This is a genomic window from Allosediminivita pacifica, from assembly GCF_003054175.1.
Lineage (GTDB): Bacteria > Pseudomonadota > Alphaproteobacteria > Rhodobacterales > Rhodobacteraceae > Allosediminivita > Allosediminivita pacifica.
This window is the reverse complement of the sequence record NZ_QBKN01000003.1, coordinates 56,526-229,597: the sequence shown is the minus strand read 5'-3', so window position 1 is coordinate 229,597 and position 173,072 is coordinate 56,526. Positions and strand designations below refer to the sequence as shown.

Genomic DNA, 173,072 nt, shown 5'->3' with positions numbered 1-173,072 from the left:
GGACTAACCGGCGCGACCTGCTGCAATGTCCTATCGGTGCGCCAAACCTGAAGCAGCCATCTGCGCATCCGCAGCGAATGCACCCTTTGTCCCGCAGTGCCGCGACTCGGGCCATTCGCAGAGAAGGTCCGCAATGAGCCCATCTCTCCCTTGATACTCGTGCGACCGACGCCGGGCCAGCGCCGGACCGTGGTTTGGCGCCGCGCCCTCTGAGGTCCGCGCTTTATCTCGGCCAAGCCCGGATGACCTCTGAACGATGCCCTGCAATTGCCAAAGCGCCAGACCGCCCGGACGGTCCGGCGCTGGCCCGGCGGGGCTGAAGCCCCTTGTTCCGGGCCTGTCAGGGCATGGCCCGGAGGGTAGCAAAGTCCGCTGTGCCGCCGCTCAGGCCATCCGCAATGACGGTCCGGCTCGGGCCAATTACCGACCGAAAGCGAAGCCCCCGGCGCGGAATCAAGGGGCGTCAGCCCCGCCGCGCATCGCAGCCGCGCCCCCACGCGGCGGCGATCTGGTGACGCTAGGCCCCTCGTGTCGAGGTCATCCGGATTTGCGGAGATAAACCAAGGGGATCATCGGTCCGGATCGCCACCGCGCGCGGCTGCCATGCCCGGCTCGACCTCATTGCCACGAGAATAGCCATCTCCCACACTCTGGACCCTCGCGCCGGATGACCGCTTCGACATAGGCGGCCCAGCTTGGCGCTACTGCACCTTCCGGTAGATCCTCCCGCCACCGGCCTTGCGCCCGGTATCCTCGGCCTCGGGCACGCGTCCATCGCGTACGGCCCGCAGGAAGGCATTGCCGGTCTTGACCTTCTCGCCGATGGGCAGGTCGTCCCATGTCTCGCCCCAGACCTCGGGCAGATGGAAGGTCTCGGCCTCCCATTCCGCGATCGCACCGCGCAGCGAATTGAGCGTCTTTTCGTCCATTTCAATCTCCATCGTTCCGGTCACGGAACGGCCCGCGCAGGGCAGAGGTTGCACCCTGGACCCGCGGCACTCCGGCGCCGCCCAATCCGGGACATTCTTAAGAAGCGGTAAACCGCACAGACTAACCTATTGATTTCTAAAGGACTGAAAAATGTCCCGGCCCGGGACACCCGCGGCGTCGGCTTGCGCCGCCCTCCCCATACCCCCATATGGCCCGCAGCACGGAAAGGAAGAACAACATGTCCGAACAGGAGTTTCCCGGCTGGCATGGCACCACCATCGTCGGCGTCCGCAAGGGCGGCGAAGTGGTCGTGGCCGGCGACGGGCAGGTGAGCCTCGGCAACACCGTCATCAAGGGCAGCGCCCGCAAGGTGCGGCGCATCTCGCCCGGCGGCTATGACGTCGTCTGCGGCTTCGCCGGCTCCACCGCCGACGCCTTCGCCCTGCTCGAGAGGCTGGAAACCAAGCTCGAAGCCACTCCCGGCCAGCTTCAGCGCGCCTGCGTCGAGCTCGCCAAGGACTGGCGCACCGACAAGTACCTCCAGAAGCTCGAGGCCATGCTGATCGTCACCGACGGCCGCGATCTCTACGTCATAACCGGCGCCGGCGACGTGCTCGAACCCGAGGACGACATCGCCGCCATCGGATCGGGCGGCAACTACGCCCTCGCCGCCGCCCGGGCCATGATGGACAGCGACCGCGACGCCGAAGCCGTCGCCCGCCGCGCGATGGAGATCGCCTCGGGCATCTGCGTCTTCACCAACGGAAACCTGACGGTCGAGCGGATCAAGGGCTGAGCGCCCGTCCCTCCGGCTCCCGTCATTCTCAAGGACACTTCATGACCGATCTCACCCCCCGCGAAATCGTCTCCGAGCTCGACCGCTTCATCATCGGGCAGGCGGACGCCAAGCGCGCCGTGGCCGTGGCGCTGCGCAACCGTTGGCGGCGCAAGCAGCTGTCGGACGACCTCCGCGACGAGGTCTATCCCAAGAACATCCTGATGATCGGCCCCACCGGCGTCGGCAAGACCGAGATCTCGCGCCGCCTGGCCAAGCTCGCCCGCGCGCCCTTCATCAAGGTCGAGGCCACCAAGTTCACCGAGGTGGGCTACGTGGGCCGCGACGTGGAGCAGATCGTGCGTGATCTTGTCGACGCTGCCATCGCCCAGACCCGCGAACAGATGCGCGAGGACGTGAAGGCCTCGGCCCACCAGGCGGCCGAGGACCGGGTCATCGCCGCCATCGCCGGGTCCGACGCCCGCGAGGGCACGCGCGAGATGTTCCGCAAGAAGCTGCGGAACGGCGAGCTGGACGACACCGAGATCGAGCTCGACGTGAGCGAGAACCAGAACCCGTTCCAGGGGATGGAGATCCCCGGCCAGCCCGGCGGCGGCCAGATGGGGATGATGAACCTCGGCGACATCTTCGGGAAAGCCTTCGGCGGCAAGACCACCCGCAAGCGGATGAAGGTCTCCGAGAGCTACGAGATCCTGATCCAGGAAGAGGCCGACAAGCTGCTGGACGACGAGCAGGTCAAGCAGGCGGCGCTGACCTCGGTCGAGCAGAACGGGATCGTCTTCCTCGACGAAATCGACAAGGTCACGGCCCGCTCGGACGCCCGCGGCGGCGACGTGAGCCGCGAGGGGGTGCAGCGCGACCTGCTGCCGCTGATCGAGGGCACCACCGTCTCGACCAAGCATGGCGCGGTGAAGACCGACCACATCCTCTTCATCGCCTCGGGCGCCTTCCACATCGCCAAACCCTCGGACCTGCTGCCCGAGTTGCAGGGGCGGCTGCCGATCCGGGTGAACCTCTCGGCCCTGTCCGAGCAGGACTTCGTGCGAATTCTGACCGAGACGGACAACGCCCTGACCCGGCAATATACCGCCCTGATGGAGACCGAGCAGGTCACCGTGGAATTCACTGAAGAAGGCATCGCGGCGCTGGCCAAGATCGCCGCCGACGTGAACCAGTCGGTGGAGAATATCGGGGCCCGGCGGCTTTATACGGTCATGGAGCGGGTCTTCGAGGAGCTGAGCTTCACGGCGCCCGACAAGACCGGGGAGAAGGTCGTGGTGGATGCCGATTTCGTGGAGCATCACCTGGGCGAGCTGACCCGCTCGACGGACCTCAGCCGCTACGTGCTCTGAGGGTGTCCCACGGTGGGACATTTTTCGGACGTATATAAATCAATGGGTTACAGAGACGAATTTGCCGTTTCTTAGGAATGTCCCACGGGAGGGGCGTTTCAGCTCTTTCACTCTGGCCCTCTCCCCCAAGGGGAGAGGGGATGTGTTGCGCTCTCCGCGCGAGGGGCGTTTCAGCGCGGCTTCCGACTCGTCCACACCCCCTGGACGCCCCCTCCCTGGCCCTCCCCCTGACAGGGGGAGGGGATCTGTTGCGCATACTAAGCCCGAAGCGCGCCATGCTGACCGGGGCGTGAGGAAACGGGCGGTCGTGCCCTACCGCCAAGGCGCCGTGTCAGGTGTCTGGCAGATATCCAGCTAGAGCCCGCCTGGACAAACCCTCGCGTGACACGAGCGGCAGGAACACACGGTGGGGCGCACGAAGCCCAAGCATTTGCGCCCGTTCCAGCTTCGCCCGCCCCATTCTCAGTCGGCGGCCAGCGGTACATCCCGCTGCGCCTTCAGTTCCGACAAACGGGCCCTGAGCGTGGCACCGATATTGTCGAAAGCCGTGCTGCCCAGGACCAGCCTGCGCGGTAGCTCCTGCTGCTCGGCGAGGGCGATCATCGCGTCCACGCTGCGCCCGGCATCGGCGAGTCCGGCGAAGCTGTCGCCCGTGCCTCCCTCGGCAATCGCGCGCAGGTCGCGACGTACGGCGCCCACGTTACTTTCCTCGTAGGCGGGTATGGTCTGCGCCATATCGACCGATGTGGCGAACTCCGTGGCGGTGGGCCCGGGCTCGATCAGTGTCATCTCGATCCCGAAGCCCGCGACTTCCTGCGCGACAGCTTCGATGAAGCCCTCGATGCCCCATTTCGTCGCGTGATAGAGGCTGAAGCCGGGATAGGCCAACTGGCCCCCTTCGGAGGAGACCTGCAAAAAGCGCCCGCCCTGTTGACCCCGCAGATGCGGCAGGGCTGCACGCACGAGATCGATTGCACCGGTCAGGTTTGTCGCAATCTGGCGGGAAATGGCCGCGTCGCTCAGTTCCTCGGCGGCGCCGAAAAGCCCGTAGCCGGCATTTGCGATGATGACGTCGATCCGACCTTCACGAAAAGCTGCGTCGATGCTGCCACGGATCGAGGCCGGGTCTGTCAAATCCATGTGCAGCACACGCAGGTTCGGGTGCTCCAATGTCAGCGAACCTTCGCGACGCACCGTTGCGAAAACCTTGTCCCCGCGCGCCAGCAGCTTTTCGGTCAGGAGACGGCCAAATCCCCGTGCGGCGCCAGTGATGAACCATGTCTTGGTCAATGGAAAACTCCTTTTGTCGTCGTCCTTCCTACTTGGCGCCGAACGGATTGATCCGGTATCCTCAACATATCGCATGCATTGGTGAGAAGAATTTGACAGTAGTCCCGCCACTTTCCGACCTCACCGCCTTTGCCACGCTTGCCCGGCACTGCAGCTTCAGCCGCGCGGCCGATGAGTTGGGCGTGTCACGCTCGGCGCTCAGCCATACGGTTCGGGTGCTGGAAGAGCGGTTGGAGATGCGACTGTTTCATCGCACCACACGCAGCGTATCGCTCACCGAGCAGGGCGCGGAGCTTCTGGCGCGCGTCAAACCCGTGATGGGGGACCTGGAGACGATCTTCGATGATCTCGCGGAGCGGCAAGGCGGCCCCTCCGGATTGCTGCGGATCAACGCGTCCGAGAGTGTCGTGCGTCTGCTGATGCAACATGTCGTGCCGACCTTCCTCCAGCGCCACCCCCGCATGCAGCTGGATCTTTCCAGCGAGGGTCGCTTTGTCGACATCGTCGCCCAGGGCTTTGACGCGGGCGTGCGTTTCCGCGACGCGGTGCCGCTGGATATGATCGCGGTGCCCTTCGGCGGGCCCGAGCGCTTCGTCGCGGTCGCGTCGCCGGACTATCTTGCGACCCATCCCGCCCCCGTGGAGCCAGCCGCCCTGGCGCACCACAGGTGCATCCGCCACCGCATGCCGAGCGGTGCCGCCTATTCCTGGGAATTCGAAACCGAGGACGAACGGCTCAGCATCGACGTGCCCGGCGTTCTGACGTTGGACCATGTCGGACTGATGGTCGAAGCCGCCGCGTCGGGGATGGGGATCGCCTATGTCCCGGAAATTGCGGCGCGCGCGGCGCTTGGGAATGGCCAGCTCGAGCTGGTTCTCGAACAATGGTGCCCTGCCGGACCGGGCTTGTGTCTTTACTATCCCGGGCGGCGCCATTTGCCAGCCGGTTTGCGTGGCTTCATCGACGTGCTGCGCGAAACCCTTCCCAACGGATGAGACAGCCACCTTTGAGGAGAGACCGGCCCGAGGCGGTTCGGCGGATTCGCCTTCCCGGGGTCGCGGCCCAAAAGAAAACGCCCCGCCGTTTCCGGCGGGGCGCTTGTGATGTGGGACCTTCAGGCGGGAATCAGGACATCCACCAGCGTTCGGCGAAGCGGGAGTTGTCCATCTGCCAGAGGTTGCCGATCACGTCGGGGGTCTGGACCTTGGTGTTCATCGCCTCGACGAAGTTGGCGAACATGGGCACCAGCACGCCGCCGTCGTCGCGCAGGATCTGCTGCATCTCGTGGTACATCTCGCGGCGCTTGTCGGAGTCGAGCTCGGCGCGGGCCTCGATCAGCAGGTTCTGGAAGCGGGCGCTGTCGTCCGCGTCCCACTGGCTGTCGTTCCAGGGGGCGCCGGCCTCGTAGGCCGACGAGAACATCCAGTCTTCGGTGGCGCGGCCGGACCAGTAGCTGGCGCAGAAGGGTTTCTTGAGCCAGACGTTGGACCAGTAGCCGTCCGCCGGTTCCTGCACCACGTTGATGTTGATGCCGCCCGCCTTGGCCGAGGCCTGGAAGAGCTGCGCCGCGTCGACCGCGCCGGCGAAGGCCGCGTTGGAGGCCGAGAGGTCGATGTCGAGGCTGTCGAGACCGGCCTGCTTGAGGTGGTACTTCGCCTGATCGGGATCGTAGGCGAGCTGTTCCATGTTCTCGAAGTAGTACTGGTTGGCGGGGCCGATGGGGGTGTCGTTGGCGACCTGGCCATGGCCCAGCAGGATCTTGTCGACGAGTTCCTGGCGGTTGATGCCGTACTTGAGCGCGCGGCGCACGTTGACGTCGTTGAAGGGCGCCACGTTGGTCAGCATCGGGAAGGTGTAGTGCTGGTTGCCCGTCACTTCCTGGATGCGGATCTGCGGGTTCGCCTTGAGCAGCGATTCCGTCTTGAAGTCGATGCGGTTGATGGCGTCGACCTGGTTGGTCATCAGCGCGTTCATGCGGGCGGTGGTGTCGTTGATCGCGATGAACTCGAGCTCGTCGAACCAGCCGGCTTCGCCGTCCTTGTAGTGGCTGTCCACGCGGGTGCCCACGAAGCGCACGCCGGGCTCGAAGCTCTGGACCTTGTACATGCCGGTGCCGATACCGTTGGCGATGGCTTCCTCGATCTGGCCGGCCGGGTACATCAGCAGGTGGTAGTCCGACATCAGGTAGGGGAAGTCGGCGTTGCCCTCGGCCAGCGTGAACTGGACCTGGTGGTCGCCGGTCTTCTTCATCTCGGTGATGGAGGAGACGATGGGCTGGGCGGCGGACTTGGAGCCCTCGGCGACGTGGAGCTGGAGGCTTTCGATCACGTCGTCGGCGCCGAAGCTCTTGCCGTTGTGGAAGGTGACGCCCTGGCGCAGGTTGAAGGTCCAGGTCTTGGCGTCGGGCGAGGCCTCCCAATCGGTTGCGAGCTCGCCCCGGAGCGAGCCGTCGGCGGCATTCTCGGTCAGCGTGTCGAAGACGGCGCCCTGGCCGGCCGAGATCATGAAGGTGTCGGAGTGCGTGCGGCCATCCCAGCTGTCGGAGCTGTTGGCGCCCGCGAGGCCCACCCGGAGGCGGCCGCCGCGCTTGGCCTGGGCGCGGAGCGGCAGGCCGCTGGCGGCGAGGACACCGGCTGCGGCGCCGGTGGTCAGAAGTCCGCGTCTGGAAATGCGAGTCATTGAAGTCTCCCTATTTATTGGTCGTTGGCGGGCATCCCTCCCGCCTGCGATTCTCAGTCTATCTTATCCGAAGCCGCATCGCCGATGTTGTCACGTCCGCGTTCGGCCAGAAGGTTGGTGAGCCAGTCCGGGTCCATCTCTGGCACCGAGCTGAGCAGAAGGTCGGTGTAGGGATGGTGCGGCGGCGTGAACATCTGCGCCTTGGAGCCCTGTTCCATCACCTCGCCGTCCTTCATCACGACGACCTCGTCGGCGATGGCCTTCACCGTGGCAAGGTCGTGGGTGATGAACATGTAGGCGAGGTTCAACTCGTCCTGAAGGCGGGCAAGAAGCCGCAGGATGCCCTCGGCCACGAGCTGGTCGAGCGCGCTGGTGACCTCGTCGCAGATGATGAACTTGGGCTCGGCGGCAAGCGCACGGGCGATGCCGATGCGCTGCTTCTGGCCGCCCGAAAGCTCGGACGGCAGGCGGTCGAGGTAGGTTTCTGCCGGAAGCTCGATCTGGTCGAGCAGGTCGGCCACGCGGTCGCGCTTCTTGCGGCCGGTGAGGCCCATGTAGAACTGCACCGGGCGGCCGATGATTTCGCCGATGGTCTTGCGCGGGTTCAGCGCGGTGTCGGCCATCTGGTAGATCATCTGGACCTGCCGCAGCTGTTCCTTGCTGCGCTTGCGGTAGTCAGGGGGCAGGATCTGACCGTCGAGTTCAACCTGCCCGGCCTTGGGCGGCAGGAGGCCGGTGATGACGCGGGCGGTGGTCGACTTGCCCGAGCCGCTTTCGCCCACGACGGCGACGGTGCGCCCGGCGTGGATGTCGAAGCTGACGTCGTGCAGGACCTGCACCTTGCCGTAGGCGGCGGTGACGTTCTGGACCGATACGACGGGCGTGGCGTCGGTCGGCACCGGCGGCTTTTCGGGGCGCTCGAAGCTGCGCACGGCCCAGAGGCTGCGGGTGTACTCTTCCTTGGGATTGGAGAGCATCTCGCGGGTCTCGTTCTCCTCGACTTCCTCACCGCGGAGCAGGACCTTGATGCGGTCGGCCATCTGGGCAACCACGGCAAGGTCGTGGGTGATGTAGATGGCGGCGGTGCCGAACTGTTCGACCACGTCGCGGATGGCGGCGAGCACCTCGATCTGGGTGGTGACGTCGAGCGCGGTGGTCGGTTCGTCGAAGATGATGAGGTCGGGCCGGCAGGACATGGCCATGGCGGTCATGGCGCGCTGCAGCTGGCCGCCGGAGACCTGGTGCGGGTAGCGGAAGCCGATCTCGTCCGGGTTGGGCAGGCGCAGGCGGCGGTAGAGCTCCATCCCGTCTTGCTCGGCCTCGGCCTTGGTGGCGGTGCCGTGGTTGATCGGCGCCTCGGCGTGCTGGTCGATAAGTTTGTGCGCGGGATTGAAGCTGGCGGCGGCGGACTGCGCCACGTACGCGATCCGCTTGCCCACCAGCTTGCGCTTGGTCTCGGCGCTGGCGGCGAGCAGGTCGATGCCGTCGAACATGACCGAACCGCCGGAGATGCGCACGCCGTCGCGGGCAAAACCCATGGCGGCGAGGCCGAGCGTGGACTTGCCCGCGCCGCTTTCGCCGATGAGGCCGAGGACCTCGCCCTTGTGGAGGGTGAGGTCGACGCCCTTGATGATGGGATTCCAGTCCTCGTCGCTGCGGCCTTCGATGCGGAGGTCGCGGATCTCGACGAGAGGCTGGCCCTTGTCGCTGTCGGTCATTCCTTCAGCCCCGAGGATTTTTGCAGCATCCAGTCCACCACGAAGTTCACCGCGACGGTCAGGAGCGCGATGGCCCCCGCCGCCATGATCGGCAGGGCCGCGGTGAGCGGGCTGAAGGCCGCGAAGTTGATGAACTGCGCGAGGTCGCGGACCATGGTACCCCAGTCCGCCAGCGGCGGCTGAATGCCCACGCCAAGGAAGGACAGCGCCGCGATCGTCAGGAAGACGAAGCAGAAGCGCAGCCCGAATTCCGCGAGCAGCGGCGCGGTGGCGTTTGGCAGGATCTCGCGGAAGATGAGGTAGCCGAGCCCCTCGCCGCGCAGCTTGGCGGCCTCGATGTAGTCCATGACGACGATGTTCATGCCGACGGCGCGCGCCAGCCGGAAGACCCGCGTGCTGTCGATGACGGCGATGATGACGACCATGTAGACGGTCAGCAGCCATTGCTGCGAGCCCGCCCAGGCGCTGGCGATGGTCATCAGGAGCAGCGCGAAGATCAGGCTGGGGATCGCCATGAGAACGTCGACGACGCGCGACAGGACCTGGTCGAGCCAGCCCTGGATGGTCGCCGCGAGGAACCCGAGAGAGCCGCCCAGCAGGAAGGCGATGAGCGTGGTCGCGAAGGCGATGCCCACGGTGTTCTGCGCGCCATAGATCAGGCGGCTCATGAGATCGCGGCCGATCTGGTCGGTGCCAAGCGGGTGATCGGGATTGCCGCCGACAGACGCATCGCCGCCGGGCAGGGCGTTGACCTGGGCGAAGACCTCTTCCTGGCCATAGGGGGCCAGCACGCCCGCGAAAATCGCGGTGAAGGCGTAGAGGATGATCACGAGGATACCGAAGGCCGCGGTGAGCGGCATGTGGCGGAAGAGCTTCTTCGAGCCGGCGGTGCCCACGTGGCGCCCGAGCAGGCGGAAGAGGAAGGCCGCGATGGCCGCAAGGATGAAGCCGTGCACCGCCCAGTGGAAGAAGGTCACGCCCGCGTCCGGTGTGCCCTGTTCGGTGGTGACGGGCTGGAAGTAGTACCAGATGCCCGCGATCACGATGGCCGCGCCCAGCACGTAGCCGAAGGCCACCGCCAGCGGCATGTCCCGGAAGAGGGGTTTGTTGCCAGTGGCCTTCTGGCCCACAAAGCGGGCAAGCCAGCCCAGCGCCAGCAGGATGACGAGGGCGGCAAGGATGTAGAGCAGTGCGGTCATCGCTTGTGCCTCAGCCTCGGGTTGGAGAGGATCGACAGGATGTCGGCCAGCAGGTTCAGAAGGATGTAGGCGGCCGCAAAGATCAGGCAGCAGGCCTGCACCACGGGGATGTCACGGATTTTCACGCTGTCCACGAAGAGCTGGCCGATGCCCGGGTAGACGAAGACCACCTCGACCACGACAACGCCGGTGATGAGATAGGCGAGGTTCAGCGCGATCACGTTGATGATCGGCGCGAGCGCGTTGGGCAGCGCGTGGTGCGTAATGATGCGCAGGGGCTTCACCCCCTTGAGGCGCGCCATCTCGATGTAGGGGCTGGCCAACAGGTTGATGATCGCGGCGCGGGTCATGCGCATCATGTGCGCGGTCACCACCAGTGTCAGCGTCAGCGCGGGCAGCAGCGTCTTCTGCAGGCGTTCGGCGATGCCCATGTCGGGATAGATGTTCGACAGCGACGGCAACATCGGGTTCAGCACGGCGAGAAACAGGATCAGCACGTAGGCCAGGAAGAATTCCGGGCTGGAGATCGAGCTGAGCGTGAAGACGTTCGCCGCCTTGTCGAAGGCAGAGTTGCGGTAGAGCGCCGCGAGCACCCCGAGGCCCACTGCCAGCGGGACCGCGATGCAGGCGGTGACGCCCGCGAGGAACATGGTATTGGCAAAGCGGGGGGCGATCTGCTGCGCGACGCCGGCATTGCCGCCGCTTTCGGAGCCGACGAAGGCCGAGAAGTTCGCCTGCGCGAAGGAATTGCCCAGGTCGCCTTGCAGCACCCCGGAGAGCCAGTCCCAGTAGCGTACGACCAGAGGCTGGTCGAGGCCAAGGTCACGTCGGATGGCGGCGACCGCCTCGGGCGTGGCGCCCTGACCAAGGATCGCCTCGGCGAAATCGCCCGGCAGCATGTTCACTGCCAGGAAGATCACGATCGAGACGATGAAAAGCGTCAGTACGCCCAGCGCGAGACGCTGGAGGATGATCTTGAGAACAGCGTTCAAGGTGCCCTGTGGATTTTGTTGTTGTTGCGCGCAACCTGACGCCCGGAACACACCATGTAAAGAGGCTGTGTCTTATTTCCGACATTCGTGTCGCTTATGGAAGATCCCCGGGTCGCTTCTAGGCGAAGCTTTCGGCAATCCCGTCCATGACGCGCACGAGTTCGGCACTGATGCCGGGTTCGGACAGGGCGTGTCCGGCGTTGCGGATCATCCGCAGGTCGCAGTCGGGCCAGGCGCGGGCAAGCTCCCACGCGCGGACGGGCGGGCAGATCATGTCGTAGCGGCCCTGGACGATGACGCCAGGGATGCCTTTCAGCACCTGGGCGTTGTCGAGGATCCAGCCGTCGTGTTCGAGGAAGCCGCGGTTGGTGAAGTAGTGGTTTTCCAGCCGGGCGAAGGCGCGGGCGTATTCGCCCGGCGCCTCGCCCCCTTGCCCCGATGAGTAGACCGAGGCGAGCGCATTTTCCCAGCCGCTCCAGGCGCGGGCGTATCGGGTCTCGGTCTGGTGGTCGCCGGAGAAGAGCCGTTGATGGTAGGCAGCGATCATGTCGCCGCGCTCGTCCTTGGGGATGAGATCGCTGAAGCGGGCCCAGGGTTCGGGCCAGAACTGCCCCGCGCCGCCGCCGTAGAACCAGTCGAGCTCGGCCTGGGTCATCATGAAGACGCCGCGCAGGACGAGGTGCGAGACCGCCTCGGGGTGGGAAATCGCGTAGATGAGCGAGAGCGTGGCCCCCCAGCTGCCGCCGAAGACCACGGCCTTGTCGATGTCCAGATCCGTGCGGATGCGCTCGATGTCGGAGACCAGGTGCCAGGTGGTATTGGCCTCGACGCTGGCGTGGGGCCGCGAGCGCCCGCAGCCGCGCTGGTCGAACAGCACCGTGCGGTAGACCTTGGGATCGAAGTAGCGGCGCATGGCAGGGCTGCAGCCGCCGCCGGGCCCCCCGTGCAGGACGATGACCGGGATGCCCTGCGGGTTGCCGCATTGCTCCACGTAGATGGTATGCCCGTCGCCCACCTCGATCATTCGGGTGTCGAACGGGTCGATGGCGGGATAGAGATACTGCACTGCGCGCTTTTGGCTCGGGTATTTGTCCATGGCCTACATATATTGCGCCAGACAGGCAAAAGACCATGGGAGATTGCCATGACCGTTACCGTCGACCCCGCGGAAATCGCCAAGTTCGAGGCAATGGCGGCCGAATGGTGGGACCCGGAGGGCAAGTTCAAGCCGCTGCACATGCTGCAGCCCTGCCGGCTGGACTACATCACCACGCAGATCGCGGGAGAGTTCGACCGGGATCTGTCGGGCGAGGCGCCCTTTGCCGGACTCCGGATCGTCGACATCGGCTGCGGCGGGGGGCTGCTGTGCGAGCCCATGGCGCGGCTCGGGGCCGAGGTGGTGGGCGTGGACGCGGCGGCGGGCAACATTCCCGTGGCGCAGACCCATGCGGCGCAGTCGGGGCTCGAGATCGACTATCGCCACACCACGGCCGAGGCGCTGGCCGAGGCGGGCGAGGGGTTCGACGTGGTGCTGAACATGGAGGTGGTCGAGCACGTGTCGGACCCGCTGGCCTACCTGTCGGCCTGCCGCGCGCTGCTGAATCCCGGGGGGCTGCACCTGTGTTCCACCATCAACCGCAATGCCAAGAGCTTCGGCATGGCGATCGTGGGGGCGGAGTACGTGATGCGCTGGCTGCCCAAGGGCACACACGAATGGTCGAAGTTCATCACGCCGGACGAGCTTTACGAATTGCTGTCGAAGGCGGGGCTGGAGCCGGTGGACCGCAAGGGCTTCGTGTTCAACCCGGTGACCTGGGGCTGGAAGATCAGCGACCGGGACCTGAGCGTGAACTACGTGACGGCCGCGCTGGCGCCGCGGGCTTAGGGGCCGCCCGGGTCATGGATGCAAAAAAGGCGGGCCGGGGCCCGCCTTTTTCGTTGGTCGAGGATCCGGGGCTTACGCCGCTTCGGAGATGTAGACCGACTTGATGTTCACGAACTCCTTCATGCCGAAGCCGCCGTGTTCGCGGCCGTAGCCGGAGTCCTTCACGCCGCCGAAGGGCATGTTGGGGATCGCGATGTTGAAGCCGTTGACCGAGACCATGCCGGTGTCGAAGTGCCTGGACGCCAGTTCGCGGGCGCGCTTCTCGTCCTTGGAGAAGATACCGCCGCCGAGGCCGTAGCGGCTGTCGTTGGCGATGCGCATGGCGTCTTCGTCATCCTTGGCACGGATGATCGAGGCGACCGGGCCGAAGAGCTCGTCGTCATAGGCGGGCTGGCCGGGCTTCACGTCGACGAGGACGGTGGCCGGGTACCAGGCGCCGGGCTTGTCCGGCACTTCACCGCCAGCGAGAACGCGGGCGCCGTTGGCCACGCTGTCCTGAACCTGCTGGTGCAGGTCATCGCGCAGGTCGGTGCGGGACATGGGGCCGAGCTTGGTGTTGTCGTCGGTCGGATCGCCCAACTCGATGGCCTTCACCTTCTCGACGTAGCGATTGACGAACTCGTCGTAGTTCTTGTCGGTCACGACGAAGCGCTTGGCGTTCACGCAAGTCTGGCCGTTGTTGTACATCCGGCCCTGCACGCAGGCATCGACAGCCACGTCAAGATCGGCGTCGTCGAGCACGATGTAGGCATCGTTGGAGCCGAGCTCGAGCACGGATTTCTTGAGATGCTCGGCGGCCTTCTGTGCGATGATGGCGCCGGCCTTGTCGCTGCCGGTCATGGTCACGCCGCGCACCAGCTTGTGGCCGATGATCTTGTCGGACGTGTCGTGGTCGATGACCAGCACGGTGAAGAGGTCCTTGGGCAGACCGCCGGCTTCCAGCACCTTCTTGAGGAAGAGGCCGCTGCCGGTGCAGTTCTCGGCGTGCTTGAGCAGGACGCCGTTGCCGGCCATCAGGTTGGCGATGGTGTAGCGCACGGCCTGATAGCTGGGGAAGTTCCAGGGCTGGATGCCGTAGATCACGCCCACGGGGGCGTAGGTCACGACGCCGGTGCCGCCGGGGATGTCGCGTTCCTCGTCGGCCAGTTCGGAGGGGCCGTTTTCGGCGGTGAAGTCGCAGATCGAGGCGCAAAGTTCGACCTCGTCACGGCTGTCGCCGATCAGCTTGCCGACCTCCTGCGTCATCAGTTGCGCGAACTCTTCCTTGTTGTCGCGCAGGGCCTGGCCCACGCCACGGATGATCTCGGCACGTTCCTGAGTGCTTTTCAGCCGCCATTGGTCGAAGGCGGCGTGGCAGGCCTCGATCGCGTCGAAGGCCTGGTTTTCGTCCATCTGGTCATAGGTCGTGATGGTTTCTTCGGTGGCGGGGTTCACCGTCTTGATCTCGTTGCTCATCTCGAACCTCTCGGTGTCAATTCTGTAGGGCTGGAACGCCATGTGCCGGTGAGGTTTCCATCACATGAGTTTGACAAGCGGCCGGGAACCGGGGGGATCAGGTCGGGCTGAGCGGGCCTGTCGCGGGGGAAACGGGGCGCTGTGCCGGGCCCCGGACGGCGCGCAGGGGCGCTGCCCCTCTGGCCCCTGCGGGGCCATTCACCCCGGGAGTATTTGAGCCAAGAAGAAGCGGGGGCGGGCTGCGCCTGTTCAGACGTCGCGCTCGAGCTTGACACGCAGTTCGCGCAGGACCGGCAGCGCGGCGCGGACCTTTGTTTCGCCCAGTTCGTCCATGAGCTCGGTCACTACGGGGGTGATGGCGGCGAGCGCCGCCTCGCGGGCGGACTGGCCGGCGGGGCTGATCGAGACGAGCTTGCGGCGGGCGTCGTCCCAGTCGGGGCGGACGTGCACGTAGCCCGCGATTTCCAGCTTGCCCAGCGTGTTGGTCATGGCGCCGCGTGTGACGTGGAAGGCGCGGGCCAGTTGGGCGGGGGTCTTTTCGCCGCCGCGCGCGAGGTGGTTCAGGACGGAGAAATGCGAGATTTCCATCCGGTTGGGCATGACACGGGTGAGGCGGGCACGCAGGAGCTGGTCGGCGGTCAGAAGTTCGCCGAAGAGGGTGATGGCAAGCGCGCCGGCGTCGCTCATGCCGGCCCCGTGAAGCTGCGGTCGTGGGTGAGCGCGGGCACCTTGCGGCGGGCTTCGTCGACGCGGGTCAGGTCGAGGTCGATGACGTGCAGGCCCGGGTCGGTCCCGGCATCGAGCAGCACCTCGCCCCAGGGCGACACGACGAGGCTGTGGCCGTAGGTCTTGCGCGTGCGGCCCCGCTGCGCCGGGTGGGTGCCGGTCTGGGCGAGGGCGAGGACGTAGCAGCCGGTTTCGATCGCGCGGGCCTGAAGAAGCGGTTGCCAGTGCCACGGCCCCGTGCCGGGCGAAAAGGCCGAGGGCACGCAGAGCACCTGCGCGCCGGCCTGCGCCAGCGCCCGGTAGAGATAGGGGAAGCGCAGGTCGTAGCAGACCGTCATGCCGAGCGTGCCGAAGGGCGTGCGTGCGGTGACAGCGCGGTCGCCGGGGGCGTAGCCCGAGGATTCGCGGAAGGTCTCGGTCTCGCTCACCTCGACGTCGAACATGTGCATCTTGTCGTAGCGCGCGGCGACGTTGCCCGCGTCGTCGATGAGGATCGAGCGGTTCACGAAGCGGGTTTCCGGCGGTTCGGCCCTCAGCGCGAGGGAACCCGCGAGCACCCAGAGCCCGAGGCGCGCGGCCTCGGACTTCAGGGTCGTGAGGAAGATGTCGTCTTCCTCGTATTCCAGCACGGTTCTCTGGTGGGCGCGGTCCAGCGAGACGCAGTTGGTGACCTCGGGCGTCAGGGCGATCTGCGCGCCCTGATCCGCCGCGTCGCGCAGCATTGGCAAGACAGTGTCGAGGTTGGCCCGCGGGTCATCGCCCGAGGTGAGCTGAAGCAGCGCCGCGCGCATCAGCCGGCGAGCAGCGGGTCGAGCTTGCCATCGCGGTCGAGGGCATAGAGCTCGTCGCAACCACCGACGTGGGTGTCGCCGACGAAGATCTGCGGCACGGTGTGGCGGCCGGCGGCCCGGTCCATCATCTCGGACTTGCGGGACTGGTCACGCATGACGTCGATCTCGGTGAATGCGACGCCCTTCTGGCTGAGCAGGCGCTTGGCGGCGTGGCAGAACCCGCAGATGGGGGTGGTGTAGATCTCGACTTTTTGCATGGTCGGCTCCTTTCGGGGTTTGTCCCTGATTTAGGAAGCCTTGGCAACGCGTGCCAGCACCGCGACGCAGACCTCGGTCGCTCCGGCGGCGAGACAGGCCTCGGCCCCGGCGGCGAGGGTGGCGCCGGAGGTCATCACGTCGTCGACCAGCAGGACGGGGCGGTCTTCGAGGAATTCGCGCCGTGACGGGGTGACCTTGAGCGAGCCTTCGAGGGCCGCGAAGCGTTCCTCGCGGTCCTTGCCCTTAAGCTGCGGGGTAGGTTTCGGACGACAGAGCGCGTCAGGACAGTAGCCCACGTCGAGGATGCGGGCGAGCGGGCGGGCCAGCAGCGCGGCCTGGTTGTAGCGGCGGCGCAGGTGGCGGCCGAAATGCAGCGGGACGGGGACCACCAGCCAGTTCTCGCGCCGGATGGGCATCAGGCGGCGGGCCATCCACTGCGCGGCGGGGGTCGCGATGTCGTGGCGGTCGGCGTGCTTGAGCGCCATCGCGAGTTCGCGGCCCCGGTCGCGGTAGAGCAGCGCGGCACGGCCCTGCGCCCAAGGACGGGCGTTGGTCAGGCAATCGTCGCAGAGCTCGGCACGGTCGGAGGTTCCGGGCAGCGGCGCGTCGCAGGCATCGCAGCCGAGACCGGAAACAAAGGGCGTGTCGCGCCAGCAATCGGGGCAAAGGGCGAAATCGCTTTCCACCATGCCACCGCAGGACAGGCACCGCGGCGGGTAGATCATCCGCACCAGCGTTTGCATCCGGGTCACGCCCATCCTATCTGCCCCTCATGTCCGAGACCCCGCATCTGACCGACCGTGCCGCCCTTGCCCGCCACCGGGCGAAGGCCAGTGAATTCTTCCTCCACGAAACCGCGCGGGAGGAGGTTCAGGATCGACTCGAGATGGTTACGCGGCAGTTAACCAAGCCCGCCATCGTGACGCCTTTCCCGGACCTGTGGCAGGGTTTTCTGCCCGGCGCGCGAGTGGTCGAGGATACGCCGGTGCTGGACCTGCAGCCCGGTGCGCATGACCTGGTGATCCACGCCATGGGGCTGCACTGGGCGGACGATCCGATCGGGCAGCTTGTCCAGTGCCGCCGAGCGATGCAGCCGGACGGACTGATGCTGGCGGTGTCGCTGGGCGGACAGACGCTGCACGAGCTGCGCGCGGCATTGGGGTCGGCGGAGGCCGAGATCACAGGGGGGATTTCGCCCCGCGTGGCGCCGATGGCCGAGATCCGCGATCTGGGCGCGCTGCTGCAGCGGGCGGGGCTTGCGCTGCCGGTGGCGGATTCCTTTCCGCTGCGGGTGCATTACGACAGCGCGCTGCACCTGATGCGGGACCTGCGGGCCATGGGCGAGGGCAATGCGCTGCAGGCGCGGCTGCGGCGGCCGACGCGGCGGTCGGTGCTGATCCGGGCGGCGGAGCTTTACCAAGAGGGCTTTGCCACCGACGAGGGCAAGGTGGAGGCGACCTTCGAGGTCATCACGCTGACGGGCTGGTCACCGGACGAAAGCCAGCCGCAGCCGCTGCGGCCCGGGTCTGCGACCCATCGTCTTTCGGAAGCGCTGAACACGCCTGAGACGCCGCTCAAAGATTGACGCGCGGGGCGGGCAGGATAGGTAAGGCGCGTATCAGAAACAGAGGATGGGACCCGATGCTTGACGCCAGCCAACCTGCCGTGAAACCCGAGCAAGCCCCGTCCGACCACCCGAAGCTGCCGCGCCCCAAGGTGGGGATCCTGTTGGCCAACCTCGGCACGCCGGATCACTACGATTACTGGTCAATGCGCCGCTACCTGGGCGAGTTCCTGAGCGACCGGCGGGTGATCGATTATTCGCCATGGCTCTGGCAGCCGCTGTTGCAGCTGGTGATCCTGAGCACGCGCCCGTCGAAGAGCGGCGCGGCCTACAAGTCGATCTGGAACCACGAGGCGGACGAAAGCCCGCTGATGACGATCACCAAGGCGCAGACCGCGAAGATCCGCGAGACGATGGAGGCGCAGTACGGCCCCGACGTGATGGTCGATTTCTGCATGCGCTACGGCAACCCCTCGACGCCTAGCAAGGTGCGCGAGATGGTCGAGGCCGGATGCCACAAGATCCTGTTCTTCCCGCTCTACCCGCAATACGCGGGCGCGACCTCGGCCACGGCGAACGACAAGTTCTTCGACGCGCTGAAGAAGGAGAAGTGGCAACCCACGGCGCGGGTGGTCGATCCGTATTTCTCGGAGCCGATGTACATCGAGGCGCTGGCCCAGTCGGTGGAACGCGCCTACGGGAAGCTCGACAAGAAGCCCGACGTGCTGGTGTGTTCCTACCACGGCTTGCCGCATCGCTACCTGATGGAGGGTGATCCCTACCACTGCCAGTGCCAGAAGACGACGCGGCTTCTGAAGGAGCGGCTGGGCTGGTCAGAGACCGAGATCACGACCACGTTCCAGAGCCGATTCGGCCCCGAGGAATGGCTGAAACCCTACACGGTGGAAGAGGTCGCGCGGCTGGCCAAGGAAGAGGGCAAGACCGACATCGCGGTCTGTGCGCCGGCCTTCAGCGCCGACTGCATCGAGACGCTCGAAGAGATCAACGAGGAGATCAAGGAGAGCTTCGAAGAGGCCGGTGGCGAGCGCTTTACCTACATCCCCTGCCTCAACGACGACGATGCCCACATCGGGGCACTGTGCAAGGTCATCGACGACAACCTGGGCGGCTGGCTGCGCTAGGCGCGGCGGGCCCGTTCGGCACATAAAAAAAGGCGGTGCCTAAGCACCGCCTTTTTCTTTTCCGTGGATCGGTCGATCAGCTTGCAGCAGCAGCGACGACGGCGATCAGGACCAGCGGGATCAGGATGCCGGCCGAGGAAGAGCTCTGCTGAGTTTCTTCAACGACGACTTCGGGCTCCATGACCACGTAGTCTTTTGCGGGTGCTTCGTAGGAGCCGGCCATTGCGGTGGTTGCGGCGCCTGCGAAGGCTGCGGCGAGAGCGAGTTTCTTCATAGTGTCCTCCAGACAGTTAGCCCGGCGTGGCCCGTTATAGACCTTACGACAGGCACCCAAGACTTACCTCGTATCTCTCACTAAGCAGCAAATTCAGACGATTGCAATTGCTGGAAGATCGCGCCGCATCGGCGTTTTCTGCCCTGTCGTCAAATAAGCAACACCTGCGTTCCGACCTCTGCCATCTCGTAAAGCTCTTCGATGTGCTGGTTGTAGAGGCCGATGCAGCCATTCGACGAACGGCGACCGATCTTGCGCGTGTCGTGGGTGCCGTGGATCCGGTAGTAGGTCCAGCTGAGGTGCAGCGCGCGGGTGCCGAGCGGGTTGTCCGGGCCGGGGCCGACGTAGTCCGGCCACTCGGGGTTGCGCTGCTTCATGGAGGGCGTCGGACGCCAGTCGGGCTCGGGGTCCTTGAGCGTCACGCGGGTCCGGCCGCGGCGCGTCAGGTCCTCGGTCAGCGGCACGGAGGTCGGGTAGAGGTAGTACTCCGCCGCCTCGGTCCAGTAATGGAGCGCGCGCGAGTCGATGTCGACGAGGATGGCGCCCTTGTTCAGGTTGTCGAAGTACGGCTGCCAGTCGAGCGTGCGGAAGCTCGATACGTTCCGGCGCACGATCTGGGAGATATCGTCCTCCACTTCCGTCGTGCCCTGCCCCGTCACGCTTTGCGCCAGAGCGGGTGTGCCGAGGGTCGCCGCGGTTCCGGCCAGAAACGCGCGTCTGTCCAGAAGATGTCGTGCCTTCCGAGTCATCTCACAATCCCGTCAATTTGTGCATGCAACGGTTGGATAATATTGCGCGAATGCCGCATTCGCAAATCAAAGGCCCGTCATCGGCCCGATGCGCGGGATTGTGAGTTTGAACGGCCACTCGGCAGGGGGTAAGCCGGTCCGGGTGAATAGGAGCGGGAAGACAGATATGGACAACAGACTTACACGGCGCTTTTTTCTTCTCGCGACAGCCGCGGGCGGGCTTGCGGCCTGCGCGCCACCGCCACCGCCGGCCCGGCGCTACGGCCCCGACGGCCGCCCGCTGCCCCAAGTCTACCGGATCGGTGATGAAGGCCGCGTGCAGTACCGGATGCTCGATTCGGTGAACGCGCTGCGTCAGGCGGGCGGTCACCCTCCGCTGCAGCTGAACGCCCAGCTCAACGCGGCCGCGGCCACGCACTCGCGCGACATGTCGGTCCAGAACCGCCCGTGGCACTTCGGCTCGGACGGCTCTTCGCCGATCGACCGGGTGCGGCGTGTCGGTTACCAGGGGCGGCTCGTGGGCGAGGCAATCTCGGAAACCTACGAGAGCGAGCTGGAGACGCTCACCGCCTGGATGCAGGACGAGAATATCCGCGAGGTGATCCTCGACGATTCCGCGCGCGATCTCGGCTTCGACTGGTACCAGGAGAACAACGGCAAGATCTGGTGGACCATGGTTCTCGGCGCACCGGATCTGTCGCCGACGCCAGGGGGCGGGACGCCCGGAGAGCGCCCCGCCTGATCCCGGTCAGGGCGTGATGCGGATCGGGGTGCCGTTGCGGACCATCGCGTAGATCTCCTCGATCTCGCGGTCGGTCACGGCGATGCAGCCCGCGGTCCAGTCACGCCCGCCCTTGCGGTATTCCGGCGGTCGCCCGTGGATGAAGATGTCGCCGCCGGGCGACTTCTCGAGCGCCTCGGCAAAGGCACGGTCGTATGGGTTGGGATAGGACACCCCGATGCTGAGGTGAAATTTGCTGTCGGGATTGCGCCGGTCGATGATGTAGTCGCCCTCGGGCGTGCGCCCGTCGCCTTCGATCTGCTTGTGACCCGCGGGCGCGAAGCCGAGCCCGATGTCGTAGGCCTCGAGCACGCGGGTGTGGTGCAGAAGGTACATCCGGCGCGCCCCCTTGTTCACCAACACCTGGGTCACCTCGGGGCCGTTATAGGTCTTGAACTTGTTGTGGCCGCACCCGGCAAGGGCAAGGCCCATCACCGCGATCAGGCAAAAGAAGAGTGCCCGCATACTGTCCTGCTCGTTTATTTTTGGGTTCTGCTCGTTTTCGGGAACCATACCGCAGGACGGGGCATCGCGACACTTCAATCCTTCGTGCGTTCGGCCTCGGCCAGTCGTTTTTCGATGGCCTCGAGCCGCGCGAGCACCGCGTCGCGGTAGGCATCGGTGGCTTCTCCGGTCTCGCGTTCGTGGGCGTCCTGCATGGAGTTCACGATGAGACCGACCAACAGGTTCACCACCGCGAAGGAGGTGATCATGATGAAGGGCACGAAGAAGAGCCAGGCCTGGGGGTAGGTCTCCATCACCGGGCGGACGATGCCCATGGACCAGCTCTCCAGCGTCATGACCTGGAAGAGCGTGTAGGCCGAGCGGGCGAGATCGCCGAACCATTCGGGAAAGGCGTCGGAGAAGAGCTTGGTCGCGATCACCGCGCCGATGTAGAAGATCAGCGCCATCAGCAGGAACACGCTGCCCATGCCCGGCAGCGCGGTGATGAACCCCTCGACCACGCGGCGCAGCCGCGGCGCGACCGAGATCACGCGCATGACCCGCAGCACCCGCAGCGCCCGCAGGACCGAGATCCCCTGCCCTGCCGGCACAAGCGAGATGCCGACGATCACGAAATCGAAGACGTTCCAGCCATTGCGGAAGAAGCGGGTCCCGTGGGCCACCATCTTGGCGATCAGCTCGGCGACGAAGATGGCGAGGCAGGCCATGTCCAGCACGCGGATCAGCGTGCCCCAGCGGGCCATGAGGGTGTCGGAGGTCTCCATCCCGAGGATGACCGCGTTGACCACGATCACCGCGATGATGGCATTCTGGACGTCCGCCCGGTCCATAAACCGGGCGAGGCGCGCGCGTTTGGTCATTTCCGTCCCCCGAGACGCAGGCTTGCAACGCATTCCACATGGGTGGACCAGCGGAACTGGTCAACGGGCTGCACCCATTCGAGGGCGTAGCCCGCCGCCACCAGCGTGGCGCAGTCGCGGGCGAAGGTGACCGGGTTGCAGGACACGTGGGCCACGCGCGGGATCTTCGCCGCGGCGATCTGGGTCACCTGCGCCTCGGCCCCGGCGCGGGGCGGGTCGATGACCACGCCGTCGTAGCGGGTCATCTCGTCGGGCAGCAGCGGGTTGCGGAAAAGGTCCCGCGTCTCGGTCGTCACCCGGCGCAGGCCGCGACCCTTGCGCCAGCCCTCGTCCAGCGCGGCAGTCATGGCGCGGTCACCCTCGACCGCGTGCACGTTGCGCGTGCCCGCCAGCGGCAGGGCGAAGGTGCCACAGCCGGCAAAGAGATCGGCCACCTCCTTTGCACCCTCCAGCGCCTCGACGATCCCGTCGACCAGCGTGTCGGCGCCCTCCTGCGTGGGCTGCAGGAAGGCCCCCGGCGGCGGCACCACGGTGGCATTGCCGAAGGCAAGATGCGGCGGACGGCGGGTCAGGGCCTCGTCCTCCCAGGAAATCCGCGCAAGATCGTGCTTTTCGCCCAGCGCGGCGAGACCCACGCGCAGATCGCCGTCGAGCGGCTTACCGCCCGTGGCATGCACGTCGAGCCCCGCGAGCGTCTCGGTCACCAGCACCGAAAGCTCGCCCTTGCGGCTGGCGCCCAGCACGGCCAACTCCTCGACCATGGGCAGGGCGGCGGCGAGCGCGGGGGTGACCAGGATGCAGTCCGGCACCGCGACGATCACGTCCGAGGCCTTCTGGTGGAAGCCCGCAAGCGCCCCCTTCTTGGTGCGCCGCGCCGAGAACCGGGCGCGCCGTCGCGACTGCGGCGGCGATGTCACGATGGGCCGGATATCAGTGTCGAGCCCCTGAGCCTCGAGCGCCCTGGCAATGACCCCGGTCTTCCACGTGGCGGTAAAATCCGGCGCGGCGTGCTGCAACTGGCAGCCGCCGCAGCTTTTGGCGTGACGGCAGGGGGGCGAGACGCGCGCCTCGACCGGGGCAAGGATCTTAGGCCGGGCCATGTGCTGGCCCGTCACCTCGCCCTCGACCTCCTCGCCGGGCAGCACCCCCGGCACGAAGACCGGCCCGGGCGCGATCCCGTCGCCCTGGTGCCCCAGCCGTTGGATCACGTGCCGTTCAACCGCCATCTGCGCCCCTGCTTCTTCTTGGTCCAAATACTCAAGCACCGCCAAACACGGGCTTAACGCAATGCGCAAGGGTGCACCGCCCGCAACCCACGGCCCGAGCGCATGCGAGGCAACCTGCGCGCGCGGCACGCGCGCCCCATCGAATCACTCGGCCGCGTTGAGGAAACCGCCCGACTGCCGCGCCCAGTAGCGGGCATAAAGGCCGCGGCGGACCAGCAACTCGTCGTGGGCGCCCTGCTCCACGATGGAGCCCGCGTCCAGCACCACGATCCGGTCCATGGCCGAGATGGTCGAGAGCCGGTGCGCGATGGCGAGCACGGTCTTGCCCTGCATCACGGCCTCGAGCGCCTGCTGGATCTCGGCCTCGACCTCCGAATCGAGCGCGCTGGTGGCCTCGTCCAGCACCAGCACCGGCGCGTCCTTGAGGATCGCGCGGGCGAGCGCGATGCGCTGGCGTTGGCCGCCGGACAGCTTCACGCCGCGTTCACCCAGCCGCGCGTCGTAGCCGGTGCGCCCGGAATTGTCGCGCAGCCCGAGGATGAATTCGTGCGCCGAGGCGCGGCGCGCGGCGTCCTGCACCTCGTCCAGCGTGGCCTCGGGGCGGCCGTAGCGGATGTTGTCGAGCGCCGAGCGGTTGAACATGTTGGTGTCCTGCCGGACCACGGCGACCTGGTCGCGCAGCGAGGTCTGGGCGATTTCGCGGATGTCGGTGCCGTCGAGCGTGATGCGCCCGCCCTCGACGTCGTGCAGCCGCAGGAGCAGCGAGACGGCGGTGCTTTTGCCCGCGCCCGAGCCGCCGACAAGCGCCACCTTCTCGCCGGGCGAAATCGCGAGGTCGAAGTGCGTCAGTGCGTGGCTGTCGGTGCCGTAGCCGAAGGACACGTCCTCGAAGCGGATCGCGCCCTTTGCGCCGCGGACGTCGCGGGGCCGGTCGGCGTCGGTGATCTCGTGCGCGGGGGTCAGCGTGTCGATACCGTCCTGGATCTCGCCCACGTGGGTGAACATCGACAGCGACGCCCGGCCCAGCCGGTTGGTCAGCATCGACAGGCGCGTGGTGATCATGGCGGTTGTCGCGATCTCGCCCGGGGTGGCCGCACCGCGGGTCCAGAGGAAGAGCGCGCCGAGGATCGAGACCACGGGCAGGATGCCGCCAAGCGCCATGAGCACCATGCGGAAGACGGCCGAAAGCGTGCCGAAGTCGAGCGATCGGTCGCGGAAGGTGTCGAGCGCGGAAAGCGTGGCACGGTCCTCGTCGCCGTCGCGGGCGAAGAGCTTGACCGTGGCGATGTTGGAATAGGCGTCGACGATCTGGCCGCTGACCTGCGTGCGCGCCCCGGCGCGGCTGGCCGAACGGGTCTGCACGCGCGGGATGAAGTACCACAGCGCCGCGGCGTAGAGCACCGCCCAGACCGCGAAGACGAGCAACAGCCGCGCGTCGATCATCGCCATGAGGACGAAGGAGCCCACGAACATGGCGAGCGAGAAGACCACCACGTCGGTCACCTCGAGCACGAGGTCGGTGAGCGATCGGGCGGTCTGGAGCGCCTTCTGGCTGATGCGTCCGGCAAAGTCGTTCTCGAAGAAGCGCATCGAGTGGCCGAGCACGTGGCGGTTCAGTCGGGCCAGCACCAGCGGAAAGAGGTTCGGCCCCAGCATGACGCCCGAGACGGCGGCGTCGAAGACGAAAAGCACCGGGCGCAGCAGCAGGAAGAAGCCCAGACCGAAAAGGATGACCGGCCAGAAGCTGCCCCAGAAGTCGCCCTGCCCCGCCGCGCCCGAGGCCGCGTCGATCACCCAGCCGGTGAAGCGGGCGGTCACGAGTTCCGACAGGCCGGTGAGGCCGGTCACCAGCACCGTGAGCCAGATCGCGGGCCATGCGCCCGCGAGCGCCCAGCGCATGAAGGGCCACGGCCTGCGGGGCGGCGGGCCGGAGGCCTCCGCGAAGGGGTCGATCAGCCGCGCGAGGCGCCGGATCACTCGGCGGCCTCCGAGCCCTCGTCCGCGCCGAGGAAGCCGCCGGACTGGCGGTCCCAGTAGCGGGCATAGAGGCCGCGTTTCTCGAGCAGCTCGTCGTGGTTGCCTTCCTCGACGATGTGCCCGCCATGCATGACGATGATCCGGTCCATGCTCGAGATCGTGGACAGCCGGTGCGCGATGGCCAGCACGGTCTTGCCTTCCATCACGCGGTCGAGCGCGGTCTGGATCGCGGCCTCGACCTCGGAATCGAGCGCGCTCGTGGCCTCGTCCAGCACCAGGATCGGCGCGTCCTTGAGGATGGCCCGGGCGAGCGCGATGCGCTGACGCTGGCCGCCCGAAAGCTTCACGCCCCGTTCGCCCAAGTGCGCCTCATAGCCCTGGCGGCCCCGGGCGTCGCGCAGGTTCAGGATGAAATCGTGCGCCTCGGCCTTGCGGGCGGCGGCCTCGACTTCCTCCGGGGTGGCATCAGGGCGGCCGTAGCGGATGTTGTCGAGCGCGGAGCGATTGAACATGGCCGTTTCCTGCGTGACCATGCCGATCTGGGCGCGCAGGCTGTCCTGCGTCACCCCGGAGATATCCTGTCCGTCGATCCGCAGGACGCCCTGTTCGGTGTCGTAGAGCCGCATGAGCAGGGCGACCATGGTGGACTTGCCCGCGCCGCTTTCACCCACGATGGCGAGCTTTTCGCCCGGGCGGATGGTCAGGTCGATCCCCTCGACCCCGCCACCCTCGCCGCCGTAGGCGAAGGTGATGTCGTCGAAGGCGATTTCTCCGTTGGGCACCATGAGGTCCTGCGCGCCGGGGGCGTCGTCGATGCGGCGGGCGGGCGCGATGGTGCGCATCCCGTCCTCGACCTCGCCCAGGTGGCCGTAGATGACCATGAGCGTGAAGCTGATCCAGCCGGTCATCTGCGCGAGCCGGATGGTCACCGCCCCGGTGGCGGCGATGTCGCCGGGCGACACGCCCGCGCCGCGCAGGGCGATGGCGGCGGCGACCATGACGACGGGCAGCAGGCCCGCGATGAAGATGAGGCCGAGCCGGAAGACAGTGGTCGCCTCACCGAAGACCAGCGCCTTGTCGCGCAGTTCGGACATGGCGCCGAGGGCGCGTTCATCCTCGTGCCGGGAGCCCGCGAAGAGCTTGACCGTCTTGATGTTGCTGATGGTGTCGACGACCTGGCCGGTGACCATGGCCTGCGCCTCGGCCCGGGCGGCGGAGCGGCTGCGGATGAGCGGCAGCATCACCCGCAGGAAGCCGAGGTAGAGCGCGAACCACGCCACCAGAAGGACGACAAGCCAGAGGCTGACCCCGCCCAGAAGGAAGGCGGTGCCGATGACGGTGGAGAGGCCGAAGGTGATGGCGTTGACGGATTCGACCACGATTTCCATGAGCGACCGGGCGGCCTGCACCTTTTTCTGGGCGACGCGCCCGGCGAAGTCGTTGTCGAAGAAGCTGACCGACTGGCCGATGGTCCAGCGGTAGAGCCGCGCGAGCACCAGCTTGAAGATGTTGGGGCCGATCATGACCGATTGGGTCAGCGCCAGCCCGCCGAAGAGCAGCGGGCGGGCGACCAGCAGCAGGAACACGCCGCCGACGAAAAGCCACAGGTGCGAGACGAGCGGGATGCCCTCGGTCAGGGTGGCGTCGACCGCGTCGACGACGCGGCCGAGGAGATACATCGAGAGCACCTCGGTCACGCCGGCGGTGACGGAAATCGCCACGCCGAGCCAGATGATGAACCAGCCGCCCTTGAGGCACCACATCATGAAGGGGCGCAGGGTGGTCGGCGGCGGGCCCTCGGCGGGTTGTTCCGGGTCGATCTGGTCGCCCGCCTTCCTGATGAACTCACTGAAAAAGCTGGGGATCATTCCGCCGCGTCCTTACCGATAAACCCACCCGACTGACGGGCCCAGAGGGAGGCATATAGCCCGCCCTCGGAGAGAAGCCCGTCATGGCTGCCCTGTTCCACGATGCGACCCTCGTCCATGACGAGGATGCGGTCCATCTGGGCGATGGTGGACAGGCGGTGCGCGATGGCGATGACCGTCTTGCCCTCCATCATGCCGTAGAGCGTGTCCTGGATGGCGGCCTCGACCTCGGAATCGAGGGCGCTGGTGGCCTCGTCCAGCAGGAGAATGGGCGCATCCTTTAGGATGGCGCGGGCGAGCGTGATCCGCTGGCGCTGGCCGCCCGAGAGCTTGATGCCCCGCTCGCCCACCTGCGCGTCGTAGCCGGTGTTGCCCTTGGGATCGGCGAGATCGAGGATGAAGTCGTGGGCCTGCGCCTTCTTCGCGGCCTCGATCATCTCGGTCTCGGAGGCATCTGGGCGGCCGTAGAGGATGTTGTCGCGCACCGAGCGGTGCAGGAGCGCGCTGTCCTGCTGGACCATGCCGATATTGCCGCGCAGGCTGTCCTGCGTGACGTGGCCGATGTCCTGCCCGTCGATGAGGATGCGGCCACTTTCCACGTCGTAGAAGCGCAGGAGCAGCTTCACGAGCGTCGACTTTCCCGCGCCGGAGCGACCCACGAGGCCCACCTTTTCGCCCGGCTCGATCGTCAGGTCGATGCGGTCGAGCCCGCCTGCCCCGCGCCCGTAGTGGTGCGAGAGGTTCTGGATCTCGATCCGGCCCTTGGTGAGTTCGAGCGGTTTCGCGCCGGGGTGATCCACGAGCGTGACGGGCTGGGCGATGGTCTCCATACCCTCGGCCACGACGCCGAGCTGGCGGAAGAAGGAGGTCAGCGCCCACATGATCCAGCCGGTCATGGCGTTGAGCCGCAGGGTGAGCGCGGTGGCGGCGGCCACGACACCGGCCGAGGCCGCGCCCTGCATCCAGAGCGCGATGGCCCAACCGACCACGCCGACGATGAGCACGCCGTTCAGCGTCACCAGCGCCACGTCCATGATGGTGAAGATCCGCATCTCGGCGGCGAAGGTGCGGCGGGCGTCCTCGATCGATTCCTTCGCGTAGTCGAGTTCGCGGTCGTGGTGGGCGAACATCTTGACCGCGTGCACGTTCGTGTAGGCATCGACGACGCGGCCCGTGACCTCGGACCGGGCATCGGAGGCGGCCTTGGAGGCCGGGCCGACGCGCAGGATCGTCCAGCGCATGAGCAGCGCGTAGAGCCCGAGCCAGAGCACCAGCGGCAGCATCAGGCGCGGATCGGCGTCGCCCAGCAGGAAGAGCGCGCCGACGAGGTAGGCGAGCGAGAAGGTGATCGCGTCGAAGACCTGGAAGACGGCCTCGCCCGCGGCGGGGGGCGTCTGCATGATGCGGTTGGCGATGCGCCCTGCAAAGTCGTTCTCGAACCAGCCGACGGACTGGCGCATGACGTGGCTGTGCGCCCGCCAGCGGATGATCGTGCCGAAGTTCGGCATGATGGCGTTGTTGAGCAGCAGCACGTCGAGCGCCTGGATCACCGGGCGGATGAGCAGCACGAAGACGGCGAGCCCCACGAGCGCGGGCCAGTGATCGGCCCAGACCTGCGCGGGATCCCCGGAGAGGGTGTCGACCACCCAGCCCATGACGCCGATCAGCCCGACCTCGACCGCGGCCACGACGATGGAGAGCAGCGTGGCGGCGATGAAGACGCCGCGGAAGGGTCGCGCGAAGCCCATGAGGAAGGGCAGCAGTTTCTGCGGGGGGCGATCCGTCTGCGCATAAGGGGCATAGGGATCGACGAGATTTTCGAAGTAACGGAACATGGCGGAGGCGCCTTAACGGATGGAGCTGGCTGGGGAGGGCGGGCCGCGGAAATGCCCGCGCGCGTGCAGGCGATTTCAGGCGGGGCTGAAAACTGTCCTGTCACGATCCATGCAGCGTCCTCCGATGAGCTGCCCCGGTCTTAGCCGAGCCGCGCGAGCAAGTCACCCCTTGGCGGCGAGAAGCTGCGCGCGGGTGCGCGTCATGCCGGAGGCGATCCAGTCGGCCTCCAGCTCCTGCAGGCGTCTGCCCAGCGCGGCGCCCTCGTAATCGGGCATGAGATCACGGGCGGTGACGGGGAACTTCGCCTGCGCGCCTCGTGCGATGCGAGCCTCGGTATCGGGGTCGGGCCACTGACCAAGGCTGGCCGCGCGCAGGGCGGCGGTGTCGCGGGCGGTGGCCGGGCCGTGGCGCCAGGCGATTTCGGGCAGGTCCTGCGGGCTGCCCGTGAGGTCGCGCAAACGGTCGAGCCGTTTCGCCTGCGCCTTGGAAAGCCGCAGGGCCTTTGCATCCTCGAACCCCGTGACGGCGAGGCGGCGCAGGCCGTCCGGGGAAAGGCCAAGCTGCGCCTCGATGGCCACCAGCGGGCCGAGCGGGTCGGGAACCGCGCCGGGCAAAGTCGCGGCGAGCGCGCCGGTCTGCGCCATGACGGCGAGGGCGGGGGCGGGATCAGGCGCGGCCATGAGCTTGAGCACCTCCTGCCCGACTCGTTCGCGCGAGAGCGTCGCGATGCCGGCGAGGTTCTCGGCGATGGCGGCGAGCGCCTCGGCGTCCCAGCCGTTGTCCGGATCGCCGTACCAGGCGGAGAAGCGGAAGAAGCGCAGGATGCGGAGGTAGTCCTCGCGGATGCGGCGGGTGGCGTCCTCGATGAAGCGGACGCGGCGGGCGTGGAGGTCGGGCAGACCGCCGAGCGGATCGGTGACGGAGCCATCGGGCGCGGCGTAAAGGGCGTTCATGGTGAAGTCGCGACGGCGCGCATCCTCGACCATGTCGGTGGAAAAGCGGACCACGGCGCGGCGGCCGTCGGTTTCCACGTCGGCGCGGTAGGTGGTGACCTCGAACCCCTCGCCCGCGGCAACCACGGTGACGGTGCCGTGGTCGATGCCGGTGGGTACGGGTTTCAGGCCCGCGGCCTGGGCGAGTTCGGTCACGCGTTCGGGGCGGGCATCGGTGGCGATGTCCACGTCGGTGACGGGTGCGCCCAGAAGGGCGTTGCGGACGCAGCCACCAACGGCGTGGGCCGCGTGGCCCGCCTCGGTCAGCATGGCCATGACGGCCTGCGTGCTGTCCCTTGTCAGCCAGTCGCCCGAAACGCGGGTCATGGGGCCATCCGGTCGGCAAGCCCCCGCAGGATGCGGGCGGTGGCGCCCCAGATGTAATAGGGGCCGTAGGGAGCGGTGTAGTAGTGCCTGCGCTGCCCGCGCCAGCGCCGCCACTGGACCGAGAAGCGCGCCGGGTCGGTGACGTGGTCGAAGGGCACGGTGAAGACCTCTTCGACCTCGCCGGGTTCGGCTATGGGATCGAAGCGGCCGGTGACGAGGCCCACCACCGGAGTCATCAGGAAGCTGGTGACGGTTTCATGGGTGGGCAGCGTGCCGAGTATTTCCACCGAGGCGGGGTCGAGGCCGACTTCCTCCTGCGCCTCGCGCAGGGCGGCGGCGGTGGGGTCGGCGTCGGTTTCTTCCTGCTTGCCACCCGGGAAGGCGATCTGGCCGGGGTGATGTTTCAGGCGGGAGGACCGCTTGGTCAGGATCAGCCGCAGCCCGTCATCGGACGGCAGGAAGGCCGCGAGCACCCCCGCCGGGCGCAGCTTGCGGCCCGGCGGAAGCTCGACCTTGGGGTTCAGGTCGAAATCGGAAGAAGGCGCACGTTCCGCGGCCAGCGCGCGGCGCAGCGCCGCGATCTGGTCATCGCACCGGGGGCCGGCCGCGGGCGCGCTCACTTCTTGGCCTCGAACCCGACGGTTTCGGGGTCGAGCTCGTAATGCGCGCCGCAGAACTGGCAGTCGGCGGTCACGATGCCCTCGTCGGTGGTCATCTTCTCGATGTCCTTGGCCGAGTAGATCGAGAGCGACTTGCGCACCCGGTCCTCGGAGCAGGTGCAGCCGAAACGCACCGGCTGGCTGTCGTAGACGCGGGGCTGTTCCTCGTGGAAGAGCCGCACGAGCAGGTCCGTCGGCGGCACGCTGGGGCCGATGAGTTCCATCTGTTCCACCGTGGCGAGGTGGAAGGTCGCGCGGCGCCAGTGCTCGTCGTCCTCGCCCTCGACGAGATCCTCGGAGGTGAGCAGGCCGTCCTGGCCCGAACCGCCCTCGGCATTCACGAAGGGCGAGGCCTTGGGCATGTGCTGCAGCATGATGCCGCCGGCGCGCCAGTGTTCGGCCACGCCCTTTTCGGTCGACTTGCCGAAGGAGAGCGCGAAGCGCGTGGGCAGCTGTTCGGACTGGGCAAAGTAGCTTTCGGCGCAATCGGCGAGCGAGGTGCCCGCGATGGGCGTGATGCCCTGGTAGGGCGTGGTGCCCTGGCCCTGGTCGATCATGATGGCGAAGTAGCCCTTGCCGAGCTGATCGAAGCCCGGGGCATCGGTCACGCGGTCACGGTCGAAGCTGGCGTAGGCACGGATCTTGGCGGGCTCGCCCTCTTCGGAGGGGCCGTAGTAGTCGGTCGCGATCATGCGCACGGGGCCGTCGGTCTGCACCTGCAGGGACAGCTTCCAGCGCAGCTTGACGGTCTGGCCGATCAGCGCGGTCAGGAGGGTCATCTCGGCGACGAGCGCCTCGACCGGATCGGGGTAATCGTGCTGGTTCAGGACGCCCGACAGGACGCCGTCGAGCCGCGCCACGCGGCCGCGCATGTCCGAGCGGTCGAGCTGAAATGGAAGGACGCTATCGTCCCAGGCGATCTTCTCGCTGAGGGTCATGGGGTTTCCTTGCGGGACGGGAGTTGGCATATCGGCGCCATATAAGCGCGAATGGCAGGGGGAAAAAGGGGATGATCCGACGCCATGGAGAGGCGCCCGAGCCGGGACGCCACTATACGCTGCGGCGGGGCGTCTACGCCATCCTGCCGCGCGAGGGGCAGTTGCTGGTGACTCACCAGGCCACGCCGCTGTCGGAATTCCAGCTTCCCGGCGGGGGAATCGATCCCGGAGAACAGCCGCTGGCGGCGCTGCACCGCGAGGTTCTGGAAGAGACCGGCTGGCGCATAGCCGCCCCGCAGCGGCTGGGGGCCTTCCGGCGGTTCACCTACATGCCCGAGTACGATCTCTGGGCCGAAAAGCTCTGCATCATCTACATGGCGCGACCGGTACGCGCCTACGGTCCGCCCTCCGAGCCCGACCACATGGCGCTCTGGATGACGCCGCAGCTTGCGGCGGATGCGCTTGGCAACGCGGGCGACCGGGATTTCGTGGCGCGGTTCTGTCTTTGACATCTAGCAGGCAAGCGGTTCGCCATATTCAAGAAGTGCGGCGGAGACATCGTCGCGAAGCGGCCCGCCCGGCGCCATGCCAGAGCTGAGCCGCCAGAAGAGATCGTCCAGAAGCTCCGGGCCCTGGGCCTGTGCCGCCGCGGCACGGAAGAGGCCGGCGAGCCCCGCCTCGCCCAGCATCTCGCCGTCGCGCATGACGGTTTCGGTAAAGCCGTCGGAATAGAGCAGCAGCCGGTCGCCCGGACCGAGCTTGAAGGGCACGGGGTCGTAGGTGGCGTCGGGGACAAGGCCGATGGGCAACCCGCCGTTGCCCAAGAACTGCAGCATGCCGTCGGCGCGCAGCAGCATCGGCGGCGGGTGGCCCGCCTGCACGAGCGTCATCTCTCCCGTCGCAAGGTCGCCCGCGATATAGGCCATGGTCAGGTAGTCCTCGACCCCCGGATCGCCGGCGAGGCGGGCATTGAGCATGCGCGCGGTGTCTTGGGGCGGGCGCATTGCGGGGCCGAAAGAGATCGTTCTCTCGATCCCGAGATTCTGGTCGGGAAATTTCGGCGACAGATAGCCCGCGACGCGGGCGGTCACCATGGCCGAGGTGATGCCGTGGCCCGAGACATCGATGCAGTAGAGCGCCAGCCCGCTTTCGCCACTGCCGAACATGCCGACGAGATCGCCGCCCACGTGGCCGCAGGGCTGGAGCAGCAGGCTGACCCGGGAGTTGCCGAAGTCGCGCACCCGTTCGGGCACCAGCGCCTGCTGGATCACGCGGGCCTGCCGCAGGTCCCGTTCGATCGCGTCGTGGGCGCGTTGAAGTTCGGCCAGGGTCTCGGTCACGATGCGGTTCTTTTCCGCCAGTTCGCGCTGCATCTGCAGGACGCGGGCGCCGGCGTTGATCCGTGCAAGGAGCTCGTCACCGTCCACCGGCTTGGTCAGGAAATCGTCGGCCCCTGCATCAAGCCCTTCGGTGACGGCGGACTTGTCGCTTTTCGAGGTGAGAAGGATGAAATAGCCGTAGCGTTCGTGGGGAAGCTCGCGGAAGCGGCGGCAGAGTTCCAAGCCGTCGAGCCCCGGCATCATCCAGTCGGAAAGCACCAGGTCGGGGGGCGCCGTGGCGCAGAGGTCGAGCGCGGCCGCGCCGGAGGTGGCTTCCATTACCTCGAATCCGCGACGGCGCAGCATCCCGGCAAGGATCCGGAGCTGCAGCCGGGAATCGTCGACGACAAGCACCCGCCGGAGGGCGTCGGTGCCGCCGACCGGCGGAAACTGCATCGAGCCTTGTGACTGCACCCGTGGTGTCCGTCCCTGAATTGTGGGGCCTTGCGGGCGCATCGGCCGCCCGCCTTGCCGCAGAAATAGGCAGGTAGGCTTAACCGTGGCTGAAGGCGGGAATTCGAGACGAATTTGCGACCGTCATAAGAATTCGTTCACCCGCGGAGTGGCAAACTGGCCGTCGCGGAGGTGCTGAGATGATCGTCTGGGACCGGGTAGCGGAGCTGCGCGAGGAAATCGGGCCGGAGGATTTTGGTGAGATCGTGGATCTCTTCGTCACGGAGGTCTCCGCGGCGATCGAGGAACTGCATCGCACGCCACCGCATCCGAAGGCGGTGGAGGAACAGATGCACTTTCTGAAGGGGGCGGCGCTGAACCTCGGCTTTGCGGACCTGGTCGCGATATGCCGCGAGGGCGAGGAACGCGCCGCGGCGGGCGATCCCTTTGCGGTCACGGCCGCTCAGGTGCGAGACAGCTTTGAACGCTCGCGGGACGAGTTTCTGGAAACCCTGCCCCGCCGATTTGCCGCCTGACAGCCGCGCCGCTCAGACCAGGAACTGCGACAGGACCTCGTTGCGAGTGATGTCCTCGTAGAGGTAGCCGTTGGCGTCGAGACGCGCGAAGAAGCGCTCGAAGTTGTTGGGATCGCTTGTTTCGATCCCGATGAGGACCGAGCCGAAGTTGCGCGCGGACTTCTTGAGATACTCGAACCGGGCGATGTCGTCGTCGGGGCCGAGCAGCTCGAGGAAGGTCTTGAGCGCGCCGGGCCGCTGCGGAAGACGCAGGATGAAGTACTTTTTCAGCCCGGCGTAGCGCTGCGCGCGTTCCTTGACCTCTGGCAGGCGCTCGAAGTCGAAATTGCCACCTGAGGTCACGCAGACCACGCGCTTGCCGCGGATCACCTGGCCCAAGTCGCCCAGCGCGTCGATGGAGAGCGCGCCCGCGGGTTCGAGCACGATGCCCTCGACGTTGAGCAGGTCGAGCATGGTGATGCAGAGTCGATCCTCGTCCACGGTGAGCGTGCTGGCCAGGCCCACGTCCTTGAGGATTTCGAAGGGCGCGGCACCGATGCGGGCCACGGCGGCGCCGTCGGCGAAGGTGTCGACCTTGGGCAGCGTGACCGGGTGACCGGCAGCGAGCGCGGCGCGCAGGCTCGCGCCCCCGGCGGGTTCCACCAGCGAATACTGGCAGGCGGTGCCGAAGTAGCCGAGACAGCCCGAGGCCAGACCGCCCCCGCCCACGGGAATCACCATGTGATCGGGCGCGCCGCCAAGCTGGGCCTCGATCTCGACCGCGACAGAGGCCTGCCCCTCGATCACGTCGGGATTGTCGAAGGGCGACAGGAAGACGCCGCCCTCTTCCGCACAGTAGCTTTGCGCGGCGTGAAGGCAGTCGTCGAAATAGTCGCCGGTCAGCCGGATCTCGATCGCGTCGCCGCCGAAGGCGCGGGTCTTCTGGATCTTCTGCTGGGGCGTGGTGACGGGCATGAAGATCACGCCCCTCTTGCCGAACTGGGCGCACATGTAGGCCACGCCCTGCGCGTGGTTGCCGGCGCTGGCGGCCACGATCAGCTCGGCCTCGGGGCGCTTGCGCATGGCGTTGAAGGCGCCGCGCAGCTTGTAGCTGCGCACGGGGGCGAGGTCCTCGCGCTTGAGCCACACGTCGGCGCCCGTCTTCTCGGACAGGTAGGCGTTGCGCTGCAGCGGCGTGGGCGGGAAGACATCGCGCAGCGCGGCTTCGGCGGCACGGGCCTTATCGGCGAAATCACTCATGGGATTGCCTTGCCGCAAGGACGGGCTTCGCGCAAGTCAGTCGATGGGGCGGCCCTGCACGTAATGGCCGTAGAGCGTGGTCAGGACCGAGATGCCGACCATGGTGGCGATCCAGCCGGTCACCAGCGTGTAGACCAGCGTCAGCAGGCTGCGCGGCTCGCCCGCGAAGTTCGGAAGCTGGATCAGGGCCGTGGCGGCGATGGTGATGAAGGCAAGGATCACGATGGCGCCGTCGCGATCGCGGGTGGCCTTCCAGCTTTCGCGCAGCGACAGCTTGTGGCCCACCGCCGTCGCAGGCAGCGTCACGCCCAGCCGGAAGAAGAGGTAGGATCCGAGGCCCACGATGCCGAGCCCGAAGACCGCAATCAGCGCAGGCGAGACGAGCGCCACCATCGCGATCACGAAGAGCGCCACGAACATGAGCGCGCCCACGGCGAGGAACACGAGGATCGAGCGCCAGAGGTAGGAGAGCATCGCGCCGCCGTGCCACTGCGGAATCCACCCGCGGGGGTATTCCTCTTCCAGCACGAAGCGGTGCCAGCCCACGGCGATCCAGAGGCTGGAGACGATGAAGGCGAGGAACAGCAACAGCGCCATGCCGCCCTGCCCGGACGCGCCGATCTCTTCGGGCGAAAGCCCCTCCCCGCCCGTCGGACGGGCCGGCAGGTAGGCGAAGGCGTAGATCTGGTGGGCCACCTGGACGAGGTAGAGCAGCGCCGACACGCGCAGCGCGTCGCCGAGGTTGTTCACGATCAGGCGCACCGAGTGCACGAAGATCTGCCATCCCTTCATCGCCGTCTCCCCTTCTGGCCGGACACAGCCATGTCGGGTCGCGACCACGGCGTCAACGGGGCCAGCTTGCGGGGACGGCGAAAAGCGGCTACTCCGCCGCGCGAGAATGTGAAGGAGCCCACATGTCCGCGCCCAAGAAAGTCGTCCTCGCGTATTCCGGCGGTCTCGATACGTCGATCATCCTGAAATGGCTGCAAACCGAGTACGGTTGCGAGGTGGTCACGTTCACCGCCGACCTCGGCCAGGGCGAGGAGCTGGAGCCCGCGCGCGAGAAGGCGCAGATGCTGGGGATCGCCCCCGAGAACATCTACATCGAGGATGTGCGCGAGGAATTCGTGCGCGACTTCGTCTTCCCGATGTTCCGCGCCAACGCGATCTACGAGGGGCTCTACCTGCTGGGCACCTCGATCGCGCGGCCGCTGATCTCCAAGCGGCTGGTGGAGATCGCGCACGAGACCGGCGCAGATGCCGTGGCGCACGGCGCGACCGGCAAGGGCAACGACCAAGTGCGCTTCGAGTTGAGCGCCGCGGCGCTCGACCCCGATATCCAGGTGATCGCGCCCTGGCGTGAATGGGACCTGTCCTCGCGCACGGCGCTTCTGGACTTTGCCGAGAAGAACCAGATCCCGATCGCCAAGGACAAGCGCGGCGAGGCGCCCTTCAGCGTGGACGCGAACCTTCTGCACACCTCGTCCGAGGGCAAGGTGCTGGAAGATCCCGCCGAGGACGCGCCGGATTACGTCTACCAGCGCACGGTCGCGCCCGAGGATGCGCCCGACACGCCGGAATACGTGGAAATCACCTTCGAGAAGGGTGATGCCGTGGCCATCAACGGTCACGAGATGTCGCCCGCCGCGGTGCTGACCAACCTCAACGAGCTGGGCGGGCGTCACGGCATCGGGCGGCTCGACTTCGTCGAGAACCGCTTCGTCGGGATGAAGTCGCGCGGCATCTACGAGACGCCCGGCGGCACCGTGCTGCTCGAGGCGCACCGCGGGATCGAGCAGATCACGCTCGACAGCGGCGCGGGGCACCTGAAGGATTCGATCATGCCGCGCTACGCGGAGCTGATCTACAACGGCTTCTGGTTCTCGCCCGAGCGCGAGATGCTGCAGGCGCTGATCGACAAGAGCCAGGAACGCGTGAGCGGCACCGTGCGGCTGAAGCTCTACAAGGGCTCGGCGCGGACGATCGGGCGCTGGTCGGACCAGAGCCTGTATTCCGAGGCGCACGTGACCTTCGAGGACGACGCCGGTGCCTACGACCAGAAGGACGCGGCGGGCTTCATCCAGCTGAACGCGCTGCGGCTGCGGCTGCTGGCGGCGCGGCAGCGTCGGACGAAGTAAGACGGCAGGGCCCTTCGGCTGAGTTTCAGTACGGAGGGCCCGGATCCTCAGACGAGCCGGGCGCGCGCCGGACCGTGGTATGGCGCTGCAACCTCTGAGGTCAGCACTTTATGCCCGCCAAACCCGAACGACCCCTGATCCCAGCCCTGCAATGACAAAAGCGCCAGACCGCGGGGACGGTCCGGCGCTCGCCCGGCGGGCCTGCGGCCCTTGTCCCGGGCGGTCCGCGTTCAAGCCTTGCGCAGTTCCGGCGCGACCTGTGTGCCCAGCACCTCGATGGCTTTGAGCATTTCACGGTGCTCGATGATCCCGATGGCCATCTGGATGGTCACGCGGTCGAAGCCGATGTCCTCTTTCAGGCTCAGGATCTTGTCCACGAGCTGCGCGGGGCTACCCACGAACATGGCCCCCTCGGGCGAGATCGAGGCGTCGTATTGCGCGCGACTTTGCGGCGGCCAGCCGCGTTCGCGGCCGATCTGGTCCATGACGGCCTTCTGCGCCGGGAAGAAGAGGTCGGCTGCCTTCTGGCTGTCCTCGCCCACGAAGCCGTGCACGTTGAGCGAAATGCGGGCCTTGTCCTCGTTGCCTTCGTGCGCGGCGGCACGGCGGTAAAGGTCGGCCAGCGGCGCGAACTGGCGCGGGCGGCCCCCGATGACGGCGATGGCCATGGGCAGCCCGTTCATGCCCGCGCGAACGGCGCTTTGCGGCGTGCCGCCCACGGCGACCCAGAGCGGAAGCTTTCCCTGCACGGGGCGCGGGTAGACGCCCAGCCCGTCGACCTTGGGGGTGAACTTGGTGCCCGGCCACTCCAGCGCCTCACGCTCGTTGATCTGCATGAGCATGGCGAGCTTTTCGTCGAAGAGCTCGTTGTAGTCGTCGAGCTGGTATCCGAACAGCGGGAAGCTCTCGATGAACGATCCCCGGCCCACCATGAGCTCGGCCCGCCCGTTGGTGAGGTTGTCCAGCGTGGAATACTGCTGGAAGACGCGGATCGGGTCGTCGGAGCTGAGCACCGAAACCGCAGAGCTGAGGCGGATGTTCTTGGTGGTGCGCGCCGCGCCCGCCAGGGTGACCGGCGGCGAGGTGATGGCGTAGTTCGGGCGGTGGTGTTCGCCCAGCCCGAAGATGTCGAGCCCGACCTGATCGGCGATCTCGATTTCTTCCATGAGGTTGTTCAGGCGCTGGTGGGCATCGACCATCGTTCCGGTGGCGGGGTCCGTGCCGATGTCGCCGAATGTGTAAAGCCCCAGTTCCATGATCTGCCTCCGTTGGTTCGCTCCACAGGTAGGCCCTCGGCGGTCGTTTCAACAGGCGCGCAGACGCACACGGACCGTGCGTGTTGCCGCCACGCCGGGTTCAGTCCGACGCCCCCGGCTGATACGATGGCATCATGGCGACGATTCAGGAATTTCTCGACGCACAGGACGAAAGCTGGCCGGTGGCCCTGCGCGAGCTGGAGACCGGGCAGAAGCTCACACACTGGATCTGGTGGATCTTCCCCCAGCTCGAGGAGCTGGGCCGGTCGCCGCGGGCACGGCATTTCGGGCTTTCGGGTGCGGGCGAGGCGGAGGAGTACCTTGCGCACCCCGTGCTGGGGGCGCGTCTTGTGACGGCGTCGCGCACGCTGCTGAAACACTCCGACAGCAGCGCCGAAGAGATCCTGGGGCCTGTCGACGCGCTCAAGGTGCGATCCTGCATGACGCTTTTCGAGGCCGCGCCCGGCGCCGATCCAGTGTTTTCGCAGGTGATTTCCACCTTCTACGGCGGCGAACGCTGCCCCGTGACGCGGGCCCGGCTGGAGCGCTGAGCCTCTGCCTGAGACGGTGATGCGCGTCTTCAGGTGCTGTGCCAGAGTGCATGTGCGTCTCAAGAAAAGATGGGCCCCGCGCGCTTTTTGTTGCCTGACCCAACGTTAACGGGCAATCCTTCCGTTACCAATTTTTACCAAATCAATCTTTTCGATGAGATAATGGAGAGTGATATGCCGAATGACCGCGGCGATAAGAATACCCGACTGATTTCCCGGACGGGCGGTGCGTCCCGCGGCACGGCGCAGCCCGCCGCGACGGCCCCGCCGAAGACGCGCATCATCGGCACACGCCTTGGCGAGGAGGCCGCCAAGGCCGCAGCCGAGGCCGGCGCCACCGACGACACCCCCATGGCGGATGCCCCCGACCTGCCCGTCACGGGTTGGCTTGTGGTGATGAAAGGCCCCGGCCAGGGAAAGGCGGTCGAGATCCACGAGGGGCTGAACGACATCGGCCGCGATCCCGAACGGGCGATCTGCCTCGATTTCGGCGATGGCGCCATCTCGCGCGAGGCGCATGCCATCCTTGTCTACGAGCCGCGTGAGCGGAGCTTCTTCTTCAACCACGCCGGGCAGCGGAATCTTGTCCGTCTCAACGAGACCGCCGTCATGACGCCGCAGCAGCTCAACCACGGCGACATGCTGGAGATCGGCGAGACGCATCTGCGCTTCGTCGCCTTCTGCGGACCGGACTTCGACTGGGCCGAACTCGACTGATGCAAAGCGACGGCAGCGCCATGGGGGCGCACAAGATGTGTTTCGATGTTGCCAGTGTTCTTTGGCAGGGGGCCCGCCCCTATCAGGAAGACTCGTTGCTGCAGGATTTCGTCGAGGACGGTGCGCGCGGCTACGTGGTTCTGGCAGATGGCATGGGCGGGCATGCCGCCGGTGACGTGGCCTCGGGGCTGGCGGTCCAGACCGTGTCACGCAGCCTTGGCCAGGCGATCCACGAGGGTGAGGACTTCGAGACCAATATCGCGGCCCACCTGAGGGCGGCGGTGCGCCGTGCGAACCGCGCGCTGGCCGACGAGGCCGGAGGTGCTTCGGGGACCGCGCGCATGGGCACGACGCTGATCACCGCGATCCTCTGCGACGCCCGGCTCTACTGGACATCGGTGGGGGACAGCCCGCTTTACCTCTGGCGCGAGGGACGGCTTAGGTTGCTGAACGAGGACCATTCGATGGCGCCGGTGATCGACCGGATGGTCCAGCAGGGTGAACTGTCGGCCGAAGCCGGGCGCAATCACCCGGACCGCAACGCGCTGACCTCGGTGCTGTCGGGCACGGAAGTGGCCCGCATCGACCTGAGCGCGGAGGGCTTCGACCTGCGCCCGGACGACGTATTGATCGTGGCGAGCGACGGGTTGCAGTTTCTCGATGCGTCGCGGATCGAGTGTATCTTGGCCGAGATGGCGTTGAACGCGTCCAGCGCCCGGATCTGCAATGCGCTGCTCGAGGCGCTGCAGATGCTGGACGATCCGCATCAGGACAACGTCTCGATTTGTGTGCTGCGACCCTGCGGGACCGGGATGCCAGGGGCGATCACCGGCAGCATGACGCGGCCACGGCCCGAGATCGGCGAGATCACGCAGCAAACTCCCGAGGCGGAACCGATCGGGACTGCCGCCGAGCCTACGAGCCCCTCCCGGCTTCGGTCGATCTCGCGCCGGATCAAATTCTGGGAATAGCCGGGCACGGGGATTCGACCCGCCGCCGTGGGCGTGGTCCTGCTAAAGGCGCAAGCTGGCCGGCCTGAGGGCGTGAATACCTGACTTGCCGCGCCGCACCTACCGCAAGAAACTTGACGCAAGGGAAGTCGATAAGCTTACTTAACAGAGATTTTTATCAAAAGTTGTATTGCCATGATCGCGAAATTCGCCCGCATTCCCGTATTCACTTCAATTCTGGCCCGCGGGCGTGCCCTGATACCGGCACTTGCGCTTGTTCTCGCCGGCCAGGCGGCACAGGCGCAGGACGGCGGCGCGAGGGCGGTCTGCAGCGAAGGCACCTTCCAGCTTGTCGAAGGCCAGGTCTGCCAGGTCGGGGCCACCGGGCGCAGCGGGTTCGACACCAGCCTGCTGACAGACGCGAATGGCCGGCCGATCCAGCACACCTACCGCAGTTTCGAGCAGGCCGGCGCGGGCGCCGCGCTGCTTTTGCTGTTCGACACCTCGGTCGGCAGCAACTCGGGGCAGCTTGGCAACCGCAGGCCGATCCTCGAGCAGAATATCGAGGCCGCGCGCGATCTCGTGGCCAGCCTGCCCGAGGCGGTGGCTGTCGGCGTCAACAGCTTCGACGCGACGCTGGGCATGGACGCCGACATCTCGGCCGACCGGGCCGCGGTGCTGCAGGCGCTCGACAACGGCGACATCACGGCGGACGGGCTGAACACCTTTCTCTACGAATCCGCCATCGAGTCGATCCGGCAGCTGGAGAGGATCCCCGCCCAGCGCCGCGTGCTCATGATCTTCTCGGACGGCGAGGCTGAGGATTCGGCCTTTTCGCTGGCCGAGGTTGTCGAGGCGGCCAACGAGGCAGGCGTGCAGATCGTGGGCGCCGGGTCTATCAGGGCCAACAGCGAACGCCCGTTGACCCAGTCGCTGGAACGGCTGGCCAACGAGACCGGCGGGACGTCCTTCGTCGGCCCCGTGGGGACGGGCGATTTCGACACGGCGTCGATCCAGGAGGTCGAGGACCTGCTGATCGGCGGCGGCACGCTGGCAATTTCCGAGGATGTGCTGGACGACGGGGACATCGCCTTTCCGCTGGAGCTGGTCCTGACCTATGCCGAAGGGCCGACCGAGCGGATTGCCGTGGAACTGCCTGTCTCGATCACCGGCCTTTCGGCCGACGCACAGTCGGGCGGCGAGACGCAGACCACCGGCGGAACCATCTTCGGTCAGGTCGATGAGCCTGACGGGATCGTCGACCGGGTGCTTGGCTGGGTGCTGAGCGTGCCCTGGTGGTGGTACGCCGTCGCGGGCGGTCTTCTTCTGCTGCTGATCATCCTGCTTTCCCTCATGGGACGCCGGAGCGGACCGGTGCGCGAAACCTCGGGTGGCATCCCCTCTCCGCAGCCCGCCGCTGCGGCGCCGCGGCTTGCACCCGTCGCGCCCCAATCGGCCCGCCAGCCTGCGACCCCGACACATCAGGCCACGCCGACGCAACAGGCCGACACGGTCACCAAGATGGCCGGGGTGACACGGGTGGCCGAGGGCGCCGCGCAGACACGGCAGGTGCAGCATCCCTATGCGACGCTGATCAAGAGCGCGACGGGCGAGCGGATGCCGATCTTCGAGCCAGAGATCACGATGGGCCGGGGCGAACAGAACTCGGTGATCTTCGACGACACCTCGGTCAGTCGCGTGCACGCGCAGCTGAACGTCGGGCGGGACGGGCTGATGCGGATTTCCGACCTCGGGTCGACCAACGGCGTCTTCGTCAACGGCGAAAAGGTAGAGGCCGCCGAATTCGATCCCGGCGACCGCATTTCGCTCGGCGAGGCCGAGTTCAAGATTGAATGGCCCGCCGACACCTGACGCGGCAGTCATGACGACATGATTTGAGACACCATTTTTTACCCGGGATACCGGCATGGCAATCATACATTTGACGATAAAGGCCGAGTCCACGGGCGAGACGCTGCTTTCGGATTTCGAGCTGACGCTGCCGGTCGAAATTGGCCGCGAAGAGGATACCGACTACCTCCGCATCAGCACCGGTTCGGGCGACGTCTACGCCCTGAAGTGGACATGCCCCGAGGTCTCGCGTTCGCACTGCAAGGTTCTCGCCGCGGGAAGCGGTGATGCCTGGCTGCAGGACACGTCGCGCAACGGGGTGATGCGGCTGGACCATGACGGACGCAGCCGTCCGGTCGACAAGTCGAACGGGCTCGACCTGCCGTCGGGACAGCCTACCGGGCTGCGCATTCCCGGGCTCATGATGGAGGTGGTCGTCGGCGCGCTACCGGCGAATGAGGCTTCCGAGGCCGAAGCGCCCGCCCGCGAGGAACCACCCGCGCCGCCGCCCCCGCCCGAACCGCGCCACGTCCATCTTGCCGGGGGATCTGTTCTGTCGCTGTCGCAGGATGGCGGCGGGGATACCGACCTCGGCCACACCGCCATGGTGTTTTCGACCGGCCCGGCGGGGCTGAGCATCAAGACTTACCCGATGGCACTGGTCGAGGACCTGTTGGCACTGCCCCAGCGCGAGGGGCGGACGCTGGCGGGCGTCATCGGTGCGACCGAGGACGGCGTGCTGGTGCTGGCCCGTCCCGAAGGCGAGGCAACCCGGGTGAGGGTCAACCGCGGGGCTCTGGGCACGACACCACGGCCGTTGGGCAATCTCGACACGATCGAGATCGGCGGCGCGGTCTTCCGCGCCACCGAGGCGGGTCAGACGGTGCTCGTCTGCCAGAACTGCAACATGTCGAACGGCTACGCGCGGTCCGACAACTGCGCGCATTGCGGGACGCGGCTGATCAACGCCGAAACGCGGTTCCTCGTCGACCCGAGCTCTACAGAGGGTCGCGCCTGATGTTCCGGGTCACGATAGAGGCAAGCGACGGCGGTTCGGGCAGCACCCTGTCCGAAACGCGCGAGCTAGCCCACGGTGACAGCCTGATTTTCGGGCGCGATCCCGGCCCGGGCGGTGTCACCCTGCCGGGCCAGGGGGTGTCGCGCCGGCATTTCGAGCTTGTCGCCGACGCGCAGGGCCTGACTGTCACGGATCTCGGCAGTACCAACGGGACGCAGCTTGCCGGCGTTGGGCTCGGCAGTGCGCGCATCACGACCGGGCAGCGCATCAGTGCCGCGGACACCTCCGTCACGGTGCGCTACGAGGAGGTCGAGGCGCAGACCGCGCCGGTCGGGCCGCAATCGCGCTACATCACGCCTGCCACCCCCGAGAACAACGGGCTGCCGCCGGACATCCCCGCGCGCGGAACGGTTGACGTGTCGGAGGTGCATACCGGCGGGCGCCCTGTCTCGGAGATCGCCTATTGTGCCATCGGGGCGGGCATCGGGTCTTTCGTCTGGATCGACCACCTGCGCTGCTATGGCGTTCACGAGGACGACATCGTCGCCATCGGCCCCGAGGACATCCCCTACGCCACCTATGCGCGCTACTGCGCCAACAGCCAGATCCCCGATCATGAAAGGCTGCGGTCGAATTCGGCCTCCACACCCGACAATATCTGGGGTTTTCCGGGCTATGCACTGCGCGAGAGCGTGACGACCGGAAATCCGCGCTATGCCTTCCAGGTCTTCGGCGAACCCACGCTGGCCGAGAGCTACACGCCTCGCGCGGGCCGGGTCTTTCGCAGCTTCGATCGCGAGATGAAGCGCATCAACTGGAGCCGGATGTTCCGCAAAGGGCTGGTTCAGGCGCTGCGCAAGACCTCGGACGGGCGCTACGCCATCTATTGGCGCGCGAGCCGCGATGTCGTGCCCGAAGAGCAGCGCAATCAGGTCACGCTCGCGAAGATCGTGCATGTTTCGACCGGCTACCCGGCGACGCGCTTCGTCGACGATTTCCAGGATTTCCTAGGCCGGCACCCGGAAATGCGATCGCTGGTGGCCAATGCCTACGAGCCGCACGAACACATCTACCAGAAGATCGAGAGTTCGACCGAGCCGGTAAACATCATGGTGCGCGGGCGCGGGATCGTGGCGAGCCGCATCCTGCAGCGCCTCAGCGAGGCGCGCGCCCGAAATCCCAACATCGTCATCCTGCATTCAATCCGCAGCCCCATCCGTGGCCAGCAGGGCGCGAAATACGGCTGGGCGCGGCGGCCGGTGCGCGGGCACGTGGAACTGCAGCCCTTCAACTGGCCCAAGGCCTCGTGGGGGGGCGACGTGCGGCTGAAATACGAGAACGCGGACGCAGAGGAACGCGGTAGGATCCTCAGCCAGCTTGGCGGAACGACCACCGCGGAACGCTCGGACTGGATCGCCATCGGCGAGCGGGGCGGCGAAGAAGGCTGGTACCGGGCGATCTTCGGATCGGTGAAGCACATCGCGGTCCGGGGCGAGAAGCTCGGCATCGACATCAAGACACCCGACGGGTTCGACCAGAGCTTCGAGGCCGACTACCTTGTCGACTGCACCGGGCTGGTCGCGGACCTGTCGCGGTCGCTGTTCCTGGCCGACCTGCTCAACACCTACGAGCTGCCGCAGAACCACGCCTGGCGCGAGCGCGACGGGACGTGGCAGCCGGGGCCGCGCACGGGATTGGAGGTCAGCAATGCCTTCGAAATCGAGGGGCTGCGCAACGGCAGCGGCCGTGTCTACGCCGCGGGCCAGGTGACCGCCGGAGGCCCATACCTTGCCGTCGACAGCTTTCTCGGGCTGCAATACGCGGCGCTGCGCTCGGTCGACGACATCGGCGCCAACCGGTTGACCGCCATGCGGCCCATCGGGCCGGCGCGCTCCGCGATCCAATGGCTGCGCTGGTGCGCAGGCTCAACCCCCTGACCTGCTTGCGAGATCTGCCATGTTGCCCACCCTTCGCGGACGTATCGAGACCCGCCTCTTCCTGATCATCGTCGTCGGCCTGCCGGTCACCCTTCTCTACGCGCTTTTCGTGGGCGGGCTGCCCTACGACGGCGGGCTGCTGCTCATGCTTCTGGGGGTGCTTCTGGCGCTGCTGGTCGTGGGCGTGATCCTCGATCCGCTCTACATCCTGATCCAGCGGCTGCGCTGGGACCGCGACTGGCCCTTCGCCTATCAATTCTTCTTCTCGATCATCGAATTCGTGATCGTGCTGTCGCTGGCGTCGCTGGAGTGGATTCCCTGGCTGGACGAGTTCGCCTTTCAGCGGGGCGAGACCATTCGGCTGGCCAGCTTCCACTTCGCCTGGGTCTTTCTGATCGGCTTTGTCCTCCTGCTCGGGCCGCTGGCCGTGCTCTTCGTGCGCTGGCGCTACAAGGGCGGCCGGTTCGGGAGGCTTTGAGAAATGGCCCGCCTCGTACGCATCTGGATCCCGATCCATCTGGTGCTGCTGGTGATCGGGTGGATCCTTCTGTTCCGCGGCTCGGACCTGAGCCTCGATGCGGTCGCGGCACTCTGGCTGTTTTTCCCCGTGGGCGTCCTGGGCGCGATCATCGCCAATGCCACGGGCACCGGAGGCGGCGTGGTTTTCGTGCCGGTCTTTGCGGCACTTCAGGACGGCGCGATCATGATCGCGCCGGAGTTCCGCAGGCTGGCCGAGCTCGGGCCCAAGGAATCCGTCGCCGTCTCCTTTGCGATCCAGTGCTTTGGCATGTCGGTGGGCACGCTGACCTGGGCCTGGGCGATCTTCGTGAAGGATTCCTTGCCCTGGAAGGAGAAGGTGCCCGGAACGACGCTACAGGGCGTCGTCTTTGCGCCGCTGGCGCTGGGGATCCCGGTGCTGCTCTTCACCCAGATCTTCATCGTTCGGGCCGTCGACGGCGCCTCGCTGATCGCGTGGTTCAAGGTGGCCTCGCTGGCGCTGGGGGTCTTTTTGCTGGTCTTCACCTGGGTCCAGAGGCGCCAGCCCGCGAGCGAGCGGCGCCTGCACCTGACGCGCTTCGATCTCTACATGCTGTTGATCCTCGGCGCGGCGGGCGGCTTCGTCACGGCACTTTTTTCGGTGGGGATCGGAGAGTTCATGGCGATCTACCTGCTGCTGCGGAAGTACCCCACGCGGATCGCCATCGCGGCGGCGGTCTGGGTGTCGGTGATCTGCGTGATCACCGGGATCTGGTTCAACATCTGGGCGGGTTTCCTGCGCCCCGAGGTGGCGCTCATCGCAATCCCCGGCGCCATGCTGGGCGGCTTCATCGCACGGATCATCGCCGGGTGGCTGGGGCCGCTCTGGCTCAAGACGCTGGCGGCGCTCTGGATCACGCTGAGCGCCGTCTACCTGCTCGTGACATGACGCATCACGGCAGGATCACGCCCCCGCGCGGCTGGCTGACAGCCGGAGTTCGAGAGAGTAACGTTAGGTAAGTTTATTTGAGCCCGATCGCATAGGTTTCACAGATGACCGACCTTGAAGAGCTTTCCGACACGCAGTTGCCCCCCGGCGCGACGCTTGCGGACGGGCAGTACACCATCACCCGCTTCCTCGCCTCCGGCGGCTTCGGAATGACTTACATGGCGCAGGACCGGTTCGGCCGCGATGTTGTCATCAAGGAATGCTTTCCGGCGGGCCTGTCGCGGCGAACGCATGACACCCGGGTGCGGCCGGCCTCGAAAAGCAGCGAACCGACCTTCGAGAAGTGCATCGCGCTGTTCCTGCGCGAGGCCGAGACGCTTGCTGGGCTGAACTCGCCCCACGTGGTGAACGTGCTGACGGCTTTCACCGAGAACGGCACCGCCTACATGGTGATGAACTACGTTCAGGGGTCGGATTTCCAGACGGTCATCGATCGCTACCCCGAACGGCTGACCCCGGACTACGTGATGATGTTCGCGCATTACCTTCTGAGCGCCGTCGCGACCGTGCATTCTGCGAACATCCTGCACCGCGACATCAAGCCGGGGAATATCCTCGTCGATCCAGAGGGCAAGCCTGTGGTGATCGACTTCGGCGCGGCGCGGGTGGAGGCGACCAAGCAGAGCGTGAAGCTGTCGACCCTGCCGGTGGTGGCCGACGGCTATTCTCCGAACGAATTCTACATCACCGGGGTGGAGCAGGGCCTGGCGAGCGACCTCTACTCGGTGGCGGCGACCTTCTACGCGGCCATCACCGGACATGCGCCGCCGCCCGCGCCCGAGCGCAACCAGGCGCTGGCCGAACAGAAGACCGATCCGCTGGTGCCGCTGACCGGCAACCACCCCGGCTATCCGCCGGTTTTTCTCGCCTCGATCGACCAGACGCTGTCGCTGGCGCGGCGAGACCGGATCCAGAGTGCCGGAGAGTGGCAGGAGATGCTGCGCCCCGTGATGCCGGACACGATGGCCCTGGGTCAGAGCGTGGCGCAGAACTACGCCGCCGCGCACCATCCGCCCGCGCCGCCAGAGCCGATCCTGGGCAAGCTGCTGCTCGCCTCGGTCGCGGGGCTGGCGATCGGAGCGGTCGCAATGGCGGCGGTGTCGGGGTCGTTCGGAAGCCGATTGCCCGAGATCCCGACGGATGTGGCGGCGCTTCATGCTCGGGCGACGCAGGCCGAAAACGAGACCGAAGCCCTGCGCGACCGGCTGACGGTCGGGGCCGGGCAGCTTGCCGATGCAGAGAACCGCATCACCATCCTGTCGGCGCAGCTCGAAAACGTCCGCCAGCAGCGCGGCACCGAGGTCGCGGCACTGGAGCAGCGGCTTGCAGACGCCGAAACCGCCGCGCGAAAGCTGCAATCGCAGCTCGATGCCGCCTCGCTCGGGGAGACCCAAGAGGTGGCGGCGCTGCGCGATCAGCTCGACAAGGCGCAGGCGAACGGGAATACCTCGGATGCCGAACTGGAACGGCAACTGAGCGCAGAACGCAACACGAGCGCGGCACTGCGGCGTGAGCTTCAGCAGGCCCGCGACGAGGCGCAGGCCGAGATCGCGCGGCTGAACGCCCAACTGCGGCAGGCGCAGGGGCAGCAGGGGCAGGACGGCGCACGGCTGGTGCCGGCGGTCCAGCAGCAGGACGACCCCGGCCCCGCTGTGCAGCCCTCGGGACCCGCTGCCAGCCTCGCGGCCTGGCGGCGCGACACCTTCGGATCGCAGGTGCTGCGCGGGCATACCGAAGTGGTGCGCGCCGTCGCCTTCGACCCGCGCGGCGAACTCATCGTGTCGGGGGGCAACGACAACACCGTCCGCGTCTGGGACGCGGAAACCGGTCGGTTGCGCCAGACACTGACCGGACACGAGAAGGACGTGACATCGGTGGCATTCAGCCCCGACGGGCAGTTCTTCATCTCGGCGTCGGACGAGGGCCGGATCACGGTCTGGGACACCCGCCGCCTGACCCAGCGACGCAGCATCGAGACGGGCAATACCTTCGTGCAGTCGGCGGTGGTCGGCCCCGGCAGCGACCGGATCGCTGCCGGGTTGCCCGACGGGTCGGTGCGGATCTGGGGGCGCGAGGATGCGCCGCCGCAGGTCGTCGACGCGCACAGCGACTGGGTCACCGGGGTGGCCTTCAGTCCCGACGGCAACCTGATTGCCTCGGGAAGCTACGACCGGACGGTGCGGATCTGGGATGCACGGACCGAGGCGCTTCTGGCCGATCTCGGCGATGCCGAGGCCTGGATCACCTCGGTCTCCTTCGCACCGGACGGGCAGACGCTCTACGCCACGACGCAGGACGAGATGGTGCTGGCCTGGACCCGGTCAGGCGACACCTGGCGGCTGGCCGATGCGCCGGTCGCAGGCGTGACCAGCATCGCCGCCTCGCCGTCGAGCGAGTTCCTCGTGACGGGATCGGACGACAGTCAGGTGCAGCTGCGCGACCGGGAACTGCGCGTGCGCCGCGTGCTGGGCGGTCACGGAGACCAGATCCGTGCCGTGGCGGTGGGGCCGGGCGGCCGGCAGATCATCTCGGCCTCGGACGACGAAACGCTGCGCTTGCTGACGCTTGACCAATGAACGGAGGCAACCTGAGTTGAATCCAGAGCACTCCGCAAGGTTCTGACCATGAAACCGCTTGCTGCCACAGCCGCTTTCCTGCTTTTCACCGGGGCCGCTTCGGCGGACTGTGCCTCGGCGCGCGAGGCATGGGATGCCCAGGCCCCGGTCACCCCGGTGTCCGAGCTGATCCGCAAGGCGCGCGGGCTGCGGGACCTTGGCTGCGATCCCGAGGTGGTCCGGACCGCGCTTCAGGCAACCTCGTCACTGGCTGCACGGAGGGCGAGCTCACTGTTGCAGTCGGGGGAGGCCGAGCAAGCCGAGGCGCTGCTCGACAGCGCGCCGTTGATGCACTGGGAGGTGCTGGCGATGCGCGGGGCGCTGGCCACCCGGAGGGGCGCCTTCGACGAGGCGGCGCGGGCCTACAACCTCGCACTCGACACGCTGGGCGCGGCAGATGTGACTGCGCAGAACCCAGGGCTCGAGCCGGCAGTGCCGCGGCTTGTCGCGCTGGCGCAGGAAGCCATGCTGGTCAGCGGATCGACGCGGGCCACGATCCGTGTCGACGGCAGCGTGAGCGGCGTGATGCGGGCGCTTGAGCTCGGACTGCGTGGCGGGACGGAGGGCGACGCCTACAACGTGGTGGCCTCGGCCTCGGGCGGGATCGACCGCATCCTTCTACCGCTGCGTTTCGAGCCGGGCACCGACAGGCTGACGCGGGAGTCGGAGGAGGAGGCGCGGGCCCTTGCCGGCTACCTGCGCGGCCTGCCGTCGGGCATCCCGCTGCGGATCGTCGGGCATACGGACGCCGAGGGACCGAGCCTTGAAAACCGCATCCTGTCCCTCGAGCGTGCCGAGGCGGTGCGGGATTACCTTGAGGGACGCGGTGTCGGGGCAGTCATCCGGGTGGATGGGCGGGGTGGTGAGGACCAGCCGCGCATCCTGGAGCAAGGCATTTACACGCCGGAGCAGCAGCGCCTTATCGCGCGTCGGATAGAAGTGATTTTTGAAAATGAATAGCAGAGCTCTTTTGGCCGCAGCGGCTTTGGCCCTGTTTGCGGCGAACCCTGCCCGTGCCGATCAGCATGCACTGGTGGTGGGCATCAACGAATACGCCGCCTTCCAGCCCTACTCGGCAGGCATGCCCCGTGGACAGCCCTACGATCTTCTGGGCGCCCGCAACGATGCCGAGACCGTGGCCACGGCGCTGCGTGCGGCCGGTGTCGAGCTGGCCGAGGATCGCGTGCTGATGGACGAGGGCGCGACGGTGCAGGCCTTTCTCGATGCCTTCGAGCGGCTGAAGGCCGCGGCCGACCCCGGCGACACGCTGATCGTGACCTTTGCCGGGCATGGCGCGCAGGAGCGCGAGGCCTCGGAGCCATACGACGAGGACGACGGGCTCGACGAGATCATCATGTTCCACGACTTCGATCCTTCGCGTCCCGGAACGGGTCGGCTGTCGGACGACGAGCTGCGCACACTGATGCAGGGCGCGTCGGAATACCAGGTGGTCTGGGTCTTCGACTCCTGTCACGCGGGCGGGCTTGTGCGGTCGGCGGCCTTCACGGTGTCGCGCTTCGGCGGGATCTTCGACGGGCTGCCGGATCCGAGCCTTGCCAACGTGCCGCCAACGCCCGACAGCGAGAGCTTCGAGGGCCTGCCCCACCTGACGCAGATCCTCGCCACTGCGAGCGAGGTGCTACGGATCAACGAGACCGAGATAGACGGCAAGATGCACGGCGCTCTGTCGTGGTATTTCGCCGAGGCGCTTTCGGGGGCGGCGGACACGGACGGCGACAATGCCCTGAGCCGCGGGGAGTTGGCGTCTTTCCTCGAACAGCGGGTCTTTGCCCGGATGAACCAGAGCCAGCAGCCGCGGCTTTTCCCCGAGGGTGACGACCAGCGGGTCCTGTCGCTGACGGCGGCGCGCGACACGCGACCACAGGCGCCAAGGGCGCCCGAGCGCGTGTCGGTCAACTTTCTCGGCGCGCTGCCGCCGGGGCTCGATCCCGAGAAGATCACGCGCGTACCGACAGGGGCGGTCCTGACCTTCGAGGAACAGGGCGCCGGGCTTTGGGATGTCTACAACCACACCGGCGACCGCATCACGAGCGTCAGCGCATCGACGGGTGAGAACCGCTCGGACGACTGGCCGAAGGAAGCGGACGCGCTGGTGGCGCGGGCGATCGGCCTCGCGACGCTGGATTCGCTCACCGTGGCCTCCGAACCGCCGGTGTCGATCACCGCGCAGCATGGCAACGGCACGCTGTCGCTCGGACAGGAAGCGAGTTTCGACTTCGTGCCGCCAAGCGAGGCGAAGCCCTATCTCACGCTGTTCAACGTGGCCGCCAACGGCAATATCCAGCCGCTCTTTCCCGAAAGGCCGGGCGGAGGGCTGGTGGCGTCCGAAGGGATCTCGGCCACCTTCGCAGTGGTGCCGCCGACCGGGGCGGACCAGCTCTATGCCGTGGCCTGCCCCGAACCGGCAGAGGACCTGCACCGGGCCTTGCAGGCGGGGGCCGGCAAGCGGATCGACCCGGCGCTGACCGACACGATCCGAGGGCGGGACTGCCAGGTGGGCTCCATAGGGCTTTACACCCAGAATTGAGCGCGCGGGTCAGGTCCGAAGCGTCGCGAAGGAGGAAGCATTACACCCGCGCGAGTGTCCGGCTGGCAAGGCGCTGGTAGTAGGGCATCGTTTCTTCCACCAATTCGCCGACACGACCTGTCACCTCGGGCAGCGGCCCCTCGGCCCCGGCAAAGCCTGTGCTAGCGTGCAGGCTCTTGTACCAGTGCGGCGCCCAGACGCCGTCGCAACCCTTGGGACCGGAGGGCCAGGAGAGCATCGCCGGATCGAAGGGAATGCCGATCGCCTCGCAAAGTGCGCGCAGCATACCCTCGGGGTCTTCACGGATGTCGGCGCTGTCGATGACGACGGGTTCCTGGCCCATGGCCTTCACCTCGTCGAAAAGCTCGGCCTGGAGGTCATAGCCGAGGTCGGTCGCGACGGTCTCGGGGTATCCCTTGAGAAAGCTCGAGGCGACGCGGGCGGGATGCCGGATCAGGAAGACGTTGACGCAGTCGGCCATGAAGTCGCGCGGCATGCCGGGGATCATGTGCTGGCACATTTGCTTCTGGTAGAAATGCGCCTTGCCGCCCGGGGCGGGCCCGCGCAGCTGGTCCTGCACGGTTTCCGCATCCTCGGGGCGCGAGGCCATGATCTCGTCCGCCATGGGGTGGGTGAGGCCCGTCATGCGCAGGTAGGGGCCGTAGAACGGCTCGTCGATCACTGCGCAGTCGGCGCGCTGATCGAAGGCGTACATCATGGCCGAGGAGAGGTTCCGCGGCCCGCTCCACATCGCGATGTTCATGGGGCGGCGTCCTTCTTGACGAGATCGTAGTAGAGGCCCCGGATGCGTTCGGTCATGGGGCCAAGCTCGCCTGTGCCGATGGTGCGGCCGTCGATGTTGCTTACAGGCGTCTGCGCGCCGAAGGTGCCTGTCAGGAAGGCCTCGTCCGCGCCGTAGGTGTCCACGAGCGAGAAGTTGCGTTCGTACACAGGAATGCCATCGGCACGACAGACGTCGATGACCTTCTGCCGGGTGATGCCGTTCATGCAGTAGTCGCCGGTGGAGGTCCAAACCTCGCCCTTGCGGACGATGAAGAAGTTGCAGGCGTTGGTCGTGTTCACGAAGCCATGCACGTCGAGCATCAGCGCCTCGTCCGCGCCGGCCTTTTCGGCGGCGATACAGGCAAGGATGCAGTTCAGCTTGGAATGCGAGTTGAGCTTGGGGTCCTGCGTCATCGGCAGACCGCGCAGGTGCGGCACCGTGGCAAGGCGGATGGGGCGCGGCAGCGCGGGGCGCGAATGCTCCATGATGATCACGACCGTGGGGCCGGAGCGGCTGAGCGCGGGGTGCTGGAAGGGCCGGGCCTTGACGCCGCGCGTCACCATCAGGCGCGCGTGGGCGTCGGTTTCCATGCCGTTGGCCTTGCGGGTTTCCTCGAGCGCCGCGATGACGCCGTCGCGGTCCATGCCGATGTCGAGGTCGACGGCCAGCGACGCCTCGAACAGGCGGTCAAGGTGGTCGTCGAGAAAGGCCCAGCGCCCCTCGTAGAGCCTCAGCCCTTCCCAGATCCCGTCACCCAGCATGAAGCCGGAATCGAAGACGCTGACCACCGCTTCGTTGCGCGGTTTCAGCGTGCCGTTGACCCAGATGAGGACCTCTTCGTTGCGAGCGTCTTCCTGAGCCTGATGTGTTGTCACCTGATCCATGCCTGTTGCTCTAGGCCCGGCGCGGGCGTCACGCAATCTCACCATGGGGTGAAAGCGTGTCGCAGCGCTTTGACACGAGGCCGAGATGCTCCACGATCAGGCAAAATGGAGGTGGAAATGCGTATTATTGCAATGACCCTGATGGCGCTCGCCACGCCAATGCTGGCCGCGCAAAGGGCTTCGGCGGCCGAGATCGTCGTCGCCGGCGGCTGCTTCTGGTGCGTGGAGGCCGATTTCGAGAAGGTCCAAGGGGTCTCCGAGGTCGTCTCGGGTTACACCGGCGGCACGGTCGAGGATCCGACCTACAAACAGGTCGTGGCCGGCGGCACCGGCCACTACGAGGCCGCGCGGATCGAATACGATCCCGATACGGTCAAGGCTCGGCAGCTTTACGACCTGTTCTTCCGCTCGGTCGATCCTCGGGATGCGGGCGGGCAGTTCTGTGACCGCGGCAACAGCTACCGCACGGCGATCTTTGTGGACGGGCCCGAGGAACGGCAGGCGGCAGAGGCCGCCAAGGCCGAGGCCGCGCAGGTGCTGGGGCAGGAGATCGTGACGCCGATCCTGCCGCTGGAGGCCTTCTACGAAGCCGAGGACTATCACCAAGACTACTACAAGAGCACCGAGAAGACGCTGACGCGCTTCGGCTACGTCGACCGGGCGGACGCCTACGCGCGGTATCGCGCAGCCTGCGCCCGCGACGAACGCGTGCGCGAGCTCTGGGGCGACGCCGCGCCCTTCGCGGGCAGCTAGAACCTGAGGTCCTGCACCTCCTTGAGGTCGGGAATGACATCGGCGGTGCCATGGCGCGTGACCATGAGCGCCGCCGCCCTCTGGGCAAGGACCAGCGCCTGCGCCATGGGCAAGCCGCGGTCGAGGCCGGCCAGCAGGTAGCCCGTGAAGGTGTCGCCGGCGCCGGTGGTGTCCACCGGCACCACGGGAATGGCCGGGAAGTGGCGCGACGTGCCGCTGTCGGTTTCGATCCAGCGGCAGCCATCGGCGCCCAGCGTGACGACCACGTCCCGCACGGGCAGCGCTTCGGGGGCGAGGCCGGTCGCCTCTTCAAGCTGCGCCCCCTCGACGCTGTTGAGGACGAGAAGATCGAGAAGCGGCATGACCGCCTGCACGGCCGCCGCGTCGAACGGCGCGGCGGCATAGGCCACGCGCAGCCCCTGACGCGAGGCGATCTCGGCCGCCTCGCGCTGGCAGGTGGTCTCGTTCTGGAAGAGGAAGAAATCGCCTTCCCTGGAGGGTTCCAGCGCCTCGGCCAGATCGGCCTCGCGCAGGGCGGTGTTGGCGCCGCCGTGCAGGAGGATCGTGTTCTCGCCCGCGTCGTCGACCGCGATGACGGCGTGCCCCGTCATCTCAGGCAGCGTCGCGATGCGGCGCGTGTCGACGCCATATTCCATGAGCCTGTCCACCGCCCAGGCCCCATCGGGCCCGACTGCGCCGATGTGCACGACGCGCGCGGCAGCCCGCGCCGCCGCCACCGACATGTTGGCGCCCTTTCCACCGAGGCCCTTGGAGATCTCGGTTGTCGAGATCGTCTCGCCCGGGGCGGGCAGATGCGGGACGCGGTAGACGAGATCCGCATTGATCGAGCCGAGGTTGTAGATCGTCACGTGAAACCCTTTCCTGGGGATTGCGGGCTCAGCGAAGGTCGCAGGCGGCGAGCACGGCCATGTTGAGGATGTCGTTCGCGGTCATGTTGGTCGAACAGATCTGGATCGACTTGTCGACGCCGGCGAGGATCGGGCCGATCACCGTCGCTCCCGCCATCTCCTGCATGAGCTTCGTGCTGATCGACGCGGAATGGCGGGCAGGCACCACGAGGATGTTGGCGGGCCCGCTCAGACGCTGGAACGGGTACTGGGCTTGGGCACGCGGGTTCAGGGCCACGTCGACGGTCATCTCCCCCTCGTACTCGAAGCGCGCGCCGCGCTGGTCGAGGATCTCGGGCGCGAGGTGCATCTTGGTCGCACGTTCGGAAACCGGATAGCCGAAGGTCGAGAAGCTGACAAAGGCCACGCGCGGTTCGAGCCCGAGGTGCCGGGCCACGTCTGCAGCGCGTTCCGCGATATTGGCCAGGTCGTGTTCGTCCGGCCATTCGTGCACCAGCGTGTCGGCGATCAGCACGATCCGGCCGCGGTGGAGGACCGCCGTGACGCCGGCAGCACCCTGCTCCGCGTCGGCATCGAAGACGTAGTTCAGCCGGCTCATTACATGCGCCGACTTGCGCGTGGCGCCGGTGATCAGCCCGTCGCCATGGCCATGGGCCAACATGAGCGCCGCGAAGACGTGGCGGTCGCGCGCCGCAAGACGGTGGACGTCCTGCCGGTCCATGCCCTTGCGTTGCAGGCGGGCGTAGAGGAATTCCTTGTAGGTCTCGAGGTGCCGAGTGTTGGCGGCGTTGACGATCTCGAGCTCGCGCACCGCATCTGCGAGGCCCGCGCCTTCGAGCTTTTCCTTCACGTCGGCTTCGCGGCCCACGACGATCGCCTTCCCGAGGCCGCTGCGCTGATACATGACGGCGGCGCGCAGGACGCGGACGTCGTCGCCCTCGGCAAAGATCATGCGCGATTGCGCCTGACGCGCGCGGTTGTGCAAGCCACGCAGGATGCTGGCGGTCGGGTCCATGCGCGACTTGAGACTGTCCTCGTAGCTGCGCATGTCGACGATGGGGCGGCGCGCGGCGCCGGTGTCCATGCCCGCCTTGGCCACGGCCGGGGGAATACGGTGGATCAGCCGGGGATCGAAGGGCGTAGGAATGATGTAGTCGCGCCCGAAACTGAGATTCTTGCCGTAGGCGAGCGCGACTTCGTCGGGCACGTCCTCTCGCGCGATCTTGGCCAGAGCCTCGGCGCAGGCGATCTTCATCTCGTCATTGATGGCGCGGGCGTGGATGTCGAGCGCGCCGCGGAAGAGGTAGGGAAAGCCAAGGACGTTGTTGACCTGGTTCGGGTAGTCACTGCGGCCGGTGGCGACGATGGCGTCGGCGCGCACCTCGCGCGCCTCTTCGGGCGTGATCTCGGGGTCGGGGTTCGCCATGGCGAAGATCACCGGGTTGTCCGCCATGGAGGCGACCATGTCCTGCGTGACGGCGCCCTTGACCGAAACACCGAGAAAGACGTCGGCGTCTTTCATTGCCTCTTCCAGCGTGCGCAGCTTCGTATCGACGGCGTGGGCCGACTTCCACTGGTTCATGCCCTCGGTACGGCCCTGGTAGATCACGCCCTTGGTGTCGCAGCAGATGCAGTTCTCATGCCGGGCGCCCATGCTCTTCAGCAGCTCGATGCAGGCGATGCCGGCGGCCCCTGCCCCGTTGAGGACGATCTTCACGTCCTCGATCTTCTTGTCCGAAAGATGCAGCGCATTGATCAGGCCCGCGGCACAGATCACGGCGGTGCCGTGCTGATCGTCATGGAAGACCGGGATGTCCATCTCTTCCTTGAGACGCTGCTCGATGATGAAGCACTCGGGCGCCTTGATGTCCTCGAGGTTGATGCCCCCGAAGGTCGGCCCCATGAGCTTGACCGCCTGGCAGAAGGCGTCCGGGTCCTCGGTGTCGAGCTCGATGTCGATGCTGTTCACGTCGGCGAAGCGCTTGAAGAGCACCGACTTGCCCTCCATCACCGGTTTCGATCCCAGCGCCCCGAGGTTGCCGAGACCGAGCACTGCCGTGCCGTTGGAGATCACGGCGACCAGGTTGCCCTTGTTGGTGTAGTCGTAGGCCGTTTCGGGGTTCTTGGCGATTTCCTCGCAAGGGATGGCGACGCCGGGGGAATAGGCCAGGCTCAGGTCGCGCTGCGTCGTCATGGGGACGGTCGCGTTCACCTCCCATTTCCCCGGGAAGGGATCGTGGTGGAAGGCCAGCGCTTCTTCGCGCGTCAGGTTGAACTTGGACATCTGGGGGTGTCTCCTCCTCGGCTGCCCGACGTTCTTAGCGGTCTCTGCCCGTCCCCTTCAATGATCTGTACGCGCCTCACGAAAAAGGGGCGCCCGGCGGGCGCCCCTTTATGTCTTCGCGCGGCCGGGTCACTCGCCCGGCTGGCGTGCCCCGTAGGCGTCGGGCGGTCCCTGCTCCGCGTGGGCCTGCCCGAAACTGTCGGGGAAAAGCGGGCCGTTCACCTCGGAGGGCATATTGTGATCCGCCTCGGTATCGCTGCGGTAGCGCAGGCGATGACGGTGGACCATGAGGCCGTCCCATCGCAACGCCCGCCAGAGCCCGAAGGTTATGAAGACCAGCACCACCGCGAAGGGGAAGCCCGCAACCACGGCAGCCGCCTGCAGCGCCTCGAGCCCGCCCGCGACCAGTAGCACGGAGGCCACGCAGCCCTCGGCCACGGCCCAGAAGACCCGCTGCACCTTCGGTGGGTCGGGATCGCCGCCAGCGGTCAGCATGTCGATGACGAAGCTGCCGGAATCCGACGAGGTCACGAACCACATGATGATGAGCACCACCGCGAACATCGACATGATGCTCGAGAGGGGGAAGTAATCCAGCAAGGCGAACATCGTCTGCGCGTAGTTCTCGCGCGTCGCCTCGACCAGGGCCGGGTCGCCGTCGAGCGAGATCTTGATGGCGGTGCCGCCGAAGGCGGTGAACCAGAAAAACATGATCGACGCGGGGATCAGCATGACGCCCACCATGAACTCGCGCACCGTGCGACCACGGCTGATGCGGGCGATGAAGACGCCGACGAAGGGTGTCCAGCTGATCCACCAGGCCCAGTAGAAGATCGTCCAGCTGTTCTGCCAGCTTCCGCCGGTCCAGCCCTCGTTCCACGTGCCGAGACGGACGAGGTCGGTCAGGTAGCGGCCGTAGTTGTCGACAAAGCTGTCGAAGATGAACAGCGTCGGGCCGACCACGACCATGAACACCAGCAGTACGATGGTGAGGATGATGTTGAGGTTGGACAGCCGCTTGATGCCGCCGTCGAGCCCCGCGACCACCGACATGGTGGCCATGAAGGTGATGCCCGCGATGATCAGGACCTGCATGAAGGCGTTTTGCGGCACACCGAATACGTCGTTGAGGCCCGCATTCACCTGGATCGCGCCCAGGCCCAGCGAGGTCACGATGCCGAACATCGTGCCAAAGACCGCCAGCACGTCCACCAGATCCCCCCAGAAACCGTAGATCCGCTCACCCAGAAGCGGATAGAGCGCCGATCGCACGGTCAGCGGCAGCCCCTTGCGGAAGTGGTAGTAGGCCAGTGCCAGCGCCATCACCGCGTAGATGGCCCAGGCGTGGAACCCCCAGTGCATGAAGGCGAGCGACATGGCCTCCTGCGCGGACTGGAGTGTCTCGGCCTCGGTCAGGGGTGGCGCGAAGTAGTGATACATCGGCTCGGCCACACCCCAGTAGATGAGCCCGATGCCGATCCCCGCCGAGAACAGCATCGCCGTCCACGAGAAGAGATCGTATTCCGCCTCTTCGTCCATCCGGCCAAGCCGCACGTCACCAAAGGGCCCGACGGCCATCATGATGACGAAGATCAGCAGCAGATTTACAAAAACCACCAGCGTGAAGCCGAGATAGGTTGTCAGAAGAGTCTGAGCACCGACGAACAGGGTATTCGCCAGATCGCTGAAGATCGCGCCGAAGAGGATGAAGCCGACGATGATGACCGCGGAGGCCGTGAACACCGGCTTGTTCACCTTCGGGAAGATCCACAGCCGCTCCTGTGGGATTCGGTTTTTCATGGGTATCCCCTCTGTTGGGTTGCGTGCCCCTTCTTCGGGTGGCTGCGCTCGAGACTTCGGGTAAAGCACATGTGACCAAAGGGGCCGGAACCCGATCCGGTTCCGAGATCTTTCACCCGCGCGAGGCTTTCGCTAGGGTTTCGGCTCGACAGACCCCCCGAGATGCCCAGGAGACGGCCTTGCCCAGCACCCCCCCGGCAGAGATGACGGAGACGCAGAACGCGCCCGTCGCCAAGCCCGCGATGACGCCGATGATGGCGCAGTATCTGGAGATCAAGGCGCAGCATCCCGACGCGCTGCTGTTCTACCGGATGGGCGATTTCTACGAGCTGTTCTTCGACGACGCCGTCGCCGCGGCCGAGGCGCTGGACATCGCGCTGACCAAGCGCGGCAAACACGAGAGCGACGACATCCCCATGTGCGGCGTGCCGGTGCATTCCGCCGAGGGCTATCTTCTGACACTGATCCGTAAGGGCTTTCGCGTCGCCGTCTGCGAGCAGATGGAGGATCCGAAGGAAGCCAAGAAGCGCGGGTCAAAGTCGGTGGTGCGGCGCGAGGTGGTGCGATTGGTCACCCCTGGTACGTTGACCGAGGAGACGCTGCTCGAGGCGCGGCGGCACAACTACCTTGCCTCCATCGCGGGGCTTCGTGGCGAATTTTCCCTTGCGTGGTGCGATATCTCGACCGGTTCGTTTCACGTGGAACCGCTGTCGCGGGCGCGGATCGGGGCAGAGCTTGCGCGGCTTTCGCCATCGGAAGTGCTGATCTCAGAAAGCCTTGAGGAAGAATTGCGGCCGGTCTTCGCGGACCTTGGCCTTTGGCCGACGGTGCTGGGGCGCGCGTCCTTCGACAGTGCCGCCGGGGATGACCGGCTTTGCAACCTGTTCAGCGTGCAGACGCTGTCGGGCTTCGGCGATTTCGGGCGGGCCGAGCTGTCGTCCATGGGGGCGCTAGTCGATTACCTCGAGATCACGCAGAAGGGCCGGCTGCCGCTTCTGCAACCGCCAAAGGCCGAGGCGGTATCGCGGCTTCTGCAGATCGACGCGGCCACGCGGCGAAACCTCGAGCTGACCTATTCGCTGAACGGCGGGCGGCAGGGTGCCCTGCTTTCCACGATCGACCGGACGGTGACGCCAGGCGGTGCGCGCCTGCTGGAACGGCGGCTTTCGGCGCCATCGCGCGATCTGGACGTGATCCGTGGCAGGCTCGAGGCGATCGACTGGGCGCTTTCCATGGACAGCGCGCCGCTGCGCGAGGGTCTGCGCAAGGTGCCCGACCTCGACCGCGCGCTGTCGCGGCTGGGGCTCGACCGGGGCGGTCCGCGCGACCTTGCCGCCATACGCAACGCCCTGGGGCAGGCCGCAGCGCTGTGCGGCAGCCTTGGCGGGATGGAGCTTCCGCCCCTTCTGGCCGAGGCTTGCGAGGCGTTGCGCGGCCACGAGGACGTCGGCGACCTGTTGGAAGACGCGCTGATCGCGGAACCGCCGCTCCTGACACGGGATGGCGGGTTCGTTGCGAACGGCTATGACACGCCGCTCGACGAGTCGCGGACGCTGCGGGACGAAGGCCGGGGCGTGATCGCGCGGATGCAGGCCGAGTATGTCGAGCAGACGGGCATCAATTCGCTGAAGATCAAGCACAACAACGTGCTGGGCTACTTCATCGAATGCACGGCGACCCACGCCGAAAAGATGCGGGGAATGTCGGACCAGTTCATCCACCGCCAGACCACCGCGAACCAGGTCCGGTTCACGACGGTGGAGCTTTCCGAGCTGGAGACCCGCATCCTGAACGCCGGGGCGGAGGCGCTGGCGATCGAGAAGCGGATCTTCGAGGAGTTGCGCGCCAAGGTGCTGGAGCACGCGCCCGCGATTGCCGAATGCGGGCAGGCGCTGGCCGAGTTCGACCTGACGCTGGCGCTGGCCGATCTCTCGCGGGCGCAGGACTGGACGCGACCCAAGGTCGACGACAGCCGCGCCTTTTCCATCGAGGGCGGTCGTCACCCCGTGGTCGAGCAGGCGCTGAAGCGCGAGGGCACGCCCTTCATTGCCAATGACTGCGGGCTGGATGCCGAGGGCGATGCGGCGGCGCTGACGCTGCTGACGGGTCCGAACATGGCCGGTAAGTCGACCTTCCTGCGCCAGAACGCGCTGATCGCCCTGCTGGCGCAGATGGGCAGCTACGTGCCGGCACAGTCGGCGCATATCGGCGTGGTCAGCCAGATCTTCAGCCGCGTGGGCGCGTCGGACGACCTTGCCCGCGGGCGCTCGACCTTCATGGTCGAGATGGTTGAAACAGCAGCGATCCTGAACCAGGCGGACGACCGGGCGCTTGTGATCCTCGACGAGATCGGGCGCGGCACGGCGACCTATGACGGGCTCAGCATCGCCTGGGCGACGCTGGAGCACCTGCACGACGTGAACCGCGTGCGGGGGCTGTTCGCCACGCACTACCACGAGCTGACGGCCTTGGCGGGGAGGCTGGAGGGCGTGCGCAACGCCACGGTGGCCGTGAAGGAGTGGGAAGGCGAAGTAATCTTCCTGCACGAGGTGCGCGAGGGCGCGGCGGATCGGTCCTACGGGGTGCAGGTCGGCCAGCTTGCCGGGCTGCCGCGTGCGGTGGTCGAACGCGCGAGAGAGGTCCTGGAACGGCTCGAGGAGGGCGACCGGGACCGCACGAGCCCATCGGCGCTGATCGACGACCTGCCGCTGTTCTCTGCGGTAGCTCAACGCGAGGCGTCGGCGCCAGCAGCGGCTGCGGTATCCTCCGAGCTGGTCGACTACCTCGAGGGGCTGCACCCGGACGAGATGACCCCGCGCGAGGCGCTGCAAGCGCTCTACGAGCTCAAATCGCGGGCATGAAACGCATCAAGCCGGGCAACGGCCCGGCTTGCAACGGTCTTCGGTGACGTCAGACGGTTAGCTCAGCCGCCCGTGTTCGAGCTCACGCCAACCTGTGCGGGGCGCAGCAGGCGGTCGTGCAGGTAGAAGCCCTCGGCCTGGACCTGGATGATCTCGCCGGCGGTGGTGCCGGGAACCGGGGCCTCGTACATGGCCTCGTGGTTCTGCGGGTCGAACTTGTCGCCCGGCTCGGGCGTGATGCGCGTCACGCCGTGGCGCTCGAAGACGGCCATCAGTTCGCGCAGGGTAAGTTCCACGCCCTCCACAAGCGCGGGCGAGGCCAGTTCGCCTTCTTCCTTAGCGGCGGCCAGTGCGCGGTTCAGGTTGTCGTAAACCGGCAGAAGATCACGCGCGATGCGGGTGCCGCCGTAGGCCTGCGCCTCGCGACGGTCCTTGTCTGCACGCTTGCGCGCGTTTTCGGCATCGGCGAGGGCGCGGACGAACTTGTCCTTGTAGTCGTCCCGTTCGGCGGCCAGTGCCTCCAGATCGGCGGCCTTGCCGTCGATCTCCTGCGCGTGGACCTCCGTTTCCTCGGCTTCGGCTGCCTCGATGTCATCGAGAAAGTCGTCGTTCTTCGGGTCTGCCATTCCTAACCTCTATGTCCGGTCGGCGATCAACTTGCCGACCAGCTGTGCCGTGTAGTCCACGATCGGGACGATCCGACCGTAGTTGAGGCGCGTGGGGCCGATTACGCCCACGGCGCCGATGATTTTCCGATCCGCGTTCATATAAGGAGAGACCACCAGAGAGGAACCCGAAAGCGAAAAAAGTTTGTTCTCGGAGCCGATGAAGATCCTCACGCCCTCACTCTCGTCGGTGAGCTGGAGGAATTCGGCGATATCCTGCTTGCGTTCGAGATCGTCGAAAAGCTGACGGATGCGTTCCAGTTCCTCGTCGGCGGCGCCGGTGTCCCCCAGCAGATTCGCGCGGCCCCGCACGATGAGCCGTCCGGGGTTCTCGCTGCCGGTTTCCCAAGCCGCGATGCCCGATTCGACGAGATCCGCCGCAAGCGTATCGAGTTCCTGCCGCCGTTTGGCAATCTCCTGCACCATGGTCGTGCGCAGCTCGGATAACGTCTTGCCCTCGATCAGCGCGTTGAGGAAATTCGCCGCCTCGCGCATCGAGCTTGGCGTCTGGCCCGGCGGCGGCGCGAAAAGACGGTTCTCGACGTGGCCATCGGCGAAGACGATCACGACCAGCGCCCGGTCCCGCGACAGGCTCACGAACTCGATATGCTTGAGCGCGGCCTCATGTTTGGGCGTGAGGACCAGCGAAGCGCCCTGCGTCACCCCTGACAGCGCGGAACTGACCTGATCCAGCAGACCGCCGACGTCATTGGTGTTCGAGCCCATCGTGGCGTCGATCTTTACCCGGTCGCTCTGGTCCAGCTCGCGCACCTCGAGCAGACCGTCGACGAACATGCGCAGGCCGAGCTGGGTCGGCACGCGGCCCGCGCTGACATGGGGGCTGTCGAGCAGGCCGAGATATTCGAGGTCCTGCATCACGTTGCGGATGGTCGCGGCCGAGACCTTCTCGCTCAGGCTTCGCGTCAGCGTCCGCGAGCCCACCGGTTCGCCGCTGTCCAGATAGCCTTCGACCACCCGGCGAAAGACCTCGCGAGAACGGTCATTGAGCTGTTCGAGCAGTTCGGATGCCTCTTTCATGCCTCTTTCCAAGCGCCGTCGTCCATTAAAATCCCCGCAGGCGCAGCGTCAATCGGGGTTGCAGATGAACCCTGCCCACGGCTATCCGGACCGCAACATTCAAAGGGGATATGCCGTGAGACCTTCGGGACGTGATCTAAGCGAAATGCGCGCCGTTTCAATCGAAACCGGGGTGAGCAAGCATGCCGAGGGCTCGTGCCTCATCCGGATCGGCGACACGCAGGTACTTTGCACCGCCTCTCTCGAAGAGCGTGTGCCGCCGTTCCTGAAGGGCGCGGGACAGGGCTGGGTGACCGCCGAGTACGGCATGCTGCCCCGCTCCACCAGCTCGCGCATGCGGCGCGAGGCTCAGGCCGGCAAGCAGGGTGGCCGCACCATCGAGATCCAGCGCCTGATCGGCCGGAGCCTTCGTGCCGGCGTCGACCGGCAGGCGCTTGGCGAACGGCAGATCACCGTCGATTGCGACGTGATCCAAGCCGACGGCGGCACGCGTTGCGCCGCCATCACAGGCGGCTGGGTTGCGCTGCGCATGGCCGTGAACCGGCTGATGAAGGCCGGCGACATCAAGATGGACCCCCTTGTTTCGCCCGTCGCCGCCGTCAGCTGCGGGATCTATGCGGGGCAGCCGTTGCTCGACCTCGACTATGCCGAGGACAGCGAAGCCGGCGTGGACGGCAACTTCATCCTGCGTGGAGACGGTCAGATCATCGAGGTGCAGATGTCCGCCGAGGGCGCAACCTTCTCTCGCGCGCAGATGGGCACGCTGATGGACCTTGCGGAAAAGGGCGTGGGCGAGCTGGTCGCCGCACAACAGGCGGCGCTGGCATGACCCGGAAGTTCGAGGAAAAGACGCTTCTGGTCGCAACCCACAACCAAGGCAAACTGGAAGAGATCGCGGCGCTTCTGGAGCCCTACGGCGTGACCGTCGTGGGGGCCAAGGAAAAGGGGCTGCCCGAGCCCGAGGAAACTGGCACGACCTTTGTCGAGAACGCGCGGATCAAGGCCCATGCGGCGGCGAAGGCCACGGGCCTCCCTGCCCTTTCGGACGATTCCGGCATCGCCATCGACGCGCTGGACGGCGCGCCAGGCGTTTACACCGCCGACTGGGCCGAAACGCCGGATGGCCGGGATTTCGTCATGGCGATGACCAAGACGCACGACAAGCTGGTCGAAAGCGGCGCTGCGGAACCCTGGACGGCGCGCTTCTGCTGCACGCTTGTCCTCGCCTGGCCCGACGGCCACGACGAGGTCTTTCCGGGGGTGATGGAGGGCAAGGTGACCTGGCCCATGCGCGGCGATCAGGGCCACGGCTATGATCCGATTTTCGTGCCGCAGGGCTACGACGTGACCTTCGGCGAGATGGACCGCTGGGAAAAGAACCGCATCAGCCACCGCGCCGATGCCTTCGCCAAGCTGATGGCCGGCTGCTTTGAGTGAGGACTGGCGCGAAGGCGGATTTGCCCTCTACGTCCACTGGCCCTTCTGCGAGGCCAAGTGCCCCTACTGCGACTTCAACTCACACGTGGTTGCAAACGTGGATCAGGACCGCTGGGCCCGCGCCCTCGCCGCCGAAATCGCCCGGTCTGCCGCCCTCACCCCCGGCCGGGTGCTCAAGTCGATCTTCTTCGGGGGCGGCACCCCGTCCCTGATGAAACCCGAGACGGTCGAGACCGTCCTGCGCGCCGCGCGGGACGGCTGGACTTGGGCCAACGACATCGAGATCACGCTGGAAGCCAACCCCCGTTCGGTCGAAGCCGCGCGTTTCCAGGGGTTCGCGAGCGCCGGGGTCAACCGCGTCTCGCTGGGTGTCCAGGCACTCAACGATGCCGACCTGAGGCGCCTGGGGCGCCTGCACAGCGCGGCCGAAGCGCAGGTGGCCTTCGACACCGCGCGGGACACCTTTGACCGGGTCAGCTTTGACCTGATCTACGCGCGCCAGAACCAGACGCTGGCCGACTGGGAGACGGAGCTTCGATCTGCGCTGGCTCTAGCCGTGGATCACATGTCGCTCTACCAACTGACCATTGAACCCGGCACCGCCTTCGGCGCGCGTCATGCGGCAGGCGGTCTGCGTGGGCTTCCCGACGAAGATCTTGCCGCGGACATGTACGAGCTCACACAGGCGCTCTGCGAGGCCGCAGGCTACCCGGCCTACGAAGTGTCGAACCATGCCCGCCCCGGCGCTGAATCGCGCCACAACCTCGTCTATTGGCACTATGGGGACTATGTGGGCGTCGGCCCCGGCGCGCATGGGCGCGTCACCATCGACGGCCGCAAACACGCGACCGAGGACTGGACGGCGCCGGGCAAATGGCTTGAGGCCGCCGAGGCGGGATCGGGCCATCGAAGTGTTGCCGAGCTGGATGGCCCCACCCAAGCCGGGGAATACATGCTGATGGGGCTGCGGGTGTGCGAGGGTGTCGACATAGATCGTCTCGAACGCATGGCGCCCGGTGGCATCGCGCAAGAAAAGCTTGCTGCGCTACAAGATATCGGTGTTCTCTGGAAAGAGAGCACCCGATTTGGTGTGACGGCGCGAGGCCGTATGGTCCTCAACGCCGTCGTGACAGAGCTTCTTCCCGATCAGGACTGACTGAGGATCGCGCAGAGCGCGTCCAGCTGTTCGAGCGTCTTGTACGACACCGTGACCTGCCCGGATTCGTCGTCGGCCTTGTGATCGATGCTGACCTTCATGCCAAGCGCCGCCGAGAGATCGCCCTCCAGGGCCTTGGTATCCGCATCTTTCTCCGTCGCTCCACGGGCGGCAGTGGGCTTGGGCGGCGTGTCACGCGGAGCCGCCTGCTTCACCAGCCGTTCGGTTTCACGCACCGAAAGCCCCTTCGCCACGACCTGCTTGGCAAGCTCCTCGGCATTCGGCGCTGTGATGAGAGCCCGTGCGTGGCCTGCGCTGAGTCGACCTTCCGAGACGTGGCCTCGGATGCCCTCCGGCAGGTTCAGCAGACGCATCATGTTGGCGATGTGGCTGCGGCTTTTACCCAGAGCCTCGGCCAGCTTTTCCTGCGTATGGCCGAACTTGAACATCAACTGACGATATCCGGCAGCTTCCTCGATCGGGTTGAGGTCAGCACGCTGGATGTTCTCGATGATCGCGATCTCGAGAACCTCGGTATCGTTGAACTCGCGAACGATGATCGGAAGCTCGTGAAGTTGCGCCAACTGCGCCGCGCGCCAGCGACGTTCACCGGCAACGATCTCGAACAGATCGGGGTTCTTGGGCGACTGCCGCACGATCAGAGGCTGGATGACGCCCTTCGAGCGAATGGAATCGGCCAGTTCGCGCAGCTGCTCGTCCGTAAACGTGCGGCGCGGCTGGTCCGGATTGGGTACGATTTTCTCAACCGGAACAACCCGTTCCGGGCGCCGCGCGCCCCCTTCCGGCGTCTCGGTCGTCTGCGGTTCGACATCCGCCATGAGGGCGGAGAGCCCACGGCCCAGGCCGCGACGTTTTTCGTTCTTTTCTGCCATGTCTGCCTCTTGTGGATGCTGCCTCATGCAGCGACGGGCGTGTTTTTCTTGAGGAGTTCAGCCGCCAGCGCACGATAGGCGGCGGCCCCCTTTGAGGTCGTGTCGTAGCTGAGCACGGGCTGCGCGTAAGACGGCGCCTCGCTGACCCTGACGTTCCGGGGGATCACTGTCCGGAAGACGAGGTCGTGAAGGTTGTCCCGCGCATCGGCCTCGACCATTTGCGACAGATTGTTGCGCGCATCGAACATAGTCAGGACGATACCCTCAATCCGGAGATCCGCATTCGCGCTCTGCCGCACTTCCCGGATTGTCAGCATGAGTTGGGACAGCCCCTCCAGTGCAAAGAACTCACTTTGCAGCGGCACGAGCACCGAATGTGCGGAAACCATCGCGTTCACGGTGAGCAGGTTCAGCGATGGCGGACAGTCGATAAGCACGTAGTCGAAGCCCATGCTTTCGATCTCGGACTTGCGCAACGCGTCGCGCAGAAGCCAGGACCGACGCTTGTTCGACATCATTTCCATGTCGGCAGAGCTCAGATCCACGGTGGCAGGGATTAACGAGAGCCTCTCGGTGCCGGTCGGGACGATGGCATCTTCGGCGGTCACCTCGCCAAGGAGGAAATCGTAGGTGGTCTTCTCGCGATCCTCTGGTTCGATACCGAGCCCTGTCGAGGCGTTGCCCTGCGGGTCAAGATCGACGACCAGAACATTGAGCCCGGTTTCACAAAGTGCCGCTCCAAGGTTTATCGTCGTCGTGGTTTTGCCGACCCCGCCCTTCTGGTTGGCAATCGCGATGATTTTTGGACCGGAGCGCGGGACAGACTCAGGCATTCGACAACTCCCGGACTTCTAGGATGACGCTTGATGGATCGACGACGCTTGTATGCGTTTCCAGATCAAAGTGCCATGACTTGCGGGCCTCGGACAACTCCGATTGCCAGTTTGACCCCTTGGGAAACAGCGCCATTGCGTCGATCGCCATGTGGCGCTTCGCGTATCCGAGAAGTTTAGGTAGCGGCGCAAGCGCACGGGCGCTGACAAGGTCCGCATCCAGCGGCGAGAGCGCTTCGATCCGGGACTGCATGACTTGCCCCTCGACACCAAGTTCGCGCAATGCCGTTCGGAGGAAGACGCACTTTCTGGTATCACTCTCGACCATCACGACCGACATCTCGGGTCTCAGCTCCGCCGCAAGAACAGCGATGACAAGCCCCGGAAAACCGCCGCCGCTGCCCAGATCCACCCATTTGGTCACCTCTGGTGCGATCCCGAAAAGCTGAACCGAGTCCGCGATGTGCCTAGATTCCACTTCGCCCAAGGTGCTTCTTGCGACAAGGTTGATCCTCGGAGACCACTTCTGAACAAGGTCGGCTAGCACGCCAAGGCGCTGCTCTGTTTCACGTGAAACATTCAGTGGTTCCAGAGCAGAGGCAAGCATCTTACGCAGTGGCCTTGCGTGATTGTTGGCGAAGCCGCGCAAGGATCAAGGTCAGCGCCGCGGGAGTCATACCGTCAAGCCGACCGGCCTGAGCAAGATTCTCAGGGCGCGCCACGTCGAGCTTGTTTCGCAATTCGTTCGACAGCCCACCAAGTTCCCTGTAATCGAAGTCGCTCGGAATGCGGATGTCCTCTTCCCTGCGAAGATTTGCAACATCGCGTTCCTGCCGCGCAATATAGTTCGCGTATAGCGCCTCCCGTTCGATCTGGCGCGCAGTGTCATGATCGACCACGCTCAGCTCGGCGTCCTGGCCTGCCAACATCGCGAAGGTCACTTCCGGCAGCGCAAGCGCCTCGAGTCCCGAGCGCCGTTGCCCATCTTGATTTACATTCAATCCAAGGGACCGAAGATCCTTGGGTGTGTAGCTTCGCGCCCTAAGCATCTCGTGCCCCTGCTCGAGCTTTTCCATCTTGTTTTCAAAGACTTCTCGGCGTCTGTCACTCGCACAGCCGGCTTCAAGAGCTTTGGGCGTCAGCCTCTGGTCAGCGTTGTCGGCCCGCAACGAAAGCCTAAATTCAGCTCGGGAGGTGAACATGCGATAGGGCTCGCTGACGCCACGTGTCGTCAGGTCATCCAGCATCACGCCGATATAGGAATCGCTCCGACCGAACGTGACCGGATCCCGCCCTAGTGCCCGCGCTGTCGCGTTGAGACCTGCAACGAGCCCTTGCGCCGCTGCTTCTTCATATCCGGTCGTTCCATTGATCTGGCCCGCGAGAAACAACCCGTCCACGTCTCGCACCGACAGCGAGATATCGAGCGCTCGAGGATCAACGTAATCGTATTCGATCGCATAGCCAGGCTGCACAATCTCGGCTCGCTCAAGACCGGGGATCGTCGCGACATAAGCCTTCTGCACGTCTTCGGGCAGCGAGGTCGAGATGCCGTTCGGATATACCGTGGTATCGTCGAGCCCTTCCGGCTCCAAGAAGATCTGGTGCGAAGTCTTGTCGGCAAATCGCACGACCTTGTCCTCGATGGAGGGACAGTATCGTGGCCCAATCCCGTCGATATGACCGCCGTACATCGCCGACCGGTGAAGGTTCTCGTTGATAATGGCGTGGGTGGCTTCGGTCGTGTGCGTGATACCGCAAGCCACCTGCCGCGCCGCCGGCGCGCGCGAGAGAAACGAGAAGAGCACCGGTTCCTCGTCACCGGGCTGCGATTCCAGCCGATCCCAGTCGATAGTCCGACCGTCGAGCCTCGGTGGTGTCCCGGTTTTGAGGCGCCCAAGCGGCAATCCAAAGGAATCGATTCTTTCGGCGAGATTCACCGACGGATCCGAACCCATACGCCCGCCGGGCCGCGAAACATCACCGATATGGATAACACCGCGCAGGAAGGTTCCAGTCGTCAGGACGACTTGCGGCGCTGATATGTCGGTACCGTCCTTCAGCCGAATTCCTGCAACCGTATCGCCTTCCATCAGAAAGTCGGTCACCTCGGCCTCGATCACCGTAAGTCCTTCGGTCCCCTCGATTTCAGAAGACATGGCCGCGCGGTAGAGTTTTCTGTCAGCCTGGGCGCGAGGTCCCTGAACCGCCGGGCCTTTACGGCGGTTCAACAGCCGGTATTGGATCCCGGACGCATCCGCGACCCGGCCCATGATGCCGTCCATCGCGTCGATCTCGCGAACGAGATGCCCTTTTCCTAAACCGCCAATGGCCGGGTTACAGGACATGACGCCGAGGTCCGATTTGCGAAGGGTGACCAATGCCGTGCGCGCCCCCATACGGGCGGCCGCGGCAGCAGCCTCGGTTCCGGCGTGGCCGCCGCCGACCACAATCACATCAAACGACAATTGTTTCACGTGAAACACCCTTCATTTCCCGACACAGAAGCTGGAGAAGATTTCGTCCAGAAGATCTTCCACATCCACGTGCCCCAGAAGCGAGGAAAGCACGCGCGCTCCAGCGCGGAGTTCCTCTGCCGCCAAGTCATACATTTCGGCGCCCTGATTCAACAAGTCCCGCGCTGCCAACAAATGGGCCTTACCCTCGCCAAGAACAACCCTATGCCGTTCGCGCGCCGCCAGCCCTGCATCAGCCGTCCTGTCACACAATCTCGCCCCGATATTCTCCAAAAGCTCCGGCACGCCCCGCCCGGTCAGGCCCGAAACGCCAGATCCACCAACCATCGAATCCGCCTTGGCGGCGACCAGGATGTCTCCATCTGTGACCTCGATGAGCGGATTCGTGCCAGCCGGAAGAAGGTGAATCCGAAGGTCCGCAGCCAGTGCCCTGCGACGCGCAAGGTCGACGCCAAGCGTTTCCACCGCGTCCGAGGTTTCGCGCAGACCCGCGGTATCGAGCAGCGTCACCGCCAGCCCGGCGATTTCCATCCTCACTTCGATCACATCGCGCGTGGTTCCGGCAATATCTGAAGTGATGGCCGCCTCGCGCCCTGCAAGGTAGTTCAGCAACGTCGACTTCCCGGCATTGGGGGGGCCTACAATCGCCACCTCGAACCCAGTCCTGACACGCTCCGCTGCCGAAAGGCCCGAAAGCTCACGCGACAGGCCAGCGAGAACGGAGTCGAGCAGCGCAGAAACCTCTGGCGTCACATCTGTCGGCACTTCCTCGTCGGCGAAGTCGATCGTGGCTTCGATCAAGGCCCCCGCCCGGATAACGTCCTTGCGCCACTGCCCCACGAGGTCGCCGAGCGCGCCTGAAAGTACCCTAAGTGCTTGGCGTCGCTGAGATTCTGTCTCGGCGTCGATGAGATCAGCCAGGGCTTCGACCTGCGTCAGGTCCATTCGCTCGTTTTCGAGAGCGCGGCGGGTGAATTCGCCCGGTTCGGCCTGTCGGCATCCCTCGATCTCGGAAAGGGTCCGGAGCACAGCTCCGATCACTGCGGCACTGCCATGCACCTGGAACTCGACCACAGCTTCCCCGGTAAAGCTCCGCCCAGGTTCGAAGACAAGGACAAGCGCTTCGTCCAGGAACTGACCCGTCGCATCGCTCAGACGCCGTAGTGTTGCGCACCTCGCCTGTGGGAGGTCACCGCAAATAAGGCGCGCGACCTCGAACGCCTGCGGACCTGAGACGCGGATGACAGACACCCCCGCCCGGCCGGGGGCGCTGGCCAGGGCAAAGATCGTGTCCGACATTGGCCTAACTGTTCATCGAGTCGAAGAACTCGGAGTTCGTCTTGGTCTGCTTGAGCTTCGAGAGCAGGAATTCCACCGCGTCCGTCGTCCCCATCGGGTTGAGGATACGACGCAGGACGAAGGTCTTCTGAAGATCGGACTTCTCGACCAGAAGATCCTCTTTCCGCGTGCCGGACTTGAGGATGTCGATCGCCGGGAAGACCCGCTTGTCCGCGACCTTGCGGTCCAGAACGATCTCGGAGTTGCCGGTGCCCTTGAACTCTTCGAAGATCACCTCATCCATGCGGCTGCCGGTATCGATCAGCGCGGTCGAGATGATGGTGAGCGAGCCACCCTCTTCGATGTTCCGCGCCGCGCCAAAGAAGCGTTTCGGCCGCTGAAGCGCGTTCGCGTCCACACCACCGGTCAGAACCTTGCCCGACGAGGGCACCACGGTGTTGAACGCCCTACCAAGTCTTGTGATAGAGTCGAGAAGAATAACAACATCTCGCTTATGCTCGACAAGACGCTTGGCCTTTTCGATGACCATTTCGCTGACGGCCACGTGACGTGTCGCGGGTTCGTCAAAGGTCGAGGAGATCACCTCCCCCTTCACTGACCGCTGCATATCGGTGACCTCTTCCGGGCGCTCGTCGATGAGAAGCACGATGAGGTAGCACTCGGGATGGTTCGTCTCGATCGAATTGGCGATGTTCTGGAGCAGGACCGTCTTACCGGTCCGCGGTGGCGCCACGATCAGCGCCCGCTGGCCTTTCCCGATCGGGGCGACCAGGTCGATGATCCGGGCGGACTTGTCCTTGATCGTCGGATCCTCGACCTCCATCGTCAGACGTTCGTCAGGATAGAGCGGTGTCAGGTTGTCGAAGGCAATCTTGTGGCGCGCCTTCTCGGGTACCTCGAAGTTGATCTTGGTAACGCTGACGAGACCGAAGTAGCGTTCTTCGCCATCGGGGGCGCGTATTTCGCCTTCTATGCTGTCACCGGTCCGCAGTGAGTACTTCCGGATCATGTCGGGCGAGACATAGATGTCGTCCGGACCCGGCAGATAGTTCGCCTCGGGCGACCGCAGGAAGCCGAAACCGTCCTGGAGCACCTCGAGAACACCGTCACCAGAGACTTCCCAGCCCTCATCCGCGCGTTCGCGAAGGATCTGGAACATCATCTCGCCCTTGCGCATGGTCGAAGCGTTCTCGATCTCGAGCTCTTCGGCCATGGAGAGCAGATCCTTCGGGCTCTTCGCCTTCAGATCCGCGAGATTCAGTGTCTCGACGGTTTCGTCAGTTTCTCTGGTTTCGACGATTTCGTCGTTCATTCCATACCTCATGACAGGCTAGATCCTGCCTGCATCGATGTCTTTGTCTGGGAAGTCGCTCCCGGGACCGGGAGTTGTCGTCGTTTAGCGGCTTGGACGGGTCGGAGTCAATTGCGCCGTTCGGGGCGGATCTCCTCTCAAATCAGAACAGAAAGATAAGTGAAGTTTTTGTAGTTACGAGGCACTCTCTCTGTGGATCCTTGAACGACCCCAAGACTTTTACACAAGCCGCGTCCTGTGGATTGTTATGGGGGAGAACCGGGGGCACAACGGGAGTGATAGAAAATTAACGATTGTTAGCAAATAGATAAAAGCCCACAGGCGGGTTTCACCCTCTGTGCGCTCTCCGCGGGAAATCCGGTCGGACCCGGGGTCGAGGCCGACCGGCAAGGTATTCATACTCACATGCGAGCGACTCATCCGGCGCGACGCAAAAGGTGGGGGATCCTCCCCAGCCTTGCATGCGGGTCGGATTTTCCCCAGAACTGCCCCGGCGAATTTTCACTGTTTGGCCACCGAGTTATCCCCATGTCTTTGGACCTCATACTGGCTTCGGGCTCCGCCATACGCGCTCAGATTCTCCGCAACGCGGGACTTCGACTCGAGATCGATTCGCCCTCGCTGGACGAAGAAGCCATCCGAGCGTCGCTTACAGAGGAGGGGGCGCCCCCTCGCGAAGTCGCCGATGCCCTTGCCGAAGCGAAGGCCCGGCGCATCGCATCGAAGGGGGCCGAAGTGCCAGTTCTTGGCTGCGACCAGGTGCTGTCCTGCGATGGCGAGATCTTTTCAAAGCCCGCCACCCGGGACGATGCGCGGGATCACATCAGGGCTCTGAGAGGCAAGACGCACCATCTGTTGTCTGCGGCCGTGCTCTATGAGGATGCCGAACCGGTCTGGCGGCACGTCGGAGTGGCGCGCTTGGCCATGCGCGATATCTCGGACGCCGCGCTTGATGACTATCTCGACCGCGCCTGGCCCGACATCGCGAGCTCTCTCGGCGGCTACAAGCTCGAGGCAGAGGGCGTCCGGCTGTTTTCGCAGATCCAGGGTGACTATTTCACGATCCTCGGGTTACCGCTGATCGAACTGCTGAACCATCTCACCCTGACAGGAAGGTTGCCCGCATGAGCGATGCACCCCGTATTCCTCTGGCCGGTGTCATCGGCTCTCCGGTCGCGCATTCCCGGTCGCCGTTCCTGCACGGTCACTGGCTTTGCCGCTATGGCATCCGGGGTCACTACGTCCCAATGGATATCGCCCCGGACCGCCTTGCCGATGCGCTGCGGATGCTTCCCGAGCTCGGCTTTGTCGGCGTGAACATCACTGTCCCCTACAAGGAGACGGTGATGGACATCGCGGATCTGACTTCGGACCGCGCGGCGCTCATCGGTGCGGCTAATACGCTGATCTTCCGGAAAGACGGTAAGATCCATGCCGACAACACCGACGGCTACGGGTTCATCGAGAACCTGCGCCAGTCCGCCGAGGGCTGGGACCCGACATCGGGGCCGGCCGTCGTGCTGGGCGCGGGCGGTGCGGCTCGGGCTGTTGTCGCCTCTCTGCTTGATGCGGGCGTGCCCGAGATCCGGATCAGCAACCGTACGCGCATCCGTGCCGACACGCTTCGCGAGGACTTCGGAAACCGGCTGAAGGTCGTCGAGTGGGTTCAGGCCGGCAACGCGATCGAGGGCGCGTCAACGGTGGTCAACACGACATCGCTGGGTATGACGGGCAAACCCGAGCTTCGCGTGCCGCTGGATGCGCTCGACAAGAGCATGGTCGTCACCGACATCGTCTATGCACCGCTGGAAACACGGTTGTTGCGCGAGGCGCGCGATCAGGGTTGCACCGTGGTCGACGGGCTCGGGATGCTGCTTCACCAGGCCGTTCCCGGGTTCGAGCGGTGGTTCGGACTTCGCCCCGAGGTGGACGATGATCTGAGGCAGGCCGTTCTGGGATGACCTACCGGCTGGGCCTGACAGGATCCATCGGGATGGGAAAGTCGACCACCGCGGCCATGTTCGCCGAAGAGGGCTGTCCGGTCTGGGACGCGGACGCCGCGGTTCACCGTCTTTATTCCCAAGGTGGCGCAGCCATCGCGCCGATTGGGGAAGTCTTTCCTTCGGCGATCGAGGCAGGGGCTGTCTCGCGCGACAGGCTTCGACAGATCATCGCAAGGGATGACACGGCTCTGCCCCGCATCGAGGCGATCGTTCACCCGCTGGTCCGGCATGATCGCGAGACCTTCGCCCAGGAACATGCGGCTCAAATCTGTGTCTACGACATTCCGTTGCTGTTCGAGACGGGTGCGGAGGCCGAGATGGACGGCACCGCATGCGTATCGGTTTCACGTGAAACCCAGCGTAAGCGTGTCCTCGCGCGGGGCAGTATGACAAACGAGGATTTCGAACGCATCCTTGCGCGGCAGATGCCGAACGAAGAGAAATGCACCCGCGCCACTTGGGTCATCGAGACCGAGACGCTTGAAGGTGCGCGGGCACAAGTCCACACTATATTGAAGTCTATTCGGGAAGGCCTACCAGATCATGCGTGAAATCGTCCTCGACACCGAAACCACGGGTTTCGAGCCGGAGACCGGAGACCGCATCGTCGAAATCGGCGCGGTCGAGCTTTTCAACCACATGCCGACCGGCGAGACCTTTCACAAGTACATCAACCCGCAGCGTGCCATGCCGGAAGAGGCTTTCAAGGTGCACGGGCTTGGTGATGAGTTCCTGCGCGACAAGCCGCTGTTCGAAGAGGTCGTGGACGAGTTCCTGAGCTTCGTGGATGGCGCCAAGCTCATCATCCACAACGCCGCCTTCGACGTGAAATTCCTCAACGCCGAGATCGGCTGGTGCAAGCGGCCTCGCCTGCCCCCGGATTGTGCCATCGACACGCTGGAAATCGCTCGCCGCAAGTTCCCGGGCAGCCCCGCATCGCTTGATGCGCTTTGCCGCCGCTTCGGGATCGATAACGCCTCGCGGACGCTGCACGGAGCGCTTCTCGACAGTGAAATCCTTGCCGAGGTCTATCTGGAGCTGATCGGCGGCAAGCAGCCCGACTTCGGTCTTGCCGCGCCGGACCGGACCCGCAAGGCGGTGACCGAACAAGACCTGAATTGGCGCCCCCGTCCGCGACCCCAGCCGTTGCCGAGCCGCCTGTCGGAAAACGAAAAGGCGGCTCACGCCGCCTTTGTCGAGAAGCTCGGGGACAATGCCCTCTGGCTTCGGGACGAGGATCAGGCGTCGGCCTGATCCGTCCGCTTGAGCTCGCCCGCATCCATGCGGCGCTTGATCTCGTTGCGGTAGAGCGCGAGGAAATCGATGGTCTCGAGGTTCAGCGGCGGGAAACCGCCGTCGCGCGTCACGTCGGAAACGATGCGGCGGGCGAAGGGGAAGAGCATCCGCGGGCATTCGATCAGCAGGAAGGGATGCAGCTGCGCCTCGGAAACGTTTTCGACGTGGAACACGCCGGCGTAGTCCATCTCAAGCAGGAAAAGCTGATCCCCGGTCTCCTTGGACTTGGAGTCCACCTTCAGCTTCATCACCACTTCGTACTGGTTTTCGGTCGGCCGCTTCTTGGCATCCAGGTTCACCTGGACCTGAACGTCGGGCTGGACCTGCCCCGAGACGCCTTTTTGCGAGACGATGTTCTCGAAGGACAGATCCCGCACGAACTGTGCGAGGACGTTCATCTTGACCTGGGGTTGCTGCGCGGCTGCGGCCGCTTCGTCGGCAACGCCGTTTTCCTGTGCCATGAATTTCGCTCTCCGCTGGGCTTATAGGTTGGCCAAGGGATTAACAGCCACTCACGCCTGTCTCAATGCCTGTCAGTGCTGGGTCCAGCCCGAACCCGGGTGATTGGGCCGTTTGTCGTCCGAGACCTCGGTATAATCGCCCTCGATCACCTCGCCGGCGCCATGGCGGGCGCCCGGCGTGGGCCTGCGGGTATCGTGCGTGGGACGTTGCGGGCCGGCGTTTGTGCCCATCTCGAAGCGCTGAACCTTCACCTTGGTCTTGAGCCAGTGGAAAGCCGCGCTGCGGACACCGGGGACAAGGAGCGCAAAGCCGACGGCATCGGTAAAGAACCCCGGGGTCAGCAGGAGTGCGCCCGAGATCAGGATCATCGCCCCGTGGGCCAGCGGCTCGGAGGGATCGTCCAGCGTTTCGAAGGCGCGGCGCAGGTTGTTGATCGCCGCCCGACCCTCGGCCTTGACCATGTATGTGCCAAGCACCGCCGTCAGCACAACGATCGCCAGTGTCGGCCACAGCCCGATCAATCCGCCGACCTGGATGAACAGGGCGATCTCGATGAGCGGGACCAGAAGGAAGGCCAGAAACAGCCGCATGTCGAAACTCCTTTCGCCGCCGGGGTTGTGGACTCGTCCCGGTGCCTCCCCTACATAGGAAGGCAACGCAAAGAATGCCATGACACCCCCAAGACCGAGGTGCCGATGAACTCCCCCATCCTTCAACTGCTGGTTCTTGCTGGCATCGCCGTCTTCCTCATACTGCGCCTGCGCAGCGTGCTGGGGTCGCGCGAAGGCTTCGAGAAGCCGCCCGCGCCGAAGGGCCAGGGCCAGCCGGCCCCTGCCCGGCGCGACTTCGAGGTGATCGACGGGGGGCCCGATCACGATATCATCGATCACGTTCCCGAGAACTCCGAGTCCGCCAAGGCCCTGGCCGAGATGAAGCGGGTCGAACCCGCCTTCAGCGTATCCGAGTTCCTTTCGGGCGCACGTGGCGCCTACGAGTGGATCCTCATGGGCTTCGAACGCGGCGAGATGGAAGAGCTGCGCCCCTTCCTCGAAACCGACGTCTACGAGAGCTTCGCCGCCGTCGTCGAGCAGCGCGAGCAGCAGGGCCTGACCATCGAGGCCGAGTTCGTCGGCGTGCGCGAGATGTCGCTGAATGAGGCGACCTTCGATCCCGACACCCGCAAGGCTGAGCTTACGGTCCGGTTCGTCGGCGAGCTGACCTCGGTGGTCAAGAACGCCGAAGGCGAGGTGATCGAGGGCAGCGCCACCGCGGTGAAGCGCCAGAAAGACATCTGGACCTTCGCACGCGAGATGGGCAGTGACGACCCGAACTGGCTGCTCGTCGCAACGGACGAATGACGCGAACGCTCCTGGCAGCTTTCGCGATCATCTGCGGCATCTGGGGGACGGGCACTTTGGCCGAGGATGAGACGAGTTATTCGATCCTCGGTTTCGAGGATCTTGAGGACTGGGCCGCGGACGATCATGCCGCGGCCCTTTCGGTTTTTCGCGAGACCTGTGGAGACATGCGCGATCCCGACTGGGTCGCGCTTTGCCGTCTGGCCGCCGACACACGCGATGCGCGGCAGTTCTTCGAGCTGTTCTTCCGCCCCGTACTGATCCGGGAGCCGGAGACGGCGGCGCTTTTCACGGGCTACTTCGAGCCCGAGCTCGATGGCTCGCCGGTCGAGACCGAGACGTTCCGCTACCCGCTCTACCGGATGCCGACAGAGGCGCAGGAAAACCAGCCTTGGCTGACCCGTCGCGAGATCCTCGAGAGCGGCGTGATGAAAGATCGCGGCCTCGAGATCGCCTGGGTCGACGACCCGGTGGAGAAGTTCTTTCTCCAGGTGCAGGGGTCCGGCCGGATCCGGTTTCCCGACGGGCGGGTGATCCGCGTGGGCTACGGCGGTGCGAACGGGCACCTCTACCGCTCGATCGGTCAGGAGCTGGTGCGCCGCGGGGTCTACGAACCCCATCAGGTTTCGGCGCTGGTGATCGCAAACTGGGTGCGCCGCAATCCGGAAGATGGCATGGACCTGCTCATGCACAACGACAGCTATGTCTTCTTCCGCGAGGTGAGCGAAGTGCCTGCCGACCGCGGCCCGCTCGGCGCGATGAACCGCTCGATCACGCCGGAACGCACCATTGCCGTCGATCCCGCCTTCGTCCCTCTGGGCGCCCCCGTCTGGATCGAGAAGGAGGGCGAGGTGCCGATGCACCGCCTGATGGTCGCGCAGGACACGGGGTCGGCGATCAAGGGAGCGCAGCGCGCGGACATTTTCTTCGGAACCGGGGATACCGCCGGCCGCGAAGCCGGGCGGATCAAGGATGGCGGGCGCATGGTCGTGCTCATGCCCATTCAGCGCGCCTACGCCCTGCTGCCCGTCCAGTCGCAATGACCCGCAAGCGCCGTCTTCTCCCCGAGGAGCGCGAGCTCTGGGATCAGGTCGCGCGCAGCGCGGACCCCCTGCACCCGCAGAAGAAGCGCAAGCAGGCCGAAGGTGCCACGCCCTCGCCCGCCAAGGCGAAGCCGAAAGAGAATGGCGAGAGCCGCGAGCCGCTCTCGCCCTTCGACGTCGGAGAGTCGGCGCGTCGAAAGACCGAAACGCTGATCCCGCCCGAAACCAGCTCTGACCGGTTGCGGGGCCAGCCGGTGCGCATGGATTCCAAGGCCTTCACGCGGCTGAAGCGCGGCAAGCTTTCGCCGGAGGCACGGATCGACCTTCATGGTATGACGCTGGACCGGGCGCATGGCGCGCTGAATCGCTTCATCCTGCAATCCCAGGGGCGTGGTCTGCGGCTGGTGCTGGTGATCACCGGCAAGGGCGCGCGGGAGGATCCCTACGATCCGCTGCCACGGCCGCGCGGGGTGCTCAAGCGACAGGTGCCCATGTGGTTGCAGCAGCAGCCGCTTGCCCAGGCGGTGCTGCAGACGGCTCCGGCTCATATCCGCCACGGGGGCGATGGGGCGCTTTACGTCTACCTGCGCCGCGCGCGCTAGCCGATCGTGCCCGGCGGGAGCCGCTTGCGGGCCCAGGAAATGCCGACCGCGATAAGCAGGGAAGTTGCCGTAAAGTAGACCGCCACCCAGAGAAACTGGGTCTCGATGCCGACGCCCGCGTCGATCAGGATCCCCGTCAGACCCGGACCCAGCGCCGACCCGAAGACCATCAGCGCAATGGCCAGCGACTTGATCGCGCCAAGGTGCCCGGTTCCGTAGTATTCCGCCCAGAATGCCGGCGGCAGCGTGCCGTAGGCCCCTGCTCCGATGGCCATGAACGTCAGGCCGAGCATGGTGAGCGCGAGGCTCTCGGTGCTGCCGTAAAGCGCGAAGGCCACCGCCATCGGGGCCAGGGCCAGCGGCATCAGCCGCCCTGCCCCGAACCGGTCGATCGCCAGGCCCGTCAGGATCATCGAGACCATCGAAAGGCCCGTGTAGATCGGGAAAAGCGCCACAAGCTCCAGGTGACCCCAACCCTTCTGGGCGGCATATTCCACCTGCTGGAAGAAGAAGGCCGTCATGAAGGCGCTGGGGCCCATGATTGCGGGCGCCATGACCCAGAAAAGCCAGTGCCGCAGGACTTCGGGCCGCCGCCAGTGACGTCCGTCCATGCCGAGTGAGCTGTCCTCGGCGGCATGCGACTTCGGCTCGCGTTCCAGTCGCAGCAGGCGCCACAGGCCGGGGATTGCGACAAGGCAGACGATTGCCGCCAGCACCCATGGGACGTGCCATCCCGTGGCGGCCATCGTGGCCACGACGGTCAGCGGCAGGATCGCTTCGCCGGCTGCGACGCCAAGGCGCGCCGTGGCAAGCGCCCTGCCCCGGCTGGCCACGAACCAGCGCGACATCGACACCATGGCGATGTGGCCGGTCATGCCCTGCCCGCAGAACCGCAGCAGGAAGATGATGACCGGCAAAAGGATGACGGCGGGGTTCAGGGCCATGGTAAGGCAGGACCCGGCAAGGGCGACAAGCACGATTGCGCCAAGGGCCCGCGTGCGGAACCGGTCCGTCAGAGGCCCCGACCAGATCATCGCAAGCGCCGCCAGCGTGGTGCTGGCCGCGTATAGGGTGCCCCAGGCCCCGTGGCTTAGGTCGAAGGTGCTCCGGATTTCGCCGGCGAAGACGGAAATGAAGAAGGTCTGGCCAAAGCTGGACAGAAAGGTGAGGAGAACACCCGCGCCGAGAAAGGGCGCGTTTTCCACGAAGAAGCGAAGAGATCGCATGCTATCGCTATCACCTGCCATTCTGTCAGGTTCAAGCGCATTGTGGTCTGGCTCCTTCCGGAGGGAGGGGAAGACGCGCGATGATCCCGCCCTAGGCGTAGGTCCGACGATCAAAGGATGACCGACCATGTTTCTGCTGCTCTTCGTGATATTCCTCGCGGCCTGTTTGGCTGCGGGTTCGACCGGCGCGCTTTTCTCACCCGGTACTTGGTACGAGGGTCTGAACAAGCCGCGCTGGACGCCGCCCAACCGCGCGTTCCCGGTGGCCTGGGGCACGATCTACCTTTGCATTTCGGCGGCAGGTGCGATCGTCGCGCAGCACGACGGAAACGGGATTGCCATGGCGCTCTGGGCCCTTCAGATCGCGCTGAACGGGCTCTGGACTCCGGTGTTCTTCGGATTGAAGCGGATCACGGCAGGCCTGATGATCATCTTGGCGCTCTGGCTGACGCTGATTGCCTCGATCATTGCCATGTGGCAGGTCGCGCCGGCAGCGGGGCTATTGTTTTTACCGTACATATTGTGGATTAGCGTCGCCACAGCACTAAATACGGAAATTCGACGGCTCAACCCGAGCCGTGGGTCAAGCGAGGCCTAACCGAAAATTACGCCGGTATATCGCTCGAGGTAGATGCGCATCCAAGGTGTGAAGTCCGAGGGCGCTCTTCGGATCCATGCCTCGAGCGCGCCACGCAAGACCCAGCGCGTTTCCATTACCTCGGAGGGATCGGGTGCTATTTCGAGGTCGGCGGTCGCGTCGGCCACAAAGATGTCGACAACTTCGTGCTCGATCATGTCGTTTCCGACTTCGGCGCGGTATTCAACCGTCTTGCGAAAGTTGGGGGTGAGCCCGGTCACCCCGAGTTCCTCGCGCAGGCGCCTGGTGGCGCAATCCCGGGGCGCCTCGTTCCAGTCGGGATGGGTGCAGCAGGTGTTCGCCCAGAGCCCGGGCGTATGGTACTTGCCCATCGCCCTGCGCTGCAGGAGGACCTCCTCGCCGCGCAGCACGAAGACCGACACTGCCATGTGGCGAAGACCGAGCCGGTGCACTTCGAGCTTTTCGACCGGAACGAGCGTCTCTTCGACCCAGGCAGGGATGTGGATGGTCATAGCGGTCGCTACTCCCCGGAATGCCTTTCAACCGAGCCGGTCGGTCGGACCCCGACGGCTATTCCGCGTCGAAATCCTTGTTCAGCAGCCCGTACTTTCTAAGCTTCACATAGAGGGACTGGCGGGAAAGGCCAAGCATCTCGGCCGCGGCGACACGATTGTTGCGGGTCAAGGTGACTGCGGTCTCGATGCACATCTTCTCGATGACATCCGTGGTTTCAGAGACGATTTCCTTCAGCGACGCGGATCCCACAAGTTCCATCACGCTCCGGTTCGCGTCGTCGGTCCCCTGCGGGGAAGGGCTTCTCATGGTTTCCAAGCGGCTTGCATCGCGAAGCACAAAAGCGAGTCCGCCGTCGGCGCGGTCGTCAAGGCGGGTCGTCGATATCTCGACTGCGGTGCTGACCCCGAGATCGCTCGAGATACGGGTCGCGTAGATCCGCATGGGTCCCGCCTTGCAGGCATTGTCGATCAGAACGGAGAGATCGACTTGTCCGCGCGAGAGGTAGTCTGAGAGACTGCGACCCTTTACGTCCGCGAGAGTCACGGAATCCGTCAGGTCTAGGAACGCGTTGTTGCAGCTTGTGATCACGCCCGTCGGCGCGGTGAAGACGACGGCATCGGCCCCCTTGTCGTAAAGCCCCCTCAGCGACGGACCGAGTTCGTCGAGCTGTCGTTCGGGGTCATCTGTGGCGCGAATCCGGCAGATCGGGATCCTTTCGCCAGCCGCCCTCAAGATCCTTGGGACAATGTCGATCTTCTTGCGACTGCGCCGTGCACTGACCTCGACGCCGGAAGAGGTTTCGGAAAGGGCGGCGTTCACCAGACCCTCGATGAATTCCTCTTGGCGTCTGTCCCGGAACTGCTCCGCGAAGGGTGCCCCGATCAGGGACTCGCGGTCGGTTCCGAGAAGCGCTGCCGCAGGGTCGTTCAGATCCTTGATCCGACCCCGTCCGACCGAGACAAAGAGAATGGGATCGAGTGTCATGCGCATCAGCAGCCTGTAGCGCACGTCGAACTCGCGCCTGGCCTCGTAGCCTTGCTCGAGAGACATCTGGGCCTGCACGAGCTGCTGTTGCGCTTCTGCGACCGACCGTAGGTCGCGCCCGAGCATGAAGAACATCTCGTCGCTACCCGGAGCGTGAACCCTGTACCGGACCGGAAATTCGGGGGATCGCCCATCGGTGTGGTTGAGCTCGACCGGTCGGTCGGGCGGATCTCCGGAAAGGAACCGTTCAAGCACTGCTTGGAACTTCGGGATAGATTCGACCGTCAGCACGTCCTCGACCGGGCGGCCCTGCCAGCGGGACAGATCGCCGAAACCGGTATCGTCGGCGTCGGTGATCACGGAAAGGATCGTTCCGTCGCGCGAGACACTGAGTGCGATGTCGGATGCCGCAGCGATGAGCCCGGACAGGTCTTCCGCCCTTATGAAGGGCACGGAACCCTCATCCCATGAACTCGTACCTTCGCTGTTCATCCCTTATCGCACCACTGCCGGGCGTTTTGCCCGCTTGTCCTGCTCGTACATTTTCAGTGCCGCGCCGACTTCGTTCGTGACCAGATCCACACCGCTTCTTTCCTTCACGCGATCCGTCAGTCCGAGCACGATGCCCCCCAGCACCAGCGGCGGGGAATTGGGGAACCCAAGTTTGATCCGTTTAGCCTGCCCGGAGATCGTTTCAAGGTTTTCAACCCGCGAACAGGAGAAGAGAACGAGGTCATGTCGCTCTTCGCTCAGCGTGCGAAGCAGCATATCCTCGTCGGCGCCGAAGAGCATCCGCACCGAAACTCCTAGGCGGCGAAGTTGCGCTGCCGCGACATGGGTACCCAGCGTGTGGGAGTCGCCCTTCTGAAGCACCAGGAGCGCACTGACGTCGGTAGAATCACTTTCATCATCTGGCCACTGTCGTGACAGGCGGGTCACGAGCCCCTGTAGCCGCGCAGACGCGATGCTGACCTGCGCGAAGCTCAGCCGGTCCTCGACCCAGAGGACGCCGATCTCTCGCGCCACCTCTGGAATACAGAGATCCGTGATGTCTTCCGGCGCCATGCGGGCTTGCAGAAGCTCGCCCAACACGGCCTCGATATCGAAGCCTGTTGGCTCAAGCGCCTGCCGCATCAGTCTTTCTCGCATCGCCGCCGGCATCCGGCGGTCCTTGGTATCGGGGCGTAGGTTCAGAACCGAGATGACGTTTCTTGCCAAAGCGGCGACTTCGGGCCGATCTTGAGCTTCGGCGCCGCGTTCGAATGAACGATCTGTCGGCATCGGTTTTCCTAACTGGCCCGCTTGGCAAGCGTCTATCGTGTTGGCGGTGGACGCGCGGGCCGACCTAATAGTTAGAAATAGGCCGCACTTTGTCAAAGTGAATAGGGAAAAGCGGGGGATTGGGCGCCCTAACCTGCCCTGCGCCTGCTTCCGTCCGGGGGGAGCGTACATGGCGGGATGTCGCGCCCGCGCCGGGGGCTTTCCCCTTGTTGCCCCTGAACCTGCTGCGATAGCGTCGTCGTCGGGAGACGTGCTACGGGAGAAAGTCTGATGAAACTCAAGATTGCAACGGTCCTCGCCACGCTGGCACTGGTAGGCACCGCTCACGCCCAAGAGGTGAGCGGAGACGCCGAGGCCGGCGAACGGGCCTTCAATCAGTGCAAGTCCTGCCACAGCGTCGTTGACGACGAGGGCGAAACGATCGTTCGTGGGGGCCGTGTCGGCCCGAACCTTTACGGCGTCGTCGGGCGCGAGGCCGCCGCGGTCGAGGACTTCCGGTACTCCGATGCCATCACGGACGCCGCCGAAGCAGGCCTTGTCTGGAACGAAGAGGAATTCGCGTCCTACGTCATGGATCCGACGGCTTTCCTGCGGGACTACCTGGACGACGACGGTGCGCGCGGCCGGATGGCCTTCAAGCTGCGCAACGAGGACGATGCTCCCGACATCTGGGCCTACCTCGCGTCGGTCGGTCCCTCTGCGGAGTAATCCGGCCGGTTTACGGCCAGATGGGGCGTCCTTCGGAAACGGGGGCGCCCCTGTCCTTATCGCAGGGCGTACACGTTTCGCCCGAGGCCCACGGCGCTTCCGAGAAGCGTGAACACGTTCTGGACGCCCGTGATCGGCGAGGCTGTCGCAAGCACCGTATCGCCGGGTTGGATCGGGAAGCGGCCGGCCGCAAAAAGCCCGTCCGCGCTGGTCAGATCTACGGTGAAGACCACCGGGCCGGGTCCAGGCCCGTAGCCGGGCTTGCCGGCGTATTCGGCGCCCTGGTCGCGCAATATGAGAACACCGCCCGGGTCCGCGCTCCTGTCGTCGAGTCCGTTCATCAGCGCCAGCGCTTCAAGCGCTGTCAGGCGATCCTTGGTGAAGTGGATCAGGTCTTCGTTTCCGGATGCGCCGAGCGCGATGAAGCTGCGGTCATCCTCCTCGACCACGACCGCGTCACCGGGACGAAGCAGGGCATTGCGCGTCGCGCTCTCGAAAAGGCGGTCGGCCGAGATCTGGTAGGTTTCGCTTCCGCGGAGCAGGCGCACCTGCGGGTTGCGCATGCCGGGCGGAATGCCACCGGCGTCCGAGATCAGCCCGAGGATCCGGTAATTCTGCGAGGGCAGGGGGTAGCTTCCCGGCGATGCCAGGCCACTGACCGCCTCGACGGCGTTGTCGCGACCCTGTTCGAAGCTGAGTTGGACTTGCGCCGAGGGAACGATCGCCTCGAGCCGCTGCTGGACCTGTTCGCGTGCGCGATCGGGTGTGTCAGGCCGCTGACCTTCATCTTGCCGACGTAGGGCAGGAAGATCGATCCGTCGGGCGCGACCATCTCATCCGTGATGCGCGTGAATTTCTCGCCCGGATTGGTCAGGAGAGAATTTTCCTGGCTGTCCCAGATCACGAGATCAATGCTGTCACCGCTGCGGATCGTATTCGACGCAGGCCCGCTCTGGGCCTTGGGCCAGAGATAGTGACCGGTCTTGTCGGCGACGGGCCATTGCGCAAGGGCAGGGAGGTTGTCCCGCGTGACGGGCACCACTTCGAACGTGGGCGTTTCCGCTTTCGCCTCGTGCAGAACTTCCTGGCGCAGGGCCGCGCCGCGCGGCGTACTGCACGCCGAAACGAGCGAAAGTGCGATGCAAAGCACGATACCGGTGCGCACGACTCCGCTCTCCTTTCCGCAGAAATCCTCTCCTCTTCAGCCTTCTAGCTTTGATAACCCGGTCTGGATAGGCTTGAGTTCAATTGAATGGACAGCAAGGGCCAACAACGTGGCAACTGCACCGCAGGATGACGTGCTGCTACTTGGGGCAGGGGGCAAACTTGGCCGGATGGTTCGCGCGGCCTGGCCCGTCGTCTCTGACCGGCGGTTGGTTCCGGTGACACGCGGGACAGGGGACGGGACCTTGCGATGGGTTCCCGGCACGCCGCACGATGGCCTTCCAAGGGTGGGTGCGGTTGTGGCCTTCTGGGGTGTCACGGGCAGCGCGCCGGATGCGCTTGCCATGAACAGCTACCTTGCGGAACAGGCGCAGGCCCTCGCCATCGCGCTCGGCGCGGCGCGGGTCATCCATTGTTCTTCTGCCGCCGTCTACGCGCCTTCTGACACCCCTGTTTCCGAGGTCACTGACCCGGCGCCTTTCACGCCCTACGGTCAAGCAAAGCTTGCGATGGAGCGTCGTATTGCCGAGCTGGCGGACGATCATCTCCCGACGACGATCCTCCGGATCGGGAATGTCGCCGGGGCCGAAAGCCTCTTTGCGAACATGCGGCCGGGCGTTCGTGTGACGCTCGATCGCTTTCCTTCGGGGCGCGGCCCCTGGCGGAGCTACATCGGACCAACCGATCTTGCCCGCGTCACTGCCGCGATGCTCGAGGCCCCCGCAGCCGCCGCCGACCGCATCTTCAATGTCGGCGCACCGGCGCCGGTCTGCATGGACGAGATCGCCCGCGCGGCCCGGTGCTCTATCGACTGGCGTTCGGCCCCGGGCATCGCGACAGAGCGCCTGGTCCTCGATACCGCACGGCTTGGCGAAATCTGTCCGCTTTCAATCTCCTCTGCCGATCCGGCCTGGCTGGTCGAAGACGCACACACCGGGGAGATCTGGCCGTGACCGCAGGCAAGCGCGCCCTGGATCTCGTTGCGGCTCTGCTGCTGTCGGTCGCGCTGGCTCCCCTGATTGCAGCGATCGCGCTGACCATCCTGCTTCGTGACGGTCGCCCTGTCCTCTACATTTCCGAGCGCATGACCACGGGCCCCCGGCCATTCCAACTTTGGAAATTCCGCACCATGCGCCCGGATGCGTGGGACCGCGGTGTTTCCGGCGGTGACAAGACCGCGCGCATCACGGGCACCGGGCGTATCCTCAGGCGCTACCGTCTGGATGAATTGCCACAGCTCTGGAATGTGCTGCGCGGGGATCTGAGCTTCGTCGGTCCGCGTCCGCCCCTGCGCCGCTATGTCGAGATGGAGCCGGAACTCTATGCGCACGTCCTGAAATCCCGACCGGGGATCACGGGACTTGCCACCCTTGCCTTTCACAGAACCGAAGAACGCCTTCTGGCAGGATGCGGGACGGCCGAGCAGACCGAGGCCGTCTATTGCCGTCGCTGCGTTCCCCGCAAGGCGCGGCTAGACCTCATCTATCAGGAGCGTCGGACGATCTGCCTCGATCTTCGGCTCATGCTTGCGACGGTCCTGCGATCCGTTTCCCTGCGTGACCGGGCGCGGAAACCTCACATTTGAATCCTTAAGCCAGCGGTAAACCTGCGCGAGTACATCCTGTCGTTGGGTGAGAACAAAGGTGGTGGAAATGGCGTCTGACAGCAATGTCGCGCCAGTCATCATCAAGCGGAAAAAGGTCATAAATGGCGGCGGGCATCATGGTGGTGCCTGGAAGGTGGCGTATGCCGACTTCGTTACCGCGATGATGGCCTTCTTCCTCCTGATGTGGCTGTTGAATGCGACAACCGAAAAACAGCGTAAGGGCATCGCGGACTACTTTAGTCCGAATATTGTCATCAATCGAGTCTCCGGTGGCGGTGACGGTTCCTTCGGGGGCGATTCCGTCTTTTCCGAGAATACCTTGCCACGCGTGGGCACTGGTGCCACGAGCCTGAATCCGACCGAGCAATCTGCCGCGCGGGGATCGTTCAGCGACGGACCTGCCGAGAGCGAAGGCCAGACCGAGCAAGAGGACGAGGTCTTCGAGGCGGTCGAGGCGCTTCTCATGGGGCGCAGTGGCGAGAGCATGGTCGCCGACGAGCTGCTGGAGCACATCGTTACCCGCGTGACGGATGAGGGGCTTGTGGTCGAACTGTTCGAGACCGCCGAGGCACCGCTCTTCGACGGGGCGGAGCCGACCAACCGTCTGCGTGAACTCGCCCGGCTTATCGTGACGGCGTCTGCGGTGGTGACGAACCCGCTCGCGGTGGAGGGGCACACTGCCTCCTACCCGCTTGTCCTGAGAGAGAACCCGTCCTGGGATCTTTCCGGTGCGCGGGCGGACATGTTCCGCCGACTTCTTACCGAGACCGGCATGCCGGAACAGCGCATCAGCCGTACCACCGCACACGCAGACCGGGAGCCGGCACGTCCCAACCGGATGGACTTCCGCAACAACCGTCTGGAGGTGGTCTTCCTGCGCGATGTCTGAGCACCGGAAGAAGAGATCGAAGTCAACGCAATCTTAGATGTTAGCGGGGCATTAAGCCTGCGGCCTTATGAAGAAAGGCCAGGGAACTGCTCCGAGACACCAGAAAGGCGCGTCAATGTCGATCACCTCCTCGTTCAGTGCCGGTGTGGCTGGCCTGTCGGTCAACGCGACGCGGCTGGCGACCATCTCCGACAACATCGCCAACTCCAGCACCTACGGTTACAAGAGGGTCGAAGCCGATTTCCAGTCGATGGTCATCGGCGAAAGCGGCGGCACCTACAGTGCGGGGGGTGTGCGCGCCGACACGCAGCGTATCATCAGTCAGAATGGCACCGTGGTCGGCACAAGCAATGCCACGGACCTGGCCATCCGGGGCGACGGTTTCCTGCCCGTCGCCAGCACCGTCGAGGTGAAGGCAGGCATAGCCAATCCGCAGATGTTGTTGACCACGACCGGCTCCTTCCGGCCGGACGCAAACGGCTATCTCAACACCGAATCGGGCCTCACGCTGATGGGCTGGCCGGCCAACCCGGACGGGACGATCCCCGTTTTTCCGAGGGACAGTTCCACCGCGCTCGAGCCGGTGCAAATCAACACGACCTCCCTGACCGGCGAACCTACGTCCGAGGTCGGTCTCGGGATCAATCTTCCGGCGACCGATACCTATGCGGGCTCCGCGGGGGCTCCCTACGACGTCTCGGTCGAGTACTACGACAACCTTGGCGTCTCCGAGACGCTCGACACCACCTTCACCCCGACCGTTCCCGCCACGGGGCGGTCCAACGAATGGACGATGACGATTTCGGACTCGGCAACCCCCGCCGCCGGCAATCCCATCGGCGTTTATACCGTCACCTTTAACCAGGGCAGCGCGAATGGCGGCTCCATCCAGAGCGTAGCCCAGCCCGGTCCCGTGACCGGCGGTGCCTACAACAATACGACGGGTACCCTGATCGTGACGACGAACGGCGGCCCGATGGAGATCGATCTCGGGGCCCCGGGGACCAGCGATGGACTCACCCAGCTCGCAGACAGCTTCGCACCCCTGAATATCAGCAAGGACGGTACCCCCGTCGGCACCATGACGTCGGTCGAAGTGGACGAGCGGGGCTTCGTAAATGCGCTTTTTGACACGGGTGTCACCCGAACCATCTACCAGGTGCCCATCGCTTCCATGCCCAACCCGGATGGCATGAAGACCATGTCCGGACAGACATACATGACGACTTTCGATAGCGGCTCGTACTACCTTTGGGACGCGGGCACCGGACCCACGGGCGAAGTCATCGGCTTCGCGCGAGAGGGGTCGACCGCGGAGGTCGCCGCCGAGCTTACCAACATGATCCAGACCCAGCGCGCCTACTCGTCCAACGCCAAGGTCATCCAGACCGTCGACGAGATGCTGCAGGAAACCACGAACATCAAGCGATGACCCGGTACCCATGAGTGAGGAGTGTGGCGCATGTCCCTGACAGGAGCCCTCTACAACGCCTTCAGCGGTCTGACCGCAAACGCGCGCGGCGCAAGCCTGGTCGCGAGCAACATCTCCAACGCGACGACCGAGGGATATGGGCGTCGCTCACTCGAACTCACGCCCTCTTCCATCGGCACGTCCGGGGGGGTCGAGATCCATGGCGTGCTGCGCCGGAGCGACCCGGCGGTGATCGCGGATCGCCGCCAGGCTGATGCGCGACTGGGCAATTCCTCGACGCTGCAGACATTTGCCAGTGGGCTGGAGGATGCCGTGGGAAGCTCGGACGTACAAGGTTCGCTTCCCATGCGGATTGCCGCGTTCGAGAATGCCCTGATCGTGGCCGCAGCGAACCCGTCCTCGGCTCAACGTCTCGAATCCGTGGCGCATGCGGGTGCCAACCTTGCGCGCAAATTCAATGACGTTTCCGACGAGCTCCAGGCTGGGCGTCAGGCCGCGGACCGCAGCATCGGGCTGCAGGTGGACCGTCTGAATCAAACACTGACCCGTGTCGACGAACTCAACCAGGAAATCGTCCGCGCGAAAGCAAGAAAGGGCGACACGGCCGCGCTTCTTGACGAGCGCCAGAGGATCATCGACGGCGTCTCCGAGATGGTCCCGTTGCGCATGGTCGAGCGCGACAATGGCGAGGTTTCGCTTTTCACGAAGCGTGGAGCCATATTGCTGGATGGCGGCCTCAAGGCCGAGATTGGTTTTTCTGGGAGAAACGCGATCGGGCCGGAAATGACGCAGGCCGGCGGTCAGCTCTCGGGGATGACGATAAACGGCAAACCAATCGATACCAGCGGTGCCGGTGTCTTCGCCGGTGGCACGATTGCGGCACAGTTCGAGATACGTGACGAAATCGCGGTCACGCGGCAGGCCGAACTCGACGGTCTCGCACGCGAGCTGACAGAGCGACTCGGCCAGGGTGGGCCCGATGCCACGATAGGTGCTACTGCCGCTGGGCTATTCACCAATGCCGGGACGCCCTTCGCTGCGGCTGACGAGGTCGGGTTTGCGCAGACGATCGAACTGAACAGCCTTGTCGCACCAGGCAGCGGCGGAACTTGGCGACTTCGAGATGGGCTCTATGCGACGTCTCAGGGCGAGGTCGGCGATGCCGATCTGCTGAACGCCATCAGTGGCGCACTCTCCGAGGTGGCAGCCCCGGCCAGCGCCTCACTCGACCCCTCCGCGCGCAGCTACACCGATTTCGTCTCGAGCTTCGTCTCGGATGTAGCCGGGGCTAGGGTGCGTCGGGATTCCGAGCAGACCTACCAGGCGGCAAGCCAGCTGGCCCTGCGCGAGATGGAGTTGTCCATCGGTGTCGATACCGATCAGGAGCTCCAGCGTCTCATGGAGATCGAGCAGCATTATGCCGCAAACGCACAAGTCATGTCGGTCGTCGACGACCTCATGGAACGCCTGCTCAGTATTTAAGGGAGTCTTATCATGCAGCCGATTGGCGACATGGCACGCAGTCTTCTACTGCGCAGTGAACACACCCGTCTCAAGACTGAGATGGATACCCTCGCCACCGAGATCGCCACCGGTTTCGTCAAGGATCCTGCCGCGCATCTCAAGGGCGACGTGGCCGGGCTTCTGTCGATCGACATGTCAATCGAACGGCTTGAGACGTACCGGATCAACAACAACGAGGCCACGATCCTTTCGCAATCCATGCAGACCACCTTGGACCAGCTCCAATCTCGCAGCGATGAGCTTTCCAACGTCCTTCTGTCGTCGGAGCTGACTCCATCGCCAGCCTTTCTCGCCACCATGTCCAAGGATGCCGGCGAGGCACTCGAAAGTGTCGTAGGCGGTCTCAACCGCTCTGTGGCGGGTCGTTTTCTGTTCTCCGGTACGGCTACGGATCGCGCGCCTCTGGAGGATGCGGAGACCCTGCTCGATGACCTTCGCCCGCTGGTCAGCGGAGAAACCTCCGTGGCCGGAGTTCAGGCGCAGCTCGATGCCTGGTTCGACACGCCCGGTGGCGGTTTCGAGACCTCGACCTATCAGGGCGCCACGGAAAGTCTTTCACCTATCCCGCTCAGTGACAGTGAGAGCGCCGACATCGATATCAGGGCCGACAATCAGGCATTTCGTGACCTTATGAAGTCACTCGCAATGGCTGCACTTGCCGCGGATCCGAGTAGCGGCCTCAGCCCCGACGGGAAAGTCGAGGCCCTTCGCACTGCGGGACTGCAGGCCAGGTCGGCTCTCGAAACCGTGACCGAACTAAGGTCGGGTCTCGGCTCCCTCGAAGCTCGGATCGAGGAGACGGGGGCGCGAAACGAAAGCGAGCGTACCGCCACACAAATCGCCCGGCTCGACCTGGTTGGTACGGATCAATACGAGACCGCCTCGCGATACGAGAGTATCCGCGGACAGCTTGAAAGCCTTTACGCCATCACTGCCCGATCTCAGCGCCTTTCGCTGGCGGGGTACCTTTGATGAATTGGCGTTACCTGCTTGCCTGCGTGCTGGCCATTATTTCATTGGCGGCCGCGGTGCAGGCGCAGTCGGTGAGGATCAAGGACCTCGTCGAGGTCGATGGCGTGCGGTCCAACGACCTTGTGGGATACGGACTCGTTGTCGGTCTGAACGGGAGCGGCGATGGCCTCCGAAACGCTCCCTTCACCGAAGAAATCATGGCGAATATGCTGGAGCGGCTGGGTGTTAACGTGAACGGCGAGCAATTTCGCCCCAGGAACGTGGCCGCGGTCTTTGTGACGGGACGGCTGCCTCCCTTTGCGCGCGCCGGCAGTTCGATAGACGTGACGGTCTCGGCGATCGGCGATGCGACCAGTTTGCTTGGCGGAACGCTTATCATGACACCGCTCAATGCGGCCGACGGTCAGATCTACGCGGTGGCGCAGGGGACGGTGATCGCAGGCGGCGCTGAGGCCCAAGGCGAGGCCGCGCGCGTGATCCAGGGCGTGCCGACAGCCGGCGTTATTCCCGGCGGGGCCCGTATCGAGCGCGAGGTCGAGTTCGACTTCACGCAGATGACCAGTCTGAGGCTCGCTCTTCGAGAACCGGATTTTACCACGGCGGCGCGCATCGAAGAGGTAATCAACAGGTCGGTGGGCGGTACTGCGGCCGTGATGCTTGATGCAGGAACCGTGCGGCTCGATCTTCACAAGACAGGTGCTGGTTCCCCGGCCAGGGCCATCTACCGGATCGAGAACCTCGCGGTTGAACCGGAGCGCCGGGCCCGCGTCGTGGTCGACCAGCGCTCTGGAACGATTGTCATGGGCGAGGATGTCCGGATCTCAAGGGTCGCGGTGTCGCAGGGAAACCTGACGCTGCGCATCGAGGAGGCCCCTATCGCTGTTCAGCCGAACCCATTTGCCGAGGGCGAGACGGTGGTGGTCCCACGCACCCGTGCCGATATCGTCGAGGAGCCTGGCATCGGCTTGGCCGAGATACCAAATGGTACCTCGCTCTCAGAGGTCATCGCAGGGCTCAACGCGCTCGGTGTAAGCCCCCGCGTTGGGTCCCGGCATCATGCCGAGTGATCGACGCGTAGAAGGGCCTGTGCGCATAGATCAGGTCGCCGACGGCAAGATACTCGCAGGGAAAGGTGAAGCCCCAGAATGCGAGGTCGTTCATGAGCGGTCTGATCCTGCTGACTACCTCGGTCCGCAGGATCGAAATCTCCGAGAAGATCCCGTGAGCGGCGACGTGTTCTGCGAGATGGGAATAGTCGCCGCGCGTGATGGTCACGGTTTCCGGCTGTTGATAGAACTGTCCGAGGTCCCGCCGATCGTGAAGATCCACCAGGGACCAAGGCGCATAAAGTGCCGCCGCCTGCGGGTGCTCCTCAAGGAGATCGATTGCGGCGACCACCCCCGATGGAACGAGCCTGTCGTCATCGGCGAGATAGAGTGCATAGTCCCCTTCGGCCATCCTGGTCACGTGCTGCACGTTCGCGACGGCGCCGATATTGGTTTCGTGCCGCACGTGTCTCAGGGGAAGAAGCGATGCGAACTCTTCCAACACGGACTGGGTCTCGTCCTCAGAGGCGTTGTCGGCAACCACGACCTCGGTCGCGAAGGGCAGTCGATCCAGATCCTGGACGAGTTGCAGGAGCAACGACCGCAAGAGCGGCGCACGGTTGTAAGTCGGAATGCAGATGCTGAGCTTCGGACGTGTCATCCGCCGGCTCCGGCCGCGTGGGGGATCTCCGCGGCGCCATGGGCGAGGGGGCGCGGTTCGGGAAGCGTGGTCATCAGTTCCGTACCGTGCTCCTTCTCGAGCCAGCGCAGCGCGGGCGCGATTTCGTCCACGAGGTTCCAAGGCAGGATCAGCAGCTTGTCGGGCGGATCGCCTCGCAGGACCTCCGGCCCGACCACCGGCACGTGGCAGCCGGGCAGAAAGCGTCCCTGCTTGAAAGGCGCGCCATCGCAGACATAGGCGATCTGACGGGCGTCGGTGCGGGCGTAGTTCAGCAAGGTGGTGCCCTTGGCCGCGGCCCCGTAGGCCGCGACCCGTTGATTGTGTCGTTCGCAGTCCGCAAGAAAGTTCCGAAGTGCCGCGGCCGCTTTATCTGCGCGGGCCTGCAGGTCTTCGAAATAGGCGGGTTCGGTAATGCCGCACGCCTCTTCGTGCTGGAGAGCCTGCGCGACGGACGAAGCCATCTTCTGCGCAGCCGCCTTGTGACAGGCCCAGATCCTCAGGCTTCCCCCGTGGGTCGGAAGCTCTTCCACGTCGAAGACCCGAAGCCCCGCCGCCCCAAGGATCCGCGAGACGGTGCCGAGCGAGAGGTAGGAGTAGTGTTCGTGATAGACGGTGTCGAACTGCCCTTCCTCGACCAGCCTCAGCAGATGCGGAAACTCGAGCGAGATCGCGCCTTCCGGCGCCAGCAGGGTCGCGAGACCTTCCGCGAAATCGTTGATGTCTGGCACATGGGCCAGGACGTTGTTGCCGATCAACAGGTCCGCGGCACGGTCCTGTCGCAGTTCGCTGGCCAGCGTTTTGCCGAAGAAGGCTTGCCGCACCGGAACGTCCCAGGCCCGCGCGGCCTCGGCGGTGCTCGCCGTCGGCTCGATGCCGAGACAGGAAATCCCGGCGCGCACGAAATTGCGCAGCAGGTACCCGTCGTTGGATGCGATCTCGACCACGTGGCTGTCCTTGTCGAGTCCCAGGCGCTCCGTCGCGGCACGACAGAAGCGTGCCGCGTGGCCCAGCCAGTGTTCCGACGCTGAGGAAAAGTAGACGTAGTCCGATCCGAATATGTCTTCGGGAGCCGCGAAATCGCGGGTCTGAACCAACCCGCAACCGGTGCAGAGAAACAGCTGAAGAGGATACCAGGTCTCGGGTTCGGCAAGCGCCGCCTGCGTGAGGTAGGCGTTTGATGGCGGGGCATGACCCAGGTCCAGGATCTTCTTATAGAGCGGGGCACGGCAGTGGCGGCAGGTCATGTCGGACATTCGGCAAGGCTCGCAAGATTGGGAAGTTGCGCATCGCGTTCGGAGAGGTTCCGGACGGGCAGGGGCCAGGGGATGGAAAGGTCGGGATCGGCGTGGTGCAGCCCACCCTGACGGTCGGGCGCAAAGGCCTGGCTGTGGCTGTAGTGAAGAAGCGTCCCGTCCCTCAGGGCCTGAAAGCCGTGGGCAAGTCCCGCCGGAAGAAAGACCGAGTCGCGGCGCTCGGCGGAAAGCTCGACAGCACGCCACTGACCGAAGGTCGGCGAATGGCGCCTGAGATCGACCAGGACGTCGAAGACAGCCCCCTCAAGGCAGCAGACAAGCTTGTCCTCGGCCGCAGCGCCGGTCTGGTAGTGCAGCCCCCGGACCGTGCCGCGCTCGCGCGTGAACGAGGCGTTGGTCTGGACCCAGTCCGTGCCGATCCCGTGGCGTGCAAAGCTCTGGCGGCAGGTCAGCCGCGAGAAGCTGCCGCGCGCGTCGGTGAACGGCTCAGGCAGGACGTGGAAGGCCCCGGGTATGTCGAGCGGCAGGATCTGCATCATGCCGCCTCAAAGAGCGCGATCTGCGCTTCGGTCACGGCGCGGGCCGATGCGCCCTCGCAGACCCCGCGATACCATTGCATGGTCTGCTCGACGCTCTGCGCAAAGCCCCACTTTGGGCGCCAGCCGAGGCTCCTGCGGACAAGATCCGTCGAAAGGGCGAGACGCGCGGCTTCTCTCTGCCGGGGGGGCGCGGCGACGGGGGAGGGCGGTGACCCATGATCCTGCGGCCAGCACCTCTCGGCCTCGCTGACCAGTTCGGCCACGGTCCTTTCGTCTTCCGGGTCCGGCCCGAAGTTGAGCGCAGCGGGAAGCGCCTCCCCCTTCTCGAGGCTCTCGGCCATCGAAATGTACCCGTTGAGCGGGTCGAGCACATGCTGCCAGGGGCGAACCGCCTCGGGGTGCCGCAGTTCGAGCGGGCGACCGGCGAGGCGCGCACGCACGAGGTCCGGCAGGATCCGGTCCGGTGCCCAGTCGCCACCGCCGATCACGTTGCCCGCGCGCGCGACACCCAGCCTGATTCCGGCCTCGTCGAGGAAAGAGGCGCGATGGCTTTGCAGAAGGATTTCGCAGGCGGCCTTGCTGGCGGAATAGGGATCGTGGCCGCCCAGCCGGTCGCTTTCGCGAAAGGCGCCCGCCTCGGGCGCGCCGGCGTAGACCTTGTCTGTGGTGGTCACGACGAGTGTCAGCGGACGATCAAGGGCCCGCAGCGCCTCCAGAAGATGCAGCGTTCCCATGACATTTGTGGCCCAGCTTTCCTGCGGGTCCGCGTAGGAGCGGAGCACGAGCGGCTGCGCTGCGAGGTGGAAGACAACCTCCGGATCGGCGCGCTTCACCTCTTCGCGCAAGTGCGACGGGTCGCGCAGGTCGCATGTGACCGAGGTCACCAGTTCCTGCAGAAGAGCGGTCTCGAAGAGAGAGCCTGCCTCGGCCGGAAGGGAGATTCCGTGAACGGTTGCGCCGCGATGCAGGAGCAGCATGGAAAGCCACGCCCCCTTGAAGCCGGTGTGCCCGGTCACGAGTACCCGGCGCCCCTGCCAGGCCGCGCTCACGCCCAGACCTTCCAGGGGGCGTTGCCCTCGCTCCAGAGCCGTTCGAGAAAGACCTTGTCGCGCAGCGTGTCCATCGCCGCCCAGAAGCCTTCGTGCTTGTAGACCGAGAGCTGGTCCTCGCGGGACAGGCGTTCGAGAGGTTCCTTTTCCCAGATCGTGCCTGGATCGTTGATCCGGCTCAGCACAGAGGGTTCGCAGACGAAAAAACCACCGCTGACCCAGTGGCCATCGCCGGGCGGCTTCTCGAAGAACCGTCGGGCCCGCGCGCCTTCTATCTCTATGGCGCCGAAACGTCCGCTCGGCTGCACAGCGGTCACCGTGGCCTCTGTGCCCTCGCGGCGGTGAAATTCGATCAGACCGGCCACGTCGATATTTGCCACGCCGTCCCCGTAGGTCAGGCAGAATGTCTCGGTCAGGTGTTCTTTCGCCAGGGCCAGCCGACCGCCGGTCTGGGTCTCTTCGCCCGTGTCTAGAAGCGTCACGCGCCAGGGTTCGGCGCCGTTTTGCAGGATCTCCATCCCGCCCGATGTCATGTCGACGGTGATGTCCGCGTTGTGCAGGAAGTAGTTCGCGAAATACTCCTTGATCATGTAGCCCTTGTAGCCGCAGCAGATGACGAAGTCGGTCATGCCCTGCGCGCCGAAGATCTTCATGATGTGCCACAGGATCGGCTTTCCGCCGATCTCGATCATCGGTTTCGGCCGAAGGTGTGATTCTTCGCTGATGCGGGTGCCGAGGCCCCCCGCGAGGATGACGACTTTCATCTTGGCCCCTCAGAAGCGCCGGGTTCTCCGGCTGTCCGGACCTTGGGGGGATCGGGGTAAAATTGCGGTAAACCGAATCCCGGTTTTGCCCTTTGCGAGATTCGCCCCGCGTTATCCGCGTCTTAACCCTCCGACCGCTATCACCGCGCTTATCGCCGGCCTTCCGGGGCCGGGCAGAGAGGCGGCAGAATGGCGCGGGGCGGCATGGCATGGACGTGGTGATGACGGGTGCGACTGGTTTTGTCGGGCGGGCCCTCATGGGGTGGCTCCTGGACGCCGGCCACCGGGTTCATGCGCTGCTGCGCGATCCGGCGGACCCTGCGATAGCCAGGCTGGCGGATGTCCGAATATCGCGTTTCGACCTGTTGGCCGACGCAGGCGATACGCCGGATTTCTCGGCCGACGCGCTGGTCCACCTCGCCTGGCCCGATCTCGACGACTACAACAGCCTGTCCCATGTCGAATCCGCGCTTCCGGCAAGCTACCGCCTCGTGAAGGCGGCGCTCGATGCCGGGGTTCGGCGTGTCCTCGTCACGGGCACCTGCCAGGAATACGGTTTGCGTGAGGGGGCGCTTGCCGCCGACACCCCAACAGAACCGCAAACTTCCTACGCCGTGGCCAAGGACGGCCTGCACCGCCAGCTGCGCCTGCTTGCGCCGCGCTACGGGGCCGACATCGTCTGGGCGCGGCTCTTTTACCTCCACGGTCCGGGGCAGCGGCCGAAATCGCTGTTCGCACAGCTCGAAGCCGCCGTGGCTCGCGGGGATGCGCGCTTCGACATGTCCCCTGGCGAGCAGTTGCGCGACTACATCCACGTAACCGAAGCCGCCCGGCAGCTTTGCGACGCGCTCGAGACCGCGCCCGATGGTCCGGTGAACATCTGCAGCGGCACGCCCCGCTCGGTACGCGGTCTTGTCGAGGACTGGCTGACCGAGCGGGGCGCAGGAATCGCGCTGAACCCGGGCCATTTTCCCTATCCGCCGCACGAACCCATGGCCTGCTGGGGCCGGAAAGGAGCCTGATGGACGATCAGAGCGAATTTGACCGCATATGCGTCGAAGAGGTGCGCGCCCAGGGCCGTGATCCCGATCTCAGGGCGGTCACCGCGGAATGGATGCGTCTGAGCCAGCCACACCATTATTCCTACCATTTCGAATGGCTCGGGCGTCCGGTCATACAGCATCCGCAGGACATCGTCGCCATCCAGCAGCTGATCTGGCAGATCCGCCCGGATCTCGTGATCGAAACGGGCGTGGCGCGCGGCGGGTCGCTTATCCTGTCCGCCAGCATCCTCGAGCTCGTCGCCCTCTGCGGCGGGCCGGCGGGAGCCCGGGTGCTCGGCATCGACATCGACATCAGGCCGCACAATCGCGCCGCGATCGAAGCCCATCCGCTTTCCCCACGGATTGACCTCCTGCAGGGCTCCAGCACCGATGCGGCCATTGTCGCCGAGGTGATGAAGCGCGCCGAGGGCGCCGGGCGTGTGCTTGTCCTTCTCGACAGCAACCATACCCACGAACACGTGCTGGAGGAGCTCCGGGCCTATGCACCGCTGGTGACAGTGGGCTCATACTGCGTGGTCTTCGACACCATCATCGCCGAGATGCCCGACGACAGCTACCCTGATCGCCCCTGGACCCGCGAGGCCAACCCGCGCAGCGCCATCGCCGCCTTCATGGCCGAGCCCGGTGTGCCGCAGTTCGAGATCGACAGCGACATCGATGCCCGGCTGCTCGTCACCGTGGCACCGGGCGGCTTCCTGCGTCGGGTGGGGTAAGCGGCCATGGCACGGATCAAGGTCAGCGAAGCCATTGCACGGGCACGTTCAGCCGCCCGTCGCGGTGATACGGAGGCGGCGCGCGCCATTTGCGGCACTGTGCTCGAGAGTTTTCCCGGGAACCGCCGCGCGCGCGACATGCTCGCCGAGCTCCGCGCGCCGGTTTCGGCAGGCCCTCCAGCCGATGCTCCGGGGCAGGACCTTGTTGCCCTTTTCGAAGCCGGGGACCACGACGCGGTCGTTCGCCTCGCGCAGGAGAGACTGGCCGAGACGCCGACTTCGGCGCCGCTCTGGAACATCTTCGGTGCCGCGCTGGCCCGAGCCGGGAGACCGGACTCCGCGGTCGAGGCCTTTGGCGAGGCCACCCGGCTCGCGCCGGCTCATTCAAGCGCCCACATGAACCTCGGCAACGCCCTGCTCGATCTGGATCGGCGTGACGCGGCCATCGCTGCCTACTGCAAGGCCATCGAGCTTCGCCCCGGCTTTGCAGAGGCCCACTACAATCTCGGTCGAGCATTGCAGCACGCCGGCGATCTGGCGGGGGGGGAATCCGCCTACCGAACCGCGCTCTCTCATGCGCCGGATCATCGCGACGCGACCACGAACCTCTGGGGCCTGTTGCTCGCCGCAGCGCGGCCCGCCGAAGCCGCCGAGGTGCTGGAGCAGCGCCTTGCGGCTGTACCGGACGATGCCGAGGTGCGGAACAACCTCGGGACAACTCTCAAGCAGCAGGGGCGGATTGCCGACGCCATTACGGCCTTCACGCAGGCGGTCGAAATCGCGCCGGACAATCCCGAGATCCGGCGCAACCTCGGGCTGACGCTGCGTGCGGCCGGAGATGAAGGCGCCGCGGAAGCCGAACTGCGACAGGCTGTTGCCCTGCGACCCGGTTCTGCGCCAGCGCTGGTCGATCTCGGCAATCTTTTCGCTGACGCTTCCCGGCTTGAGGAAGCGGCGCATTGCTATCTCGAGGCGCTCGAGTCTGATCTCGAAAACGCCTTGGCGCACAACAACCTCGGAAATATTCTTGCGCGCCTTGGTCGCGAGGACGAGGCGGGCGCCTGCTACGAGCGTGCGCTCGCCTTCGATCCGGCCAATGCCGAGGCCAACAACAACATGGCGATCCGCCGCTGGACCGAGGGTGATCTTCCGGGGGCTGAGATGCACTTCCGCCGGGCTCTTGCCGCGCGGCCGGAGATGGCTTTCTCGCGCGCCCAGAAGCTGCATGTCGAGGCGCAAATGTGCGAATTCCAGAGCTTCGATGCCTTCGCGGCGGTGGCAGAGACGCTCGGAATCGAAGGGGCGGAAATCCCACCGTTCACCACGCTCGCCTTCGAGGATTCGCCGGAAAGGCAACTCGCCCGGTCCCGGCTCTACGACCAGCGTCGGCACAGATCGCACCTGCCGCCCCTGACCGTACCCGCCCGGCCACGACGTCCGAGGCTGCGGATCGGGTATTTCTCGTCGGACCTGCACAACCACGCGACGCTGCACTTGATGGCGGGCCTGCTGCGGCACCACGATCGAACCCGGTTCGAGGTTCACGCCTTCAGCTATGGCACAGTGCGCGATTCGCACCAACAGGACCTCGCGTCGGGCGGCATGGTGGACCACTTCCACGATGTGCAGGGTTTTTCGGATGTCGCCATTGCCGAGTTTGCCAGGACCGGCGATCTCGATATCGCCATCGATCTCAAGGGCTACACGCAGGGGTCGCGGGCGGGGCTGCTCGCAGATCGGGTCGCGCCTCTTCAACTGAGCTACCTTGGCTATCCGGGTTCGCTCAGGGCGGAATGGTGCGACTACGTCGTTGCAGACCGTCATGTCATCCCCGAGGCTGAGCGGCCCCACTATTCAGAGAAGGTCATCTACCTCCCGGACTGCTATCAGCCCAACGACGATCTCCGGCCGATCGCGCCTGTCGAAGACACCCGCGAGGATCATGGCTTGCCGTCCGAGGGTCTCGTGCTCTGCTGCTTCAACCAGAGCTACAAGATTTCGAGGGCCGAGCTCGACATCTGGATGCGACTGCTGGCGCGTGTCGATGGCGCGGTCCTTTGGCTGCTGCGCACCAACCGATGGGCCGAGGAAAACCTCACTCGCGCAGCCGAGCTGCGCGGCATCGACCCCAGGAGGCTTGTCTTCGCGGAGCGGTGCGGCCCGGAACTTCATCTCGCGCGGCACCGTCACGCGGACCTCTTCGTCGACACTTTCAACGTCAATGCGCACACGACTGCCACTGACGCGCTCTGGGCGGGCCTGCCGGTCGTGACCATGCAGGGTCGTCAGTTCGCGGCGCGAGTGGCAGGTAGCCTCCTGTACAACGTCGGCCTGCCAGAGCTCGTCACGAACGATCCGCAGACCTACGAATCGCTCGTTCTGGATCTCATGCTGTCACCCGAGCGGCTCGCCATCCTCCGGGATCGGCTGGGCCGCGCCCGATCGACCGAGCCTCTCTTTCAGACATCCCGATACGCCCGCCACTTCGAGCGCGGTTTGGACATGGCCTTTGAGCGCTGGGCGTCTTGGTTGCCGCCGGACGATCTTCACGTCCCGGCCGATGATCAGGCGGCGGTAAACAGTTCCTAAGACCTTCGTTCTAGACTGCATCAGGGGAAGAAATCCTTGGAGCACGCATGCTTGTCACGTCCACAGGCGGTCTGATCGGCCCCGCGCCGGCGCCGCGCCCGGAACAGGCCCTTTCGGGGGGCGACAGCTTCGAGGTGGTGCACTTCGCGCTCACCTCTAGGGGTGGGGCGGGGCAGCAGCCCGCCTCGCACGAAGTTGCCACGCCCGAGAAAGACGCCGTCGAAGAGGCGCCCGAGATCACAGGCGATACCGCGGAGGAAGCGGGCGAGGAGGTTATTTCCGAGGGCGACGGCGAAGATCTGGTCGACCTTCTTGATCCGGGCGACGACGAGCGGATGACCTCGGATCACACGGAGATCGGCAAGGTTCCGGCGAGCACGGGATCGTCCGCTCCCGACCCCGTGTCCCCGTCCGCGGCTGAACCTGCAGCCCCCGTCGTCATGGGCCAGGCCGACCCGATGGCGCGGTCCGCGGACCTGCCCGATCCGGCGCATGTCGAGGCGCGTCTGCCTCACACGCCATCCTCGGGCGCAGCGAAAATGCCGCAGATGGAATCGACAAAAACGGCTGCGGATGTTTCGGAGCATACCTTCGGCGACAAGCGACCGACGATGGATACAATCGAAGCGGGTGCTCGTGGCTCTGTGCCGCTCTCGATGCCCGGAATGGGCCAAGCTACAGAAAAACCGATGCAACACGTTGAGGGTAGTCCGGCGCGACGCAACGCGCGCGCCGAAAATACGACCGCGCAGCGGATCGTCGAAGCGCGTATGCCCGCAAGGCAACCTGAAACCACGATGCTGGAGCCCGGACCCAAGGCGCCCGCACCCCGCGGCGATATTCCTGTCCCGGCGGGGATGACCCGGATGGCGAAGGGTGGGGCTGAAGCGACCGTGCGGAGTTCCAAATCCGACGGATCAGCCATGGGCGACGCGGATATCGACGTCAGGGTCATGGCTCCGGTCAAGGAACCGCTCTCGCGGGCAAGCCAACCGGAGCCGATTCCCGGAACCTTGACCGAAAAGGTGTCGGACCAAGGCAAATCGTCGGATAGGACACCCGGCCCGGGAACGGTCATACCGCCTGCTGCGTCACAAGCAGAGCCCGCTGCTTCACGCCGGCCCGTCTTGCCGACTATAGAAAATTCTCATGCCGCAGGGGACCCGGTGAAAGAGCCTCCGCTGGCCCAATCCGCCGAACGGTCTGCCCCCCTTAGGGAGCCCTTCACGGCGCTCTGGTCGGCGCGAACGGCTTCCGCACCCGCACGGTCCGGAATGACCGCGGCATTCGCTGTCCAGGAGTTACGCGAGAAGGGCAGTTCTCGCGCGGCTGAGGGTGATCCGCAAGTGTCGCAATTCTCCACGGATCTCCGCGGCACGCCAGCGCCCACTCAGGTGTCCCAGACCCCGCGGCCCGAGGTTCCCCAGCAGGTCATGCGCCAAGTTACCGAGGTCCTGCACCGCCTTTCCGAAGGCGGGGTGGAGATCCAGTTGCGGCCTGAGGAACTGGGACGTGTCAGGCTCCAGATGGTCCCGCTCGATCAGGGCATGACGGTCGTTGTCAGCGCAGAGCGGGGCGAGACGCTCGATCTCATGCGGCGTCATATCGACCAGCTTGCCCGCGCCCTGCAGGATCTGGGTTACTCGGGAACCCAGTTCAGCTTCTCCGGCGGCCGCGAGCAGCGGCCTGGGGCTGCCGGCGCTGGAGGCGGGGCAGCTGCCTCTGCCGGCGCGCCCGATACAGAATCACGCCCCGCCCCCACGCCGCGCCCCACGCCCGGGTCGGGCGGGAATGCGTCGCTCGACATCATGATGTGAGGAAACCCATGGATCCGGTCACCAGCACAACTCCCCAGGCCCGTTCCGCGGCCGCGCAATCCTCCGAACAGCAACCGGGCGTCGATCTCGGCGGAGGGACCAACATCAGTTCCGACTTCGATACCTTCCTGCGCATGCTCACCGTTCAGGTGCAGAACCAGGACCCGCTCAATCCGGTCGACGCGACCGACTATGCCACCCAGCTTGCCACCTTCTCGGGGGTCGAACAGCAGGTCCTGACAAACGACCTGCTCACCGGATTGCAGGACCTGCTGGGGGGAGGCTCGCTCCAGCAGATGGGTGGCTTCGTGGGGATGGAAGGGCTGGTCAACGCGCCGGTGCGTTATGACGGCACGCCGATCGCCGTGCGGCCGGACTACGCCCCGAATGCGGACAGCGCCGCCCTGCTGGTACGGGACGAGAAGGGAACTCTGGTCCAACGCTTCGGGCTCGAAGTTGGCGAGGAGGCGGTTCTCTGGACCGGCCTCGATGAGACCGGAACCCCGGTGCCCGCCGGGACCTATACCTTCCAGGTCGAAAGCTACGAGGGCAGCAGGCTTCTCAACAGCCAGCTCGTTCCGGCCTACAGCCGCATCGAGGAGGCCCGCCGCGAGAATGGCGCCATCGTCCTTCGGATGAGCGACGGGACCGAACTTCCCGCCGACGAGGTCGGCGGACTGCGCAGCCCGGCCGCCTGATCCCATTCAGGCGAGCAAGAGCACCAGAAGGCAGAGTCCGATCCCCATCGCCGTGCCCGACCCGCCCCAGAGCAGCCGGCCGAGCCAGCGGCTAGGTTCGGGCGTCGGCGTATGGGGCGTGCCGCGGATCAGGGCCTCCTCGACCAGAGCGGGCAGGCGCGGCCCGAAACGGCTCAGCACCTTGACGGTCTCCGCAAGATCGCGGGCCGCCGCGCGCGGACCAATGTAGGTCCGGATGTAGCCCTCGACGACCGGCTTCGCGACGTTCCAGATGTTCATCTGCGGATCGAGCGATCGCGCGACGCCCTCGACCACCACCATGGTCCGTTGCAGCAGGATCAGTTCGGTCCGCGTTTCCATGCCGAAGCGTTCGGTCACCTCGAAGAGGTAGGTCAGCAGCCGCCCCATGGAGATGCGCGTCGCGTCCATGCCGAAGATCGGCTCGCCCACCGCGCGCAGGGCGCGCGCGAATTCATCCACGTCGCGGTCGGCGGGCACGTAGCCCGCCTCGAAATGCACCTCGGCCACACGCCGATAGTCGCGCCGGATGAACCCGTAGAGGATCTCGGCATAGACCCGGCGGGTGTACTCGTCGATATGCCCCATGATGCCGAAATCATAGGCGATGATGTCCCCGTTAGGGGCCACCTTCAGGTTGCCTTGGTGCATGTCGGCGTGGAAATAGCCGTCCCGCAGGGCGTGGTTCAGGAACAGCTGCAGCACGCGCTCGGACAGAAGCGCCCGATCGTGTCCGGCGCCGTCGATCGCATCGTTGTCGCCCAGCGGCACGCCCTGCGCCCAGCTCATGGTCATGACCCGCCGCCCCGACAGGCTCCACTGCACGCTCGGCAGCTGGAAGCCCTCGTCACGCTCGGTATTGGCCGCGAATTCGCTGGCATTGGCTGCTTCCAGCCGCAGGTCCAGCTCGCCCATCACCACGCCTTCGAAGTGGCGGACCACGTCGCGGGGGCGCAGACGGCGGCTCGAGGGCGAGAAGAGTTCGACGAAGCCCGCGGCAAAATAGAATGCGTCGATGTCGGTGCGGAAGGCGCGGTCGATCCCGGGGCGCAGCACCTTGACCGCAACCACGTCGCCGGTCTCGGACATGCGCGCCTTGTGCACCTGCGCGATCGAGGCGGCGGCCACGGGTGGACTGAACTCGGAAAAGATCTCGTCCACGCGCAGACCGAGCTCCCGTTGAACCTGAACCTTGGCTTCCTCGATCGAGAAGGGCGGGAGCTTGTCCTGCAGCACACGCAGCTGCGCGGCGAGCTCCGAGCCCACCACGTCGGGGCGGGTCGACATGATCTGCCCGAACTTGATGTAGGCCGGCCCCAGCGCCTGCAGCGCGCGCACCACGGGCGGCAGGGTCGGGTCGCCCTCGTAGCCCAGCCACTTGAAGGGCCAGCCAAGCACGCGCGCGGCCACGCGCAGCGGCGCGGGCGCCTCGAAGGCATCGAGAACGACGCCCATGGCGCCGGATCTTTCGAAGGTCGCGCCGGTGCGGACCAGCCGCCAGATGTTATGGGGACCGCGCAAGGCCTAGATCTTCCAGCCGGAGTGCAGGCAGGCGATGCCCATGGTCAGGTTGCGGTACTTGGCGTTTCCGAAACCCGCGTCCTGTACCATCCCGAGGAAGGTCTCCTGATCGGGAAACCGCCGGATCGATTCCACTAGGTACTGGTAGCTGTCGCGGTCGCCGGCGATCACCTGGCCCAGGCGCGGGATGATGTTGAAGGAATAGAGATCGTAGGCCCATTGCATCAGGTCGTTGGGGATCTGCGAGAACTCCAGCACCATGAGCCGCCCGCCCGGCCGCAGCACGCGGTAGGCCTCGGCCAGCGCGTCCTCGGGGCGGGTGACGTTCCGGATCCCGAAAGAGATCGTGTAGACGTCGAAGGTGTTATCGGCAAAGGGCAGGGCCATCGCGTCGCCCACCACCCAGTCGAGCCGGTCCGACATCGCTTCGGCCTCGGCGCGCTGCTTGCCCGCGACCAGCATCGGCTCGGTCATGTCCAGAACTGTGGCCTGGGCGTCGCCCGCCCGGTTCAGGAAGCGGAAGGCGATGTCGCCGGTGCCGCCGGCCACGTCGAGCAGCCGCTGACCGCGCCGCGGGGCCAGCCAGTCCATCATCGCGTCTTTCCAGACCCGGTGGATGCCCATCGACATGGCGTCGTTCATCACGTCGTACTTGGAGGCCACCGAGTTGAAGACCCCGCGCACGCGCCCGGCCTTTTCGGTCTCGGGCACTTCCTGGAATCCGAAATGCGTCGTCTTTCCGGTCTCTTCGCTCATGGCGGCAAGCTTCCTTTTTCCTCGGCTTTCTTATAGAGCGCCTCTCCGGCGCTGCAATGCGCCGCCCGTGCCGGAGGCCAGCCAATGCCCGAATTGCCGGAAGTCGAGACAGTGCGTCGCGGCCTCACCCCCGTCATGGAGGGAGGTGTGATCGCGCGCGCCGAGGTCAACCGCCCCAACCTGCGCTGGCCCTTTCCGCCGCGCATGGCCGAAAGGCTGACCGGCGCGCGGGTCCTGCAGCTGCGTCGCCGGTCCAAGTACATTCTTGCCGATCTCGACCGCGGCGAGACGCTGCTGATCCATCTGGGCATGTCGGGCCGGATGCTGATCTCGGGAGATCCGCTCGGGCGCTTCGTGCACGACCACCCCGCACCGGAAAAGCACGACCACGTGGTTTTCCACATGGAAAACGGTGCGCGCATCACCTTCAACGATCCGCGCCGCTTCGGGGCGATGGACATGATGCAGACCGAAGGGGCCGAAAACCACGCCTTGCTGGCGGCGCTCGCTCCGGAACCGCTCGGCAATGCCTTTCACCCCGAGTATCTCGTTGCGGCGCTGAAGGGCCGCAACACCACGATGAAGGCCGCGCTGCTGGATCAGAAGATCGTTGCGGGGCTTGGCAACATATACGTCTGCGAGGCGCTCTGGCGCGCCCGGATTCACCCCGCGCGCAAGGCGGGGCGGGTCTCGGCCGCGCGGATCGGGGCTCTCGTTCCGATCATCCGGGATGTCCTGACGGATGCGATTGCCGCGGGCGGTTCGTCCCTGCGCGACTACCGGCAGGCGGATGGAGAGCTGGGCTATTTCCAGCACAGTTTCGACGCTTACGGGCGCGAAGGACTGCCCTGCCGGCGCGAGGGCTGCGGGGGCGTCATAACGCGTGTCGTCCAATCCGCGCGTTCGACCTTCTATTGTCCACGCTGCCAAAGATAACTTGAACCCCCCGCGTTCAGTGTTAAGGCTTCACCTCTGACGGCAACGACGGAGCCAAGTGACATGGCCTATGAGACGATCGTCGTCGATGTGGAGAACCACATCGCCACCATCAAGCTCAACCGCCCCGACGCGCTCAACGCGCTGAATGTCCAGCTCCTCGGAGAGCTGGCCAAGGCGCTGGGCGAACTCGATCGGAACGAAAAGATCCGCTGCATCATCCTGACCGGCTCGGCCAAGGCCTTTGCCGCCGGGGCCGACATCAAGGAGATGTCGGAAAAGAGCTTCGTGGATATGTTCCTGCTCGATTTCTTCGGCGGAGAGGCCGAGGCGATCACGAGGACCCGCAAGCCCGTCATCGCGGCCGTCTCGGGCTATGCGCTCGGCGGGGGCTGCGAGTTGGCCATGATGTGCGACTTCATCATCGCCGCCGACACCGCCAAGTTCGGCCAGCCCGAGATCAATCTCGGCATCGTGGCCGGGATGGGCGGCACCCAGCGCCTGACGCGTCTGGTGGGCAAATCCAAATCGATGGACATGCACCTGACCGGCCGTTTCATGGATGCCGAAGAGGCCGAGCGCGCCGGGCTGGTCAGCCGCGTAGTGCCGGCCAAGAAGCTCATGGAAGAGGCGCGCACCGCCGCCGAGAAGGTCGCCGAAAAGTCGATGCTCACCGCCAAGGCGGTGAAGGAGGCGGTGAACCGCTCCTACGAGACGACGCTCAGCGAAGGTCTTCTCTACGAACGCCGCATGTTCCATGCAATGTTCGCGACCGAGGACCAGAACGAGGGCATGTCGGCCTTTGCCGACAAGCGCTCGCCGCAGTTCCGCGACCGGTAATCCGAGGAATCCGCCGGCCCCTGGTGAAAGGGGCTGGCCAAGACGCAGGTCAGCCGTTATAGGCGCCTGTCATACATGCGCGTGTTGCCCGCTTGGCAGGAATCGGTCCCGAGAGTTCGGGTCCCCGGGCTATTTTGCGCGCCAGACACGAACCGAGACGAACTAAGGACCGAACCCCATGGCAAATACGCCCCAGGCAAAGAAACGCGCGCTGCAGAACGCAAAGCGCTTCTCCGTCAACAAGGCACGTCGTTCGCGCATCCGCACCTACCTCCGCAAGGTCGAGGAAGCGATCGCGTCGGGCGATAAATCCGCGGCCCAGGAAGCTCTCCGCATCGCTCAGCCCGAGCTGATGCGCGGCGTGAGCAAGGGTGTTTTCCACAAGAATACCGCGTCCCGCAAGATGTCCCGACTGGCATCGCGCGTGAAGGCGCTGGGCTGAACTGCCCTAAAAAATCGCGGCAAATCTTGTAGTTGCGTGCTAAGGCGCCACGATATGTGGTGCCTTTTTTCGTGTCTGTGCCTTTTGAACACAGCTCAAGATTCGAAAATCGACTAAGTCGGAGTCAAGGCACAAGATCAGTTGCCGACACTTGTCGGGGATTGGTAACTTCCTCTGGCGAGTCACATAAACTTGGGGGGCAGACAACGAAGCTCCGGATGCTGGGGGGCGTCCTGAATTTCGGTGTGCTGCACGTGCCGACCAACCGCCGGCATTGCAGAGTCCCGGGTCCGTCCCGGGCATGTCCAGACGAAGCACAAGGGTTGTGGTGTCACGCGACGGGCCACCGGACGCGAGATGCTTATGTATCAGAGGGAATCCTCCTTCTTCTCACGCGTCATTTGCGTGGGACTGAATGCTTGTTGCCAGGTCATATGAGGCTCGTGCCGGAACAGGGGTCCGGCAACGGGAAGCTGAGCAGATGGAATGGGGACAGATGACACTCGAGCAATGGGGCGACCTGCAGACGCAACTGTACGAGACAGTGGGCGAGAATAACTACAGGAACTGGATCGAGCCTCTCGAATTCCGGGGCATCGAGGACAGCGGCATCGCGGTCTTCCATGCGCCGACAAACTTCTTCGGATCCTATGTCTCGCAGAACTTCGGGGACCTGCTGCTCGCGCAGATGTCGCGCCGCGATCCCGACGTGCGCCGTCTCGCCTTCCGCGTGGGGCAGGGTGATTCATCCGCAGAGCGCCGTCCCTCCGCGGCCGCCGAAGCGCAGCCCCAGATGCAGCAGGACGCCCGGTCCGAGCCGCGCAGCGAATCCCGCCGCAGCAGCGATATCCTTCCGAGCGCCCCTCTCGATGCCCGCTTTACCTTCGACGGCTTCGTCGTCGGCAAGCCCAACGAACTGGCCCATGCCGCCGCGCGCCGTGTTGCCGAAGGCGGTCAGGTCACCTTTAACCCGCTCTTCCTTTACGGTGGCGTCGGCCTCGGCAAGACGCACCTCATGCACGCCATCGCCTGGGAACTGCGCGCCCGTATGCCGGAACTCAACGTGCTCTACCTCTCGGCCGAGCAGTTCATGTACCGCTTCGTGCAGGCCCTGCGTGAAAAGCGCATGATGGATTTCAAGGAGCTCTTCCGCTCTGTCGACGTGCTCATGGTGGACGACGTCCAGTTCATCGCCGGCAAGGACAGCACGCAGGAAGAATTCTTCCACACGTTCAACGCGCTCGTGGACCAGAACAAGCAGATCGTCATTTCCGCTGACCGCGCCCCGGACGAGATCAAGGATCTCGAAAACCGCATCCGCTCGCGCCTTCAGTCCGGCCTGGTCGTCGACCTGCACCCGACCGACTACGAACTGCGCCTCGGCATCCTGCAGTCCAAGGTCGACAGCTACCGCAACCTCTATCCGGGCCTGCACATCGAGGACGGCGTCCTTGAATTCCTCGCCCACCGCATCAGCACCAACGTTCGTGTGCTCGAAGGCGCCCTGACGCGGCTGTTCGCCTTCGCCTCGCTCGTGGGCAAGCCGATCACGATGGATCTCGTCCAGGACAGCCTGGCCGATGTGCTGCGTGCCTCCGAACGCAAGATCTCCATCGAGGAGATCCAGCGCAAGGTGGCCGAGCACTACAACATCCGCCTGTCCGACATGATCGGGCCCAAGCGCGTGCGCGTCTTCGCCCGTCCGCGCCAGGTGGCGATGTATCTCTGCAAGCAACTCACCCGCCGCTCGCTTCCCGAGATCGGGCGCCGCTTCGGCGGACGCGACCACACGACCGTCATGCACGGCGTGAAGCGCATCGAGGAACTGCGCCACCAGGATGGCCAGATCGACGAGGACATCGAGCTTCTGCGCCGCGCGCTCGAAGCCTGATGTCCACGCGGCACAGATTGTCTCCGGATCGGGGGCGCAGGTGGGCTATTCGCTTGACGCCCCTTTGAAACCGGCTGACAAATCACGAAAATACACTTCCAGCGGGGCGCGCACCGGGCTAGGGTGCGCCTCCGGCCGGACGGGGAGCAAGTGATGAAAGTCAGCATGGAACGGAGCACGCTGCTGCGTGCAGTGTCGCAGGCGCAGTCTGTCGTCGAGCGGCGCAACACGATTCCGATCCTTGCCAACGTCCTGATCGAGGCCGAGGGCGACACCGTCGCCTTCCGCGCCACCGATCTCGATATCGAGGTTCTGGATCGCGCGGCCGCCATGGTCGAGCGCGCTGGCGGCACCACCGTGTCTGCCGTCACCCTGCACGAGATCGTACGCAAGCTGCCCGACGGGGCACAGGTCGTGCTGGCCGAAGATACCACCGCCGGCCGCCTCACCGTGACCGCGGGCCGCTCCAACTTCTCGCTCGCTACGCTCCCGAAAGAGGACTTCCCCGTGATGGCCTCCTCGGAATACGCGTCGAACTTCTCGGCCAAGGCGGGTGTCCTTCGGCGGCTCTTCGACAAGTCGAAGTTCGCGATCTCGACCGAGGAAACGCGATACTACCTTAACGGCGTCTACATGCACGTGGCCGACGGCGAAGACGGCCGGGCCCTGCGCTGCGTGGCCACCGACGGCCACCGCCTCGCCCGCATCGACGCCGAACTGCTCTCGGGCGCCGAGGACATGCCCGGCGTCATCGTGCCCCGCAAAACCGTGGGCGAGCTGCGCAAACTGCTCGACGACGACGATGCCGACATCGCCGTCTCCGTTTCCGAGACCAAGGTGCGCTTCGCCACCTCCGACATCACGCTGACCTCCAAGGTCATCGACGGCACCTTCCCCGACTACACGCGCGTCATCCCCTCGGGGAACACCCGCAAGCTCGAGGTCGATGCCGGCGATTTCGCCAAGGCCGTGGACCGCGTCGCCACCGTCAGCTCCGAGCGCTCGCGCGCCGTGAAACTGCAACTGGACGAGGACCGACTGGTCCTTTCGGTCAACGCGCCGGACAGCGGCAACGCCGAGGAAGAAATCGCCGTGGCCTATGGCGACGAGCCGCTCGAAATCGGCTTCAACGCCAAGTACCTGCTGGAAATCGCCAGCCAGGTTGACCGCGAAAACGCCGTCTTCCTCTTCAACTCGGCGGGTGATCCTACGCTGATGCGCGAGGGCTCCGACACCTCGGCCGTCTACGTGGTCATGCCGATGCGGGTCTGACCCCGCTCACATCTGCCTGAGAAGATCCTCGTGCCGCGCGGTGAATTCCGCGCGCACCTCGACCGGCGGGCGTAGCCGGATCGACAGGCCGTCGATCAGAGCCCGGTCCGGCGCGCCGAAGAACCGGTCCGCTTCCGCCGTGGTAAAGCCCGCGATCTCTGTCGCTTCCATCCAGGCGCTCACCTTGTCGGCTTTCTTGATCTGCTTCTTCAGCCGCACAGGCGTTTCCGCGGTCAGCCCGAAACGGATGTGGATCGCCGAGCTGAGCCGCTTGTCGAGCGCCTCGTAGCCGGGCCCCACGGCCGCCTTCACCGGTGAGATCATGTCGCCGATGACGTATTCCGGCGCATCGTGCAGCAGCGCGGTCAGCCGCTGCGCCGCGCCCGCCCGGGGGCACATCCGGGCAAAGATCGTTTCCACCAGCAACGAATGCTCGGCCACGGAATAGGCGTAGTCGCCCCGCGTCTGGCCGTTCCAGCGCGCCACGAAGGCCAGCCCGTGGGCAATGTCCTCGATCTCGATATCCACCGGGGTCGGATCGAGAAGGTCGAGCCGGCGGCCCGACAGCATCCTTTGCCAGGCGCGTGCCTGTCTGGCCATGGCGGATCTCCGGTTGGGGTCGTCCCCAGCGATTTCGCACAGCGCTGCGCAGGGCGCAACGCTGGCCGGAGATGCCGCATCGCCGGTGGCGGGATTTCCCTCGCGAGAGATCTCTGCCCGTGGAATCTGGTTGCGGCTGGCTCACTGGCTGCGGGCGCGCTTCATGTTCTCCTCGTGGTGCTGGATCGCGTCTTCGATATCGGGGTGGTAGGTTAGCTGCCCCTGCTCCAATACAGCCCCCGCCTCGCACATCTCGCGCATCTGGGGCATGGAGTGGCTGACGAAGATCGCCCCGGCCCTTTCCATCCTTGACCGGAAAATATGCCGGCTCTTCTCACGAAACGCGGCATCGCCCGCGGCGGTGATCTCGTCGATCAGGTAGGTGTCGAACTGCAGCGCCATGTTGATGCCAAAGGTCAGCCGCGACTTCATCCCCGACGAATAGGTCCGCACCGGCAGGTGAAAGTGATCGCCCAGTTCGGCGAAGCGCTGGACGAAATTCACCATCTCGCCGGTATCGGCCCCATAGATGCGGGCGACGAAACGGCTGTTCTGCGCGCCGGTCATGTCGGGGTGCATCGAACTCGCCAGTCCCACGGGAAACGAGATGTTGCCGTCGCTCAGCACCTCGCCAGAGCTGGGGGACGAGGTCCCGGCGATCACCTTGAGCAGCGTCGACTTGCCGGCACCATTTCGTCCGAGCAGTCCGACTGCGATGCCTGTCGGGAAGGTGGCATTGATGCGGTCGGCGACGGTCTTGGTCGTGCCACCACCGCGGAACCGCTTGGTGAGATCGCGCAGCACGATCATCGTCGGTCCCGGATCGCATAGGCGGCCAGCACCAGTACCGCCCAACTCAGAAATGAGAACAGCGCCACGAGCGACAGCAGGCTGCCGCGCTGCGGCCGGGTGGCGGATTCGGGCAGGGTGGGGCTGACGTGGGCGGCAAGGTAGCGGCTCCGGCGTTGGGCCTCGGCCAGCGCGCTGTCGTAAGAGGCCAGCGCCGCGGTGTACGACTGCTGCGCGAACTCCAGATCCACGGCGAGCCGTTCGTATTCGCCGACGAGATCGGCAAAGGCCTCTTCGCCGTCGCGGGCGCTGCCGGTGCCCAGACCTACCTTCTGCCGTTCCTCGTTGATCCGGCGTTCGATCACTTCGACCCGCCGCTCGGTCTGCGTGATGCGCGGATCGTTGGCGCGGGTAGTCTGACGCAGGATGTCGAGGTCGATCAGCGTCTGCGCCAATTGCGCCTGCAGCGAGCTCAGCAGGCCCATCTGGCTTTCGAGCGATGCACCGGGATCAACGATCTGTGTCCGGTTGCGGAACTGGGTCATCGCGGCCCGCGCTTCCTTGAGCCGGTCCACGCTTTTTTCGAGCTCCTCCAGTGCGTAACGCGTTGCATCCTCGCGCGCGATGGCCGAGAGCTCGTTTATCATGTCCGCGCTCTCGTCGTAGATAAGCTGCGCGATACGACGGGCTTCGTCCGGGGAAAAGGCCTGCACCTCGAGGTCGATCAGCCCGATTGCGCCAGGGTCTGCACGACGCCCTCGGGGTTGTAGGCAAAGACGGGGTCATCGCCTGGATCGCTCCAGTCGGTTCCGGGCCGTGACCACAGGCCGCGCAGGTCGATCTGCCGGTCGATCCGGGCTACCAGCTCGGGGCTCTGGATGAACTTGTAGAGGATATCGGTGTCCGACGAAGATGACCCCGAAAGCTCTGCCACGCCCCCCAGAAGCTCGAAGGCCGAGCCGATCTCCTCGGTCCGGACAGAGAACCCCGCGTAGGAGACGTAGCGTTCGTGCGCCCGGCTCCAGAGATACCAGGCCGAGACGGCGACAGGCGCCACCACGAGCAGCAGAAAGCTTGCCAGCGCGAGCACGTGCCGTCTGCGCGGGCGAGCCTTTGGCACCGAAGGCGCCACGGCAGAGTGGTCCGTATGCGGGCCGGGTTTGGGTTGCGCCTTTTCGGCCGCCGCGTTGGTTTCACGCTCGAGCGCGACCACCTGGTGACGCAGCTTCTCGTTCTTGAGTCGCTCCATCTGTTCGGCAAGGCGCTGCCGCTCCGCCACAAGCGCAACCATTTCGGGTTTGCGCGCTGGCGCTTCGTCCTGCGTCGGGACGTCCTCCTGCCTCGGGGCCGTCGATTTCAATGCTGTCATAACCCCCTCTTAACCAGATCTCCCGAAAACTCGGGCCAATGCCCGCCAAGGTCATCCCGGCCGATCGGGCCCCTTGGGAGAGATCAGTGACACGCCCGCATCTTCACATCCGGATCCTTCTTGCGACGTGCAACGGCGCCGATCAACTCGCCGAACAGTTGACAAGTTATGAATCGCAGAGCCATCCGGACTGGTCTCTCGATGTTTCCGACGACGGATCGCGCGACGGCACGCAGGGGCTCCTGATGCGTTTCGCGAAGGCCAGCCCGACCCGGGCAATCCGGCTCTCCGACGGTCCGCGCAACGGCTCGGCGGCCAATTTCCTGACCCTCCTGCAGCGCGGGGTGGAGGCGGCGCCGGGTGCCGCAATGGCCTTTTCCGACCAGGACGATGTCTGGCTTCCCGGCAAGCTCTCGCGCGCGGCGGACTGGCTTGTCGCCCACGGCGCGCAGGAGGGCGAGGTGCTTGCCTGGGTCTGCCGTACCGTGCTCACCGGCACGAAGCTCGAGCCGCGGGGCGAAAGTCGGGTCTTTCCGCGCCCGCCCGCCTTTGGCAATGCGCTCGTCCAGAACATCCTGCCCGGCAACACCATCGTGCTCTCACCCGCCGCCGCGCGGGCCGTGGCCGCGACCGTGCCCGCCGCCCTGCGTGCGGGCGTTCCCTACCACGACTGGTGGGTCTATCAGGTGGTCACCGGCATCGGCGGCCGTGTCGGGATCGAGCCCGCGCCGCTCGTCCTCTATCGCCAGCACGGGGGCAATCATCTCGGGCACCACGACCCTGTGCGCGGGCGGCTGCGGCGGCTGGGTCTCGTGGCGCGGCGTCGCTACGGCGGCTGGATCGACGCCAACCTTGCCGCGCTGACGGCTCATCGCACCATGCTTACCCCAACAAACTGCGACCTGCTCGATTCCTTTGCGCAGGCGCGGAGCAGGGGCGGGCGCAGCCTCGCGCGGGCCCTTCCAGATCTGGGTCTGCACCGGCAGACCGTGCAGGGCGACCGTCTGCTCCGGCTCCTCGCCCTGACCGGGCGGGTCTAGGCGGGCGCCAGCACGCCGAGTCCCAGCCTCTGCATCAGAAGTTGGTCCGCGCGTGCGAACTCCAGCAGCCCCTCGCGTGTTTCCGGTCGGCGGATCAACGCGCTGAGCTTGGGCCAGCGCCGCGTGCCCGGCCTTTCGGGTCCGCTGTTCACGTAGCTGCCGGCGAGGCTCACGCTCAGTCCGGCGCGCTGTTTCAGATCCCGTTCAAGCGCGGTTAGATCGTCCAGGGCATAGACCCCGTCCAGCTTCCGGGCCACGGATTCGGCCCGCGTCACCAGGTCCTCGACAGGCATGTCCGCCACTTCGCTGTGGCCGCGCAGGTGCCGGGTGACCAGGTAGGCGCAATAGGCGCTGTGGTAATGGTCGCGGACGAACCCCTTCCAGCCCTCGTCGCCCCCGAAGAAATAGTCATCCGGTTCGCACATCATCGCCATGCGCATACCCGTTCGGGAAGGATGTGCCAGTTCCTCGGGCGGTAGCCGCGCCGCTTCGCGCCGGAGGTAGAAGTAGAACGACGCGATCCGCTCCAGCGGATCGCGTAGGACGGTGAAGGTGAAGCGGGGATCGGGCAGGCTTTCGAGCATGTCCCAGTCGAGGTGCCCCGAGTAGAGCCTGTACCCGGGCGGCAACTGGCCCTCGGTGCCGGCCTGCGTGTGCACCCGGACCGGTGAGACCGCGCCGGGCCCCACTGCGCCGGCGAGCGCAGTGTGGATGGTCTGTCCCGCGGTCTTGGGAATGTGCAGGAACACGATGGTCGGCGTCATTTGGTGTTCTCCCTGAGATCCACCACGTCGGGCTTGAATTCTTCCGCCTGCGTCAGAGCCGCTAGGCCCTGCACGAAGTCGTGCAGCCGCGTGGGATCGAGATGGGCAAGCTGCCAGGGGGCAAAGCGCCACCATTTCAGCCGCAGCAGGGGCGAGATCATCGTGGGCGGCACCCGCCAGCGCTTGATGACGGCCGGGTTGCCGGCCACCACCGCGTAGGACGGTACGTCCTTGCTCACGACGGCCCCTGCGGCGACGACGGCACCGTCGCCGATCGTCACCCCTGCCATGATCTGCGCCCCGTGGCCGATCCAGACGTCGTTGCCGATCTCGGTGATCTTCGGCCGCGTCGGCGGGCCCTCGAAGCTGAACTTGTAGTCGTGGTACTGCTCGGCCCCGGCGAACCCGCCGCCCAGCTCCATCATCCGGTCACCCAGATAAAAGGCCGGGCTGGTCGAAATCCATGTCATCGGGTGGTTCTGCCGGCCGATCTGCACCTCCTCGCCGAACGAACAGTACCGCCCGACCCGGGCCCCGAAGCAGTAGCCGGAGACTTGGTAGGAAAAGGCGCCGAGCTCGATCAGGTACTCGTACTGGGTCCATTTCAGGCTGGAGGGCGCCTCGATCACGGTATGGCGCGGAAGGCCGACGGTCTTGCTGCCCCGCGGCAGGCATTCGATCCCGCGCGCCTTCAGCCAGGCGATGTCGATACGTTCGGTCAAGATGCCTTGTCCATTGCCAGAAGTGGGAGGGCGTCGATCACCCTGGCGGCAAGATCCGCATCGGGGTGGAATGGCAGGACGATGCCGTTTTCGGCCGTGCGCACGGCGTCACCCTGCGCGCCGATGTCGAAGGCCATGACCGGCAGCCCCGTCGCCAGCGCCTCGTGCACCGTGTAGCAGAAGGTTTCGGGCCAGACCGACGGTATCAGCCAGTGGGTCACCCCGTGCTGCCGCGCGATCCGGCTCAGGTCCTCGACCCGGTAGCTTCCATGCACTTCCACCTTCGGCGGAAGGGCAAAGGCCGGGTCGATATTGCCGATCAGGACCATCCCCGGCGTGCCAGGTGCGGCGAGCCGTCGGCCAAGGGTCTGCACGACAGCGGCCCCCTTCTGCAGGCCGATGTTGCCGAGCACACCAAGCACCGGCCGCCCGTCCGGTACGGGCCGGAGCGGCGGCGGTGTGTGGCGCAGCCGGTGCGGGCGCAGCGAGAGGCGGGGCGTCAGGTCGGGCCAGACGGCGGAAACGATCCGGGCGCTGTCGCGCGAAAACACGACCAGGTCGGCGCGTTCGGCAAAGGCCTTCCAGGCCGCCTGCCAGGTCGCGAGGTCCACGCGGGTCCCGTCGGGACGACGTGCGCTGAAGCCGGGGTCCTCGACGGCGCCGACAGGCGGCCCGCGATAGGCGCCGGTACGGTCGAGCAGGGTGTAGGCGGGCGCCAGCGGGTAGAAATCATGAAACAGCAGCTCGGCGCTTCCGTCCTCGACCATCAGCGACAGCAGCATCTGCGGAAGCTCCACCGGGTCGCGATCACCCACCCCGCAGGAATAGACCACGTGCCGCCGGGGCAGGATGGACAGCAGGCGCCTCGCCAGCGCGGTGTCGTCGGTGCGCCCGTGGCAGCGCCCGCCCGGCGTCGCCAGCTCGATCTGCCACCGCCGCGAGCCGCCCACGCGGAGGACCACCGATGGGCACCCCTCGGCCAGATCCGCCTCGATCCGTTGTTCGAGGTAGTGCTCCGCCCCGCCGCCCAGGTCGTGCGCCATGTAGATCGGCACCGGGCGCGCCGGATCGAGACTTCCGGCCCAGGCCAGTCCGAGGGCAAGCCGCGCGGTGCGCAGGGGATCGGCCGCGATGAAATCCTGCACGCTCTGGTCGTATTCGGGATAGCGGCGGGAGATGATCTCGTTGTTGTGCGCCACGAGCCTCAGCTTCTCGGCGCTTCCGAAACTCTCTCCACCACGATGTTCGACGAAGAGCCCCGGCAGCCCCAAGTGTCGGCCGCCAAGCCGGGCAACCTTGCGGCACCAGTCCACTTCCTCGCCGTAGCCGCGCCCGAAGGCCGTATCGAGCTGCGGCACGCGCGCCAGCCAGTCGCGTCCCATTGCCATGCAGAAGCCCACCCCGGTGGGTGCGGACGAAAGTAAGACCTCTGGGGCGAATTCCGCTGCCACGCGGTCGATGGCGTCGCCCTGTCCCGGGCTCAGCTGGGTGCGGCTGCAGATCACCGGGGTCGAAAAGATCTCCGCATCGTTCGACATCGGGGTGACGCTCGCCACGCCGGGGTCACGCTCGAACGGACGGACCAGTCGCGAGGCCCATCTGTCTGGGACCAGCGCGTCCGAGTTGAGCAGGACCACCGGCCCCTCGGACGGACCCTCGCGATCCCGAGCCCGATCGAGCCCCCGGTTCACCGACCGGATGAAACCCAGGTTCTCGGGGTTTTCCAGCAGTTCGACATTGGCGCGGTCACGCGCCCAGTCCCGCAGAAAGGGGCGCACTCTCTCGTCGCTCGACCCGTCCTCGATCAGGATCAGACGCCAGGGCAAATCGGTATGGGACACGACCCTTTCGAGACAGAGCTGCAGCAACTCGAAAGCGTTGTAGACCGGCAGGACGATGGTGATCCGGGGTTCCGCCTGCGCCGTCTCGGCAGGCTCCACATCGAAAAGGCGCGGCTCGAGCGGCCCGCTGGCAAGCGGTGTGCTCAGCCGCAGCCGGGATTTGAAACGGGCGCGGAAGATCGGGTCGCGTGTCGCCAGCCAGCCCAGTGCCGCTGGCAGGCCAAGCGTCGCGTCGCGCAGGAAGCGTATTGCACAGAGCAAACGGGCCCGGCGCGAGATCGGGATCCTCAGGCTCAAGGGGAGGATCGGGGGTCGGCCCTGTTCCTCGGTCAGGGTCAGCCCCGGCGGCGCTTCCGACCGAAGATCGGCGAGGCGGGCGGGAACCGACAGTTCGAAGCCCAGCGTTTCGACAAGCCCGAGCTGCGAGGCCACATCCGGCCGCCGCAGGTGGGGACAGCCCGAATCCTCGTGGCCGCCGTGGATAAGCCGCACCCGGTCCGCCCTGGCCCAGCCGGCGACCCGCAGCCGCCCGCCACTGAACTGCACAAGGTCTACGTGCCCCGCCTGTTCACCGCTCGCGTCGGTGATTGTGCCGCCGCGGGTGGCGAGGGCGAGATGCGTCGCCTCGTAGCGTGCATGAAGCCCGGCCATCCGACGGATCACGGAGTACGCCCCTTCGTCCGGAGTCCCAAGCTTGTCCCCTTCCGTTTCGCAACCATTCGGCAACTACGTTTGACCAATATCAGGCCAAAGGTTTCGCAATGTTTAATGATTGTCAGCGCTCCGGGCGGAGGCGGGATGTACGCCGGGATCGGCACGGTCGAGCGCGCCGGCATCGAACTCGCAGAGGTGACGCACCTGCCTGCTGAGATGACGGATTAAGGTTTGGTAAACCTTGGCGAAGGTAACACGTGAAACGACTGCGTGACGGGGCCGGCGCTTCCCGCTCATGCCAGGCTGACCGAGCCGGGTGATGTTGTGCTGAGGCCCGTACCCGGCGGCCTCGATCCGACCGGGGGCGCCGGGATTTCATCTCAGGGTCCTTGCCGGCCCGGTGGTATTGGAGAGACATGGAGCCACAGAGACTCAACCACCCCGGACGATTGCGCAGCGTCCACCACCAGGTGCCGCGCGCCGCGACCCTGCGGACCGTCTTCGCGCTCATCCTGCGCGAGATGTCGACGACCTATGGCCGCTCGCCGGGGGGCTATCTCTGGGCGGTTGCCGAACCGGCGTTGGGCATCGCGCTCATGGTCTGGCTTTTCAGCATCGGCTTCCGCTCGCCGCCGCTGGGTTCGAACTTCGCCATCTTCTACGCCACGGGCCTGCTGCCGTTCTTCTTCTTCCTGATGATTGCCAACAAGGTGCAGACGGCGATCCAGTTCTCCAAGCAGCTCCTGGCCTACCCGCGCGTGACGTTCATGGATGCGCTCATCGCCCGCTTCGGGCTGGCGGTGCTGACCAACGCGATGGTCAGCTACATCCTCTTCCTGATGATCCTTGGCCTCTACGACACGCGCACCGTGCTCGACCTCGGGGCAGTCCTCAACGGCTATGCCATGGCCGCCACTTTTGGCTTCGGCGTGGGCGTCCTGAACAGCCTCCTCACCGCGCAAAGCCCCCTCTGGGGCAACATCTGGGGCGTCGTAAGTCGGCCACTCTTTCTCATCTCCGGGGTCATCATTCTGCCGGAATCCATCCCCGAACCCTACCGGGGCTGGCTGGAATGGAACCCGCTGGTGCATGTCACGGGCGAGGTGCGGCGCGGTTTCTATTACAGTTACACCGCCGATTACGTTAACCCGCTCTTCGTCTACGGGACCGCGCTCCTGCTCACAGCCGTAGGGCTGCTCTTCCTGCGCAGCTACCATCGCGACCTGCTCGAACGCTGATCCGTCTTGAACCGGGGCGCCGCACCGCTAGCTGACCGCCGCATGACACGCAGTCTCATCATCGGCGCCTCGGGCGGCATCGGCGCGGCCATGACCCGCGCCCTCACCGCGCGCGGCGATGACGTCACCACGCTCTCGCGCAGCGCCGATGGCCTAGATCTCACCGACGAGGCCAGCATCGAGGTCGCGCTGGGCGGGCTCGAGGGGCCATTCGACCTGATCTTCGTGGCCACCGGTGCGCTGCAGATCAACGACGCCCGCCCAGAGAAGAGCCTGCGCGAGCTGAACGCCAAGGCCCTGCACGACCAGTTCGCCCTGAATGCCATTGGCCCGGCCCTCGTGCTCAAGCATGCCACGCGCCTGCTGCCCCGCCGCGATCCGGCAACCTTCGCCGTGCTCTCGGCCCGCGTGGGCAGCATCGGCGACAACGCGCTTGGCGGCTGGTATGCCTACCGCACCGCCAAGGCCGCGCTGAACCAGCTGACCCACGGTGCCGCCGTGGAACTGGCCCGTAGCCACCGCCACCTCTGCGTCGCCTGCCTGCATCCCGGCACCGTCGCCACCGATTTCACCGCCGACTACCAGTCGCGCCACCCCATGGTGGACCCCGACACCGCCGCCGACCGGCTGATCGGCGTGCTCGACACCCTCACGCCCGACCACACCGGCGGCTTCTACGACTACGCCGGGATGGAGATCCCCTGGTGAGCCGCCTGATCCTGGTGCTCGGCGACCAGCTGACCGAAGACATTGCCGCCCTGCGCGAGGCCGACAAGACGACCGACACCGTCGTCATGGCCGAGGTCGACGACGAGGCCAGCTACGTCCAGCACCACCCCAAGAAGATCGCCCTGATATTCGCCGCCATGCGCAAGCACGCAGCCCGCCTGCGCGATGCGGGATGGGACGTGCGCTACACCCAGCTCGACGATACCGACAACGCCGGTTCCATCGTGGGCGAACTGCTCCGCCGGGCCGAGGAAACCGGCGCCTCCGAGGTCATCGCCACCGAACCCGGCGAATGGCGCCTGATCGAGGCCCTGCAGAACGCGCCCATCAAGGTCCATCTGCGCGAGGACACGCGCTTCATCGCCTCCCACCGCGACTTCGACGGTTGGGCCAAGGGGCGCAAGGCGCTTCGGATGGAGTATTTCTACCGCGACATGCGCCGCAAGACCGGCCTGCTGATGGAGGGCGACGACCCCGCGGGGGGCAAGTGGAACTACGACCACGACAACCGCAAACCCGCGCCCGACGAGGTGCCCTCGACCGGCCCCATGCAGTTCACCCCCGACGAGACCGTCGAAGAGGTGCTGGACCTTGTCGAGCGCCGCTTCGGCAACAGCTTCGGCACCCTGCGCCCCTTCTGGTTCGCCACCGACCAGGGGCAGGCGCGTCGCGCGCTTTCGCATTTCATCAAGACCGCGCTGCCGAGCTTCGGCGACTACCAGGACGCCATGCTGAGCGACCACGGCTTCCTCTACCACGCGATGATCTCGCCCTACATCCACCTCGGCCTGCTCGACCCGCTCGAGGTCTGCCAGGCCGCCGAACAGGCCTGGCGCGACGGGCACGCGCCACTGAACGCTGTCGAGGGCTTCATCCGCCAGATCATCGGCTGGCGAGAATACATCCGCGGCATCTACTTCCGCGAAGGTCCCGACTACACCAAGCGCAACGCGCTCGGCCACTCACGTGCCCTGCCGCCCATGTTCTGGGGGGCCCAAGCCGACATGCGCTGCATCTCGAAAGTGGTCTCGGAAACGCAGGAAGAGGCCTACGCCCACCACATCCAGCGCCTCATGGTCACCGGCAACTTCGCCCTTCTGGCGGGCATCGACCCGGCCGAGGTGCACGACTGGTATCTGCGCGTCTACGCCGATGCCTACGAATGGGTCGAGGCGCCCAACGTGATAGGGATGAGCCAGTTCGCCGATGGCGGCATCATCGCGTCGAAACCCTACGTCTCGTCGGGCAACTACATCGACAGGATGTCGGACTACTGCAAGAGCTGCGCCTACGACGTGAAGGACAAGACCGGCGACAATGCCTGCCCCTTCAACCTGCTCTACTGGCACTTCCTCGACCGCCACCGGGACCGCTTTTCCGGCAATCCGCGCATGGGCCAGATGTACGCCATCTGGGACCGCATGAAGGACGACAAGCGGGACAAGATCCTCAAGGGTGCCGAGCGGTTCCTCAACCGCATGGCGCAGGGCGCCAAGGTCTAGAAGACTGGCGCGCCTCAGTAGGCGTAGAAGAACCCGGCGTTGTTCTGCAGGATGATGCGCAGCGCGTAGACCAGGATCAGTGCGATCAGCGGCGCAAGGTCGAGCCCGCCCATCGGCGGCAGGATGCTGCGGATCTTGTCGTAGGCCGGCTCCAGAAGACGGTTCAGCCCGTACCAGATCTGCCCGACGAACTGCTGGCGCACGTTCAGGACCTGGAAGTTGATCAGCCAGCTCATGATCACGTGCACGATGATGATGAACCAGATCAGGTCGAGGATCAGCATCAGGATCTGGAAGAGCGACTGCATCGTGAGGTCCTTCTGTCGAGGCGCATGCCAGGGTGCACACCGCGTTCCGACCTAGGGTGTTCCGCAGCGTCGCGCAACCCTGCCGCACGGTCTTGGTTGACGCGGCGGGCGCTGCGCGGCACCACCCTGCCGAAAGGGGGCCTCATGTATCCGTATCTGCGTCTTTTCCTGCACGCGGCCCGTGCGCGCCGCGCGCCCCGCATGGAGCCGCTGGCGACCTTCCATTCCTCGCTGATCTGCTGGCCCTGGGACATCGACCCGTGGAAGGAACTCAACAACGGCCGGACCCTCACGCTCTACGATCTGGGTCGCATCCCGCTCGCGCTGCGCTCGGGGCTCGTCTCGGTGCTGGAGCGCCGCGGTTGGGGGCTGACCGTCGCCGGTACCGCCATCCGATACCGGCGCCGCGTGCGCATGTTCGACCGGCTGGACCTCTATTCGCGCGTCATCGGCTGGGATCATCGCTTCGTCTACATCGAGCAGAGCCTGTGGAAGCGCACGAGCGGCGAATGCGCGAGCCAGGCGATCCTGCGCACCGCGGCGGTGGGCCGCGACGGTATCGTGCCCCCGGCCGAGATCATGAAGGAGTTCGACCCCAAGCTGGTCCAGCCCGAGCTGCCCGACTGGGTCCGGGCCTGGATCGCCGCCGAGGACCAGCGCCCCTGGCCGCCGCGCCGGGACTGAACCCGCGACAGGCCAAGGCCCCTTGCCCCCGCCGCCCAGCCGGGGTTTGATCCGCGCGCAACAGGGGGTGACGATGAGTGATGGTGTCCTGCGCAAGCGGATCTGGGGCTGGTTCTTCTTCGACTGGGCCAGCCAACCCTACAACACCCTTCTCCTGACCTTCATCTTCGCGCCCTACGTGAACGAGGTCATCGGCGACGGCAGCCGCGCCCAGGCCGCCTGGGGCTTCGGCATCGCCGTGGCGGGCGTGGCCATCGCCCTGCTTGCCCCCGTGCTCGGGGCGCTTGCCGACACCGGCGGGCACCGGCTGCGCTGGATCCGGATCTTCTCGGTCCTCTACGTGCTCAGCGCCGCGATGCTCTGGTACGCATCCCCGCAGGATTTCGACCTCTATCAGACGCTCTTCTTCTTCGCGCTGGGCCTCGTCGCGATGGAATTCGCGACGATCTTCACCAACGCCATGCTGCCCGACCTCGGTCCGCCCGAGGCGATCGGGCGCATCTCGGGCAACGGCTGGGCCTTCGGCTACTGCGGCGGGCTGGTGGCGCTGGTGCTCATGTTGACGCTTTTTGCCGAAAGCGGCGAAACCGGCCGCACCCTGATCGGGATCGAGCCCATCCTCGGTCTCGACCCCGCCGCGCGCGAGGGCACCCGTGCCGTGGGGCCCCTGACGGCCATCTGGTACGCGGTCTTCATGGTGCCCTTTTTCCTGTGGGTCCGCGACCCGCGCAGCGCCCCCGCCCCGCGCGGCGCGGTCCGAAAGGCGCTGACGGATCTGGGCGGCACCCTACGCCGCCTGCCGGCGCAGCGCTCGCTCTTCGCCTACCTCGCCTCCAGCATGTTCTATCGCGACGCGCTCAACGGCATGTACGCATTCGGCGGCATCTACGCCTCGGGCGTGCTCGGCTGGACCGTGACCGAGGTCGGCATCTTCGGCATTATCGCCATCATCGCGGGCGCCGTCTTCAGCGCGCTCGGCGGTCTTGCCGACAGCGCCTTCGGTCCCAAGCCCGTCATAACCGTCAGCGTGATCGTGCTCTCGCTCGTCGGCATCGGCGTGGTCACCGTCTCGCCGACCAGCGTCTTCGGCTTTCCCGTGGCCGAAGGCTCCGGCGCCCCGGATCTGGCCTTCTTCGCCTTCGGGGCGCTCATCGGCGCCGCGGGCGGCACGCTGCAGGCCGCCTCGCGCACCATGATGGTCCGGCAGGCCGATCCGGCCCGCATGACCGAGGCCTTCGGCCTATATGCGCTGTCCGGGAAGGCGACGTCCTTCCTGGCCCCGCTGATGATCGGCGTGACGACGTCCCTGACGGGATCGCAATCCGTGGGCGTCACCCCCATCGTAGGGCTTTTCGCATTGGGGTTGGTGCTGTTAGCGTGGGTCCATCCACAAGGTGCAGAAAGCACGAGGCAGGCAACATGATCAGATCCGCGCTGGCCGCGCTCGCCCTCACCGCCACACTGGCGGCCTGCGGCGCCCGGCCCGACCGTGCCGAAACCGTCACGATCGACCCCGTGCTTTCCACGCGCGAGGCAAAACAGCTCTTCGGCGCCGAGGCAACACCCTCGACCCAGAGGTCCGAACCCTTCGGCGGCTACGCCCGCGGCTGTCTTGCGGGGGCCGAGCAGCTTCCCGAAACGGGCAGCACCTGGCAGGCTATGCGCCTGTCGCGCAATCGCAATTGGGGCCACCCCGAGCTCATCGACTACGTGCAGGACCTTTCGCGCAAGGCCGCGCAGCTTCCCGGCTGGAACGGTCTCTACGTCGGCGACATGAGCCAGCCGCGCGGCGGCCCCATGCTCACCGGCCACCGCAGCCACCAGGTCGGGCTCGACGCCGACATCTGGATGCGCCCGGCGGACAACCTCAACCTTTCCCGCAGCGAGCGCGAGAACATCTCATCGATCTCGCTCCGTCGCGCCTCCGGCGCCTACACCAACGACAACTGGACGCCGCAGCACCACCAGCTGCTCAAGGCCGCCGCCAGCGATCCGCGCGTCGCCCGCATCTTCGTCTTCCCGGGCGCCAAGGTCCGCATGTGCAACGAGGAAACCGGCGACCGCGACTGGCTGCGCAAGATCCGCCCCTGGTGGGGCCACCACTACCACTTCCACGTCCGCCTGAACTGCCCCGACGGCGCCCGCGGCTGCGAGAACCAGGCCCCGCCACCACCGGGCGACGGCTGCGATCAGGCGCAGGAATGGGTGAACAACATCCTCAACCCGCCGCCGCCGGACCCGGACGCCCCCGCGCCCACACCCCGGCGAGAGCTTACCATGGGCGATCTTCCTGCCCAGTGCGCGGCGGTCCTCGCCGACTGAGACCTTGCAAGGCGGGGGCATTTGCCGCTAAGGCCCCCGGGTCCGCCACCCCGGCGGGCCAAGTCCCCGCAACCTTGCAAAAAACGGGTCTCACATGACACGACAGCACATCCCCGGCATCCTTGCCATGGCGGCCATCGTGGTCGCATCCAACATCCTCGTGCAGATCCTCCTCGGCCAGTGGCTGACCTGGGGGGCCTTCACTTACCCGCTCGCCTTCCTCGTCACCGACCTGATGAACCGCCTCTACGGCCCCGGCCCCGCCCGCAAGGTGGTCTTCGCGGGCTTCGTCGTCGGCGTCCTCTGCTCGCTCATCGGCACCCAGATCCAGGGCGAATTCGGCCCCCTCGTCACGCTCCGCGTGGCCATCGGCTCGGGCGCGGCCTTCCTGACCGCGCAGCTCATGGACGTGGCCGTCTTCGACCGCCTGCGCGGCGGCAAGTGGTGGCGCGCGCCGCTCGCCTCCTCGCTTGTGGGCTCCGCGCTCGACACGGCGATCTTCTTCACCGTGGCCTTCTCCGCCTGGCTCACCTTCCTCGAGCCCGCCAACGACGTCGCCTGGGCGAACGAGGTCCTGCCGCTCCTGGGCGCCGGCCCCGCCGTGCCGCTCTGGGTCTCGCTCGCCGTGGCCGACTGGCTGGTGAAACTCGCCCTCGCCATGATCGCCCTTGTCCCCTTCCGACTGATCGTCGCGCGGGCAACCGGCCATACCGCTCCCGCCTGAGGGCAAAAAAAGCTTTGACGACGGCGCTGTCCGTGCCACCTTCAATGTACGGTTTCAACATTGAGAAAGGAGGTGATCCAGTGTCTAGAGAAGCATTGGAGAAAGGTGTCGGAACAGTTCGGGAGCAGGCGAGCTAGGGCAGCCCCTGGCGCGCACCGCGCCCGAATTGGCGAAAGCCCTAACCGGCCACCGCCTCCGAATTCTCGAAGGGCCGCTCCAGAAACCGGAGCGGCCCTTTCCAGTTGTGTCTTTCCAGGGCCGTCATCCCGGGGCACAAGGACCACCATGCTGCAGATCACAGACGACATCCGCATCGAGGACTGGGAAATCACCGAACAGTTCATCCGCGCCTCCGGACCGGGCGGGCAGAACGTGAACAAGACCTCCTCCGCGGTCGAGCTGCGCTTCGAGGCCGACCGCTCCCCGAACCTGCCCGGCCCCGTGAAGGGCCGCCTGCGCCGCCTCGCCGGGCGCCGCTGGACCAAGGAAGGCGCCGTGGTCCTGCAGGTCGACGAGACACGGAGCCAGGCCCGCAACCGCGAAATCGCCCGCCAGCGCCTCGCCGATCTCATCGCCAAGGCCTGCGAAAAGCCCAAGCGCCGCGTGCCCACCCGCCCCACGCTCGCCTCGAAACGCCGCCGGATCGAGGGCAAGAAGGCGCGCGGCGAGAAAAAGGCCCTGCGCGGCCGCGTCGACCCCGACAACTGACTCCCCGCGCTTCTTTTCGCCCCAAATACCTCGGGGGAGGCCCGCAAGGGCCGGGGGCAGCGCCCCCACGATTTTTCCACCGGAAAAATCGCCGCCCGCTGGCCTGACGCGCCGCCCCGCGATACAGAGGCGCGACCACACGCGGAGGCGGGCATGGACCACTTTCTCTACCGCGACGGCCAGCTTCACGCCGAAGATGTCCCCGTCGCCGATCTCGCGGCCACCCACGGCACGCCCTTCTACCTCTATTCCACGGCGACCCTGCTGCGGCACTACCGCCTCTTCGACGAGGCGCTGAGCTGGGGCCCGCACCTCGTCTGCTACGCCATGAAGGCCGCCAGCAACCTCGCCATCCTTAAGACGCTCGCCGCCGAGGGCGCCGGCATGGACGTGGTCTCGGGCGGCGAATACGCGCGGGCCAAGGCCGCCGGCGTGCCCGGCGACCGCATCGTCTTTTCCGGCGTGGGCAAGACGCGCGAAGAGATCGCGCAGGCGCTCGAGGGCGGCATCCGCCAGTTCAACGTCGAAAGCGAACCCGAGCTTGCCGTGATTTCCGAGCTCGCCGCGGCGCGGAACATGGAAGTGCCCATCGCCATCCGCGTGAACCCCGACGTGGACGCCAAGACCCACGCCAAGATCGCCACCGGCAAGTCGGAAAACAAGTTCGGCATCCCCATCGCCCGCGCGCGCGAGGTCTATGCCCATGCCGCCAGCCTGCCGGGCATCAAGGTCACCGGCATCGACGTGCACATCGGCTCGCAGCTGACCGACCTCGAACCCTTCGAGATGGCCTACCGCAAAGTCGCCGACCTCACCGAACAGCTCCGCGCCGAGGGGCACGAGATCACGCGCCTCGACCTCGGCGGCGGTCTCGGCATTCCCTATGCCCGCGACAACAACGCGCCGCCCTTGCCCACCGACTACGGCGCGCTCATCCAGCGCACCGTCGGCCACCTGGGCTGCGAGATCGAGATCGAACCCGGCCGCCTCATCGCGGGCAACGCGGGCATCCTCGTCTCGCGCGTGATCTACGTGAAAGAGGGCGAAGGCCGCGATTTCCTGATCCTCGACGCCGCCATGAACGACCTCATCCGCCCGGCCATGTACGACGCCTGGCACGACATCGTGCCCGTGAAGCAGCCCGCCCCGGGAGTCGAGACGCGCAACTACGACATCGTCGGCCCGGTTTGCGAGTCCGGCGACACCTTCGCCAAGGCCCGTCCCATGCCGCCGCTCAAGGCGGGCGACCTCGTCGCCTTCCGCTCGGCGGGCGCCTACGGGGCCGTCATGTCCAGCGAGTACAACTCGCGGCCGCTCGTGCCCGAAATTCTGGCGCACGGCGATCAACATGCCGTCATCCGGGCAAGGCCGAGCTTTGAAGAAATGCTATCCCGCGATAACATTCCCGAATGGCTGTGAGGTATCCTCCTCGCGGCAACAGCGATGCGAGGCGCAGCTCATGGCCCCCGAGCACACTGGTCCTTCCGACATCCTCCGCCGGATCCGCTGGCCCCTCCGCCTGACGTGGTGGGGCATGCTGGCCGAACGGGTCACGCGCGCCTTCTGGCCGCTGTGGTCGGTGCTCTTCGTGGTGCTCGCCCTTCTTATGCTGGGCCTTCAGGACGAGGTGGCCACCGAATGGGTCTGGGGCGCGGGCGTACTTGCCCTTCTTGCAACGCTCTGGACCGGCTACCGCGGGCTGCGCGCCTTCCGCTGGCCCTCGCGCGACGGCGCGCTGGCCCGCCTCGACGACACGCTCCGGGGCAATCCGATCCAGGCCGCCTTCGACCGGCAGGCCATCGGCTCGGGTGACGCTGCCTCGCTCGCCGTCTGGCGCGCCCACCAGGAACGCATGCGCAATCGCCTGGCCGAAGCCCGCGCCGCCCAGCCCGACCTGCGCGTCTCCGACGCCGATCCCTTCGCGCTGCGCTACGTGGCGCTGCTGGCTCTGTCCGTCGCCATCCTCTTCGGATCGATCATGCGGGTGCAATCGGTCACGACGATGGGCGCAGGGGGGCCCGAACTGGCGCAGGGCCCCAGCTGGGAAGGCTGGATGCAGCCCCCCGCCTACACCCGCCAGCCCTCGATCTACCTCAACGACATCACCGCGCCCGCCATCGACGTGCCCGAGGGCGCACAGATCACCCTGCGCATGTACGGCGAGGTCGGCTCCCTCAGCGTCGAGGAAAGCGTCTCGGGACGTCCCCTCGAAACGACCGGCGACGGGATGCAGGACACCGCGCAGGATTTCGAGGTCGCCCGCTCCGGTCAGGTCGCCATCGACGGCCCCGGCGGCCGCGCGTGGGACATCGCGATGATCCCCGACGAGGCCCCTTCCGTCACCCAGCTGGGCGAGATCGAATCCAGCTACGAGGGCGAGGCGCAGATCCCCTACGCCGCGCAGGATGACCACGCCGTGACCTCGGGCACCGCCCGCATCACCCTCGCGCTCTCCGAGGTGCCCCGCCGCTACGCCCTCGCGGCCGAGCCCGAACCGCGCGACATGATCGAGATGCCGCTGCCCATGCCGGTCACCGGCGACCGCGCGGACTTCGAGGAAATCATCACCGCCAACTTCTCGCAGCACCCCTGGGCCAACCTGCCCGTGAGCCTCGAACTCGAGGTCGCGGACGACCGCGGCCAGACCGGCCTTTCGCAACCCACCGTCATCGACCTGCCCGGCCGCAACTTTTTCGACCCCACGGCCGCCACCGTCATCGAACAGCGGCAGGCCGTGCTCTGGAACCGCGACAACACCGCCGACGCGGCGCTTCTGCTGCGCGCCGTCATGTACGACGCGGGCGATCTCTTCCGCACCGACGTGAACCGCCTCCGGGTCGAGCATCTGGTCGAACGGATGGAGCTTCTGGCCAGCTACGGCATGAGTGACGAACAGCTCGACGAACTGGCGCAGGACATGTGGGACCTCGCCATCACGCTCGAAGAGGGTGACCTCGACGACGCGCTCGAACGGCTCCAGCGCGCGCAGGACCGCCTGAACGAGGCCATGAAGAACGGCGCCTCGGAACAGGAAATCGCCGAGCTCATGCAGGAACTCCGCCGCGCCACCGATGACTACCTCCGCCAGCTCAGCCGAGAACAGCAGCAGAACCCGAACGCCGAAAACCAGATGACGGGCAACCAGAACATGATGGAGATGTCGCAGAACGACCTCCAGGAAATGATGGACCGCATCCAGGAACTCATGGAACAGGGCCGCATGGCCGAGGCGCAGGAGGCGCTCGAACAGCTCCGCCAGATGATGGAGAACATGCAGGTCACCCAAGGGCAGGGCGGCCAGGGTCAAAGCCCCGGAGAACAGGCCATGGAAGGACTGTCGGAGACACTGCGGAACCAGCAGGGCCTCAGCGACGAGGCTTTCCGCGACCTCCAGGAGCAGTTCAATCCCGGCCAGCAGGGCCAGGAAGGCCAGCAGGGCGAAGGCGGCCAGCAACAGGGCCAAAACCAGGGCCAGGGCGAAGGCCGCGGCCAGCAGGAAGGCGAGGGGCAAGGCCAAGGACAGGGGCAAGGCACCCTGCAGGGGCAGAACGGCCAGGGCGGCCAGTCCATGCAGGACAGCCTCGAGGAGCGCCAGCGCGCACTGCGCGACGAACTCGGCCGCCAGCGCCGCAACCTCCCCGGCCAGAACAGCGAGGCCGGCCAGCGCGCGGGCGAGGCGCTGGGCCGTGCCGAGGACGCCATGGACGGCGCCGCCGAGGCGATGCGCGACGGCGACCTCCCCGAGGCCATCGACCGCCAGTCCGACGCGATGGAGGCCCTGCGCGAGGGCATGCGCGATCTCGGCGAATCCATGGCCCAGCAACAGCAGCAGGGGCAGGGCCAGCAGGGCACCGCACAGGGCGGCGAACCCGGCCAGCAGCGCGACCCGCTGGGCCGCAACGCGGGCTCCAACGGCCAGCTCGGCAGCGACGAGGGCATGCTTCAGGGCGAAGACGTCTACCGCCGCGCCCGCGACCTGCTCGAGGAACTGCGCCGCCGCTCGGGCGAAAGCGACCGCTCCACCGCCGAGCTCGACTACCTCGAACGCCTTCTCGACAGGTTCTGACCCCCACGTGACGCAAACACCCGAAGACTTCCGCCAGCGCGCCTGGGATGCCATGTCCCGCGGTCGCACCGATGCCGACCACCCCGCCCGCCAGCCCGTGCTCGCCACCAGCGGGGTGGAGGGCCCCAGCCTCCGCATGGTCGTCCTGCGCGGCTGGGACGCCGACGTGGCCGAGATCCAGAGCGACCGCGCCACCGGCAAGGTCGCTGACCTCGCCACCGATCCCCGGGCCGCGCTGCTGGTCTGGATGCCCGCCGACAGCCTGCAGATCCGCCTCACCGGCCGGGCCGAGCTCATCCACGGCGACCGCGACCGCTGGGCCAAGATCCCCGAAGGCCCCCGGCAGGTCTACGGCGGCACGCCCCCGCCCGGCACGCCGATGCAGGACCCGGCGGACCACAACCCCGATCCGGACCCCGACCGCTTCACGGCCATCCGCATCCACGTCACTCGCGCCGACATCCTGCATATCGGGGAAGAGCGGCACACGCGGGCCCGCTTTGATCGGGGCATGGACGGCCAGTGGACAGGAAGCTGGATCGCCCCCTGAAAACCGCGCTCAGCGCCGCCCGCGCAGCCAGAGGTACAGCGGAAGCCCGCAGCTCACGCCGACGCCAAAGGCCACAGGCAGCGCGATCAGCCGCCGCCAATCCCGCGTCTGGAAGGTCTCGACCAGAATCCAGACCGTCAGCACCACTGCCACGATGGTCAGGTCCCAGGTCAGCCCCGTGCTGCTTGCGTTGACGTACCACGCATCGCTCAGTCCGCTCAGCGACCAGCCGTTTTCGCGCAGGTAGGGCAGGAAATAGCTCCAGGGATGCACCGCGCCCCATGCCGCCAGCACCAGCCAGATCCAGCGCGGCATCAGAAGGAAAGGCCGAAACTGACGGGCCCGTGCCGCGAGGTGGCCGAAACCGAGCCTGTCGTGGTCACACCGCGCGACCCGACACCCACGCCGATGGTGCCATGCACCTGCGGGCCAGCCTCTTCCTCTTCGGGCTCCGGCGGCACCGGCGCCCCGTCGACGCCGCATCCCGCCAGGAAACCCAGCAGCAGGGCGACGCCGAGCCATTTCATCCGAGGATCTCCTGCCAGCGGGCCACCTGCTCGCGCACCCGCGCGGGCGCCGTGCCCCCATAGCTCATCCGCGACGCGACCGAGTTGTGCACGCCGAGAACCTCGAACACGCCCTCGGTGATCGACCCATGGACCGACTGCATGTCGGCCAGTGTCAGGTCCGGCAGATCGCAGCCCTTCTTCTCGGCCATGGCCACAAGGCTCCCCGTCACGTGATGCGCCTCGCGGAAGGGTAGCCCGGTTTCGCGCACCAGCCAATCGGCAAGGTCGGTCGCGGTGGAGAACCCGTGCGATGCGGCGGCTTCCAGCGCGGGCACGTTGCCCTGCATGTCGCGCACCATGCCCTCCATGGCCGCCAGCGCCAGAAGCCAGTTGTCCGCCGCGTCGAAGACCTGTTCCTTGTCTTCCTGCATGTCCTTGGAATAGGCGAGCGGAAGACCCTTCATCACCATCATCAGCGCGACGTTCGCCCCGAAGATCCGGCCGATCTTGGCGCGGATCAGCTCGGCGGCGTCGGGGTTCTTCTTCTGCGGCATGATCGACGACCCGGTCGAGAACCGGTCCGACAGGGTCACGAACCGGAACTGCGCCGACGACCAGATCACCAGCTCCTCGGCCATGCGGCTCAGGTGCATCGCGCTGATCGAGGCGGCACTCAGGAATTCCAGCGCGAAGTCCCGTGCGCTCACGGCATCCAGCGAATTGGCCATGGGCCGGTCGAAGCCCAGCTCCTTGGCGGTCATCTCGCGGTCGATCGGGAAGCCGGTACCGGCAAGCGCCGCCGCGCCCAGCGGGCTCTCGTTCATCCGTGCCCGCGCATCGCGCACCCGGCCCAGATCGCGCGAGAACATCTCGACATAGGCCAGCATGTGATGGCCCCAGGTCACCGGCTGCGCGGTCTGAAGGTGCGTGAACCCCGGCATGACCCAGTCCGCGCCCGCCTCGGCCTGCGCCACCAGTGCGCGCATCAGCGCCAGCAACCCGCTTTCGGCCGCGTCGAGCTGATCCCTCACCCAGAGCCGAAAATCGGTGGCGACCTGGTCGTTGCGCGACCGCGCCGTGTGCAGCCGCCCGGCGGCCTCGCCCACGACCTCTTTCAGGCGCGCTTCGACGTTCATGTGGATGTCTTCCAGCGCGGTCGAGAACTCGAAGTCACCCGACTCGATCTCTGACAACACCGTGAGCAATCCTTTCCGGATCGCCTCCACGTCATTATCCTCGACAATGCCGGTTGCGGCCAGCATAGCTGCATGGGCCCGCGACCCGGCAATGTCCTGTGCGGCCAGCCGCTTGTCGAATCCGATCGAGGCGTTGATCGCCTCCATGATCGCATCCGGCCTGTCGGCGAACCGGCCGCCCCACATCTGGTTCGAGGTCTTATCGGTCATCACGGCCCTTCGGAGGAATGCATGAAACGGTCCGCGCTGCTCTATACCGCCTTTGGGGCAGGTGCAATTCTCGCGCTCGGGGTGGTCCTCTGGCCGCGGCACACAACCGACCTGCCACCGACCGAAACCCTGAGTGCGGTGACCGAGGAGCCGGACGAACCAGAGGCGGAACCGGCCGCAGAAGCCGTATCTGCCGACGCCGGTGCGGATGCGCCCCCCGAAGACGGTATCTCCGCCGCCGCCGAAACGCCGTCCGCCGAGACCATCGACGCAACCGCCGGGACCGAAGGCACCTCGGCCCTCAAGAAGCTCGTCGTTCACAGCACGCCCAAGCCCGCCGGTACGTCGGAATTCACCACCTTCGAGGGTGAGCCGCTGCACCTTTCCGACTGGCAGGGCAAGTGGGTCCTGGTGAACTTCTGGGCCACCTGGTGCGCGCCCTGCCGCCACGAGATGCCCGCGCTTTCACAGCTTCAGGCCGACCGCGGCGGCGAGGATTTCGAGGTCGTCACGATCGCCACCACCCGCAATCCGCCGCAGGCCATGCAGAACTTCTTCGACGAGATCGGCGTCGACAACCTGCCCCTGCACCGTGACCAGGGTTCCACCCTCTCGCGCGAGATGTCGGTGCTGGGTCTGCCAGTGACCGTCATCCTCAACCCCGAAGGGCAGGAGGTCGCGCGCCTCACCGGCGACGCCGAGTGGAATTCCCCCGAGGCCCGCACCGCCATCGAGGCGCTCATGTCCGGCGGCTGAGCCGCGCAGAGGCGAAAGGGGGCGCGGAACGCCCTCTTCCTTCTCGCAAGCGCCCCAGAGACTACTGAACGATCGCCGCCGTCGGCCGCGGCGTGTCGCCGGTCTCGGCCGGCAGCACCGGGTAGCTCACCTCCGGCATCTCGCCGGTCAGCGACCCGAGGAAGGCCACCACGTCGTCGAGCTCGCCCTCCGACAGTTCGGCCCCGAGCTGCGAGCTGGCCATGATCTCCACGGCCGTGCGCAGATCCCAGACCTTGCCCGAGTGGAAATAGGGCGCCGTCACCTCGATGTTGCGCAGCGGCGCGGCGCGGAAGACGTACTCGTCGTAGGCCGTCTCGGTCACCGCGAACCGCCCCTTGTCGTCCTCGGGCAGCACGTCCGCGCCCGGCTTCTCGACAAGCCCGAACGGGAAGTAATCCTGCCCGCCCAGGTTGATGCCGTTGTGGCACGAGGCGCAGCCCGCATCCACGAAGGTCTGCAAGCCCCGCACCTGCTCCTCGGTCAGTGCATCGTCGTTGCCGTTCAGCCAGGCATCAAACGGCGCGGGCGTCAGCAGCGTCGCCTCGTAGGCCTCGATCGCCTTGGCGAAGTTGTCGAAGCTCACCGGCTCGTCCTGCTCGGGAAAGGCCCCCCGGAACCATGCCACGTACTGCGGCATCGAGTTCAGCGTCGCCAGCACGTTGTCGGGCGTGTTGGCCATCTCGACGCCCGCCTGAACCGGGCCCTTGGCCTGTGCGGCAAGGTCGGGCGCCCGCCCGTCCCAGAACTGTGCCGCGTTGAACACCGCGTTCAGCACCGTCGGCGCGTTGCGCGGGCCCTTCTGCCAGCCGTGCCCGATCGAGGTCTCGAGGTTGTCGTCCCCGCCGGTGGCCAGGTTGTGGCACGAGTTGCAGGAAAAGACCCCCGATGCCGACATGCGCGGATCGAAGAACAGCGCCTTGCCGAGGTCGATCTTCTCGGCCGTGATCGGGTTGTCGGTGACGGACGGGATCGTCGAGGGCAGCGGCGAGAACATGTCGAGCGCCTCGTCCCTCAGGTCTGCGCGCACCTCCTGGGCAAGCGCGGGGGCCGCCAGCGCCGTACTCAATGCGCAGACGGCGGCCATGGTTTTCGGAAACATACCAAACTCCCCTGGTGTGTCCTGACTAGGATCGTTCGCGCGCCCCGATTGGAACGATTCCAGAAAGCGCGCGGGGGAACATTGATCTGCCTCAAGATCCCGGGACCTTTCGGCCCGGAACGTCAGGTCACGGGTGTTTCAGCGGCAATAGCTGCCGCCGCGGTAGCGGGCCGTGTCGAAATGGAAATGATCCTGGTGGAAGGCGTCCGATTCCGGCCCGAGCACCGTGCCGAAGGGCCCGCAGGCCTCGCCGTGCAGGCGCCGCAGAAGCCGCCGGTCCCGGCGTCCGCCGCGCCAGCCGTCCTCGACGGTGATCACGTCGCCGTTGCCCAGCGTCAGCGCCGAGATGTCGATGGCCCGGCCCTTGCCGTGCTCGCTCACCTTGGCACCCGCCTGGTGGTTGCGGGTGCGGCAGGCGTAGTGCGCCGCCACGCGGATCTCGGCAACACCGCCGCCCCGGCGTCCGACCGCCGGGATCATCGTGTCCTCGACCCAGTCGGCCAGCGTCCGCGCCGTCCGGCAGTCGATCGTCGCGGCCTGGCTCAGCGGAATGCCCTCGACCGAGGTCACGCGCACGCCCTCGTCGATGCCGCAGGCCGGCAGCTTGCCGGGCACCTGGCCCACCTCCTCGCCGGTCAGCCGCGGGTCGCCGCAAAGCCCCCCGCCCGAGGATCCAGCAAAGCCGCGTGCAACCGCGCCGACCCCGCTCTGCACGGCACCGCAACCGGGCAGCGCCAGCAGGCTTCCGATCAGCATTGCGGTCACGAGTGCCTTCATCGTTCCACCTTCACACGGCCAAAGTCCGGGGCATCAGTATCCTGCCCCGCTTCGAGAATGCCACGTCGGATGGCCCGGGTGCGAGTGAAATAGGCGTGAAGATGCTCACCGTCGCCGGTGCGGATGGCCCGCTGCAGCGCGAAAAGCTCCTCGGTGAAGCGGCCGAGGATCTCCAGCGTGGCCTCCTTGTTCGACAGGAAGACGTCGCGCCACATGGTCGGGTCCGAGGCTGCGATACGGGTGAAGTCCCGGAAACCGGCGGCCGAATACTTGATGACCTCGCTGTCGGTCACGCGGCGCAGGTCGTCGGCCACGCCCACCATCGTGTAGGCGATAAGGTGCGGACAATGCGACGTCACCGCCAGCACCAGGTCGTGGTGCTCGGCGTCCATGACCTCGACGTTGGCGCGCAGCGCCTCCCAGTAGCTCTTGAGCGTCGCCAGCGCTTCGGGATCGGTGCCCTCCACCGGCACCAGCAGGCACCAGCGGTTGTCGAACAGCGACGAAAACCCCGCCTCGGGGCCCGAATGCTCGGTCCCGGCCAGCGGGTGGCCCGGCACGAAATGCACGCCGCCGGGCAGGTGCGGCCCCACTTCCTCGATCACGCGGCCCTTGACCGACCCGACGTCGCTGAGTGTGGCGCCGGGTTTCAGGTGCGGCCCGATCTCGGCAGCGACGGCCCCCATGGCGCCCACGGGCACGCAAAGCACCACCAGATCCGCGTCCTTCACCGCCTCCACGGCGCTGTCGCAGACGTTGTCGCAAAGACCGATCCGCCTTGCCGTGTCGCGCGCTTCTGATGAGAGATCGTAGCCCGCCACGGTGCCGGCAGCCCCGGCCCGCCGCGTCGACCAGAACATCGACGACGCGATCAGGCCCAGCCCGATCAGCGCGACCTTCCCGTAGATCATCGTGCGCCTGCCTTGAACTGCCCGATGCAATGCGCCACCCGCCGGCACGAGGCCTCGTCGCCCACGGTGATCCGCAGCGCGTGCGGCAGCTTGTAACTCGCCACCGGCCGCACGATCAGCCCCTGCGTCTGCAGGTAGGCGTTGCAGGCCTCGGCCTCGTCTTGGTTGGCGAAGCGTGCCAGCACGAAGTTCGCGGTAGACGCGTCCGACGGCACGCCGTGCTCGGCCAGCGCCTCGGCCAGCCAGGCGCGCAGGCGCGTGTTCTCGCAGCGGCTCTTTTCCACGTGCGCCGTGTCGCGGACCGAGGCCTCGGCCACTGCCAGCGCGATGTTGGACAGGTTGAAGGGCCCCCGCACCCGGTTCAGCACGTCGATCACGTGGTCGGGTCCATAGCCCCAGCCCACGCGCATCCCGCCAAGCGCGTAGATCTTCGAGAATGTCCGCGTCATCACGACGTTGTCGCGCGCATGCACCAGCTTGGCGCCGCCGTCGTAGCCCTCGACGTATTCGGCATAGGCCCCGTCCAGCACCAGAAGGCACTGCTCGGGCAGACCTTCGGCCAGCCGCTCGATCTCGGCCAGGCCGATCATGGTGCCGGTCGGGTTGTTGGGGTTGGCGATGAAAACCAGTCGCGTGCGTTCGTTGCAGGCTCGCAGGATGGCGTCCACGTCGGTGACGCGCTCCTGCTCGGGCACTTCCACCGGGGTGGCCCCGGCAGCAAGCGCGCCGATCTTGTAGATGGCAAAGCCGTGTTCGGTGTGGATTACCTCGGTGCCCGGCCCCGCGTAGCACTGGCACAGCAGGTGCAGGATCTCGTCGCTGCCGACGCCGCAGATGATCCGGTCGGCCTCGAGCCCGTGCACCTCGGCGATGGCCTCCCGCAGGCTGCGGTGGTCCGTGGACGGATAGCGATGCATCTCGTGCAGCACGCGGCGCGCAGCTTCCTGCGCGGCAAGGCTCGGTCCGAACGGGTTCTCGTTCGAGCTGAGCTTGATGACGTTCGTCACACCCTCGATGGCGCTCTTGCCGCCCTGGTAGGGCGCGATATCGAGAATCCCCGGCTGCGGGTCGATTTTGCTCATGTCCGTCACTCCTTGGCGCCCGTGCTTAACGTGCGCCCGGGGCTCTGGAAAGCACGATTCGCGGACGGGCGGGAGCCGAAATCGCGGGCCGCGAAGGCCCCGTCCCGCGGGACACTCTTAAGATATGGTTACTTCATCTCTGTAACCTATTGATTCATATAGAGCGCGAGGATGTCCCGGCCCGGGACATCCCCGGGACGATCTCAGACGACCACCTCGAAGGCCTGCTGCTGCCCCACCCCGAAGACCCGCTTGTAGCGATCGATTTCCGTCTGCGGACCCATCGCCTTGTTGGGGTTGTCCGACAGCTTGACCGTCGGCCGACCCTCGGCGCTGACTGCCTTGCAGACCAGGCTGAAGGGCGCGAGCCGGTCGTCGGGAGCCAGCCCCCGGAAATCGTTGGTAAGCAGCGTGCCCCAGCCGAAGGACACTCGCACCCGCCCGGCAAACTGGTGGTAAAGCTGCAGGATCTTCTGCTCGTCGAGCCCGTCCGAGAAGATGATGAGCTTCTCGCGCGGATCCTCGCCCCGCTCCTGCCACCACCGGATCGCCGTCTCGGCGCCCTCCGCCGGATCGCCGCTGTCGATCCGGATGCCCGTCCACTGGGTCAGCCAGTCTGGCGCCCGCTCGAGGAAGCCGGCCGTGCCGTAGGTGTCGGGCAGGATCATCCGCAGGTTCCCCTCGTGCTCCTCGTGCCAGTCGGCAAGCACGTCATAGGGCGCCCGCGCCAGATCCTCGTCCGTCTCGGCCAGCGCGGCGTAGACCATGGGCATCTCGTGGGCATTGGTCCCGATCGCCTCGAGGTCGCGGTTCTTCGCGATGAGGCAGTTCGATGTGCCCGTGAACCGCTCGCCCAGCCCCTCGATCATCGCCTGCACGCACCAGTCCTGCCAGAGGAAGCTGTGTCGCCGCCGCGTCCCGAAGTCCGCGATCCTTAGCCCCGGCTCCTTCCGCAGATGTTCCACCTTCTCCCAGACCCGGGTCATCGCGCGGGCATAGAGCACCTGAAGCTCGAACCGCCCCATGTCGTGCAGAACCGCGCGGCCCCGCAGCTCCATCAGCACCGCCAGCGCCGGGATCTCCCACAGCATCACCTCGGGCCACTTGCCCTCGAAGGTCAGCTCGTACTGGTCGCCCACCCGCTCGAGGTGGTAGGGTGGCAGCTGCAGGTTCTCGAACCACTCCATGAAATCCGGCCGGAACATCTGCCGCTTGCCGTAGAAGGTGTTGCCCCGAAGCCAGGTCGACTCCCCGCGGCTGAGCCGGATTGACCGGATGTGGTCAAGCTGCTCGCGCAGCTCACCCTCGTCGATCAGCTTTGCCAGCGGCACGCTATCAGTCCGGTTGATCAGGCTGAAGGTCACTTGGGTGTCCCTCTTGTTGCGGAACACGGACTGACACATGAGCAGCTTGTAGAAATCCGTGTCGATCAGCGACCGGACGATCGGATCGATCTTCCACTTGTGGTTCCAGACGCGGGTGGCGATATCCACTTCGAGGCCTCATCCCTTGTGCCGGGCCGTGATACGGTATCCCCGCCCGAAGGTGAAAGGCCTTTCTGCCCACCCGCCGCCCGCGCCAATGCCGCGAGAAGCTCCGGCTTGCGCAGGGGTTTCGACAGAAAGTCGTCCATCCCGGCGGAAAGACAGGCCGCGCGGTCGTCTGCCGAGGCGTTGGCCGTCAGCGCGATGATGCGCGGTTGCGGCCCATCGCTGGCCCGGATCGCACGGGTCGCCGCAAGACCGTCCATTTCGGGCATGGCCATGTCCATGAGCACCACGTCGGGCGAGGTCTCCGAGAGGATCTCGATGGCTCGCCTGCCGTTCTCGACCATGGTGAGCGTCACCGCCTCGTCCTGGAGGAAGCGAGCGACCAGAAGCCGGTTCGTGGCGTTGTCTTCGGCGAGCAGGATGTGGAGCCGGGGAAGCGCTGATGTCGACGCGGCTGCCTTAGTTTCGGGAGTGATGCCTCTTCGGTCAGGTGCCAGACGGACCGTCAGGGAGAAGGTCGCCCCGGTCGCATCCGGCCCTTCGGGCTCGATCAGCACGATATCACCACCCATGCGGCGCGCCAGAGCGCGCGATATTGGCAGGCCGAGCCCCGTGCCACCGAAGCGGCGGGTCGTGTCCGCATCACCCTGCTCGAACTCCTCGAAAATTGCCGCAGCACGCTCAGGCGGCACACCGACGTCGCTATCACGGACGATCACCTGCAAAATCCAGCCGTCGCCGTGCGGCCGCACCGATGCCGTTACCGAAACAGTACCCCGCTCGGTGAACTTGATCGCGTTTCCCAACAGGTTCACAAGGACCTGCCGCAACCGCCCAGCGTCGGCAACGGCCTTGTCGGGAAGCTGTGTCTCGTGGGTCATGTCGAGCCGCAGGCCCTTTTCCTGCGCGAGGGGCCGCATCATCGTCATCACTTCGCGAAGGCAGCTTGCGGGTGCGAATGACTGCGGATCCATCATCAGCTTGTCGGCACCCAGGCGCGAGAGATCGAGAATGTCGTTGATGATCTTGAGCAGGGCTTCCGAGGCATTGCGGATCGTCATCGCCTCTTCGTGATGCTGTTCCGACAGACCAGCTTCAGTCAGAAGATCGGCCATGCCGATGATGGCATCGAGCGGAGTCCTGATCTCATGGCTCATGTGCGCGAGAAAGCTCGCCTTCGCACGCGCTGCCGCTTCGGCCTTGTCGCGCGCCTCGGCCAGTGCCTCGGCCTGCCGGCGCATTTCGGTGACGTCACGCTCGATCGACACGACGCGTTCGACCTTGCCGTCCGCTCCCGCGATGGGGACGAGGTTCACGTCCATCCAGAGCTGGCTGCCGTCCTTGCGATAGTTCATCACTTCAGCCCGGTGGGGTGTGGCAAGGCGGACTGCTTGCGTGAAAGCGTGGGAGACCTCCGGGTTCGTGTCGGGCCCGTCCAGCAGGTCTTCCGGGCGTTTGCCGAGTGCTTCCTCAAGGGAGTAACCAGTGATCTCGGTGAAGGCGCGGTTGACCCAGGTAATTCGGCGCGCCGGGTCGGTCTCGATCACGCTGTCGTTTGCTTGGCTCGCCACCAGCGCCAGCCGCTGGGCTTCTTCCTGCGAGGCGCGGAGATCCCGGACCGTCTTGTCGAGGGCTTCGGCACCTTTCAGCAGCGCGTGTTCATTTTCGATCCGACGGCGCCAGGCCCTCACGACGAATGACACGAAAGTGTAGACGAGATAGCTGAGCACGGCGACCTCGAGTATCGCCATGGCCGTGCTGACCGGAGCGCCCCGCACAGAATGAACCTGCCAGACCAAGGCGATCAGGGCACAGGAGGCGAACATGCCAAGCTTGACCTTGGACACCGTGGGCGCGTGTGTCAGCGCAAACCCAGCGTTCACGGCGGCGGCCATCAGGAATATCAGCGCGATCAACCGCTCGGATGCTCCCGGGGCGAGAATTGCCAGAAGCAACACGCAGGCAGAGAGAGACATGGCCTGAAGTGCGCCGGCGCATGTCGCGATCGCATGCAAGCGATCGAAGGGTCTGCCGTGCTTGGTTGCGCGCAGGGCCCAGACCAGTACCAGACCCTCGATGGTCTCTCCTGAAATCGCGATGGCGAGCGCTGCCGACGCCGCCGTTCCCGAAACGGAGACCCAAAGGATCGCAACTCCGATCACGGTCGAGATCTGCCGAAGGGCAAACTGGCGAAGCCGCGCCCGTGCATACCTGAAGAACAACGTCTCAGGGCCATATAGGGCCCGAAACGCCGTCGGCTCATCCTGGCAATCGCTCCCCGTTGGGGCGGCGGTCATCGGCGGGCCCTCGCGACAAAACCTCTCCGAGAGTAGCCGGCCCCATCTTACGAAATGGCAAATGGCGCATGGGTCAGTTCACGGTCACGCCCGCTTCGTGCATGGCGGCCTTGGCTGCTTGCAGCGAGCCGCCGAGGTCGATGGCCCGGCAAGCACTTTCGACCACCGTGACCTCGTAGCCGAGCTTTGCGGCATCCACTGCCGACCAGTGAACGCAGAAATCGAGCGCGAGACCGACGAAGGTCAGTTTGTCGATGCCGCGGGCCTGCAGGTAGCCGTGCAACCCGGTGACCGTCTCGTGGTCGTTCTCGAAAAAGGCCGAATAGCTGTCGATCTTGGGCCGGAACCCCTTGCGCAGGATCAGGTCGGCCCGGATCGTGTCGAGGTGCGGGTGGAAGGCGGCGCCCTCCGAGCCCTGGATGCAGTGGTCGGGCCAGAGCACCTGCGTGCCGTAGGGCATCTCAATGGTCTCCATCGGTGCCTTGCCTTTATGTTGGCTGGCGAAGGAGGAGTGATCCTTCGGGTGCCAGTCCTGCGTGAGGATGACAGCCTCGTATTCGTCCATCATCGCGTTCACGGAGGACACGATCTCGTCTCCGCCCTCGACGGCGAGCGAGCCGCCCGGGCAGAAATCGTTCTGAAGATCGACGACGATGAGTGCCTGCATGGGGATCTCCCTTTATTGCTGTGCTGCAGCTTAGCGCCGCGAATGGGAATTGCCATGGCCGCGCCCGCTTGCTACCCCTCGCGCCTTCTCGGACCGGAGGCCTGGACATGGCACGGCTCGGCGTCGATTTCGGCACCTCAAACACCGGCGCGGGCGTGCTCGCGGGCGGGCGACCCTACGCGATCCCGCTTGAGACGGGTGAACAGACGCTGCCTTCGGCGGTATTCGTGGATTTCGCCGAACGCCGATATCTTTATGGCACAGCCGCTGCACGGGCGATGATGGAAGGGGCCGAGGGGCGCTTCATGCGCGCGCTCAAGAGCATCCTCGGAACGCCGCTGGCACGAGAGAAGCGCCGAATCCTGAACGAACAGCTGACTCTGATCGAGGTAATCGCCCGCTTTCTCGCCGAGATCAAAACCCGGTCCGAGGCACATACGGGCCTGCGGTTCGACAGGGCGCTCTCCGGCCGGCCGGTACACTTCCACTCCCCCTCGCCCGAGCGCGATGCGCAGGCCGCCACGGACCTGGCCGAAGCCTATGTAGTCGCCGGCTTCGATGCCGTCGATTTCCTGCCGGAACCCGAGGCGGCTGCGCTTGCGGTCGATGGCACGGGCCGCATGCTCATCGTCGACATCGGCGGGGGCACCTCGGACTTCACGCTTTGCGACCGGAAGGACGGCAGGACGCAGGTCCTTGCCAGCGGCGGTATCCGTCTGGGCGGCACGGATTTCGACAAGGCGCTCAGCCTGAACCACGCGATGCCGCTTCTGGGCTACGAGGCGATGATCGGCGCGGAGCTTGGCGGCAAGACGCACCCGGCGCCGCGTGCGCTGTTTCAGGACCTCGCTAGCTGGGAGAAGATCCCCTTCGTCTACGACGCGGGCCTGCAGCGCGAGGTGGAGCGCTGGATCAGGCTGGCCAGGGAACCGCGGCTCTTCGAGCGCCTCGCCGAGGTATTGGAATCGCATCTTGGGCACGACGTAGCCTATGCGGTCGAGGCCGGCAAGATCGCTGCCAATGGGAAGGGAACGGCCGAGATCGCGCTTCATGTCGTCGAGAAGGGCCTCTCCGCCACGCTCCCGGCCCATGCCCTGACGGTCGCGCTTCAGGGATACGCCGACGAAATCGCGACCGGGGCGCTCGAAACCGTTAAGCAGGCGGGCTGCACCCCTGCCGAGGTGGATCAGATCGTCTACGTCGGCGGCTCCAGCCTGCTTTCCGCCGTGCGGTCTGCCATGGGCCGCAGTTTCCCCGACGCGACTCCGGTCGATGCCGAGGTCTTTACCGCGGTCGTGCACGGGCTCGCCATTGCGGCGGAATAGCCGCTTGCCGTCGCGGTCGCGCTTTCTTATCTGCCGCCCATGTTCACCGTCTGCGCCCTTTACCACTTCACCCGCTTCGAAGATCCCGATGCCCTGCGCGGGCCGCTTCGGACGCTGTGCGAGGCCAACGGCATCACCGGCACGCTGCTGATCGCCCATGAGGGCATCAACGGCACCATCGCCGGTCCGCGTGCCGGGATCGACGCGGTGCTGGCGCATGTCCGTACCCTGCCCGGCTGTGCCGATATCGAATGGAAGCTCTCGACGGCGGCGGAACGCCCCTTCGCCCGGCTGAAGATACGCCTGAAGAAAGAGATCGTGACCATGGGCCAGCCGGACGTCGATCCGCTTGCCCGCGTCGGCCACTACGTCGATCCGCAGGACTGGAACGCGCTGATCAGCGCGCCCGACGTGGCGGTGATCGACACGCGCAACGATTACGAAGTGGCCATCGGCAGTTTCGAGGGCGCCGTTGATCCCGAAACCACGAGTTTTCGCGAGTTTCCTGAATGGTGGGAGAAGAACAAGGACCGCTTCCACAACAAGCGTATCGCCATGTTCTGCACCGGCGGCATCCGCTGCGAGAAATCCACCAACTTCCTGCTGGGTCAGGGCGTGCCCGAGGTCTACCACCTCAAGGGCGGCATTCTGAAGTACCTCGAGCAGGTCCCGCAGGAAGGCAGCCTCTGGCGCGGTGACTGCTTTGTCTTCGACGGTCGGGTCAGCGTCGGTCACGGGCTGCGCGAGGGGCCGCACGAACTGTGCCACGCCTGCCGCAGGCCCATCCTGCCCGAAGATCGCGACCGCCCGGAATACGAAGAGGGCGTCTCCTGCCATCACTGCATCGACGAGACCTCGGAAGAGGACAAGATGCGTTTCCGCGAACGGCAGAAGCAGATCGCGCTCGCCCGGGCGCGGGGCGGGCGGCATCTTGCCATGGATGTGGACGACCTGCCCGAAGGCTGAGTCCTAGCGCATCCGGCTCAGGACCGAGACCGAGGGATAACCGTCGGGGGTCAGTCCATTGGCGGCCTGCCAGCGGCGTAGCGCGGTGATCGTCAGCGGGCCGATGCGCCCGTCGATCCCCTTGGTGTCATAGCCCGCCGCGGTCAGGCGCTTCTGCAGCTCTTCGCGTTCAGACCGCTTCAGGTTCCGGTCGCCCCGTGGCCAGTCCGCCCGGATCGGCCCGCCGCCTCGCAGCCGGTCCGACAGGTGCCCGACGCCGATCACGTAGGCGTCGGCGGGGTTGTAGCGTTCGATCGCATCGAAATTGTCGAAGATCAGGAAGGCAGCACCCCGGGCGCCCGCAGGCAGCAGGACCGAGGCCTGCCCGTAGTCGCGCACCGGGTTGCCATTCATGTCGCGAATGCCCAACCGCGCCCATTGGCTTGGCATGCGGTGCACGTCCCGGCGGGCCATGCTGTAGTCGAAGCCGCGCGGAAGCTGCACCTCGACCCCCCAGGGCTGGCCCTTCTTCCAGCCATGTTCGGCCAGGTAATGCGCGGTCGAGGCCAGCGCGTCGGCGGGGTTGTCGCTCCAGATGTCGCGGCGCCCGTCTCCGGTGAAATCCACCGCCAGCGCATGGAAGGAGGTCGGCATGAACTGCGTGTGCCCCATGGCCCCGGCCCAGGAGCCCTTGAGATTCGCGGGCGTTGTGTGCCCCTGTTCGAGGATCTTCAGCGCGGCGACCAGCTGCTCCTCGAAGAAGGCGCGGCGCCGGCCCTCGTAGGCGAGCGAGGCCATGGAGCCGATGACCGGTTCGCTGCCGCGGAAGGTGCCGTAGGCGGTTTCCAGCCCCCAGACGGCGGCCACGACTTCCTTCTCGACACCGTAGCGCGCCTCGATCCGGTTCATGAGGTCGGCGTGCCGCTGCAGCGCCTCGCGCCCGTTGCGCACGCGCGCATCAGAGGCGGCACTGTCGAGGTAGTCCCAGATCGGCTTGACGAATTCGGCCTGGCTGCTGTCGCGACGCACCACATCGGGATCAAAGCGGACGCCGGCAAAGGCCCGGTCGAAGGTCGAAGGGCTGATGCCCTGACGCAGCGCCCGGGGGCGGAAATCGCGGATCCAGGCGGCAAAGCCGGGCGTTTCCCCGCCGGGCGCGGCCAGTTCGGTCGGCCGCACCTCCGGGCGAAGCGAAAGCCCGGGCGCTGCCTGCTTGGGCAACAGGACCGTTGCGGCGCGGGTGACAACCTCTGGCGCTGCGGAGGATACCGCGCCGGGACGCTCCACCGGACGCAGCGAACGCTGCGGGCTTTCGGCGGCGGCCGCGAGGGCGATGCTGGACAAGACGGCAGATGCCGCCAGATAGCGCGTGACCATGGCCTGAATCCTGCTCTGCTGCTCATTATATTTTGGTTAAAACTACTGCAAAACGTGCGCTCGGGAAAGCGTGGTGATCCCGCCCGGCAGAATTCCTGCAACCTTTCGCGCGAAGCGGCCATTGCGATTCAGCGCTGGCAATGTGCCGGCGAATCGCGTTGCCATTCCGCAGCGCGTTTTCGGGAAGGACCGGTCCATGCATCAGCAACTGAACGACGAGGGGCGGGCGCTGATTTCAGAGCTCTCTCAGCGGCACGGCTTTTCACAGGACGCGGTGGAGCACATGTTGCGTGCAGTCTGGTCCGGCGGTGGCCGTCAGGCGCAGTTCGGGCACCACGAATTCGGCGGCATGGGCCAGTGGTCCATGGGCGGGATGATCATGATCGGAGACATGTTCAACAACGGCCTGAAAGCGCGCGTGGATTCGCTCTGCAACGACGTCTCGGGAGCGTTGTCGAACCGGACGCTTTTTGCGCCCGTCCCGCAGCCGCAGGTTTCCTCCGGCCAGCAGCAGTGGCAGGGCGGCAGCAGCGGTGTCAGCTATGCCTCTTCCGGGATGGGGATGAACCGCGGCTGGCCGTCCGAACTCGGGCAGCCCGCCTCGCAGGGAAGCCAGAACAACATGCGCTATGCCATCTTCCCGCAGGCGCGCCGGCTGGCCATTTCGGACAACGGCCGCGTCACCGTCTACGACACCGGCGACCACAATATCGGCGGCATCGGGCAGGCTCAGCGCGGCGACCAGACGCTGACCTTCACCAGCCAGTATGGGCTCGTCAGCGTGGCCAATCTACCTGTGGTCCAGGGCGCCGGTGATGGCGGGCAGCCCTCCGGGCAGCCCGATCAGCAGGGCAATTCCCCCACCCCCGAAGCGCCACCGCAGCCGTTGCAGCCGGAGCAACCCTGGCAGTCCCCCCAGGCCCCACCCCCGTCACAGTCGCCTACCGAGGACGACATCTTCGGCCGGATCGAAAAGCTCGCCGATCTGCACGCGCGCGGCATCCTCAGCGACGACGAGTTCCAGTCCAAGAAGACCGAACTGCTGTCGCGGCTCTGACATCTCTCAGAAGGCGTCGCCGGACAGCTTGGTTTCGGCGCGCAGTTTTTCTTGGAATTCGCGGAGAAGCGGCACGCGGCAGGGCCGGAAGGACGTGCCCGTGACCTCGAGATCCGTCATTCGGTCCAACCGGAAGGCCCGGAAATCCTCGCGCAGGCAGCACCAGGCCAGCAGACAGTGGCTGCGGTCCATCAGTAGGATCGACAGCGGCCGGACGTCGCGCCGGGTGTCCTGCCCGTGTTTGTCGGAATAGGCGAAGGTCACCGTGTGTTCGTCCCAGCAGGCCTTGCGCAGGGCGGCGGCGTCCACGGTGGGCGCCAGCGGCGGCTGGAACCGATGGGCCGTGAGCACCGCATGCCGCAACCGGTGCGCCTGCCGTTCCGGCAGGCGGGCCCGCAGTTTGGCGTGGGCGCGGCGCGCCGCCTTGGCCAGCGCGGGATCCCCTAGCGCGGCGACCTCGCGCAGGCCGAGTACCAGCGCCTCGATCTCGTCCTCGGCAAAGCTCTGCGGCGGAAGGCTGGAATCCTCGATCAGCCGGTAGCCATAGCCCGCGGCACCGTCGATCACAGCGCCCTGACCCCGCAAGACCTCGATATCGCGGTAGAGCGTGCGCTCCGAAACGCCCAGCTCTTGGCCAAGCTGAGCAGCCGTCACCGGCGGTGGTAGGTGACGCAGGGCATCCATCAGGCGGAACAGGCGTTCGGTGCGGCTCATGATGAGACGATGATGCCCCATCCCGACAATACTTGACAGGAGGACGTGGCACATCATGGCCGATCCAACCCGGCCACAGGAGCCCACCATGCTGACCCTTCTCACCTTTCCCGCCAGTCTCGGCGAGCCCAGCCTCAGCCCCTTCTGCACCAAGGCCATGTGTCTGCTGCAGATGGCGGGCTTGGACTGGAAGCCCGAGCTTACCTTCGATCTGGCTGCGATGCCGCTGGGAAAGCTGCCGGTGCTGAAGACCGACGACGGCCTCATTCCCGACAGCAACCTGATGGCTGACTGGCTCGAGGCGCAGGGCATCGATCTCTATCCGGGGCGCGATGCAGAGGGCCGCGCCAAGGCCCACCTTGCCCTGCGCCTCGCGGAAGAGCACCTGCGTCTTGGTCTTGTCCATGATCGCTGGGTGGATGAGGCCGGCTGGCAGGCCTTCATGCCGATCGTCTTTTCCGGAGTGCCCGAGGAGAAGCGCGAGACCGTGGCCCAAGGGGCACGCGACGCCGTGCGTGCGGGCCTGCACTGGCAGGGGATCGCGCGATTCTCCGACGCGGACCGGCAGGCCTATCTCTCCACCGACCTCGCGGCGCTGAGCGCCCTTGGCGAAGGTCACCGGTTCCTCTTCGGCGAGACGCCCTGCCTGGCCGATGCCTCGGTTCTCGCGATCCTCAGCGGGATCGACCACCTGCCGGCGGACACGCGGCTGCGCCGGGCGCTTAGGGAGGACCGCCGGCTGATGGATTATATCGAACGCGGTCGGGCGGCGCTTTACGCACCACTCATGCAGCCTGCCTGAAGCTAGATCTTTGAGCGCTTCTGGCGCGTGACCTTGCGCTTGGTCTTGGCATCCTTGCGTTTGGCCTGCGCCGGCTTGCGGCGAGGGGAGGTGCCGGGCTTGCGGGGCGGCCCGCCCTTGCCCCGTCCCTTGCCGCGCGACGGGCGGCCGCCGGCGGGGATCTTGTCGTCCTCGATCTCGAGCATCTCGAAGGCGATGCCGCCGGTCACCGGCGCGGCCTCGATCAACTTGACCCGGGCCCGCTGGCCAAGGGCAATGATCCGGCCGCTGTCGGCACCCATGAGCGTGCCGCTGTCCCGGTCGAAGTGGAAAAACTCGCGCCCCAGCGTCGAGATCGGCACCAGCCCGTCGGCGCCGGTCTCGTCCAGCTTCACGAAAACGCCGAACTTGGCGATGCCGCTGATGCGGCCCGTGAACTCGGCGCCGACCCGGTCCGACAGATAGGCGGCAAGGTAACGGTCCGTCGTGTCCCGCTCGGCCAGCATCGAGCGGCGCTCGGTGTCCGAGATCTGGTTGCCCGTCGCCTCCAGCTTTTCCACGTCCATCTCGCTCAGCCCGTCGTCACTCCAGTGATGCGCGGTGATCAGCGCGCGGTGCACGATGAGGTCCGCGTAGCGGCGGATGGGCGAGGTAAAGTGGGCATAGTTCTGCAGCGCGAGACCGAAGTGGCCGAAGTTCTTGGGGCTGTAGTAGGCCTGCGTCATCGACCGCAGCGTGGCGATGTTGATGAGCTCGGCATCCTCCTTGCCGGCGGCGTCGTGCAGCAGCTTGTTCAGGTGCGCGGTCTTGAGCACCTGCCCCTTGGGGAGCGTCAGACCGGCCACCTCGGCGGTGTCGCGCAGGCTTTCGAGCTTGTCCTGCGGCGGCTCCTCGTGGACGCGGAATAGCAGCGGCACGTCCTTGGCGATGAGCGTGTCGGCTGCGGCCACGTTGGCCAGCACCATGAATTCCTCGATCAGCTTGTGGGCATCGAGCCGGTCGGTGAAGTCGACGGATTTCACCGTCCCGTCCTCGTCGAGCACGATCCTGCGCTCAGGCAGGTCGAGGTCGAGCGGTTGGCGGCGGCCGCGCGCGGCCTTGAGCGCGGCATAGGCGTCGTAGAGCGGCTTGATGACCGGTTCGAGCAGCGGGCCGGTCTTGTCGTCGGGCTCGCCATCCATGGCCGCCTGCACCTGCTGATAGGTCAGCGAGGCGGGCGAGCGCATGAGGGCGCGGTGGAATTTCTGGCCCAGCTTGTTGCCGTCGGCGTCGATGCGGATGCGCGCGACGATACAGGCGCGCGGCACGCCTTCGTGGAGGGAACAGAGATCGCCCGAGAGCCGGTCGGGCAGCATGGGCACGACCCGGTCGGGGAAATAGCTGGAGTTGCCGCGTTTGCGGGCCTCGTGATCGAGTTGCGATCCGGGGCGGACGTAATAGGCCACGTCGGCGATGGCGACCCAGATGACGAAGCCGCCCTCGTTGTTGGGGTCTTCGTCAGGCTCGGCAAAGACGGCGTCGTCGTGGTCGCGGGCGTCGCTAGGGTCGATGGTGACCAGAGGCAGCTCACGCAGGTCGGTGCGGCCTTTGAGGCCCGCGGGCTTCATGCGGTCGGCCTCGGCCACGACTTCCGCGGGGAAGTCGTCGGGGATTCCGTGCTGGTGGATCGCGATCAGCGAGACGGCGCGGGGGGCCGTGGGATCGCCCAGGCGCATGACGATGCGGGCCTTGGGCAGGCCCATGCGGGTGTTGCGGGGACTGGCCTGTTCGGCCTCGACCAGTTCGCCCTCCTGCGCGCCGCCGGTGGCGTCGGGGGCGACGGTCCATTCCTTGTCCGAGCCCTTGTCGATAGGCATGATCCGGCCGCCCTCGGCGCCCTTGCGGAAGATGCCGACGACCTTCTGGGGGCTGTTGCCGATCCTGCGGATCAGGCGGGCCTCGTAGTTGTGATCCTCTTCGTGCACGACCTGGAGGCGGGCGAGGATGCGGTCGCCTTCGCCGAGCGCAGGGTCGGTGTTGCGGGGGATCAGGAGGACCACGGGCTCCACCCCCTCGCCGTGCCATTCGAGCGGCTGGGCGTAGAGGTCGCCATTGTCGTCAGGGGCCTTGACCTGCAGGACGCTCACCGGCGGCAGGCGGTCGGGGTCGCGGTAGGTCTTCTTGCGCTTCTCGAGGTGGCCCTCGGACTCGAGCTCCTTGAGGACGCGCTTGAGGTCGATGCGGGCAGCGCCCTTGATCCCGAAGGCCTTGGCGATGTCACGCTTCGAGGTGAGGGTCGGGTTCTCGGAGATCCAGTCGAGGATATCCTGTTTTGTGGGCAAGCTGGACATGATCCTCGCGTAGCACGGGTCCGGGGTGGCGTCATCGGGAAACCTAGGGGGCGGGGCGCCGTCGGAAAGGGAGCGGGGAGGGACAGAGAGGTGTCCCGGGCCGGGACATCCTTTCGATGCAATAAAATCAATATCTTAAGTGGGAGGTTTAACCATCTATTAGGACTGTCCCGCGACGCGGGACAGATCGGCGGCGGTGTCCACGTCGCCCAGAACCTCGGCATAGGCCACCCGCGCACCGCCCAAAGAGGCGACGCTGTCGGCCAGCGCGTGTTCTGTGGACCAGCGCACGCCTGCGAACATGCCCTGCGGCACCCGTCTGCCGTGGGGGAGCCCGACGAGCCAGTAGCCGCCATCCTCGCCAGGGCCGAAGACCGCGTCGTGCCCGCCCATGGCGCGGAAGGCCGCCCAGACTCGGGCGGGGGTGATGCCGGGAATATCGGCTCCGACGACGCAGACCGGCCCCGGCGGGGCGCTGCGCATGGCCCGCGCCATGCGCGCGCCGAGATCACCGGCCCCCTGCGCGACGCGCGGCAGGTCCGAGGGCCAGACAGGTGAAAGCACGGCGGTATCGGGTGCCACAGCCAGCACCAGATCCCAGCGCGGATCGCGCAGGCGGCGAAGCAGGGAGCGGAGCTGGTGACGGAACCACCAGGTTGCCGCCACATGCCCGATCTCGCGCCCCAGACGGGTTTTCACGCGGCCCGGACGGGGCTCTTTCACCATGACGATCAGGGTGCGGGTCACAGTGTGCAGCGCATCATGCGGTGCGGGATGCCCGCGTCGTCGTAGAGATCGCCGAAGGGAATGAAGCCGAGCTTGCGGTAGAAGCCCTCGGCATGGGCCTGCGCGCCCAGCTCGACACGGGTGATGTGGGGATCGGCCTCGAAATGCGCGAGCCCGAAGCGCACGAGTGCTGCGCCAAGGCCCGTGCCGCGGGCCTCTTCGAGCACGCAGATGCGACCGATCTTGCCGATCTCGTGGTCCCGCAGAAGCCGTGCGGTGGCCACGGGCCGCCCGTCGATGCGGGCCAGAAGGTGCACGGCATCCGCGTCGAGATCGTCCCATTCGTCGGGCTCGGAAATGCCCTGTTCCTCGATGAAGACGGTGCGCCTAAGGGCATGGCAGGCCGGCAAGTCGTCGGTGATCTCCACCGTCCCGGTCACGCGAAATACTCTCGCAGGATGCGGGTGTAGACCGCCTTGAGCTGCTGCACCTGCTCCACCGGCACGCGTTCGTCCACGGCGTGCATGCGTTGGCCGACGAGGCCGAATTCCACCACCGGGCAGTGATCCTTGACGAAGCGCGCATCCGAGGTGCCCCCCGTGGTCGAGAGCACCGGGCTGATCCCGGTTTCGGCCTCGACCGCCTTGCCCACCAGGTCGGACAGATCGCCCGGCGGCGTCAGGAAGCTTTCGCCCGACAGCCGGAAGCGGACTTCGGTCGTGGTGCCGAACTCGGCGTCGATCTTCGCGGCCTCCTCGGTCAGCCAGCGCTCGAGCGAGGCGCCGGTGTGCAGGTCGCTGAAGCGGATGTTCACGCAGCCGGTGGTCTGCGCGGGAATGACGTTGTTGGCGGGGTTGCCGGTGTCGATGGTGACGATCGCCAGCGTCGAGGGATCGAAATGATCGGTGCCGGTGTCGAGTTCGTGCGTGGCGAGCCGGTCCATCAGGCGGGCCATGGCCGGCATCGGGTTCAGCGCCTTGTGCGGGTAGGCGGAATGCCCCTGAACGCCGGTCACGGTGAACCACGCGGTGAGCGCGCCGCGGCGGCCGATCTTGATCATCTCGCCGAAGGTTTCGGGGCAGGAGGGTTCGCCAACGATGCAGGCCTGCATGGTTTCGCCGTTGTCGGCCATCCAGTCGAGCAGGGCGCACGTGCCGTCGATGGATTCGCCTTCCTCGTCGCCGGTGATGGCAAGCACCACGGCGCCCTCGGGCGGCGTGTCGCGGACGAAATCGACGGCGGCCGCGGCAAAGGCCGCGACGCCGGATTTCATGTCGACGGTGCCGCGCCCGTAGATGTGGCCGTCGTGGATTTCGGCGCCGAAGGGATCATGGGTCCAGTCATCGGGGTTGCCGACGGGCACGACATCGGTGTGGCCGTTGAAGCCCAGCGTGCGGTTCGCGCCCTTGGCCCCCCAGCGGGCGAAGATGTTCCGGATGCCGCCGCGGCTGACCTCGAACACTTCGAACCCGGCGTCGGAGAGCAGCTCCGACAGGACCGTCAGCGCCCCGGCGTCCTCGGGGGTCACCGAGGGGCAGCGCACGAGGCGCGCGGTCAGCTCTGCGGGATCGGTCAGGCTCATCGGAGGCTCCTGTTGCGGGACTCCCAATCGCTATCGCGCCGGCGTGGGCTTGGCAAACGCGACAGATCGGCGTCAGTCGAAGAAGGGCTCCACCTGGGCGACGATGACGGCGTTTTCGGCCAGCGCGCGGTCCATGAGGGCGGCTTCGTCGGCGTCGATCTCGTGGCCCTGGGCCACGCGTTCGTCGCGGGTGCCGTAGCCGGTCACGTCAAGCGGGGCCATGTCGGCCTGCTTGAGGATCGCCACGGTTTCGCGCACGGCCTCGTCCTCGCTCACGCCCGAGGCATAGCAGATCAGCGCGGCGCCGGTGGCCTTGTCGGGCAGCCCGTCGCCGGTCTTGCGTCCGACCTCGACCACCAGGGTGAAGACCTGCTGGCGCTTTTTCTTGTCCTTTTCGCTCATCCCGCCCCTTTCGGCGGAGCGCTGCGTGCTGTCAAGCGGTGGCTGCTTGACGGGGCATGTAATAGTATAACATAACAGATTCCCGGAACCCACCAGAGCAAGGAGGCCCCCATGCCCGCGCCGCTTCCCGTCACCGTCCTGTCCGGCTTTCTCGGATCGGGGAAGACCACGCTGCTGAACCGCGTGCTGAACAACCGCGAGGGCCGCCGCGTGGCGGTGATCGTCAACGACATGTCCGAGGTGAACATCGACGCCGATCTTGTCCGGCAGGGCGGGGCGGAGCTGTCGCGGACGGACGAGACGCTGGTCGAGATGACCAACGGCTGCATCTGCTGCACCCTGCGCGAGGACCTTCTGACCGAGGTGCGCCGGCTGGCCGAAAGTGGGCGCTACGATTACCTGCTGATCGAGTCCACCGGCATCGCCGAGCCGCTGCCCGTCGCGGCGAGCTTTGCCTTCCGCGACGAACAGGGCCGGAGCCTTGCCGACATCTCGCGGCTGGACACGATGGTGACGGTGGTCGACGCGGTGAATCTGCTCGAGGATTACGCCAGCCACGATTTCCTGGCGGACCGGGGCGATACGGCGGGCGAGGGCGATGATCGCAGCATCGTGGATCTGCTGGTGGAGCAGGTGGAGTTTGCCGACGTGATCGTGCTGAACAAGGTGAGCGACGCGGGGCCGCAGCGGGTGGAGGCGGCGCGCAAGATCATCGCCGCGCTGAACCCCGACGCGAAGGTGATCGAGACCGATTATTCCGAAGTCGATGCGGGCGCGGTGCTGGACACGGGACTGTTCGACTTCGATCGGGCGCACGAGCATCCGCTCTGGGCCAAGGAACTTTACGGCTTTGCCGACCACGTGCCCGAGACCGAGGAATACGGTGTGTCTTCCTTCGTCTACCGGGCGCGGCGGCCCTTCGATCCGCAGAAGGTGCACGCGGTGCTGAACGGGGACCTGCCCGGGGTGATCCGGGCCAAGGGGCACTTCTGGATCGCCACGCGGCCCGAATGGGCGGCGGAGTTTTCCATGGCGGGGGCGCTGAGTTCGGTGCGGCCGCTGGGGCTGTGGTGGGCGGCGGTGCCCGAGGGACGCTGGCCGGATCACCCCGAGGCGCGGGCCGCGATTGCCGAGAACTGGACCGAGCCCTTCGGCGACCGGCGGCAGGAGATCGTCTTCATCGGGGCGGGCATGGACCGCGACCGGATCAGCGGCGCGCTGGATGCGGCCCTTGCCGGGACCGAGGCGGGGGTCGACATGGCGGCGGCGCAGGCCATCTCCGACCCCTTCCCGCAATGGCGGCGCGGATGAGCGGCAACCTTCCCGCGGCGCTGGCCAACGGCCGTCGCCGGGGCGATCCGATGCGCGAACATGACAGGCTGCCCGAACCCGTCAGGCACTGGGCCATGCAGGCAGCTCTGCCCTGGTCGCCAAGGTCGCTGCGCAAGCTTTGGGCCCGGGCGCTCGCCGAGAGCGGCGGTTGCGAGGCGGCGGCGATTGCCCGGCTCAGCAGGGCGGAAGCGCGCCAGCTGGACCGGGCCGACCCCCGGACATGAAAACGCCCGCTCTCCGGATTCCGGAGGGCGGGCGCTTGGGTCGTCACGTGGTCAGACGCGTCAGCTTACCTTTCGGTAGCCCCAGATCAGCAGGCAGGCGCCGATGATGCCGACGATCAGCTGCGGGATCCATGCGTTCGCCGCGTAGATGCCGAAAAGCGCGAGGATCGCGTTCAGCACGACGGCGCCGACGATGCCGAGAATGATGTTGAGTAGAATCCCGGTGTCCGAGTTCATGATGCTGCTGGCAATCCAGCCGGCGAGACCGCCGACGATGATCGCGCCAAGAAATCCGATGCCCATTAGGCCCTCCGTTGTCGCTCGGGATCGCAACGGCGTGAGGGGCCCGGAGGTTCCCGACGGCGGTGCAGTCAAATCTGCCTGACCCCGCCGCCGCCGGGATTGGATCAGTCGCGCAGCAGCTCGTTGATGCCGACCTTGGAGCGGGTCTGCGCGTCGACGCGCTTCACGATCACGGCGCAGTAGAGGTTGAGGTTGTTCTTGGTGGGCATGGAGCCCGAGACAACGACCGAGTAGGGCGGCACTTCGCCCATGAAGACCTCGCCCGTCTCGCGGTCGACGATCTTGGTGGACTGGCCGAGGTAGACGCCCATGCCGAGCACCGCGCCTTCGCGGACGATCACGCCTTCGACCACCTCGGAGCGGGCGCCGATGAAGCAGTTGTCCTCGATGATGGTGGGGTTGGCCTGCATGGGTTCGAGCACGCCGCCGATGCCGACGCCGCCCGAGAGGTGCACGCCCTTGCCGATCTGCGCGCAGCTGCCGACGGTGGCCCAGGTGTCGACCATGGTGCCCTCGTCGACGTATGCGCCGAGGTTCACGAAGGAGGGCATGAGCACCACGCCCTTGCCGATGTGGGCGGACTTGCGCACCACGGCGTTGGGCACGGCGCGGAAGCCGGCGTCGCGCCAGCGGTTCTCGCCCCAGCCGGCGAACTTGCTGTCCACCTTGTCCCACCAGCCGCCGCCCTGCGGGCCGCCGGGGTGAATTTCCATGTCCTTGATGCGGAAGCCCAGCAGGACGGCCTTCTTGGCCCACTGGTTCACCTTCCACTCACCGTCCGTGCCGGGTTCGGCCACCCGCAGCTCTCCGGAATCGAGCGCCTCGAGCGTGGACTCGATGGCTTCGCGGGTTTCGCCGCCGGTGGCGGGGGTGATCTCGGCCCGGTTTTCCCAGGCCGCTTCGATCGCGGTTTCCAGCTCGGTGTTCGACATGGGTAGCGTCCCTCTCGTGGCGTTTGCGGCGGGTTCTACGCGGGCGGGGGCGGGCGCGCAATCGCGCAGCGTTGCGGGTTGCGGGGGCGCGGTGGCGTCGCGGCCCCGCTGGTGCGCGGTCGGCTTTGGCGATAGGGGAGGATTTCGTGACAAGGAAGGTAGGCCCGATGACCGACGACAGACGCAGCCATTTCCGAGACGCGGGCACCGACATGCGCACCGCCGCGGACGTGCCCGAGACGCCGCAGACGCTGTCGCCCAGCTACCGGCTTGCCTTTACCGACGGCGATTTCCTCGCGCGCGAGGATCTGCGCCCTGTGCGGCTTCAGCTGGAGCTGCTGAAATTCCAGCTTCTGCTGGACGAGCACGAGGTGAATTCGACCATCGTGCTGTTCGGTGGCGCGCGCATTCCCGAACCGGCCGAGAAGGAGGGCGCGAAAACGCGGACGCTGGCGGATCTTTCGCATTTCTACGATGAGGCGCGCAAATTTGCCCGCCTGATGACGCGCAAGTCGCTGGCCTCGGGCAACCGCGATTACGTGGTGGTGACGGGCGGCGGCCCCGGCGTGATGGAGGCCGGCAACCGCGGCGCCGCGGACGAGGGCGGTGTGTCGATCGGGTTGAACATCGTGCTGCCGCACGAGCAGGCGCCCAACGCCTACGTGACGCCGGACCTGGCCTTCAACTTCCACTATTTCGCGATCCGGAAGATGCATTTCCTGATGCGCGCGCGGGCGATCTGCGTGTTTCCCGGCGGCTTCGGGACGCTGGACGAGCTGTTCGAGGCGCTGACGCTGATCCAGACGGGGCGGATGGACCGACTGCCGATCCTGCTGTTCGGGCGGCAGTTCTGGGAGACTATCGTGAACTGGGACGCGCTCGCCGATGCGGGCACGATCAGCCGCGCGGATCTGGACCTGTTCCGTTTCGTGGAGACGGCCGAGGAGGCCGCGGCCCAGATCGAGGAATGGCATCCCGAGCCCGCGCGCAGCGACATTCCGGGGCGGTGAGGCCCTAGCCGAGTTCGCCCTGCAGCACGCGCTGGGGGGCGGCGGGCAACTGCCCTTCGACCCAGCGGGCGATGACAGCGCGCGCGCCGTCTTCATCAAGCGTGTCGATGGCGCGACGCAGGTCCTTGAGGGCGGTGGCGATCTCGAACTCCGAAAGGGCGCCTTCCTGGGCGCGCAGGATCTTGTGGTGCGGCGTGGTCAGCATGTCGGGCGCGATCAGCAGTTCCTCGTGCATCTTCTCGCCCTGGCGCAGACCCGTGATGCGGATCTCGATATCGCCCTGCGGGTTGGCGTCGTCCTTCACGGCATAACCGGCGGCCTCGATCATCTGCACGGCGAGACGGCGGATGGGCACGGGTTTGCCCATGTCGAGCACGAAGAGATCGCCGCCGCGCGAGAAGGAGCCTGCCAGCAGTACGAGGCGCGCGGCCTCGGAGATCGTCATGAAGTAGCGGGTGACATCGGGGTGCGTGAGCGTGACCGGCCCGCCGCGGGCGATCTGTTCCTCGAAGAGGGGAATGACCGAGCCGCTCGATCCCAGCACGTTGCCGAAGCGGACCATGGAAAAGCGCGTCCCACCGGGGCGCGCGGCCAGGTCCTGCACCACCAGCTCCGACAGGCGCTTGGAGGCCCCCATGACGTTCGTGGGGCGCACGGCCTTGTCCGATGAAACGAGCACGAAGCGATCCACGCCGCAGTCGCGGGCGGCCTCGGCCATGTTGCGGGTGCCGAAGACGTTGTTGTCGAGCCCGCGCAGGGGATTCGCCTCGACCATGGGGACATGCTTGTAGGCGGCGGCGTGAAGCACGATCTCGACCTCCTGCTCCACCATGGTGCGGCGCATGAGGTCGACCTCGAGTACCGAGCCGAGGACCGGCACGACTTCGATCCCCGGGTCGAATTCGCGCAGTTCCTTCTCGATCGTGTAGAGGGCGAGTTCCGACTGGTCGACCAGCACGAGCTTTTCCGGCCGGCAGGCCAGAAGCTGACGGCAGAGTTCCGACCCGATGGAGCCGCCCGCGCCGGTGATCAGGATGCGGCGGCCGGAATAGACGTGCTGCACGCCGGGCAGCTCCTTCTCGAGCCGGTTGCGGCCCACGAGGCAGTCGAGCGAGACGGGGGTGGCGCGGCGGGTAAGATCGCCCTCGCGCACCAGTTCGGCGAAGGAGGGGAGGGAATGCGCCTCGCAGCCGATGAGCCGCAGGTCATGGGCGATGCGGGCACGGGCGGCGGCGCTCATGGAGGGCATGGTGAGCACCACGCGGTCGACGGCACCACGTTCGATCAGGTCGGGCAGCTTGGTGGGGGCATGCACCCGCAGGCCCATGAGGCTTTGGCCCTGGACCGTGGGATTGTCGTCGACGAAGGCCACCGGAAGGATGGCGGCATCGGTGCGCAGGGCGGCGACGAACTGCTGCCCGGTCTGACCGGCGCCATAGACGATGATCCGCATGCGTTTCTGGCCGCGGCGGTAGATGGCGAGCGTCACATGCCGCAGCGCCACGCGCCAGCCGGTGGCAAGCACCATCAGGAGCAGGGCAAAGGTCACGTAGCCCTGCAGCGGCAGGCCCGCGCCGAGGTAACGGTCCATCCCGAGTGCTGCGAGACCTGCCGCGGCGGCCGAAAGGGCGGTGCGGGTCAGGCCCCTTGTTTCGTAGGCATTGAGCGTGAGGCGGTAGAGCCCGAGCCCGAGGCCCATGGCAAGGCCGGCACCGACGGCCGCCGCGCCGATGGCGTGCAGTTCCGCGGGACCGATGTGCTGCGGCATGACCTGCCAGGCGCAGAGCAGGGCGAGGGCGATCGTCGCCCCGTCCATCGCCGCGAAGAGGCTGATCTTGCGACGGCGCGAGAGGGTCGAGACGAATTCGTAGATCATCCGGGCTTCCTTGCCGGACCGCGCGCAGGGGCGGCCGGGTCGGCAACCAACAGACATGTCACGGGTTAAACCGGGGTTAATCCGTGTCGGCAATTTGGTTAACGCGAGGGAGGCCTTCCTCTGCGGGGGCCTTTCACTGCGACGCGGCATGGGGTAGACAACCCGCCAACCCGGCCCTGCCGACAGGGCCGAGAGACATGATGATGGGAGAGCCACATGGGCTACAAGGTCGTTGTCGCCGGTGCCACGGGCAATGTGGGCCGCGAAATGCTGAACATCCTCGCCGAGCGGGAATTCCCCGTCGACGAGATCGCCGCGCTGGCGTCGCGCCGTTCGCTCGGCACCGAGGTCAGCTTCGGGGACAAGACGCTCAAGACCCAGGACATCGCGCAGTTCGACTTCACCGGCTGGGATATGGCGCTGTTCGCCATCGGCTCGGACGCGACGAAGGAATACGCGCCCATCGCCGCCAAGGCCGGCTGCGTCGTGATCGACAACAGCTCGCTCTACCGCTACGACCCGGATGTTCCGCTGGTCGTGCCGGAGGTGAACGCCGACGCGGTTCTGGGCTATTCCAAGAAGAACATCATCGCCAACCCCAACTGCTCGACCGCGCAGATGGTGGTGGCGCTGAAGCCGCTGCATGACCGCGCCAAGATCAAGCGCGTCGTGGTGTCGACCTACCAGGCGACCTCGGGTGCGGGCAAAGAGGGTGTCGACGAGCTCTGGAACCAGACCAAGTCGATCTACAACCCGACCGACGAGGTGCCGCCGAAGAAGTTCCAGAAGCAGATCGCCTTCAACGTGATCCCGCACATCGACGTCTTCATGGAAGACGGTTCCACCAAGGAAGAGTGGAAGATGGTCGTGGAGACGAAGAAGATCGTCGATCCGTCGATCAAGGTCACGGCGACCTGCGTGCGGGTGCCGGTCTTCGTCGGCCACGCGGAATCGGTGAACATCGAGACCGAGGATTTCCTCGACGAGGACGAGGCGCGTGACATCCTGCGCGAGGCGCCGGGCATCATGGTCGTCGACAAGCGCGAGGACGGCGGCTACGTGACGCCGGTCGAATGCGTGGGCGATTTCGCGACCTTCATCAGCCGCATCCGCCAGGACAGCACGATCGACAACGGCCTGAACTTCTGGTGCGTGTCGGACAACCTGCGCAAGGGCGCGGCCCTGAACGCGGTCCAGATCGCCGAGGTCTTTGGTCAGAAGGTGCTGCAGAAGGGCTGAGACGCCTTCTGCGCGACATTGCTGAAATGATCCGGTCCGGCGCCCCTGTGGCGCCGGATTGCGTTTGGGGAACTGCCCTGCCTTACGGCAGTAGACCGTGCATCTTCCCGGGCGACTGGCTATCCCGCAGAGCGCAAATTCACGCGCCAGCCGTCGCGTCGGGGGCGCCGGATCGGACGGTGTCAGGGCCGCTGCGCTTGACATGAAGCCCCGGGAGGCGCCTTATTTCCTCATATTGGCCGGGCCGGTTTGGTCCTTCCAGATGTGCCGGCGTGATTTTTGCCGGCGCATTTTATTGAAAAGAATTAATTTTTCGGTATCGGCCCAACTTTTATTTTTGGGGAATTTTCGTGGCACAAGAGATTTCCGATTCGTTCGATTCCTACGACACGACCTTCTGGAACAGTTCCGACTTCGCAGTGGCCTCCACGTGGAACCAGACCGCGTGGGAAGCCGACTACGTTCAAGTGGGCGGGGGGAGCCTGACGCTCGGACTTGACGGGGCCGACAAGGATGGCAAGCCCTTTACCGGGGCCGAGGTCCAGTCGCGCGACTACTTCGGCTACGGAGCCTTCGAGATGAGCCTGAAGACTTCCGGCGAGCCCGGGACTGTCTCGGCCTTCTTCCTCTACACCGGCGAATACTTCGGTGCGGACAAGCACAACGAGATCGACTTCGAATTCCTGGGCAACAACCCCACCCAGGTGAGCATCAACTACTACTACGACGACGACAAGCTGGCGAACCACATCGAGGAGGACATCGAGCTGGGCTTCGATGCCTCGGAGGGGTTCCACGACTACCGCATCGACTGGGCGCCGGATGCGATCCGCTGGTTCGTCGACGACCGGCTGTTCTACGAAGTGCGGGGCGAAAACGCGCCCCTGCCGATCCCGGACGAGCAGATGCGGGTGATGACCAGCCTGTGGACGGGGGCCGATAACCTCGAGAGTTGGCACGGGGCCATCGACCCGAACATCTCGACCTCGATGGAGGTGACGTCCTTCTCGTTCACCGAGGCGGAGATCCCGGTGCCTGTCGATGCCACCGGTGCTGCCACCTTTGCCGGGGTGGCCGAGGGGCTCGTGATCGATATGGAGGCGGGCTATTTCGCCGAGGCGGCCAAGGTGCTTGCCATCGGCGACTCGCTGACGGTGGGCTGGGTGAACGGCGACGACCCGACCGAGGTCCCAGAACTGCGCGACGGCTACCGGCAGGATTTCTTCGACAACATCATCGATGCGGGGGGCTGGTTCGACTACGTCGGCTTCCTCGAAAGCGGCCCGGACGGCATGATGGACGCCGAGCACAGCGCCATCGGCGGCATGCCCCTGCGCGACATCGTCCGCAACGACAGCGCCGCGGGTGCCTCGGATCTTTCCGACAACCTCGATGCCTTCGCACCCGACGTGGTGCTGTTCATGGCGGGGACGAACGACTTCAACAGCGGCGAGAGCGGTTTCTTCTCGAGCCGGTTCCCCTCGATCATGAACAACATCGGCAAGGCGATCGACCAGTTCCTCGCCATGCCGGGCAGTGCCGAGTCCTACTTCGTGATCTCGACGCTGGCACCGAAGGTCCGGGCGGGCACGCCGGAGATCTTCGCGCATTACCTCAACGAAGGCTATTCCACCGTGAACGGCACCACGGTCGTCGGGGATGCAGGCAACGGCACCTACGTGCCCGGGATCATCGCGACCGTGCAGGCGCGGGCCGCGGTGAACCCCAATATCCTGTTGTTCCAGAACCCCGTGGATGTCACCGGCCTGTCGCCGGACAACGTGCACTACACGGATGCCGCCTATGCGGCCTATGCCAATGCCTTGTCGGCGTTCCTCGAGGCCGAGATCGGCCTGACCGCCGGGACCTTCGCCGGGGATGAGCGCTTCATGCAGGAGACGCAGCGGGTGCTGGGCGGGGACGGCGGCGACCGCATCAGCGGCACCTCGGGCGACGACACGATCGATGGCGGCGGCGGGTCCGACTACATCGACGCGGGCGCCGGGGCCGACGTGATCGTCTTCGGCGCCGATACGCTGGGCGGCACGCTCGACAAGGTCGCGGGCTTCTCGGTGGCCGAAGGTGATAGGATCAGCCTCGCGCGGATGGCGCAGGGACTGGGCTTGACCGCCAGCCAGATGATGTCCGCCCTCGTGTTGCAGGATGTCGCCTCCGGCGTGCGGCTGGGCGTCGATACGGGCAGCGGCATCGTCTATTTTGCCGAAATCCTCGGGTTGACCGCGGCCGCGCTGGGCCCCGTGATCTCGGCGACGCCGCTGGCCTCGGCCGACGATGACGGCAACCTGGCCCTGACGGCGCCGGATCTCTACATCGACGCGACCGAGATCGCGGCGGTCGAGCTTGTCGTTTCGGGGCTCGACGCGGATGCGGATGCGGTCATCACCGTGACCGACGGCACCAACACCGTGACCGCGGTGGCCGCGACCAACGGCACTTATACCGTTGATCTGACGGGCTTCGCGGACGGGGCGGTGACCACCTCGATCACGGCGAGCACGCCGACGGGCGAGACCATCACCCTGCCGGGGGTCACACTGTCGGTGGCGAGCCCGCCGCCCAACAGCGGTGACGACGACGGCAACCTCGCGCTTGCCGCGCCCGATACCGCGATCGACGCGAGCGAGGTCGGCGCGGTCGACTTCGTGGTGAGCGGGCTCGACGGCGATGCGACGGCGATCCTTGTGGTTAGCGACGGGGTGAACGAGGTCACCTCGGGCGTCATCCTCGCGGACGGGACCGTGACGCTGGACCTCTCGACGCTGTCGGACGGGCCGCTGACCACGACGCTGACGGCGACCGATGCCCAGAGCGCGACAGCCACGGTGACCGGACCTGCCCTCACGCTTTCTGCCACGCCGGATACCTCGGCGGACGAGGACGGGAACCTGGCGCTTTCGGCACCGGACCTGTCCATCGACGGGACCGAGGTCGGGGCCGTGTCTTTCGTGCTGTCGGGGCTTGACGGGGATGCCACGGCGGTGATCACGGTCAGCGACGGGATCAACACGGTCACGTCTGGAGCCATCGCGGCCAATGGCACCGTGGTGCTGGATCTGTCGACGCTCTCTGACGGGCCGCTGACCAGCACGGTCACGGCGACGGACACCTCGTCGAACACGGCCAGCGTTTCGGGCCCCGGTCTGACGCTCGACACCGCGACGACACCGCCGCCCCCGCCGCCTGACGGGCCCGAAGTGGTGGGCACGAGCGGCAATGACGGGCTGAGCGGGATCGCGGGCGAGAACACCACGATCTACGGTCTGGCCGGCAGCGACACCATCCAGGGCAAGGACGGGAACGACACGATCATCGGTGGCGCCGATCCGGATACGCTGCGCGGCGGGGCGGGGGCGGATACCTTCGTCTTCCTGAGCGACGACCTGATCGCGCCGGGCGATGACCTGAAGGACTTCAGCCTTGCCGAGGGCGACCGGCTGGAGTTCCGCGACATGTTCACGGGCTACGATGGCTCCGACATCAGCGGGTTTGTCCGGATCGTGACCCAGGGCACGCTGGGCCGGGTTGAGGTGGATCTTGACGGCGGCGGCGACGATTTCACCATGCTCGCCTACATCCGCAACGGGCGTTACCTTGATGCGCAGTCGATGTGGGGCGACGGTAGCCTGATCGTCACGACGTCGGGGCCGCCGCCGAACACGGGCGACGACGATGGCAACCTGGCGCTGACCGCGCCTGATCTGTCCATCGATGCGAGCGAGGTTAGCGCGGTCGACTTCGTGGTCTCGGGGCTCGACGCCGACGCGACCGCGGTGCTGACGGTGAGCGACGGCAGCGGCGAGGTCACCTCGGGCGTGATCCTGGCCGACGGGACGGTGACGCTGGACCTGTCCACCCTGTCGGACGGGCCGCTGACCAGCACGCTGACCGCGACCGATGCCGAAAATGCGACGGCCACGGTGAGCGGCCCTGCGATGACGCTGGCCGCGGCGCCGGATACCTCGGCGGACGAGGACGGCAATCTGGCGCTCTCGGCGCCGGACCAGTCGATCGATTCCTCGGAGGTCGGGGCGGTGTCCTTCCTGCTGTCGGGCCTCGACGGCGATGCCACGGCGGTGATCACGGTCAGCGACGGCACCACCACGGTCACGTCCGGGACCGTCGCGGCGAACGGCACGGTGGTCATGGATCTCTCGACGCTGTCGGACGGGGCGCTGACCACGTCGGTCACGGCAACCGACACCTCGTCCAACACCGCGAGCGTTTCGGGGCCGGGGCTGACGCTCGACACGGTGACACCGCCGCCCCCGCCGCCGCCCTCTGACGGGCCCGAGGTGGTGGGCACCAGCGGCGGCGATACCCTGAGCGGGATCGCGGGAGAGAACACCACGATCTACGGGCTTGCCGGGGGCGACAACATCCAGGGCAAGGACGGCGATGACACGATCATCGGCGGCGAGGACCCCGACAGCCTGCGCGGCGGGGACGGGGCGGATACCTTTGTCTTCCTGCCCGTGGATCTGCTGTCACCGGGCGACGACCTGAAGGACTTCGACGTGCTCGAGGGCGACCGGCTGGAGTTCCGCGACATGTTCACCGGCTACGACGGCTCCGACATCAGCGGTTTCGTCCAGATCGTGACGCAGGGCACCAAGGGGCGCATCGAGGTGGACCTTGATGGCGGCGGCGACGATTTCACCATGCTCGCCTACATCCGCAACGGTCGCTACCTCGACGCGGAAACGCTCTGGAACGACGGGGATCTTCTGATTGTCTGATCGCGCCGCGGCGGTGGCCTCAGGGTGTGGCTGCCGCCAGTTCCCTTGCGAGCCCGTCGCGTTCGCGGGAGGCTCGGGCCTCGTCCCAGCCCATTGCCTCCACCGCCAGACGGGTCATACGGTCCACGCCGCCTGCGCCGATGTCGCCGCGTTCGGCGAGCCGGGTGCGGCGGATGACGGCATCGGCCAGCGTCATGGCCATCTCGGTCTCGAAGGCGGCGCGCAGTCTTTCCTGAACCTGCGGGTCGGTATTCGACGTCATCTCTGCCCCGACCTGCCCGAACGGCGTGTCGATGGAGAGCGGGGCCCTGGCCACGGCATCTTCGCGCCCGAGCTGGACGCAGGCGCGGGTGACCGCGCGCTCGGCGATCAGCCGGGCGGTGGTGTACTTGACCCCCACCACGCTGATCAGCCCGCGGGTGCGATCCGCGTCGGCGTGATCGATCAGCGTGCCCTTGGTCATGCGCTTGACGCCGCCGGGCCCGTCGTCGGTTTCGGCCGGGATCAGCCCCTGGTGGATCCAGAGGACATCCTTCTCCGTCAGTCCAAGCGCCGGGGCGGCCTGCGCGAGGTCCTTCAGGAAGGGGCCGACATCCGCCGCGTTCCGGGCGATGCGGTCGGGAGCAGGGTCTTCCTGCGTGCCGATGATCATGCGCCCCTGCCAGGGGGTGCAGAAATACATGCGCCCGCCACGGTCGACCACCGCGTCAGCGCGGCTCTGGCTGACGATGCCCATGGCCCGGTCCGGGGCGGGGCGGTCGACGACGATGTTCATGGCGCGGGCAAAGCCCGGGAAATGGGCCGAGGCACCGGGGATCGCATCCTCGGCCAGGTCCGGCGTCGCGGCGCCGGCGCAGGCAAGCGTGACGCCCGCCCGGACCGTCGTCTCTTTGCCCGAGAGCGTATCGCGCAGGCGCGCGCCCGTGACGGCATCGCCCTCGCGCACGAGCGACATGACCTCGACATGGTTGGCGAGCTGCGCGCCATGATCGGCGGCGCTGCGCAGGGCGCTCAGGTGCAGCCGGTTCATGTCCTGGATATGCCCGTCCCGCCAGACGCCACCGCCGCTCAGTCCCTCGGGCGCGAGATCGCCGAGCTGCCTGCGGGCGGTACGGGGCAGGACGATGCCGGCGCCGCCGTAGTCCGGCCCGCGCAGCCCGGTGGAGGCGAGCGTGTAGAGCTTGGCCGCCGCGGCAAAGGCCTCGGGGCCGCGGATGCCGTGACCGAAGAGCGGGATGACGAAATCGAGCGGGCGCGAGAGATCGGGCGCGGCCGCCTGCCAGAAGGCGCGTTCGCGGGCCGAGGCGCGCAGGCGCCCGAAGTCGAGGTGCTGCACATAGCGGATGCCGCCGTGCATGATCTTGAGCGAGTTGTGCGAGGTCTCGCCGCCGAAATCGCCCCGTTCGACAAGCGCCACGCGCAGGCCTCGCAGGGCGGCATCGCGCGCCGCCATGATGCCGTAGATCCCGCCGCCCACGACGAGCACGTCGAGCGGCGCGGCGGAAAGATCGGAGAGGGCCGCGCGGTTCATGCCGCCGGACCCGCCTTCTTGTGACGGCGCAGGGCCACCTGCACGCGGGCCGCCTCGAACGGACCCATCCTGCTGCCGAAGGTGGGGGGCTGCGTGTCGAGCGCAAGCAGGCGTTCGGAAAGCTCCGCCGCCGGCCGGTCCGGGTCGAGCGGCGGGTCGAGCAGGAAGCCGTAGCTGCCGGCGATCTCCTCGCTTCCGGGGATCGGCAGGGGGTCGGAGCCGGGAAGCACGATGCAGGCCGAGTCCGCGCTGAAGGCGCCCGGGGTCGGCCAGCCGCGCGGGCGCCCCTTGTTGTCGCCCAGCAGTGGCTTCGGGCCGGCACCGGAGAGGGTTTCGGCGATGATCTTTCCGCGCTGTCCCATCCACTTGCCGAGACCCCAGGGCAGCACGGCGGGCACGCGGGCCGCGCGCAGGGCGGCGAGCGTGTCGCCGAGCGGGGCACCATCGGGGTGCCGGTGGCAGGTGGCGAGGGCCAGGACCTCGAGCCGTTCGCGTGTCACGATCTGCTGGCCTGCTATGATCGAGAGCCCGTCGGTTCCGTTGTCGGCCCGGATCGCGGCAGGGTCACTCGCGTGACGCTCGAGGCTCCATCCCTCGGCCCGGCGGGTGCCCTCGCAGATGGCGTCGAAGGCGAAGGTGCCGGAGGTCTCGGTCAGCAGAAGACAGGGCTCGGCCCCGGGGCCCGCGTGGTGCCGGACGTTGCCGAGCGCCGCGTTCAGAAGCCGGGCGAGATCGCTGCGGGGGTGGATGTGAACATGGCCGTCGATGGCTGCGCATTTGGTCATCGTCGAGGGTCCGGGAGCATTTCCATGCCGCCATCATCGCGCAGGTGGCAGCATGTTCAATTGCTTTGGACGGCCCTTTTCAGAATAATATCGAAGTTGTGCGGAATGCACGAAAACGGAGCGTCGACATGGCGGATATAGGCTTCGGCAATCCGGTTGGGCCGACGCTTCGGATCACCGCCGAGCGCAGGGACTTCCTGACCTTCACGCTCTGGGCCATGGTGACCTTCGTCCAGTTTCCGGGCGACGACCTGCTGCTCTATCCGCTGGCGCTGTACTACGCCTACACGATCTGGCGCGACCAGGCGCTGATCGCCCCGCTGCTGGCGCGGGCCTGGGTGATCATGCTGTTCCCGATCTGGTGCCTGCTGTCGATCAGCTGGGCGGTGGCCCCGGTCGAGGCGCTGAAGTTCGCTCTCTACCTCGGGCTGACCATGGTGATCTGCTTCCAGGTGGCGGCGAGCCTGACACCGCGGCAGATCATGCACGCGATCTGCCTTGCCGCGAGCATCATCGGGGTCATCAACTTCATTGCCGTCTTTGGCATGGGGCAGGGCGAGCTCGGGATCTTTTCGTCGAAGAACTCCATGGGCAAGAACATGGTCGTCATGTGGAACGTGACCTTTGCCGTGTTCCTCGATCCGGGGACGCGGTGGCCGGTGCGGCTGGGCTCGCTCGTCATGGCGGCCATTGCCGCCTACATGGCCACGGTCAGCAACTCGGCCACGGCGGTGCTACTTGTGCTCGGCTCGGCGCTGACGCTGACGGCGGGGGCGATCATCCTGCGCGGCGGCCTGATGCGGCCAAGCCGGTTGGCCACGCTGTTCCTGCTGTTCGGGGTGGTGCTGGTCGCGGCCCTGTCGATCCTGCCCTACCAGCAGGTGGACCCCGTCGACGCGGTGCTGGGCCAGTTCGGCAAGGACAGCACGCTGACCGGGCGGACGGTGCTCTGGCAGTACGCCGAGGACCAGATCCGGGAGCGGCCGCTGCTGGGCACCGGCGCGGGCGGGTTCTGGCGCTATGACGAGTCCCCGCTGGTGCGGCGGATCTACTTCGAGTTCTACAAGGGCCCGTGGGATGTCTTCAATTTTCACAACAGCTACTACGAGATCGCGGTCCATCAGGGGTTGATCGGTCTCGCCATGGTCGCGCCGGCGCTGTTGTGGGGGATCTGGGTGATCAGCCGGCGGGCCCTGAGTGAGGGATCGATGCCCTCGGTCTACTTTTTCGGACACATGCTGGTCGTGGTCATCCGCACCATGACCGAGGCCGACTTTCTCAAGCCCTTCGTGATCTTCCACATGGTCTTCTGGATAGGGGCCATCGCCGCCGCCCGGCCAAGGCATGGCAACAACGTCAAATAGTAGGCGAATCGCCCGAGTGCCGCCACGAGTTGCGCCAGAAAATGCCGCTTCAAATCACAGTTCCAGCATGTTCCCGCCGGGCCGCAACGTCGTTTCCGAAATATCGCTCTGACAGATTGCAACAAGCAGCCGTTCGCGCCAAATCGGGAGGCGCGGACTCATCTTCAAGTTGAGTCACGCCTAAGAACAGGGACGTAACGTAAACAACGCACCGAAAAGGAGCACTGACCACGATACGGCGACAGATTTTACACGCCTGCCGCCGGCTCATCTTAGGTGGCCATTAACGTCGATTTCCTATGTCGTTCGTCAGCCGACCTGAAGAACGACCCTGAAAGCCCCGCACCACTCATGCGGGTTTGAAAACGACACTCAAAGCCCCTGCCAGAGAGGCATTCCATGGAAACTTCCCACACTCAACACATGCAACAAGCCTACAATCTGCTCGCCCCCGAGGATGCAACCCATGTCGCAGTACGGAGCGGCAGCTGGAGCGACCCAAGCACCTGGGCCGGGGGCAAAGTGCCCGACGACTCTTCAAGTATACAAATCCCTGAAGGAATTTCAATCCTTTATGACGTCCGGAGCTCGCCAAACCTCGAAATAGTGCGGGTGGACGGAGAGCTGAAGTTCACCCGGGAACACAGCACCGAAATGCGGGTCGAGACCATCCTGACGACGGAAGGTTCGAGCTTCGATGCGGGTTCCGTGGACGACCCGATTCCATCGGACGTGGAAATCGATATCGTCTTCCGCGATACCCCGATCGACATGAACGCCGACCCCGAGATGCTCAGCCACGGCATGGTCGCATTCGGCGAGGTCGACATCCAGGGCGCTGCCAAGGAATCGCATCTCGTCATCAAGGAAGACGTCCCCGCAGGCGCCACTTCGATGGCGGTCGAGGGCGATCTGTCCAACTGGCAGCCCGGTGACACGATCCTCGTGGTGGGGACCGGCTACCTGGGCGAGGATGCCAACGGCGTGCTCATGACCGAGGACGAGACCCGTGAGATCGTTCGCGTCGAAGGGGATACGATCTATTTCGATCAGCCTCTCGACTACGATCACGAGCGTCCGACCACACAGGAAGCGGATATCTACGTCGGCAACCTGTCGCGGAACGTGACCTTCAGCTCGGAAAACCCCGAAGGCACGCGCGGTCACGTGATGCTCCACAACAACACGCCGAACGCCGAGGACGGTTCGATCAACGACGTGCGCTACGCCGCCTTCGAGGAACTCGGCCGGACCGACAAGACCATTCCGATCAGCGACACCAACCCCGAGGGCCGCTATCCGCTGCACCTCCACATGGTCGGGACCGACGCCGACGCCCACACCAGCAACCTGATCGGGAACGCCGTTTCGGGCGGCCCGGGCTGGGGCATCGTGCAGCACGAGAGCCGCGCGATGGTCAACGACAACATCGTCTTCGACATCACCGGCGGCGGGATCGTGTCCGAATGGGGCAACGAGACCGGGGCTTGGATCAACAACCTCGTCAGCAGCATCACGGGCTATGCCGCCGAGAACAAGAACGGCGACGGCAACCAGGGCGCGGCCTACGAGAACCAGTCCCGGATCATCATCCAGCAGGACAACATCGCGGC

General features: G+C 66.1%; 161 protein-coding genes (1 of these 161 only partly in view). 76 read left to right on the top strand and 85 right to left on the bottom strand.

The features are described from left to right. Positions 1–701: 701 nt before the first annotated feature. Positions 702–929 carry a DUF1413 domain-containing protein gene (locus C8N44_RS03880; RefSeq protein ID WP_107974868.1) on the bottom strand — a complete coding sequence of 76 codons (228 nt, stop codon included), beginning with the start codon at positions 927–929 and terminating at the stop codon, positions 702–704. A gap of 239 nt (positions 930–1,168) precedes the next feature. Between C8N44_RS03880 and hslV the strand changes: the two genes are divergently transcribed. Beyond that, positions 1,169–1,726, top strand: a complete 558-nt coding sequence (gene hslV, locus C8N44_RS03875; protein WP_107974849.1) for an ATP-dependent protease subunit HslV — start codon at positions 1,169–1,171, stop codon at positions 1,724–1,726. A gap of 41 nt (positions 1,727–1,767) precedes the next feature. Continuing rightward, complete coding sequence (gene hslU / locus C8N44_RS03870) at positions 1,768–3,078, top strand: ATP-dependent protease ATPase subunit HslU (RefSeq protein WP_107974848.1); 1,311 nt, start codon at positions 1,768–1,770, stop codon at positions 3,076–3,078. Between the two features lie 462 nt (positions 3,079–3,540). On the opposite strand, the gene C8N44_RS03865 is transcribed toward hslU, so the two are convergent. Then, positions 3,541–4,368: an SDR family oxidoreductase gene (locus tag C8N44_RS03865; RefSeq protein ID WP_107974847.1), complete on the bottom strand. Its 828-nt coding sequence runs from the start codon at positions 4,366–4,368 to the stop codon at positions 3,541–3,543. Here C8N44_RS03865 and C8N44_RS03860 point away from each other — a divergent pair. Next, positions 4,368–5,363: a LysR family transcriptional regulator gene (locus C8N44_RS03860; RefSeq protein WP_107974846.1), complete on the top strand. Its 996-nt coding sequence runs from the start codon at positions 4,368–4,370 to the stop codon at positions 5,361–5,363. The two genes, C8N44_RS03865 and C8N44_RS03860, sit on opposite strands and share 1 nt — an antisense overlap. A gap of 130 nt (positions 5,364–5,493) precedes the next feature. Here the strand turns inward: C8N44_RS03860 and C8N44_RS03855 are convergent, their stop codons facing one another. The 5 genes from C8N44_RS03855 to pip form a co-directional block, all read right to left on the bottom strand. Continuing rightward, positions 5,494–7,047, bottom strand: coding sequence for an ABC transporter substrate-binding protein (locus C8N44_RS03855; protein WP_107974845.1), 1,554 nt, complete (start codon positions 7,045–7,047; stop codon positions 5,494–5,496). A 53-nt stretch (positions 7,048–7,100) separates the two neighbouring features. Further along, positions 7,101–8,765 carry an ABC transporter ATP-binding protein gene (locus C8N44_RS03850; protein WP_107974844.1) on the bottom strand — a complete coding sequence of 555 codons (1,665 nt, stop codon included), beginning with the start codon at positions 8,763–8,765 and terminating at the stop codon, positions 7,101–7,103. Further along, complete coding sequence (locus C8N44_RS03845) at positions 8,762–9,964, bottom strand: ABC transporter permease (RefSeq protein WP_188758622.1); 1,203 nt, start codon at positions 9,962–9,964, stop codon at positions 8,762–8,764. The genes C8N44_RS03850 and C8N44_RS03845 overlap by 4 nt, the downstream gene beginning before the upstream one ends. Then, positions 9,961–10,956, bottom strand: coding sequence for an ABC transporter permease (locus C8N44_RS03840; protein WP_107974843.1), 996 nt, complete (start codon positions 10,954–10,956; stop codon positions 9,961–9,963). The genes C8N44_RS03845 and C8N44_RS03840 overlap by 4 nt, the downstream gene beginning before the upstream one ends. Positions 10,957–11,074: 118 nt before the next feature. Further along, complete coding sequence (gene pip / locus C8N44_RS03835) at positions 11,075–12,052, bottom strand: prolyl aminopeptidase (protein ID WP_107974842.1); 978 nt, start codon at positions 12,050–12,052, stop codon at positions 11,075–11,077. A gap of 48 nt (positions 12,053–12,100) precedes the next feature. Here pip and ubiG point away from each other — a divergent pair, with 48 nt between their 5' ends. Beyond that, the gene (gene ubiG / locus C8N44_RS03830; RefSeq protein WP_107974841.1) at positions 12,101–12,841 is read left to right on the top strand and encodes a bifunctional 2-polyprenyl-6-hydroxyphenol methylase/3-demethylubiquinol 3-O-methyltransferase UbiG; all 741 of its coding nucleotides are present in this window, start codon (positions 12,101–12,103) and stop codon (positions 12,839–12,841) included. 72 nt (positions 12,842–12,913) lie between these two features. Here the strand turns inward: ubiG and C8N44_RS03825 are convergent, their stop codons facing one another. The 5 genes from C8N44_RS03825 to C8N44_RS03805 all read right to left on the bottom strand — a co-directional run bounded on the left by C8N44_RS03825 (position 12,914) and on the right by C8N44_RS03805 (position 16,814). Further along, positions 12,914–14,296 carry an NAD-dependent succinate-semialdehyde dehydrogenase gene (locus C8N44_RS03825; RefSeq protein ID WP_107974866.1) on the bottom strand — a complete coding sequence of 461 codons (1,383 nt, stop codon included), beginning with the start codon at positions 14,294–14,296 and terminating at the stop codon, positions 12,914–12,916. 249 nt (positions 14,297–14,545) lie between these two features. Beyond that, positions 14,546–14,983: a MarR family winged helix-turn-helix transcriptional regulator gene (locus tag C8N44_RS03820; protein WP_107974840.1), complete on the bottom strand. Its 438-nt coding sequence runs from the start codon at positions 14,981–14,983 to the stop codon at positions 14,546–14,548. Next, a complete protein-coding gene (locus tag C8N44_RS03815; RefSeq protein WP_107974839.1) occupies positions 14,980–15,813 on the bottom strand; it encodes a carbon-nitrogen hydrolase family protein in 834 nt (277 codons plus the stop codon). The genes C8N44_RS03820 and C8N44_RS03815 overlap by 4 nt, the downstream gene beginning before the upstream one ends. After that, a complete protein-coding gene (gene grxC, locus C8N44_RS03810) occupies positions 15,813–16,070 on the bottom strand; it encodes a glutaredoxin 3 (RefSeq protein ID WP_107974838.1) in 258 nt (85 codons plus the stop codon). The genes C8N44_RS03815 and grxC overlap by 1 nt, the downstream gene beginning before the upstream one ends. Before the next feature lie 30 nt (positions 16,071–16,100). Further along, entirely contained in the window at positions 16,101–16,814 is a 714-nt protein-coding gene (locus C8N44_RS03805; protein ID WP_425352930.1) for a ComF family protein, read from the bottom strand. 29 nt (positions 16,815–16,843) lie between these two features. Between C8N44_RS03805 and C8N44_RS03800 the strand changes: the two genes are divergently transcribed. Next, complete coding sequence (locus tag C8N44_RS03800) at positions 16,844–17,656, top strand: methyltransferase domain-containing protein (RefSeq protein ID WP_107974836.1); 813 nt, start codon at positions 16,844–16,846, stop codon at positions 17,654–17,656. Between the two features lie 56 nt (positions 17,657–17,712). Next, a complete protein-coding gene (gene hemH, locus C8N44_RS03795) occupies positions 17,713–18,777 on the top strand; it encodes a ferrochelatase (protein ID WP_107974835.1) in 1,065 nt (354 codons plus the stop codon). Positions 18,778–18,853: 76 nt separating this feature from the next. Here hemH and C8N44_RS03790 read toward each other — a convergent pair whose 3' ends face one another. Beyond that, positions 18,854–19,051, bottom strand: a complete 198-nt coding sequence (locus tag C8N44_RS03790; protein WP_107974834.1) for a ferrochelatase — start codon at positions 19,049–19,051, stop codon at positions 18,854–18,856. 149 nt (positions 19,052–19,200) lie between these two features. Then, positions 19,201–19,800, bottom strand: coding sequence for a L,D-transpeptidase (locus C8N44_RS03785; RefSeq protein ID WP_107974833.1), 600 nt, complete (start codon positions 19,798–19,800; stop codon positions 19,201–19,203). 166 nt (positions 19,801–19,966) lie between these two features. Here C8N44_RS03785 and dalA point away from each other — a divergent pair, with 166 nt between their 5' ends. Continuing rightward, complete coding sequence (gene dalA, locus C8N44_RS03780) at positions 19,967–20,542, top strand: divisome-associated lipoprotein DalA (RefSeq protein WP_107974832.1); 576 nt, start codon at positions 19,967–19,969, stop codon at positions 20,540–20,542. A gap of 6 nt (positions 20,543–20,548) precedes the next feature. Here the strand turns inward: dalA and C8N44_RS03775 are convergent, their stop codons facing one another. From C8N44_RS03775 to hslO, 9 genes are all read right to left on the bottom strand, one after another. Beyond that, on the bottom strand, positions 20,549–21,046 hold the full coding sequence (locus tag C8N44_RS03775; protein ID WP_107974865.1) for a L,D-transpeptidase family protein: 498 nt from the start codon (positions 21,044–21,046) through the stop codon (positions 20,549–20,551). Positions 21,047–21,120: 74 nt separating this feature from the next. Further along, the gene (locus C8N44_RS03770) at positions 21,121–21,906 is read right to left on the bottom strand and encodes an ion transporter (protein ID WP_107974831.1); all 786 of its coding nucleotides are present in this window, start codon (positions 21,904–21,906) and stop codon (positions 21,121–21,123) included. Beyond that, positions 21,903–23,132 carry a class I SAM-dependent RNA methyltransferase gene (locus tag C8N44_RS03765; protein WP_107974830.1) on the bottom strand — a complete coding sequence of 410 codons (1,230 nt, stop codon included), beginning with the start codon at positions 23,130–23,132 and terminating at the stop codon, positions 21,903–21,905. The genes C8N44_RS03770 and C8N44_RS03765 overlap by 4 nt, the downstream gene beginning before the upstream one ends. A 144-nt stretch (positions 23,133–23,276) precedes the next feature. Then, complete coding sequence (locus tag C8N44_RS03760) at positions 23,277–25,109, bottom strand: ABC transporter ATP-binding protein (protein WP_107974829.1); 1,833 nt, start codon at positions 25,107–25,109, stop codon at positions 23,277–23,279. After that, a complete protein-coding gene (locus C8N44_RS03755; RefSeq protein WP_107974828.1) occupies positions 25,106–26,977 on the bottom strand; it encodes an ABC transporter ATP-binding protein in 1,872 nt (623 codons plus the stop codon). The genes C8N44_RS03760 and C8N44_RS03755 overlap by 4 nt, the downstream gene beginning before the upstream one ends. Beyond that, positions 26,974–28,812 carry an ABC transporter ATP-binding protein gene (locus C8N44_RS03750; RefSeq protein ID WP_107974827.1) on the bottom strand — a complete coding sequence of 613 codons (1,839 nt, stop codon included), beginning with the start codon at positions 28,810–28,812 and terminating at the stop codon, positions 26,974–26,976. The genes C8N44_RS03755 and C8N44_RS03750 overlap by 4 nt, the downstream gene beginning before the upstream one ends. 162 nt (positions 28,813–28,974) lie before the next feature. Beyond that, positions 28,975–30,132: a CCA tRNA nucleotidyltransferase gene (locus C8N44_RS03745; protein WP_107974826.1), complete on the bottom strand. Its 1,158-nt coding sequence runs from the start codon at positions 30,130–30,132 to the stop codon at positions 28,975–28,977. Then, positions 30,129–30,752, bottom strand: a complete 624-nt coding sequence (locus tag C8N44_RS03740) for a CoA pyrophosphatase (RefSeq protein WP_373282683.1) — start codon at positions 30,750–30,752, stop codon at positions 30,129–30,131. The genes C8N44_RS03745 and C8N44_RS03740 overlap by 4 nt, the downstream gene beginning before the upstream one ends. After that, on the bottom strand, positions 30,749–31,729 hold the full coding sequence (gene hslO / locus C8N44_RS03735) for an Hsp33 family molecular chaperone HslO (protein WP_107974825.1): 981 nt from the start codon (positions 31,727–31,729) through the stop codon (positions 30,749–30,751). Before hslO ends, C8N44_RS03740 begins: the two co-directional genes overlap by 4 nt. 71 nt (positions 31,730–31,800) lie before the next feature. On the opposite strand from hslO, the gene C8N44_RS03730 reads away from it, so the two are divergent. Then, positions 31,801–32,238 (top strand): NUDIX hydrolase, encoded by a 438-nt coding sequence (locus C8N44_RS03730; RefSeq protein WP_107974824.1) that lies wholly within the window; start codon positions 31,801–31,803, stop codon positions 32,236–32,238. A 3-nt stretch (positions 32,239–32,241) separates the two neighbouring features. Here C8N44_RS03730 and C8N44_RS03725 read toward each other — a convergent pair whose 3' ends face one another. Further along, the gene (locus C8N44_RS03725; protein ID WP_107974823.1) at positions 32,242–33,504 is read right to left on the bottom strand and encodes a PP2C family protein-serine/threonine phosphatase; all 1,263 of its coding nucleotides are present in this window, start codon (positions 33,502–33,504) and stop codon (positions 32,242–32,244) included. A 197-nt stretch (positions 33,505–33,701) separates the two neighbouring features. Between C8N44_RS03725 and C8N44_RS03720 the strand changes: the two genes are divergently transcribed. After that, positions 33,702–34,037 carry an Hpt domain-containing protein gene (locus C8N44_RS03720; protein ID WP_107974822.1) on the top strand — a complete coding sequence of 112 codons (336 nt, stop codon included), beginning with the start codon at positions 33,702–33,704 and terminating at the stop codon, positions 34,035–34,037. A 12-nt stretch (positions 34,038–34,049) separates the two neighbouring features. On the opposite strand, the gene ilvA is transcribed toward C8N44_RS03720, so the two are convergent. Then, a complete protein-coding gene (ilvA, locus tag C8N44_RS03715) occupies positions 34,050–35,276 on the bottom strand; it encodes a threonine ammonia-lyase IlvA (protein WP_107974821.1) in 1,227 nt (408 codons plus the stop codon). 36 nt (positions 35,277–35,312) lie between these two features. Then, positions 35,313–36,068 (bottom strand): hypothetical protein, encoded by a 756-nt coding sequence (locus tag C8N44_RS03710; RefSeq protein ID WP_107974820.1) that lies wholly within the window; start codon positions 36,066–36,068, stop codon positions 35,313–35,315. Positions 36,069–36,190: 122 nt separating this feature from the next. Between C8N44_RS03710 and C8N44_RS03705 the strand changes: the two genes are divergently transcribed. After that, positions 36,191–37,414 (top strand): argininosuccinate synthase, encoded by a 1,224-nt coding sequence (locus tag C8N44_RS03705; RefSeq protein ID WP_107974819.1) that lies wholly within the window; start codon positions 36,191–36,193, stop codon positions 37,412–37,414. 230 nt (positions 37,415–37,644) lie between these two features. Here the strand turns inward: C8N44_RS03705 and C8N44_RS03700 are convergent, their stop codons facing one another. Continuing rightward, positions 37,645–38,670, bottom strand: a complete 1,026-nt coding sequence (locus C8N44_RS03700; protein WP_107974818.1) for an Atu2307/SP_0267 family LLM class monooxygenase — start codon at positions 38,668–38,670, stop codon at positions 37,645–37,647. A 134-nt stretch (positions 38,671–38,804) separates the two neighbouring features. Here C8N44_RS03700 and C8N44_RS03695 point away from each other — a divergent pair, with 134 nt between their 5' ends. The 11 genes from C8N44_RS03695 to C8N44_RS03645 all read left to right on the top strand — a co-directional run bounded on the left by C8N44_RS03695 (position 38,805) and on the right by C8N44_RS03645 (position 52,343). After that, on the top strand, positions 38,805–39,221 hold the full coding sequence (locus C8N44_RS03695) for a DUF1810 domain-containing protein (protein WP_107974817.1): 417 nt from the start codon (positions 38,805–38,807) through the stop codon (positions 39,219–39,221). A gap of 174 nt (positions 39,222–39,395) precedes the next feature. Then, positions 39,396–39,938 (top strand): FHA domain-containing protein, encoded by a 543-nt coding sequence (locus C8N44_RS03690; RefSeq protein ID WP_158273996.1) that lies wholly within the window; start codon positions 39,396–39,398, stop codon positions 39,936–39,938. Beyond that, the gene (locus C8N44_RS03685) at positions 39,938–40,909 is read left to right on the top strand and encodes a PP2C family protein-serine/threonine phosphatase (protein WP_107974815.1); all 972 of its coding nucleotides are present in this window, start codon (positions 39,938–39,940) and stop codon (positions 40,907–40,909) included. The genes C8N44_RS03690 and C8N44_RS03685 overlap by 1 nt, the downstream gene beginning before the upstream one ends. 174 nt (positions 40,910–41,083) lie before the next feature. Continuing rightward, positions 41,084–42,760: an FHA domain-containing protein gene (locus C8N44_RS03680; protein WP_107974814.1), complete on the top strand. Its 1,677-nt coding sequence runs from the start codon at positions 41,084–41,086 to the stop codon at positions 42,758–42,760. Between the two features lie 55 nt (positions 42,761–42,815). Further along, complete coding sequence (locus C8N44_RS03675) at positions 42,816–43,757, top strand: hypothetical protein (RefSeq protein WP_107974813.1); 942 nt, start codon at positions 42,816–42,818, stop codon at positions 43,755–43,757. Then, positions 43,757–45,694 (top strand): FHA domain-containing protein, encoded by a 1,938-nt coding sequence (locus tag C8N44_RS03670; RefSeq protein ID WP_107974812.1) that lies wholly within the window; start codon positions 43,757–43,759, stop codon positions 45,692–45,694. The genes C8N44_RS03675 and C8N44_RS03670 overlap by 1 nt, the downstream gene beginning before the upstream one ends. 19 nt (positions 45,695–45,713) lie before the next feature. After that, a complete protein-coding gene (locus tag C8N44_RS03665; RefSeq protein WP_107974811.1) occupies positions 45,714–46,172 on the top strand; it encodes a hypothetical protein in 459 nt (152 codons plus the stop codon). 3 nt (positions 46,173–46,175) lie between these two features. Continuing rightward, on the top strand, positions 46,176–47,120 hold the full coding sequence (locus C8N44_RS03660) for a sulfite exporter TauE/SafE family protein (protein ID WP_107974810.1): 945 nt from the start codon (positions 46,176–46,178) through the stop codon (positions 47,118–47,120). Positions 47,121–47,224: 104 nt separating this feature from the next. Then, the gene (locus tag C8N44_RS03655; protein ID WP_107974809.1) at positions 47,225–49,756 is read left to right on the top strand and encodes a serine/threonine-protein kinase; all 2,532 of its coding nucleotides are present in this window, start codon (positions 47,225–47,227) and stop codon (positions 49,754–49,756) included. Between the two features lie 48 nt (positions 49,757–49,804). Beyond that, the gene (locus C8N44_RS03650; RefSeq protein ID WP_107974808.1) at positions 49,805–50,755 is read left to right on the top strand and encodes an OmpA family protein; all 951 of its coding nucleotides are present in this window, start codon (positions 49,805–49,807) and stop codon (positions 50,753–50,755) included. After that, entirely contained in the window at positions 50,748–52,343 is a 1,596-nt protein-coding gene (locus tag C8N44_RS03645) for a caspase family protein (RefSeq protein ID WP_107974807.1), read from the top strand. The genes C8N44_RS03650 and C8N44_RS03645 overlap by 8 nt, the downstream gene beginning before the upstream one ends. A gap of 40 nt (positions 52,344–52,383) precedes the next feature. Here C8N44_RS03645 and C8N44_RS03640 read toward each other — a convergent pair whose 3' ends face one another. Continuing rightward, positions 52,384–53,106 carry a sulfotransferase-like domain-containing protein gene (locus C8N44_RS03640; RefSeq protein ID WP_107974806.1) on the bottom strand — a complete coding sequence of 241 codons (723 nt, stop codon included), beginning with the start codon at positions 53,104–53,106 and terminating at the stop codon, positions 52,384–52,386. Further along, on the bottom strand, positions 53,103–54,011 hold the full coding sequence (locus C8N44_RS03635) for a D-amino acid aminotransferase (RefSeq protein WP_107974805.1): 909 nt from the start codon (positions 54,009–54,011) through the stop codon (positions 53,103–53,105). The genes C8N44_RS03640 and C8N44_RS03635 overlap by 4 nt, the downstream gene beginning before the upstream one ends. 117 nt (positions 54,012–54,128) lie before the next feature. On the opposite strand from C8N44_RS03635, the gene msrA reads away from it, so the two are divergent. Beyond that, a complete protein-coding gene (msrA, locus tag C8N44_RS03630) occupies positions 54,129–54,764 on the top strand; it encodes a peptide-methionine (S)-S-oxide reductase MsrA (protein WP_188758621.1) in 636 nt (211 codons plus the stop codon). On the opposite strand, the gene C8N44_RS03625 is transcribed toward msrA, so the two are convergent. From C8N44_RS03625 to C8N44_RS03615, 3 genes are all read right to left on the bottom strand, one after another. Continuing rightward, positions 54,761–55,633: a ribokinase gene (locus C8N44_RS03625; protein ID WP_107974803.1), complete on the bottom strand. Its 873-nt coding sequence runs from the start codon at positions 55,631–55,633 to the stop codon at positions 54,761–54,763. The genes msrA and C8N44_RS03625 overlap by 4 nt on opposite strands. Positions 55,634–55,661: 28 nt before the next feature. Then, a complete protein-coding gene (locus C8N44_RS03620) occupies positions 55,662–57,917 on the bottom strand; it encodes an NADP-dependent malic enzyme (protein ID WP_107974802.1) in 2,256 nt (751 codons plus the stop codon). A 129-nt stretch (positions 57,918–58,046) separates the two neighbouring features. Beyond that, on the bottom strand, positions 58,047–59,717 hold the full coding sequence (locus tag C8N44_RS03615) for a BCCT family transporter (protein ID WP_107974801.1): 1,671 nt from the start codon (positions 59,715–59,717) through the stop codon (positions 58,047–58,049). A gap of 251 nt (positions 59,718–59,968) precedes the next feature. Between C8N44_RS03615 and mutS the strand changes: the two genes are divergently transcribed. Further along, positions 59,969–62,578, top strand: coding sequence for a DNA mismatch repair protein MutS (gene mutS, locus C8N44_RS03610; RefSeq protein ID WP_107974863.1), 2,610 nt, complete (start codon positions 59,969–59,971; stop codon positions 62,576–62,578). Between the two features lie 62 nt (positions 62,579–62,640). On the opposite strand, the gene C8N44_RS03605 is transcribed toward mutS, so the two are convergent. Then, positions 62,641–63,204: a nucleotide exchange factor GrpE gene (locus tag C8N44_RS03605; RefSeq protein WP_107974800.1), complete on the bottom strand. Its 564-nt coding sequence runs from the start codon at positions 63,202–63,204 to the stop codon at positions 62,641–62,643. A gap of 9 nt (positions 63,205–63,213) precedes the next feature. Next, on the bottom strand, positions 63,214–64,281 hold the full coding sequence (gene hrcA / locus C8N44_RS03600) for a heat-inducible transcriptional repressor HrcA (protein ID WP_107974799.1): 1,068 nt from the start codon (positions 64,279–64,281) through the stop codon (positions 63,214–63,216). Between the two features lie 115 nt (positions 64,282–64,396). Between hrcA and rph the strand changes: the two genes are divergently transcribed. Genes rph through hemW form a run of 3 tightly spaced genes read left to right on the top strand, consistent with a single transcriptional unit; the run spans position 64,397 to position 66,874 of the window. Then, complete coding sequence (rph, locus tag C8N44_RS03595; RefSeq protein WP_107974798.1) at positions 64,397–65,110, top strand: ribonuclease PH; 714 nt, start codon at positions 64,397–64,399, stop codon at positions 65,108–65,110. Next, positions 65,107–65,718, top strand: a complete 612-nt coding sequence (rdgB, locus tag C8N44_RS03590; protein WP_107974797.1) for an RdgB/HAM1 family non-canonical purine NTP pyrophosphatase — start codon at positions 65,107–65,109, stop codon at positions 65,716–65,718. Before rph ends, rdgB begins: the two co-directional genes overlap by 4 nt. Further along, complete coding sequence (hemW, locus tag C8N44_RS03585; protein ID WP_107974796.1) at positions 65,711–66,874, top strand: radical SAM family heme chaperone HemW; 1,164 nt, start codon at positions 65,711–65,713, stop codon at positions 66,872–66,874. Before rdgB ends, hemW begins: the two co-directional genes overlap by 8 nt. Here hemW and C8N44_RS03580 read toward each other — a convergent pair. The 6 genes from C8N44_RS03580 to rho are packed head-to-tail and all read right to left on the bottom strand — an operon-like array spanning position 66,865 to position 73,688. Then, positions 66,865–67,767, bottom strand: a complete 903-nt coding sequence (locus tag C8N44_RS03580; protein ID WP_107974795.1) for a ParB/RepB/Spo0J family partition protein — start codon at positions 67,765–67,767, stop codon at positions 66,865–66,867. The genes hemW and C8N44_RS03580 overlap by 10 nt on opposite strands. 23 nt (positions 67,768–67,790) lie before the next feature. Then, positions 67,791–68,600, bottom strand: a complete 810-nt coding sequence (locus C8N44_RS03575; protein ID WP_107974794.1) for a ParA family protein — start codon at positions 68,598–68,600, stop codon at positions 67,791–67,793. Continuing rightward, entirely contained in the window at positions 68,593–69,207 is a 615-nt protein-coding gene (gene rsmG, locus C8N44_RS03570; RefSeq protein WP_107974793.1) for a 16S rRNA (guanine(527)-N(7))-methyltransferase RsmG, read from the bottom strand. The genes C8N44_RS03575 and rsmG overlap by 8 nt, the downstream gene beginning before the upstream one ends. A 1-nt stretch (position 69,208) precedes the next feature. Beyond that, positions 69,209–71,086, bottom strand: a complete 1,878-nt coding sequence (gene mnmG, locus C8N44_RS03565) for a tRNA uridine-5-carboxymethylaminomethyl(34) synthesis enzyme MnmG (RefSeq protein WP_107974792.1) — start codon at positions 71,084–71,086, stop codon at positions 69,209–69,211. Positions 71,087–71,089: 3 nt separating this feature from the next. After that, positions 71,090–72,376 (bottom strand): tRNA uridine-5-carboxymethylaminomethyl(34) synthesis GTPase MnmE, encoded by a 1,287-nt coding sequence (gene mnmE / locus C8N44_RS03560; RefSeq protein ID WP_107974791.1) that lies wholly within the window; start codon positions 72,374–72,376, stop codon positions 71,090–71,092. 4 nt (positions 72,377–72,380) lie between these two features. Continuing rightward, on the bottom strand, positions 72,381–73,688 hold the full coding sequence (rho, locus tag C8N44_RS03555) for a transcription termination factor Rho (protein ID WP_107974790.1): 1,308 nt from the start codon (positions 73,686–73,688) through the stop codon (positions 72,381–72,383). A gap of 528 nt (positions 73,689–74,216) precedes the next feature. On the opposite strand from rho, the gene C8N44_RS03550 reads away from it, so the two are divergent. Genes C8N44_RS03550 through dnaQ form a run of 4 tightly spaced genes read left to right on the top strand, consistent with a single transcriptional unit; the run spans position 74,217 to position 76,945 of the window. Then, positions 74,217–74,816, top strand: a complete 600-nt coding sequence (locus C8N44_RS03550; protein ID WP_107974789.1) for a Maf family protein — start codon at positions 74,217–74,219, stop codon at positions 74,814–74,816. Then, positions 74,813–75,649: a shikimate dehydrogenase gene (locus tag C8N44_RS03545; RefSeq protein WP_107974788.1), complete on the top strand. Its 837-nt coding sequence runs from the start codon at positions 74,813–74,815 to the stop codon at positions 75,647–75,649. The genes C8N44_RS03550 and C8N44_RS03545 overlap by 4 nt, the downstream gene beginning before the upstream one ends. Further along, positions 75,646–76,242: a dephospho-CoA kinase gene (gene coaE / locus C8N44_RS03540; RefSeq protein WP_107974787.1), complete on the top strand. Its 597-nt coding sequence runs from the start codon at positions 75,646–75,648 to the stop codon at positions 76,240–76,242. Before C8N44_RS03545 ends, coaE begins: the two co-directional genes overlap by 4 nt. Next, entirely contained in the window at positions 76,235–76,945 is a 711-nt protein-coding gene (gene dnaQ, locus C8N44_RS03535) for a DNA polymerase III subunit epsilon (RefSeq protein ID WP_107974786.1), read from the top strand. The genes coaE and dnaQ overlap by 8 nt, the downstream gene beginning before the upstream one ends. Here dnaQ and secB read toward each other — a convergent pair. Continuing rightward, positions 76,930–77,448, bottom strand: a complete 519-nt coding sequence (gene secB, locus C8N44_RS03530) for a protein-export chaperone SecB (RefSeq protein ID WP_107974785.1) — start codon at positions 77,446–77,448, stop codon at positions 76,930–76,932. The genes dnaQ and secB overlap by 16 nt on opposite strands. A 72-nt stretch (positions 77,449–77,520) precedes the next feature. After that, positions 77,521–78,039 carry an FxsA family protein gene (locus C8N44_RS03525; RefSeq protein WP_107974784.1) on the bottom strand — a complete coding sequence of 173 codons (519 nt, stop codon included), beginning with the start codon at positions 78,037–78,039 and terminating at the stop codon, positions 77,521–77,523. A gap of 105 nt (positions 78,040–78,144) precedes the next feature. Between C8N44_RS03525 and C8N44_RS03520 the strand changes: the two genes are divergently transcribed. From C8N44_RS03520 to C8N44_RS03510, 3 genes are read left to right on the top strand one after another with little or no spacing between them, the layout of a single operon-like run. After that, on the top strand, positions 78,145–78,807 hold the full coding sequence (locus C8N44_RS03520; RefSeq protein ID WP_107974783.1) for a Tim44/TimA family putative adaptor protein: 663 nt from the start codon (positions 78,145–78,147) through the stop codon (positions 78,805–78,807). Beyond that, positions 78,804–79,850 (top strand): murein transglycosylase A, encoded by a 1,047-nt coding sequence (gene mltA, locus C8N44_RS03515; RefSeq protein WP_107974782.1) that lies wholly within the window; start codon positions 78,804–78,806, stop codon positions 79,848–79,850. Before C8N44_RS03520 ends, mltA begins: the two co-directional genes overlap by 4 nt. Next, the gene (locus C8N44_RS03510) at positions 79,847–80,452 is read left to right on the top strand and encodes a Smr/MutS family protein (RefSeq protein ID WP_107974781.1); all 606 of its coding nucleotides are present in this window, start codon (positions 79,847–79,849) and stop codon (positions 80,450–80,452) included. The genes mltA and C8N44_RS03510 overlap by 4 nt, the downstream gene beginning before the upstream one ends. Here C8N44_RS03510 and C8N44_RS03505 read toward each other — a convergent pair. Then, complete coding sequence (locus tag C8N44_RS03505) at positions 80,449–81,678, bottom strand: MFS transporter (protein WP_107974862.1); 1,230 nt, start codon at positions 81,676–81,678, stop codon at positions 80,449–80,451. The genes C8N44_RS03510 and C8N44_RS03505 overlap by 4 nt on opposite strands. Before the next feature lie 127 nt (positions 81,679–81,805). Between C8N44_RS03505 and tspO the strand changes: the two genes are divergently transcribed. Further along, entirely contained in the window at positions 81,806–82,276 is a 471-nt protein-coding gene (tspO, locus tag C8N44_RS03500; protein ID WP_107974780.1) for a tryptophan-rich sensory protein TspO, read from the top strand. Here tspO and idi read toward each other — a convergent pair. From idi to C8N44_RS03485, 3 genes are read right to left on the bottom strand one after another with little or no spacing between them, the layout of a single operon-like run. Beyond that, the gene (gene idi / locus C8N44_RS03495) at positions 82,273–82,788 is read right to left on the bottom strand and encodes an isopentenyl-diphosphate delta-isomerase (RefSeq protein ID WP_107974779.1); all 516 of its coding nucleotides are present in this window, start codon (positions 82,786–82,788) and stop codon (positions 82,273–82,275) included. The genes tspO and idi overlap by 4 nt on opposite strands. A gap of 58 nt (positions 82,789–82,846) precedes the next feature. Continuing rightward, positions 82,847–84,229: a transcriptional regulator PpsR gene (gene ppsR, locus C8N44_RS03490; RefSeq protein WP_244640973.1), complete on the bottom strand. Its 1,383-nt coding sequence runs from the start codon at positions 84,227–84,229 to the stop codon at positions 82,847–82,849. Between the two features lie 42 nt (positions 84,230–84,271). Beyond that, complete coding sequence (locus C8N44_RS03485) at positions 84,272–85,057, bottom strand: cobalamin B12-binding domain-containing protein (RefSeq protein WP_146178799.1); 786 nt, start codon at positions 85,055–85,057, stop codon at positions 84,272–84,274. 270 nt (positions 85,058–85,327) lie between these two features. Between C8N44_RS03485 and C8N44_RS03480 the strand changes: the two genes are divergently transcribed. Further along, positions 85,328–85,765, top strand: a complete 438-nt coding sequence (locus C8N44_RS03480) for a c-type cytochrome (RefSeq protein ID WP_107974776.1) — start codon at positions 85,328–85,330, stop codon at positions 85,763–85,765. A 56-nt stretch (positions 85,766–85,821) separates the two neighbouring features. Here C8N44_RS03480 and C8N44_RS23765 read toward each other — a convergent pair whose 3' ends face one another. Both C8N44_RS23765 and C8N44_RS23760 read right to left on the bottom strand, forming a co-directional pair. Further along, positions 85,822–86,358 carry a polysaccharide biosynthesis/export family protein gene (locus tag C8N44_RS23765; protein WP_373282684.1) on the bottom strand — a complete coding sequence of 179 codons (537 nt, stop codon included), beginning with the start codon at positions 86,356–86,358 and terminating at the stop codon, positions 85,822–85,824. Further along, positions 86,358–86,930: a polysaccharide biosynthesis/export family protein gene (locus tag C8N44_RS23760; protein ID WP_244640971.1), complete on the bottom strand. Its 573-nt coding sequence runs from the start codon at positions 86,928–86,930 to the stop codon at positions 86,358–86,360. The genes C8N44_RS23765 and C8N44_RS23760 overlap by 1 nt, the downstream gene beginning before the upstream one ends. Positions 86,931–87,174: 244 nt before the next feature. Between C8N44_RS23760 and C8N44_RS03470 the strand changes: the two genes are divergently transcribed. From C8N44_RS03470 to C8N44_RS03440, 7 genes are all read left to right on the top strand, one after another. Beyond that, positions 87,175–87,882, top strand: coding sequence for an NAD-dependent epimerase/dehydratase family protein (locus tag C8N44_RS03470; protein ID WP_308421202.1), 708 nt, complete (start codon positions 87,175–87,177; stop codon positions 87,880–87,882). After that, a complete protein-coding gene (locus C8N44_RS03465) occupies positions 87,879–88,514 on the top strand; it encodes a sugar transferase (protein ID WP_107974774.1) in 636 nt (211 codons plus the stop codon). The genes C8N44_RS03470 and C8N44_RS03465 overlap by 4 nt, the downstream gene beginning before the upstream one ends. Positions 88,515–88,581: 67 nt before the next feature. After that, positions 88,582–89,424, top strand: coding sequence for a flagellar motor protein MotB (locus C8N44_RS03460; RefSeq protein ID WP_107974773.1), 843 nt, complete (start codon positions 88,582–88,584; stop codon positions 89,422–89,424). A gap of 115 nt (positions 89,425–89,539) precedes the next feature. Next, positions 89,540–90,856: a flagellar hook protein FlgE gene (locus C8N44_RS03455; RefSeq protein ID WP_107974772.1), complete on the top strand. Its 1,317-nt coding sequence runs from the start codon at positions 89,540–89,542 to the stop codon at positions 90,854–90,856. Positions 90,857–90,886: 30 nt separating this feature from the next. Beyond that, a complete protein-coding gene (flgK, locus tag C8N44_RS03450) occupies positions 90,887–92,338 on the top strand; it encodes a flagellar hook-associated protein FlgK (protein WP_107974771.1) in 1,452 nt (483 codons plus the stop codon). 12 nt (positions 92,339–92,350) lie between these two features. Further along, positions 92,351–93,352 carry a flagellin gene (locus tag C8N44_RS03445; RefSeq protein ID WP_107974770.1) on the top strand — a complete coding sequence of 334 codons (1,002 nt, stop codon included), beginning with the start codon at positions 92,351–92,353 and terminating at the stop codon, positions 93,350–93,352. Continuing rightward, positions 93,352–94,419, top strand: coding sequence for a flagellar basal body P-ring protein FlgI (locus tag C8N44_RS03440; RefSeq protein ID WP_107974769.1), 1,068 nt, complete (start codon positions 93,352–93,354; stop codon positions 94,417–94,419). Before C8N44_RS03445 ends, C8N44_RS03440 begins: the two co-directional genes overlap by 1 nt. Here C8N44_RS03440 and C8N44_RS03435 read toward each other — a convergent pair. From C8N44_RS03435 to rfbF, 5 genes are read right to left on the bottom strand one after another with little or no spacing between them, the layout of a single operon-like run. Continuing rightward, positions 94,367–95,059 (bottom strand): glycosyltransferase family 2 protein, encoded by a 693-nt coding sequence (locus C8N44_RS03435; protein ID WP_107974768.1) that lies wholly within the window; start codon positions 95,057–95,059, stop codon positions 94,367–94,369. The two genes, C8N44_RS03440 and C8N44_RS03435, sit on opposite strands and share 53 nt — an antisense overlap. Next, entirely contained in the window at positions 95,056–96,333 is a 1,278-nt protein-coding gene (locus C8N44_RS03430; RefSeq protein ID WP_244640970.1) for a class I SAM-dependent methyltransferase, read from the bottom strand. Before C8N44_RS03430 ends, C8N44_RS03435 begins: the two co-directional genes overlap by 4 nt. Further along, positions 96,321–96,872 (bottom strand): dTDP-4-dehydrorhamnose 3,5-epimerase, encoded by a 552-nt coding sequence (rfbC, locus tag C8N44_RS03425; RefSeq protein WP_244640969.1) that lies wholly within the window; start codon positions 96,870–96,872, stop codon positions 96,321–96,323. Before rfbC ends, C8N44_RS03430 begins: the two co-directional genes overlap by 13 nt. Further along, positions 96,869–97,921 (bottom strand): CDP-glucose 4,6-dehydratase, encoded by a 1,053-nt coding sequence (rfbG, locus tag C8N44_RS23630; RefSeq protein WP_210204142.1) that lies wholly within the window; start codon positions 97,919–97,921, stop codon positions 96,869–96,871. Before rfbG ends, rfbC begins: the two co-directional genes overlap by 4 nt. Beyond that, positions 97,918–98,685: a glucose-1-phosphate cytidylyltransferase gene (gene rfbF / locus C8N44_RS23625; RefSeq protein WP_210204141.1), complete on the bottom strand. Its 768-nt coding sequence runs from the start codon at positions 98,683–98,685 to the stop codon at positions 97,918–97,920. Before rfbF ends, rfbG begins: the two co-directional genes overlap by 4 nt. 209 nt (positions 98,686–98,894) lie before the next feature. On the opposite strand from rfbF, the gene C8N44_RS03415 reads away from it, so the two are divergent. The 5 genes from C8N44_RS03415 (at position 98,895) to C8N44_RS03395 (ending at position 105,566) form a co-directional block, all read left to right on the top strand. Next, on the top strand, positions 98,895–99,707 hold the full coding sequence (locus C8N44_RS03415; RefSeq protein WP_107974767.1) for an NAD-dependent epimerase/dehydratase family protein: 813 nt from the start codon (positions 98,895–98,897) through the stop codon (positions 99,705–99,707). Further along, the gene (locus C8N44_RS03410) at positions 99,707–100,462 is read left to right on the top strand and encodes a cephalosporin hydroxylase family protein (RefSeq protein ID WP_107974766.1); all 756 of its coding nucleotides are present in this window, start codon (positions 99,707–99,709) and stop codon (positions 100,460–100,462) included. Before C8N44_RS03415 ends, C8N44_RS03410 begins: the two co-directional genes overlap by 1 nt. A 6-nt stretch (positions 100,463–100,468) precedes the next feature. Then, complete coding sequence (locus C8N44_RS03405; RefSeq protein WP_107974765.1) at positions 100,469–103,051, top strand: tetratricopeptide repeat protein; 2,583 nt, start codon at positions 100,469–100,471, stop codon at positions 103,049–103,051. 134 nt (positions 103,052–103,185) lie between these two features. Beyond that, positions 103,186–104,868 (top strand): flagellar hook-length control protein FliK, encoded by a 1,683-nt coding sequence (locus tag C8N44_RS03400; protein ID WP_146178798.1) that lies wholly within the window; start codon positions 103,186–103,188, stop codon positions 104,866–104,868. 8 nt (positions 104,869–104,876) lie between these two features. After that, complete coding sequence (locus C8N44_RS03395; protein ID WP_107974763.1) at positions 104,877–105,566, top strand: flagellar hook capping FlgD N-terminal domain-containing protein; 690 nt, start codon at positions 104,877–104,879, stop codon at positions 105,564–105,566. Between the two features lie 6 nt (positions 105,567–105,572). Here the strand turns inward: C8N44_RS03395 and ubiB are convergent, their stop codons facing one another. Together ubiB and ubiE are read right to left on the bottom strand one after the other, a co-directional pair. Then, the gene (gene ubiB, locus C8N44_RS03390) at positions 105,573–107,105 is read right to left on the bottom strand and encodes a 2-polyprenylphenol 6-hydroxylase (RefSeq protein ID WP_107974762.1); all 1,533 of its coding nucleotides are present in this window, start codon (positions 107,103–107,105) and stop codon (positions 105,573–105,575) included. Between the two features lie 3 nt (positions 107,106–107,108). Further along, positions 107,109–107,861, bottom strand: a complete 753-nt coding sequence (gene ubiE / locus C8N44_RS03385) for a bifunctional demethylmenaquinone methyltransferase/2-methoxy-6-polyprenyl-1,4-benzoquinol methylase UbiE (RefSeq protein WP_107974761.1) — start codon at positions 107,859–107,861, stop codon at positions 107,109–107,111. Between the two features lie 84 nt (positions 107,862–107,945). Here ubiE and mutM point away from each other — a divergent pair, with 84 nt between their 5' ends. From mutM to dnaN, 5 genes are all read left to right on the top strand, one after another. After that, positions 107,946–108,797 (top strand): bifunctional DNA-formamidopyrimidine glycosylase/DNA-(apurinic or apyrimidinic site) lyase, encoded by an 852-nt coding sequence (gene mutM / locus C8N44_RS03380; RefSeq protein WP_107974760.1) that lies wholly within the window; start codon positions 107,946–107,948, stop codon positions 108,795–108,797. Between the two features lie 63 nt (positions 108,798–108,860). After that, the gene (locus tag C8N44_RS03375; RefSeq protein ID WP_107974759.1) at positions 108,861–109,637 is read left to right on the top strand and encodes an enoyl-CoA hydratase; all 777 of its coding nucleotides are present in this window, start codon (positions 108,861–108,863) and stop codon (positions 109,635–109,637) included. 178 nt (positions 109,638–109,815) lie between these two features. Next, entirely contained in the window at positions 109,816–110,079 is a 264-nt protein-coding gene (gene rpsT, locus C8N44_RS03370) for a 30S ribosomal protein S20 (protein ID WP_107974758.1), read from the top strand. Between the two features lie 496 nt (positions 110,080–110,575). Continuing rightward, positions 110,576–111,970: a chromosomal replication initiator protein DnaA gene (gene dnaA, locus C8N44_RS03365; RefSeq protein ID WP_244640968.1), complete on the top strand. Its 1,395-nt coding sequence runs from the start codon at positions 110,576–110,578 to the stop codon at positions 111,968–111,970. Between the two features lie 153 nt (positions 111,971–112,123). After that, the gene (gene dnaN / locus C8N44_RS03360; protein WP_107974756.1) at positions 112,124–113,242 is read left to right on the top strand and encodes a DNA polymerase III subunit beta; all 1,119 of its coding nucleotides are present in this window, start codon (positions 112,124–112,126) and stop codon (positions 113,240–113,242) included. Between the two features lie 6 nt (positions 113,243–113,248). Here the strand turns inward: dnaN and C8N44_RS03355 are convergent, their stop codons facing one another. The 4 genes from C8N44_RS03355 to C8N44_RS23750 form a co-directional block, all read right to left on the bottom strand. Then, on the bottom strand, positions 113,249–113,842 hold the full coding sequence (locus C8N44_RS03355) for an HD domain-containing protein (RefSeq protein WP_107974755.1): 594 nt from the start codon (positions 113,840–113,842) through the stop codon (positions 113,249–113,251). 141 nt (positions 113,843–113,983) lie between these two features. Continuing rightward, a complete protein-coding gene (locus C8N44_RS03350) occupies positions 113,984–114,652 on the bottom strand; it encodes an ABC transporter ATP-binding protein (RefSeq protein ID WP_107974754.1) in 669 nt (222 codons plus the stop codon). Further along, positions 114,649–115,344, bottom strand: coding sequence for a KpsE/RkpR family capsule polysaccharide export protein (locus C8N44_RS23755; RefSeq protein ID WP_244640967.1), 696 nt, complete (start codon positions 115,342–115,344; stop codon positions 114,649–114,651). Before C8N44_RS23755 ends, C8N44_RS03350 begins: the two co-directional genes overlap by 4 nt. Positions 115,345–115,355: 11 nt before the next feature. Continuing rightward, positions 115,356–116,000 carry a hypothetical protein gene (locus tag C8N44_RS23750; RefSeq protein WP_244640966.1) on the bottom strand — a complete coding sequence of 215 codons (645 nt, stop codon included), beginning with the start codon at positions 115,998–116,000 and terminating at the stop codon, positions 115,356–115,358. Positions 116,001–116,086: 86 nt separating this feature from the next. Between C8N44_RS23750 and C8N44_RS03340 the strand changes: the two genes are divergently transcribed. After that, positions 116,087–117,040, top strand: a complete 954-nt coding sequence (locus C8N44_RS03340; RefSeq protein WP_158273994.1) for a glycosyltransferase — start codon at positions 116,087–116,089, stop codon at positions 117,038–117,040. On the opposite strand, the gene C8N44_RS03335 is transcribed toward C8N44_RS03340, so the two are convergent. From C8N44_RS03335 to C8N44_RS03325, 3 genes are read right to left on the bottom strand one after another with little or no spacing between them, the layout of a single operon-like run. Next, on the bottom strand, positions 117,037–117,804 hold the full coding sequence (locus C8N44_RS03335; RefSeq protein WP_107974752.1) for a sulfotransferase family protein: 768 nt from the start codon (positions 117,802–117,804) through the stop codon (positions 117,037–117,039). The genes C8N44_RS03340 and C8N44_RS03335 overlap by 4 nt on opposite strands. Next, positions 117,801–118,526, bottom strand: a complete 726-nt coding sequence (locus C8N44_RS03330) for a CatB-related O-acetyltransferase (protein ID WP_107974751.1) — start codon at positions 118,524–118,526, stop codon at positions 117,801–117,803. The genes C8N44_RS03335 and C8N44_RS03330 overlap by 4 nt, the downstream gene beginning before the upstream one ends. Next, complete coding sequence (locus C8N44_RS03325; RefSeq protein WP_146178797.1) at positions 118,523–121,030, bottom strand: glycosyltransferase; 2,508 nt, start codon at positions 121,028–121,030, stop codon at positions 118,523–118,525. Before C8N44_RS03325 ends, C8N44_RS03330 begins: the two co-directional genes overlap by 4 nt. A gap of 407 nt (positions 121,031–121,437) precedes the next feature. On the opposite strand from C8N44_RS03325, the gene C8N44_RS03320 reads away from it, so the two are divergent. The 3 genes from C8N44_RS03320 to C8N44_RS03310 are packed head-to-tail and all read left to right on the top strand — an operon-like array spanning position 121,438 to position 124,490. Continuing rightward, a complete protein-coding gene (locus tag C8N44_RS03320; protein ID WP_107974749.1) occupies positions 121,438–122,259 on the top strand; it encodes an ABC transporter permease in 822 nt (273 codons plus the stop codon). 42 nt (positions 122,260–122,301) lie between these two features. Further along, positions 122,302–122,967: an SDR family NAD(P)-dependent oxidoreductase gene (locus tag C8N44_RS03315; protein ID WP_107974748.1), complete on the top strand. Its 666-nt coding sequence runs from the start codon at positions 122,302–122,304 to the stop codon at positions 122,965–122,967. Continuing rightward, complete coding sequence (locus C8N44_RS03310; protein ID WP_244640965.1) at positions 122,964–124,490, top strand: cryptochrome/photolyase family protein; 1,527 nt, start codon at positions 122,964–122,966, stop codon at positions 124,488–124,490. Before C8N44_RS03315 ends, C8N44_RS03310 begins: the two co-directional genes overlap by 4 nt. Before the next feature lie 14 nt (positions 124,491–124,504). On the opposite strand, the gene C8N44_RS03305 is transcribed toward C8N44_RS03310, so the two are convergent. Beyond that, positions 124,505–124,798 carry a YggT family protein gene (locus C8N44_RS03305; protein WP_107974746.1) on the bottom strand — a complete coding sequence of 98 codons (294 nt, stop codon included), beginning with the start codon at positions 124,796–124,798 and terminating at the stop codon, positions 124,505–124,507. Positions 124,799–124,942: 144 nt separating this feature from the next. Between C8N44_RS03305 and C8N44_RS03300 the strand changes: the two genes are divergently transcribed. From C8N44_RS03300 to C8N44_RS03265, 8 genes are all read left to right on the top strand, one after another. Further along, a complete protein-coding gene (locus C8N44_RS03300) occupies positions 124,943–125,482 on the top strand; it encodes an acyl-CoA thioesterase (RefSeq protein WP_107974745.1) in 540 nt (179 codons plus the stop codon). 73 nt (positions 125,483–125,555) lie between these two features. Next, entirely contained in the window at positions 125,556–126,905 is a 1,350-nt protein-coding gene (locus tag C8N44_RS03295) for an MFS transporter (RefSeq protein WP_107974744.1), read from the top strand. Continuing rightward, positions 126,902–127,804 (top strand): penicillin-insensitive murein endopeptidase, encoded by a 903-nt coding sequence (gene mepA / locus C8N44_RS03290; protein ID WP_107974743.1) that lies wholly within the window; start codon positions 126,902–126,904, stop codon positions 127,802–127,804. Before C8N44_RS03295 ends, mepA begins: the two co-directional genes overlap by 4 nt. 94 nt (positions 127,805–127,898) lie before the next feature. Then, entirely contained in the window at positions 127,899–128,528 is a 630-nt protein-coding gene (locus C8N44_RS03285; protein ID WP_107974742.1) for a queuosine precursor transporter, read from the top strand. A 285-nt stretch (positions 128,529–128,813) separates the two neighbouring features. Further along, on the top strand, positions 128,814–129,236 hold the full coding sequence (gene arfB / locus C8N44_RS03280; protein ID WP_107974741.1) for an alternative ribosome rescue aminoacyl-tRNA hydrolase ArfB: 423 nt from the start codon (positions 128,814–128,816) through the stop codon (positions 129,234–129,236). Between the two features lie 153 nt (positions 129,237–129,389). Beyond that, on the top strand, positions 129,390–130,655 hold the full coding sequence (gene lysA, locus C8N44_RS03275; RefSeq protein WP_107974740.1) for a diaminopimelate decarboxylase: 1,266 nt from the start codon (positions 129,390–129,392) through the stop codon (positions 130,653–130,655). Between the two features lie 40 nt (positions 130,656–130,695). Then, positions 130,696–133,302 (top strand): TIGR02302 family protein, encoded by a 2,607-nt coding sequence (locus C8N44_RS03270; protein ID WP_244640964.1) that lies wholly within the window; start codon positions 130,696–130,698, stop codon positions 133,300–133,302. A gap of 7 nt (positions 133,303–133,309) precedes the next feature. Further along, entirely contained in the window at positions 133,310–133,852 is a 543-nt protein-coding gene (locus C8N44_RS03265) for a pyridoxamine 5'-phosphate oxidase family protein (protein WP_146178796.1), read from the top strand. 9 nt (positions 133,853–133,861) lie between these two features. Here the strand turns inward: C8N44_RS03265 and C8N44_RS03260 are convergent, their stop codons facing one another. The 3 genes from C8N44_RS03260 to argH are packed head-to-tail and all read right to left on the bottom strand — an operon-like array spanning position 133,862 to position 135,767. Further along, positions 133,862–134,167 carry a DUF2834 domain-containing protein gene (locus tag C8N44_RS03260; protein ID WP_107974738.1) on the bottom strand — a complete coding sequence of 102 codons (306 nt, stop codon included), beginning with the start codon at positions 134,165–134,167 and terminating at the stop codon, positions 133,862–133,864. After that, positions 134,167–134,379, bottom strand: a complete 213-nt coding sequence (locus C8N44_RS03255) for a hypothetical protein (RefSeq protein WP_107974737.1) — start codon at positions 134,377–134,379, stop codon at positions 134,167–134,169. The genes C8N44_RS03260 and C8N44_RS03255 overlap by 1 nt, the downstream gene beginning before the upstream one ends. Continuing rightward, a complete protein-coding gene (argH, locus tag C8N44_RS03250) occupies positions 134,376–135,767 on the bottom strand; it encodes an argininosuccinate lyase (RefSeq protein ID WP_107974736.1) in 1,392 nt (463 codons plus the stop codon). The genes C8N44_RS03255 and argH overlap by 4 nt, the downstream gene beginning before the upstream one ends. A gap of 21 nt (positions 135,768–135,788) precedes the next feature. Between argH and C8N44_RS03245 the strand changes: the two genes are divergently transcribed. Further along, positions 135,789–136,523 (top strand): TlpA family protein disulfide reductase, encoded by a 735-nt coding sequence (locus tag C8N44_RS03245; protein ID WP_373282682.1) that lies wholly within the window; start codon positions 135,789–135,791, stop codon positions 136,521–136,523. Positions 136,524–136,584: 61 nt separating this feature from the next. Here the strand turns inward: C8N44_RS03245 and C8N44_RS03240 are convergent, their stop codons facing one another. From C8N44_RS03240 to pncA, 7 genes are all read right to left on the bottom strand, one after another. Further along, the gene (locus C8N44_RS03240; protein WP_107974735.1) at positions 136,585–137,643 is read right to left on the bottom strand and encodes a cytochrome-c peroxidase; all 1,059 of its coding nucleotides are present in this window, start codon (positions 137,641–137,643) and stop codon (positions 136,585–136,587) included. A 138-nt stretch (positions 137,644–137,781) separates the two neighbouring features. Further along, the gene (locus tag C8N44_RS03235; protein ID WP_107974734.1) at positions 137,782–138,420 is read right to left on the bottom strand and encodes an extensin-like domain-containing protein; all 639 of its coding nucleotides are present in this window, start codon (positions 138,418–138,420) and stop codon (positions 137,782–137,784) included. After that, positions 138,417–139,331 carry a prephenate/arogenate dehydrogenase family protein gene (locus C8N44_RS03230; RefSeq protein WP_107974733.1) on the bottom strand — a complete coding sequence of 305 codons (915 nt, stop codon included), beginning with the start codon at positions 139,329–139,331 and terminating at the stop codon, positions 138,417–138,419. The genes C8N44_RS03235 and C8N44_RS03230 overlap by 4 nt, the downstream gene beginning before the upstream one ends. Further along, positions 139,328–140,413 carry a histidinol-phosphate transaminase gene (gene hisC / locus C8N44_RS03225; RefSeq protein WP_107974732.1) on the bottom strand — a complete coding sequence of 362 codons (1,086 nt, stop codon included), beginning with the start codon at positions 140,411–140,413 and terminating at the stop codon, positions 139,328–139,330. Before hisC ends, C8N44_RS03230 begins: the two co-directional genes overlap by 4 nt. Positions 140,414–140,616: 203 nt before the next feature. After that, a complete protein-coding gene (pncB, locus tag C8N44_RS03220; protein WP_107974731.1) occupies positions 140,617–141,906 on the bottom strand; it encodes a nicotinate phosphoribosyltransferase in 1,290 nt (429 codons plus the stop codon). Beyond that, positions 141,843–144,065, bottom strand: a complete 2,223-nt coding sequence (locus tag C8N44_RS03215) for a response regulator (protein WP_244640963.1) — start codon at positions 144,063–144,065, stop codon at positions 141,843–141,845. The genes pncB and C8N44_RS03215 overlap by 64 nt, the downstream gene beginning before the upstream one ends. A 208-nt stretch (positions 144,066–144,273) precedes the next feature. Next, positions 144,274–144,867, bottom strand: a complete 594-nt coding sequence (pncA, locus tag C8N44_RS03210; protein WP_107974729.1) for a bifunctional nicotinamidase/pyrazinamidase — start codon at positions 144,865–144,867, stop codon at positions 144,274–144,276. Positions 144,868–144,974: 107 nt separating this feature from the next. Between pncA and C8N44_RS03205 the strand changes: the two genes are divergently transcribed. Together C8N44_RS03205 and trhO are read left to right on the top strand one after the other, a co-directional pair. After that, positions 144,975–146,192, top strand: coding sequence for an Hsp70 family protein (locus C8N44_RS03205; protein ID WP_107974728.1), 1,218 nt, complete (start codon positions 144,975–144,977; stop codon positions 146,190–146,192). A gap of 39 nt (positions 146,193–146,231) precedes the next feature. Further along, positions 146,232–147,158 (top strand): oxygen-dependent tRNA uridine(34) hydroxylase TrhO, encoded by a 927-nt coding sequence (gene trhO, locus C8N44_RS03200; RefSeq protein ID WP_107974727.1) that lies wholly within the window; start codon positions 146,232–146,234, stop codon positions 147,156–147,158. A 3-nt stretch (positions 147,159–147,161) separates the two neighbouring features. Here trhO and C8N44_RS03195 read toward each other — a convergent pair whose 3' ends face one another. Continuing rightward, positions 147,162–148,514, bottom strand: a complete 1,353-nt coding sequence (locus C8N44_RS03195) for a lytic murein transglycosylase (RefSeq protein ID WP_107974726.1) — start codon at positions 148,512–148,514, stop codon at positions 147,162–147,164. Positions 148,515–148,710: 196 nt separating this feature from the next. Between C8N44_RS03195 and C8N44_RS03190 the strand changes: the two genes are divergently transcribed. Continuing rightward, positions 148,711–149,571 carry an SHOCT domain-containing protein gene (locus tag C8N44_RS03190; protein ID WP_107974725.1) on the top strand — a complete coding sequence of 287 codons (861 nt, stop codon included), beginning with the start codon at positions 148,711–148,713 and terminating at the stop codon, positions 149,569–149,571. 6 nt (positions 149,572–149,577) lie between these two features. On the opposite strand, the gene C8N44_RS03185 is transcribed toward C8N44_RS03190, so the two are convergent. Continuing rightward, positions 149,578–150,285, bottom strand: coding sequence for a helix-turn-helix transcriptional regulator (locus tag C8N44_RS03185; RefSeq protein ID WP_107974856.1), 708 nt, complete (start codon positions 150,283–150,285; stop codon positions 149,578–149,580). An 88-nt stretch (positions 150,286–150,373) separates the two neighbouring features. Between C8N44_RS03185 and C8N44_RS03180 the strand changes: the two genes are divergently transcribed. Beyond that, positions 150,374–151,087, top strand: coding sequence for a glutathione S-transferase family protein (locus C8N44_RS03180; RefSeq protein WP_158273993.1), 714 nt, complete (start codon positions 150,374–150,376; stop codon positions 151,085–151,087). 2 nt (positions 151,088–151,089) lie between these two features. On the opposite strand, the gene rnr is transcribed toward C8N44_RS03180, so the two are convergent. From rnr to C8N44_RS03155, 5 genes are all read right to left on the bottom strand, one after another. Beyond that, the gene (gene rnr, locus C8N44_RS03175; protein WP_107974723.1) at positions 151,090–153,396 is read right to left on the bottom strand and encodes a ribonuclease R; all 2,307 of its coding nucleotides are present in this window, start codon (positions 153,394–153,396) and stop codon (positions 151,090–151,092) included. A 159-nt stretch (positions 153,397–153,555) separates the two neighbouring features. After that, entirely contained in the window at positions 153,556–154,143 is a 588-nt protein-coding gene (locus tag C8N44_RS03170; protein ID WP_107974722.1) for a TIGR04282 family arsenosugar biosynthesis glycosyltransferase, read from the bottom strand. After that, on the bottom strand, positions 154,140–154,562 hold the full coding sequence (locus C8N44_RS03165) for a GNAT family N-acetyltransferase (protein WP_107974721.1): 423 nt from the start codon (positions 154,560–154,562) through the stop codon (positions 154,140–154,142). The genes C8N44_RS03170 and C8N44_RS03165 overlap by 4 nt, the downstream gene beginning before the upstream one ends. Next, positions 154,559–155,704 (bottom strand): succinyl-diaminopimelate desuccinylase, encoded by a 1,146-nt coding sequence (gene dapE / locus C8N44_RS03160; RefSeq protein ID WP_107974720.1) that lies wholly within the window; start codon positions 155,702–155,704, stop codon positions 154,559–154,561. The genes C8N44_RS03165 and dapE overlap by 4 nt, the downstream gene beginning before the upstream one ends. A gap of 72 nt (positions 155,705–155,776) precedes the next feature. Continuing rightward, positions 155,777–156,106 (bottom strand): hypothetical protein, encoded by a 330-nt coding sequence (locus C8N44_RS03155; RefSeq protein ID WP_107974719.1) that lies wholly within the window; start codon positions 156,104–156,106, stop codon positions 155,777–155,779. Between the two features lie 111 nt (positions 156,107–156,217). On the opposite strand from C8N44_RS03155, the gene C8N44_RS03150 reads away from it, so the two are divergent. Continuing rightward, on the top strand, positions 156,218–157,417 hold the full coding sequence (locus C8N44_RS03150) for a GTP-binding protein (RefSeq protein ID WP_107974718.1): 1,200 nt from the start codon (positions 156,218–156,220) through the stop codon (positions 157,415–157,417). After that, positions 157,414–157,662: a DUF6525 family protein gene (locus C8N44_RS03145; RefSeq protein WP_107974855.1), complete on the top strand. Its 249-nt coding sequence runs from the start codon at positions 157,414–157,416 to the stop codon at positions 157,660–157,662. The genes C8N44_RS03150 and C8N44_RS03145 overlap by 4 nt, the downstream gene beginning before the upstream one ends. Positions 157,663–157,722: 60 nt before the next feature. Here C8N44_RS03145 and C8N44_RS03140 read toward each other — a convergent pair whose 3' ends face one another. Beyond that, positions 157,723–157,965 carry a GlsB/YeaQ/YmgE family stress response membrane protein gene (locus tag C8N44_RS03140; protein ID WP_107974717.1) on the bottom strand — a complete coding sequence of 81 codons (243 nt, stop codon included), beginning with the start codon at positions 157,963–157,965 and terminating at the stop codon, positions 157,723–157,725. A 104-nt stretch (positions 157,966–158,069) separates the two neighbouring features. Next, positions 158,070–158,897, bottom strand: a complete 828-nt coding sequence (gene dapD / locus C8N44_RS03135; protein WP_107974716.1) for a 2,3,4,5-tetrahydropyridine-2,6-dicarboxylate N-succinyltransferase — start codon at positions 158,895–158,897, stop codon at positions 158,070–158,072. 167 nt (positions 158,898–159,064) lie between these two features. On the opposite strand from dapD, the gene C8N44_RS03130 reads away from it, so the two are divergent. Next, positions 159,065–159,907 carry an LOG family protein gene (locus C8N44_RS03130; RefSeq protein WP_107974715.1) on the top strand — a complete coding sequence of 281 codons (843 nt, stop codon included), beginning with the start codon at positions 159,065–159,067 and terminating at the stop codon, positions 159,905–159,907. 4 nt (positions 159,908–159,911) lie between these two features. Here C8N44_RS03130 and C8N44_RS03125 read toward each other — a convergent pair whose 3' ends face one another. Then, a complete protein-coding gene (locus tag C8N44_RS03125) occupies positions 159,912–161,783 on the bottom strand; it encodes a polysaccharide biosynthesis protein (RefSeq protein ID WP_107974714.1) in 1,872 nt (623 codons plus the stop codon). Between the two features lie 216 nt (positions 161,784–161,999). Between C8N44_RS03125 and C8N44_RS03120 the strand changes: the two genes are divergently transcribed. Further along, entirely contained in the window at positions 162,000–163,022 is a 1,023-nt protein-coding gene (locus C8N44_RS03120; RefSeq protein ID WP_107974713.1) for an aspartate-semialdehyde dehydrogenase, read from the top strand. Positions 163,023–163,372: 350 nt separating this feature from the next. Continuing rightward, entirely contained in the window at positions 163,373–167,779 is a 4,407-nt protein-coding gene (locus C8N44_RS03115; protein ID WP_107974712.1) for a family 16 glycosylhydrolase, read from the top strand. Positions 167,780–167,798: 19 nt separating this feature from the next. Here C8N44_RS03115 and C8N44_RS03110 read toward each other — a convergent pair whose 3' ends face one another. Both C8N44_RS03110 and C8N44_RS03105 read right to left on the bottom strand, forming a co-directional pair. Beyond that, positions 167,799–169,310: an FAD-dependent oxidoreductase gene (locus C8N44_RS03110; protein WP_107974711.1), complete on the bottom strand. Its 1,512-nt coding sequence runs from the start codon at positions 169,308–169,310 to the stop codon at positions 167,799–167,801. Further along, a complete protein-coding gene (locus C8N44_RS03105; RefSeq protein ID WP_107974710.1) occupies positions 169,307–170,095 on the bottom strand; it encodes a hypothetical protein in 789 nt (262 codons plus the stop codon). The genes C8N44_RS03110 and C8N44_RS03105 overlap by 4 nt, the downstream gene beginning before the upstream one ends. A gap of 128 nt (positions 170,096–170,223) precedes the next feature. Between C8N44_RS03105 and C8N44_RS03100 the strand changes: the two genes are divergently transcribed. Beyond that, on the top strand, positions 170,224–171,459 hold the full coding sequence (locus C8N44_RS03100) for an O-antigen ligase family protein (protein ID WP_107974709.1): 1,236 nt from the start codon (positions 170,224–170,226) through the stop codon (positions 171,457–171,459). 399 nt (positions 171,460–171,858) lie between these two features. Next, positions 171,859–173,072 carry the beginning of a G8 domain-containing protein gene (locus C8N44_RS03095; RefSeq protein WP_107974708.1) on the top strand. 2,551 nt of this gene lie beyond the right edge of the window, so only the first 1,214 of its 3,765 coding nucleotides appear in the window; the start codon lies at positions 171,859–171,861; the stop codon falls past the right edge of the window.

Bases quoted from the DNA above. Each gene is read 5' to 3' on its own strand.
- C8N44_RS03520 (WP_107974783.1), top strand. From the start codon at position 78,145: ATGAACTCCCCCATCCTTCAACTGCTGGTTCTTGCTGGCATCGCCGTC.
- ubiE (WP_107974761.1), bottom strand. From the start codon at position 107,861: ATGAGCGAAGAGACCGGAAAGACGACGCATTTCGGATTCCAGGAAGTG.
- C8N44_RS03580 (WP_107974795.1), bottom strand. From the start codon at position 67,767: ATGGCAGAAAAGAACGAAAAACGTCGCGGCCTGGGCCGTGGGCTCTCC.
- C8N44_RS03315 (WP_107974748.1), top strand. From the start codon at position 122,302: ATGACACGCAGTCTCATCATCGGCGCCTCGGGCGGCATCGGCGCGGCC.
- C8N44_RS03230 (WP_107974733.1), bottom strand. From the start codon at position 139,331: ATGATCTACGGGAAGGTCGCGCTGATCGGGCTGGGCCTGATCGCGTCG.
- C8N44_RS03880 (WP_107974868.1), bottom strand. From the start codon at position 929: ATGGACGAAAAGACGCTCAATTCGCTGCGCGGTGCGATCGCGGAATGG.
- dnaA (WP_244640968.1), top strand. From the start codon at position 110,576: ATGACACTCGAGCAATGGGGCGACCTGCAGACGCAACTGTACGAGACA.
- secB (WP_107974785.1), bottom strand. From the start codon at position 77,448: ATGGCACAGGAAAACGGCGTTGCCGACGAAGCGGCCGCAGCCGCGCAG.
- C8N44_RS03575 (WP_107974794.1), bottom strand. From the start codon at position 68,600: ATGCCTGAGTCTGTCCCGCGCTCCGGTCCAAAAATCATCGCGATTGCC.
- hslO (WP_107974825.1), bottom strand. From the start codon at position 31,729: ATGACCCTCAGCGAGAAGATCGCCTGGGACGATAGCGTCCTTCCATTT.
- mltA (WP_107974782.1), top strand. From the start codon at position 78,804: ATGACGCGAACGCTCCTGGCAGCTTTCGCGATCATCTGCGGCATCTGG.
- C8N44_RS03120 (WP_107974713.1), top strand. From the start codon at position 162,000: ATGGGCTACAAGGTCGTTGTCGCCGGTGCCACGGGCAATGTGGGCCGC.
- C8N44_RS03240 (WP_107974735.1), bottom strand. From the start codon at position 137,643: ATGTTTCCGAAAACCATGGCCGCCGTCTGCGCATTGAGTACGGCGCTG.
- C8N44_RS03765 (WP_107974830.1), bottom strand. From the start codon at position 23,132: ATGGCGGTTGAACGGCACGTGATCCAACGGCTGGGGCACCAGGGCGAC.
- C8N44_RS03845 (WP_188758622.1), bottom strand. From the start codon at position 9,964: ATGACCGCACTGCTCTACATCCTTGCCGCCCTCGTCATCCTGCTGGCG.
- rfbF (WP_210204141.1), bottom strand. From the start codon at position 98,685: ATGAAAGTCGTCATCCTCGCGGGGGGCCTCGGCACCCGCATCAGCGAA.
- rdgB (WP_107974797.1), top strand. From the start codon at position 65,107: ATGACCCGGAAGTTCGAGGAAAAGACGCTTCTGGTCGCAACCCACAAC.
- C8N44_RS03195 (WP_107974726.1), bottom strand. From the start codon at position 148,514: ATGGTCACGCGCTATCTGGCGGCATCTGCCGTCTTGTCCAGCATCGCC.
- flgK (WP_107974771.1), top strand. From the start codon at position 90,887: ATGTCCCTGACAGGAGCCCTCTACAACGCCTTCAGCGGTCTGACCGCA.
- dapE (WP_107974720.1), bottom strand. From the start codon at position 155,704: ATGAGCCTGACCGATCCCGCAGAGCTGACCGCGCGCCTCGTGCGCTGC.
- dapD (WP_107974716.1), bottom strand. From the start codon at position 158,897: ATGTCGAACACCGAGCTGGAAACCGCGATCGAAGCGGCCTGGGAAAAC.
- C8N44_RS03635 (WP_107974805.1), bottom strand. From the start codon at position 54,011: ATGGATCAGGTGACAACACATCAGGCTCAGGAAGACGCTCGCAACGAA.
- C8N44_RS03485 (WP_146178799.1), bottom strand. From the start codon at position 85,057: ATGCCGACAGATCGTTCATTCGAACGCGGCGCCGAAGCTCAAGATCGG.
- C8N44_RS03770 (WP_107974831.1), bottom strand. From the start codon at position 21,906: ATGACCAAACGCGCGCGCCTCGCCCGGTTTATGGACCGGGCGGACGTC.
- rpsT (WP_107974758.1), top strand. From the start codon at position 109,816: ATGGCAAATACGCCCCAGGCAAAGAAACGCGCGCTGCAGAACGCAAAG.
- C8N44_RS03720 (WP_107974822.1), top strand. From the start codon at position 33,702: ATGATCGTCTGGGACCGGGTAGCGGAGCTGCGCGAGGAAATCGGGCCG.
- rfbC (WP_244640969.1), bottom strand. From the start codon at position 96,872: ATGATGCAGATCCTGCCGCTCGACATACCCGGGGCCTTCCACGTCCTG.
- C8N44_RS03145 (WP_107974855.1), top strand. From the start codon at position 157,414: ATGAGCGGCAACCTTCCCGCGGCGCTGGCCAACGGCCGTCGCCGGGGC.
- C8N44_RS03415 (WP_107974767.1), top strand. From the start codon at position 98,895: ATGGACGTGGTGATGACGGGTGCGACTGGTTTTGTCGGGCGGGCCCTC.
- C8N44_RS03130 (WP_107974715.1), top strand. From the start codon at position 159,065: ATGACCGACGACAGACGCAGCCATTTCCGAGACGCGGGCACCGACATG.
- C8N44_RS03545 (WP_107974788.1), top strand. From the start codon at position 74,813: ATGAGCGATGCACCCCGTATTCCTCTGGCCGGTGTCATCGGCTCTCCG.
- C8N44_RS03670 (WP_107974812.1), top strand. From the start codon at position 43,757: ATGTTCCGGGTCACGATAGAGGCAAGCGACGGCGGTTCGGGCAGCACC.
- C8N44_RS03245 (WP_373282682.1), top strand. From the start codon at position 135,789: ATGAAACGGTCCGCGCTGCTCTATACCGCCTTTGGGGCAGGTGCAATT.
- C8N44_RS03615 (WP_107974801.1), bottom strand. From the start codon at position 59,717: ATGAAAAACCGAATCCCACAGGAGCGGCTGTGGATCTTCCCGAAGGTG.
- C8N44_RS03105 (WP_107974710.1), bottom strand. From the start codon at position 170,095: ATGACCAAATGCGCAGCCATCGACGGCCATGTTCACATCCACCCCCGC.
- C8N44_RS03100 (WP_107974709.1), top strand. From the start codon at position 170,224: ATGGCGGATATAGGCTTCGGCAATCCGGTTGGGCCGACGCTTCGGATC.
- rho (WP_107974790.1), bottom strand. From the start codon at position 73,688: ATGAACGACGAAATCGTCGAAACCAGAGAAACTGACGAAACCGTCGAG.
- C8N44_RS03695 (WP_107974817.1), top strand. From the start codon at position 38,805: ATGGCGACGATTCAGGAATTTCTCGACGCACAGGACGAAAGCTGGCCG.
- tspO (WP_107974780.1), top strand. From the start codon at position 81,806: ATGTTTCTGCTGCTCTTCGTGATATTCCTCGCGGCCTGTTTGGCTGCG.
- C8N44_RS03270 (WP_244640964.1), top strand. From the start codon at position 130,696: ATGGCCCCCGAGCACACTGGTCCTTCCGACATCCTCCGCCGGATCCGC.
- C8N44_RS03355 (WP_107974755.1), bottom strand. From the start codon at position 113,842: ATGGCCAGACAGGCACGCGCCTGGCAAAGGATGCTGTCGGGCCGCCGG.
- C8N44_RS03445 (WP_107974770.1), top strand. From the start codon at position 92,351: ATGCAGCCGATTGGCGACATGGCACGCAGTCTTCTACTGCGCAGTGAA.
- hslV (WP_107974849.1), top strand. From the start codon at position 1,169: ATGTCCGAACAGGAGTTTCCCGGCTGGCATGGCACCACCATCGTCGGC.
- hisC (WP_107974732.1), bottom strand. From the start codon at position 140,413: ATGAGCAAAATCGACCCGCAGCCGGGGATTCTCGATATCGCGCCCTAC.
- C8N44_RS03505 (WP_107974862.1), bottom strand. From the start codon at position 81,678: ATGCGATCTCTTCGCTTCTTCGTGGAAAACGCGCCCTTTCTCGGCGCG.
- lysA (WP_107974740.1), top strand. From the start codon at position 129,390: ATGGACCACTTTCTCTACCGCGACGGCCAGCTTCACGCCGAAGATGTC.
- C8N44_RS03255 (WP_107974737.1), bottom strand. From the start codon at position 134,379: ATGAAATGGCTCGGCGTCGCCCTGCTGCTGGGTTTCCTGGCGGGATGC.
- C8N44_RS03525 (WP_107974784.1), bottom strand. From the start codon at position 78,039: ATGCGGCTGTTTCTGGCCTTCCTTCTGGTCCCGCTCATCGAGATCGCC.
- C8N44_RS03305 (WP_107974746.1), bottom strand. From the start codon at position 124,798: ATGCAGTCGCTCTTCCAGATCCTGATGCTGATCCTCGACCTGATCTGG.
- C8N44_RS03655 (WP_107974809.1), top strand. From the start codon at position 47,225: ATGACCGACCTTGAAGAGCTTTCCGACACGCAGTTGCCCCCCGGCGCG.
- mnmE (WP_107974791.1), bottom strand. From the start codon at position 72,376: ATGTCGGACACGATCTTTGCCCTGGCCAGCGCCCCCGGCCGGGCGGGG.
- C8N44_RS03710 (WP_107974820.1), bottom strand. From the start codon at position 36,068: ATGAAGGGATGGCAGATCTTCGTGCACTCGGTGCGCCTGATCGTGAAC.
- argH (WP_107974736.1), bottom strand. From the start codon at position 135,767: ATGACCGATAAGACCTCGAACCAGATGTGGGGCGGCCGGTTCGCCGAC.
- C8N44_RS03755 (WP_107974828.1), bottom strand. From the start codon at position 26,977: ATGATCCCCAGCTTTTTCAGTGAGTTCATCAGGAAGGCGGGCGACCAG.
- C8N44_RS03480 (WP_107974776.1), top strand. From the start codon at position 85,328: ATGAAACTCAAGATTGCAACGGTCCTCGCCACGCTGGCACTGGTAGGC.
- mutS (WP_107974863.1), top strand. From the start codon at position 59,969: ATGATGGCGCAGTATCTGGAGATCAAGGCGCAGCATCCCGACGCGCTG.
- mutM (WP_107974760.1), top strand. From the start codon at position 107,946: ATGCCCGAATTGCCGGAAGTCGAGACAGTGCGTCGCGGCCTCACCCCC.
- C8N44_RS03260 (WP_107974738.1), bottom strand. From the start codon at position 134,167: ATGCCGCGCTGGATCTGGCTGGTGCTGGCGGCATGGGGCGCGGTGCAT.
- C8N44_RS03790 (WP_107974834.1), bottom strand. From the start codon at position 19,051: ATGAAGAAACTCGCTCTCGCCGCAGCCTTCGCAGGCGCCGCAACCACC.
- C8N44_RS03725 (WP_107974823.1), bottom strand. From the start codon at position 33,504: ATGCAGTTTCCGCCGGTCGGCGGCACCGACGCCCTCCGGCGGGTGCTT.
- rsmG (WP_107974793.1), bottom strand. From the start codon at position 69,207: ATGCTTGCCTCTGCTCTGGAACCACTGAATGTTTCACGTGAAACAGAG.
- C8N44_RS03745 (WP_107974826.1), bottom strand. From the start codon at position 30,132: ATGACCCGCGTTTCGGGCGACTGGCTGACAAGGGACAGCACGCAGGCC.
- C8N44_RS03285 (WP_107974742.1), top strand. From the start codon at position 127,899: ATGACACGACAGCACATCCCCGGCATCCTTGCCATGGCGGCCATCGTG.
- C8N44_RS03335 (WP_107974752.1), bottom strand. From the start codon at position 117,804: ATGACGCCGACCATCGTGTTCCTGCACATTCCCAAGACCGCGGGACAG.
- idi (WP_107974779.1), bottom strand. From the start codon at position 82,788: ATGACCATCCACATCCCTGCCTGGGTCGAAGAGACGCTCGTTCCGGTC.
- C8N44_RS03235 (WP_107974734.1), bottom strand. From the start codon at position 138,420: ATGAAGGCACTCGTGACCGCAATGCTGATCGGAAGCCTGCTGGCGCTG.
- hemH (WP_107974835.1), top strand. From the start codon at position 17,713: ATGCTTGACGCCAGCCAACCTGCCGTGAAACCCGAGCAAGCCCCGTCC.
- C8N44_RS03150 (WP_107974718.1), top strand. From the start codon at position 156,218: ATGCCCGCGCCGCTTCCCGTCACCGTCCTGTCCGGCTTTCTCGGATCG.
- C8N44_RS03410 (WP_107974766.1), top strand. From the start codon at position 99,707: ATGGACGATCAGAGCGAATTTGACCGCATATGCGTCGAAGAGGTGCGC.
- arfB (WP_107974741.1), top strand. From the start codon at position 128,814: ATGCTGCAGATCACAGACGACATCCGCATCGAGGACTGGGAAATCACC.
- C8N44_RS03430 (WP_244640970.1), bottom strand. From the start codon at position 96,333: ATGTCCGACATGACCTGCCGCCACTGCCGTGCCCCGCTCTATAAGAAG.
- hrcA (WP_107974799.1), bottom strand. From the start codon at position 64,281: ATGAAAGAGGCATCCGAACTGCTCGAACAGCTCAATGACCGTTCTCGC.
- C8N44_RS03785 (WP_107974833.1), bottom strand. From the start codon at position 19,800: ATGACTCGGAAGGCACGACATCTTCTGGACAGACGCGCGTTTCTGGCC.
- C8N44_RS03295 (WP_107974744.1), top strand. From the start codon at position 125,556: ATGAGTGATGGTGTCCTGCGCAAGCGGATCTGGGGCTGGTTCTTCTTC.
- C8N44_RS03190 (WP_107974725.1), top strand. From the start codon at position 148,711: ATGCATCAGCAACTGAACGACGAGGGGCGGGCGCTGATTTCAGAGCTC.
- dnaQ (WP_107974786.1), top strand. From the start codon at position 76,235: ATGCGTGAAATCGTCCTCGACACCGAAACCACGGGTTTCGAGCCGGAG.
- C8N44_RS03805 (WP_425352930.1), bottom strand. From the start codon at position 16,814: ATGCAAACGCTGGTGCGGATGATCTACCCGCCGCGGTGCCTGTCCTGC.
- msrA (WP_188758621.1), top strand. From the start codon at position 54,129: ATGCGTATTATTGCAATGACCCTGATGGCGCTCGCCACGCCAATGCTG.
- grxC (WP_107974838.1), bottom strand. From the start codon at position 16,070: ATGCAAAAAGTCGAGATCTACACCACCCCCATCTGCGGGTTCTGCCAC.
- C8N44_RS03460 (WP_107974773.1), top strand. From the start codon at position 88,582: ATGGCGTCTGACAGCAATGTCGCGCCAGTCATCATCAAGCGGAAAAAG.
- C8N44_RS03820 (WP_107974840.1), bottom strand. From the start codon at position 14,983: ATGAGCGACGCCGGCGCGCTTGCCATCACCCTCTTCGGCGAACTTCTG.
- C8N44_RS03685 (WP_107974815.1), top strand. From the start codon at position 39,938: ATGCAAAGCGACGGCAGCGCCATGGGGGCGCACAAGATGTGTTTCGAT.
- C8N44_RS03860 (WP_107974846.1), top strand. From the start codon at position 4,368: ATGGAAAACTCCTTTTGTCGTCGTCCTTCCTACTTGGCGCCGAACGGA.
- rnr (WP_107974723.1), bottom strand. From the start codon at position 153,396: ATGTCCAGCTTGCCCACAAAACAGGATATCCTCGACTGGATCTCCGAG.
- C8N44_RS03645 (WP_107974807.1), top strand. From the start codon at position 50,748: ATGAATAGCAGAGCTCTTTTGGCCGCAGCGGCTTTGGCCCTGTTTGCG.
- C8N44_RS03705 (WP_107974819.1), top strand. From the start codon at position 36,191: ATGTCCGCGCCCAAGAAAGTCGTCCTCGCGTATTCCGGCGGTCTCGAT.
- C8N44_RS03140 (WP_107974717.1), bottom strand. From the start codon at position 157,965: ATGGGCATCGGATTTCTTGGCGCGATCATCGTCGGCGGTCTCGCCGGC.
- C8N44_RS03775 (WP_107974865.1), bottom strand. From the start codon at position 21,046: ATGCGGGCACTCTTCTTTTGCCTGATCGCGGTGATGGGCCTTGCCCTT.
- ilvA (WP_107974821.1), bottom strand. From the start codon at position 35,276: ATGAGTGATTTCGCCGATAAGGCCCGTGCCGCCGAAGCCGCGCTGCGC.
- C8N44_RS03320 (WP_107974749.1), top strand. From the start codon at position 121,438: ATGGAGCCACAGAGACTCAACCACCCCGGACGATTGCGCAGCGTCCAC.
- coaE (WP_107974787.1), top strand. From the start codon at position 75,646: ATGACCTACCGGCTGGGCCTGACAGGATCCATCGGGATGGGAAAGTCG.
- C8N44_RS03690 (WP_158273996.1), top strand. From the start codon at position 39,396: ATGCCGAATGACCGCGGCGATAAGAATACCCGACTGATTTCCCGGACG.
- C8N44_RS23750 (WP_244640966.1), bottom strand. From the start codon at position 116,000: ATGACAGCATTGAAATCGACGGCCCCGAGGCAGGAGGACGTCCCGACG.
- C8N44_RS03155 (WP_107974719.1), bottom strand. From the start codon at position 156,106: ATGAGCGAAAAGGACAAGAAAAAGCGCCAGCAGGTCTTCACCCTGGTG.
- dalA (WP_107974832.1), top strand. From the start codon at position 19,967: ATGGACAACAGACTTACACGGCGCTTTTTTCTTCTCGCGACAGCCGCG.
- C8N44_RS03665 (WP_107974811.1), top strand. From the start codon at position 45,714: ATGTTGCCCACCCTTCGCGGACGTATCGAGACCCGCCTCTTCCTGATC.
- C8N44_RS03550 (WP_107974789.1), top strand. From the start codon at position 74,217: ATGTCTTTGGACCTCATACTGGCTTCGGGCTCCGCCATACGCGCTCAG.
- C8N44_RS03700 (WP_107974818.1), bottom strand. From the start codon at position 38,670: ATGGAACTGGGGCTTTACACATTCGGCGACATCGGCACGGACCCCGCC.
- C8N44_RS03650 (WP_107974808.1), top strand. From the start codon at position 49,805: ATGAAACCGCTTGCTGCCACAGCCGCTTTCCTGCTTTTCACCGGGGCC.
- C8N44_RS03405 (WP_107974765.1), top strand. From the start codon at position 100,469: ATGGCACGGATCAAGGTCAGCGAAGCCATTGCACGGGCACGTTCAGCC.
- C8N44_RS03680 (WP_107974814.1), top strand. From the start codon at position 41,084: ATGATCGCGAAATTCGCCCGCATTCCCGTATTCACTTCAATTCTGGCC.
- C8N44_RS03435 (WP_107974768.1), bottom strand. From the start codon at position 95,059: ATGACACGTCCGAAGCTCAGCATCTGCATTCCGACTTACAACCGTGCG.
- C8N44_RS03640 (WP_107974806.1), bottom strand. From the start codon at position 53,106: ATGAACATCGCGATGTGGAGCGGGCCGCGGAACCTCTCCTCGGCCATG.
- mepA (WP_107974743.1), top strand. From the start codon at position 126,902: ATGATCAGATCCGCGCTGGCCGCGCTCGCCCTCACCGCCACACTGGCG.
- C8N44_RS03750 (WP_107974827.1), bottom strand. From the start codon at position 28,812: ATGTTCCGTTACTTCGAAAATCTCGTCGATCCCTATGCCCCTTATGCG.
- C8N44_RS03510 (WP_107974781.1), top strand. From the start codon at position 79,847: ATGACCCGCAAGCGCCGTCTTCTCCCCGAGGAGCGCGAGCTCTGGGAT.
- C8N44_RS03675 (WP_107974813.1), top strand. From the start codon at position 42,816: ATGGCAATCATACATTTGACGATAAAGGCCGAGTCCACGGGCGAGACG.
- pip (WP_107974842.1), bottom strand. From the start codon at position 12,052: ATGGACAAATACCCGAGCCAAAAGCGCGCAGTGCAGTATCTCTATCCC.
- C8N44_RS03620 (WP_107974802.1), bottom strand. From the start codon at position 57,917: ATGTCCAAGTTCAACCTGACGCGCGAAGAAGCGCTGGCCTTCCACCAC.
- C8N44_RS03815 (WP_107974839.1), bottom strand. From the start codon at position 15,813: ATGCGCGCGGCGCTGCTTCAGCTCACCTCGGGCGATGACCCGCGGGCC.
- C8N44_RS03125 (WP_107974714.1), bottom strand. From the start codon at position 161,783: ATGATCTACGAATTCGTCTCGACCCTCTCGCGCCGTCGCAAGATCAGC.
- C8N44_RS03300 (WP_107974745.1), top strand. From the start codon at position 124,943: ATGTATCCGTATCTGCGTCTTTTCCTGCACGCGGCCCGTGCGCGCCGC.
- C8N44_RS03185 (WP_107974856.1), bottom strand. From the start codon at position 150,285: ATGAGCCGCACCGAACGCCTGTTCCGCCTGATGGATGCCCTGCGTCAC.
- dnaN (WP_107974756.1), top strand. From the start codon at position 112,124: ATGAAAGTCAGCATGGAACGGAGCACGCTGCTGCGTGCAGTGTCGCAG.
- C8N44_RS03850 (WP_107974844.1), bottom strand. From the start codon at position 8,765: ATGACCGACAGCGACAAGGGCCAGCCTCTCGTCGAGATCCGCGACCTC.
- C8N44_RS03110 (WP_107974711.1), bottom strand. From the start codon at position 169,310: ATGAACCGCGCGGCCCTCTCCGATCTTTCCGCCGCGCCGCTCGACGTG.
- C8N44_RS03455 (WP_107974772.1), top strand. From the start codon at position 89,540: ATGTCGATCACCTCCTCGTTCAGTGCCGGTGTGGCTGGCCTGTCGGTC.
- C8N44_RS03440 (WP_107974769.1), top strand. From the start codon at position 93,352: ATGAATTGGCGTTACCTGCTTGCCTGCGTGCTGGCCATTATTTCATTG.
- C8N44_RS03350 (WP_107974754.1), bottom strand. From the start codon at position 114,652: ATGATCGTGCTGCGCGATCTCACCAAGCGGTTCCGCGGTGGTGGCACG.
- C8N44_RS03375 (WP_107974759.1), top strand. From the start codon at position 108,861: ATGGCCTATGAGACGATCGTCGTCGATGTGGAGAACCACATCGCCACC.
- C8N44_RS03395 (WP_107974763.1), top strand. From the start codon at position 104,877: ATGGATCCGGTCACCAGCACAACTCCCCAGGCCCGTTCCGCGGCCGCG.
- C8N44_RS03855 (WP_107974845.1), bottom strand. From the start codon at position 7,047: ATGACTCGCATTTCCAGACGCGGACTTCTGACCACCGGCGCCGCAGCC.
- C8N44_RS03205 (WP_107974728.1), top strand. From the start codon at position 144,975: ATGGCACGGCTCGGCGTCGATTTCGGCACCTCAAACACCGGCGCGGGC.
- C8N44_RS03825 (WP_107974866.1), bottom strand. From the start codon at position 14,296: ATGAGCAACGAGATCAAGACGGTGAACCCCGCCACCGAAGAAACCATC.
- trhO (WP_107974727.1), top strand. From the start codon at position 146,232: ATGTTCACCGTCTGCGCCCTTTACCACTTCACCCGCTTCGAAGATCCC.
- pncA (WP_107974729.1), bottom strand. From the start codon at position 144,867: ATGCAGGCACTCATCGTCGTCGATCTTCAGAACGATTTCTGCCCGGGC.
- C8N44_RS03180 (WP_158273993.1), top strand. From the start codon at position 150,374: ATGCTGACCCTTCTCACCTTTCCCGCCAGTCTCGGCGAGCCCAGCCTC.
- hslU (WP_107974848.1), top strand. From the start codon at position 1,768: ATGACCGATCTCACCCCCCGCGAAATCGTCTCCGAGCTCGACCGCTTC.
- C8N44_RS03605 (WP_107974800.1), bottom strand. From the start codon at position 63,204: ATGGCAGACCCGAAGAACGACGACTTTCTCGATGACATCGAGGCAGCC.
- C8N44_RS03800 (WP_107974836.1), top strand. From the start codon at position 16,844: ATGTCCGAGACCCCGCATCTGACCGACCGTGCCGCCCTTGCCCGCCAC.
- ubiG (WP_107974841.1), top strand. From the start codon at position 12,101: ATGACCGTTACCGTCGACCCCGCGGAAATCGCCAAGTTCGAGGCAATG.
- C8N44_RS03660 (WP_107974810.1), top strand. From the start codon at position 46,176: ATGGCCCGCCTCGTACGCATCTGGATCCCGATCCATCTGGTGCTGCTG.
- C8N44_RS03730 (WP_107974824.1), top strand. From the start codon at position 31,801: ATGATCCGACGCCATGGAGAGGCGCCCGAGCCGGGACGCCACTATACG.